At 57.0% G+C, this 230,220-nt stretch carries 204 protein-coding genes, 3 tRNA genes and 5 pseudogenes (1 of these 212 only partly in view); 110 read left to right on the top strand and 102 right to left on the bottom strand.

Features of this window, described 5'->3' with window-relative positions; all coding sequences use genetic code 11:
* Both H0484_RS01060 and H0484_RS01055 read left to right on the top strand, forming a co-directional pair.
* Positions 1-687: the 3' portion of a DODA-type extradiol aromatic ring-opening family dioxygenase gene (locus H0484_RS01060; protein WP_226952588.1), read on the top strand. It extends 99 nt beyond the left edge of the window; the window shows 687 of its 786 coding nt (coding positions 100-786); its start codon lies off the left edge, out of view; the stop codon is at positions 685-687.
* Positions 635-1,057, top strand: a complete 423-nt coding sequence (locus H0484_RS01055; protein WP_255644202.1) for an FUSC family protein — start codon at positions 635-637, stop codon at positions 1,055-1,057. The genes H0484_RS01060 and H0484_RS01055 overlap by 53 nt, the downstream gene beginning before the upstream one ends.
* 22 nt (positions 1,058-1,079) lie before the next feature.
* On the opposite strand, the gene H0484_RS01050 is transcribed toward H0484_RS01055, so the two are convergent.
* Positions 1,080-1,691, bottom strand: a complete 612-nt coding sequence (locus H0484_RS01050; RefSeq protein ID WP_226952584.1) for a hypothetical protein — start codon at positions 1,689-1,691, stop codon at positions 1,080-1,082.
* Positions 1,692-2,030: 339 nt separating this feature from the next.
* Between H0484_RS01050 and H0484_RS01045 the strand changes: the two genes are divergently transcribed.
* On the top strand, positions 2,031-3,137 hold the full coding sequence (locus tag H0484_RS01045; RefSeq protein ID WP_226952582.1) for a linear amide C-N hydrolase: 1,107 nt from the start codon (positions 2,031-2,033) through the stop codon (positions 3,135-3,137).
* A 369-nt stretch (positions 3,138-3,506) separates the two neighbouring features.
* Here H0484_RS01045 and H0484_RS01040 read toward each other — a convergent pair whose 3' ends face one another.
* From H0484_RS01040 to H0484_RS01030, 3 genes are all read right to left on the bottom strand, one after another.
* The gene (locus H0484_RS01040; RefSeq protein ID WP_226952581.1) at positions 3,507-5,018 is read right to left on the bottom strand and encodes an IS5 family transposase; all 1,512 of its coding nucleotides are present in this window, start codon (positions 5,016-5,018) and stop codon (positions 3,507-3,509) included.
* A 102-nt stretch (positions 5,019-5,120) separates the two neighbouring features.
* Positions 5,121-6,275 carry a sensor histidine kinase gene (locus H0484_RS01035; protein ID WP_226952580.1) on the bottom strand — a complete coding sequence of 385 codons (1,155 nt, stop codon included), beginning with the start codon at positions 6,273-6,275 and terminating at the stop codon, positions 5,121-5,123.
* The gene (locus H0484_RS01030) at positions 6,272-6,970 is read right to left on the bottom strand and encodes a response regulator transcription factor (protein ID WP_226952579.1); all 699 of its coding nucleotides are present in this window, start codon (positions 6,968-6,970) and stop codon (positions 6,272-6,274) included. The genes H0484_RS01035 and H0484_RS01030 overlap by 4 nt, the downstream gene beginning before the upstream one ends.
* Before the next feature lie 276 nt (positions 6,971-7,246).
* Here H0484_RS01030 and H0484_RS01025 point away from each other — a divergent pair, with 276 nt between their 5' ends.
* Positions 7,247-7,561, top strand: a complete 315-nt coding sequence (locus H0484_RS01025; RefSeq protein WP_226952578.1) for a hypothetical protein — start codon at positions 7,247-7,249, stop codon at positions 7,559-7,561.
* 157 nt (positions 7,562-7,718) lie between these two features.
* The gene (locus H0484_RS01020) at positions 7,719-8,222 is read left to right on the top strand and encodes a transcriptional repressor (protein WP_226952577.1); all 504 of its coding nucleotides are present in this window, start codon (positions 7,719-7,721) and stop codon (positions 8,220-8,222) included.
* Between the two features lie 102 nt (positions 8,223-8,324).
* Here the strand turns inward: H0484_RS01020 and H0484_RS01015 are convergent, their stop codons facing one another.
* The 6 genes from H0484_RS01015 to H0484_RS00990 form a co-directional block, all read right to left on the bottom strand.
* Positions 8,325-8,693 (bottom strand): diacylglycerol kinase, encoded by a 369-nt coding sequence (locus H0484_RS01015; protein ID WP_226952576.1) that lies wholly within the window; start codon positions 8,691-8,693, stop codon positions 8,325-8,327.
* A 78-nt stretch (positions 8,694-8,771) separates the two neighbouring features.
* Positions 8,772-10,370: an ArnT family glycosyltransferase gene (locus tag H0484_RS01010; RefSeq protein WP_226952575.1), complete on the bottom strand. Its 1,599-nt coding sequence runs from the start codon at positions 10,368-10,370 to the stop codon at positions 8,772-8,774.
* Complete coding sequence (locus tag H0484_RS01005) at positions 10,354-11,406, bottom strand: glycosyltransferase family 2 protein (protein WP_226952574.1); 1,053 nt, start codon at positions 11,404-11,406, stop codon at positions 10,354-10,356. The genes H0484_RS01010 and H0484_RS01005 overlap by 17 nt, the downstream gene beginning before the upstream one ends.
* Before the next feature lie 239 nt (positions 11,407-11,645).
* The gene (locus tag H0484_RS01000) at positions 11,646-13,556 is read right to left on the bottom strand and encodes an LTA synthase family protein (RefSeq protein WP_226952572.1); all 1,911 of its coding nucleotides are present in this window, start codon (positions 13,554-13,556) and stop codon (positions 11,646-11,648) included.
* Positions 13,557-13,807: 251 nt separating this feature from the next.
* Positions 13,808-15,085 carry a sensor histidine kinase gene (locus H0484_RS00995; protein WP_226952571.1) on the bottom strand — a complete coding sequence of 426 codons (1,278 nt, stop codon included), beginning with the start codon at positions 15,083-15,085 and terminating at the stop codon, positions 13,808-13,810.
* Positions 15,085-15,792, bottom strand: coding sequence for a response regulator transcription factor (locus tag H0484_RS00990; RefSeq protein WP_226952569.1), 708 nt, complete (start codon positions 15,790-15,792; stop codon positions 15,085-15,087). The genes H0484_RS00995 and H0484_RS00990 overlap by 1 nt, the downstream gene beginning before the upstream one ends.
* Positions 15,793-16,299: 507 nt before the next feature.
* Here H0484_RS00990 and H0484_RS00985 point away from each other — a divergent pair.
* Positions 16,300-16,734, top strand: coding sequence for an EamA family transporter (locus tag H0484_RS00985; RefSeq protein ID WP_226952568.1), 435 nt, complete (start codon positions 16,300-16,302; stop codon positions 16,732-16,734).
* A gap of 143 nt (positions 16,735-16,877) precedes the next feature.
* Here H0484_RS00985 and pdxR read toward each other — a convergent pair whose 3' ends face one another.
* Positions 16,878-18,395, bottom strand: a complete 1,518-nt coding sequence (pdxR, locus tag H0484_RS00980; RefSeq protein WP_226952567.1) for a MocR-like pyridoxine biosynthesis transcription factor PdxR — start codon at positions 18,393-18,395, stop codon at positions 16,878-16,880.
* Between the two features lie 113 nt (positions 18,396-18,508).
* Here pdxR and H0484_RS00975 point away from each other — a divergent pair.
* The 4 genes and pseudogenes from H0484_RS00975 to H0484_RS00960 form a co-directional block, all read left to right on the top strand.
* A pseudogene (locus tag H0484_RS00975) lies at positions 18,509-18,700 on the top strand (benzoate/H(+) symporter BenE family transporter); the annotation flags it as partial.
* A gap of 5 nt (positions 18,701-18,705) precedes the next feature.
* Positions 18,706-19,545 carry a YggS family pyridoxal phosphate-dependent enzyme gene (locus H0484_RS00970; protein ID WP_226952566.1) on the top strand — a complete coding sequence of 280 codons (840 nt, stop codon included), beginning with the start codon at positions 18,706-18,708 and terminating at the stop codon, positions 19,543-19,545.
* Positions 19,546-19,556: 11 nt separating this feature from the next.
* Positions 19,557-20,828, top strand: coding sequence for a serine hydroxymethyltransferase (glyA, locus tag H0484_RS00965; protein ID WP_226952565.1), 1,272 nt, complete (start codon positions 19,557-19,559; stop codon positions 20,826-20,828).
* 202 nt (positions 20,829-21,030) lie between these two features.
* Positions 21,031-21,564 carry a DUF1697 domain-containing protein gene (locus tag H0484_RS00960; protein ID WP_226952564.1) on the top strand — a complete coding sequence of 178 codons (534 nt, stop codon included), beginning with the start codon at positions 21,031-21,033 and terminating at the stop codon, positions 21,562-21,564.
* 369 nt (positions 21,565-21,933) lie between these two features.
* On the opposite strand, the gene H0484_RS00955 is transcribed toward H0484_RS00960, so the two are convergent.
* From H0484_RS00955 to H0484_RS00930, 6 genes and pseudogenes are all read right to left on the bottom strand, one after another.
* Positions 21,934-22,362: a putative toxin-antitoxin system toxin component, PIN family gene (locus tag H0484_RS00955; RefSeq protein WP_226952563.1), complete on the bottom strand. Its 429-nt coding sequence runs from the start codon at positions 22,360-22,362 to the stop codon at positions 21,934-21,936.
* Positions 22,352-22,603, bottom strand: coding sequence for a type II toxin-antitoxin system Phd/YefM family antitoxin (locus tag H0484_RS00950; RefSeq protein ID WP_226952562.1), 252 nt, complete (start codon positions 22,601-22,603; stop codon positions 22,352-22,354). The genes H0484_RS00955 and H0484_RS00950 overlap by 11 nt, the downstream gene beginning before the upstream one ends.
* A gap of 195 nt (positions 22,604-22,798) precedes the next feature.
* Positions 22,799-22,954, bottom strand: coding sequence for a hypothetical protein (locus H0484_RS00945; RefSeq protein ID WP_226952561.1), 156 nt, complete (start codon positions 22,952-22,954; stop codon positions 22,799-22,801).
* A gap of 147 nt (positions 22,955-23,101) precedes the next feature.
* Positions 23,102-23,680, bottom strand: a complete 579-nt coding sequence (locus tag H0484_RS00940; RefSeq protein ID WP_226952560.1) for a hypothetical protein — start codon at positions 23,678-23,680, stop codon at positions 23,102-23,104.
* Between the two features lie 7 nt (positions 23,681-23,687).
* Positions 23,688-23,792, bottom strand: a pseudogene (locus H0484_RS00935) (Arm DNA-binding domain-containing protein); the annotation flags it as partial.
* Positions 23,793-23,910: 118 nt separating this feature from the next.
* A tRNA-Gly gene (locus tag H0484_RS00930) sits at positions 23,911-23,986 on the bottom strand.
* Between the two features lie 224 nt (positions 23,987-24,210).
* Between H0484_RS00930 and murB the strand changes: the two genes are divergently transcribed.
* Positions 24,211-25,227 (top strand): UDP-N-acetylmuramate dehydrogenase, encoded by a 1,017-nt coding sequence (murB, locus tag H0484_RS00925; protein ID WP_226952559.1) that lies wholly within the window; start codon positions 24,211-24,213, stop codon positions 25,225-25,227.
* Here murB and dapB read toward each other — a convergent pair.
* Positions 25,224-26,015 (bottom strand): 4-hydroxy-tetrahydrodipicolinate reductase, encoded by a 792-nt coding sequence (gene dapB, locus H0484_RS00920; protein WP_226952558.1) that lies wholly within the window; start codon positions 26,013-26,015, stop codon positions 25,224-25,226. The genes murB and dapB overlap by 4 nt on opposite strands.
* 11 nt (positions 26,016-26,026) lie before the next feature.
* On the bottom strand, positions 26,027-26,533 hold the full coding sequence (locus H0484_RS00915; protein ID WP_226952557.1) for an outer membrane protein assembly factor BamE: 507 nt from the start codon (positions 26,531-26,533) through the stop codon (positions 26,027-26,029).
* 147 nt (positions 26,534-26,680) lie between these two features.
* On the opposite strand from H0484_RS00915, the gene fur reads away from it, so the two are divergent.
* From fur to H0484_RS00900, 3 genes are all read left to right on the top strand, one after another.
* Positions 26,681-27,112, top strand: a complete 432-nt coding sequence (fur, locus tag H0484_RS00910) for a ferric iron uptake transcriptional regulator (protein WP_226952556.1) — start codon at positions 26,681-26,683, stop codon at positions 27,110-27,112.
* 274 nt (positions 27,113-27,386) lie between these two features.
* Positions 27,387-27,746, top strand: coding sequence for a hypothetical protein (locus H0484_RS00905; RefSeq protein WP_226952555.1), 360 nt, complete (start codon positions 27,387-27,389; stop codon positions 27,744-27,746).
* 2 nt (positions 27,747-27,748) lie between these two features.
* Positions 27,749-29,446 carry a clostripain-related cysteine peptidase gene (locus tag H0484_RS00900; protein WP_226952554.1) on the top strand — a complete coding sequence of 566 codons (1,698 nt, stop codon included), beginning with the start codon at positions 27,749-27,751 and terminating at the stop codon, positions 29,444-29,446.
* Positions 29,447-29,503: 57 nt separating this feature from the next.
* On the opposite strand, the gene recN is transcribed toward H0484_RS00900, so the two are convergent.
* The gene (gene recN / locus H0484_RS00895) at positions 29,504-31,153 is read right to left on the bottom strand and encodes a DNA repair protein RecN (RefSeq protein WP_226952553.1); all 1,650 of its coding nucleotides are present in this window, start codon (positions 31,151-31,153) and stop codon (positions 29,504-29,506) included.
* 16 nt (positions 31,154-31,169) lie between these two features.
* Positions 31,170-32,069 (bottom strand): NAD kinase, encoded by a 900-nt coding sequence (locus H0484_RS00890; protein ID WP_226952552.1) that lies wholly within the window; start codon positions 32,067-32,069, stop codon positions 31,170-31,172.
* Positions 32,070-32,259: 190 nt separating this feature from the next.
* Between H0484_RS00890 and hrcA the strand changes: the two genes are divergently transcribed.
* From hrcA to dnaJ, 6 genes are all read left to right on the top strand, one after another.
* Positions 32,260-33,270, top strand: a complete 1,011-nt coding sequence (hrcA, locus tag H0484_RS00885; protein WP_226952551.1) for a heat-inducible transcriptional repressor HrcA — start codon at positions 32,260-32,262, stop codon at positions 33,268-33,270.
* Positions 33,271-33,274: 4 nt separating this feature from the next.
* Positions 33,275-34,330 carry a ferrochelatase gene (gene hemH / locus H0484_RS00880; protein WP_226952550.1) on the top strand — a complete coding sequence of 352 codons (1,056 nt, stop codon included), beginning with the start codon at positions 33,275-33,277 and terminating at the stop codon, positions 34,328-34,330.
* A 175-nt stretch (positions 34,331-34,505) separates the two neighbouring features.
* Positions 34,506-35,066, top strand: a complete 561-nt coding sequence (locus H0484_RS00875) for a carbonate dehydratase (RefSeq protein ID WP_226952549.1) — start codon at positions 34,506-34,508, stop codon at positions 35,064-35,066.
* A 148-nt stretch (positions 35,067-35,214) separates the two neighbouring features.
* Positions 35,215-35,784 carry a nucleotide exchange factor GrpE gene (gene grpE / locus H0484_RS00870; protein ID WP_226952548.1) on the top strand — a complete coding sequence of 190 codons (570 nt, stop codon included), beginning with the start codon at positions 35,215-35,217 and terminating at the stop codon, positions 35,782-35,784.
* A 79-nt stretch (positions 35,785-35,863) separates the two neighbouring features.
* Positions 35,864-37,783 carry a molecular chaperone DnaK gene (dnaK, locus tag H0484_RS00865; RefSeq protein WP_226952547.1) on the top strand — a complete coding sequence of 640 codons (1,920 nt, stop codon included), beginning with the start codon at positions 35,864-35,866 and terminating at the stop codon, positions 37,781-37,783.
* Positions 37,784-37,957: 174 nt separating this feature from the next.
* Positions 37,958-39,079: a molecular chaperone DnaJ gene (gene dnaJ, locus H0484_RS00860; protein ID WP_226952546.1), complete on the top strand. Its 1,122-nt coding sequence runs from the start codon at positions 37,958-37,960 to the stop codon at positions 39,077-39,079.
* Between the two features lie 141 nt (positions 39,080-39,220).
* On the opposite strand, the gene H0484_RS00855 is transcribed toward dnaJ, so the two are convergent.
* Positions 39,221-40,210 (bottom strand): hypothetical protein, encoded by a 990-nt coding sequence (locus H0484_RS00855; protein WP_226952544.1) that lies wholly within the window; start codon positions 40,208-40,210, stop codon positions 39,221-39,223.
* Between the two features lie 630 nt (positions 40,211-40,840).
* Entirely contained in the window at positions 40,841-42,043 is a 1,203-nt protein-coding gene (locus H0484_RS00850; protein WP_226952543.1) for a multidrug effflux MFS transporter, read from the bottom strand.
* Between the two features lie 171 nt (positions 42,044-42,214).
* Here H0484_RS00850 and H0484_RS00845 point away from each other — a divergent pair, with 171 nt between their 5' ends.
* The 3 genes from H0484_RS00845 (at position 42,215) to H0484_RS00835 (ending at position 47,789) form a co-directional block, all read left to right on the top strand.
* On the top strand, positions 42,215-43,243 hold the full coding sequence (locus tag H0484_RS00845; protein WP_226953003.1) for a linear amide C-N hydrolase: 1,029 nt from the start codon (positions 42,215-42,217) through the stop codon (positions 43,241-43,243).
* Positions 43,244-43,494: 251 nt separating this feature from the next.
* On the top strand, positions 43,495-45,729 hold the full coding sequence (locus H0484_RS00840; RefSeq protein ID WP_226952542.1) for an NADP-dependent isocitrate dehydrogenase: 2,235 nt from the start codon (positions 43,495-43,497) through the stop codon (positions 45,727-45,729).
* Positions 45,730-46,100: 371 nt separating this feature from the next.
* The gene (locus H0484_RS00835) at positions 46,101-47,789 is read left to right on the top strand and encodes a tannase/feruloyl esterase family alpha/beta hydrolase (RefSeq protein WP_226952541.1); all 1,689 of its coding nucleotides are present in this window, start codon (positions 46,101-46,103) and stop codon (positions 47,787-47,789) included.
* Positions 47,790-47,959: 170 nt separating this feature from the next.
* Here the strand turns inward: H0484_RS00835 and H0484_RS00830 are convergent, their stop codons facing one another.
* Genes H0484_RS00830 through H0484_RS00820 form a run of 3 tightly spaced genes read right to left on the bottom strand, consistent with a single transcriptional unit; the run spans position 47,960 to position 52,845 of the window.
* Positions 47,960-50,761 (bottom strand): M16 family metallopeptidase, encoded by a 2,802-nt coding sequence (locus H0484_RS00830; protein WP_226952539.1) that lies wholly within the window; start codon positions 50,759-50,761, stop codon positions 47,960-47,962.
* Between the two features lie 44 nt (positions 50,762-50,805).
* Positions 50,806-51,978: a vWA domain-containing protein gene (locus H0484_RS00825; RefSeq protein ID WP_226952538.1), complete on the bottom strand. Its 1,173-nt coding sequence runs from the start codon at positions 51,976-51,978 to the stop codon at positions 50,806-50,808.
* A 3-nt stretch (positions 51,979-51,981) separates the two neighbouring features.
* A complete protein-coding gene (locus tag H0484_RS00820) occupies positions 51,982-52,845 on the bottom strand; it encodes an AAA family ATPase (RefSeq protein ID WP_226952537.1) in 864 nt (287 codons plus the stop codon).
* 131 nt (positions 52,846-52,976) lie between these two features.
* On the opposite strand from H0484_RS00820, the gene H0484_RS00815 reads away from it, so the two are divergent.
* Both H0484_RS00815 and H0484_RS00810 read left to right on the top strand, forming a co-directional pair.
* On the top strand, positions 52,977-53,333 hold the full coding sequence (locus H0484_RS00815; RefSeq protein WP_226952536.1) for a c-type cytochrome: 357 nt from the start codon (positions 52,977-52,979) through the stop codon (positions 53,331-53,333).
* Positions 53,334-53,345: 12 nt separating this feature from the next.
* Positions 53,346-53,705 (top strand): c-type cytochrome, encoded by a 360-nt coding sequence (locus tag H0484_RS00810; RefSeq protein ID WP_226952535.1) that lies wholly within the window; start codon positions 53,346-53,348, stop codon positions 53,703-53,705.
* A gap of 127 nt (positions 53,706-53,832) precedes the next feature.
* Here the strand turns inward: H0484_RS00810 and H0484_RS00805 are convergent, their stop codons facing one another.
* Positions 53,833-54,264, bottom strand: a complete 432-nt coding sequence (locus H0484_RS00805; protein WP_226952534.1) for a DUF1841 family protein — start codon at positions 54,262-54,264, stop codon at positions 53,833-53,835.
* A 190-nt stretch (positions 54,265-54,454) separates the two neighbouring features.
* Between H0484_RS00805 and dctP the strand changes: the two genes are divergently transcribed.
* The 3 genes from dctP to H0484_RS00790 are packed head-to-tail and all read left to right on the top strand — an operon-like array spanning position 54,455 to position 57,303.
* Entirely contained in the window at positions 54,455-55,426 is a 972-nt protein-coding gene (gene dctP / locus H0484_RS00800; RefSeq protein WP_226952533.1) for a TRAP transporter substrate-binding protein DctP, read from the top strand.
* Positions 55,427-55,453: 27 nt separating this feature from the next.
* Complete coding sequence (locus H0484_RS00795) at positions 55,454-55,990, top strand: TRAP transporter small permease (protein WP_226952531.1); 537 nt, start codon at positions 55,454-55,456, stop codon at positions 55,988-55,990.
* A complete protein-coding gene (locus tag H0484_RS00790) occupies positions 55,987-57,303 on the top strand; it encodes a TRAP transporter large permease (RefSeq protein ID WP_226952530.1) in 1,317 nt (438 codons plus the stop codon). Before H0484_RS00795 ends, H0484_RS00790 begins: the two co-directional genes overlap by 4 nt.
* Before the next feature lie 82 nt (positions 57,304-57,385).
* Here H0484_RS00790 and H0484_RS00785 read toward each other — a convergent pair whose 3' ends face one another.
* The 3 genes from H0484_RS00785 to H0484_RS00775 are packed head-to-tail and all read right to left on the bottom strand — an operon-like array spanning position 57,386 to position 61,228.
* A complete protein-coding gene (locus H0484_RS00785; protein ID WP_226952529.1) occupies positions 57,386-58,090 on the bottom strand; it encodes a class II aldolase/adducin family protein in 705 nt (234 codons plus the stop codon).
* 46 nt (positions 58,091-58,136) lie between these two features.
* Positions 58,137-59,747 (bottom strand): GMC family oxidoreductase, encoded by a 1,611-nt coding sequence (locus tag H0484_RS00780; RefSeq protein WP_226952528.1) that lies wholly within the window; start codon positions 59,745-59,747, stop codon positions 58,137-58,139.
* An 8-nt stretch (positions 59,748-59,755) separates the two neighbouring features.
* The gene (locus H0484_RS00775; RefSeq protein WP_226952525.1) at positions 59,756-61,228 is read right to left on the bottom strand and encodes an aldehyde dehydrogenase family protein; all 1,473 of its coding nucleotides are present in this window, start codon (positions 61,226-61,228) and stop codon (positions 59,756-59,758) included.
* A gap of 231 nt (positions 61,229-61,459) precedes the next feature.
* On the opposite strand from H0484_RS00775, the gene H0484_RS00770 reads away from it, so the two are divergent.
* The 3 genes from H0484_RS00770 (at position 61,460) to H0484_RS00760 (ending at position 65,063) form a co-directional block, all read left to right on the top strand.
* Entirely contained in the window at positions 61,460-62,533 is a 1,074-nt protein-coding gene (locus tag H0484_RS00770) for a LysR family transcriptional regulator (protein WP_226952524.1), read from the top strand.
* A 155-nt stretch (positions 62,534-62,688) separates the two neighbouring features.
* On the top strand, positions 62,689-63,945 hold the full coding sequence (gene icd / locus H0484_RS00765; protein WP_226952523.1) for an NADP-dependent isocitrate dehydrogenase: 1,257 nt from the start codon (positions 62,689-62,691) through the stop codon (positions 63,943-63,945).
* A gap of 158 nt (positions 63,946-64,103) precedes the next feature.
* Complete coding sequence (locus tag H0484_RS00760; RefSeq protein ID WP_226952521.1) at positions 64,104-65,063, top strand: alpha/beta hydrolase; 960 nt, start codon at positions 64,104-64,106, stop codon at positions 65,061-65,063.
* Between the two features lie 97 nt (positions 65,064-65,160).
* Here the strand turns inward: H0484_RS00760 and rpmG are convergent, their stop codons facing one another.
* A complete protein-coding gene (rpmG, locus tag H0484_RS00755; protein ID WP_226952520.1) occupies positions 65,161-65,328 on the bottom strand; it encodes a 50S ribosomal protein L33 in 168 nt (55 codons plus the stop codon).
* A 39-nt stretch (positions 65,329-65,367) separates the two neighbouring features.
* Entirely contained in the window at positions 65,368-65,604 is a 237-nt protein-coding gene (gene rpmB / locus H0484_RS00750) for a 50S ribosomal protein L28 (protein WP_226952519.1), read from the bottom strand.
* A 449-nt stretch (positions 65,605-66,053) separates the two neighbouring features.
* On the opposite strand from rpmB, the gene H0484_RS00745 reads away from it, so the two are divergent.
* Entirely contained in the window at positions 66,054-67,313 is a 1,260-nt protein-coding gene (locus H0484_RS00745) for a class I SAM-dependent methyltransferase (protein WP_226952518.1), read from the top strand.
* A 30-nt stretch (positions 67,314-67,343) separates the two neighbouring features.
* Here the strand turns inward: H0484_RS00745 and H0484_RS00740 are convergent, their stop codons facing one another.
* The 4 genes from H0484_RS00740 to radC all read right to left on the bottom strand — a co-directional run bounded on the left by H0484_RS00740 (position 67,344) and on the right by radC (position 71,989).
* A complete protein-coding gene (locus H0484_RS00740; RefSeq protein WP_226953002.1) occupies positions 67,344-68,744 on the bottom strand; it encodes an MATE family efflux transporter in 1,401 nt (466 codons plus the stop codon).
* Between the two features lie 5 nt (positions 68,745-68,749).
* Positions 68,750-70,558, bottom strand: a complete 1,809-nt coding sequence (locus H0484_RS00735; protein WP_226952517.1) for a glycosyltransferase — start codon at positions 70,556-70,558, stop codon at positions 68,750-68,752.
* Positions 70,559-70,769: 211 nt separating this feature from the next.
* A complete protein-coding gene (locus H0484_RS00730; protein ID WP_226952516.1) occupies positions 70,770-71,033 on the bottom strand; it encodes a type B 50S ribosomal protein L31 in 264 nt (87 codons plus the stop codon).
* Between the two features lie 281 nt (positions 71,034-71,314).
* Positions 71,315-71,989 (bottom strand): RadC family protein, encoded by a 675-nt coding sequence (gene radC, locus H0484_RS00725; RefSeq protein ID WP_226952515.1) that lies wholly within the window; start codon positions 71,987-71,989, stop codon positions 71,315-71,317.
* A gap of 250 nt (positions 71,990-72,239) precedes the next feature.
* On the opposite strand from radC, the gene H0484_RS00720 reads away from it, so the two are divergent.
* Genes H0484_RS00720 through H0484_RS00700 form a run of 5 tightly spaced genes read left to right on the top strand, consistent with a single transcriptional unit; the run spans position 72,240 to position 77,498 of the window.
* Entirely contained in the window at positions 72,240-72,716 is a 477-nt protein-coding gene (locus H0484_RS00720) for an FKBP-type peptidyl-prolyl cis-trans isomerase (protein ID WP_226952514.1), read from the top strand.
* Positions 72,717-72,748: 32 nt separating this feature from the next.
* Positions 72,749-73,684 carry a 4-hydroxy-3-methylbut-2-enyl diphosphate reductase gene (gene ispH / locus H0484_RS00715; RefSeq protein WP_226953001.1) on the top strand — a complete coding sequence of 312 codons (936 nt, stop codon included), beginning with the start codon at positions 72,749-72,751 and terminating at the stop codon, positions 73,682-73,684.
* Positions 73,685-73,729: 45 nt separating this feature from the next.
* Positions 73,730-74,446, top strand: a complete 717-nt coding sequence (locus H0484_RS00710; RefSeq protein WP_226952513.1) for a response regulator transcription factor — start codon at positions 73,730-73,732, stop codon at positions 74,444-74,446.
* A gap of 6 nt (positions 74,447-74,452) precedes the next feature.
* Positions 74,453-75,547, top strand: a complete 1,095-nt coding sequence (locus H0484_RS00705) for a FecR domain-containing protein (protein WP_226952512.1) — start codon at positions 74,453-74,455, stop codon at positions 75,545-75,547.
* Position 75,548: 1 nt separating this feature from the next.
* The gene (locus H0484_RS00700; RefSeq protein WP_226952511.1) at positions 75,549-77,498 is read left to right on the top strand and encodes a CHASE2 and HATPase_c domain-containing protein; all 1,950 of its coding nucleotides are present in this window, start codon (positions 75,549-75,551) and stop codon (positions 77,496-77,498) included.
* 28 nt (positions 77,499-77,526) lie between these two features.
* Here the strand turns inward: H0484_RS00700 and H0484_RS00695 are convergent, their stop codons facing one another.
* Entirely contained in the window at positions 77,527-77,757 is a 231-nt protein-coding gene (locus H0484_RS00695; protein ID WP_226952510.1) for a hypothetical protein, read from the bottom strand.
* Positions 77,758-78,063: 306 nt separating this feature from the next.
* On the opposite strand from H0484_RS00695, the gene H0484_RS00690 reads away from it, so the two are divergent.
* From H0484_RS00690 to bamC, 10 genes are all read left to right on the top strand, one after another.
* On the top strand, positions 78,064-78,798 hold the full coding sequence (locus tag H0484_RS00690) for a nitroreductase (RefSeq protein WP_226952509.1): 735 nt from the start codon (positions 78,064-78,066) through the stop codon (positions 78,796-78,798).
* 24 nt (positions 78,799-78,822) lie between these two features.
* Entirely contained in the window at positions 78,823-79,983 is a 1,161-nt protein-coding gene (locus H0484_RS00685) for an MlaE family ABC transporter permease (RefSeq protein WP_226952508.1), read from the top strand.
* Complete coding sequence (locus tag H0484_RS00680; RefSeq protein WP_226952506.1) at positions 79,977-80,774, top strand: ABC transporter ATP-binding protein; 798 nt, start codon at positions 79,977-79,979, stop codon at positions 80,772-80,774. The genes H0484_RS00685 and H0484_RS00680 overlap by 7 nt, the downstream gene beginning before the upstream one ends.
* A gap of 23 nt (positions 80,775-80,797) precedes the next feature.
* A complete protein-coding gene (locus H0484_RS00675; protein ID WP_226952505.1) occupies positions 80,798-81,739 on the top strand; it encodes an MlaD family protein in 942 nt (313 codons plus the stop codon).
* Positions 81,736-82,407 carry an ABC-type transport auxiliary lipoprotein family protein gene (locus H0484_RS00670; protein WP_226952503.1) on the top strand — a complete coding sequence of 224 codons (672 nt, stop codon included), beginning with the start codon at positions 81,736-81,738 and terminating at the stop codon, positions 82,405-82,407. Before H0484_RS00675 ends, H0484_RS00670 begins: the two co-directional genes overlap by 4 nt.
* A gap of 23 nt (positions 82,408-82,430) precedes the next feature.
* Complete coding sequence (locus tag H0484_RS00665) at positions 82,431-83,264, top strand: uracil-DNA glycosylase (RefSeq protein ID WP_226952502.1); 834 nt, start codon at positions 82,431-82,433, stop codon at positions 83,262-83,264.
* A 51-nt stretch (positions 83,265-83,315) separates the two neighbouring features.
* Positions 83,316-83,942 carry an L-threonylcarbamoyladenylate synthase gene (locus tag H0484_RS00660; protein WP_226952501.1) on the top strand — a complete coding sequence of 209 codons (627 nt, stop codon included), beginning with the start codon at positions 83,316-83,318 and terminating at the stop codon, positions 83,940-83,942.
* 77 nt (positions 83,943-84,019) lie between these two features.
* Positions 84,020-84,670, top strand: a complete 651-nt coding sequence (locus tag H0484_RS00655; protein WP_226952499.1) for a site-2 protease family protein — start codon at positions 84,020-84,022, stop codon at positions 84,668-84,670.
* A gap of 110 nt (positions 84,671-84,780) precedes the next feature.
* On the top strand, positions 84,781-85,686 hold the full coding sequence (gene dapA / locus H0484_RS00650; RefSeq protein ID WP_226952497.1) for a 4-hydroxy-tetrahydrodipicolinate synthase: 906 nt from the start codon (positions 84,781-84,783) through the stop codon (positions 85,684-85,686).
* Positions 85,687-85,696: 10 nt separating this feature from the next.
* Entirely contained in the window at positions 85,697-86,830 is a 1,134-nt protein-coding gene (bamC, locus tag H0484_RS00645; protein ID WP_226952495.1) for an outer membrane protein assembly factor BamC, read from the top strand.
* Between the two features lie 104 nt (positions 86,831-86,934).
* Here the strand turns inward: bamC and cysG are convergent, their stop codons facing one another.
* Entirely contained in the window at positions 86,935-88,356 is a 1,422-nt protein-coding gene (cysG, locus tag H0484_RS00640) for a siroheme synthase CysG (RefSeq protein ID WP_226952494.1), read from the bottom strand.
* Between the two features lie 246 nt (positions 88,357-88,602).
* Between cysG and H0484_RS00635 the strand changes: the two genes are divergently transcribed.
* From H0484_RS00635 to H0484_RS00620, 4 genes are all read left to right on the top strand, one after another.
* Positions 88,603-90,855 (top strand): nitric-oxide reductase large subunit, encoded by a 2,253-nt coding sequence (locus H0484_RS00635; protein ID WP_226952493.1) that lies wholly within the window; start codon positions 88,603-88,605, stop codon positions 90,853-90,855.
* A gap of 301 nt (positions 90,856-91,156) precedes the next feature.
* Positions 91,157-93,760 (top strand): DNA mismatch repair protein MutS, encoded by a 2,604-nt coding sequence (gene mutS, locus H0484_RS00630; protein ID WP_226952492.1) that lies wholly within the window; start codon positions 91,157-91,159, stop codon positions 93,758-93,760.
* Positions 93,757-94,968: a JmjC domain-containing protein gene (locus H0484_RS00625; protein ID WP_226952491.1), complete on the top strand. Its 1,212-nt coding sequence runs from the start codon at positions 93,757-93,759 to the stop codon at positions 94,966-94,968. The genes mutS and H0484_RS00625 overlap by 4 nt, the downstream gene beginning before the upstream one ends.
* Before the next feature lie 75 nt (positions 94,969-95,043).
* On the top strand, positions 95,044-95,841 hold the full coding sequence (locus H0484_RS00620; RefSeq protein WP_226952490.1) for an alpha/beta fold hydrolase: 798 nt from the start codon (positions 95,044-95,046) through the stop codon (positions 95,839-95,841).
* 41 nt (positions 95,842-95,882) lie between these two features.
* Here H0484_RS00620 and H0484_RS00615 read toward each other — a convergent pair whose 3' ends face one another.
* Together H0484_RS00615 and H0484_RS00610 are read right to left on the bottom strand one after the other, a co-directional pair.
* On the bottom strand, positions 95,883-96,854 hold the full coding sequence (locus tag H0484_RS00615; protein ID WP_226952489.1) for a sensor domain-containing diguanylate cyclase: 972 nt from the start codon (positions 96,852-96,854) through the stop codon (positions 95,883-95,885).
* A gap of 146 nt (positions 96,855-97,000) precedes the next feature.
* Entirely contained in the window at positions 97,001-97,363 is a 363-nt protein-coding gene (locus H0484_RS00610) for a DMT family protein (protein WP_226952488.1), read from the bottom strand.
* Between the two features lie 213 nt (positions 97,364-97,576).
* Here H0484_RS00610 and H0484_RS00605 point away from each other — a divergent pair, with 213 nt between their 5' ends.
* Both H0484_RS00605 and H0484_RS00600 read left to right on the top strand, forming a co-directional pair.
* Positions 97,577-97,954, top strand: a complete 378-nt coding sequence (locus tag H0484_RS00605; protein ID WP_226952487.1) for an RNA-binding S4 domain-containing protein — start codon at positions 97,577-97,579, stop codon at positions 97,952-97,954.
* A 117-nt stretch (positions 97,955-98,071) separates the two neighbouring features.
* Positions 98,072-98,899, top strand: a complete 828-nt coding sequence (locus H0484_RS00600; RefSeq protein ID WP_226952486.1) for a GNAT family N-acetyltransferase — start codon at positions 98,072-98,074, stop codon at positions 98,897-98,899.
* Positions 98,900-99,044: 145 nt separating this feature from the next.
* On the opposite strand, the gene H0484_RS00595 is transcribed toward H0484_RS00600, so the two are convergent.
* Positions 99,045-99,479 carry a type II toxin-antitoxin system VapC family toxin gene (locus H0484_RS00595; RefSeq protein WP_226952485.1) on the bottom strand — a complete coding sequence of 145 codons (435 nt, stop codon included), beginning with the start codon at positions 99,477-99,479 and terminating at the stop codon, positions 99,045-99,047.
* Positions 99,476-99,730, bottom strand: coding sequence for a type II toxin-antitoxin system Phd/YefM family antitoxin (locus H0484_RS00590; RefSeq protein ID WP_226952484.1), 255 nt, complete (start codon positions 99,728-99,730; stop codon positions 99,476-99,478). Before H0484_RS00590 ends, H0484_RS00595 begins: the two co-directional genes overlap by 4 nt.
* A 337-nt stretch (positions 99,731-100,067) precedes the next feature.
* On the opposite strand from H0484_RS00590, the gene H0484_RS00585 reads away from it, so the two are divergent.
* On the top strand, positions 100,068-100,652 hold the full coding sequence (locus tag H0484_RS00585) for a hypothetical protein (protein ID WP_226952483.1): 585 nt from the start codon (positions 100,068-100,070) through the stop codon (positions 100,650-100,652).
* A 688-nt stretch (positions 100,653-101,340) separates the two neighbouring features.
* Here the strand turns inward: H0484_RS00585 and H0484_RS00580 are convergent.
* Together H0484_RS00580 and H0484_RS00575 are read right to left on the bottom strand one after the other, a co-directional pair.
* Entirely contained in the window at positions 101,341-102,606 is a 1,266-nt protein-coding gene (locus H0484_RS00580; protein WP_226952482.1) for a FliC/FljB family flagellin, read from the bottom strand.
* Positions 102,607-102,932: 326 nt separating this feature from the next.
* Entirely contained in the window at positions 102,933-103,367 is a 435-nt protein-coding gene (locus tag H0484_RS00575) for a DUF488 domain-containing protein (RefSeq protein ID WP_226952481.1), read from the bottom strand.
* A 126-nt stretch (positions 103,368-103,493) separates the two neighbouring features.
* On the opposite strand from H0484_RS00575, the gene H0484_RS00570 reads away from it, so the two are divergent.
* Positions 103,494-104,579: a DUF481 domain-containing protein gene (locus H0484_RS00570; RefSeq protein ID WP_226952480.1), complete on the top strand. Its 1,086-nt coding sequence runs from the start codon at positions 103,494-103,496 to the stop codon at positions 104,577-104,579.
* 23 nt (positions 104,580-104,602) lie between these two features.
* Here the strand turns inward: H0484_RS00570 and H0484_RS00565 are convergent, their stop codons facing one another.
* On the bottom strand, positions 104,603-105,325 hold the full coding sequence (locus tag H0484_RS00565) for an alpha/beta fold hydrolase (protein WP_226952479.1): 723 nt from the start codon (positions 105,323-105,325) through the stop codon (positions 104,603-104,605).
* A gap of 171 nt (positions 105,326-105,496) precedes the next feature.
* On the opposite strand from H0484_RS00565, the gene H0484_RS00560 reads away from it, so the two are divergent.
* Positions 105,497-106,495: an AraC family transcriptional regulator gene (locus H0484_RS00560; protein WP_226952478.1), complete on the top strand. Its 999-nt coding sequence runs from the start codon at positions 105,497-105,499 to the stop codon at positions 106,493-106,495.
* Between the two features lie 21 nt (positions 106,496-106,516).
* On the opposite strand, the gene H0484_RS00555 is transcribed toward H0484_RS00560, so the two are convergent.
* Complete coding sequence (locus tag H0484_RS00555; RefSeq protein ID WP_226952477.1) at positions 106,517-108,736, bottom strand: prolyl oligopeptidase family serine peptidase; 2,220 nt, start codon at positions 108,734-108,736, stop codon at positions 106,517-106,519.
* Positions 108,737-108,818: 82 nt separating this feature from the next.
* Here H0484_RS00555 and H0484_RS00550 point away from each other — a divergent pair.
* Positions 108,819-109,202, top strand: a pseudogene (locus H0484_RS00550) (dicarboxylate/amino acid:cation symporter); the annotation flags it as partial.
* 4 nt (positions 109,203-109,206) lie between these two features.
* Positions 109,207-110,190 (top strand): amino acid ABC transporter substrate-binding protein, encoded by a 984-nt coding sequence (locus H0484_RS00545; RefSeq protein WP_226952476.1) that lies wholly within the window; start codon positions 109,207-109,209, stop codon positions 110,188-110,190.
* A gap of 10 nt (positions 110,191-110,200) precedes the next feature.
* On the opposite strand, the gene H0484_RS00540 is transcribed toward H0484_RS00545, so the two are convergent.
* The 7 genes and pseudogenes from H0484_RS00540 to H0484_RS00510 form a co-directional block, all read right to left on the bottom strand.
* Entirely contained in the window at positions 110,201-111,373 is a 1,173-nt protein-coding gene (locus H0484_RS00540) for a methyltransferase (RefSeq protein ID WP_226952475.1), read from the bottom strand.
* Entirely contained in the window at positions 111,370-112,773 is a 1,404-nt protein-coding gene (locus H0484_RS00535; protein ID WP_226952474.1) for an amino acid permease, read from the bottom strand. The genes H0484_RS00540 and H0484_RS00535 overlap by 4 nt, the downstream gene beginning before the upstream one ends.
* A 73-nt stretch (positions 112,774-112,846) precedes the next feature.
* Positions 112,847-113,419, bottom strand: a complete 573-nt coding sequence (gene thpR / locus H0484_RS00530) for an RNA 2',3'-cyclic phosphodiesterase (protein WP_226952473.1) — start codon at positions 113,417-113,419, stop codon at positions 112,847-112,849.
* 41 nt (positions 113,420-113,460) lie between these two features.
* Positions 113,461-114,330 (bottom strand): ABC transporter substrate-binding protein, encoded by an 870-nt coding sequence (locus tag H0484_RS00525; protein WP_226952472.1) that lies wholly within the window; start codon positions 114,328-114,330, stop codon positions 113,461-113,463.
* 172 nt (positions 114,331-114,502) lie between these two features.
* Positions 114,503-115,318 (bottom strand): siderophore-interacting protein, encoded by an 816-nt coding sequence (locus tag H0484_RS00520; protein ID WP_226952471.1) that lies wholly within the window; start codon positions 115,316-115,318, stop codon positions 114,503-114,505.
* A 12-nt stretch (positions 115,319-115,330) separates the two neighbouring features.
* Positions 115,331-115,978, bottom strand: coding sequence for a PadR family transcriptional regulator (locus H0484_RS00515; protein ID WP_226952470.1), 648 nt, complete (start codon positions 115,976-115,978; stop codon positions 115,331-115,333).
* Between the two features lie 251 nt (positions 115,979-116,229).
* Positions 116,230-117,651, bottom strand: a pseudogene (locus tag H0484_RS00510) (IS5 family transposase); the annotation flags it as partial.
* Between the two features lie 194 nt (positions 117,652-117,845).
* Here H0484_RS00510 and H0484_RS00505 point away from each other — a divergent pair.
* Positions 117,846-119,102 carry a LysR family transcriptional regulator gene (locus H0484_RS00505; protein ID WP_226952469.1) on the top strand — a complete coding sequence of 419 codons (1,257 nt, stop codon included), beginning with the start codon at positions 117,846-117,848 and terminating at the stop codon, positions 119,100-119,102.
* Positions 119,103-119,185: 83 nt separating this feature from the next.
* On the opposite strand, the gene gadC is transcribed toward H0484_RS00505, so the two are convergent.
* The 3 genes from gadC to H0484_RS00490 form a co-directional block, all read right to left on the bottom strand.
* A complete protein-coding gene (gene gadC / locus H0484_RS00500; RefSeq protein WP_226952468.1) occupies positions 119,186-120,739 on the bottom strand; it encodes a glutamate:gamma-aminobutyrate antiporter in 1,554 nt (517 codons plus the stop codon).
* Between the two features lie 104 nt (positions 120,740-120,843).
* Positions 120,844-122,241: a glutamate decarboxylase gene (locus H0484_RS00495; protein WP_226952467.1), complete on the bottom strand. Its 1,398-nt coding sequence runs from the start codon at positions 122,239-122,241 to the stop codon at positions 120,844-120,846.
* Between the two features lie 692 nt (positions 122,242-122,933).
* A tRNA-Ala gene (locus tag H0484_RS00490) sits at positions 122,934-123,009 on the bottom strand.
* A gap of 551 nt (positions 123,010-123,560) precedes the next feature.
* On the opposite strand from H0484_RS00490, the gene H0484_RS00485 reads away from it, so the two are divergent.
* The 4 genes from H0484_RS00485 (at position 123,561) to H0484_RS00470 (ending at position 126,660) form a co-directional block, all read left to right on the top strand.
* Positions 123,561-124,004, top strand: coding sequence for a cupin domain-containing protein (locus H0484_RS00485; RefSeq protein WP_226952466.1), 444 nt, complete (start codon positions 123,561-123,563; stop codon positions 124,002-124,004).
* A 10-nt stretch (positions 124,005-124,014) separates the two neighbouring features.
* A complete protein-coding gene (locus tag H0484_RS00480; RefSeq protein ID WP_226952465.1) occupies positions 124,015-124,650 on the top strand; it encodes a nucleotidyltransferase family protein in 636 nt (211 codons plus the stop codon).
* 109 nt (positions 124,651-124,759) lie between these two features.
* Positions 124,760-126,100: an argininosuccinate synthase gene (gene argG / locus H0484_RS00475; protein ID WP_226952464.1), complete on the top strand. Its 1,341-nt coding sequence runs from the start codon at positions 124,760-124,762 to the stop codon at positions 126,098-126,100.
* 83 nt (positions 126,101-126,183) lie between these two features.
* Positions 126,184-126,660 (top strand): DUF1178 family protein, encoded by a 477-nt coding sequence (locus H0484_RS00470; protein WP_226952463.1) that lies wholly within the window; start codon positions 126,184-126,186, stop codon positions 126,658-126,660.
* A gap of 53 nt (positions 126,661-126,713) precedes the next feature.
* On the opposite strand, the gene efp is transcribed toward H0484_RS00470, so the two are convergent.
* The 5 genes from efp to acnB all read right to left on the bottom strand — a co-directional run bounded on the left by efp (position 126,714) and on the right by acnB (position 135,330).
* A complete protein-coding gene (gene efp, locus H0484_RS00465) occupies positions 126,714-127,271 on the bottom strand; it encodes an elongation factor P (protein ID WP_226952462.1) in 558 nt (185 codons plus the stop codon).
* Positions 127,272-127,440: 169 nt separating this feature from the next.
* Entirely contained in the window at positions 127,441-128,577 is a 1,137-nt protein-coding gene (gene earP, locus H0484_RS00460) for an elongation factor P maturation arginine rhamnosyltransferase EarP (protein ID WP_226952461.1), read from the bottom strand.
* A 36-nt stretch (positions 128,578-128,613) separates the two neighbouring features.
* Positions 128,614-129,810, bottom strand: coding sequence for a DUF2863 family protein (locus H0484_RS00455; RefSeq protein ID WP_226952460.1), 1,197 nt, complete (start codon positions 129,808-129,810; stop codon positions 128,614-128,616).
* A 28-nt stretch (positions 129,811-129,838) separates the two neighbouring features.
* Positions 129,839-132,538: an aconitate hydratase AcnA gene (gene acnA / locus H0484_RS00450; RefSeq protein WP_226952459.1), complete on the bottom strand. Its 2,700-nt coding sequence runs from the start codon at positions 132,536-132,538 to the stop codon at positions 129,839-129,841.
* Positions 132,539-132,738: 200 nt separating this feature from the next.
* A complete protein-coding gene (gene acnB, locus H0484_RS00445) occupies positions 132,739-135,330 on the bottom strand; it encodes a bifunctional aconitate hydratase 2/2-methylisocitrate dehydratase (RefSeq protein ID WP_226952458.1) in 2,592 nt (863 codons plus the stop codon).
* 279 nt (positions 135,331-135,609) lie between these two features.
* Here acnB and H0484_RS00440 point away from each other — a divergent pair, with 279 nt between their 5' ends.
* The 3 genes from H0484_RS00440 to H0484_RS00430 all read left to right on the top strand — a co-directional run bounded on the left by H0484_RS00440 (position 135,610) and on the right by H0484_RS00430 (position 139,236).
* Positions 135,610-136,416 carry a hypothetical protein gene (locus H0484_RS00440; protein ID WP_226952457.1) on the top strand — a complete coding sequence of 269 codons (807 nt, stop codon included), beginning with the start codon at positions 135,610-135,612 and terminating at the stop codon, positions 136,414-136,416.
* Positions 136,417-136,591: 175 nt separating this feature from the next.
* Positions 136,592-137,371, top strand: coding sequence for a response regulator (locus H0484_RS00435; protein ID WP_226952456.1), 780 nt, complete (start codon positions 136,592-136,594; stop codon positions 137,369-137,371).
* On the top strand, positions 137,368-139,236 hold the full coding sequence (locus H0484_RS00430) for a sensor histidine kinase (RefSeq protein WP_226952455.1): 1,869 nt from the start codon (positions 137,368-137,370) through the stop codon (positions 139,234-139,236). Before H0484_RS00435 ends, H0484_RS00430 begins: the two co-directional genes overlap by 4 nt.
* An 8-nt stretch (positions 139,237-139,244) precedes the next feature.
* Here the strand turns inward: H0484_RS00430 and H0484_RS00425 are convergent, their stop codons facing one another.
* Both H0484_RS00425 and H0484_RS00420 read right to left on the bottom strand, forming a co-directional pair.
* Positions 139,245-139,532 (bottom strand): GNAT family N-acetyltransferase, encoded by a 288-nt coding sequence (locus H0484_RS00425; protein WP_226952454.1) that lies wholly within the window; start codon positions 139,530-139,532, stop codon positions 139,245-139,247.
* A 61-nt stretch (positions 139,533-139,593) separates the two neighbouring features.
* Positions 139,594-140,583 carry a malate dehydrogenase gene (locus H0484_RS00420; RefSeq protein WP_226952453.1) on the bottom strand — a complete coding sequence of 330 codons (990 nt, stop codon included), beginning with the start codon at positions 140,581-140,583 and terminating at the stop codon, positions 139,594-139,596.
* 295 nt (positions 140,584-140,878) lie between these two features.
* On the opposite strand from H0484_RS00420, the gene H0484_RS00415 reads away from it, so the two are divergent.
* The 8 genes from H0484_RS00415 to H0484_RS00380 all read left to right on the top strand — a co-directional run bounded on the left by H0484_RS00415 (position 140,879) and on the right by H0484_RS00380 (position 146,955).
* The gene (locus tag H0484_RS00415) at positions 140,879-141,652 is read left to right on the top strand and encodes a GntR family transcriptional regulator (protein WP_226952452.1); all 774 of its coding nucleotides are present in this window, start codon (positions 140,879-140,881) and stop codon (positions 141,650-141,652) included.
* A gap of 96 nt (positions 141,653-141,748) precedes the next feature.
* Entirely contained in the window at positions 141,749-142,165 is a 417-nt protein-coding gene (gene sdhC / locus H0484_RS00410) for a succinate dehydrogenase, cytochrome b556 subunit (protein WP_226952451.1), read from the top strand.
* Positions 142,165-142,548: a succinate dehydrogenase, hydrophobic membrane anchor protein gene (sdhD, locus tag H0484_RS00405; RefSeq protein ID WP_226952450.1), complete on the top strand. Its 384-nt coding sequence runs from the start codon at positions 142,165-142,167 to the stop codon at positions 142,546-142,548. The genes sdhC and sdhD overlap by 1 nt, the downstream gene beginning before the upstream one ends.
* A 3-nt stretch (positions 142,549-142,551) precedes the next feature.
* Complete coding sequence (gene sdhA / locus H0484_RS00400) at positions 142,552-144,330, top strand: succinate dehydrogenase flavoprotein subunit (RefSeq protein WP_226952449.1); 1,779 nt, start codon at positions 142,552-142,554, stop codon at positions 144,328-144,330.
* A gap of 15 nt (positions 144,331-144,345) precedes the next feature.
* Positions 144,346-145,062, top strand: coding sequence for a succinate dehydrogenase iron-sulfur subunit (locus H0484_RS00395; RefSeq protein WP_226952448.1), 717 nt, complete (start codon positions 144,346-144,348; stop codon positions 145,060-145,062).
* Positions 145,063-145,080: 18 nt separating this feature from the next.
* Entirely contained in the window at positions 145,081-145,341 is a 261-nt protein-coding gene (locus H0484_RS00390) for a succinate dehydrogenase assembly factor 2 (RefSeq protein ID WP_226952447.1), read from the top strand.
* A gap of 19 nt (positions 145,342-145,360) precedes the next feature.
* On the top strand, positions 145,361-146,656 hold the full coding sequence (gene gltA, locus H0484_RS00385; protein ID WP_226952446.1) for a citrate synthase: 1,296 nt from the start codon (positions 145,361-145,363) through the stop codon (positions 146,654-146,656).
* 101 nt (positions 146,657-146,757) lie between these two features.
* Positions 146,758-146,955 carry a heavy-metal-associated domain-containing protein gene (locus tag H0484_RS00380; protein WP_226952445.1) on the top strand — a complete coding sequence of 66 codons (198 nt, stop codon included), beginning with the start codon at positions 146,758-146,760 and terminating at the stop codon, positions 146,953-146,955.
* A 72-nt stretch (positions 146,956-147,027) separates the two neighbouring features.
* On the opposite strand, the gene serB is transcribed toward H0484_RS00380, so the two are convergent.
* A complete protein-coding gene (gene serB, locus H0484_RS00375) occupies positions 147,028-147,870 on the bottom strand; it encodes a phosphoserine phosphatase SerB (RefSeq protein ID WP_226952444.1) in 843 nt (280 codons plus the stop codon).
* Positions 147,871-147,902: 32 nt separating this feature from the next.
* Positions 147,903-151,400 (bottom strand): transcription-repair coupling factor, encoded by a 3,498-nt coding sequence (gene mfd / locus H0484_RS00370; protein WP_226952443.1) that lies wholly within the window; start codon positions 151,398-151,400, stop codon positions 147,903-147,905.
* Positions 151,401-151,428: 28 nt separating this feature from the next.
* Here mfd and ispD point away from each other — a divergent pair, with 28 nt between their 5' ends.
* On the top strand, positions 151,429-152,130 hold the full coding sequence (gene ispD / locus H0484_RS00365) for a 2-C-methyl-D-erythritol 4-phosphate cytidylyltransferase (protein WP_226952442.1): 702 nt from the start codon (positions 151,429-151,431) through the stop codon (positions 152,128-152,130).
* Positions 152,127-152,612, top strand: coding sequence for a 2-C-methyl-D-erythritol 2,4-cyclodiphosphate synthase (gene ispF / locus H0484_RS00360; RefSeq protein WP_226952441.1), 486 nt, complete (start codon positions 152,127-152,129; stop codon positions 152,610-152,612). The genes ispD and ispF overlap by 4 nt, the downstream gene beginning before the upstream one ends.
* An 18-nt stretch (positions 152,613-152,630) precedes the next feature.
* Here the strand turns inward: ispF and H0484_RS00355 are convergent, their stop codons facing one another.
* Both H0484_RS00355 and ompR read right to left on the bottom strand, forming a co-directional pair.
* Entirely contained in the window at positions 152,631-154,001 is a 1,371-nt protein-coding gene (locus tag H0484_RS00355) for an ATP-binding protein (RefSeq protein WP_226952440.1), read from the bottom strand.
* Between the two features lie 114 nt (positions 154,002-154,115).
* Positions 154,116-154,850: an osmolarity response regulator transcription factor OmpR gene (gene ompR, locus H0484_RS00350; protein WP_226952439.1), complete on the bottom strand. Its 735-nt coding sequence runs from the start codon at positions 154,848-154,850 to the stop codon at positions 154,116-154,118.
* 370 nt (positions 154,851-155,220) lie between these two features.
* Between ompR and tsaB the strand changes: the two genes are divergently transcribed.
* On the top strand, positions 155,221-156,429 hold the full coding sequence (gene tsaB / locus H0484_RS00345; RefSeq protein WP_255644160.1) for a tRNA (adenosine(37)-N6)-threonylcarbamoyltransferase complex dimerization subunit type 1 TsaB: 1,209 nt from the start codon (positions 155,221-155,223) through the stop codon (positions 156,427-156,429).
* 5 nt (positions 156,430-156,434) lie between these two features.
* Positions 156,435-157,331 carry a uracil-DNA glycosylase gene (locus H0484_RS00340; protein WP_226952437.1) on the top strand — a complete coding sequence of 299 codons (897 nt, stop codon included), beginning with the start codon at positions 156,435-156,437 and terminating at the stop codon, positions 157,329-157,331.
* 39 nt (positions 157,332-157,370) lie between these two features.
* Here H0484_RS00340 and ruvB read toward each other — a convergent pair whose 3' ends face one another.
* The 7 genes from ruvB to H0484_RS00305 form a co-directional block, all read right to left on the bottom strand.
* On the bottom strand, positions 157,371-158,438 hold the full coding sequence (gene ruvB, locus H0484_RS00335) for a Holliday junction branch migration DNA helicase RuvB (RefSeq protein ID WP_226952436.1): 1,068 nt from the start codon (positions 158,436-158,438) through the stop codon (positions 157,371-157,373).
* 70 nt (positions 158,439-158,508) lie between these two features.
* Positions 158,509-159,084 (bottom strand): Holliday junction branch migration protein RuvA, encoded by a 576-nt coding sequence (gene ruvA / locus H0484_RS00330; RefSeq protein ID WP_226952435.1) that lies wholly within the window; start codon positions 159,082-159,084, stop codon positions 158,509-158,511.
* 12 nt (positions 159,085-159,096) lie between these two features.
* Entirely contained in the window at positions 159,097-159,639 is a 543-nt protein-coding gene (gene ruvC, locus H0484_RS00325; protein ID WP_226952434.1) for a crossover junction endodeoxyribonuclease RuvC, read from the bottom strand.
* Positions 159,639-161,234, bottom strand: a complete 1,596-nt coding sequence (gene purH, locus H0484_RS00320) for a bifunctional phosphoribosylaminoimidazolecarboxamide formyltransferase/IMP cyclohydrolase (RefSeq protein WP_226952433.1) — start codon at positions 161,232-161,234, stop codon at positions 159,639-159,641. The genes ruvC and purH overlap by 1 nt, the downstream gene beginning before the upstream one ends.
* 62 nt (positions 161,235-161,296) lie before the next feature.
* On the bottom strand, positions 161,297-161,539 hold the full coding sequence (locus tag H0484_RS00315; protein WP_226952432.1) for a helix-turn-helix domain-containing protein: 243 nt from the start codon (positions 161,537-161,539) through the stop codon (positions 161,297-161,299).
* A gap of 30 nt (positions 161,540-161,569) precedes the next feature.
* The gene (gene dusB / locus H0484_RS00310) at positions 161,570-162,589 is read right to left on the bottom strand and encodes a tRNA dihydrouridine synthase DusB (RefSeq protein WP_226952431.1); all 1,020 of its coding nucleotides are present in this window, start codon (positions 162,587-162,589) and stop codon (positions 161,570-161,572) included.
* A gap of 38 nt (positions 162,590-162,627) precedes the next feature.
* The gene (locus tag H0484_RS00305) at positions 162,628-163,755 is read right to left on the bottom strand and encodes an FAD-dependent monooxygenase (protein WP_226952430.1); all 1,128 of its coding nucleotides are present in this window, start codon (positions 163,753-163,755) and stop codon (positions 162,628-162,630) included.
* Between the two features lie 177 nt (positions 163,756-163,932).
* On the opposite strand from H0484_RS00305, the gene H0484_RS00300 reads away from it, so the two are divergent.
* The 3 genes from H0484_RS00300 (at position 163,933) to H0484_RS00290 (ending at position 166,829) form a co-directional block, all read left to right on the top strand.
* Positions 163,933-164,388 carry a hypothetical protein gene (locus tag H0484_RS00300; protein ID WP_226952429.1) on the top strand — a complete coding sequence of 152 codons (456 nt, stop codon included), beginning with the start codon at positions 163,933-163,935 and terminating at the stop codon, positions 164,386-164,388.
* 7 nt (positions 164,389-164,395) lie between these two features.
* The gene (locus H0484_RS00295) at positions 164,396-165,259 is read left to right on the top strand and encodes a cytochrome c oxidase assembly protein (protein WP_226952428.1); all 864 of its coding nucleotides are present in this window, start codon (positions 164,396-164,398) and stop codon (positions 165,257-165,259) included.
* Between the two features lie 67 nt (positions 165,260-165,326).
* Positions 165,327-166,829, top strand: coding sequence for a M48 family metalloprotease (locus tag H0484_RS00290; RefSeq protein ID WP_390624807.1), 1,503 nt, complete (start codon positions 165,327-165,329; stop codon positions 166,827-166,829).
* A 15-nt stretch (positions 166,830-166,844) separates the two neighbouring features.
* Here the strand turns inward: H0484_RS00290 and H0484_RS00285 are convergent, their stop codons facing one another.
* The 3 genes from H0484_RS00285 to H0484_RS00275 form a co-directional block, all read right to left on the bottom strand.
* Positions 166,845-167,936, bottom strand: coding sequence for a YheT family hydrolase (locus tag H0484_RS00285; RefSeq protein WP_226952426.1), 1,092 nt, complete (start codon positions 167,934-167,936; stop codon positions 166,845-166,847).
* Between the two features lie 86 nt (positions 167,937-168,022).
* Positions 168,023-168,232, bottom strand: coding sequence for a zinc-finger domain-containing protein (locus tag H0484_RS00280; RefSeq protein WP_226952425.1), 210 nt, complete (start codon positions 168,230-168,232; stop codon positions 168,023-168,025).
* A 6-nt stretch (positions 168,233-168,238) separates the two neighbouring features.
* Positions 168,239-169,159: a branched-chain amino acid transaminase gene (locus tag H0484_RS00275; protein WP_226952424.1), complete on the bottom strand. Its 921-nt coding sequence runs from the start codon at positions 169,157-169,159 to the stop codon at positions 168,239-168,241.
* Positions 169,160-169,336: 177 nt separating this feature from the next.
* Here H0484_RS00275 and H0484_RS00270 point away from each other — a divergent pair, with 177 nt between their 5' ends.
* The 3 genes from H0484_RS00270 (at position 169,337) to H0484_RS00260 (ending at position 171,998) form a co-directional block, all read left to right on the top strand.
* Positions 169,337-170,086, top strand: a complete 750-nt coding sequence (locus tag H0484_RS00270) for an AzlC family ABC transporter permease (RefSeq protein WP_226952423.1) — start codon at positions 169,337-169,339, stop codon at positions 170,084-170,086.
* Positions 170,086-170,415 (top strand): AzlD domain-containing protein, encoded by a 330-nt coding sequence (locus H0484_RS00265; RefSeq protein WP_226952422.1) that lies wholly within the window; start codon positions 170,086-170,088, stop codon positions 170,413-170,415. Before H0484_RS00270 ends, H0484_RS00265 begins: the two co-directional genes overlap by 1 nt.
* Before the next feature lie 170 nt (positions 170,416-170,585).
* Positions 170,586-171,998: a DEAD/DEAH box helicase gene (locus H0484_RS00260; RefSeq protein ID WP_226952421.1), complete on the top strand. Its 1,413-nt coding sequence runs from the start codon at positions 170,586-170,588 to the stop codon at positions 171,996-171,998.
* A 37-nt stretch (positions 171,999-172,035) separates the two neighbouring features.
* Here H0484_RS00260 and H0484_RS00255 read toward each other — a convergent pair whose 3' ends face one another.
* Positions 172,036-172,422 carry a thioredoxin family protein gene (locus tag H0484_RS00255; protein WP_226952420.1) on the bottom strand — a complete coding sequence of 129 codons (387 nt, stop codon included), beginning with the start codon at positions 172,420-172,422 and terminating at the stop codon, positions 172,036-172,038.
* A 64-nt stretch (positions 172,423-172,486) separates the two neighbouring features.
* On the opposite strand from H0484_RS00255, the gene H0484_RS00250 reads away from it, so the two are divergent.
* From H0484_RS00250 to H0484_RS00225, 6 genes are all read left to right on the top strand, one after another.
* Positions 172,487-173,281, top strand: coding sequence for an EI24 domain-containing protein (locus tag H0484_RS00250; protein WP_226952419.1), 795 nt, complete (start codon positions 172,487-172,489; stop codon positions 173,279-173,281).
* A gap of 18 nt (positions 173,282-173,299) precedes the next feature.
* Complete coding sequence (locus H0484_RS00245; RefSeq protein ID WP_226952418.1) at positions 173,300-174,106, top strand: competence/damage-inducible protein A; 807 nt, start codon at positions 173,300-173,302, stop codon at positions 174,104-174,106.
* Between the two features lie 86 nt (positions 174,107-174,192).
* Positions 174,193-175,017, top strand: coding sequence for an IclR family transcriptional regulator (locus H0484_RS00240; protein WP_226952417.1), 825 nt, complete (start codon positions 174,193-174,195; stop codon positions 175,015-175,017).
* A 215-nt stretch (positions 175,018-175,232) separates the two neighbouring features.
* Entirely contained in the window at positions 175,233-175,814 is a 582-nt protein-coding gene (phaP, locus tag H0484_RS00235; RefSeq protein ID WP_226952416.1) for a TIGR01841 family phasin, read from the top strand.
* 157 nt (positions 175,815-175,971) lie between these two features.
* Positions 175,972-176,769 (top strand): response regulator, encoded by a 798-nt coding sequence (locus tag H0484_RS00230; RefSeq protein WP_226952415.1) that lies wholly within the window; start codon positions 175,972-175,974, stop codon positions 176,767-176,769.
* A complete protein-coding gene (locus tag H0484_RS00225; protein ID WP_226952414.1) occupies positions 176,766-178,613 on the top strand; it encodes a sensor histidine kinase in 1,848 nt (615 codons plus the stop codon). Before H0484_RS00230 ends, H0484_RS00225 begins: the two co-directional genes overlap by 4 nt.
* 9 nt (positions 178,614-178,622) lie before the next feature.
* Here the strand turns inward: H0484_RS00225 and H0484_RS00220 are convergent, their stop codons facing one another.
* The 7 genes from H0484_RS00220 to H0484_RS00190 all read right to left on the bottom strand — a co-directional run bounded on the left by H0484_RS00220 (position 178,623) and on the right by H0484_RS00190 (position 186,998).
* The gene (locus H0484_RS00220) at positions 178,623-179,738 is read right to left on the bottom strand and encodes a formylglycine-generating enzyme family protein (protein ID WP_226952413.1); all 1,116 of its coding nucleotides are present in this window, start codon (positions 179,736-179,738) and stop codon (positions 178,623-178,625) included.
* Positions 179,725-181,914: a sulfatase family protein gene (locus tag H0484_RS00215; protein WP_226952412.1), complete on the bottom strand. Its 2,190-nt coding sequence runs from the start codon at positions 181,912-181,914 to the stop codon at positions 179,725-179,727. Before H0484_RS00215 ends, H0484_RS00220 begins: the two co-directional genes overlap by 14 nt.
* 138 nt (positions 181,915-182,052) lie before the next feature.
* On the bottom strand, positions 182,053-183,114 hold the full coding sequence (locus tag H0484_RS00210) for a quinone-dependent dihydroorotate dehydrogenase (protein ID WP_226952411.1): 1,062 nt from the start codon (positions 183,112-183,114) through the stop codon (positions 182,053-182,055).
* Between the two features lie 3 nt (positions 183,115-183,117).
* A complete protein-coding gene (locus H0484_RS00205; protein WP_226952410.1) occupies positions 183,118-183,840 on the bottom strand; it encodes an arginyltransferase in 723 nt (240 codons plus the stop codon).
* 81 nt (positions 183,841-183,921) lie between these two features.
* Positions 183,922-185,661: an FUSC family protein gene (locus tag H0484_RS00200; protein ID WP_226952409.1), complete on the bottom strand. Its 1,740-nt coding sequence runs from the start codon at positions 185,659-185,661 to the stop codon at positions 183,922-183,924.
* Entirely contained in the window at positions 185,648-186,697 is a 1,050-nt protein-coding gene (mdtN, locus tag H0484_RS00195) for a multidrug transporter subunit MdtN (protein ID WP_226952408.1), read from the bottom strand. The genes H0484_RS00200 and mdtN overlap by 14 nt, the downstream gene beginning before the upstream one ends.
* Before the next feature lie 7 nt (positions 186,698-186,704).
* Positions 186,705-186,998 (bottom strand): YtcA family lipoprotein, encoded by a 294-nt coding sequence (locus H0484_RS00190; RefSeq protein ID WP_226952407.1) that lies wholly within the window; start codon positions 186,996-186,998, stop codon positions 186,705-186,707.
* Positions 186,999-187,103: 105 nt separating this feature from the next.
* Here H0484_RS00190 and H0484_RS00185 point away from each other — a divergent pair, with 105 nt between their 5' ends.
* Positions 187,104-188,612, top strand: a complete 1,509-nt coding sequence (locus tag H0484_RS00185; protein ID WP_226952406.1) for a TolC family protein — start codon at positions 187,104-187,106, stop codon at positions 188,610-188,612.
* Here H0484_RS00185 and aat read toward each other — a convergent pair.
* The 4 genes from aat to H0484_RS00165 form a co-directional block, all read right to left on the bottom strand.
* Complete coding sequence (aat, locus tag H0484_RS00180) at positions 188,547-189,368, bottom strand: leucyl/phenylalanyl-tRNA--protein transferase (protein ID WP_226952405.1); 822 nt, start codon at positions 189,366-189,368, stop codon at positions 188,547-188,549. The genes H0484_RS00185 and aat overlap by 66 nt on opposite strands.
* Positions 189,365-189,952, bottom strand: coding sequence for a DUF2946 family protein (locus H0484_RS00175; RefSeq protein WP_226952404.1), 588 nt, complete (start codon positions 189,950-189,952; stop codon positions 189,365-189,367). Before H0484_RS00175 ends, aat begins: the two co-directional genes overlap by 4 nt.
* Positions 189,953-190,028: 76 nt before the next feature.
* Entirely contained in the window at positions 190,029-190,466 is a 438-nt protein-coding gene (locus H0484_RS00170) for a carboxymuconolactone decarboxylase family protein (RefSeq protein ID WP_226952403.1), read from the bottom strand.
* 47 nt (positions 190,467-190,513) lie between these two features.
* Positions 190,514-191,110, bottom strand: coding sequence for an NUDIX hydrolase (locus H0484_RS00165; protein ID WP_226952402.1), 597 nt, complete (start codon positions 191,108-191,110; stop codon positions 190,514-190,516).
* A gap of 307 nt (positions 191,111-191,417) precedes the next feature.
* Between H0484_RS00165 and H0484_RS00160 the strand changes: the two genes are divergently transcribed.
* From H0484_RS00160 to H0484_RS00140, 5 genes are all read left to right on the top strand, one after another.
* Entirely contained in the window at positions 191,418-192,674 is a 1,257-nt protein-coding gene (locus H0484_RS00160) for a sigma-70 family RNA polymerase sigma factor (RefSeq protein WP_226952401.1), read from the top strand.
* 160 nt (positions 192,675-192,834) lie between these two features.
* Positions 192,835-194,016 carry a TonB-dependent siderophore receptor gene (locus H0484_RS00155; protein ID WP_226952400.1) on the top strand — a complete coding sequence of 394 codons (1,182 nt, stop codon included), beginning with the start codon at positions 192,835-192,837 and terminating at the stop codon, positions 194,014-194,016.
* Positions 194,016-195,209 (top strand): PepSY-associated TM helix domain-containing protein, encoded by a 1,194-nt coding sequence (locus tag H0484_RS00150; RefSeq protein WP_226952399.1) that lies wholly within the window; start codon positions 194,016-194,018, stop codon positions 195,207-195,209. The genes H0484_RS00155 and H0484_RS00150 overlap by 1 nt, the downstream gene beginning before the upstream one ends.
* 92 nt (positions 195,210-195,301) lie before the next feature.
* The gene (locus H0484_RS00145; protein WP_226952398.1) at positions 195,302-195,649 is read left to right on the top strand and encodes a DUF2061 domain-containing protein; all 348 of its coding nucleotides are present in this window, start codon (positions 195,302-195,304) and stop codon (positions 195,647-195,649) included.
* 32 nt (positions 195,650-195,681) lie between these two features.
* Positions 195,682-196,548 (top strand): DNA/RNA non-specific endonuclease, encoded by an 867-nt coding sequence (locus H0484_RS00140; RefSeq protein ID WP_255644148.1) that lies wholly within the window; start codon positions 195,682-195,684, stop codon positions 196,546-196,548.
* Between the two features lie 167 nt (positions 196,549-196,715).
* Here the strand turns inward: H0484_RS00140 and H0484_RS00135 are convergent.
* The 6 genes from H0484_RS00135 to H0484_RS00110 form a co-directional block, all read right to left on the bottom strand.
* A tRNA-Cys gene (locus H0484_RS00135) sits at positions 196,716-196,789 on the bottom strand.
* Positions 196,790-196,987: 198 nt separating this feature from the next.
* A complete protein-coding gene (dut, locus tag H0484_RS00130; protein WP_226952396.1) occupies positions 196,988-197,437 on the bottom strand; it encodes a dUTP diphosphatase in 450 nt (149 codons plus the stop codon).
* A gap of 34 nt (positions 197,438-197,471) precedes the next feature.
* Complete coding sequence (coaBC, locus tag H0484_RS00125; RefSeq protein WP_226952395.1) at positions 197,472-198,677, bottom strand: bifunctional phosphopantothenoylcysteine decarboxylase/phosphopantothenate--cysteine ligase CoaBC; 1,206 nt, start codon at positions 198,675-198,677, stop codon at positions 197,472-197,474.
* An 18-nt stretch (positions 198,678-198,695) separates the two neighbouring features.
* Positions 198,696-199,235 (bottom strand): signal peptidase II, encoded by a 540-nt coding sequence (gene lspA, locus H0484_RS00120; protein WP_226952394.1) that lies wholly within the window; start codon positions 199,233-199,235, stop codon positions 198,696-198,698.
* Positions 199,228-202,062, bottom strand: a complete 2,835-nt coding sequence (ileS, locus tag H0484_RS00115) for an isoleucine--tRNA ligase (RefSeq protein WP_226952393.1) — start codon at positions 202,060-202,062, stop codon at positions 199,228-199,230. Before ileS ends, lspA begins: the two co-directional genes overlap by 8 nt.
* A complete protein-coding gene (locus H0484_RS00110) occupies positions 202,040-203,017 on the bottom strand; it encodes a bifunctional riboflavin kinase/FAD synthetase (RefSeq protein ID WP_226952392.1) in 978 nt (325 codons plus the stop codon). Before H0484_RS00110 ends, ileS begins: the two co-directional genes overlap by 23 nt.
* 80 nt (positions 203,018-203,097) lie before the next feature.
* On the opposite strand from H0484_RS00110, the gene purN reads away from it, so the two are divergent.
* The 4 genes from purN (at position 203,098) to H0484_RS00090 (ending at position 208,849) form a co-directional block, all read left to right on the top strand.
* Complete coding sequence (gene purN, locus H0484_RS00105; RefSeq protein ID WP_226952391.1) at positions 203,098-203,817, top strand: phosphoribosylglycinamide formyltransferase; 720 nt, start codon at positions 203,098-203,100, stop codon at positions 203,815-203,817.
* A 203-nt stretch (positions 203,818-204,020) separates the two neighbouring features.
* The gene (locus H0484_RS00100) at positions 204,021-205,307 is read left to right on the top strand and encodes an RsmB/NOP family class I SAM-dependent RNA methyltransferase (RefSeq protein ID WP_315859896.1); all 1,287 of its coding nucleotides are present in this window, start codon (positions 204,021-204,023) and stop codon (positions 205,305-205,307) included.
* A gap of 72 nt (positions 205,308-205,379) precedes the next feature.
* The gene (locus H0484_RS00095; RefSeq protein ID WP_226952389.1) at positions 205,380-206,588 is read left to right on the top strand and encodes a DesA family fatty acid desaturase; all 1,209 of its coding nucleotides are present in this window, start codon (positions 205,380-205,382) and stop codon (positions 206,586-206,588) included.
* Positions 206,585-208,849, top strand: a complete 2,265-nt coding sequence (locus H0484_RS00090) for a UvrD-helicase domain-containing protein (protein WP_226952388.1) — start codon at positions 206,585-206,587, stop codon at positions 208,847-208,849. Before H0484_RS00095 ends, H0484_RS00090 begins: the two co-directional genes overlap by 4 nt.
* A 53-nt stretch (positions 208,850-208,902) precedes the next feature.
* Here the strand turns inward: H0484_RS00090 and H0484_RS00085 are convergent, their stop codons facing one another.
* The 4 genes from H0484_RS00085 to H0484_RS00070 all read right to left on the bottom strand — a co-directional run bounded on the left by H0484_RS00085 (position 208,903) and on the right by H0484_RS00070 (position 214,332).
* Complete coding sequence (locus H0484_RS00085; RefSeq protein WP_226952387.1) at positions 208,903-210,831, bottom strand: ABC-F family ATP-binding cassette domain-containing protein; 1,929 nt, start codon at positions 210,829-210,831, stop codon at positions 208,903-208,905.
* On the bottom strand, positions 210,828-211,730 hold the full coding sequence (prmB, locus tag H0484_RS00080; RefSeq protein WP_226952386.1) for a 50S ribosomal protein L3 N(5)-glutamine methyltransferase: 903 nt from the start codon (positions 211,728-211,730) through the stop codon (positions 210,828-210,830). The genes H0484_RS00085 and prmB overlap by 4 nt, the downstream gene beginning before the upstream one ends.
* A gap of 222 nt (positions 211,731-211,952) precedes the next feature.
* Positions 211,953-213,731, bottom strand: coding sequence for a tannase/feruloyl esterase family alpha/beta hydrolase (locus tag H0484_RS00075; RefSeq protein ID WP_226952385.1), 1,779 nt, complete (start codon positions 213,729-213,731; stop codon positions 211,953-211,955).
* Between the two features lie 106 nt (positions 213,732-213,837).
* On the bottom strand, positions 213,838-214,332 hold the full coding sequence (locus H0484_RS00070) for a MarR family winged helix-turn-helix transcriptional regulator (RefSeq protein WP_226952384.1): 495 nt from the start codon (positions 214,330-214,332) through the stop codon (positions 213,838-213,840).
* Between the two features lie 161 nt (positions 214,333-214,493).
* Here H0484_RS00070 and alaC point away from each other — a divergent pair, with 161 nt between their 5' ends.
* The 3 genes from alaC to thrC are packed head-to-tail and all read left to right on the top strand — an operon-like array spanning position 214,494 to position 218,388.
* Positions 214,494-215,681: an alanine transaminase gene (alaC, locus tag H0484_RS00065; protein WP_226952383.1), complete on the top strand. Its 1,188-nt coding sequence runs from the start codon at positions 214,494-214,496 to the stop codon at positions 215,679-215,681.
* Positions 215,678-216,982, top strand: a complete 1,305-nt coding sequence (locus tag H0484_RS00060; protein WP_226952382.1) for a homoserine dehydrogenase — start codon at positions 215,678-215,680, stop codon at positions 216,980-216,982. The genes alaC and H0484_RS00060 overlap by 4 nt, the downstream gene beginning before the upstream one ends.
* Positions 216,979-218,388 carry a threonine synthase gene (thrC, locus tag H0484_RS00055; RefSeq protein WP_226952381.1) on the top strand — a complete coding sequence of 470 codons (1,410 nt, stop codon included), beginning with the start codon at positions 216,979-216,981 and terminating at the stop codon, positions 218,386-218,388. The genes H0484_RS00060 and thrC overlap by 4 nt, the downstream gene beginning before the upstream one ends.
* Here thrC and hpnE read toward each other — a convergent pair.
* The 3 genes from hpnE to hpnC are packed head-to-tail and all read right to left on the bottom strand — an operon-like array spanning position 218,385 to position 221,432.
* Positions 218,385-219,701: a hydroxysqualene dehydroxylase HpnE gene (gene hpnE, locus H0484_RS00050; RefSeq protein ID WP_226952380.1), complete on the bottom strand. Its 1,317-nt coding sequence runs from the start codon at positions 219,699-219,701 to the stop codon at positions 218,385-218,387. The genes thrC and hpnE overlap by 4 nt on opposite strands.
* Complete coding sequence (gene hpnD / locus H0484_RS00045) at positions 219,698-220,561, bottom strand: presqualene diphosphate synthase HpnD (protein WP_226952379.1); 864 nt, start codon at positions 220,559-220,561, stop codon at positions 219,698-219,700. The genes hpnE and hpnD overlap by 4 nt, the downstream gene beginning before the upstream one ends.
* Positions 220,562-220,589: 28 nt before the next feature.
* Positions 220,590-221,432, bottom strand: coding sequence for a squalene synthase HpnC (hpnC, locus tag H0484_RS00040; RefSeq protein WP_226952378.1), 843 nt, complete (start codon positions 221,430-221,432; stop codon positions 220,590-220,592).
* Between the two features lie 122 nt (positions 221,433-221,554).
* Here hpnC and alr point away from each other — a divergent pair, with 122 nt between their 5' ends.
* From alr to H0484_RS00005, 7 genes and pseudogenes are all read left to right on the top strand, one after another.
* Positions 221,555-222,745: an alanine racemase gene (alr, locus tag H0484_RS00035; protein WP_226952377.1), complete on the top strand. Its 1,191-nt coding sequence runs from the start codon at positions 221,555-221,557 to the stop codon at positions 222,743-222,745.
* Positions 222,742-223,458: an SDR family oxidoreductase gene (locus tag H0484_RS00030; protein ID WP_226952376.1), complete on the top strand. Its 717-nt coding sequence runs from the start codon at positions 222,742-222,744 to the stop codon at positions 223,456-223,458. The genes alr and H0484_RS00030 overlap by 4 nt, the downstream gene beginning before the upstream one ends.
* A 24-nt stretch (positions 223,459-223,482) precedes the next feature.
* Positions 223,483-224,832 carry a DNA repair protein RadA gene (gene radA, locus H0484_RS00025; protein ID WP_226952375.1) on the top strand — a complete coding sequence of 450 codons (1,350 nt, stop codon included), beginning with the start codon at positions 223,483-223,485 and terminating at the stop codon, positions 224,830-224,832.
* Between the two features lie 10 nt (positions 224,833-224,842).
* Positions 224,843-227,389, top strand: a complete 2,547-nt coding sequence (locus tag H0484_RS00020) for an ABC transporter permease (RefSeq protein WP_226952374.1) — start codon at positions 224,843-224,845, stop codon at positions 227,387-227,389.
* Positions 227,389-228,084 carry a 3-deoxy-D-manno-octulosonic acid kinase gene (locus H0484_RS00015; RefSeq protein ID WP_226952373.1) on the top strand — a complete coding sequence of 232 codons (696 nt, stop codon included), beginning with the start codon at positions 227,389-227,391 and terminating at the stop codon, positions 228,082-228,084. The genes H0484_RS00020 and H0484_RS00015 overlap by 1 nt, the downstream gene beginning before the upstream one ends.
* Positions 228,085-228,266: 182 nt before the next feature.
* Entirely contained in the window at positions 228,267-229,385 is a 1,119-nt protein-coding gene (locus H0484_RS00010) for a polyamine ABC transporter substrate-binding protein (RefSeq protein ID WP_226952372.1), read from the top strand.
* 3 nt (positions 229,386-229,388) lie between these two features.
* Positions 229,389-230,096 (top strand): annotated as a pseudogene (locus tag H0484_RS00005) (ABC transporter ATP-binding protein); the annotation flags it as partial.
* Positions 230,097-230,220 lie beyond the last annotated feature (124 nt).

Below are 230,220 nucleotides of genomic sequence, written 5' to 3'. Positions count from 1 at the left end.
TTCTTTATGGACTGGAGCCCAGCCCATACTTGGGATCGCATGGCGGCTTTTCTAAAAGGCATTGCACACACCTTACCCGCTACGCCCCGCGCCATTGTGCTCATCTCGGGGCATTGGCTGGAGCCGGATTTTTGCGTCACAGGCAACCCTAAGCCCTCACTGATCTACGACTACGGCGGTTTTCCTGCACACACCTATCAACTGACCTACCCGGCGCCTGGTGAGCCGGCGCTGGCCCAGCATATTGCTACATTGTTGACGCAAGAGGGAGTGGCGGCAGGAGTAGACCCCAAGCGCGGCTTTGACCACGGTGTGTTCATTCCGCTTAAGTTGGTGTTTCCCAAGGCCGAGATACCGGTGGTACAGCTTTCGCTGCGTGCTGACCTGGATCCTGCCGCCCATATCCGGGCCGGTCGGGCGTTGGCCAGCCTGCGCGATGAAGGCGTACTGATTGTGGGCAGCGGTATGAGCTTTCACAATATGCGGGGCTATGGCGACCCACGCTATACCCCGGTTTCCGCAGCGTTCGATGCCTGGCTCAGCGCCGCTATTACCCACCTTGGATCTGTTCTTGATGGCCGTGCGCGTAGCGGTGGCTGCACTGCTTGTGGTGTTCATCAGCGATGCCCTGGGTATGTCTCATCCCGCTTGGGCGGCCATGGGGGCGGTGGCGGTACTTCAGGCTAGTCAACTGCACATCAATATGCACCGTGCCGTGCAGCGTATGGCCGGCACCGTATTGGGAGCCGCATTGGCTTGGGTATTGCTGGTGCAGAACCCCTCCATCTGGTCCATAGTGACCGTTCTGGTGGCGCTGCAGTTTCTGACCGAGATAGTGATAGGCATCAACTATGCCCTTGGCCAAGTGCTGATTACCCCCATGGCCTTGTTAATGACCTACCTGGCTGTGCCCACTGCGGCGGGTATGGCTATGGTGGCTGAACGCGTCGTCGACACGGTGCTGGGCGCGATTGTGGGTATGTTGATCGCAGTCCTGCTGTCAAGGATGAAGGAAAGGCGTACGCTGGCGCTGCACCATGGTTCGCGAGCGCGTTAAGCCGCCTCAAAATAGCCTGCGCTTAGGCAGCCTCCTGCAGCCACCGCACATACGCGGAACGGGTCGTATCAGACACCGATTCCAGCACCTTTTGGTGCTGGACCTGATGCCGCATGGCCAGCCTTGCATCGGCTACGGTTCGAGATTTACAAAACCAATGGCAGCTGTGTTGCAGCAAATACAGTTCAGCCGAAAGGTGAAAGGCGCGCTCTTTGGCTTCCCAACCAGCTTCATTGTCTACGACATGGCGTAAGCCAGTGGCATGAATATGCAGCAACTTGCGAAAGTCTCGTGTCACCGAAGGAAGAAAGCGTTCTGCGTAAGGCAGACAAAATGCCAGTGTGCCCATACGGGTGTCGGCGTCGTTTTCTTTTTGCATGTCTTGCGCCAGCGTCGCTAACTGCGCGGCTACCGCGCGCTCGGTCTGGGCAAAAGTTTCAAGCACTTGAAGCTGGCGCGATGCTTCCTTCTCGTGGATAGCGCGTGTATAGCCCTGCGTCAGCGTTTCCATATGGCGCTCAAGCTGAAGCTTGCTCAGATGCTTGCCTAGCAAGGCAATATGCGTACGCTGATAACGTACGCGCAGCATATGCCATGCCACGATGACAACTAGCAGGATAAGTACGACATCCATTGCCCGTTTTTCCTTGATTGCACAATTAAGAAGCGGCGCACGAAGAAAAGGCCCAAACCGAAGTCTGAGCCTGACGCTGGCGTTCGTTGCGCGTGTGGCGACAGTTTATCAGGGTCTTGTACGGGCAGTGGTGAGGCCTGAGTGCGTGAGCACTTTTTACATCTATGGCGGCGCCAACATGAGACACAGACATTCCTAGATGCAAAACAAAGGGTTGCCCTCAAAACGCCAATACGATGCATGGCAAGTAAAACTTGGCCCCACTCAGCAGATCCATCTTGTGTTTGACCACGTTATGAGGAACACTGTGTCGGATCAAATCGAAACCTACTTCATTTTATGTGCACATCGCTACTCTATCGGGACGCCAGTAACCGGGCTTATCTAGGTCGTACTCTCGAACTCAGCCTAGAGCTGCCTTATCAGGTCGCGTTTTTTCCTAAGGAAACAGAGCTCTCGTCGGTGGTCCAAGGGCATCCCTCCACAAGCTGGACAATGCGACACGCCGCCATCGCGGTAACCATGCCTGCCGCACCGCCCGCAGTCGGCGCAGTTGCAGGCTCGGCGGATCTTAAAGTCATCGAGGGGTTAAACGACGCAGGGCTTACCTTCAGTGTGCAGTCTTATTCTCAGGCCAGTGGGCCGCAGGAGTCGTTCGACACAGCGCGCGCTGCGATATCAGCCGTCGACCTTGGCGCCTTTGTGCTTGGCCAATTTTCAAGTGTTGCCGAGCTCAAGGAAGCGTTGACCAATCTTCAGATCGTACTTGAGCCCGTGCCTATCCTTGGCGGCCTAGAGATGCCGTTCCATTACGCGGTGCACGATACGACCGGCGCCAGCCTTGTTATTGAGTTCCATCGTGGCGTGCGCACGGTTTATGACAACCCCGTTGGCGTCATGACCAATGCCCCCCAGTTTTCCTGGCATCTTACCAATCTGGATAACTACACCTTCCTCTCGAATGTCGATCGCTCGAAGGCGCGTTTTATGGACTATGACGCAGCCCAGCCTGGGTCGGGCATAGCCAAGGCGGGCCTGCCAGGAACCGACACTTCCGTCGATAGATTCATTCGCGCTGTCTACTATGCAAATTTTGCCGAGAAGCAGACCGAGCCCGACAAGGCGGTGCAGATGGTCGCGCATATCATGAACAATTTCGATCGACCGCGCGGGATTGCCATTGACCCGCCAGAGCTGGGCAGTGCGCATCTTCATGTTGAAGGCCATGCGCTTAAAACTGTCCCCACTGAGTTCACGAGCTGGACTAGCCTGACCGACCTTGATCGCCGGCTCTTTTTGCTGCGCGACAGTGGCGGAATGAACTACGCTTGCATTGACCTCAATAAGCTGGCGGGTGCAAGCGATTTTTTCGCAGTTCCCATGAGGCAGATCACGCCTTCGACGGCTAATGTAAGCGCTTTGTTCGCGCCCTCTGGGACGCTATGACTTGGGCACTGCAATTAGAGAGCGGCTAGATCTTCTTCTAGTCTGGGAACGAGGCGCCATTGGGTTTATTCGTTACGCCTCGCTTGGTTTATAGAGGGAAAATAGAACGCCTATACCTCTCGACGGAAAACCAGGGAGAAGCGGGTGCCTTTCCCTTCACTTGCTGGCGATGCTACTTCCAGGTCCCAGGATTGCATGATGCAAACGCGCTTCGCAATGGCTAATCCTAGCCCCGTTTGATTGATGGTTGTAGTGGCACCTCCTTGCGTACCCTCAGCTTCTTGCTTCCGCTGGTCGACTCGGCGATTGCTGAAGTAGTCGCCCCTGATTTATTCATTTTGGCCGAAAACGGTTGTTCCACACGCCGTGTTATGCCGTCAACAACGGTCTTTGCCAGGCACTGCGACGACGGCTTAACCGGTCAGCATTCCCCAACCAAGCCAATACCGCCAGAAACTCGTTCTGAAGGCTGCCTTTTTTCAGGCGCAAAAAAAGTGCATGCAAGAAGGGTACCCCCTTCTTGGCGATCATGCGCAACAACCACTTGATGTTGTAGCCCGCAGCACACAACACCGCATGTAGCCGGTCACCGCCTTCGCCTTTTAACGGGCACCGGTCCATGCGGTGATCTGTTTTTAAATGACCGATGATCGGTTCAATGGCTTGCCGGCGTTTGAGCTGCTGTCGTTCCAGCGCCGTCAGCCGTTTGGGCTTGCCCCGATGCACAATGCGCACCTGCGGATTATCGGCATCCACGCCCCGGTAACCCAGGTCCACAAAGACTGTGCTCGGGGCTTCTTGCGCACTGTCTTGCATCAGGATCGTCGCCTGTTCCAACTGCTCATTGAGTGTGTGCCCATCGTACGGATTACGGTGAAATGCACGCGCACCGACGATCAAATTGCCCTTGAATGTGCTGGCAATGCCCACCTTTACGCCAAACTCATACGGCCGGCGGGCCTTGCCCTTGCTGATACAGTCCACTTCCGGGGCGTGCCAGGCATACAGCTTGGGTTGACCCTTGAGGCCCTTGCGCTGGGCGCTCTGAGCGGCGATGCGCTGTGCCTTGTTCAAAACCTCATCCAGCGCAGAACGTACGGACTGACCCAGTACGTTGGCTTTACGGTCCACTTCGCGCGACAGGCGGCCCACAATGGTTCGTTGACGTTTAAGGGCGCGGCGCATGCGTTTGAACTGGCGGGCATGGGCATAACGCCCGGCCTGGCGACTCAGTTGTGCACCTTCCTTGGCAAAGGTTTGCTTGAGCGAAATGCCCGCCGCTTTGGCGGCGTCCACCAGTTTGCTGCGTGCCGTCTCCAGCAAGCGGCTGTCCGTTGGATGCGCAATCGCCTTCTCCTGCACGGTGCTGTCCACAATCACCCGGCTCAGTTCCTGGGGCTTGATCAGCTTAAGTTCGACGGCCACATTGATCGTTTGCGCCAGCAGTTCTTCAACCCCTTCTTCGCCCAATAACTTGCGAAACTTCACCAGCGTAGTGGCGTCACAGGGAACGCGATCCTCGTAGTAACTTTGACCCGAGAAAAACTGCCAACGGGGCGTATCTGCCCATCGCGCCACCACGCCCTCATCGGATTCGTTGAACGCATGCTTCAAATACAGCAATGAGATCATGATCCGCAACGGCACACGTGGGCGCCCTGCAATGCTGTGCGAGCTCTGGCGTTGCGGCTTCTCACCAAACAAATCCAGGTCCGGCATCGCCATACCTTCGTGGGCCTTGCGAACGAACAGATGAGCTACACGAGCTTCGAGTTCTTGCCATGGCATACGTGAGGACAGCACCGCCAACGGATGACGCAGGTCAATCATTTGATCAATGCGAGCACGGAAAAAATCATCGGTGGCAGGGCAGGCAAACATTGCAATCAAACTCCCAGAAAACAGCCTATATTGAACAACAAACCGGGAGTTCTGGGTATCGGAAATTGCCCCAATCATCAGTGTTCATGCGGGTTACGGGGATTATTCATGGACGACTAAGTAACGTTCGAAAATGGTTTCTATATCCGACGATGCTATGCCAGGACCAGAGTCTGTGAGGGGCAAGCCGAAGCTAGTAGACTCGACGACCAAAGTTGCCGGGGCAGCGTGCAGTATTGCGTTGCGTATGATGTTTCGTAGAACAGTCATAAGAGCCTGCCGACTCAAGGTCTCTACGTGCTCTGGCTTGGTGGCGTTAACGAATGACAGACCAGCGTTAGTCGCCTCCAGTTGCAGGCTTTCATAAGCATCCTGAACACACGGGTGTATTTTTATCGCGGCCACATCATCGAAACGGGCGTATGCAAGGCTGAAGGTACTTTCAAGTGACTGGCTGATATCTTGAGTCGACTTGACGATACGCTCTAATCTTGAGCGGAAATTGTTTGATTCCCCTAAAGATCTAATCATCACTTCAGCATCGGATCGGATGACTGTTAACGGTGTTCGGATTTCATGATGAAGGTTAGCTGAGAACTCCCGTTGATCCGCAATAGAGGCATCTACCTGATCTTGCACGCGATTGAAGACATACATCAAGCGATCTGACTCATTGGCATGGGGAATATCGGCGACTGGAAAATTCGGAACCCATCGCATTAGGCGAGTCGTCAAAATGTTCAATGGATTGACTAGCCATTTGGCTACGGCCCCACTGACAAACATAGTCAGAATTGAGCAGCCTATTAAAATACCTATTAACGCCCGAAGAAAACTTTGCCAATTTTTCTCTAGTATTATCGTGTCATAGAGAACATAGAGCCTCCCGTCCATTAAGGGTGATGCGACAACATGCCAGGTACTTTCGCCACGATCAAGCTGATGCATACCATCCGGTAGATTGCGTAGCTCAGGCGGCAGACTCAGTGCAGGCATATCATCGGATTCACCCCAAGCAAACATAGTTGGAGCCATTTCACGTTCAAAGGGACGGGTCCATTCACTGCGATTACGGGATACGCGTACTGATAGGCGCTCTGATTCCGTTTGAATCAGCTCCTCGATCATGTTTGCTTCAATATAGAGATAGACAAAAAAGGTTAAGGAAAGCGTTGCCAGTACTGCGAGAGTGACTAGGCCGGTTAAGACCAGCGTAATATGCCAGGAAATTGATCGTTTTTTTCCATTGTCTATCATTTAACTAAGCGCCAGCCAATACTGTGAGCAGTCTCAATTCCGTCGTAACCATGTTGGTGCAGCGCTTTGCGTAGTAAATGCAACTGGCTGCGTAACGCCTCAGAAGAAGGGGGATCTCCAAGCCATAGGTAATCCTCAAATTTCTGTCGTGGAACGACACGACCGGCGTATCTCATCAGCAACTCCAAAATCATGAGGCTTTTTCTTGGAAGTTTGATTGGACGCCCATGCACGGTCACAAGCTGATCTGCAAGCGAGTACTGCAATGGTCCGAAACTTAAAATAAAGGCCGTTTCAGACAATTGCTTAGAACGTCGCGTTAAGGCCCTCGCACGCATTACCACTTCTTCTAGAGCGAATGGTTTCGTAAGGTAATCGTCGACTCCGATATGAAATCCGCGTAGCTTGTCCTCAAGTGCGGCACGCGCTGTAAGCATCAATACAGGTGTTGATAATTGCAGCTTCTCTCGCATGTGTTTAAGGAAGCTGTAGCCGTCTGTACCTGGTAAGCCGATATCCAGGAGGATTAGGTCATATGAGGTCCGGCTAAGCTCGTAGAGAGCTGATTTGGCATTTCGAGCGATATCGACAAAAAAACCTTCTTCTTCGAAGGTCAGCGACAAGTTTTCAGCTATGGCGAGTTCGTCCTCGATTATGAGGACGGTATAAGGAATAGGCTGCTTACCATGTGGCATCTGTTTCTCACAACGCCCATGCGCTTAGGGCAAAAGTTCCTCCTCGGTAGCATATCAAACCAAACATCAAAAAATCATCAAATTTTGATAGTAAAAATTCTCATTGGTGTTATGACTCTTATTTCATGAAAACTTGACGGTGCGGTGTTTATCCTTCTATCGGTTTCATATCGGCTGAAAGGACAAAAACCTTACCTATGGGGGCCTGCCGGGAGCCGATGTATGTATTTGTGCTGAATGCGTGCGATATCTTTTAATTATTAAAGGAAGTTAAGAATGACAGCGCCCCGTGACAACGACCCAATAACCCCGCTGAGTATTACGCTCCTACCCATGGAGAGCTTTCAGCCGGCGTTTGGTCGAGTCGTCAGTTTGGCGGGAGCCGTTATTAGCGGGGCGATGGCTATAGCGCCAGCGCACGCCCAAGAGGCAGGAGCGGGAAGCCCGGTCATTCTTGATGGCGTCACTGTGACTGGTCAGCATGAGGGCACTTACCCGGCCCCCCTGTCTGTCAGCAGCCCCAAATTCACCGCGCCGTCGTTGGCATTCGGTCTGGGGACGCCTACACGGGTAACCCTGAGATTGTTGTAATGATCAGTCGGCCCCCTGAACGAGTGTTGGAAGCCGGGGCCAGGGGCTCATCGTATCCAACTATTTCGCATCGAGCTGGAGGCCGCCATGGTGTTAGCGAGTTGCAGGACGGTCTCAGAGATCGACGCAACAAGGTTATTGATCAGAGAAGCGAATCATGGCAGATAGGAGTTTTTCGCCGCCCCAGACTCGTATTGATGCCGATCAGCTCCGCTCGGCAGCGCAGATCATGAAAGAGGCAGGCGTGGCTACGACCATGCCGCGCATGGTCGTATGGAGGGTCATTGCTCAGTCGGATCGACCCATAACAGCCCTGGAGATCAAGCGTTACCTAGTTGGTAATGGGTTGGATATTGCTATGTCGTCCATATATGCGGCGCTCAAGCGACTTACAACTGCAGAACTGCTCTCCACCTGCACCGTCGCCGGGAAAACACATTATTATTTAACTTCCAGGAAGTTCCATCAAAGAATAGTATGTCAGGATTCCGGCACGGAGCATTGGCTTTTCGATCCCGAACTTGAGCGTGCTGTTGAAATTTTTTGCCAAAAGCATGGTTTCAAGATGTCCGATTACACGTTATCGGTGCAAGGACAAAGCATCAACCCTAGGGGGCAGGAGGCCGGTGGCGACCGAATGAAAAAGAGAGCGGTTCCCTGACGCTGTACTTCATTCTGCAATACCACCACGTTCTTTCTATGCTGGCCTTGTATACGCTGAGTGAGAGCCCCTACTAAGCTGTATCACCTGGCAGGAACGGATTTACGCCAAAATCACACCTATCCAAATCAGGGATGCCATGGTAAGTGATAGCAGCACAGCAGCGCTTCCTAAATCCTTGGCTCGTCCTATCATGGGATGGTGATCTATAGTGATCGTATCAGCGACCGCCTCCAGCGCTGAGTTCAATAGCTCGATAATCAACACAAAGAGAAGCGAGCCTATTAGTAGTACGGCTTCAAAAACATTCTGACTTATCCATAGTGCCAGAGGGGTGAGCGTAATCGCAAGGATTAACTCTTGCCGAAAGGCGGCCTCATGCTTGACGGCGATAATCAGCCCCTGGATTGAGTAGCGTAGGGCGCTAAATAGACGCGAAAATCCGCCCTTGCTTTTGTAAGGTGAATACATGGAGAAATGGGTGTGAAGGAGTTATTCGAATGAGAGCGATAACGCACGGACTCTGTTGGCATGAAATTCTTTTTCCTCTCAATTAACGATGATTGAGTCTGCGTTATTTGGGAGATGTTGTGATTGCAAGCTGATCGGCTGTTGTTTTGCTATAGCTTGGGCACTGCAATTAGAGAGCGGTGATACCTTCACTAAAACGTAACGCTTGTTTGAGTAAAGCACAATAAGTGGCTTGCCCGTCATATTTTCAACGGTAGATTGCCTTTCTTTTGGTATTGCCAAATAGAAGGGGGCGCTGCATTTGATTGCGCTCCCAAGCTCTGATGGCTGAATTTCCCGTGCTTTCCCTGCCGAGTAGAACTGTGCTGAGAAAGGGGTTTTCGACAAATAAACCAATGGAATTGAAAAGTCACCGTCTTGACTCGCGTAGCGTATTAGTTCCCGCTCTGTATTTCGCAGATCAGGATTAACCCAAACGACGGCACTCAACACAAGAACGGCGACTGGAACGACTCCTGCGGTAATTAGAAACCCGCGCTTGGATAAGCCCAGTTGTCTGTATATATGATCTGCGAGGATTGCAGTCAAGACACTGAATCCGGCCAACGAAGGAAGCACGTAAGTCCAGAGTATGTTGGCAGAGAATGTAAAGAACAAGGGCGTGACGACAGCGCCAGCCAGCCAGTAGTAAAACAACGATGTAGTGCTGGCGATTCGTACCGCAGCACGCAGGCGCGTGCTAACAAACGCTCCAACCAATGTTGCCAGCAACATAGTTCCCCAGGGAAACGATGCTTGTAGCCAGTAGAGCCATATTGTTCCGTATGCCTGCTTGTGGGCGGTGCCATATAGATCGCCTTTCCAGCCTGGGTCCAGGAAGCGTCGAAAGTGCTCGCCTACGATGAAGTAATCCAGAAAACCTGGCGTCTTGAGTTCAGCTACGATATACCAGGGCAGGCTTATTGCAGCTACTAAGGCTAGGCCTTTAAGCCAGGGTAGCGCTGAAACCAGACTGGACCTCCTTCTATTCAGCAAGTACCAAACCGCTATCGGTGCGAGGCTGAGTACCGCAGCCAAAGGCCCTTTGGCTAGCAAGCCGACAGCCAGGCCCAAGAAGAATCCATATTGCCACCACACGGAACCCCGCGCAGGCCCGACACCGATCGACTTTCCCACAAGATTGCCGGTTATCTCTATGCGCTGCCCAGACTCGTGGATGACCACAGCGAATGAAATCAGAGACAAGGTGGTGCCAAGCGCGAGAAATGGGTCAGTGAGTACTGCGCCCGAGCTGATGTAGACGAGCAGACACGTGCTATAGACGATTGTGGCCAAAAGCGCAATGCGTAGACCATGTAATAACCGCAGCCCGGCCAGGAGTATGGCGTTGGATAGAATCAGACATAACCAGGAAGGAAAACGCGCTGCAAACTCGGTGAAGCCAAATAACTTCATGGATAGCGCCTGTGCCCAGAATGAAAGGGGGGGCTTGCCCCAGAAAGGTAGCTCAGGGCTGAACCAGGGCGTTATCCAATCGCCTGATTGCGCCATGATGCGGGCAATTTCGGCATAACGAGGCTCGCTCGTATCATAGAGCGGCACGATGATCATTGAGACAAGTGGCAATAACAACGCAGCCAATAAAACTATCCACGTACTCCTATTGATACGTTGCATACGACTCTTTTCCTGCAGTTGCGCTAGAGGGGCGAGTGCTCTCTCTTTTGTTGACGGTATTGCGACGGCTCACTACCTCGCGAACTAGATACACTGGACGTTGCTTGGTTTCGTAATACGTTTTTCCCAGGTATTCGCCAAGAAGGCCGATGGAAAGTAATTGGGCACCGCCCAGGATTGTGATCATGGAAATGAGCGAAGGGTATCCCTGCACGGGGTCGCCCAAGACAAGCGCCTTGACCACAATCCATAGAGTGAAGAGGACACCAAAGAGTGCAGTCATAAGGCCGGCTGCCATCGCCAGACGCAGCGGCGTCGTCGAGAAGGAGGTAATGCCCTGGAAGGCCAAATTGAATAGACTGAGATAGTCCCATTTGGTCACACCCGCTGCGCGCGGCAGGCGATCATATTCAATCACGGTGGTGGGCAAGCCGATCCAGGCGAACAAACCTTTCATATAGCGGTTGCGTTCGTTCAATTGGCTCAATGCGTCGACGGCCTTTCGGCTGAGCAAGCGAAAGTCGCCCGTATCAGCAGGAATATCTACTTCGCTGATGGCGTTAAGCACCCTATAGAAGCGATGTGCGCTGTAGCGCTTGAACCAGCTTTCCCCGGCTCTTGAGCGCCGACGCATGCAGACCACGTCTGCGCCGCCTTTCCACGCACGCAGCATTTGCGGAATGAGCTCCGGGGGGTCCTGCAAATCGGCATCCATAATAATGACCGCATCCCCGGCGGCATGATCCAGACCCGCTGTAAGCGCGGCCTCTTTTCCAAAGTTTCTGCTTAGGAATACGGCTTTCACAGCGGGGTCCGCTTCGGCCAGCCGCTTCATCATGTTCGGCGTACCGTCGCGACTGCCATCGTCGACCAGAACCAGCTGGCAAGGAATATCCAGACTGGCGAGCACGGCACTCAAACGCTCGTGCATGATTGTGATCACTTCGTACTCGTTATAGAGAGGAATCACGATCGACAATTCGATCTTGCTCTCCCTTTGAGCCTCAGAGTGCCAGTTTTCGACTAATGCGTTCATGGAACACAACCTTCTTATAAGCAATGAAATTCATGACGGCGACCACAGCAGCGGCGAAGATCTGAGGTTGCGGTGGAGCAAGAATACGAAGACTGACAACAAAAAATCGTCAATCAAAGATCAAGATTCCATCAAGAGATGATCGGGCTTGCCAGGAACTGGCGAGCAAGCGCAGCTTGAGACGCTATGCGTCAAAGAAGTGGCCGGCATGGGCCAAAATGCGAGTACGGAGAGTCGCGCTAAGGAAGCGATCGCGCAGGTGGAAGCACGGGACGCAGATGTGGGAGCGTGTAATAATGGTTCTTGTATGCCCACGAGGGCCAGAGCACATGACTCAGTGCTTCCTTGAGCAATGAGTCCTCAACGTTCTGTGGCGTGTAAGAAGCAGGTGCAGCGTACTCGTACTGAGTGGGCGCCCGGTGTGGTTCTAAAACAAGAAGCTTGTCGCCCTTGAGATAGCCATAGTTCTCCCCATACTGCATCATCGCTCGGTCGCAGTCCGCCTTCGTGAGGTCGTGCCCGATCATAGGGTGCTCGCAACGAACCCCAATCAGAGAAAGTAGCGTCGTAGGTAAGTCGATCTGGCTAATAATGCGATCGTCTTGTCGTGGCTGGATATCGGCCCCAAGGATAAGCGCTGGAATATGAAAATGCCTCAACGGAACAAGGTTTGCGCCGAATACGCGTGAGTCATGATCTGCCACCACGAGAAAGACGGTATCCTTCCAGTAGTCGGATGCTTTGGCTTTTTCAAAAAATTTCCCTAGCGCCCAATCAGCATAACGAACGGTATTTTCGATGGTTGCCGGGTCGCCGTTGACTTCAATCCGTCCCTGGGGATACTCCCAGGGAGAATGATTGCTCACGGAAAACGCAAGGCTGAATGTCGGCTGGCTGGCTGGACTGCTCAACAGTGCATCGAGCTTGTTGAACATGTCTTCGTCGGAGGCTCCCCATGTCCCGATGAAGGCGGGTTCCTGGAAAGTGGGCAAATCGTGCAGCTCGTCAAAGCCGTTGCCCAGGAAGAAGCTCTTCATATTATCGAAGTGGGCTTCTCCTCCATAGATGAATCGAGACCGGTAATCATGCTGCTTGAGTACCTGGGCGAGCGTGAAAAAATTTCTTTGAGCCCCTGATAGACGCAAGGCGGCATCTGAAATGGTGGGCGGAAACCCTGCGACGAGGGCCTCAAGACCGCGAACCGATCGCGTACCCGTGGCGTAGGCACGTCTGAAGTTCCAGCTTTCGGTTGCCAGTTCATCGATGCAGGGTGTCAACCCGCTTCCGCCGAGGTTCTTCACATACTGAGCGCCTAGGCTCTCTTCGACGATCATCACCAGATTCAATGGCTTTGTTCTCTTGTATGTGGGCTCTTGGATGTGCAGCGAAGGAATCTCGGCGCAGCACGGCATAATGCCCGCGCGCAGATTGACCTCCTCGCTGACTTGCTCATTGGCTAGCTTGCCGTACACGTCCGAGGCTGAGCGCTCATTCTTCATGCTGTAAACAGCGTAAAGAACGCTGTAAAGCGAGTTGAGCGGCAAGGTGTTGAGCATGCCGTCGCCGCAGTATGCCACGGTGGATGGGTTGATTGGCCGGTGGCCCAACGTGCCGCGAATGGCCAGGAAGATAAGTGGCACAGCGATGAGCGTGTAGAAGACTCGTTGCCACCAAAGGAGCGGTGCATCGACTCGATCTTGGCCGAAAAATAGGTAGCCCACCCACATCAGTAGCGCGATTGACAAAAGCGCGCCGAAAATCGCTAGCCGATATCCTTTCCACAGCATGCTAAAAACCTCTTTGGGATGCTTGAGGTATTCCACATAGAGGCGGTTGGGACGGGTATCGTATTCGAAAATGAACTGCGGGGTTGATGCTTCCAGTAGGACGAGTGCAAACCATGTGATGAGAAGCCAGATCACGGTGATCGTGCCGGCCAATGGATAGTGGCCTAACCAGGGTCCAAGAATCAAGGGAATTCCCGCAAGCATGGCTATCTGGGCCGCGTCTATGCGTAGGCCGCCCTTCAGCACCGGCCATAGACCGCCGGCGGCTTTGATGCGTTGCCACTGCCATGCGCAAAGAAGAAGACGGAAAAATGATAGAAAGCAGAAGCTTGTAGCGATAAAAGCTAGGGTGTGTCCACGCATGTAGAGTTATCGGTCATGCAGTGCTAGCCAGGAAGGACGCGACAATAAATAAGCCGTCTTTGGCACATCACATGCTAGATAGCGACCATGTTTGAGTGATGGTAAATCGACCGAAAAGATTACAAGGAGCGACAACAAGAATTCATCAATGAGAAATCAAAAATTCATCAAATTGACCTTGTTGCTTGTGGAAGGCGTGCTCTTGCACGAGCTATCAGGAAGTGTTTTTATGCTGGGCGTACTGTTCAGTTTCAGATGCCCAGGGCGCCGCCCTTCGGATTCAGGCGAATGCTCGTGCCATTGTTATCGTTCTGCGTGATATCTAGTTGCCAGCCCAGCCTTTCGGTCATCAAGGTGACGATATAGAGCCCTAATCCTGTCAGTGTCGATCCGTCGGATGCAAGTTTTTTCTCACCCCGAAGAATGGCTTGCTGCTCGGCGGTGAGGCCAGACCCTTGGTCCTCAATTTCTATTGCATTTGCCGATATCGTTACGCGTATATCGCTTTGAGTATGCTGGACGGCGTTTTGTATAAGATTTCGCAGCAACATACGGACCATGATGGGATCCGTACTGGTCGTCAATGGGGATTGTGCGTCGAGCGTCACACGCTCTCCTGCATGATGACTGATCTTCAGATCCTCGATTACCTCCCGAGCAGCCAGGCCTACGTCAAGCATTTCCTGATTCTGATCGGTGCAAGCACGGCGAGCAAGCTTAAGCAGGATATTGACGTTGTCGCGCATTTCGTCACACGCCCTGCGTACACGCCCGAGCGTGGCCTGGTCATTAGGCGTTAGCTGATTGCGCTGTTCCAGAATATCAAGGGCACCCGACATGACGGCAATTGGCGTGCGCAACTCATGGCTGGCCAAATTCAAGAGTGACTGTTCCCTTTGCACGTAGGATTCAAGTTCATCCAGGAACCGATTAAATGTCATCGCGATCGAGTGCAGTTCGGCATCCACATAGTCAGTTTCCATTCGGGGCATGTTGGCTCCAACTGGAATACGACTTATCCGCTCGGATAACAGCCTCAACGGCCTAACAATGCGCCGGCTACTCAATACCGCAAGCAGCAAGCTGAACGCGATAATGACCAGCGTCATAATGATCAAAGCTATTTGAAACAGCGCTTCCCGATCTTCAAAGTGCGTGATGTTCTTGGCCACATAAAGCAGGCCTGTTTCAACTTTGTTCACTGTCACAAGATAGGTTTCAGCGCCAAGCTTGATCTCCGCTGAGTAATTGTCGGGCAACCCACGAAATACGGGCGGTAAGACTTTAGGGCGTGGTTTGCCTGAGGGGATAAACACCACAGCGAGGTTGGGCGTGTCCCATACCAGTACGTCCTCGCCCGTATTGTTCATGAGAATGAAGTTGCGCTCTTGAGCGAACTCCACATCAAGCATCGTGTGCTCAAGATCTTCGTTGACGAGCAGTACGGTCATGACCATGACGACCATGCTTACCGCACTGACCGCCAGTATGGCGCGATAAACCCGACGGGAAATTGACTTGTGTTGCATCAGCTGTCTTGGTGTGGCGTAAGAAGCCTGTAACCGCGTCCGTGCATGGTCTTGATCATCGGATACTGAAACGTATCTTGCAGCAGCTTGCGAAGCGAGTACACATGGGTGCGCAGCGTATTCATATCGACTTCGCGCTCGCCCCACACCCGATCTTGAAGTTCAGTATATGAAAGAAAATTGGGGTATGCCTTGATCAGCTCCTCGAAAATGCGTGCTGCCATGCCTGATAGTTCGAGCTGTTTTCCATTGTCGGTGCGTACCATAAACGTGCCGGGATTAAAGTGGATTCCCGGGATGCCGATTTCGGGGGTTCTGGAAAATCCAGCTTTGCGTCGATATAGCGCGTCTACTCTTAATTGCAATTCACGTAAATTAAATGGCTTGACAAGATAATCGTCCGCACCAACGGTAAAGCCCTCTTCCTTGTCTTGCAGTTGATCTTTCGATGTCATGATAATGACTGGAGTCGAGCAATGGATATCACTACGAATGCGTCGGCATACTTCAAATCCAGATAGCCCCGGAAGCATGACATCCAGAATAATGACATCGTATTCGTTGGTGGCGATCAGATGAATGGCCGTTAGGCCGTCGGAGGCAAAATCTAATACATATCGGCTGTTATCGAAGAATTCCAGCAGGTTGGTGGCCAGACCCGCGTGGTCCTCGACGATTAGCATCCGTATTGAGCGCTCTAGGGACATATCGCTTGTCTAGTGTGATTTTCTGTTGAGTGTGTAGCCGTTGTCCATGCGTTTTCTTTTCTTTCTTTCGCTCCTATGGAGCGTCCCACTTTACTGATGACGCCTGGCAGCAAAGACAGCAGCACGATACCTAGCAGTGCCAGGTAGACAAAGGTCCCATGATTCGCTGCCAATTCGCCAAGGTGTGTATCGAGATGAAGGAACCAGTCAAGTATCAAGCTCAGCATAGATAATATTATCGTTAAGGTATTGTGGTTGGATGGCTGTTGCGTCAGAAATCGACCTTGCACGACAACGAACGCATCATCACGTGCTATGTTCGTATACGACAGGGTAGAACAGTTACAAACAAGAAACTATCAACTATTTATCAATTTAATATCAAAATGTTGTAGCCACCCTATTGGATTTGCACCTGCCCACACGAGTTGACTTACTGGCCGGTGCATAATCGCGCGGTGCAGTGTGGCTGCCCGTTTACCACGGGTCTTACAAGGTTTGGATAATATGGCGACATCTACCGGGTGGTTTTTTTGGGCACTTTTATCTGCCGTCTTTGCGGCGCTAACCGCCATTTTTGCCAAGATTGGTATTCAAGACGTCGATTCGGATCTAGCCACCTTGATCCGTACGGTGATAATTATCGTTGTACTGTCTGTGTTCGTGGTCTACACGGGTAAATGGGCCAATCCCCTAGAGCTTTCGCCTAAGACCTGGCTATTTCTTGGATTGTCTGGCCTGGCGACAGGGGCGTCTTGGGTATGTTATTTTCGGGCTCTCAAACTAGGCGACGCCTCCAAGGTGGCGCCTGTTGATAAGTTTAGTCTGGTCCTGGTTGCCGTGTTTGCATTCACATTCTTGGGGGAGCGACCGTCGCTACGTGAATGGTCCGGCATTGCTATGGTCGCCGGCGGTGTTCTCCTGCTTGCCTTCAAGCGCTAAGCGACGACGTAAGGCGGATTGAGCCCTTACGTCTCAGGGCATTCGATTTGCTTACATTGATGCACTGGGCGGGCGGCAGGTAGGCCAGTCCCATCAAGGCAAGCGCCTGGGCCAGGAACACAGCCATGCCGCACGCATTCTCGTTAGCCGCCTTCCTGGCGAGCAGGGCACAGTGCGCGCAATACCTTGGCAAGTTTCTTGACGGCGATTTCCAATTCATGCGGGGCATGGGCAGCAAACCCCATGAGGAAACCCGCCTTGTGCCGGTTCGACGCATGCAACGCCGTCAGCCCCAGCAGGTCGATTCCGGCCCGGCGCGCCGACTCCACGGCTTCGCGCTCGGGGATGTCGCGGATGAACACGCAGGGCATTTGCATGCCGCCGGTCGGCACGCGTGGTTCCACGAAATCGGCCAAGTGCTGGCGCACCAGCCGCGCCAGCGCGTCCCGCCGTTCCGCGTAGGTAGCACGCATGGTGCGCACATGGGCACCGAAGTGGCCGCCCTCGATGAAGCGCGCCAATGTGAGCTGCGGGATCGGCGCGCTGTGCCCATCAAGTAAGGTGCGGGCTACAGTCATGGGCGTGACCAATGACGGCGGCAGTACCATGTAGCCGATACGCAAGCCGGGAAACAGTGATTTGGTGAATGTGCCTATATAAATGGTCCGATCATGCGGATCGAGTCCCTGCACACAGGCGGTGGGTTTGCCCGCGTAGTGGAACTCGCTGTCGTAGTCGTCTTCGATGATCCAGCTCTCGTTCTGTTTGGCCCATTCGATCACCGCCAGCCGCCGGTCCAGCGCCAGCGTTGCGCCGGTAGGGAACTGGTGCGATGGCGTCAGAAACACCGCCCTGGGCGACTCACCAGGTGTCTTGGTCGCCTCAAGCAAGTACTCGACCCGAAGGCCATCCGCATCCAGCGGCACCGGCACACACGCCAATCCTGCCGCATCGAATGCCTTGCGCGCACCGTGATACACGGGGTCTTCGATGAATATCCGTTCGCCGGCATCGAGCAGCACACTGGCACACAAGGTCAATGCCTGTTGGGAGCTGGTCAGGATCAGCACGCGCTCGGGTGTGGCGTGTGCGCCACGCTCCAGATTGACGTAATCGGCAATGGCTCGCCGCAACGGCTCCATGCCTTGTGGCGGGCTGTGCAGCAACGCCTGCGTGCCGTGCTCTTTCAACACCTGCCTTTGTAGTCGCTCCCAGGTCTGTAGTGGAAAGCTGCGCGTTTCCGGAATGCCGGGCGCGAACGGGCGTGGCGTCAGGAAATCACGCAGGCCGCCGCTTTGGAGCATGGCGCTGCCTCGCTGACTGAGGCGCGGCAGCACCTCGTGGTTCACGCCCGCGCGCCGGGATATTCCTCGTCCACTCAGGTGCTGCGTTCGCTCGGATACGAAGCTGCCGCTGCCCACCCGCCGTTTGATGAACCCTTCCGCGTGCAGCTGGGTGTAGGCCGACTCGACCGTATCGCGAGAGACCTCCAGGGACTTCGCAAGTGCTCGTGAGGCAGGCAGGGGTCTGCCCACATCAAGGGCACCATCGAGGATCAATTGCCGAATGGCCCGCTGCACTCGCACATGCAGAGGCAGGGCGCCATGCGCAGGATCGCCGATCCAGGCTTTGACGGACTCAAGTTGCGCGCTCTTAAACAAATGGTCTGTATCTCTTTGGAATAATGGATGGGTACATCAGTCCATTCTAAGGCTATAAATAGGTTCATCTCAACTCAACCCACCAAATTTTTCCCGGGAGCCACGATCAGCCCATGTCACCCGTCCCTTCATCTCCATCTGTTCGTTGGAACGATCTCACCCACCCCGTCGTGGCCGGCCTGATCTCGGTCATCGTCAACTACGGCGGCACCTTCATTCTGGTGTTCCAGGCAGCCAAGATGGCTGGTCTCCGCCCTGAGCTGACGGCTTCATGGGTGTGGTCGGTTTCGATTGGTGTCGGAGTGAACTGATGTCAACATCCTTCGATACACGGACGCGTCACGATAGCCACGGGCGCTATCCCGAGGCCGTCACGGTTGAGGACTTCCGGCAGAATCTTGCGACGGTACGGGCGCGCATCGACGCGGCCTGTCGGCGTGTCGACCGCGACCCGGAAACGGTGCGCTTGCTGCCGGTCAGCAAGACCAAGCCCGAGGCGAGCCTACGTCTTGCCCATGCGGCAGGCTGCCGGATGCTGGGTGAGAACAAGCCGCAGGAGGCCTACCGCAAATGGGAAGTGATGCAGGACTTGACCGACCTGCAATGGTCGGTCATCGGCCACTTGCAGACCAACAAGGCCAAGCTGGTAGCGCGTTTCGCTACAGAGTTCCAGGCGCTGGACAGTCTGCGCGTGGCCGAGGCGCTGGAACGGCGCCTGCAAACCGAAGGCCGGTCGCTGGATGTGTTCGTGCAGGTCAATACCTCCGGTGAGGCCAGCAAGTACGGCCTGGCCCCAGAAGAGGTACCGACCTTCATCCAGGTATTGCCCTCGTTTTCCGCGTTGCGCGTGCGTGGGCTGATGACGCTGGCTTTGTTCTCCAGCGAGGCCGAACGCGTGCGCCAGTGCTTCATTTTGCTGAGAACTCTGCGCGATCAACTGCGCGATAGGGCACCTGCTGGCATCGGCCTGGACGAGCTCTCGATGGGCATGTCCGGCGACTTCGAGATTGCCATTGAGGAAGGCGCCACTGTCGTGCGTGTCGGACAGGCCATTTTTGGCGCTCGTGACACCCCCGACAGCCATTACTGGCCAACGGGCTCGACGACTGAGGAAGCGCCATCCTTGAAATCCAAAGAACCCCAAACATAGGACGAACCTCCATGTATGACACTGCGCTTACTCTCACCGACTTCGACCCCCAACTGGATCAGGCCGTGCGGCACGAAGAACGGCGGCAGGAGGATCACGTCGAGCTGATCGCCTCCGAGAACTACGCCAGCCCGCTGGTGATGCGCATCCAGAACTCGGTACTCACCAACAAGTATGCCGAGGGCTACCCTGGTAAACGCTATTACAGCGGCTGCGAGTATGTCGACGTGGCTGAACGCCTCGCCATTGAGCGCATCAAGGCGCTGTTCGATTGCGACTATGCCAACGTCCAGCCCCATGCCGGCGCCCAGGCCAACGCGGCGGTATTCCTGGCACTGACCCATCCCGGCGACACCGTGATGGGCATGAACCTCGCCCAGGGCGGTCACCTGACCCACGGCAATCCGTCCAATTTTTCCGGTCGACACTACAAGATCGTGCCCTACGGTCTTGACCCTGAAACGGGGTTGATCGACTACGACGAGATGGAACGCATCGCGCTGGAAACGCGACCGAAGATGCTGATCGGCGGCTTCTCCGCGTACTCGCGCCACAAGGACTGGGCACGCATGCGTACCATTGCCGACAAAGTAGGCGCGATCTTCTGGGTGGACATGGCGCACGTCGCCGGTCTGGTGGCGGCGGGCGAGTACCCGAATCCGTTGCCTCACGCCCACGTCGTGACCAGCACTACCCACAAGACCCTGCGCGGCCCACGCGGCGGCATCATCCTTGCCAAGGGGCAGGACGAAGACTTCTACAAGAAACTCAATTCCGCCGTGTTCCCCGGCATCCAGGGCGGCCCGCTGATGCAAGTCATCGCGGCCAAGGCCGTGGCCTTCAAGGAGGCGCTGCGCCCGGAGTTCAAGACCTACCAGCGGCAGGTGGTGACCAATGCCCGCGCGATGGCCGCCGTGCTTCAACAGCGTGGCTACAAGATCGTTTCCGGCGGCACCGACAACCACCTGATGCTGATCGACCTGTCCGCCAAACCCTACACCGGCAAGGACGCGGACGCGGCGCTGGCTGATGCCTACATCACTGCGAATAAGAATTCAGTACCCAACGATCCGCGCTCGCCCTTCGTCACGTCAGGACTTCGCATCGGCACACCCGCTGTGACTACGCGTGGCTTCGGCGTAGCGGAGTGCGAGCAGCTTGCGGGCTGGCTCTGCGACGTACTGGATGCGCAGGAGGCTAGTGGTGATGCCCCGACGACGATACGTGACCGGGTACGTGAACAGGTAGTGAGTCTGTGTCGCCGCCACCCCGTATACCGATAGGCGGAGGGGAGTCACGGTGCGACCACTCTCGTTTACCGCTGTTAGCGACGGTGGGCCTATCTTGGCTGTATTTTTCAACCTGGTGGGTTGTGATTAAATTTAATCGTTAAATTCCACTATGAGGTGAGTGCTGGATGATGGAAGCCTTTTAAGCCTGAACCCTCGACCACTACCACCCTTCACGACCCGTTGGCAGGGAGTCATGAAGGCAAAGATCATTTTATTACGCGGCGTGATGCCAATGGGAAAGAACAAAGTGCCGATGGCGCCTCTGCGTGCAGCGCTAGAAGCAGCGGGTTTGCACGACGTACGGACTTATATCCAAAGCGGCAATGTCATTGCTTCCACTACGCTGGAGCAGCCTGACCTTGAGAGTCTGGTTCACTGCGTTATCAAGGAGCAGTTTGGCGGGGATATCAAAGTATGGGCACGGTCACCGTCCTATTTCAGGGATGTCATGGCGAACAATCCATTCAGGGAGAAAGACCCCGCCAAGCTCTATTTCACTCTGCTTGAAGCATCGCCTGACGATGCTCTGTTGCAATCCTTTCATGCACTGAGTCATGCGCCGGACCAAGTCAGTGTGCTGGGTGATGTGGCCTACGTGTTGTGCGCCACGAAATACAGCAATCTGAAAGCCAACAATAATTTCATCGAGAGAAAGCTTCACGTTGCCGCGACAACTCGGAATTTCAACACGATGTCGAAGTTGCTTGCACTGAGCACAGCCGAGTGATAGCAGCTCAACGCTATGCAAGGGACATTCCAGCATGGAATCGATTCTTCCTGTCTTCCGTCTTGAATTCAAGTTCTGCACTACCTCGTCTTCAAGAGGTCGATCGTCCTTCCTCTATCAAGTCATCCGCAGCAACCCGCCCCTTCAGACACTCGCATAGCTCAAAAATGGCCTTAAATCGCGTGGCTGTAGGCGGACGCCAGGAGACGTCGCTGAACGAAAAAAAGGCCGAAAAACAAAGTTTTCGGCCTTTTTTTAGAATCTGGAGCGGGAAACGAGTCTCGACCTAGGACCTTAAAAAGTGAGGAATACCTGGGGAAGAGTGTGCGAACGCTCAATAGTTGTTCGATTGGCCATTTTCCAAAAAGCTCATTCTTGATGCCATTTCTCTAGAGCCTGAGCCGGTGACAGGACTTCGAATCCCCAGTCAGCCGGTGGAAGCTCCAGCAAATCCTTGTCGCCGCTGATCAGCCATTCCGCCTTGCCTTGTAGGGCCGTATGGAGAAACACATCGTCATCAGGATCGCGGCTGTGCGCTAGTCTGGGCGGCGCAGGCAAATCGATCCACTGAGCCGCGGCAGCGAAGTCATGCAACAGCAGGCGCCGACGCTCCATGTCCAGATAGCGGTCAAATTTTGGACGCCAGAGCCTGGTTTCAAGTTCCTCGAAGGTTTCTCGTGAAAACACCAACGTAGCGTGTTGCAGAAGACAGTCCACGATCTGCGCTGGGGCAGATCGGGGCGATAGCGCTGCACTGATCAGAACATTGGTATCGATGACAGCACGCTCAATCCTCATCGGCCAGGAGCTGTTCCAGCTTCTCGTCTGTCAAGCCCTTGCCGGCGGCTTCTTCGGCACTTTGCTTCAAGGTGCGTCGCAGCCGATCTGCATAGAACTCACGCATTGCATGGTAGTCCTCCGCAGATACCATAACGCCGACAACCCGGTTGCGCCGCGTGACCTGAATCGGTTCGCGTTGCACCCGGTCGATCAGTTCACCGAATCGAGTTTTTGCCTCATTGGCAGTAAAGGTTTGCATCTCGGACTCCTCGTGCAAGTCTACGAGCCATCTTACTTCAATCGTTCGATTCGTTCAATAGGTTCGAATGGGTTGGTTTGCCCTGATCTTCGTGTATGACTCTGTGTGTTGCGCAGTTAGTGTTGAAATCGTAGCCATCCATATGAGAAAAATAGTTTTTAGGAAGAAAAAATGACTTGTATAGAATGCGTTACATCAGCGCCGCTCAAGAAGCTGTTTGATACGCACGGACAGGAATGCTCGCGAGGTTCTGCTGAGCGCAGCCACCCAGCGCTCCAAGGTCTGCATCAGCAAGCCCGAATTCAAAACCTTCTTGGAGCACTCGCCCTCCAAGCCGGTCTTCATGGGCATGAAGATGGATTAAGGTATCACGCGATGAACAGCAAAGTACAAGAGTGCGCTGGTGTTGGACATCATTGTTGACAAACACCGAGGGCAAGACGACGGTGTCCGAGGTCAGCCGATCCTATGACCTGTCGTTGCCCTCGGAGGTAATAACTAAAAGTCACACCATTCGTCGAAGATCCACTCACCTTTGATCGGCTGTGAATTGTGCAGAAAAAGACGCCAAAAAATGGAGCGCCCGTTGATTTTTCGCCAGATCGAGTGATCAAGCTCCACCACGATGAACGGAGGTCGTTCCGGATCAACAAGGATAAGTGTCTGACCAGGGTGGAGTAGTCGGCGGTTCTGTTCAACATCAGGGTCGCCAGAGTGTATCCGCAGTGCAAGGTGCTTGTTGTCGTCATGGACAAGGCTCACAACACCTCGGTGAGCATCCACCCAGTCCAAATGAGCCATGGGATCCTGACTTTCGAACCTCTCCGGATGATCTGAGTTCCGGATTATTTCGTACGGCAAGTCCATCTCGAACTGCCATTTCTCTAGAGTCACTTGGCCAACATTGGTGATCGAGGCGTATGGTGCCCTGCGCCACTCTGCTTTCCTCGTCTTGTCGAACTGCTTACTTCTGACCAACTTGGGCTCAACCCGGACCTCCGGACGCAACCGTCGATTCATGACGTCTCGGATCTCGATTTTTTTGAGAGCATCCAGCAGATCAAACCATTTGACCATCGTGGATGGGGTAAGTGCCCAGGGACATGCGTTTCTGCTTGACCTGCGAGTAGTAGCGGAAGTGCCACGACTTACCGCCTTGGGCGGAAACCGCCAAGGAATGTCTGTCCATCAGCTGCGAGCATAGCTCAAAAATGGCCTTAAATCGCGTGGCTGTAGGCGGACGCCAGGAGACGTCGCTGGACGAAAAAAAGGCCGAAACACAAAGTTTTCGGCCTTTTTTTAGAATCTGGAGCGGGAAACGAGTCTCGAACTCGCGACCTCAACCTTGGCAAGGTTGCGCTCTACCAACTGAGCTATTCCCGCGTTTTTCTTGATGTTTGATCATCAGGAAAGAACAGAATTATAAACGAATTTTTTTGTTTGTGCAAATCAACTTCGTTTTTCTGTTCTGGCTGTTTTGTTGCTTGCCAACTAGCGCGCCAAACGCCTGTTGTTTTGTAATCTGCCCCTTCGCTAGCGGCGAAGCTTCAGAATCAAGTAACATCCAACCAAGAACGAAATTCTAGCACACTTTTTTGGTTACTGTCTTGCTGCCTCTTTCTCTTGATCAAGATCTCTCTGCTTTCAATACTTTAGGCTTGCCCAGCAGGGCAGGGCACTTGTTAAGGCTGGACAATACTGTAGTGTTGCCGCAGTTGGCCGAAGCGGTGGCTGCTTACCCTCGTACCATGGTGTTGGGGGGCGGCAGTAATGTGGTGTTAGCGGGAGCCTTGCCGGGTTTAACCATAAAAGTGGAAACCCGCGGTATACGTTTGCTGGAACAAACCGATCAAGAACGCGTGGTTGAGGCTAGCGCGGGCGAAGTGTGGCACGATTTCGTGGCTTATTGTCTAAAGCAAGGATGGCCTGGTCTGGAAAACCTGGCTTTGATCCCAGGCACTGTTGGGGCAGCACCGGTACAGAATATTGGTGCTTACGGGGTAGAGCTGGATCAACGCTTTCACAGCTTATTAGCTTGGGATATGCAAGCGGGCAAAGCCGTAGAATTTGGGGCCGCAGATTGCCAATTTGCATATCGCGACAGTCTCTTCAAACGCGAAGAGCCCGGTCGTTGGCTGATTGTCGCGGTGCGTTTTCGCTTACCTGTCAATTGGACGCCGGTTCTGACTTACCCCGACTTACACAAACACGAGTCTTTGCAGCATACGGGTGTAACGCCGCAACAGGTATTCGATGCTGTGAGTGCCATTCGGCGCAGCAAACTGCCGGACCCCGCCGTGTTGGGCAATGCCGGCAGTTTTTTCAAGAATCCGCTGGTAACAGCTGCCCAGTTTCAGCTTTTGAAAGCAGGGCACGCCAATTTGGTCGCGTATGCGCAGCCCGATGGCAGCTTTAAGCTGGCAGCAGGCTGGCTGATAGACCAAGCTGGTTGGAAGGGGCGGCGCTTAGGCGCGGTGGGGGTTCATGATCGCCAGGCGCTGGTACTGGTGAACCATGGCGGAGCCACCGCGGAGGACGTGCTGGAGTTGGCGGAACAAATAAAAACGTCGGTCTATCAGCGCTTTGGGGTCCTGCTGGAGCAGGAGCCCGTGGTTTTTCGTTAAGCCGCCAAGACATCCTGCATATCGAACAGGCCGAACTCTTTACGTGCCAGGTAGCGTGCGGCGCGCAGGCTGCCCTGAGCATAAGTGGTTCGGCTGCTGGAGCGATGGGTGATTTCTATGCGTTCGCCGTCGCCGCAAAAGTAAACCGTGTGGTCGCCCACGATATCGCCGCCGCGCACCACAGAAAAACCAATGCGGCCGGTTTCGCGTGCGCCGGTATGCCCATGACGCGCCCAGTCTGCGACGTCGTCAAGCTTGACGTTCCAGGCATGGGCGATGGCTTCACCCATGGCCAGAGCGGTACCTGAAGGAGCATCAACCTTGTTGCGATGATGTGCTTCGAAGACTTCGGCGTCGTAGCCGCTGGCTAACAGCTTGGCAGCCATATCCAGCAACTTGAGGGTGGTGTTAACGCCCACGCTCATGTTGGGAGCAAAGACGATAGCGATTTTTTGGCTGGCGGTTTGTATGGCTTGCTTGCCCGCTGCGTCGAAACCCGTTGTGCCGATAACGCACTTGACGTTGTGTTTGATGCAGGCTTGCAGGTGCGCCAGGGTGCCTTCTGGACGGGTGAAGTCTATGAGGCAATCGGCGTCTGCCAGAGCGTCGAGGTCGCTGCGTATCAGCACGCCGGTATCAACGCCCAGGAACGCGCCGGCGTCTTGCTCCAGGTTGGCGCTGTCCGGCTGGTCGAGAGCGACAGTCAATTTGAGGTCGCTGGTGTTAAGGATGGCTTCTATCAGCATGCGGCCCATGCGGCCACTGGCTCCGGCGATCGCGATACGCATGTTGGGACTCGTCAAGGTAAGGGGTTGATGGCAGAGGGTGTCGCAGCTTCTTCGGCGGCAGTGACAGCCGCGTCGGGCACGTCTTCTAGGGGCTTAAGGCCGGCTTCTATGGCCTCGGCCTGTTCCAGGGCCCCGGTGTCGGTGCGTTCGTAGGGTTGACGGTCGGGTTGAGGGTCGCCGTCCCAGCGTGTGACCAGGTCGCCATCGAACCAGACAGTGAACCGGCGCAATTCTGCATCGCCATAGCCCGGTTTGTTATAGTAGGTGTAGTCCCAACGGTTGCTGTGCAAGGCGTCTTGCAGCACGGGTGTGCCTAGTACATAACGTACCTGTGCGCGGCTCATGCCGGTTTGCAATTCTGCAACCTGTTCGGCGGTAATCCAGTTGCCTTGCTGGACATCAGCGCGGTAGGGGAACCCCCATTTCGTAGAACCGCAGGCAGACAGCGTAACAGCCAGCGTGACACTTATCAGGCTTGTGCGCAATGCTGCTACCAAAGGTTTCGTGTTTGTTAGCACGGGAAGGGTTCCTTGTCAGTTCTGATCGGGTAAAACCGTTATCATAAAGGCATAAGAAAAACGCATCATAGCGTCAGTCGACACGGGCTGTCTTTTTGTAGTGCCCGTCTTTCGTTTCATCTGTTTCCTGCCAGAGCTATTTTATCTATGAACGACCAGAACGAATTGAAGAACATGGGTCTGAAAGCGACCTTTCCGCGCTTGAAGATACTAGACGTTTTTCGTAAGGCCGATCAGCGCCATCAAAGCGCGGAAGATATCTACCGCGCCCTGATCAACGATGATGTAGACATAGGATTGGCTACGGTCTATCGCGTATTGACGCAATTTGAACAGGCCGGCATTTTGGTGCGCAGCCAGTTTGACGGCGGCAAGGCGGTATTCGAGCTGAACGACGGCGACCACCACGATCACCTCATTTGCACCAATTGCGGGGTAGTGGTCGAGTTCTCCGATCCCGAGATCGAAAAACGCCAGTATCGCGTTGCCAAAGACCATGGCTTTGCGCTAGAAAGCCACACCATGATGTTGTATGGCATTTGTGCAGATTGCCGCAGCAAGACTGCCAAAGCGGGTTAATCCTTTCTTTATTTCAACACCGTTGCCGCCCGGGCGGCGGTGTGTCTCTGTTTAACAGGTCCACAAACGCCGCTGCGCTGCTTGTGGACCTTGTTCACCCAAGTTTCCCTCCTGTCTCTATGGCCTTTGTGCTAGCTGATGCAGACATAAAATCATAAAAAATAATACGTTTGTTTATGCGGCTTGGTTCTGCTGGCAAAATTGCGCCTGATGGCAAGGTAAATGGCCTTGCGCTCGCTGTGCTTGCAGTCCTTACCAAAAACCGGAGGTAGACATGAAAACTTCAATGTGGAAGCATGCCACCGGGGCAACGCGGCGCGCGCCTTGGTTCGCGATAGTGCCGGTGTTGGTTCTGATGTTTGTCTTAACGGCTTGCGGAGGCTCTTCTTCCGATCCAGATCCTGTTCCCGAGCCAGATGCCTCTGCGCGAGCCACAGTGCTTGTCTATATCGTGGGTTCCGACCTGGAAGGGCCGAGCGACAGCGGGAAAATGGGCGATCAGGCGACGGGTAATCTGGCCGAGATGATGACGGTAGGCTCAAGCAGCGACGTGCACGTCATTGTGGAAACCGGTGGCGCTAATAAAAAGGTTGGAAGACGGTCAAGCGTCAGCGCGTTGAAAAAGGTAGCCTGACGGTGCTCGAAGATCTGGGGGCCCAGCGCATGAGCGACCCCGAGAGCCTGCGCAAATTCGTAGAGTGGGGTATCAAGGCTTATCCCGCAAAACAATACCACTTGGTGTTGTGGAACCATGGGGCTGGGCCGCTTTACGGCTTTGGCAGCGACCAGAACTATCCTGACACCGCCATGATGTCTATGCCAGAGATGCAGCAAGCCCTGAAAGGCGCCCAGGCTGTTACCGGCGTCAAGCTTGACCTTATTGGCTTTGATGCTTGCTTGATGGCCAGCGTAGAGATTGCGCAGGCACTTAGTCCCTACGGTAAATATCTGTTGGCCTCCGAGGAAGTCGAGCCTGAGTCGGGCTGGGATTGGGCGGCCTATTTGGGGCATGTGGTCAATACCCCGGAAAGCACGGCGCTCTCGGCGGGCATTACCACCATCGATGCCTACATTGCCAAAATGGCTCAAGACGGGCACAGAACCGTTACCGCTTCGCTGGTTGACCTGCAGAAAATAGAAACCTTAACGCAGGCCTTGGCTGATATCTTTGGCACGGTTTCTGCCAAGCTAGAGGGGGCCAGTGGCCAGCAGCGATTCAATATATGGGCAGATCTTGCCTACGCGCGTCGCGTCAGCCATGACTTCCAGACCTCATGGTTCTCCGACGATCCCGACGACCTCGTTGATATCGGCGATTTTATTGCGCTGCCTAAGTTTGCCGATCTTGATGTCAGCGAAGCCCAAGTCGAAGCGGTACAGCAGGCCTTGCGGCAGGCGGTTGTGTATGAACGCCATGGGGATCAGTTGTGGGACAGCAGTGGTCTAACCATGTATTTCCCGCTGGTAGGGCTGCAAGACGTTGATCAAATCTACGCGCTGTACAACGCCTTGCCCGTGCCTGCTGCACTCAAAAATATTGTCGGGCTTTACTTTACGCTGGCCAGCAGCCAAGATTGGCCGGCGCCTCAGGTAAGCCCATTGCAAACGGGCCTGGAAGACGTCAATTACGCATTTGTCAGCAACCCTCGCTTTCAGGCTGCAGGCTATGCTGCTTTATGGCGGGACAGCGGGGGCGAGTCGCAAATGGTGGCTTTGAAGCCCTTGGATGCGGAGATCTCCGAGGCAGATAATGATCCGCGCCTAGAGGACTCCCTGCGCATCGCAGCCCATGCAAAAACGGGGTGGTTTGGTTTGCCACAGGCTCAAGGCAGCCCCTATGTCGTACCGGTATCGGTGCTGCCCGACGACATGCCTCACTTCGATGCGGATGCAACGTTGCACCATTTAGTGCCGGTCACAGTCATTCCCGCAGGCACTTCTGATCTTGACGAAGGCTCACTTTTGGTGTCTGCCTTCTTCGAAGAGAATGCCTCTGAAAGCGGCCAGCGTCAGCGTGTGTATCGTATCGTGGGCTTCGTGGACGAAGACGACAACCCGTATGCCAGTCGTCCTTACACTAGCCTACCCGTGGGGTCCGCAGTATATCCCAAGCGCTGGAACGCGGATCGCAAGTGGGAAAGCAACCTCGTGGATTTGGACGACCGCATTATCAGCCAAGCCATTGGCGATGCCGATACGCCCCGCGAGCAATGGTGGACGCTGGCGCCGCTGGATGTGTCAGCAGGCGTATGCATGGTAGACGATTGCAGTCTAGAGCTAGGCGTCATCGACTACCAGGGCCGATACCAGTTTGCCCAGCAGGTACAACCTTAGTCAGGCAGACAGGCAGCCGGCTGGGCCGGCTGCGAAGCTGGGTCGGAAGCTGTTTGCTTAAGCCTGCGTTTGCAACAGTTCGCGTGCGTGGGTGCGAGTGGCTTCGGTTAGCTTTATACCCCCCAGCATACGCGCGACTTCTTCAACCCTTGCTTCTTGGTTTAACAGGGTAATGCTGGACAACGTAGTGTTCTTGCTGCGCGCTTTTTCTACCTTGTAATGGTGCATGCCGCATGAGGCTACCTGTGGCAAATGAGTGACGCACAGGACTTGATGGCGGTTACCCAACTCGCGTAAAAGCCTGCCTACGACTTCCGCGACCGCACCGCCAACTCCGGTGTCCACCTCGTCGAAAATCAGGGTGGGGACGCGTGCGGCCTGGCTGGCAATGACGGACAAGGCAAGCGATAAACGTGCCAGTTCGCCACCCGACGCGACTTTGCCCAAAGGTCGAGGGCGGGTGCCGGCATGGCCGGCCACCAGGAACTCTATGTTTTCATTACCGTGACTTGAGGGCGGGCAGGCTTCAAGCGCGACCTCGAAGCTACCGCCTTCCATGGCAAGGCCTTGCATGGCTTTGCTCACCTGCTCGGCCAGGCGCTGTGCTGTTTTGCGACGCGCTTTGCCCAGTTGCTCGGCCAGTTTGTCGTACTCGCTGCGGGCCTGTTCGACTTGAGCTTGCAGGGCTGCCAAATCGGTGCCGGCCAAGCTGGCGGCGTGTTCTGCCTGGCGTTGTTCTAGCAAGGGCAGCAACTCTTCGGGCTCTACACGATACTTGCGCGCCGTTTCAAACACCGTGGACATGCGCTGTTCTATGCGTGCCAAAGAGTCGGGGTCGAGCTCGATATCGTGTAAATGGGATTGAAGGTCGGAGGCGGCTTCGGTAACCGAAATATGAGCTGACTCTATGGCGTCGCAAATACTTTGCAAGCGAGAGTCGTGCCGTACGAGGTTTTGCAGTGTTTGGGCGGCCAGGCGCAGCTGGCGCTGAATGCCGGTTTCTTCGCCATCTAGCAGCGAGAGCGCACGAGCGCTGCCTTCCAGTATGGCTTGCGCATGGGCCAAGCGGGTCTGGTTTTGCGTGAGTGTTTCCCATTCGCCGGGTTTCAATCCCAACTTACCCAGCTCTTCCAGCTGATCTTCGAGACGCTGACGCTGAGCCAATAAAGCATGTTGGTCTTGCTGAGCTTGGCGTAAAGCTTGCTCGGCTTGCTGCCATGACTGCCAACTGGCCCTGACTTGTTGAGCGAGTGGCGTATGGCCACCCTGCGCATCCAGCATATCGCGCTGGCTGCCGGGGCGCATCAGGCTTTGATGCGCATGCTGGCCGTGGATATCAACGAGTTGTTCGCCTAGCTCGCGCAACTGCGTTAGCGTGGCCGGCACGCCGTTGACATAGGCGCGGCTACGGCCTTGTGTATCCAGCACTCGACGCAAAATCAGCGTGCCGTCTGACTCAAGATGGTGTTCGTCCAGCCAGCTTTTCATGGACTCAGGTACGGTAAACACCGCGCTGATGTCGGCGCGCTCGCAGCCTTCGCGAACACTGGCGGTGTCGCCGCGAGCCCCCAAGGCCAAGGACAGCGCATCTATGAGTATGGATTTGCCCGCCCCGGTTTCGCCCGAAAAAACGGTGAAGCCATCGCTGAAGTGGATCTCGGCTTGGTCGACAATAACGAAATCTCGGACGAGCAGACTACTCAGCATGTTGGAAATCCTGGGCTTATTCGGAGTCTTCAGACAATTGCGGCATGCGGTTCCACTGCAGTTTCTGGCGCAGGGTAGAGAAGAAGCTGTAGCCGGTAGGGTGTATTAGGCGTATGGTGCTGCTGGCTCTGCGTACGTCGATGCGGTCGCCCGGCAGGCTGTCGGACCACGTTTGCATGTCGAAGTGCACGCTGGCGCCGGATTCGACCCGCCCCAGGGTTGCCAAGGTGATGCTAAGTAAACCGTTGTCAGGAATCAGGATGGGGCGGTGCGAAAGAGTTTGCGGCGCCACCGGGACTAGCAGCATGGAGTTCAGGCGCGGATGCACGATGGGGCCGTTGGCCGACATGGCATAAGCCGTAGAGCCGGTGGGGGTGGAAATGATAAGACCATCTGATCGCTGGCTGTACATAAAGCTACCGTCCAGCTCTACCCTGAGCTCTATCATGCCCCCACGGCCTGCTCGGTTGATGACCACGTCATTCAGGGCCAAGCTGGAAAACAAGGTTTGACCATCGCGTACGATGCGGCCTTCAAGCAGCATGCGTTCTTCGATGTCGTAGTGGCCTTTAATGACGCGGCTAAGCGCGTCGGTGGCATTGTGCAGGGGGATGTCGGTGATGAAACCCAGCCGTCCGTGGTTGATGCCGATAAGGGGCACGCGATAGGGGGCCAGCATGCGACCGGCGCCCAGCATGGTGCCGTCGCCGCCCATCACGACGGCCAGGTCGGCGGTTTCGCCGATTTGCTCGTAGCTGGCCTGGCCGAACTCCGTAAGGCGCGTGTGATGAGCGGTTTCGGCTTCGACCAGGATGCTACAGCCGGCCTGCTGCAACGTGGCAATCATGGCGCGCAGCGGCCCCACCAGGCCGCTGTCCTGGTGTCGACCAATAAGTGCGACGGTCTTGAAATGCATAGGCGGACATCCTGTTTTCTGGCTGGCGTTGAGGCGCGTGCAGGGTGTAACGCCCGCGAGAAGCACTTACCTGCAAATATCCATTAAGATTAGTGAGATTATATGTTCCCCATTGTGTCGCGGGTGCTATCCGTGTCGCAAGTGTCCCGTTTTGCTGGAAGGCTGCTTGCCATGCCCGTTTATTGACGTTATGGATGATCGAGCTAAATCGCTGTTGAAAGCCCTGATCGAGCGCTACATCGCCGACGGGCAACCGGTGGGTTCGCGTACTTTATCGAAAATGTTCGATTTGTCGCCGGCCACCATACGCAATGTGATGTCCGACCTTGAAGAGCTAGGGCTGATACACAGCCCCCATACTTCTGCAGGCCGGGTACCCACGCCCCGTGGTTACCGCTTGTTTGTCGATAGCCTGCTTTCGGTACATCCATACAAAGTGATGGACGCCGCCAAAGCGCGTGAAATGCTCCCTGCCGCTGATCCGGCGCGGGCGGTCAGCGCCGCAGCAGCATTGCTATCTAATCTTACGCAGTTTGCGGGGGTGGTACTGACACCCAAGCGCGCGCAGGTCTTTCGTCATCTTGAGTTCATTCGCCTATCCGATCGCCGGGTGTTGCTTATTATCGTGACGCCCGACGGCGATGTGCAGAACCGCATCTTGTTCGGTCAACGAGACTACACCGAGCAAGAACTGCTGGAAGCCAGCAATTTTTTTAATTCGCATTTCTCAGGCAAATCTTTCCACGAAGTTCGTCGCGCCATCACCGAAGAGCTATCGTCGTTGCAGGCCGATATTTCGCGACTGATGCAGGCTGCGGTCGAGGCCAGTGTCACGCCTGACGGCACCGAAGACGACGTGGTGATATCGGGTGAAAGCAAACTGCTGGATGTTTCAGAGATTGCCTCAGACATGGACAGATTGCGCCGATTGTTCGCGCTCTTCGAGAAAAAAACCGAATTGCTGCAGCTTCTGGATGTGACCGGCCAAGCGCAAGGTGTACAAATTTACATCGGTGGCGACTCCCAACTCGTACCGCTGGACGACCTTTCCGTGATTACGGCACCCTATACCGTAGATGGCACGGTTGTCGGCACCTTGGGGGTTATCGGCCCAACAAGAATGGCCTACGAGCGCGTCATCCCCATCGTTGACATCACCTCGCGGCTGCTGTCCAACGCCTTGAGCCAAAGCCAGGCCTAGCATCATGTCTTTCTCCTCGTATTTGCCAGAACCGGTCGATCCGGAAGCCTTTGCCGCCGCACCCAAGCGGCTGCCGCCTGGGCCGGTGGGTTTGCTGTTCATCAACCTTGGCACTCCCGATGCGCCTGATACGGCTAGCATTCGTCGTTACTTGGGCGAGTTCTTATCCGATCCACGTGTGGTCGAATTGCCCCCCTGGTTATGGCAGCTTATATTGCGCGGGGCTGTTCTGCCGTTCAGACCCCGAAAATTAGCGCCGCGCTATGCAGAAATCTGGATGCCGGGTGGTTCGCCGCTATTGGTTTGGAGCCAGGCACAGGTGCAAGCGGTGCAGGCGGCCTTGCACGCACAGGGAAAACCAGCGGTACGCGCCGTCCTGGCCATGCGTTATGGCCGGCCTTCTATAGAACAGGCCATGCAAGCGCTGCGTGCTCATGGGTGTGAACGCATTTTGGTGGTGCCTATGTATCCGCAGTATGCGGCCTCTACCACGGCTACGGCAGTTGACGCTGTAGCCAAGGTTGCCGCACGTTTACGGAACCAGCCCGAAATGCGGTTTATTAAACGCTTTCACCACGAACCCGAATACATAGCGGCACTCGCGGCTCAGCTAGAGCGCCATTGGGCCGAACAGGGGCGCGGTGAGCGAGTGCTGCTCAGCTTTCATGGTCTTCCCAACGATGTCGTGCAGGCGGGGGACCCTTATCATCGCGATTGCATGGAAACCGCGCAGCTGTTACGTAAACGGCTGGGAGTCAGTTCAGAAGTGCTGCAGGTCTCGTTTCAAAGCCGTTTTGGTCGCCAGAAATGGCTGGAACCCTATACCGAGCCTACGCTGGCGGCCTGGGGCGCACAGGGTATACGTAGCGTCGATGTCTTGTGCCCGGGGTTTTTGGCCGATTGTCTGGAAACCCTGGAAGAGATTCAGATGCAGTGCAAAGACGCTTTTATCAAGGCGGGTGGGCAGTCGTTCAGGTATGTTCCATGCTTGAATGATGACCCTCTCTGGGCTCAGGGTTTTGCCGCTATTGTGGGGCGTCATATACAAGGCTGGGGCTAAGCCATTGGCGCAGGCTCCAGCTTGGGTTTGGGCGCTGGGGTAGGGTGCAGGGGCATGGGTGTCTGTGCTTACGTATTAAACTAGCTGGGTCTGTACGCCGTGTCTCGTAGTTGGCCGCCTGTTCATAGTCAGGTCCGAGACACCGCCTTTTCCAATGTCCTCGTGAACTTATCCCATGCTTAGAAGAAATCCGCGCGGCGACTATCCGGTCGTCCATGAAACCGCCTTCGTTGACCCCACCGCCGTGCTGTGCGGCAACGTTATCGTCAATGAGCATGTGTTCATCGGGCCTTACGCCGTTATCCGTGCCGACGAAGTCGATGCCGATGGCCATATGGAACCCATCGTTATCGGCGCCAACTCGAACATTCAAGACGGCGTGGTGATTCACTCTAAAGATGGTGCCGCCGTTACCATCGGTCAGCATAGCTCCATTGCTCATCGCTCCATCGTGCACGGCCCCTGTATTGTGGGCTCACGCGTGTTTCTGGGGTTCAACTCCGTGCTGTTCAATTGCCGCGTGGGCGATAACGCCGTGGTACGCCATAACTGTGTGGTAGACGGCCACGACATCCCTGATAATTTCTACCTGCCTTCCGCTACTGTTGTCACTGGTGCGACGGATTTGACAGCATTGGAAACCGTACCTGAGTCCGCTCAGCAGTTCTCGGAATCCGTCATGCATACCAATGTGTCTTTGGCTCAGGCGTACCGGCGCATTCAAAACGAATTCTGAGCTTTAAGCGCCACACTGAAACGGCTACCCCTGTCGTGCTTCTGCCGTTTTCTTGGCAGTCGAGGTGGGGCAGTCATGATTCCCTTGAAATTGATGGGCCCGACCCCATTTGTGGGTGATTACGCCCATTAGACGCGGAGAATGATGTATGTCCGATAAGAACCAATCTGTTGACCCCCAAGAGCTTAACCAAGCCGAGGCCGGTCAGGATCCAGCAGCCCAAACCGATGGGGCCGAGACTTTTGCCCCGGAGGAAGATCTGGTCGCCAAGCTCGATGAGTTACAGGCGCAGGTGGCGCAATACCACGATGAGCTGCTGCGCGCCCGCGCCGAGGTCGAGAACGTACGCCGCCGATCGCAGGACGATGTTGCCAAAGCACGTAAGTTTGGTACCGAATCCTTTGCCGAGAGCCTGATTCCCGTACGTGACAGCCTTGAGGCTGCTCTGGCAGCCCCGGAACAGACGCTGGATTCTTGGCGCGAGGGCGTCGAAGTCACGCTGCGTCAGCTGACTAACGCCTTCGAGCGTAATTTGCTTAAAGAGGTCGCGCCCGAACCCGGCGAGAAATTCGACCCCAACATGCACCAAGCCATTTCCGCTGTGCCTTCCGAGTTCGCCGAAGGCATGGTCGCGCAGCGTTTGCAAAAGGGCTACACCATTGCCGAACGCGTACTGCGTCCCGCACTAGTCATGGTGTCTTCAGGTTCGGCCTCTTGAAACTTGGCGAGCCGTCCCCAATTGCTGTTCATCCCGAATCCAAATTATTCATAACGAATTATTCTTCAAGGCAAAGTTCATGAGCAAAATCATAGGCATAGACCTTGGTACCACTAACAGCTGCGTTTCCGTGCTGGAAGGCGGTAAGGTCCGTATTATCGAAAACGCCGAGGGCACTCGCACCACGCCCTCCATCGTCGCTTATCTGCAAGACGGCGAAATTCTGGTTGGGGCTGCCGCCAAGCGCCAGGCCGTTACCAACCCTGCCAACACCCTGTACGCCGTCAAGCGCCTTATCGGTCGCAAATTCGACGAGAAAGCCGTACAGAAAGACATCGACCTGATGCCTTACAAGATTCTCAAGGCAGACAACGGCGACGCCTGGGTTGAAGCCCAAGGCAAAACGCTGGCGCCTCCCCAGGTGTCGGCTGAAGTGCTGCGCAAGATGAAGAAAACCGCCGAGGACTACCTGGGCGAGCCAGTTACCGAGGCTGTCATCACGGTGCCCGCTTACTTCAACGACAGTCAGCGTCAAGCCACTAAAGACGCCGGTCGTATTGCGGGTCTGGACGTCAAGCGCATCATCAACGAACCCACGGCCGCCGCTTTGGCCTTCGGCCTGGATAAATCCGAAAAGGGCGACCGCAAGATTGCCGTTTACGACTTGGGTGGCGGTACGTTCGACGTGTCCATCATCGAAATCGCTGACGTCGATGGCGAAAAGCAATTCGAAGTGTTGTCCACCAATGGCGACACCTTCTTGGGTGGTGAAGACTTCGACCAACGCATCATCGAATATCTCATCAGCGAGTTCAAGAAAGAAAGCGGCGTCGATCTGTCCAAAGACGTTCTGGCCCTGCAACGCCTGAAGGAAGCTGCCGAGAAAGCCAAGATCGAGCTTTCCTCTGCACAGCAAACCGAAATCAACCTGCCTTACATTACGGCTGATGCCTCTGGCCCCAAGCACCTGAACCTGAAGATCACGCGTGCCAAGCTGGAAGCCCTGGTCGAAGAACTGATCGATCGCACTATCGAACCTTGCCGCACGGCCATCAAAGATGCCGGCATCAAGGCAACCGACATCGACGACGTCATCCTCGTGGGTGGCATGAGCCGTATGCCCAAGGTGCAAGAGAAGGTTAAAGAGTTCTTCGGTAAAGAGCCTCGTAAAGACGTCAACCCCGACGAAGCTGTGGCTGCGGGTGCTGCCATTCAAGGTTCGGTGTTGTCCGGTGATCGTAAAGATGTATTGCTGCTCGACGTCACTCCGCTTTCCCTGGGTATCGAAACCCTGGGCGGTGTGATGACCAAGATGATCCAAAAGAACACTACGATTCCTACCCGGCATTCGCAGGTGTTCTCTACGGCTGACGACAACCAGCCGGCTGTGACCATCAAGGTGTTCCAAGGCGAACGCGAGATTGCTGCCGGCAACAAGGGGCTGGGTGAGTTCAACCTCGAAGGGATTCCTCCTTCGCCTCGCGGTACGCCCCAGATCGAAGTCACCTTTGACATCGATGCCAACGGTATCTTGCATGTGTCCGCCAAAGACAAGGGCACAGGCAAAGAAAACAAGATCACCATCAAGGCAAACTCTGGTCTGACCGACGAGGAAATCGAACGCATGGTGAAGGACGCCGAGGCCAATGCCGAGGAAGATCACCGCGTGGCTGAATTGGCGCAGGCCCGTAACCAAGCTGATGGTTTGGTGCACGCCACACGCAAGTCGCTCGAAGAGTACGGCGACAAGCTTGAGGCTTCCGAAAAAGAAGCTATCGAGGCGGCGATCAAAGATCTGGAAGCCGTGCTGCAAGACGGTGATAAGGCAGCTATCGACGAGAAGGTGGAGGCGCTTAGCACGGCCTCGCAAAAACTCGGCGAGAAGATGTACGCCGACATGCAAGCGCAGGCTGCAGCCCAGCCTGGTGGCGAACAAGCTCAGCCACAAGATGACAATGTGGTTGATGCCGACTTCAAGGAAGTCAAGCGCGACCAGTAAGCGTCGTCCGGCAGTTATAGGCGTTTCGCCCCGAAAGCCTATTGTTTACCCGGCGCTCATTGAGCCGGGTAACAAAGGGGGGCAGGGCGCTGAAAGCCCGGTTTTCTGATGCTTGCGTCGGAGGCCGGGCCTTCTCGTTTTACGCGCGGCTCAAGCGCACACTGAAAGATCATTATGTCAAAACGCGACTTGTACGAAGTTCTGGGTGTAGGTAAGAACGCCACGGACGATGAGCTGAAGAAGGCCTACCGCAAACTGGCCATGAAGTACCACCCTGACCGCAATCCCGACAACAAGGACGCGGAGGAGCGATTCAAAGAGGCCAAGGAGGCCTACGAAATCCTGGGTGACGCTGAGAAACGCTCGGCCTATGATCGCTTTGGCCATGCCGGGGTAGACCCCAATATGGCGGGTGGCGGTATGGGCGGCGCCGGGTTTGCTGACGCGTTTGGCGACATCTTCGGCGAGATCTTCGGCGGTGGCCGCCGAGGGGGCGGTGGCGGCCCGCAGGTGTATCGGGGTGCCGATTTGAAGTACACCCTGGACATCAGCCTGGAGCAGGCTGCCACGGGCTTTGACACCGAGATCCGTGTCCCCAGTTGGGAAAACTGCGAGGTGTGCAAAGGCTCTGGCGCCAAGCCCGGTACTCAGCCACAAACCTGCCGCACTTGTGGCGGTAGTGGCGCCGTGCGCGTCACGCAAGGGTTCTTCAGTGTGCAGCAAACTTGCCCCACCTGCCATGGTAGCGGCAAAGAAATCACCGACCCCTGCGTGGCTTGCGACGGCGTGGGACGCATCCGCAAGAACAAAACACTGCAGGTGAAGATTCCCGCAGGTATCGACGATGGTATGCGCATACGTTCTGCCGGTAATGGCGAGCCGGGTGTCAATGGTGGGCCGCCGGGAGACCTGTATGTCGAAATCCACCTGAAGCCGCATGGTATTTTCCAGCGTGACGGGGACGATCTGCATTGCGAACTCACCATACCGTTTACCAAAGCGGCATTGGGCGGCACCCTGGAAGTTCCAACACTTACCGGACGCGGCGAAATCACTATTCCGGAAGGTACGCAAACAGGGAAGGTATTCCGCTTGCGCGGCAAAGGCATACGTGGGGTGCGCTCCAGCTATCCCGGAGACCTGTACTGCCACATTACTGTTGAAACGCCGGTACGCCTGAACGAAGAGCAGAAGAAGTTGCTGCGTCAGTTTGAATCCTCGTTGACACAAGGCGGGGAAAAGCATTCGCCCAAAAGCGAATCCTGGACTGACAAGGTGAAGAACTTCTTCAGCTGATAAGCAAAAGGGGCTTGCCCCTTAAGCAGGTAGAAAAATAGGCTGTCATGTACGACAGCCTATTTTTTCTGTGACCGCAGTTACCGCCGTCGCTGGCGCAGGGCCGTCGGGCATCAGCCGTTCGGCCCGCGCCACATTGCCTTACGGGGCGGCGTCGGCCTGCTTCAGCTTCTCGGCCACCCAGCCCATGGCTTCGGGTACGTCGTAGTTGCCGGCATGGCCGGTATGCCAGGCCAGCCGGTAGTCGACGTCCCGTACCTTAGCGTCGGCTTGCAGCGCGCGGCTCAGGTTCAGCGAGATCACGAACGAGGTGTCGCGGTCCAGTGTGCCATGGCGCACGTACCAGTACGGCGAGGTATCCGCATCGGTGCCGATGTACTCCATGGGGTTGACCAGCTTCAATTGCTCGACCAGCACATTGCCCGGCTCGCGGGCGATGTGCTGCCGCCAGCTCAGGCCGGTGTCGTCCAGGCCTATGCCGTCGCCGGGCACGTCGTTGTTGTCCCAGGCGTATTCGGTAAAGTTGGAATACAACTGCTCAGGTGTGCCGAAGAGGTTCGACTCACCTTCAGCCTTGGTTACCGTCAAACCCTTCTGGTCGAAGGCCGGCGCGGTTTTCAGCGCGCGCTTGTTGACGACATAAAGCAGATAGCGCTCCATGTCGATGTCGGAGACCTTCCCGGTCTGGGCGTTGACGTGGATCCAGTCGTTGATGGAGTTGTCGTCGCTCCAGGTATCGCCGAATGCGGGAATGATGCCGCCGTTGCTCATGAAAACCTCGGCGGAGCGCACCACCTCCTGGCGTATGGTGGCCAGCATGTTGGCTTCGGTCAGCGGCTGGCCGTCGGCGTTCTTCAGGCCCAGCCCTTGCTGGTAACTTTTGAACTTGGCGGCCAGTTCGATGCTGCCACGCGGGTTGGGGTCTTGCCCGGCCAGGGCGCGCGTGTCCAGCTTCGTGTACAGCCACTCGTAGCTGAGGTCGGCATTGCCCAGATCCGTGATCGGGCAGTACGACACCACGGCCAGCACATCGTCGCGCAAGGTGCTTTCGCCGTTCTCGGAAATGCCCGCAGCGCCGGCGGCCCGCCCGCCACGCGCTCTTTGATGGTCGTGGGCTTGGCCACGTAGCAAACCTCTTTGTACCAGCGCACGGGCACCGCTTCGCCGTCCACGCTCACCGTCAGCTTGGTGTAGTTGGAGGCGTCGAACGCCAGGTCTTTGTCGTACACGCCGGAAACGGGTTGTTCCGGCGTGGGCGTGGGCTCGGCGGCGTCGTCACCGCTGCTGCCGCTATTGCACGCGGCCAGCATGACCGCCCCTCCCAGGCACAGCGTCAGGCCGGCGGCTCTCGTGGCGCGCTGCCACGCATTGAGTTTGAGCACCTAGGCACCCAGCCCGGCACACCGCATATTCTTGGTTTCTTTCTTCATTGTGGGTTCTCCAACCTCCAGATTGTTGATACGCCCGGGCCTTGTTCCCGGGGCCGCAGCGGCGTACGACCACGCAATCTCCAGGCTTCGAGATCGTCTCGTTTACATTTTTGCAATACCTAGGGGTAATCACCAATAACGACGAACAGATGACTCGCAAGCCAGAAATTTCAGTGCTGTACAAATACGGCCCAGTGATTCTTATATAAATTCCCGCCTTCGCACAGATGTGGGTTCGGCACGCGTAATAACTTTTCGTTATCGCATGGGGTAAAGAGGTTTTCAGGTGTCGCGGCCACCGACCCGCACGCGAAGGCTGAAGGGTGAGCCCTCAGCCTACTCGATGTATCAGGGCGCCACGCAGCATCCACTGGCCAATCAAACCCGAGGCGCACAGCGTCAGGGCGGCAGAGAGCGCATGGTCGGTTCCCAGGCCGGCCAAGACCGTACACACGGCACCTATCACCATCTGACCGCATCCGTATAAGCCGGAAGCCGCCCCAGCCAAGCGCGGCTTGACGCTGATTGCCTGAGCAGCCGCCCCTGGGCTGGTGAGCCCCGCGGCAATGGAGTAAACGATAGCGGGCAAAATAAACGTCAGCACATTCAGGTAGCCCGTTACGCAGCAAAGCAGCATGGCGCCGGCACTGAGCAGGCTTAAGAAATTCGAGCCTAGCAGCACGGCCTTGAGAGTGAAGCGACGCAGTAAAACTCGCGCCAGTAAGTAACCGATGACCATGGCGCATATGATCAGCGTCAGATAAATGCCGACTTCACTGGTGGGGCGCCCGAGTTGTGTAGAAAGCACGAAAGGGGCAGCCGCCACGACGGCGTAAATGGAAGTCGTGGCGAGGCCGCCGCCTAACGCAAATCCCAGGTATTTTCTGGAACCTAACAGTGTCCAGTACTCGCGCAAGGGGGAGACGCGTCTGCGAGCGGGCAGGACAGGCCGTGTTTCAGGCAGCAGCCACCAGGTATAGCAAATATTGGCAATACCCAATAAAGTCAGAAATGCGAAAATGGAGCGCCAGCCCGTGTGGGCGGCTAGTAGCCCCCCAACGGTGGGTGCCAGCCCCGGGCCGATGACAACCATGATGTTCATCAGCGCGAGTCGCCCGGCGGTATCCCGGGTATCGCGTGTGGTGTCTCGGACGATAACGCGCCCCAAGACCATGCCCGCACAGCCACCCAGCGCCGCCAGAAGGCGTGTGGCAATCAGCATCTGGGCGTTGCTGGCAAAGAGGGCGGCAAAGCTGGCCACGGTATACAAGGCCAGGCCTGCCAGTAGCGGCGGTCGCCGGCCAAAGCGGTCTGAGAGCGGTCCATAAATCAGTTGTCCGACAGCCAGGCCAATGATGTACCAGGTGATGGTCAGCTGCATCTGCGACGCGGTGGCGTGCAGAGCAGTGGCCACGGCTGGCAGGGCCGGTATGAAGATGTGCATGGCCAGCGTGCCGCTGAAAGTCAGCAGGGCCAATCCCCACAACGGGGGGTTGTGGCTGGCGGAAGTGCAGGAGGGTGTTTGGGATGTCATGATGGCGATTGCTTGCGCAATGAAAAATCGTAGCACGCTGCCTAGCCTGTTTTCAGGTGCTCATTACTGCGACGGCCCCGTTTGGCTGTAAAGTTGCAAGCAAGCACTACACACATGGCACTTTTCAGAGGGGTTCTTATGACCAAACCTTCATGGGTTACAGCATTGATCATGACGGTGGCGTGCGCCAGCAGTATGGTGGTGATGCCCGTGGCGCAAGCGTGTACGCGTTTTGTCTATCACGGCGCCGATGATTTGATTGTTACGGCTCGCTCCATGGATTGGCGTCTCGATGTGGAAACCAATTTATGGGTGTTTCCGCGGGGGATGAAACGCAATGGTGAGGCCGGCGAAAACTCGCTGCAATGGACAGCCAAATACGGAAGTGTCGTGGCCACCGGATACGATATTTCCACGACGGATGGTTTGAACGAGGCGGGCTTGTCCGCCAGTGTGTTGTGGTTGGTAGAGTCTTCCTATCCAGAGCCCAGCGACAAACCCGGTTTGACGATTGCCGCCTGGGCTCAGTATGTGCTGGATAATTTTGCTACGGTGTCCGAAGCAGTCGAAACCTTGCGCACCGAGCCTTTCACCTTGGTGACCAGCTATGTTCCCGGCGAGGATAGGCTGGCCACTTTGCACTTGGCAATTTCCGATGCCACGGGTGACAGCGCCATTGTGGAATACATCGATGGGCAGCAGATCATCCATCACGGTAGTCAATATCAGGTGGTGACCAACTCACCCACTTACAGAAAACAACTGGCCATGAACCAGTACTGGCAAGAAGCCGGCGGAACCATGGTGCTGCCGGGAACCAATCGCTCGCCCGATCGCTTTGCCCGGGCTTATTTTTACGCAAATGCGGTACCCAAGACGCCTGATTTACTGAAATCCATTGCCAGTGTGTTCAGCGTCATACGCAACGTCTCCGTCCCCTTTGGCATCTCGACTCCCGACCAGCCCAATATTGCGTCTACCCGCTGGCGCACGGTAGCCGATCAAAAACACCTGCGTTATTTTTTTGAATCAGCCCTGACACCCAATATCTTCTGGGTCGACCTTAAAGAACTGGATTTTTCCCAGGAAACCGGCCAAACCCTAAAGCTGGCACTAGGCCCTAATCAAAGCCGCACACTGGCCGGCGAGGTGCACAGCTACTTTCAACCCGCCCAGCCTTTTCAGTTTTTAGGCCTGTAGAACGCGGGCTGTTAAAGAGGAAGATCCGAGCTTAAACCAACAGGTCTTGTATAAGACTTAAAAAAAAGCGAAAATGGCGGTGACGATTTTTCGCATTGTGCATTGCAATAATGCATTGCGGAAAGCCACCGCCATCCGCGTCGGCGTACCAAGCCGTGCCAACCGTATTCCGATGGGCGACTCTAGTGCTGACAAGCATCCCTTGAAAAGCGCAGAGCCGCTCGATCCCGCAAACTCTACCGAAAGACCAGATGAATACGCAAAACCCAACCATCATCTATACCCTGACAGACGAAGCTCCGCGCCTGGCAACTGCTTCTTTCTTGCCTATTGTGCGCAGCTTCGCCTCTGCGGCTGGCATCAATGTGGAAGCGAGCGACATTTCGTTGGCCGGTCGCATTCTGGGCGAATTCCCAGATTTCCTCACCGACGCTCAGCGTCAGCCTAACAATTTGGCTGAACTCGGCAAGCTCACGCTCGAACCCGAAGCCAACATCATCAAGCTGCCCAACATCAGTGCTTCGGTGGGTCAGTTGGTGGCTGCCATTAAAGAGCTCCAGGAAAAAGGCTACAAAGTCCCTGATTTCCCCGAGAACCCCACCACCGACGAAGAAAAAGAGATCAAGGCCCGCTATTCGCGCTGCTTGGGTTCCGCAGTCAACCCCGTGCTGCGTGAAGGTAACTCCGACCGCCGCGCTCCTGCCGCTGTCAAAAACTACGCTCGCAAAAACCCCCATTCCATGGGTGAGTGGAAGCAATGGTCGCAAACGCACGTGTCGCACATGCACGAAGGCGACTTCTACCACGGCGAAAAATCCATGACGCTCGACCGCGCTCGTGACGTCAAGATGGAACTCATCACCAAGAGCGGCAAGACCATTGTGCTCAAGCCCAAGTTGGCGCTGCTGGACGGCGAAGTCATCGACTCGATGTTCATGAGCAAAAAGGCGCTCTGCGCGTTCTACGAGCGTGAGATCGAAGACTGCAAAGAAGCCGGCATCCTGTTCTCGTTGCACGTCAAAGCCACGATGATGAAGGTTTCCCACCCCATCGTGTTTGGCCACTGCGTCAAAATCTTCTACAAAGAAGCCTTTGAAAAGCACGGCAAACTGTTCGACGAACTGGGTGTCAACGTCAACAACGGCATGGCCGATCTGTACGCCAAGATCGCCAAGCTGCCCAACTCGCAGCGCGAAGAAATCGAACGCGATCTGCACAAGTGCCAAGAGAATCGGCCTCCGCTGGCCATGGTGGACTCGGCCAAGGGCATTACCAACTTCCATTCGCCTAACGACGTCATCGTTGACGCTTCCATGCCCGCCATGATCCGCGGCGGCGGCAAGATGTGGGCTGCCGACGGCAAGCCCTACGACTGCAAGGCTGTTATGCCAGAGTCGACCTTTGCCCGCATTTATCAAGAAATGATCAATTTCTGCAAATGGCACGGCAACTTCGACCCGCGCACCATGGGCACGGTGCCCAACGTGGGCCTGATGGCGCAAAAAGCAGAAGAATACGGTTCGCACGACAAGACCTTCGAAATCTCCGAAGACGGCGTGGCTAACATCACCGATCTGGCTACCGGCGAAGTGCTGATGAGCCAGAACGTCGAGCAAGGCGACATTTGGCGTATGTGCCAAGTCAAGGATGCTCCTATCCGCGACTGGGTCAAGCTGGCTGTCACGCGTGCGCGCAACTCGGGCATGCCCGCAGTCTTCTGGCTCGATCCCTATCGTCCGCACGAAGCCGAGCTGATCAAGAAGGTCAACACCTACCTGAAGGATCACGACACCAAGGGCCTGGAAATCCACATCATGAGCCAGGTGCGGGCCATGCGTTTCACGCTCGAGCGTGTCGCACGCGGCTTGGACACCATCTCGGTCACCGGCAACATTCTGCGTGACTACCTGACCGACCTGTTCCCCATCATGGAACTGGGCACCTCGGCCAAGATGCTGTCCGTCGTTCCCCTGATGCAGGGTGGTGGGCTCTACGAAACTGGCGCGGGTGGTTCGGCACCCAAGCACGTTCAGCAACTCATCGAAGAAAACCACCTGCGTTGGGATTCCCTGGGCGAATTCTTGGCCCTGGCCGTGTCGTTCGAAGAGTTGGGCATCAAGTACAACAACGAGCGTGCCAAGACGCTGGCCAAGACGCTGGATCAAGCTACCGGCAAGCTGCTGGAAGACAACAAGTCGCCTTCGCGTCGCACTGGCGAACTCGACAACCGTGGCAGCCAGTTCTACCTGTCGTTGTACTGGGCCCAGGCTCTGGCTTCGCAAACCGAAGACAAAGACCTGGCTGCCAAGTTTGCAGCGGTGGCTAAACAGCTGGCCGACAACGAAACCAAGATCGTCGAAGAGCTCAAGCTTGTGCAGGGCCAAGCCGTCGATATTGGTGGCTATTACCTGCCTGACGAAGCCAAGCTTGATGCGGTGATGCGACCCAGCGCCACGTTCAACGCTGCGCTTGCAAGCGTCAACTGATGTATGACCAGACAAGGGGCTATGGCTCCTTGTCTATAGCATGAAAAAACCGCCTCGTACTGTAAATGAACTGACCCGTTCAGTCAGACAGTGAGATTAAGCTAGGCGGTCATGGACCGAGTTCGGTGTTGCGCCGTACTCGGTCTTTTTTTATTTGCATGATCCGCTGCATGATTGGCGTAGTGGATGTAACGCTTGGGCCCTTTTGTCGTTAGTTGGTAGGTGATTTTTTTTCCCAACCCTAGGGTTTGCCTATATTCAATAAGTACACTGAATCTGTGATACTTGTGCTCTCCATGTGAACTTCTTATTGAAAAATATACTGTTTTCATGGGGTTCCAAACGATATCAAAAATATAGGAGCATATTCAGTGAGGAAGAACAAAAAATCATTCCGTTCACTCAATCTGGCCGGCGCTGCGCTGGCGACGGCATTGTTGGCAGCTTGTGGGGGAGGGAGCAGCGATGATTCAGCCAGCAATCCGCCGAACCCGGCGCCAGAGCCCGGTATCGGCGATTTGGCCATTGCGCCCAAGAATCATTGCACGATGGAAGGCGTAGGGGCCACGGCATTGACCACGGACGATGATCCCGCAACCGGCTTCAAGGCCTCCATCCTGGAGGTCTCTCAAGAGACCGTGGACGGCGATGTGACCAAGGAATATTGTCTGGTCAAGGTGCACGTCGACCCCGAAGTCAATATTCATGTCGCCATGCCTTCCGATGGAACGTGGAACGGCCGCTTCCGCTCTGAAGGCGGCGGCATGTTCGCAGGTGCCGTATCGCCTGCCACGGGTTCTGTCGGTGCAGGCTTTGTCGGCGTCACGACCGACACCGGCCACCAGGCAGGCCCGGCAGGCATGATGGATGGCTCTTTTGCCTTGTTGCCCAACGGCCAGCCCAACGTGCAGGCCAAAGAGGATTTTGCCTACCGCAGCCTGCACCTGATGTCCGTCGTGGGCAAGCAATTGACGCAATCCTATTACGAGCAAGAACCCGTGCGTTCCTACTGGTACGGCTGCTCTACCGGCGGTCGCCAAGGCCTGGCCATGGCGCAACGTTATCCTGATGACTACGACGCCATTCTGGTGGGTGCGCCCGCCATCCATATGGAGCGCTTCCAGTCGTACCAGATCTGGCCTTCGGTTGTCCAGAAAGAAGAATTGGGCCTGGGCAATGAACTGGGCTTCGTCAAGGGCGAGTTGGCGGGAGCCAAGGCCATTGCTGCATGCGACGCCCTCGACGGCGTGGTGGATGGGGTGATCGACGATCCGCGTCTATGCAACTATCAACCCTCGCAAGACCCCACATTGACCTACGCTGGCTGCAACGGCCCTGACTGCCTGACGCACGCGGAAGCCATTGCCATAGAAAAAATCTGGGCGGGAGCCAAGGATATCAATGGCAATCTGCTGTGGCCGGGTCAAGAGCCAAGCTCTCCCTTGTTTGCGTTTACCGGTGCGAACCCGTTTGGCATGGCGACCGAGCAGGCCAAGTACTGGGTGTATTACGATCCCACATGGGATTGGAAAACACTCACCTATGAGAACTATGGCGACTTCTTCCAGAAAAGCATAGATGAGGTCGGTCCCGTGGTCAGCACTTCCGACCCTGACCTCAGCCAGTTCAAGGCACGCGGCGGCAAGCTCATCATGTGGCATGGCTGGACGGACTTCGGCATTCAGCCACAGGGCACGATCCGCTACTACGAGTCCATTCAGCAGACCATGGGCAAAGAGGCAACGGCCGAGTTCGTGAACCTGTACATGGCGCCCGGCGTGGGTCACTGCAATGGCGGCGACGGCCCCAACCTGTTCGGCCAGGCTGCCGACCAGGAAAGCGCTGCCGAGCAGACGGCCAAGAACAATATGTTCCGCGCCTTGATGGATTGGTCTGAGAAGGGCGTGCAGCCGGCTGAGATCATCGCCACCAAGCAGGCTGAAGACCAGTCGGTGACGCGCACGCGCCCCTTGTGCACCTACCCCCTGGTGGCACGCCACACGGGTAACGGTAGTACCGATGACGCAGCTAACTTTACTTGCGAGACACCTACCCATTAAACATTGGGCAGGACAGGCGGTTGACTCAGCACCTGCCGCCTGTCAATGAAATAGGTCAGGCTCTCTTGAGCCGGCCTATCTCAGCTGGCAAGTCAAATTAAGCCAGGTGAATCTGGACTGAGTTCGGTATGGCGCCGAACTCAGTCCTTTCCGACGATCTCGTCGGGACATCAGCGTTTGCCCGGGTCGGAAGCCAGCGCGCTGCTGATCTGCTCCGGCTTCAGGTACTTGCGCAGAACCTCGTTTACCTTGCCCGCATCCAGCTTGCTCAAGTCCTCGTCCATACGAGCCGACCACGTGAAATCCCTGCCCAGATCCAGGTAGTTGATCCAACCCTGTGCTAGCACAGCATCGCGGGTCCGGTTCAGTTTGCGGTAGTTCAGCATGGCCGAAATACCTTGGGCGACTTCTTGGTCAGTAAAGCCTTGCTCCAGGGCATTACTTAGCGTTTCTTTGAATGCCGCCTTCAGACGTTCGCTGGTGTCTGGCGCATGAATGGCATACATAGACCAAGCACCAGAGGGTTCACGGGGTGAGGCCGATAAATCACTGCGCACGGTGTAAGACAAACCGTCTTGCACGCGCACCCGTTGCCATAACCTGGATGTTTCCGAGCCGCCCAGTAAATAGTTGGCTAGCAGCAAGGCGGAAAAGTCGGGGTCTGTATCTTGTACTGGCAGGGGCAGGTGAGTCAGATAAAAAGCATTTGCCTTGTCGGGCGTATCCAGCGTCAGCTGCACCGGTTTTACAGCACGCAAGGGGTTGGGAATCGGCGTGAAAGCGGGCGCTTCAGGCCAAGTTTTAATACCGGCTTCAAGTGCCGCAGTAACTGCCTCTGGGTCAAATTCGCCCACGGCGGCAAAAGCCAGCTTGCCAGCCCCGTAAAAACGCTGGTGGAAGCGATGTAGGTCTGCTGTTTTTAGGGCGGTATAGCCGGCCAGTTCTTCATCGAAGGTGGGGGTGTAACGCACATCACCTTTGGGCCAGGGGTTGTCGTGACGTGCCAACGCACGAGAAGCGACAGACGCGGGCTCGGCGCGGGCGTTGGCGTTGCCGGTAGAGACCTGCCGCTTGTAACGCTCGAGCTCAGGCTCAGGGAAGCTGGGCTCGGCCAATATTTCAGTGACCAGCGTGATCAGATCGGGTAGGTTCTCGGAGATGGTAGACAGCATCACTTGCACCTGACCCGGCGTAGCGCTTATGGAAACCTGAGCTTGCAGGGCGGTAACGCGATCTTCAATTTCCTGGCGGCTCAGGCGCTTGCTGCCATGTAATAACAAAGCGCTGACGGCGTCAGCCACCGCGCTCGTTTCCTTAAGGCTCTCAACGTCGCCGAACTGCATCAAAAGGCTGGCCTGCACCAACTGGCCTCTGGTGGGTTTGGGGAGCAAGGCGAGTTGCACGGGGCCATTAGGCAGGGTCAAGGTCTTGCGTTGCGTCTGGGCTTCTATATTGGCCGGGCTGGCGTCAAAAGCAGCGACAGCGGCAGATTGTTCGCGGCCCGCGTAATCCTTCAAGAGCGCGTTCACATCCGTTTGTGGGGCTGAAGGCGCACGTTTAGGTTTTTCAGTAGGCAGATAGGTGCCCAAGGTGCGGTTGTCAGGTACCAAGTAAGCCAAGGTTTGCGTGCGAACGTCTTCCAGGGTGGCTTGTTCGACAAGGTCACGCTGCAAGAAGTACAAGCGCCAGTCGCCCATGGCCGAATATTCGGAAAGATTGCTGGCCAGTGCGGCCGGATTAGCCTGCACTTTATCCCAGCCGGTCAGCCATTGCCGACGTACGCGGTCCAGGTCAGCTTGGGTAAAGTCTTCGGGGCTGAGCGTGTCCAGCAATTCGCGCAGGGCATCGCGGGTTTTCGCAGCGTCCATGGTGTCCGTCAAAACCGCACCCAGCAAGGCGTAGCCAGGCTGGTGCTTACCGGCGGCAAAGCTGAAAACATCAGAAGCCAGGCCGGTTTCTACAAGTTTGCGATACAGCAGCCCAGCAGGCTCGTCGCCCAATATGGCGACCCCCAATTCCACTGGTACGTACGCGGGACTGGCTGCTTCGGGTACACGGTACAGCGCGGCAATAATGGGGCTGCCACCGGCGCGATGCAAGCTGATCTGGCGTTCGCCGTCTTGTACGGGCTCGAGGGTGTACTCGGGGGGAAGATGCCGCTCGGGCTTGGGTATAGAAGCGAAGGCGGCGTGAATGGTGGATAGTGCTTGGGCGGCATCGAAGTCGCCGGTGACGATCAGCACGGCATTGTCGGGTTGGTAGTGCAACTTATAGAAGTCACGCAGATTGGCGATGTCGACGTTTTCCACGTCGCTGCGTGCCCCTATCGTAGATTTACCGTAGTTATGCCACTGATAAGCGACAGCCCGCAGTTTCTGCATCAAGATGCTGAAAGGGCTGTTTTCGGACTGCTCCATCTCGTTGCGTACAACGGTCATCTCGGCATCAAGATCTTCGCGGGCAATCAGGGCATTGACCATGACGTCAGCTTGCCAACGCAAGTACCAATCCAGCGTGGTCGGGTCGGCGGCAAACGAGGCGTAGTAGTTGGTACGGTCTTCGTTGGTGCTGCCGTTGGCTCGTAAGCCCCTGCGCGAAAATTCGGCCAGTGCATCCTGCAAACTGGGGGTGCCCCGGAACAGCATGTGTTCAAGCAGATGCGCCATCCCGGTTTCACCGTAGTTCTCGTGGCGCGAGCCCACGAGGTAGGTCATATTGACTGTCACGTTGGGCTGTGCGGCGTCAGGCGCCAGCAGCACGCGTAAGCCATTTTCAAGGCGATACTCAGTGACACCGCCCATGGCATACATGCGCTGTATGCCTGGCGGGAGTTCGTCGGATGCCGCTTGCGCAGCAGCGGAGACTGGCTGCGCCAAAGCCGGTTGAGCCGCCCAGCCCAGCGCCAGCACGGCAAAGCACAGCAGTAAGTTGCGAAAGGGCGGTATCAAGCGGGAAACGCGTGAAACTGACATGGGACTTCCTTCGTGTAGAGCGGTGATTCTTTGCAGGACAAGTACTACTTGGACAACCAACGCATCCCTTGTTCGATACCGGCTGTCGTGACACCGTACATTCTGTCTTGCATGATTTGGCGCATCAAACTGATGGATTGCCGATAGGGCCAATAACCTTCGGGTTCGGGATTAAGCCATATGGATTTTGGCCATTGATCCAACAAACGGCGCATCCATACGGCACCGGATTCGACGTTATTGTGCTCGACCGAGCCACCCGGATGCAGAATTTCGTAGGGGCTCATGGTGGCATCGCCCACAAAAATCAGGCGCCAGTCTTCGTTATACGTGCGGATCAGGTCGCGAGTAGGCAGGCGGTTGTCGTAGCGTCGCCGATTATCACGCCAGACCCCTTCATAGGGGCAATTGTGGAAGTAATACACCTCTAGGTGCCTGAACTCGCTGCGTGCGGCGCTGAAAAGCTCTTCAACCCGGGTGATGTGGTCGTCCATGCTGCCCCCTACGTCTAGCAGCATCAGCACTTTTACCGAATTGCGTCGTTCGGGCACCATTTGCAGGTCGAGCATGCCGGCATTGCGAGCTGTGCTGGCAATGGTGTCGTCCAGATCGAGCTCAAGCTCGGTGCCGTCGCGGGCAAAACGTCGCAGGCGCCGTAAAGCCATTTTGAAGTTGCGCGTCCCGAGCAACTGCTGATCGTCATAGTCTTTGAACTCGCGCTGCTCCCACACCTTCACTGCGGTGCGGTTGCCGGCTGAAGGCCCGCCGATACGAATGCCTTCGGGGTGATAGCCGCCATGCCCGAAGGCCGAGGTACCCCCCGTGCCTATCCATTTGTTACCACCGGCGTGGCGTTCTTTCTGTTCATCCAGGCGCTGCTTGAAGAGCTCCATCAGCTTTTGCCAACCGTGCTTTTCAATGGCGGCTTTTTCTTCCGGAGACAGGTTTTTCTGAAATGTTTTCAGGAGCCAGTCTTCAGGAATATCAGGCCCTGAGGGTAGGGCGGCCTCTAATTGTTGATAAAAGCTGCCGAATGCCTGGTCGAAACGATCGTATAAGGTTTCGTCTTTTACCAAGGCCAATTTAGACAAGTGATAGAACTCGTCCAGGCTGGGCGGCATGACGTTGGCGCGCAGGGCGTCGAGCAGAGTCAGGTACTCCGGTATGGATACCGGTAACTTGTGTCGACGCAGATGATAAAAAAAATCGATCAGCATGGTTCACGAGCGGCGCTGAGTGCCGCGTGTCAGCGAGGCAAGGCGCTGCAGCAAGTTCAGGTCTTGCTCGTTTTTAAGCAATGCGCCTGCCATGATGGGCAGATCTTGCGCTTGGCGAACGTCTTCTGCGCTGACTGATTCGCCCAGCAGTAGGCGCAGCCAATCCAAAAACTCAGAGGTCGAAGGTTTTTTCTTCAGGCCCGGTGCTTCGCGTAAGGCGAAGAAGGTATCCAGCGCCGCCGCAAGCAGGTCTTCGCGTATGCTGGGAAAGTGCACATCGACGATCTGGCGCAGGGTGTCGGGTTCTGGGAAGCGAATATAGTGAAAAAAGCAGCGGCGCAGAAAGGCGTCGGGCAGGTCTTTCTCGTTGTTGGAGGTAATGATAATCAGCGGGCGATGACGCGCCTGTATGGTTTCACGCGTTTCATACACATGGAACTCCATACGGTCTAATTCGCGTAACAAGTCGTTGGGGAACTCGATGTCGGCTTTATCGATTTCATCTATCAATACCACCACAGGCTCGGGTGACTCAAAGGCCTGCCACAACACCCCTTTGACTATGTAGTTGCTAATATCACGAACTTTTTCGTCGCCTAACTGAGAGTCACGCAGGCGCGATACTGCGTCGTACTCGTACAGGCCCTGGTGGGCCTTGGTCGTGGACTTAATGTGCCACTGCAGCAGGGGGCGGCCCAAGGCGGCGGCGACCTCTTCGGCCAGCAGGGTTTTGCCTGTACCGGGTTCACCTTTGATCAGCAAGGGGCGCTGCAGCGCCAACGCTGCATTCACTGCCAGTTCGAGTTCAGGTGTTGCGACATAGCGGTCGGTGCCGGAGAATCTTGTTGCAGGTAAAGCAGCAGTCATTTGGTAAGTCCGTATACTGGTATGGAAACCGATGATTAGAAGATCGCAGCAATTATCGTACAATCGCCACGATCTGTCGGAGTTTGATTGTCGTCCGGCGATTGCGTTCAACTATCACCAAAAGAGCTATTATGACGTTGCGAGCAAAAACAGCAGTGCGCGCGTTGCCGGCTCTGGCCGCCACGGTGTTGTTTGCCATGTCTGGTCAGGTCTGTGCGCAGGATACCGCCGTGGTTGGAGACCCTAAGGCGGCTCAGGGCAAAATTTCCATGTGCATAGGTTGCCATGGTATTCCCGCGTACAAGGCTGCATTCCCCGAGGTCGTGCATGTGCCCAAAATTGCCGGCCAAAATGCAGAGTACATAGTAGTTGCCCTGCAGGAATACGCCAGTGGTGCCCGTTCATTCCCCACCATGCAAGCCATCGCGCAAAACCTGTCTCCACAAGACATGGCTGATTTGGCTGCCTATTATTCGAATCTGAAATAAATCGGGGGCCACATGAAAAAACTGACACTTGCCATGGCCGCCTTGGTCTGCTCTATGTTGGCGCCTGCCGGCAACGCAGCCGACTTGGCCGCCGGAAAAGCCGCATTCGAAAAATACACTTGCATGACCTGTCATGGCGAAGACGCCAAGACGTCCATCCTGCCCAGCTACCCCGTTCTGGCCGGACAGCACGCCGACTACATCGCTCATTCCCTGCGCGCCTACAAGCGCGGCCAAGAGGGCGTAAGCGGCGCCAATGTGCGCGTCAATGCCGTGATGGGCGCCATGGCGCAGCAGTTGTCCGACACCGACATCGCGAACATCTCGGCCTGGCTGGCTTCCCTGCCGTCTCCGCTGGGCGTGCGCCGCTAAGACGGCGCCGCATGCCGCAAGAGTGCCCGGCTTCGCCATGGGCATGCTTGCGGATGCTCGTCCCGGCCGCTGGGCCGCGTCTTTTGCGCGCGTGCGGCCGGTGCGGGGCTTCTCGTGCCGCCCGGCTTCAGAGCAAGGTGGCGCGCCGGTTCAGCAAATCCAGATAGTGCTCGCTGCTGAACGGCTTGCCCAGGCGCTGGGATTCCCAGACGACTTGGCCCAGGCATTCCATGATTTCATGCGCGGCTTCGTGCGGGTTGCCGGTGCGTCGCAGCAGCCGTTCGTGGGCCGCCCGTATGCCGGGCGGCTGGTCGATGGAAAGCTGCTCGGTAATGGCCAGGTGCATGGATAAATGCAAAAACGGATTGGTGCGCCCACCCTCGACGGCGTACTCGGCCTGCGCCGCGCCCGGGTCCTCCAGGTCTGCATGATATTCGGGGTGCTGCAGCATCCAGTCCAGCGCCTGCGCTTCCAGCGGCGTCAGCGACTGGCCGTGGCGATGCTTGCGCCACGCTTCGGTGAAAAACTGCCGAACCTGCTCTTTTGAGGGATTGAACATCGGTGGGAAAGTGCCCGGATAACAAGAAGACCCCTTGATTTTACGTCATCAGTCCCTTCCCATTATTCGTTTTTCATAGCCTATCGGCTATGAAAAGGGGTCGAAAAACATATTATTCATTATGAGGTGCGCTGTTTAGAATTTCCTCCAAGCCGGTATTTTAAACCGGCATTACAGGAGGAGTTCTATCATGCGCAAGCTATTTCTTGCCATCGCGGCCTATGCCGTGCTTAGCGCGCCGGCGTTCGCGGAGCCGGTAACGCTGCGGGCGATTTCGGCCTTTCCCTCGAACCTGGAGTTCACCAAGCAGTTCCAGACCTTCATCGAGCGGGTCAACAAGGCGGGCGAAGGCGTCGTGCGGGTTCAGTTCGTCGGCGGCCCCGAAGTTATTCCGCCCCAGCAACAGGACACCGCGCTGCGCAATGGCGTTTTCGACATGCAGATGGGGCCGGCCTCGTACTACAACGGCATCGTGCCCGAGGCGGATGCCTTGTTTGGCGCCACGGCAGGCCCGGTACAGGCGCGCGAGAACGGCGCGACCAAGATGCTCAACGACATCTGGCGCAAGAAGCTCAATGCGCAATTCATAGGCTGGCAAAGCGGCGGTATTCCGTTCTACGTCTATCTCGTGGACAAGCCCAAGATGACCAGCGAAGGCGTGCTCGACCTGACCGGCCTGCAGATGCGCTCGACGCCGGCTTACAAGGAATGGTTCGAGAAGCTGGGCGGCAACAACGTGATGCTGCAGACGGCGGAAATGTTCACGGCGCTGGAGCGCGGCGTGGTGCGCGGGCTGGGCTGGCCGGCGATCAGCTATACCGATATCGGCGTGCACAAGTTCCTGAAGTACCAGGTGGCGCCGCCCGTGTGGCAGCTCGATCTGGTCATCATGATGAACGGCAAGAAGTGGGACGCCCTGCCTGAACAGGCCAGGCAGATCATCGAGCAGGCCGCCGTCGAGCACGAGCGCGCCACCCAAAGCGACTTCGGCGCCATACGCGAACGTGAAGACAAGATACTGAGGGAAGCCGGCGTGCAGACCGTGGAGGTCGGCAACCCGGCCTTGCATCGCAAGATAGCCCACGACCTGGTCTGGGACCGCCTGGCCAGCCGCGACCCCAGCAATGTGGAAGCGCTGAAAGCCAAGCTGTACCAAGAATAACCGGACGCGAGCAAGAGGAGCCTAGCCATGGCGCACGGCAAGCAGACAGGGATGGCCGTTCTCTCGCGAGGGTATGACGCCCTCATCTACGGGATGGCGATCCTGGCGGGAGTGGTGATAGTGGGAACCTTCGTCGCCATCGTCTTCGACGTCACCTTGCGCAACCTGGGGCTGCCCACGCCGGCGGCCACCAGCACGCTGACGGAATACGCGATGCTGATAGCGACGATGGGAGCGGCGCCGCTGCTGGTGCGCGAGCGCTGCCACGTCTGGGTGGGCGTGCTGGAAGCGGTGGCAAGCAAGAGATGTCAGCGGCTGCTGGGCATCGTCGCCATCGTGCTTAGCATCGCCGTGTGCGGCATCATGGCCTGGTACGCCGCGGTGATGGCCTTGGATGCCGCAGCGCGCGGCGAGGTCGACATCCGCTCCATCATCTTGCCGCGCTGGTTTCTGTACGCCGTGCTGGCGGTAGGCTTCGTGTTTTGCGCGACGGAGTTGCTGCGTTTCCTGGTGCGCCGCGAAGACATGTACGACAGGCCGGTAACCGAGCAGGTGGCGCCATGATGAGCTGGTATCTTGCCGGGCTGGTGCTGGTGGGCACTATCCTGCTGCTGATGGGCATACGCGTTCCAGTGGCGTTCGCCTTCCTGGCCGCCAACCTGATCGGCGCCTTGGTATTCATAGGCGGCGAGGCCGCCATCATGCAACTGGTGGCCAACGCCACGACGTCGGTAACGACGTTCACGCTGACGCCGGTGCCCTTGTTCCTGCTAATGGGCGAGCTGTTCTTCCATACCGGCATAGCGTTGCGCGTGTTCGACGCCATCGACAAGATCCTGGGCCGCATTCCGGGGCGCTTGTCTTATTTGACGGTGGGCGGCGGCACGCTGTTCGCCGCGCTGTCCGGCTCCAGCATCGCCAACGTGGCGATGCTGGGCTCCACGCTATTGCCGGAAATGACACGCCGCCGGTATGCGCCGGTGCTCTCCATGGGCGCCATCATCGCCACGGGCGGCCTGGCCATCATGATTCCGCCCTCGACGCTGGGCGTGCTGCTGGGCAGCATCGCGCAAGTCGACATAGGCCGCCTGCTCATCGCCGGCATCGTGCCCGGCCTCCTGCTGGCGGCGGCCTACATCTGCGTCATTTTCTTTACGATTTGGCGCCGGCCGGAATCTGCGCCCCAGTACGACGTCGAAGCGCTGTCGGGCGGCCAGAAGCTGCGCCTGTTCCTGACCAACGTGTTGCCCATGGGCGGCGTCATCTTCATGGTCGTCGGCCTGATCATCCTGGGCGTGGCCACGCCGTCGGAGGCCGCGGCGTTCGGGGTGCTGGGCGTGCTGATACTGGCGTTCGCCTTCCGGGCGCTTACCTGGCGGAGCCTGCGTAAGTCCATCCAGGGTACGGTGCGGGTGACGGGGATGGTGTTTCTCATCATCGTCGGCGCTTCCACGTTCAGCCAGATGCTGGCCTTGTCGGGCGCCTCCGGCGGCCTGATCTCCTGGGCGACCTCGCTACAGATCCACCCGCTGTGGGTCATCGTCGGCATGTTGCTGATCGTGCTGGTGCTGGGCATGCTCATGGAGTCGGTTTCCATCATCATGCTGGTGACGCCCATTTTCTTCCCGCTGGCCGCCAGCCTGGGTTTCGATCCTATCTGGCTCGCCATTCTGATTCTGCTCATGCTGGAGATCAGCCTGACGACGCCGCCTTTCGGCATGGGTTTGTTCGTGCTGGTGGCGGTCGCGCCGCCAGGGACGAAGCTGGGCGAGGTCATCCGGGCGTCGGTGCCGTTCATCGCGGCCGCGCTGCTCATTACCGCCTTGCTGGTGGGGCTGCCGGGACTGGTGACTTTCCTGCCGGGGTTGATGGGGTAGACGCAAGCTTCAGCCAACGCAAAGAGGCCGGGCCGCATCCATGTGCGGCCCGGCCTCTTTGCGTGCAGCTTGGCTTGTCGTCTCAGGCCGAGCCGCCGGCCCGCCTCACCCATAGCGCCCAGGGTCGTTCCAGGTGTTGGTCCGCCATGGCGGCGGTTTCCTCGCATTCCTCGTCCGTCAGGTAATTGACCGTGCCCAGCGCCTGGGCCTGCATTTGCAGCTTGGCGTTGGCCTCGGTGTAGATGGCGCGGTAAACGGCCTGCTTGATGGAGACGCCCACGATGACGTTGCCGTGGCCGCGCATCAGCGCGACGTTCTCGCGTCCCAGCGTGTCGGCCAGCGCCTTGCCCAGGCGCTGGTTGGTGACGAGCAGGTTGGAGCGTTCCCCGATGAAGTCCTGGATTTCGTAGATGGGCGTTTTGCCGCCCAGAAAGCCGCTCATGTGGCAAACCGGGCGCAGCCGGGTACCGGTGACGCCGAAGGGGATGACGGTGGGCGAGTGGCTGTGGACGATGGCCTGCACGTCGGGCCTGGCACGATAGATTTCGCTGTGGATGAAGCGCTCCACATAGGTACGGCGCCTCTGGTTGTCGTATACCTGGCCGTCCAGGTCGACTTCCAGTATGTCGTCGGCGGTGACCAGGGCCGGCGCCATGGCGCGTGCGATGTAAAAGCGCTCGGGACGTCCGGGGCACCGTACGCTGACGTGGCCGAAGCCGTCCAGCACGCCCTCGTTGAACAAGATGTGGTTGGCCGTGGCCAGCTCGGTACGGACGTCGAGGTCCATGTCGTTCTCCTGCGATAGGGGTGAAAGAATGCGGTTCGGCGCGGCTTCAGCCTTTGGCGCCGAGAATCATGTCGGCGGCTTTTTCCGCCATCATGATGATGGGGCCGTTGGTGGCCGCGCGCACGGTGCGCGGGACGGCCGAACCGTCCACCACGCGCAGCCCTTCGGTGCCGCGTACGCGCATCCGCGCGTCCAGCACGGACATGGGGTCGTCTTCGCGGCCCATCTTGCAGGTGCCTACCGGATGATGCAGCGTGATGGCGGTCCGGCGCACGAAAGTGTCGATGTCCGCATCCGTCACGGCCTGCGCTCCGGGGGCCAGCTCCGTGCTGGCATAGGGCGCCAGTTCGGCCTGCCCGCCGATTTCGCGCATGCGCCTGACCATCTCGCGCATGGCGCGCCGATCTGTTTCGGTGGAGAGAAAGTTCTGTTCAATGCGCACCGGCACACGGGCATCGGGGGAAACGAGTGTGATGCGGCCACGGCTTTCGGGAGTCAGGTAGACACCCTTGAGGCCGAAGGCGTCCTGATAGGGCTGAACGAAAGGCCACAGATAAGGGCCCATGGTCATGGGCGCGGCGGCAAGAATCATCTGCACGTCGGGCAGCGCCAGCTCGGGGCTGCTGCGCACCAGGCCGACGGCGGCGGCGGGTATGGCGCAGGAGCGGCCTCGGCCGAACATCCATGCGCCCAGCACGTCCATGGCGATACGGTCCACACGCATGGCGCGGTGCATGGGGCCGGGCGACTGGCGCTGCCAGCGTACGTCGCATACCAGATGATCGTGCAGATTGCTTCCGACGCCCGGCAAATGGGTATGAACCTTGACGCCGGCGGTTTCCAGCATGTCCGCCGGGCCTATGCCGGACAGCATGAGCAATTGCGGCGAATTGATGACGCCGGCGGCCACGATGACTTCCCGCCTAGCGCGCAGCGTGCGCCGCTCGTTGCGGCTGGAAACGACGACGCCGGCGGCGCGGCCGTTCTCCAGCAGGATGCGCTCGGCCAGCTGGCCGGTCAGCACCGAGACGTTGCCGCGCGCGACGGCCGGGCGCAGATAGGCCGAGGCCGCGCTCCAGCGCTTGCCGCGGCGTATCGTCGTTTGCATGGGCCCGAACCCTTCGGGCTGGGCGCCGTTGTAGTCGGGCGTGAGCGGATAGCCGCGCGACTGGGCGGCATGCAGAAAGGCGTCGACCAAGGGGTCTTCATAGCGCAGGCGGTTGACCGTCAGCGGGCCGTCGCCGCCGCGCAGCGCGCTGGCGCCGTCTTCCCACGATTCGCTGCGCTTGAAATAGGGCAGCACGTCGTCGAAGGACCAGCCCGGCAGGCCCAGCTCCCGCGCCCACCCGTCGTAGTCCTCGGGCAGGCCGCGGCCGTAGGCCATGCCGTTGATGGAGGAACAGCCGCCCACCACCTTGCCCCGGGCGCATTCGATTTCGCGCTGGTCCAGGTTGGGCTCCGGGGCGGTGAAGTATTGCCAGTCGTACAGGCGGTGCTTCAGGATGAGCCCCCAGGTAAGGGGAATGCGTATGACGGGAGAGCGGTCGGCCCCCCCGGCTTCGAGCACGAGAATCTTTACGTCCGGGTCTGCGCCGAGGCGGTAGGCAAGCGTGCAGCCTGCCGAACCCGCGCCGACGATGATGTAGTCGTACTCCATGGCCAGGCTTATGCCAGCTTGACGTTGACGTTCTTTTGCGCGGTGAACTCCAGCAGTTCCTCGAAGCATTCCTCGCGTCCGATGCCGGACTGCTTGACGCCGCCGAACGGCGCGCCCAGAAAGTGCTGGCTGGTGTTGTTGATCCAGATGTAGCCGGTATGCATGCGCTGGGCGGCGCGGTGTGCGGTGGCCAGGTCGCGTGTCCAGATCGAGCCGGTCAGGCCGAAGTCCACCGCGTTCACGATGGGCCATAGCGCTTCCTCGTCGCTCCATTTGAAAACGGAGAGGACGGGCCCGAAGACTTCCTCGCGCGCGATGCGCATGTCGGGCGTGACGCCTGCGAACACGGTGGGCTCGTGGAAGAAGCCGTTTTTCAGCGCGGGGTCGTCCGGCTGCTTGCCGCCGGTAACCAGTTGCGCGCCGTCTTCCAGGGCCCAGGCGACGTAGCGCTGCACCTTCTCCAGTTGGGCGGCGCTTACCAGCGAGCCCATGGTCGTGGCGGGGTCGGTGGGTATGCCGGGCTTGTGGCGCTGCTGGACCAGCTCGGCCACGCGCCCCAGCACTTCGTCATGCAGGGATTCGTGCAGGAAGGCGCGGCTGGTGGAGCCGCAGCTTTGGCCGGACCAGGCGAAGTTCATGCCGCCGACGATGCCTTCCACGAGCTTGTCGACGTCCGCATCCGGGTAGGCGACCAGCGCATTCTTGCCGCCCAGTTCCAGCAGCACGGGCTTGAGGCTGTCCGCCGCGCTGCGCATGACGGCCTTGCCGGTCGGAACGCCGCCTATCAGCGTGATCTTGCGCACCAGGGGATGGGTGGTCAGGGCCTGGCCGCATTCGGCTCCGCCGCACAGGAAGTTGACCACGCCGGGCGGAAACAGATGGCCGATGAGTTCGGCCAGCCGCAGCGTGGACAGCGGCGCCTGGTCGGGGGCCTTGACCACCACGGTGTTGCCGGCGGCCAGGGGCGCCGCGATGCGCAAGGCGGCGAACATCAGCGGATGGTTGTAGGCCACGATGCGGGCGATGACGCCCAGCGGCTCGCGCACCGTGTAGTTCAGGTTGCCCGGCCCCATGGGTATGGTCTCGCCCTTGATCTCGCGCGCCAGGCCCGCGAAGTAGGCGATGCCGTCCGCCGCGAAGTGAGCATCCTTGGCCAGGATGGAAACGGGGTTGCCGTTGTTCAGCGCATCGAGCAGGGCGAGTTCGTCCGCATGTTTGCGCAGCACTTCCGCCGCCTGATACAAGGGGCGGGCGCGTTCCGCGGGCGGCAGCGCGGCCCAGGCCGGGAATGCCGCCTGCGCCGCTTGCACCGCCGCATCGACGTCGGCGGTGCGCCCCACGGGCGCTTGCCGTATGGCTTCGTTGTAGGCGGGGTTGAGGGTGTCGGCGAATTCCCCATCTGCGGGGGCGTGCCAGGCGCCGCCATAGTACAGCGCGTTCTGGGCGGGCAGAATGCCGGCTGGAATTTGATCGGCGTGCATGAATGGATTCTCCTTCCTGGGGTTCCGTGCGGGGTTCGGCATCTGGCCGGCGCCCGGCCGGTGGCGGTATGGGGTATGGAGAGAAATACTAGGCGGGCTGGCCATATAGCGTCTAATACAAATTTCTTCTTCAATGCATATCCTTTTGGATATGATTGCGTGAGGTTTCGGCGTAGCATGTTTGCGTCTTTTGCCGCGATGAACGGTAGGCGCCAAGGTACGGAGAGACATATGTCTGGTTCGAAAAAGAAAGCGGAACGGATGGGGGCGGCAGAACAAGCGCCCGCCAAGCGGGCCGAAACGCCGTCTGGTGAATCCCGGAGCCGTCTCGGCGGCGATGGCAATTCGGTATTGATGCGCCGGCTCGATTCGCAACTGTCTTTGCGCAAGATCGAGGTGTTCTGCAAAGTGGCCGAGCTGCAGAGCGTCAGCCAGGCGGCGCAACAGTTGTTCATTTCGCAGCCGGTGGTGACGGCGCATTTGCGCAACCTGGAAGAAAAACTGGGCACGCCTTTGCTGTGCAGGGAAGGGCGTGGCATTGCGCTGACCCTGGCTGGCCAGCGGGTATTTCGCTGGGCCAGGGAAACCATCGTCCGCACCCGCGAACTGGAACGCGACCTGGCGGGAATGGGCAATGTGGAAGTCGGCAGTGCGGTGGTGGCGTCGTCCATGAGCATAGGCTCCTACCTGTTGCCGCCCGTTGTTTGCGATTTTCAGTTGCAGTACCCCGAAGGGCTGGTGGAAGTCATTATTTCAAATCCCAAGGCGGCTTTGGACGTCGTCAGGTCGGGCGAGGCGGACTTTGCGGTATTGCTGGTGTCGCCCGATCAGGACACCTCGGGCTTGGCTGCCTACCCCTTGTGGGACGAACCCTTGCTGTTGATGAGCGCTCCGGACAGCCGCTGGGTGGGCGACACCGTCGATCGCCATCAAATGAGCCGCCTGCCTTTCATCAGCACCTCCAACAGTACGGTCATGTATCAACTGGAGGAAGGGCAGTTGCGGGCCAACGGCGTCACGTCGCGTCGCACCGTTTTATATCTTGGGCACCCGGAAGCGCAGAAAGAAGCCGTGCGCAGGGATGTGGGAGTATGTTTTTTCACCCGCTCGGCAGTGCAAGAGAATCTCCAGCGCGGCGACATGCGGTGGGTCAAGGCGCTGGATTGCCATCTGAGCCTGCCCGTGTACATGGTGTATCGCGAGGACAAGGATTTTTCGCAGTTCCAGCTTTCCTTGCGCACGTTTCTGGAGTCGGCGCGCCCAGCCGGGCTGTCGCGGTTCCGGCATACGGGCGGCCAGGCGTAGCGGCGGGATTCGGCGCACGCCAAGCTTGCGGCATCGGGGGTTGCCGCCCCTTTTGCCGCGGGGGTTTTGCGGTAAACTTTTAGTCTTCTATAAGACTGGCGCCATAAGCCAGAATCCGGCGAACCCGCTTCTTTCCGGAACACCAGGAGCATCCCATGTCATACCAGCACATCAACGTCCCCGCATCGGGCCAGAAGATCACGGTCAATGGCGATTTTTCGCTTAACGTGCCTGACAAACCCATTATCCCTTTTATAGAGGGTGATGGCACCGGGCGGGACATCACGCCAGTCATGATCAAGGTGGTGGATGCGGCTGTGGCTAAAGCTTACGGCGACCAGCGCAAAATCCAATGGATGGAAATTTACGCGGGTGAGAAGGCCGTTAAGCTTTATGGGCCTGGCAACTGGTTACCCGACGAAACGGTTCAGGCCGTTAAAGAGCACGTGGTTTCTATCAAGGGGCCGCTTACTACGCCCATAGGCGGCGGTCACCGTTCGCTTAACGTCACCTTGCGCCAAGCCTTGGATTTATACGTATGCCTGCGCCCTGTGCGGTATTTCAAGGGTGTTCCTTCTCCCGTAAAAGACCCCGAGAAAACCAATATGGTCATTTTCCGCGAGAATTCTGAAGACATCTACGCGGGTATCGAGTTCGATGCGGGCTCCGAGAAAGCCAAGTTGCTGATCGATTTTTTGCGCACCCAACTAGGTATAGATAACGTCCGCTTTCCCGAAACTTCGGGGTTGGGCGTCAAGCCGGTTTCTAAAGAGGGCACCCAACGCCTGGTGCGTAAGGCGATTCAATACGCCATCGACCACAACCGGCCTAACGTGACCTTGGTGCACAAGGGCAATATCATGAAATTCACCGAAGGTAGCTTTCGTGACTGGGGTTTCGAGACGGCGCTGGAAGAGTTCGATGCCCAGCTGGTGGATGGCGGCCCTTGGTGCAAGTTGAAAAACCCCAAGACGGGTCGCGATATTATCGTCAAAGATGTGCTTGCCGATGCCTTTATGCAACAGATTCTGCTGCGCCCGGCCGAGTATTCGGTAATTGCCACGCTGAATCTGAATGGCGACTATATTTCCGATGCCTTGGCGGCCCAAGTAGGTGGCATCGGCATTGCGCCCGGCGCCAATCTTTCAGAGTCTATTGCGGTGTTTGAGGCTACCCATGGCACAGCGCCCAAGTACGCCGGTAAAGATTACGTCAATCCGGGGTCTGAAATTCTGTCGGCTGAAATGATGCTGCGCCATATAGGCTGGGCCGAAGCCGCAGACTTGATCATCGACAGCATGGAAAAAACCATTCAGTCCAAACATGTTACCTATGATTTTGCTCGCCTGATGGAAGGGGCTGTCCAGGTGTCATGCTCGGGCTTTGGGCAAGCCATGATAGAAAACATGTAACGTCGCTGTGCTTGCCTAGCCATCTTAAAAACCCTGTTTAATGTGTAAACAGGGTTTTTTTTAGAGCAGTCCATACGTCGACATGAGCTGTTCGATTTCTATGAAGCTAAAAACAGGAGATAAAAATGGTGGGAATGTTTACTGGGCGCCGGTTCGCCATGAACAAGATGTTGTTGGTTGCGGTTGCGGCAGTTGCTTGCGTGACTATGGGTGAAGGAAGCCAAGCCTTAGCGGCGGAGCAGGCTGCTTCCGCTCCCAAAGTTTGGCTGGACTACGATCAGGCGGGTTTGGATAAGGCTTACGATCAGGCTCAATACGCGCCTAACATCAAACAGGTAGTGAAGCGCTACGGTACACGTAGCGAACGCGCACGTGAACGTCTGGGTGAGCCTAAGCGAGTCTCTTATGGCGACACTGAAGTTGAAGGGATGGACGTGTTCTTGGCGCCCGGAGAAAAGCGCCCCATGCATGTGTTCTTGCACGGTGGTGCCTGGCGCTCCGGCTTAGCCAAGGACTATGCTTTTCTGGCTGAGCCCTTTGTTCGTCAAGGTGTGCACTTTTTTGTCCCCGATTTCGTTAACGTTACACAGACCGATGGCGATCTCATGCCTTTGGCAGAGCAAACCCGTCGCGCAGTGGAATGGGCGTACAAGAATGCGGAATCTTTGGGCGGCGATCCCAACCGTCTTTATTTGTCCGGCCATTCATCAGGGGCCCATTTGGCGGGGGTGGTCCTGACGACAGATTGGTCCAAGTATGGGCTGCCGGATGATGTCATCAAAGGCGCAGTATTGGTAAGTGGCATGTACGACTTGAAGGCGCCGCGTCTGTCGGCCCGAAGTGGCTATGTGCGTTTCACGGATCAAGTCGAGGAAGCGCTCAGCCCGCAAAGGCACTTGCAGCAACTGAAGACCCCAGTTGTGCTGGTCTACGGAGACCAGGAAACGCCCGAGTTCATAAGGCAAAGCAAAGATTTTGCCGCGGCGCTTAAGGCGGCAGGCAAGCCAGTAAAAATATTAGAGGGTAAGGATTTCAACCACTTTGAAATCATCGAAACCATGGCCGACCCTTACGGCGTGGTGGGTGCTGTAGCTTTAGAGCAAGTTGCCGAGAAATAAGCATGACAAAGGCCGCCAAGAGGCGGCCTTATGCTGGGCAAACAGCAAAACCCCGCCAAGGCGGGGTTTAAGCGGGAAACAAACAGCTGGCGTTAAATTAACGCAGCTTGGTTTCCTTGTACTCGACGTGCTTGCGTGCCACCGGGTCGAATTTCTTCATGACCATTTTTTCGGGGGTATTACGCTTGTTTTTGGTGGTCGTGTAGAAGTGACCGGTACCAGCAGAGGATTCGAGTTTGATTTTCTCGCGCAGGCCTTTTGCCATGACGGACTCCTGATAATGAGCGCTGTGCGCTGCGTTCGATTAAATGGCTTTGCCGCTGGCGCGCAGTTCGGCCAGAACGGATTCGATACCGTTCTTGTCGATGGTGCGCAGGGCTTGGGTGGAAACACGCAGGCGAACCCAGCGGTTCTCGCTTTCGACCCAGAAACGGCGCGACTGCAGGTTAGGCAGAAAGCGGCGCTTGGTCTTGTTGTTGGCGTGCGAAACGTTGTTGCCCGTGCGGGGGCCTTTACCGGTGACTTGGCATACGCGTGCCATGATGTTTTCCTTGTCTATTCAAAGCCTGCCGTGCAGCAGTGCCTGGCGGTCTTTCAGTGCAGAGACGCTTTCGAAAGCCTTAAAAGCCTATTAAGGGCAAAACCCCAAAGTCTTTCAAGACTGGAAATAGCATTACTGCCGCCCAATTTACTGCAGCTGCCTAAGTTGCTGCGCTCAAGCATGCATCATGCAAGCGCTAGAGCCTTAAAGCGTGCTGCTACAAAGCTCACTATTCTACCACCCTTGGTCAAATTTACGCAATCAGCTATGGCCACGCTCTGTAAGAGGGGTAGGGGTTTGTAGGTTTTTGGCACGACCCCGGATGTTGTGCGACGTGTAGTCAAAAATTTTTGAATGGGACATAATCAAAAAGGTTCGCCAAAAAGAGCGACGCGCCTTCGGGCGTCCCAAGCTGGGTATTCAATTTCTACGGTTTTAGGGAGTGGGATGTGAGTACAGTGTTGTCCTTGGTAGAAAAGAAGTTGGCAAGCTTGCCTTTGCCTGTGCAGGTGCAGTTACCCAACGGTGAAATAGCCGGCGCACCCTCGCCGCGCATCAAACTTATCGTGCGCGATAACGCCACGCTGCTGAACCTGGCCAACGGCCAAACCGGCAAGCTGGGTGAAGACTACGTCGAGGGGCGTTTTGACTTTGAAGGCCCAATGCGTGATTTGATGCTGTTAGCCTCGTCCATACTAGAGGGTTCTCCGGTGGACGAGGCTAGGGGCAATGCCTTTACCCGCATGGTTCGCCACGTTATTTCGGTAGTGCGTCACTCGAAAGAACGCGACGCCAAGCAAATTCAGTTTCACTACGATATCTCCGACGACTTTTACAAGTTATGGCTAGATGAGCGCCGAGTCTATTCTTGCGCCTACTATGCGCAACCCGATTACACCTTATCGCAAGCCCAAGAAGCTAAGCTGGATCACATCTGCCGCAAGCTCAGGTTGCACGAGGGAGAGCGCTTTCTCGATATCGGCGCGGGTTGGGGTGGGCTTTTGCTATGGGCGGCCGAGAACTACGGGGTAGATGCCACGGGCATCACCTTGTCGCGCAACCAGCACGCCCACGTAAATCGGCTTATTGAAGAGAAAGGTCTGTCTGGCCGAGTGCGCATGACCTTGCTGGATTACCGCGAACTCGATGAAACTCAACCCTACGACAAAATCGCGTCGGTGGGCATGTTCGAACACGTAGGCCGGGCACAGCTGCAGGGTTATTTCGCCAAGCTTAATCGACTGCTGCGTCCGGGGGGCCTGATACTGAATCACGGCATTACTGCGGGTGGCGTTTACAACGCCGAGGTCGGCGCAGGCATGGGCGAGTTCATCGAAAAATACATCTTCCCCGGCGGTGAGCTCACGCACATCGGCAACGAGCTTATACAGATCGCCGATGCCGGCCTGGAAGACCTGGACGTCGAAAACTTGCGGCCGCATTATGCCCGTACCCTCTGGGCCTGGAGCGATGCTCTTGAGGCTCAGCTTGATGCGGCAAGGGCTACCCTTAAAGGTGATAACGCCGAGCGCTCGTTACGTGCCTATCGAATCTACTTGGCGGGGTGCGCCATGGGCTTCGAGAACGCGTGGATAGCCATTCATCAAGTGCTGCTGCAACACAAGCCCACCAGGGGCCGTAGCGACGAGCTGGATGAACCAGCCGATCTTTCCTACCCGTGGCGCCGCTCTTACATCTATAAAGAGTAAAAGCGTGGGGCAGGGCCGCTGGTAGCGGCCTTAGCCCTTGCTTTGGTATTGGCGCACGATATGCACATACCACAGGCGTAGCAGTATGCCCGATATGCCTATGCCTGCTACCGACATCATCCACAAAGAGGCGGCTCCTATCGGGGCGCCTGGCAGCAGCGTGTCTGCCAGGGGTGCCAGCAATCCCGACCAGGGGCCGAAGCCAGTCATCCACCCGCCTAAAAGGCCCACGCCTGTCAGGGCTAGAATTTGCATCAGCAGCGGTATCACCGCCACCTTGTAAGCGCGTAACAAATACGAGCCTATGCATTGCATGGCGTCGAAGAAGTGAAAGAACGGCACGATGGCTATCAGGGCCAAGGCCACAGCGGCAACTTGAGCGTCATCGGTGTAAAGGGCAACAATAGGCTTGCGAGCTGTCCAGGCTATCAATGCGGTCAGCAGCGCGCCGCAGAACACGACCAAATAGCCGGCACGCCCGGTTTGCCTTGCGCGCGCCATATCTTGAGCCCCGATGGCTTGAGCCGTCAAAGAGGCCGAGGCAACCCCTACCGCCATGGGCATCATGTAGCACAATGCCACCAGGTTCGAGACAATCTGGTGGCCGCCGCTGGTAAACATGCCTTCGCGCGCAACCAATAGCGCCATCATGGTGAAGGCGCAGACTTCCACCAGGTATGAGCCGCCCATGGGTATCCCCAGCCTGAGCAGTTCTTGCTGATGCCGCCAGCGGGGGCGAGGCAGGTGAAGCTTGAATTGTCGAAAGAAGCCGTCGTGACGCAGCACCAACAAACCGGCGATTAGCGTGAGCCAGCCGGTCAGGGCGGTTGAGAGGCCTGCACCTACGGCACCCAAGGCAGGCATGCCGAGTTTGCCAAAAATGAATAGCCAGTTGAATAGAGCCTTGAATAAGACGCTGCCCAGATTGATGCTCATGACGATTTTGGGGCGTGACACTGCCGTGGCTAAGGCGTAAATGGTGCGGAAGACCAGCGTTGCCGGTAGCGCCAGGATCAAAGCACGCAAATACCATGTAATGCTGTTGCGTACTTCCGCGCTTATGTCGCCAGACATGCTAAGCCATAGATCGGGAAAGGCCATAGCCAAGGCGCCTATCAGCGATAGCCCCAAGGCCGTCCAGATGCCTTGGCCCCAGGCAAGCCCGACCTCATGGTGTCGCTTGCCGCCGAAGTGTTGTCCGATGATGGGTATGAGTGCGTGCACGATGCCCATCAAGCCGACGAAGACGGTGATGTAGATGGAAATCGATAAGGTCATCGCCTGTAAATCGGCGGCGCTGGCATGTCCGGCCATGGCGGTATCCAGCACGCCAAAGGCCATGCCGGCCCATGCACTGATCAGCACGGGCCACGATTGCTTAAGGGTTTGGGCGACGTAATGGCGGAGCCCGGCTTTGCGCGCTCGGCGCATTGTCGTCATGGTTGGTTCAGTCGCAGAAGGCGGAAGATCTCTTGGCCCTTGCGGTCGGCACCACGCTTGCCTACCCACAGTACTCGTGCGCTGTCATTGCTGAAAGCGGCCGAGCCAGTTTCGATATTTTGTTGGGAGGTTTGCTGCAGTACCAGGCTGCATTGCCGGCCAAACGAAAAATCTATCTGGTCGAACACCAGAAATGAGGCCCTTTGACCCAAACCTAAGTCATAGGCGCGCACGCAATCGTCTGGCTGGAGATGTTGGGCTATGGCCTGTGCCAATTGGCGTGAAACGGGCCGGTAGCTGCGAGCATAATCCAGGGCTGGCATCCATAATGTGGCTAGCAACAGCCAAGTCAATACTATGCCGCCGGCATACACCACTGTACCGCGCCACAGCGCCGCAGGTTTGCTGAGCAAGCGCCAGCGCACCAATAAGATCCACGCTAAAGTCCCTAGCGCGGCCAAAGTGAAAGCCAGCCAAGAGATCTGGGCATTGAAGCCTTCGGTTTGACGGGCAATATTGCGGGCAATTTGGCTGGGCCAGCCGGTTTGCAAAGCTATCCACCCCAGCCATGTTGTGGCGCAGGCAAGGGAAAAGCACATAACGGCAAACCAATCGAGCGAGTTGACGACCCCGCGGCGCAGGGTAGGCAAGGCAAAGGCGGCAAGCGCGGCACTGGGAATGGCAAGCAGGCTGTACTCGGGTTCGAAAGGGTCGGCCAGAAACCACAGGGTGATCAACGGCCACAGCAGCATCATCAAGGGCAGCCAAATGTGGGGGGCGCGTATCCACATGCGCCACTGCCACAAGGCCATCAGGGCGAACGGCCAAGTCGGCCATAGAAACCAGGGTAGGTCGCGCCAGATGCTGCCGTTCAGGGTTTCGCTGCTTGGCCACTCAAAGGAGTTGAGGTTCCAGTGCCACCAGCTTTGTGCCCAATAGGGGTTGGCTTGATACGCGGGCCACCACCACAGGGTGAGCAGGCCGGCGGCCAGCAACAAACCCGCCAGTGTCCAGCGGCGCGCTGGCCAAAGTGGCAGGCCCGGCGCCGCGCAGCAGAGCACTGCCGCAAGAACGGGGAGCCCGCCGATAAGACCTCGGCTAAGGAAGGTGGCGGCAAGCGCCACCCCCAGCAGTAAAGCGCCTGTGCGTGGCCGGCTTAGTAGCCGTGCCGCAGCCAAAAAAACCATGGCTTGGCTGGCAATAAGAGCGGGGACTTCGGAGGTTTCGTGCAGGCGCCACATGATGCCGGCGGTGGCCAGCGTCAGTAAAAGGGCGGCGTCTGCAATCATGCGGCCGTAGTCGGGAGGCGAGGGTTCGCCCCCAAAGGGCAGCGGAAGCGGCTGAGCTTCAGGGCGTCTGCCCAGCAAATAAGAGCCATACCAGACTGCGTAAGCGATCAGGCCAAACCATAGCAGATTGGGTAAACGCGCAGCCGCAATCGTGGCGTCAGGTTGGGGCAGAAATAGCTCGAACAGCGGTGAGAACAGCCAGATGCTAAGTGCGCCTGCCCAGGTCGGCAAGGGGCCGTTCTTGGCATAGGCTAACTGACCCAGCTGCGGTAGCAGCCAGGTTTGGCCTGATTCGTAGGCCGTAGTCATCATGGCCGCAAGGCCAGCCACATCATCGGACTTCCAAGGGTCTCGGAAGAACAGGCCGGCAAAAATATAGACCAGCGCCAGCACGAATAGAAAACGCCTGGACAGCACAGCGCTGGCTTGGGTCGTGAGGCGTGCCGGCGTCAGGCGGGAAGCAAACTGGGCCACTAAGACGGGAAGTGAACGTTGATTGGCGGGAAACACGCTCATCTTAAATGAAAAAGGCAGCCTTCTGGCTGCCTTTTTTGCGTGCCTATGACCCGGAGGGGTAGTGGTGCGAAAATTCTGGATGAACCGCCGCAGCTTAAAAAGCTGAGCATTCAACCCACGGCAGATTTTTTGCACCCAAGCGAGTGCCTAAAAGGACTCGCTTTTAGCTGTGGTTTATTGGGTTTGAAAGCCCAGTAAACCACGCCGGGTATTAGGCTTTCTTGACGGTGCCAGCCGTACGAGCAAAACGGGCGCGGAACTTCTCGACACGACCGGTTTCGACGATACGGGTTTGAGCGCCAGTATAGAAGGGGTGCGATTCGGATGTGACGTCGCACTTGAACAGGGGATAGGTTTTGCCATCGAGTTCGATGGTTTCGCGGCTGTTCAGCGTAGAACGGGAAATGAACTTGTTGCCCGTTTGCAGATCCTGGAACACCACTTCACGGTATTCGGGGTGAATGCCTTCTTTCATGACAGTACCTTAAGGTTTTCTGGGGCCGACTGCTGAGACCGGCCAAGTAAATTCGTAATGTTTCGCTTAAAAAGCGAGGGGGTCTTTGCGCTGATCAGGCTCGGCTAAGCCTTAAACCTTTTGGCCAACCCTTCTTTTTATAGGGAGCCCTTTAGTCGTATGCCTTTAGTTGTGTGCTAAATCGCGCGCTAAAGATAGTAAAGCGTTAAATGATAACATGTTCATGCTGTTGATGGCTAGGCCCTATGTTAGGGCTTAAATGAAAACGCTTTTGGCCATCTTCAAATCTGACCTCGCTCGGCCAACGAAGTGGCGCCGCAGGCGGTAACGATCAGGTGATCCAATAATTGTACGTCTACCAGCGACAGCGCGCGTTTCAAGTGCTGTGTCAGGTGCAGATCGGCTTGGCTGGGTTCTTGTAGCCCCGATGGGTGGTTGTGCGCCAGGATAATCGCTGCGGCATGATGTCGCAGTGCCGATTTGACGACCTCTCGTGGGTAAATGGAAGCCTGGGTCAAGGTGCCGCGTGAGATTTCTTCGGTGCAGATCAGGCGATACTGGCTGTCTAAGTACAGGGCCATGCAGTGTTCGACGGTCAAGTGGCCCAGCATGGCTTGGCAGTAATGTTTAACGGTGGCGGGGTTGTTCATGGCATGTTTGTCCCCCAGAGACTCCGCCAGTGCGCGGCGACTGAGTTCGCTGATGGCCAGCAGCTCGCAGGTTTTTGCCTTGCCCAAACCGCTGATGCTAAGCAAAGCCTTGGGTTCTGCGGCCAGCAGGCCGCGCAAGCCATGGAATTGCTCAATCAGTAGTCGGCTCAGTTGCAGTACGTCTTGCCGACTGGTGCCCGTACGCAGCACGATCGCCAGCAGCTCGGGCGAAGTGAGCGCGGCGGCGCCGCGTGCAAGTAAGCGTTCTCTGGGGCGTTCGCTGGTGTGGGTAGGAAGGCGGCTCATGGGTGGCGGGCTGTTGTAGGTGTGTTGTGAGTCGTGACTGGCGGCTCGCGCGGGGCGGGATCAGACTCAATCATGACAGCCTGGTGCTTGATATATCTTGCGCAAGCGATCATTTGCCCATGCGCAGTTCTACCTAGCTTCTAATCGGGGTGCCCTAAGGCGTCTACCTTTAACGCGCTTTGCGCCGCAGGTCGCTACAATAGGCGAGGCGTTTTTTGATTCATTTATTTACCAAATAGGTTGATACACTGTGGCTGCCCAGACTCCTGCCGGAAACGCAAGCGTTGTTGCCGATTCCTACCTTACCCTCCATTACCGCATTACGCTGGTATCGGGGCCGGCTGCGGGCTCTGTCTTTATGGATACCTTTGCCGAACGACCGGCTACGTTGCAAGTCGGTATAGGGCAGTGGGCCCCTGGCATGGAGGCCGCTTTGTTGGGGCGTACCGAAGGCGAGGCATTCAGCGTAACTTTGCCAGCGGCGCAAGCCTATGGCGATCGCAACCCCGACTTGCTTCAATGGGTGGCCCACCAGGTGGTCGAGCAGCACTCGGCCCCCGATGCGCAGTTGGCGCCTGGCGACGTTGTTGAATTCGTGGCCCCAAACGGTGGGCGTTATGCGGGGGTGTTCAAGCAGGTTGCCGCTGAAGGGGTTTTGTTTGATTTCAATCATCCATTGGCGGGGGCCGACCTGCGTTTGGATATCGAGCTATTGGGAGTGCTGTAGTGTCTGTTTCTACGACTCAAACCGTTGCCCGCCTGGAAACGCTTAGCACCGAGGTGTTGTTGGCTCAGCCGCGCGGTTTCTGTGCAGGCGTAGACCGTGCCATAGATATCGTCGAGCGGGCGATTGCCCTGCATGGCGCGCCCATTTATGTGCGCCACGAAATCGTGCATAACCGCTACGTTGTGCAAAAGCTGCGTGATCAAGGGGCCATTTTCGTTGAGGAACTCGACGAAGTGCCTGCCGGGTCATGGGTGGTCTTCTCGGCTCATGGTGTCGCTAAACAGGTGCGTGCCCAGGCCGAGGCCATGGGGTTGAAGGTCTTCGACGCTACCTGCCCATTGGTGACCAAGGTGCACCTTGAAGTCATGCGTATGCGTGAAGAAGGTCGCGAGATCATCATGATCGGTCATAAGGGGCACCCCGAAGTCGAGGGTACGCTGGGGCAGGCTCAAGGCGGCATGTATCTGGTCGAGACGCCAGAAGATGTGCAGGCTTTGCAGGTGCGCGACCCAGCAAAATTGGCCTTTGTGACACAGACCACGTTATCGGTGGATGATGCCGCCGTTGTCGCGCAAGCTTTGCGCGAACGATTTCCGGGCATTGTCGAGCCCAAAAAAAGCGACATTTGTTATGCCACGCAAAATCGTCAAGACGCGGTCAAGGTGATGGCGCCGCAATGTGATGTCGTCATCGTGGTGGGTAGTCCTAACAGTTCGAACTCCAACAGGCTGCGCGAAGTTGCCGAGCGCATGGGGGTTCCGGCTTACCTGGTCGATGTTCCCGATATGGTCAAGTCAGAATGGCTTGCCGGCGTTGCCAGGGTCGGGCTCACTGCGGGTGCTTCGGCGCCTGACGATCTGGTTCAGCAGGTTGTGGAAAGGCTTAAACAGTTGGGAGCAACTTCTGTGCGCCACCTAGATGGCGTGGAAGAAACCATTGCTTTCCCACTGCCGCGCGAGCTTCGCTAACGCGTGGTATTTAACTAGAAAATAGCCAAGATCCGATCGGTACATATGAATATCGCATCCCTGGAAGACGAACCCACGCAGGCGCAGTTGATTCAACAGGTGCTGGAACAAGCCGGGCATACTTGTACCTCATTTGCGACTGGTAAGTCTTTGTTGGCCGTTTTGCAAAAGCCTCACGACTTCGATATGGTGCTTGTTGACTGGGAGCTTCCCGACCTGGCCGGCATCGAGGTGGTCAGGTGGGTGCGCTTGAATTTGGGGTACGAGCTGCCTGTCATGTTCGTCACCAGCCGCGTGCTTGAAGAAGATCTGGTCGAAGGCTTGCAGGCAGGTGCCGACGACTACCTTGTCAAGCCGATACGTGCGGGTGAGTTGCTGGCCAGAATCGAGGCCTTGGCACGGCGCAGTGCCTTTTCAGCACCCAAGATACAAAGGCCAACCCAGGTTGGGCCCTACGAAATCGATGATGCTTCCAACGTCATATGCTTGCGGGGCGAGGCGGTGACGCTGGCCCCCAAAGAGTACGAATTGGCCGTGCTGTTTCTGCGCAACCCGTGGCGTCTTTTTTCGCGCGATGTCCTAAGCGCTGCGGTATGGAATCGCGAGATTCCGCCTACCTCGCGCACATTGGATACCCATCTGTCCAACATACGGCAGAAGTTGAATCTGAGGCCGGAAAATGGCGTACGCCTGACGTCTTCCTACGCCTTGGGATACCGTCTTGAGCTGATCGCCGACGAATCAGCAGCACAAAAGGAATAAACAAGAATGTCTGTATTGCTTCGTTGTGCGGGGCGCTTAAGTCTGGCGGCCTGGCTGGCTATGGGTGCAAATGGGGCGCTGGCACAGCCGGCGGGTGCTCAAGGAGAAGACTTCCTGTATCGCGTTGTACAGGGCGACACCCTGGGCGAGATCTCCCAGCGCTATACCGGCAATACGGAAAACTGGAGGCGTTTGCAGCAGTTAAACCAGGTTTCCGATCAATACAGCTTGCCGATTGCGATGTTGCTGCGCATTCCATTCTCGCTGATTCCGGTTCGAGACTCTGCCGCCAGAATCAGCCATCTGCTGGGCGATGTTCGTATAGATGGGCGTGCCGTGCGCATGGGGCAGTCATTGAATGAGGGCCAGGCCTTAACGACAGGCCTTAACGGCTTTGCTACGCTTGAGTTGGCTGATGGCAGTGTGCTGAGCGTGCCGTTCTCCTCAGAGTTTCGCTTGGATCGTTTGCGCGAATTCCAGGGCACTGGCCTTATCGACCTTATCGTGGATATGCGTCAAGGCTCTATGGAAAGTGAAGTTGCTCCCCAACAGACGGGGGTGGGGCGCTTCGAAGTGCGCACGCCCGTTAGTGTGACGGGGGTGAGGGGTACGCGTTTACGTGTTCATAACTCCGGCGAAGGCTCGCGCAGCGAAGTATTGCGTGGCCAAGCAAATGTCGATGCTTCTCAGACCGATACCATGCTACGGGCTCAGCAAGGCGTTGCGGTGGATGCCGCCGGGCGTAGCTCGGGGGTGCAGCGCCTGTTGGATGCCCCCCAGCTTTCCACCCCTGTGCGAGGCGGCTCTGGCTGGGTTGTCGACTTTCCAGCGGTTGCGGGGGCTCAACAGTACGTAGTGTTGGTTTCCACTGACGAGCAAGGAACCCAATTGGTTTCCCGCCGTACAGAAGCCGCACCGCCTGTCACTGTCTCGGCGCATGCGCCCGGGCAGCATTACGCCATTGTGCGTGCGGTAGATGCCGCAGGCCTTGAAGGCTTGGATGCGCGCCAGCCTTTCGATGGTCAAGCCGTACTGATGTCAGGAGATGGCGGTATGGTAGCCAGTAATTGGGCGGGGCCGGTTTTACTCAGCGACTACTGATATGAGCTCGGGGCGTACCGCTAAGCCGCCTTTAGGTTTAAACCAGCGGATACGGCTGGAATGGTACGCCGTTACCATTCTATTGTCGGTGTTGACCCTGTCGCTTAGCTTCTTTAGCCAGCAACTGGGCCTGGATCGTCTAGACCATACGTTCTACGACCGTGTTATGCGCACGGCGGCTCATGGAAAGCCGTCCGATGAAGTTGCCATCATTGCCATTGACGACGATAGCATCGCACAGTTAGGTTATTGGCCGTGGCGGCGGGGCGTGCATGCCCAGCTGCTCGATAAGCTTTCTCAGGCGCGTGTAGTGGGTTTCGACCTATTGCTGTCCGACCTTAACCCGGCCTTTGCGCAAGATGACGAAAAACTAGAGAGCGCCATGCAGGCACATGGGCGCGTGGTGTTGCCTGTGGTGGTGTATCCCGATGCGCAGCTGGGCCCCTTGGAGGTTTTCCAGCAAGCGGCGATTGGCTTGGGCAGCATTAACGCCACGCTGGATAGCGACGGCGTTGTGCGCTCGATACACTGCCAACATGTAACGCTGGACAACCAACGGGCCGAGCATTTTGTGGCGGCACTGTTGCGAGCCGGCGGGCAGTCTGATCTGGCGCAATCTCTGTGTGGGCGACATCCCGATGCCTTGGGCATTTTGTACGCGGGGCCACCCGGCACCTATAGGGTTTATCCGTACGCAAAGGTTTTGTCTGGAGAGATCCCCCCTTCAAGCTTTGCCGATAAATACGTCTTGGTTGGTGCATGGGCCTCTGGGTTGGGTGACTCTTTCAGCGTGCCGTCTTCCACTGGGCCTCAGATGGCAGGGGTGGAAATCTTGGCCAATGCGCTTCAAGGGGCATTACAGAATCAGTGGGTAAGCACGCCTGGGCCTGGCAGCATGGCGGTGTTGGCGATGATCCCGACCTTTTTCGTTTGCCTGTTATTACGGCGCCTGTCTCCCCGTAGGGCTTTTTACACGTCGGTATTGACCTTGGTCGGTATCCTTCTCGTCAATTGGCTGGCCTTTCGCTTTGCGCACCTGTGGTTGCCTCCCACTGCCAGTCTGATAGGGGTGCTGTTTGTCTACCCTGTCTGGAGCTGGCGTAGCCAAGAAGCGGCACTCAGGCACATTGACGGCGAGTTGCAAAAACTCTATGGCGAAAAGTTATTGCATGGGCAGTTAAGGTCAGACGAGCACAAAGAGAGTAGCGATGCTTCTTTACCCGCCCGTATCACCAAGCTGAACCGTGCTATTGGCACCTTACGTCAGTCTATTGCCCAGCGCGAACAGACCCTCAGGTTTCTCTCCCACGATATGCGGTCACCGCAGAGCGCCATTCTTGCCCTTACCGAGCTTCAGCGACAGGGGAAAAGCTTGCCCGCAGAGCGGTTCCTGAATCAAATCGATGCCTATGCACAGAAAACTTTGGGCCTGGTTGATGGTTTTGTGCAGTTGGCGAGAGCTGAATCCATGGCGCTGACCCTGCGCGAAGTTGAGTTGGTGGACTTACTGACGGCCGAGTGTGATGCCCGTTGGCCGCAAGCGCAGCAAAGCGGCATGACTATCGCTTTCGAAAGTGATATGGCTGTAGCCTATGTTCAAGCCGACCCTGGCGTGCTGGCGCGCATGTTCGGTAACTTGCTGGATAACGCCATCAAGTACAGCGCGGGAGGCGCAGCGCCCGAAGTTTTGTGCCACTTGAGGCGCGAAGGGGCTTTTTACGTGGTACAGATACGTGACAACGGTAGAGGGATCAGTGCAGAGCAACAGCGCACTTTGTTCGAGCCCTTTACGCGGTTTGGGGAAGATCAGCCCGAGAACCCAGCTGGCAGTGGGCTGGGATTGTCATTCGTGATGGCCGTAGTCAAACGACATCAGGGCACCATACGTGTAGAAAGCGCTACAGGTCAAGGAAGCACTTTTGAAGTCAGTTTGCCGGCAATAGGCGAGTAAAGTCGTGTCGGCTGATTGTGTAGTTAAGCTATGAGGACGAAATCAGATCGGATTCAGGAAGCTTGCCGGCATGTTGGCGTGCAGCGTTAAGTTCCAGAGCCTGCGCTGCAATGATGGCCTCAAGTTGGCTGCGCTCGTTACCCAGTTCATCGATTTGTGCCTGCAGACTTGCTATCAGGCGCAAATAATGCGCGATTTGAAGTCTGTGACGCCGCAGCGGTGACAGTGTTTGGGGCGAGTGAGGAAGCGGTGGAGTCATAGGGCTACCCCCTTTACCGGTAAGTTGGGTCGCTTTTGTTTACTTATGTAAGTTTTTTTATGTTAAGTGATTTTTCTGTTTTTTATTTGTGGTTTGGCCGAACTTTGCATTTTTTGAATAAATCCCAGTGATTTTTGGTGATCTTTCAAAGTTGTGGGCGCATATTGTTAGCAAGCAAACCACGTGAGCGGGGTGAAATTCTCGTTACACTCTCGCTTGTCGACCTTATCCTGTCAGCCGAAGGATTGTGCAGAGTGCATCGGGTGCACACTGTTTCGTCCGTTATCCGTCAGTAGGAAGTAGTTCATGCAGCACAATACCGAAATGACATCGAGCGCTCAGCTAGAGCGGGCGCGCATAGTAGATGAGACGATTGTTGCGCGCCAGTCTACGCGTGCGTTTCTCGATACCCCCGTGTCTCGAGAAACCCTTAGCGAAATTTTGGATGTTGCCGCACGCACGGCTTCGGGAGCCAACCGCCAACCCTGGAAAGTCTACGTGCTGCAGGGCCGCAGCCGCGATGAGCTTAGCCAAAAGGTATGTGCCGCCCACGATGCCTTGCGCAACGAGCCCATTGCCTCTCCAACCATGCGGGAAGGCTATGATTACTACCCTAGACAGTGGGTCAGCCCTTACCTTGAGCGTCGCAAGGAAAATGGCTGGGGCTTGTACGGCTTATTGGGTATCGCCAAAGGTGAAAGAGACAGAATGCATGCGCAGCATCAGCGCAATTTCAAGTTTTTTGATGCGCCCGTGGGTTTGATGCTAACGGTTGACGAACGGATGATGCCGGGGGCTTTGCTGGATTATGGCGGCTTCATGCAAAATATCATGGTGGCTGCTCAGGCGCGTGGGTTGGCGACGTGTGCGCAGGCGGCTTGGAATAGCTTCCAAGATATTGTTCTTTCGCACGTGGGTGCAGCGCCGGGCGAGCTTCTGGTCACTGGCATGGCTTTGGGTCACGCTGATCCCAAGGCACTGGTGAACACCTTTCGTACTCCTCGCGAACCAGCGCAGGCGTTTACGTCCTGGTTGGATTAGTGTTAACAAGCCCAAGGGAACGGGATGCGGTCATCGGCAAACGATTCATACCTTGAATGGCAGGGAGCGGGGCAGTCGGGCCAGTTGCTACTGCGAGGCTCATGGTTGCTGGCCAACCATGGCGACCTGGTACGCCAGGTCGCCGCATTTCGTAAACAGCACCAGCTTTCCAGCTTTGACCCCAGCCGTATCGATGCCAGCGGGCTGAAAGCCATAGACACCGTCGGCGCCATGCAGCTGCTAGGGCTATTGGGTGCTGATGTTGTCAAGCGTTGGCTGGCCATCGACACGCAAGACAACGCGGCCCGCAAAGCTTTGCTGGAAACGATATTACAAGCCGAGGCGGATGCCGCCCAAGGTGGCGATGCTGCGAAACCGGTGTCGACTGCACAGCAGGTCTTGGGTGAAATCGGCGAAGCGGTTGAGGGCATAGGCAAGCAAATTGTGTCGCTGCTGGGCGCTATTGGCCTGACACTGCAGGTATTTTTCCTCTGCTTGTTTTCGCCCAAGCGCTGGCGGCCCACCTCTGTCGTCGCTCAGCTGGACGTGGCGGGTTTCAGGGCGGTGCCTATCGTTGCCTTGCTGACCTTCATGGTGGGGGCTGTGGTTGCCTTTCTGGGCGCCACCATATTGGCCAACTTCGGTGCCACCATTTACACCGTCGATCTGGTCGGCTTTTCCTTTCTACGAGAATTCGCGGTTTTACTGGCCGCCATTCTGGTTGCCGGACGTACGGCAAGCGCCTACGCAGCCCAGCTAGGGCTCATGAAGGTCAACGAAGAAATAGACGCCTTGCGCATGACCGGGCTAGACCCTGTCGAAGTACTGATGATTCCAAGAGTGGCTGCGCTGTTGGTGGCTTTACCGCTTCTGACCTTCGTCGGCATGATCTCCGGGATTCTGGGGGGGATGGTTGTTAGCGCGGTGGCGCTCGATATCTCGCCCAATATGTTCGTCACTATTTTGCAGCGTGATGTGGCCGTTAAACACTTTGTGCTGGGCATGGCCAAAGCCCCGATATTTGCGTTTTTGATTGCCGTTATCGGTTGCTCCGAGGGCTTCAAGGTTAGTGGTAGCGCACAGTCTGTGGGCACGCGTACCACGTCGGCGGTGGTGCAGTCCATCTTCGTTGTCATTCTGCTCGATGCCGTGGCGGCCTTGTTCTATATGGAAATGGGATGGTAATGGCGCGCACTCAAACTATCGCGCAGGTGCGGGGCCTAACCAATCAATTTGGCTCACACGTGGTGCACGATGCACTCGACCTCGACATCTACCAAGGTGAAATCCTGGGTGTGGTTGGGGGGTCGGGCACCGGGAAGTCCGTGCTCTTGCGTTCCATAGTGGGCCTGCAACGTCCGGCGTCTGGCAGCATACATATTTTTGGCGAAGACTTACTCGCCTTGCCGCCCGAGCGCCGTTCGCACATAGAAAAACGTTTTGGCGTGCTGTTTCAACGCGGAGCGCTGTTTTCGTCGCTTACCGTCATCGAGAACGTCGCTTTTCCCTTGATTGAGCAAGCCGGGCTTTCGCGGGCTGATGCCGAAGAGATTGCCCGGGTGAAAATTGCCCTGGCCGGCCTGCCACCCAACGCGGCAACGCAATACCCCAGTTCTTTGTCGGGTGGCATGGTCAAGCGTGCCGCCTTGGCCAGGGCGCTGGCGCTGGATCCAGACCTTCTTTTTCTGGACGAGCCGACGGCGGGGCTGGATCCCATCGGTGCAGGCGCTTTCGACCAACTCATTCTGACCTTGCGTGATGCCCTAGGCCTTACCGTTTTTTTGGTTACGCACGATTTGGATACCCTCTATACCATCTGCGACCGCGTGGCGGTGTTGTCGCGTAAGCGCGTGATGGTGGCCGACAAGCTCAGTGTCGTGGAAAATTACGACGATGCCTGGGTACGCGAATACTTCCACGGGCCCCGAGGAAGATCCGCCCAGCAAGCAAGTGAATCATCTCGGAGAAACTCCTAATGGAACCCAGGGCGCATCATGTCTTGATCGGACTCTTTACCGTCATCGTCAGCGCGGGGGCTTTGCTGTTTGCCCTGTGGCTGGCGGGCACGGGGCAGGGCTCTTCCGAGCGCTACTACACGGTCTTGTTCGACGAGGCGGTGCAGGGGCTGTCGGTGGGCAGCTCCGTCCAATATAACGGCATCAAGGTGGGTGAGGTTGTTTCCTTGACGCTGGATCCCAGCGATATGCGTCGTGTGCGCGCACGCATCAAGTTGCCCGAAAACCTGCCCATTCATGCCGATACCCGGGCGCGTCTGGTCATGACGGGGATCACCGGGAGTTCTGTCATTGGCCTTAGTGGCGGTAGCCCTGATAGCCCCTTGCTGACAGGCGAGAGAACCATGACGGATGATGAGATCGATGAGCCCGGCGACCCCATACTGGTCGCGGCACCTTCGCCCATCAGTCAGTTGTTGAGCGGCGGCGACAACCTCATGAACAATCTGACCGAGCTGGTAGTCAATGCCAAGCGATTTTTTTCCTCCGATAATGCGCGTCACCTTAGTCATGTCTTCGAAAACCTTGATGACCTGACCGAAGCCTTGTCCGAGCAAACCGGAGACTTGCAGAGCTTGATGCAAAGTCTGCATGGGTCTTCCGGGCAGTTGACGACGATGCTGCAGCAGGTGACCAAGTTGGCCGCCAATGCGGATTCCCTGCTGGGTAAGCAGGGCCGCGAATCTCTTGACTCCATGAAGCAAGCCATGGCCTCGCTGGCGCAAGCAAGCGGCAGTCTGGAGCAAGTCATTGATAATAATGCCGGGGCGCTAGGCAGTGGCATACAGGGCTTGCAAGAAATCGGCCCTGCCTTGAGCCAGATGCGTAACACCCTGGGCACTATCGAAACCATGCTGCAAAGAATGAACGACAACCCTGCGAGTTACTTGCTGGGCGGGGATAACTACGTGGAGTACACGCCTTGAAGCCTATTGCTGCCATCTCCTCTATCAGTCTGCGTCGCGTCAGCCGCCATTTGTTGGCAGGGGCCTTGGCGCTTGGCGCGGCAGGGTGCTCCTTGCTGCCCAGTAACGAACCCGTAGTGCGCTACGAGTTGCCCGTCTCTACTGTGCCATCCGTGGCCAGCCAGCCTCTGTCCATGACGGTCGCGGTAGCCACACCTATGGCCGGACAGGCGCTTAACAGTGATCGCATAGTCGTCATGCCTGAGGGCAACGAGCTAAGTGCCTACAAGGGCGCACGCTGGAGCGATTCGGCGCCGATCATACTGCGCCAACGCCAGATGTTGGCCTTGCGTGAAAGTGGTTTAGTGCAAATGGTGGTGCCTGCCGGTACGGGTTTGCGCCCCGATGTGCTGCTCGGCGGCGACCTGAGCGCCTTCCAGGTGCGCTACGAACACGGCGAGCCCGTGGTGCAAGTGGTGCTGGATGCTGCTCTTATTCGCGCCAGCAATGCTCAGCCTTTGGGGGTAAAGCGCTTTACCATTTCGCAACCAGTTCAAGGCAAGCAAGTACCCGAGGTTGTGCAGGCTTATGGTCAGGCGGTACATACACTTAATACCCAAATCATCGAATGGATGGCACCCTTGCTGCAAGCTTACGCCTCGTCAACCGCAGATCGTGGCGCCAAATAGCTTAGCCGTCAAAATAGATACGCATGACTGAAGCAACGGTAGACAACGCTTTTCAGGGAAACCTGCTCGCGCATCTCGAAGCCTTGCCCCATGGTTGGCGAGCCGCCTTTGACAGCGCCGACGTTAAGCACGTGCTGAGCAGACTCAGCGCATTTCTCGACGAGCGCCTGCAAGCCGGCGTGACGGTGTTTCCGCTTAGGCCGTTTCGTGCTTTGCTCGAGACCGCCCCAGAAGACGTCAGGGTGGTCATTTTGGGGCAAGACCCTTATCACGGGCCTAACCAAGCTCAAGGGCTGGCTTTCTCGGTGCCCGATGCTTGCGCCATTCCTCCCAGCCTGCGCAATATTTTTGCTGAGCTGCATAAAGAATATCCCGAAAGTTTTACTCCCCAGCGCAACAGCTTGATACGTTGGGCAAGGCAGGGGGTGCTGTTGCTGAACACCTCGCTGACCGTTCAGGCGCATCAGGCGGGCTCGCATGCCAAGATGGGATGGGAAACCGTTACCGACGCGATTCTGGCGCATGTGTTGCGTATGCCTGGGCCCAAGGTGTTTTTGCTTTGGGGAGCGCATGCTCAGTCTAAGCAGGCCTTGATCGAGCAAACGCAGGGGGCAGGGCGGGTATGCGTGCTCAAGTCCAACCATCCCTCGCCCTTGTCAGCCTTGCGCCCGCCTCGGCCTTTTATCGGGTGCGGTCACTTTCGCGCGGCCAACGAATGGTTGGCCGCCGAGGGGGTTGCAGGTATAGACTGGCTGGATAACCGCACGCCAGCGGCTGGCCAAAAGGCTTCGGCTACGCACATGGATACCGATGCCCGTTTGGCCGAACCCGATCTGCCAGGGCCTTGCGACAATTAGCCGTCAGTTGCCGCGGTTTTTACCTTTATTCCATTCCATGGGAGACCAGAGATGACCCAACTGTTTACCGTGCATCCGCAGAATCCCCAGGTACGCTTGCTTAAGCAGGCTGCACAATTTATTGAACAGGGTGGTTTGGTTGCGGTGCCAACCGACTCCAGCTACGCCGTGGTGGCCAAGCTGGACGACAAAACGGCTGCCGATAAACTCAGGCGCATTCGGGGCCTAGATGAGCGTCATCACCTGACGCTGCTGTGCCGAGACCTGGCCGAAATTGGCCAGTTTGCCCGCGTCGATAACAAACAGTACCGGCTGCTGAAACTGGCCACACCCGGGCCCTGGACTTTCATCCTGGAGGCAACCCGGGATGTGCCTCGCCGGGTGTCGCATCCTTCCCGCAAAACCATAGGCATACGCGTGCCCGACCACAATGTCACCCTGGCTTTGTTGGAATGCGTGGGCTCGGTGCTGATGTCGACAACGCTGATTCCCGATGGGGAAGAAGAGCCGCTTAACGACCCGGAACTCATCCATCAGCGCTACGCGGGTCAACTGGATGCGGTCATCGATAGCGGCGCCTGCCCGCTCAAGCCCACTACTGTTATTGATTTGAGTGGCGAGGAGCCCCTTATCGTCCGTCAGGGCGCCGGCGACGCCTCCGTGCTGGGCTTGTCGTAGAATCGTGCTTTCCCGCGTGCAAGAGGCATTTCTTTTGCACGCAACATTGCCGCCTGATCATGGGCGCGGATTAAAACATGGAATCTTTGATTCAAACCATTACCGTCTACGCTTTGCCCGTGCTGTTCGGCATTACCTTGCACGAGGCCGCCCATGGCTATGTGGCACGTATGTTCGGCGACCCCACCGCCTATCAGGCGGGGCGCGTCAGCTTGAATCCCATCCGGCATATCGACCCTGTCGGCACCATAGTCGTGCCCTTGGTGCTTCTGTTTTCTACCAAGCTTATGGGGGGGGCCGGCATGTTGTTCGGCTGGGCCAAACCCGTACCGGTCGACTGGGGGCGCCTGCGTAAGCCCAAGCAAGACATGCTGTGGGTCGCCTTGGCCGGCCCGGCCTCAAACCTGGTCATGGCCATACTCTGGGCCATCAGCCTGCGCCTACTGGCCGACTCGGGTTTGAACGCCCAGAATTTCTGGGTACAGATGAGCATAGCCGGCATCCAGGTCAATCTGGTGTTGATGGCCTTGAACCTCTTTCCACTGCCGCCGCTAGATGGAGGGCGCATTGTGTTCAGCTTGTTACCACATTCGCTGGCCTGGAAATACGCCCGCATTGAACCCTATGGCATGATCATTCTTATCGTGCTGATGCTTACCGGGGTGTTGTGGGTGGCGCTGGGCCCCTTGCTCAGCTTCGGTCAAAGCATCGTGCGCTGGTTTTTATAGCGGCATCCTCACCAGACGTCAGCCATCGGGCGACGAATCCGGTAAACTTACACGATTTATCAAAGCGCGCGTACGCGCAGTCGGCTTGTCCCGCTCGGAGTAATTTCATCATGGCTAGCGCAGCAGATTCAGCAACCCCCATTTTTCGGGGCAGCATGGTGGCCTTGGTCACACCCATGCATCCCGACGGTAGCCTGGATTACCCTGCGTACAAAAAACTCATCGATTGGCACGTGCAGCAAGGCACCGATGCCATCGTAGCGGTTGGTACCACTGGCGAGTCCCCTACTGTCAACATGGAAGAACATGCCGAAATCATCCGGGTAACGGTTGAAGTTTCGGCGGGGCGCATACCCGTGATTGCCGGGGTGGGGGGTAACTCCACCGCCGAAGCCATAGAGCTTGCCCAATACGCTCGCGAATCCGGCGCTGCGGCGGGTTTATCAGTCGTGCCTTATTACAACAAGCCCACCCAAGAGGGCTTGTACCAACACTTCAAGACTTCCGCTGAAGCGGTAGACTTACCCCTCATCGTCTACAACGTGCCTGGGCGCACGGTGGCCGATATGTCCAACGACACCATCCTGCGTCTGGCGCAGGTGCCAGGTATCGTAGGTGTCAAAGACGCTACCGGGGATATTGCCCGCGGCGCTCGTCTGCTGTACACCAAACCCGAAGCCTTCCAGGTTTTCAGTGGCGACGACGCCACCGCTGCGGCCCTGTTGCTACTGGGTGCGCAGGGCAATATTTCGGTCACGGCCAATGTGGCTCCCAAGCTTATGCACGACATGTGCGCGGCTGCGCTGGCCGGCGATCTTGCCGAAACCCGTCGTCTCGACGCTCGCTTGCAGGTACTGAACAAAGTTCTGTTCATCGAGTCCAACCCCATCCCCGTCAAGTGGGCTCTGGCCGAAATGGGCCTGACTCGCCTTGGCTACCGCCTGCCCCTCACCTCTCTGAGCGAGGCCCACCACGCCGTGGTGCGCCATGCCTTACAAGAATCAGGCCTGATCTGAAATGATGAATATGCGCAAAAACACTTTACGTATCGCCACTGTCGCAGCGCTGGGCAGTTTGGCGCTAAGCGGTTGCAGCCAGTTGAACCAGTGGGTCAGCCAAGAAGAATCTGTGGATTATCGCAGCGTGTCGCCTGGCTCGGGCAATCCTTTGTCTATTCCTCCCGACCTGACTCAGGTAGGGGCGAACGCGCCTTATCGTGCGCCCGAAGGCACAACCAGCTACAGTCAGTACGCGCAACAGACGCAAGCTCAGGCTCAGGCCAATGCCAGCGGCCAAGTCAATGTCTTGCCCACCAACGATAAAGTACGTGTCATGCGCGACGGCAACATGCGCTGGTTGTCTGTCGATATGCCAGCCGAAACCGTCTTCCCGCTGGTGGTGGATTTCTGGGGCGAGCAAGGTTTTACGATTCACTCCCAAGACCCGCGCGCCGGCATCATGGAAACCGACTGGGCGGAAAACCGGGCCAAGATCCCCGAAGGCTGGATCAAAAGCGCGCTTGGCTTCATCCTGGATTCCGTGTACGACAGCGGCGAGCGCGAACGCTTCCGCACGCGTCTGGAACGCGTCAACGGTACGACCGAAGTCTACATCAGCCACGATCAAATGGTCGAAACCGGCACTGCGGATAATACCGGCTTCAAATGGGTCGAGGGTCGCGAAGACCCAGGCCTGAACGCCGCCATGCTGGCTCGCCTCATGGTGTTCCTGGGCACCGATGTCCAGCGTGCGCAGCAACTGGTCACCCAAGCCGAAAAAGCCCCTGGCTCGGCTCAAGTCACCCAGGCCACCGATCAGGCCACGCTTACGCTAAACGAGCCGTTTGACCGCGCATGGCGCCGTGTGGGTATAGCCATTGATTCCGCCGGCTTCTCCGTCGACGACCGCGATCGTTCCACCGGCGATTACTTCATACGCTATCTCGATACCGACACGGGCCGCAAAATCGAACAGCCCAACTTCTTTGGCCGTCTGTTCGGTACTAAAAACACTTCCGAAGCCGAAGTCTATCGCGTGCACGTCAGTGATCAAGGCGGTAACTCCGAAGTCAGCATCCGTGATCAGCAAGGTCAACCCGACACGTCTGAAACGGCACGCCGCATTATCTCTGTGCTGGCAGAGTCCATGCAGCAGCCGTAAGCAAAAACAGTACGGGCGCAAAAAACCGCGCCCCCAAAGACTGGCACTTTGCCTATCTTTGGGGCGCGGTTTTTTAATGGCTTGCTGGTACGGAAAACCGCTTATCAGGCGGCTTCAAGTACGGCTTCGCTTAAATGATCGTATCGTTGACCGAACCAGTGAAGTTGCTCGGACAATCGCACCACTTCGCCTATCAGCAATAAAGAAGGGGCCTGCATGGCATGCTCTCGGGCCAGATGCTCAAGGTCTTCCAGCTTGCCTGTCAGGGTGCGCTGACCGGGCCGTGAGCCGTTCTCTATTAAGGCGAACGGCATGTCGGGGCGCATACCGTGGCCTATCAGTTGACGCACCACTTCGGGTAGTTGCGTCACGCCCATATAGAAACCCAGGGTTTGTTTCTCTCGTGCCAGTGAGGCCCAATCGGGCTGGTCTTGTGCCAAGGCGCTATGAGCGGTTAGCAGGTGCAGGCCTTGAGACACATGTCTGTGCGTCAGGGGGATACCTGCATAGGCGGCGCAAGCGATGGCGGCGGTAACGCCTGGAACGACCTCGTAGGCGATGCCCTGTTCGGCCAGTACGGCTAGTTCTTCCCCGCCGCGGCCAAAGATAAAGGCGTCGCCCCCCTTCAGACGCACAACTTTACGCCCAGCGCGAGCATGATCGATCATCGCCTGATGAATGCGTTCTTGCGTTTGATGATGATTTTCGCCGGGCGACTTGCCCACATATACAAGATCGGCGTCCCGGCGCGCCAAGTCGAGCACGTCTTGGCTGACCAAGCGGTCATACAGAATGACATCGGCTTCATTCAAGGCGCGCAAGGCTTTAAGAGTCAATAAGCCAGGATCACCGGGGCCGGCACTGACCAGTATCACTTTACCGACGGCTGGCGCTTGGGGCTGCTTCAGTGCTTGTTGCAGCAAAGTTTCGGCGTGTTCGGGCTGTTGGCTGCGCAAGGCGCCGCCGACGGGGCCGTCTATCAGCCAGTCATAAAAACCACGGCGCCCCGAAAGCTGAGGGTGAGCTTTCCGTATGACTTCACGGTATCGGGCTACCAATGCGGCCAAGCTGCCCGTTGAGTGATCGATCAAGGTTTCCAGCTTTTCACGAATACGGCGAGCCAACACGGGGGCATGACCGCCCGAAGAAATGGCAATAGTGACGGGGGAGCGATCAACGATGGCCGGCACATGAAAACTGCAGTTGGCGGGATCATCCACCACGTTAGCCCATATGCGAGCTTCTTCCGCCAGCTTGGCGACCTGAGCATTCAGTTCGTTGTCCGAGGTGGCTGCGATGACCAACCACACGTCGTCTAACCAGCCAGGTACGAAATTGCCCGCTAGCCAGCTTATGCGCCCCTGAGAGGCGAGTTCGCTTAAGGCAGGGGTAAGCGTGGGCGCGCCGACTCGTACCAAAGCGCCCGCACGCAGCAGGCTTTGCGCCTTGCGTTCGGCCACACTACCGCCCCCTACGACGAGTACGGGTTTGCCGGTAAGTTGAGCGAAGATGGGAAACAGCGTCATGGCAGGAAGCGTTAAACGGCAGGGCCGTAAAGTGAGTCACCCTGGCATTGTAGGTAGGCTGGCTGGCTTACCCAACGAAAGCTTATTCATGTCTTTATGACCAAAAGTATTTAGCGGTCCTATTTAGATGTTTTTAGGTTATCAGCGCTATTGACCCAGATCAATTACAGCTCAGAAGAGTACGTGCATGCTTCGCATTTGATGTATTCTGCATGCATATAAAATTCAAAGGCATTGGGGATTGCTATGGGGCCATACCGAAAACTATGGTTTACCTTGATCGGGATTCTGATCATTACGTTTTCCGTACTGGGGTTTTACGGCGGGGAAATCTATAGACAAGCGCCGCCCATACCAGAGCAGGTGGTAACGGCCAACGGTACGCCTTTATTCGGCAAAGAAACCATTCTCGATGGCCAGACCGCATGGCAGTCTGTAGGGGGCATGCAACTGGGCTCCATTTGGGGGCATGGTGCTTACCAGGCACCCGACTGGACAGCCGACTGGCTACATCGCGAGCTCACCGCTTGGCTGGAGCTTGCTGCTCAGCAAGAATACGGGAAGTCTTACCAGGAGCTCGGGCCTGAGGCACAAGTCGTATTGCGCGAACAGCTCAAGCAAGAGTACCGGGCGAATCGCACCGACGCGGCTACTGGCGTACTGACGGTGTCCGAACGTCGTGCCCAGGCCATGGCTGAAGTGGCCTCTTATTACGACAAACTCTTTTCTGCCGATCCCAGCTTGCGCAAAAGCCGCGAAAGCTTCGCCATGAAAGAGGACACCCTGCCCAGCGCCGAGCGGCGCGAGCAGTTGACGCAGTTCTTTTTCTGGACAGCGTGGGCGGCTGCTACCGAAAGACCGGGGCAGCAAGTCACCTATACCAATAACTGGCCGCACGAACCGCTGGTTGGTAATCATCCCAGCACCGAAAACGTCGTCTGGTCTATCCTCAGTGTAGTCATCTTGCTGGCAGGCCTGGGCTTTCTGATCTGGGGATGGGCTTTTCTGCGTCGTCACGACGAAGCCGCGCCAACGCCGCCGGCGCGCGACCCTCTGCTTGCCGCTGGCTTGACGCCTTCGCAGCGAGCCCTGGGCAAATACCTTTTTCTCGTTGTCGCCCTATTCGTCTTCCAGGTATTCATAGGCGGTTTCACTGCTCACTACACGGTAGAAGGGCAGCAGTTTTACGGGGTAGATGTCTCGCAATGGTTTCCTTATGCCTTGGTGCGTACCTGGCATATACAAAGCGCCTTATTCTGGATCGCTACCGGTTTTCTTGCCGTGGGTTTGTTCCTGGCACCTCTTATCTACGGTGGTAAAGATCCTGCCTATCAGAAGCTGGGCGTTGATGTCCTGTTTTGGGCTTTGGTGTTGGTGGTTGTGGGGTCTTTCATCGGCCAATACCTGGCGATTGCACAAGTCATGCCCGAGCACCTCAACTTCTGGTTGGGCCACCAGGGTTACGAATACGTAGACTTGGGTCGTTTGTGGCAAATAGGCAAATTCGCGGGTATTGCCTTCTGGCTGGTGCTGATGCTGCGAGCCATTGTTCCCGCTTTAGCCAAACCCGGCAATACCGATAAAAACCTGCTGGTTTTGCTGACCTGTTCGGTGGTTGCCATTGGTTTGTTCTACGGTGCGGGCTTTTTCTACGGTGAGCGCACCCACCTTTCGGTGATGGAGTACTGGCGCTGGTGGGTAGTGCATCTTTGGGTAGAGGGCTTTTTTGAAGTCTTTGCGACCACGGCTCTTGCATTTGTGTTTTCTACCATGGGTCTGGTCTCGCATCGTATGGCCACTGCGGCCAGCTTAGCTTCGGCGTCGCTGTTTCTGCTGGGCGGCGTGCCGGGCACTTTCCATCACTTGTACTTCTCTGGCACAACCACGCCCGTCATGGCTGTAGGCGCCAGTTTCAGTGCGCTCGAAGTCGTACCGCTGATTGTGCTGGGCTACGACGCTTGGGAAAACTGGCGTTTGGGGGACCGTGTCGATTGGATGCGCCTGCTGAAGTGGCCGCTGATGTGCTTTGTCGCCGTGGCCTTCTGGAATATGCTGGGTGCGGGCGTTTTTGGATTCATGATCAATCCGCCCATCTCCCTGTACTACATACAAGGCCTGAACACGACACCGGTGCATGCTCACACCGCCTTGTTCGGGGTGTACGGCTTTTTAGCGATAGGTTTCGTTTTGCTGGTGCTGCGTTATGTACGGCCCGACTTGCGCTTGCACGAAGGTCTGATGAAAACCGGTTTCTGGGGGCTTAACCTGGGCTTGGTGCTGATGGTCTTCACCAGCTTGCTGCCCATAGGCTTGTTGCAGTTTCACGCTAGTGTCAGTGAAGGCCTTTGGTATGCTCGTAGCGAGGCCTTCATGCAGCAAGACTTGCTGCAAACGCTGCGCTGGGTACGCACCTTCGGTGACGTAGTCTTTATCGTAGGTGCGCTGGCGGTGGCCTGGCAGGTGGTGATCGGCCTGTACACCCGCCCACGGCGTATGTAGCACCCCGGTTTCCTTGGTACCCGCCCGGCATGGGGGAAGACCTTTTGCTTGCTTTGTAATTAAAGCCGTAGTTCCTACCCATTACAATAGTGGCGTGCGGCTCAGCAAACACGCTAGGTAGATTTCTCAAAAGCCCCAATAACCTACACTGAAGTACCAAGTATGGCTGGGTTTTGTTAGGTTTTTGAGTTCCAATTGAAAGAGGGCAAGAGTGGTCAGTCAGGCGCAGAGCAAGGTAGGACAAGGGTTTAGCGAGACAGACCAAGGCTCTCCAGATACCAGCCTAGAAAATCACACCCCCATGATGCGTCAATATTTGACGCTGAAGAAGCAAGCGGGCAAGCATTTGCTGCTGTATCGCATGGGGGATTTCTACGAGCTGTTCTACGACGATGCCGAGAGAGCGGCGCGTATGCTCAACCTGACCCTGACCAAACGCGGTTCGTCAGCCGGAGAGCCCATTCCCATGGCGGGTGTGCCTTTCCATTCACTGGAAGGTTATTTGGCGCGTCTTGTGGCTTTGGGAGAATCCATCGCCATATGTGAACAGATCGGCGACCCCGCAACCAGCAAGGGGCCGGTAGAGCGCCAGATCGTGCGCTTGGTAACGCCAGGCACCCTGACGGATGATGCCTTGTTGCCGGCCAAGGCCGATCGCCTGATCGCGGCTATGTGGCATGCGCGTCTGGGGCGCGAACATAGAGTGGGCTTGGCTTGGATGAACCTGGCCAATGGCAGCTTTCAGGTAACTGAGTGCGCGCCCGAGATGCTTGAGTCCGAGCTATACCGCGTTGCCCCGGCAGAGCTGCTGCATGCCGAAAAACAGAACGTCTCCAGCCAACTGGATTGCACGCTCAGCAGTTTGCCCGACTGGCATTTCGAGCTGGACGCGGCCAATCGCCTGCTGCTTAAGCATTTCGAGATCGACTCGGTCGCCAGTTTTGGCATGGCCGATATGCCGGCAGCCACTTGCGCGGCAGGGGCATTGCTTTACTACGTCAGCCAGACTCAAAGCCAGGCGCTTAGCCACATTCAAGCCATACGTGTGGATCAGGCCGGCGAATATGTAGTGCTGGATCCAGTCACGCGTAAGAATCTAGAACTCACTCGCACCTTGTCAGGTGAAGACAGCCCCACCTTGTTCTCTACGCTTGATCACTGCCATACGCCCATGGGCAGTCGCTTGCTGCGGCATTGGTTGCACCACCCTTTGCGCGACAACGCCGAAGTGCTTGCCAGACAGCAGGCTATCGCGGCTTTGCTGGACGATGCCCAGGCAGACCCCTTACAGGTGCGCACCGGCTTGGATGCGCTTCAGCAGGTCTTGCGCCGCCTGCCCGACGTCGAACGCATTGCCACGCGTATCGCGCTGCGATCCGTGCGCCCACGCGAACTAGCCAGCTTGCGTGATGCCCTGGCACAGTTGCCGGCCTTGGTGGCGGTCTTGCAAACCTCGTTTGTGTCCACTGGGCGGCTTGAGCACTTGGCTAAGCTCTTGGTACTGCCCCAAGCCCTTTCCGATTGCCTGGCACAAGCCATTGCGCCCGAGCCTGCGCTACAGGTGCGTGATGGTGGCGTCATCGCCCAAGGTTTTGATGAAGAACTAGACACTTTGCGTCGCCTGGCCAGCGATAGCGGCGATTTTCTGCTTGAGTTGGAAGCGCGGGAACGTACACGTACCGGCATTCCCAATCTTAAGGTCGAGTACAACCGCGTCCATGGTTTTTTCATAGAAGTCAGCAAAGGGCAGGCCGACAAAGTCCCCGTGGACTACCGCCGGCGTCAAACACTGAAGAATGCCGAGCGCTTCATTACCCCAGAGCTGAAAGAGTGGGAAGACAAGGTGCTGTCGGCCAAGGATCGCAGCCTGGCCCGCGAAAAATGGTTGTTCGAGCAGGTGCTCGATGTTCTGAACCCGCACGTACCGGCCTTGTCCGAGTGCGCGCGTGCCTTGGCGCAAGTGGATGTGTTGGCCTCGCTCGCCGAACATGCGCGACGCAACGATTGGGTGGCGCCTGAACTGTCGAGCGCGCCCGAAATCACGATAGAAGCGGGGCGTCATCCGGTGGTGGAAAACAGCATAGAGCGTTTCACCCCCAACGATTGCGAGCTCACCCCTGCGCGGCGCATGTTGCTGATTACCGGGCCCAATATGGGCGGTAAGTCTACTTATATGCGGCAGGTGGCGCTGATCGCTCTGCTGGCGCGTACCGGAAGTTTCGTGCCTGCTAAACAAGCACGCATTGGTGAGCTTGATCGCATCTTTACGCGTATTGGGGCTGCTGACGATCTGGCAGGTGGACGCTCTACCTTCATGATGGAGATGACGGAAACCGCCGCCATTCTTGCCGCCAGCACCTCGCAAAGTCTGGTGTTGATGGATGAGATAGGGCGGGGCACCTCTACGTATGATGGCTTGGCCCTGGCATGGGCCATTGCGCATCGTCTGCTCTCGCATAATCTTTCGCTGACCTTGTTTGCCACGCATTACTTCGAAATCACGCGCTTGGCGGCGCAAGTCGAGGGTGCCGCCAACGTGCACTTGGCGGCGACAGACTCCGCCGGCGGCATTGTTTTCCTGCACGAAGTCCGACCAGGGCCAGCCAGCCGCAGCTATGGTATCCAGGTGGCTCAGCGCGCAGGTATTCCGGCCAGTGTGATTCGCCATGCCACCCGTGAATTGGCGCAGTTAGAGGCGCAGGGAGAATCCACGCCACAATTGGATTTGTTTTCGGCGCCACCAGTCGAAGACACTGTCGAGCCTGAAGCGTCGGTGCCAGCCCCTTCAGAGCAGCTTCAGAAGGCTTTGGCCTTGCATGAGGCGTTTGCTTCCATAGACCCCGATCAGCTCAGTCCGCGTGAGGCTCACGCTTTGCTCTACCAACTTTTACAAGACCACGCATGAACTCCCCTCAAGACAAGCTGAGCCAGCCTTTGACTTTGCTAGGCGGCATCAGCCCCCAGCGGTTTATGCGCGAGTACTGGCAGCGTAAGCCTTTGTTGATTCGCCAGGCGATTCCCGGTTTTCGACCGGCTTTGTCCATTCAAGACATCCGTCAGCTGGTGAAACGCGAAGAAGTCGAATCCAGGCTGATTTGGCGCGACGAACAAGGTTGGAATATGAAGCAAGGGCCGTTTCAGCGGCTCCCCGCCATGAAGCGCCCTGACTGGACGGTTTTGGCGCAAAGCGTGGATTTGCATGACGACCGCATGGCCGAATTGCTGCATAGGTTTCGCTTTATTGGTGATGCTCGTCTTGACGACGCCATGATCAGTATTGCCTCGGACGGCGGCGGAGTAGGGCCCCATTTCGATAGTTACGATGTCTTCCTGCTTCAGGCACATGGCAAACGTGAGTGGCGCATCAGCCAGCAGAGCGATCTGAGCCTGACGCCTGGCTTGCCCTTGAAAATACTGAAAAATTTTCAGGCGGAAGACACCTACGTGCTGGAACCGGGCGACATGCTGTATTTGCCGCCGCATGTGGCGCACGACGGAATCGCCCGGGGTGACTGCATGACCATCTCCATAGGCTTTAGAACCGCTGGACGAGCCACCTTGGCTCATGGCTTGCTTGAGGCTGCCGCAGATCAAGTGATGGCGCGTGCCGGTGAGGCAGGGGGGCTGTATGGCCACCCCGTTTTGCCCGGTGCCCGCCTTGAGGGCAACTATCACGATCGCGGTCAAAGGCCAACAGCGACACCCGCGCGCATACCCGATCAACTGATAGGTTTTGCCCTGGATGCCGTCAACAAAGTGAGGTTTGATGAAGCGCTGGCCTCGCGCTTTCTGGGTATGTGGCTGACGAATCCTCCCGAGGCGGCCTGGTTCGATCCTCCCGATGACCCGCTAGACCTTGTCGAGTACTGGCCCTTGCCTGGCCGCTTGGTGCTGGATCGGTGCACACGCATGATGTATTCAGGCAAAGCGCTCTATATCAATGGCGAGGTAGCCTCGATTGCCGCCGGCGCAGCGATGTGTAGTCTGGCAGACGAACGCGCACTGGATTGTTCGGATGCGTCCGTCAGGCGCCTGCCGATAGCAGCTCGCGAAGCCTTGAATGATTGGCTGGAGCAAGGCTGGCTGCACTACTTGGCGCCAGATAAAGACTAGGGGCTCTGCCGCACGTGACAAGTCGTGACTGCGCTGCTAAATTACTTCCCGCTCTAGCGCAAAGGTGGTGCAAAAATGGCTTACGTAAAAATTGGTGAAGACCAAGTCGAATATGAGTCTGACGGCCATGGCCCAAGATTGGTGCTGATACACGGCACGGGTGCCGATGCCCAAACCAACTGGGCGCATTTGCTTCCCGCTCTTACCCCCGCGTGGCAGGTCATCCGCCCTAATTACAGTGGGTCGGGCGGCACTCGCGACACGGCTCCGGCACTAAGCATGGCGCAGGTGGCCGGGCAAGTCTTGGGCGCCGCACGAGCGGCGGGGCCAGGCCCCTATGTGCTTGCGGGATATTCTTTAGGGGCTGCTATCGCCACTTACCTGGTCGCCGAATACCCCGAAGAGGTGCGTGCCGTGGTGTTGTTGGCGGGTTTTGCCAGTGGCGACGACACACGCCTTAAGCTGGAATTCGAGTTATGGCGCAAGCTTATCCATACTGACCGCCGCTCGTTCTCGCAAAATATCTTGCTCAGCGGCTTTAGTCCGCCCTTTGTCTCGGCAATGAGCCAGCAGCAAATTGAAGACATCCTTCAAATGATGCTGACCGGCAACGATTGGGAAGGCATGTTGCGACAGATAGAGCTGGACTTGATCGTGGACGTGACCGAGCAGGCGCGTCGCATCACCCAGCCTACCTTGGTGATTGGTTGCACCTACGATCACATGGTGCCTATCCAGCATGCCCAGGCGCTTGCCGCACTGATACCCACTGCGACGTATGCCCAGATGAATACCGGCCATCTGGCGCCCATAGAACAACCCGAAACGTTTGTGCGTTTGTTAACCGAATTTGCGGCGGGGTTGCCGGCGTAAGCTCGCGCCTGACAGCGGAGTGTCAGGCGCGTGACTCCGGCTTATTCAGCAAGTATGTAGCGGTTGCCGCCCTGGCCTTTGGCTTGGCGCAAGGCTTGGTCGGCCCGATTAAGAAGGCTGCGCGGCAATTCGCCAGGCAAGGCCAATGCCAGCCCCGCCGAACAGGTGTAACGCAGGTCGGGGCGTTCGTGCAGAGGAAGCGCTTGCGCGACGGTTTGCAGCAGCTGCGCGATGTGTTGCTCAACGATATGGGGTGGCAGATCTTCCAGCACCAACAGCAACTGAGCGCTATCCATGCGTGCAGTCAGTTCGTGTGGCCGAGCCAGGTTCTGAATATGCGTCGCCAGATGCTTGAGAACCTTGTCACCTTTGTCGTGGCCATAGGTATCGTTCAGGCGTTTAAATCGATCGATATCAAGAGCGATGGCGCTAAGAGAAGTGGCCTTGGTGGTACTGAGCCGGTTGTCTAGCCAAGACATGGCATAACGCTGATTATTCAAGCCGGTGGAAAGATCGCGTAAGGCCGCACACAGCGCGGCCTCGCGCTCTTGTTTGAAGCTGCGCCAATCATCACCTAAAGATGAGACGTCAGTCAGCACACATAACAGCCAACCATTTTCCTGGGTGGTTTCGGTAAACAGAGCCCAACGCCCGTCTTTCAGGCGGGCTTCGTAACTACGGTAAGGCATTTTCCCGCGCCGCAGTTGTGCGGCCTGCAACCAAGCTTCAAAGTCTTGTTCTGCCACGGCAATATCCATGCCTATGGCTTGTCGGTATGCTTGGCGCACCAAGGCTTCCCATTTGGGGAGCTCGTCTCGGCCTAGGCCAAGTGCTTTACGGAAGGCGGGGTTGGCAAATTGCAGTTTGTCTTGTTCGTCGAACAGGGCATAGCCTTGACGAGAAGCCAACAATAAGGGGATGAGTTGCGCTTGAAAACCCGCAGACTTGTCAGGTACTGCGGGCGAGTTTTCGGCATCTTGATCGGGGTTTTTTGGAAACGCCTTGTTTATCATCGAGAGGCTTTTCGTACGCGTCTGCGGTCGCAGTTGTCATGATGAATGATGATACTCCATAACGGTGCGCCATCAGCTAGGTACATAACCTATTTATGTAAGGGATATGACAAAAAACAGCGCTTCAGCGCACGCTGCAGGGGGCGTCAGTGGGCAGAGGCGCCGCCCCTGAACATGAAGTACACGGCACCCAGAATGCACAAGGCTGCCCACAGGTAATCCAGTTTCAGCGGCTGACGCAAATACCAGATAGAGAAGGGGGCAAAAACGCTCAAGCTGATGACCTCTTGCAGCATCTTTAACTGCGCGACGCTGTATTGCGTATGGCCGATCCGATTAGCCGGCACCTGAAACAGGTATTCCAGCAAGGCAATGCCCCAACTGGCCAAAGCCGCAATCAGCCAAGGCTTGGAATTCAACTCTTTCAAATGTGCGTACCAAGCAAACGTCATGAAGACATTAGACATAGTCAGCAGCAAGATGGTTTGAAGAAGGATGGGTGTTTTCATGGCGTGCTCCGGATGCGCCGTATTTTACGAAGCTTAGGTTCGCTGTGCCCTAAGCTTATGCCGGATGATCTTTCTGTGACCGGTTTGTTGTAAACCCGCACTATTGTTAGCTTTGCGAAGTTTGCTCTAAGGTTTCCCCCAGACTTATACACAAAAGATGTGGACAAATGCTCCGTGGCACAATGTGCAGCTTAAGTGGAGTCTGGAATCGGCATGGACAAAATGCGTTTGGACAAATGGTTGTGGGCGGCGCGTTTTTACAAGACGCGTTCGTTGGCAGCCGAGGAAGTGGGCAAGGGGCGCGTGCAAGTGAATGGGCAATCCGTTAAACCGGCAAAAGACATCGCAGTCGGTGACCTGATTGCTTTAAGCAAAGAAACGCCCGCGCAGCAGGTGCGCGTCGTGGCGTTAAGCCAGGTTCGAGGCCCTGCGCCTGCTGCCCGCTTGCTATACGAAGAAACCCCAGAAAGCCTGGCCGCTCGCGAACAGGCAGCCGAGATGCGCAGGCTGGCCCCAGAGCCGGCCTGGGACCAGAAAGCGGGCCGCCCCACCAAGCGAGACCGCCGCTTATTAAGCCGCCTGACAGGGTGATCACTACGACGGCTTTGCCTTGCTGGTCGACGCTCAAGTAGAGGTCGTGGTCAACGACCTTTGCATTTGCTGGAAAAACACGGGGGTAAGCTTATGCGGAATTTTCAAATTCGTTTCATGCAGCGCCGCGATTTGGACGTGGCTTTGCAATGGGCTGCTGACGAAGGTTGGAACCCTGGATTGCATGATGCCGACAGCTTCTACGCGGCTGACTCGCAGGGGTTTCTGGTGGGCGATCTGAACGGCAAGCCTGTTGCCTGCATAAGCGCTGTGCGCTATGGCAGCAGCTATGCCTTCTTGGGTTTGTACATCGTTAAACCCAGCCATCGTGGGCGGGGTTATGGCAAGCAGGTCATGCAGGCCGCCTTGAACCATTTAGGGGCAAGAGTCATAGGCTTGGATGGCGTTGTTGCCCAACAAGCCAATTATGGCCGGCTCGGCTTCACGGTCGCACATCGAAACATCCGCTACCAGGGCGTAGCCCAACGCTTGACTGATGAAAGCGAGGCATCGAATATCCTGCCTTTGTCGCGTTTGCCCTTTGCTTCTATTGCTCGCTATGACCAAGTGTACTTTCCGGCGGGTCGAGATGCTTTCTTGCAAGCCTGGCTCATGCAGGCGGATGCTCATGGCTTTGGTTTGATTAGGCAAGCACAGTTGGTCGGCTATGGCCTGATTCGATCGTGCCGGGTAGGGTACAAAATTGGCCCTTTGTTTGCCGATACTCCCTCAGACGCGCAGGCCTTGCTGCGCGCGCTCATGCAGTCCGTTCCCGAAAACAGCCCGGTTTTCATAGACATTCCGGAAACAAACGGGCCTGCCAAGGCATTGGCAAGCGCTTACGATATGCAACCCATCTTCGAGACGGCCCGCATGTATAAAGGCGACTTTGCCTTGCCCGATATGGCATGTATCTACGGTATTACCAGCTTGGAGCTGGGTTAAGTGCTTGTATAAAAGGGGCTTGAACCCGCTGTAAAACAAACCGCCCCTGAAGATCAGGTATAGTTTTCATAACAAAACCCGCCAAGGCTACCTACGGCTGAGTTCAGGGATTCGTGCTTCAGCAAATAGATCATAGTAGCGGGCGCTATGGCCGTGGCGACGGCTCCCACGGGTTGACGATGGCCACCCCCGTAGGCTTGAAGTCGGCCACATTGCGCGTTACTACCGCCATGCCGTGTACCAGTGCCGTAGCCGCAATCAGTGCATCACGCTCGCCGCGCTTGTCGGGTACATGCAGACGAGCGCAGCGCTGCGCCACAGCGGTGTCGATAGGCAATGTGCGCCCGGAGAACTCGGGTAGTACGTGATGCTCTAGCCATAAGCGCAGCATGGCGCCCTGGGCTGCATCTTTGCGTTCAATCGACAGAACGCCGAGCTCCAGTTCCATGATGGTGATGGCCGATACGAATAGGTCGGCGGCATCGACGCTTTCCGTCCAAGCCGCCACATTCGCATCGGCCTTGCCAAACCGCACCTTGCGCAGCTCGGACAATACGTTGGTGTCGAGCACATACATCATGAGAGGTCGGCCGGCTGGGCTGTGATAGTGACGCGCGGCGGCTCAAACTCGATGTTTTCAGCACCAGGCATTGCAAGTGCGTCGGCAATGTTGCGCCGCTGTTTCGTTAAGCGCTGATAGTCAGCGAAGCTCAACAGCACATGAGCGGGCTTGCCCCGATCCGTGATGAACACCGGGCCGTCCTTGGTGGCTTTCTTGGCTCGCGTGACGTCTTGATTCAATTCTCGGCTAGATAGGGTCGTGATGCTCATCAGGCACCTCCATTGTCATTTTGTAGGTACGTTACTACAAAAATGATTAAAAGGAAAGCTGAGCTGTCACCGTCCAGTGCAGCAAGAAAACAGCTCCAAGAACCCGAAGGCCTAAGGGGCTGTGAAACCAGCACTCACCGAAGCGGGCGTTGCTATTCGCTAGCTGTGGCGCAACGCATCAGCCGCATCCTACCCCAAGCCAGAGGCTACCCCTACAGCCTGCTACACACACTGGCACGGCAGACATGAGGAATGCAGTGGGAGACTTGTGAGGAATGGGGGAAGCGACACACTATCCAGATAGAATCGGACATCCATAAATTTTAGCGCCCCAGCCATGACCCTTATTCTTTCGCTTTGCCGCCGCGATGTTGTCATACATGGTTCAGATCGCCTTCTGACTCTGCATCCGTCAGGAGAACAGCATGACACCATCTCCAACAAAACCGTCGTCTACGAAGCATTTGATGGGGTTTTCTGTGTGGGCTACTCAGGTATTGCTTATTTGCAAAACATGCCAACCGATGAATGGTTAATTAGAAGAATACTAGAGGGAAGGAGAGAGAATTCCGTACATGAAATTATCAAAATAATCAAAAGGTCAGCGGAAAGTTTGAGTCAGAAAACCATTAACCAAGGGCAGCTAATGGTGTCCTTGGCGGGCTACAAACGGTTCTATCAGAACAGATGCTTTGGACCTTTTTTCGCTAGAATTGACAGAAAGGTCGGGCAAAAAAAGGCATCTATTGAAGGATGCGCTCCTCGATTCTTTCATGGTTTGTCTGACCTTTCTTGGCAACAACCAGGGACATCAAGAGGCATGGTTATGGATGGCCTAGGTTCCCCCATACCTCAGCAGCTTTTACACAATGACGCGGAAATAATAAAAAAACTGGTGATGTTGAGTACCAAGAGAGCATAATTGTCGATAGGATTCGGTCTGTTTCCGCTCTTGAAAACACGGTGGGAGCGAACATCCTGACCGTTACGCTCAACAGAATAAAACAGGAGATAAATATTAAATTCCATCCTGTAAACGACCATTGGGCACGAATTGAAACTCCGACGAGAATAGTTGAGGGAAACGCTCACCACACACCTTGGATTATTCTTCCTACAGTGACAAAGCTACCCACTGCGGAGATTGGGGATTTCACAATAACAGGCGGAAACTGGCCAGTAAGAGTTTATGGCGCGCCACCAAGCGGGAACCTGAAGGGGCTTTCCACATCTATCAAGCGGAAGCCAGCACCCTAGGTAATACCGACTTAGATACCAGGGGGAGCTGAGCAGATACTGCGGGGTCATTACACATATCTATAGCGTGTTTTATGATCAAAGTCAGCTATAAAGCCCAATGCTTCTTTCAAATTCTTCTTCTAAGTCTTTTTGGCTTAGCAGCTGTTTCTTACGCAACGCCGTAATCTGGATAAGGGCAGGAATAGTAGTCTTATATGAAAAAAAACAGCCCTCCGAAAAAACGGAAGGCTGTTCTTAATTAATACCCGCTTTCCATTAACCTCAATGGCAAGCGTTGTTCCAAGCGAATCAAATATTTACTAACGAAATACGAGAGGCTTGGAAGCGGCATAATTATTATCGCGCCATGATTAACGCAGCAGCGACAGCACAGTCTGCGGAACCTGGTTGGCTTGTGCCAGAACCGAGGTGCCAGCCTGTTGCAGAATCTGAGCGCGAGTCATGTTGGAGACTTCGACGGCGTAGTCGGCGTCTTCAATACGCGAGCGGGCTGCGGACAGGTTGTTGACGGTGTTATTCAGGTTGGCGATGGTGGACTCGAAACGGTTTTGGACTGCACCGAGTTCTGAGCGCAGAGAGTCAACTTGAGCCAATGCCTTGTCCAGAGTGCTCAGTGCGTCAACAGTACGATCTGTAGTAACGACAAGTGAAGAGGCTTCCGTAGCCTTAGTACCAGCGCCAGCAGCATTGAACGACAAATCATAGTACTTACCGTCTGCTTCGAGAGTGACGTAATCACCCGTGGCTGTACCATTCTGGTCGAGAATGGCACTGTACGTAGTACCACCTGTCAAAGCGATGGTTGCCCGTCCCGACTGAATGTCACCACCGTCAACGTCAACATCGTCAACATCAACAGCCGTGTCGCTAGAATCCCACCCCGTAACAGCAAGAACCCCATCGGTTACGGAAGTGGTCGTCGCCGTGTAGTAATCACCTCCGGCTTTTACTACATATCCAGAGCCGTCTTTCAATGCATAGAGACCTTCTGCCGCGATAGCTGGACTGTTGCTGTCATTAGCAATCGTGCGCGAGGTGAATGCTGCGCCAACGTTGCCGTTTGTAACGGTGGCAAGCTCAGTCTTGTTCTGAACCTGAAAATCACCAAGGCCAAGCGTTTCACTGTTGATCTGCTTCAACCCGATTGTGATGAGCTCGTTATCATTAGCGCCGACCTGAATCTGCAGATTGTTGTCGTTGCTTGCCAGTACGCGAACACCGTTGAACTGAGTCTGGCTGGAAACGCGATCAATTTCCGAAAGACGCTGATTGATTTCGTCTTGGATGGATTTCAGGTCAGAGTCTGAGTTTGTACCGTTGGCGGCTTGTACGCTCAGCTCACGAACGCGTTGCAGGTTGTTGTTGATTTCGTTCAGCGCGCCTTCAGTGGTCTGAGCGATGGAGATACCGTCGTTGGCGTTACGGCCAGCCTGGGTCAGACCCTTGATGTTAGCGCTGAAGCGGTTGGCAATAGCCTGACCCGCAGCGTCGTCCTTGGCGCTATTGATGCGCAGGCCGGAGGACAGGCGCTCGATGGCAGTGCCCAGGGCGTTTTGCGATTTGCTCAGGTTGTTCTGCGAAACCAGTGCCAGGTAGTTGGTGTTGATTACGGACATTTTGATGCTCCTGTGAGGGAAAGGCAGCGGCAGCTAGGCTGCCGGTTAACCAGGAAAACCCGTTCCGGGTGGAATCCTGGCCCTTCACCGGGGTGTTGGGCAGGCCCTGTATTTCCTGTACATGCTGGTTTACGGCAAGAGCTTGAGGAGATTTAGTGCTTGTCAGGGAGATTTGCGGTGCTGTTACAAGCAGCTTGCTGCCTGAGCAAGGCCATCTTCTCTCGCGTCAAGGGGCTTAACGGCAGCTACAGGAATTTCTTAAGCCGGCTGGTTTTCAGGTTCAGGGCCTTATCCATGCTGGATCAGCCTCTACATCCTTAGCCGTTTCATTCCTTCAAGTGCGCATAGCACACCGGCGAGCTGGGTTCACCGCCGTCGCATTCCCGGTCTTCTTCGGCCAGCGCTTCGAGCACGGCTTGGCGTAGTACCGTCAAATAAGAGTTCTGCGGGTCTCGGGTGGCGGTGAGCAATTGCAGCTCGCCTGCTCGGGCCAGTTTCATCAGGGGTATCAGGGTATCCGGCGTTTGCTGCAATTGTTGCTGGTATTGCCGGCTGAATTGCTTAGGCGAGAGCTCGCCGCTGTGCAGGCCTTTGCGCAGTGCGGTGTCGGGGCTGGCGTCGTGCAGCCACTGTATGTCTCCCAATGCTTGCTTGCGCAGGCCGCGCGGCCAGAGTCGGTCTATCAATACGCGTGCTGTATGGGCGGGGGGCGATTCTTGCGTGGCTTCTTGAACGCGGTGCAAGGTAATGACATAGGGCATAGGTGTCTCCCTGGGAAGCAGTCGGTGTTGCTTCCCGATACCTTACTACGCCTATTTAGGGTAGGCGAGTCATTCCGGGTTTGTACAATGACGCTTTCTTCGTGGTTTGAACAGGAGCACAGGCGCGTGAGGGTAAGGCGTTTTCATTTTGACCGACTGGCAGTACTGGTGGCGGTGGCGTGCGGCTTTGCCGCAGCGGCAGCAAGGGCAGACACCGTGGTGCTCGCCAACGGTGATCGACTGACGGGCCAGGTGCTGCTGATGGATGCGGGCACGCTGGTGCTGAAAACAGAATATGCCGGTGATGTGCATATTGCCTGGGATCAGGTGGCCAAGCTGGAAACCCAAGACCCCCTGGCCCTGCGCGCGGAGGGTCTGCCTATCGATTACCAGGCGCGTTTGGTGGCTTCGGGCAGCGAAGGTAAGGTCGTGCCCATAGCGCCGGGTGAGCTGCCCGCGCAGGTGGGTGTGCCGGCAGGTGCCGAGGACGTAACGGCCCCCGTGCGAGAAATCGGCTTGACGGATATTCGCCGCATTGTCAGACCGCATCCCTTCTTGCAAGACTGGTTGCTGACCGGCAACCTGGACGTTGCCCTAGACGCTACCAATGCCTCTTCGCGTAACCAAAGCTGGAGTGCGGCGGCCAACGTCAGCGCACGGCGAGGCTTATGGCGGCATGGCTTGCGACTGCATTACTTACGCAAGACGCAAGACAAAGTGGTGGGAACCAACAACTACGGCGCAGCTTATACGGTAGATAGGTTCTTCTCGCCTAAATTGTTCATGCAGGGGCGTGTGCGTTTCGAGCGCGATCATATCGTCGACCCTTCTGAACAACGTATTTTTGGCCTGGGCCCCGGTTATCAGTTTTGGGACGATGAGTTAGGGTCATTATCTATGTCGGCTCTGGTGACACGCACACGTTTCATGTATCAAGACGGCGACGATGAGCACTTTCAGTCTTTGGGCCTAAGCTGGAACTACCAGCGTTACTTCGGGGGCAGAAGCTGGCAGCTGTTTTCCAACGGGGAAGTTTACCGGGGGTTGCGCAGCGGCAAATACTACGACCTTAACGCCGAGTTGGGCCTGCGCTACAGCATGACACAGTGGATGTCGCTGTATTCCAAAGCCAGTTATAGCAGCGTGGCTAGCGGCCACCAGGGCACGTCGCGCGAAATCCGTTATTCGCTAGGGGTAGGGGTAACCTGGTAGGCTGCCTTGGCCGTGTTATCGGCTTAATCTCTGGCGGCGGCAATAATCGCCTCAGCCAGGCGCGCCGGCGCCGTGAACATCACTTCGTGGCTGCCCGAAAGCTGGACCAGTCTGTGCAGCCCCAGGCGGCTGGACATGCGAGGGTGCCAGCCATACTCACCCGGCGGTAAGGCGATGTCTTCAGTGCAGTTGATATAGCTGCGCGGCATGGTCAGGGTATAGAATTTTTTCAGGTCGAGTTTGTCTACGAAAGGTTGATAGGGTTCGGAAGACAAGGAATCGTAGACCTGTTGGGCCAACTCAAGATCGGCATCATTGATGAAGGCTTCACGCCAGACCTGGAAAGGCAGCATGATGGTGTTGTCGGTGCTGGCCCCCGCAATTTGGTCGAACAGCGCTTGATAATGCGGTGGGGTGGCGTCGTTAAGCGATTCGCCGTCGTTCAAGACAAAGGCGTTCCAGTAAACCAGGCGGCGTATGCGTTCGGGAACAGCCTCGGCCACCTTTGAAATAATGGTGCCGCCATAGCTGTGGCCCAGCAGCACGAAATCGCTCAGATTATTGGCTGTGATGTAATCGACGATAGAGCGGGTGCAGTCGGCATGATTGACGTTTTTATCGACGTTCTTGCCATGGCCGGCAACGGTGGGGGTGTGCACTTCGTAACCTGCCTTGCGCAGGTGATCGGCGACGGGTTGCCAGTGTTCGCCGGTGTGCCAAGAACCATGAATCAAGACAATTTTCATTACTACGCTCCTCTGTTTATGAATATAGGGTTTGAATTTCCTTCACATGGTCGGCCAGATTCCTGAGGGCCGTCTATCGGTTTTGCGCGTTGTCTGACGAAAAAGCGTCATATAGATAAAATAAATCTCTCGCCTTCGGGGGACGATAAGAAAAAAGGAGGGGGTAGACAAATGGGCCAAGCGGTTTCTTCTGTGTTTTCCACTACGCCTTTCGATCAGCACCGTCTGATAGACACCGGCGATCTCGAAGAAGCACGGTTGCGCACCAGCTTGGTGCTCGATCCGCATCGCTTACGCCTGACATCACCGGGCCAGAAGATACGCAATCAGCTCGATGTGCTGTCTTGTGGCAGGCTTTCGTTATTGCGCTTAACTTGGGGCGCGGGTGTCAGCGTCGACCCCGATGGGCTCAGCGACTACTACCTGCTGGTGCTCCCGGTAAAAGGGCAAGCTTCGTTTTATTTCGATGGAGCCACGCTTGACGTCACTCCGCGCACGGCTTTCATCATCAGTCCTGGGCGACGCTTTCACTTTACGGCGGGCGAAGATTACGAGCAGGTGTTGTTGCGGCTAGATGCTCAAGCGGTCCATGATGCCTGGTGTCGTTTAACCGGGCATGATCAAGCACCCCCCATTTGCTTCGAGGCTGTCATGCCGGCACATGCCGTAGGCTGGCAAGCGCTGGCGCCCATGTTGCAATGGGTTTCCCGCTGTGCAGGGCAAGGGGCAAGCCAGCTGGCCGGCTATGCGGCATTACTGGCCCAAACCGAGATACTGGTAGCTACCACTTTGCTGCTGCATCAGCCGCACAATATGGCACCGCATTTATGGCCGGCCCCACCCCCTCGGGCTCCGTCTGCGGTGCGGATGGCGCAAACGTATCTGCTCGATAATCTGGGTGAAGATCTACCCGTTGCCCGCGTGGCGGCGCATTGCGGCTTATCTGTGCGGCGTTTGCAGGCTTTGTTTCGGGATGAATGCGGTCAGTCGCCGTTGCAGTGGCTGCGTCAACAACGTCTCGAGGCTGTGCGGCAGTCATTGCTGCTGCAGGGCCGACGAGCCAAAGTAGGCGAAACCGCGATGCGTTTCGGTTTTTCGCATCTGGGGGATTTCTCGAAGGCCTACCGTCAGGCCTTCGGCGAGACGCCTCAGCAGACGCGCGACAACTGAGCTTGCCGCGCGTACATAGGCTTAATTAACGGGCGGTGTGTAGTGGCTGTTCGTATGATGAAAGAACGCCGTCCACATATAGTTTAGGTATTGCTGCCAATTGCTCGAAAGGCTGTGCCCATCTTTAGGGAAGGCATAGAGCATATAGGGGTTGCTACCGGTTGCTGTGTTTTGCAGCGTGGCAGCGTACTTGTAGCTATGTGCGGGCATGACGCGCCCGTCCGTTTTGCCGGTAAAAACATAGGTGGGCGGGTAGCTCTGTGGCTTGACATTATGCAAGGGCGAAAACTTCATCAGGTTTTCGAATTCAGCCTGTTGGGTCGTCGCGCCGTAGTCTCCATGCCACCCTAGACCTGACGAAAATAGATCGTAGCGTACGAGATCCAACACGCCCACAGTGGGGAACACAACAGAGAATAAGTCGGGGCGTTGTAGCCCTAGCACGGCGGTGCTCAGCCCCCCATTGGATTCGCCCTGCAGGGCTAGCTTGCCAGGCTGTGTCAGGCCGGTATGGATCAGGTGTTCGGCCGCTGCCGCGATGTCGTCATAGGTGTTTTGCTTGTTCAGTAATCGCCCGGCATCATGCCAGGCCATACCGAACTCACCCCCACCACGCACCTGCGCAATCGCGTATATCCCACCGCTTTCCAGCAGCGGAATCAGCTTCTCTTGAAAAGATGGGGTCATAGGCGCGAAAAAACCGCCATACACGTAAATTAGAGTGGGCGCATCGCCCTTGGGCTCCAAGCCTTTCTTGTGCGCGACGTAGATGGGGAACTGAGTGCCATCTTTGCTGGTAGCGATTAGGCGCCGCATTTCGTATTGTGTAGGGTCAAAACCCTCGTAAAACCGTGTGGCGCCGCGCACCGTAACTTGTGTAGTGGGGTTGTAGGTGAAAGAAATAGTCGGTTGTGCCAGCGAAGAAAAGTAAAACTGCAGCAGTGTTTGCTCGTCTGTCTTCAGGCAATCCATATAAACAACGGCGCCGGTTGAGGGCAATGCGATTTCATGCCTGCCGCTCTTATCATAATGAAAGAGCTTGCTGCTACCCGATACCAAGTGCTCGGCATAGTAATCCGATCCGCAATTCTGAATTTGATTGACGTATTCAGTGGTGCCTGGTGGGCTGTTAGGTAAAATTTCGCGCCAGTTCTGGGGGGCGGGGTTCTTAGGGTCGAACTCCACCAAACGGCTCAGTCCTGCCCCGTGCGAAGTGAGGGCCAGAAGCTTGCTAGGGTCTTCGGAGCTTGGGCCTACGAGGCCCAGTGTGTGATTTTGCTCGCGCAAATCTAGAATGAACTGGCCGCTTTTTTCAGCTTGAGCCAAGTCTACCCGCCCGATGGCGCCATAAAAGTCAGTAGCCAGGCTATAGTAAAGATACCCTTCGTGTACGGCATCCGGTGCGAGTGAATCGTATTGTCCGGCCTGAAACCACGTCTGTGCACTTGCGCCGTTATACGGCTGATAATGCAGTGCTTGGTAGGTGATGGGAGAAACGTGGGGGTTGGATGTATGGCGTGGTTGCGAGTAAGTGACGCCTTGTTCAAGTAGAGTAAAGGCCCCGGCAACCACATTCTGTATTTTCAGGAAAGGGCCATCTTGGGGGCGTTCGAGATTAATGAGGTGTACTTCGGCTAGGTCTGCGTAATTGCGTACCATCGCGTAGGCCAACACCTTACCGTCGTCCGATACCTGGTGCCCTTGCAGCTCAATGTGGTCGTCCGGCTCTATGCGAAAGTCGTCGGCGTTTATTAATGCCTGGGCGTTTTGCACATCTTGCGCACTATCGGCGACATAGATGACGTTGTCTACCGAAACGAACTCGGTCGCGGTTGTGGGGCGCAAGAAATCATGGCCCTGCCGTTGTTGCTGGACCTGATAATAAAACTTACCGTCTTTGCCTTCAACGCCTTGAATATGCTGTTGTTTGTTTTGCTGCACGCTCCTGCTTTTGGCCGTGCTGACAGTCGGGCTGAAAAAGGAGGCCATGCGTTTAGAGAGCGCGGCGTAGTCTGGCATGGCGGTGATGTGCGAGGCCGTCAGCCGGCTTTGCGCGTTAACCCAATCATCGGTTTCGGCGCTTTCTATGTCTTCCAACCAGCGATAGGGGTCGACCACTGCGCGACCGAAGTAAACGTCGCTGTCAGTGCCGCTGCGAGTGGTGGGGTAGCTGGGCTTGGGAGGCTCGGGAGTGGGCTGCTCGGAGTCGTCGGAGCTATTGCATGCAGCTAGGGTAAGCATGGCAGTCAGTGCCACTGATAAACGCAAGAAAACCATGGTTTTTCCTTAGTAATTCGCTGGATAATAGCACCGTTTTGCCTTGGTTTTGGGCATTGCTGTGGGCTATGGCTGCAATCAGCTTATCCAAGATGAAACGCAGCTGGCCATGATGGCCATGCTGATGCTGACTTCCAAAGGTATGGCGGGTGTACCGCGTGCTTCCTTGGTAGTCATAGCGGCCACGTTGTCGCAGTTCGGTATTCCAGAAGCGGGTTTGTTGCTGATCATGGGTGTAGATCAGTTTCTCGATATGGGTCGCTCGGCCACTAATGCGGTGGGTAATGGTATTGCCTCGGCAGTGGTGGCCAAGTGGGAGGGGGGATTGCAAACTCCCCAAGACCAGGCCCAGGCCTCTACAACGCATGATTCGGGTTCGGGGCAAGGTGCCCGCCCTGAGACGGCCTCTCGCCCTGCAGCCGAGGGTTGATGACATGAGCACGGGGTTTCAAATCTGGCAGAGCAAAGTGGCTGGCTTGATGCTTGGGCTGGCCTGCTTGCTTATGACAACAGGGCTGAACGTATCCCACGCGCAAACCATGGATGCGCCTCAGTTGTTGGCGCAGAGTCAAGAAGCAAAGCCGGTAGAAGTCTTGACCGGTAGCTTGCTTCGTATCCACCAAACGGCAACCGTAAAAGTGGGTTATCGCGAAGATGCTTTGCCCTTTTCTTTTGTACCCAAAGCCTGGCGCCGTCCTGTGGGCTACAGCATAGATATATGCAAGAACCTGATAGAAGCGGTTGCTCGCCGACTAGATAAGCCCTTGAATACGCAGTGGGTGCCTGTTACGGCGGAAAATCGCTTTGAAGCCTTGGTGCAGGGCCGTATAGACCTAGAGTGCGGTGCTTCTTCCGATACAGCCCAGCGGCGCCAATGGGTGTCTTTCTCTAGCCCGATTTTCTTTACCGGCGCGCGGCTGATGATCAGCCGCCAGGCGGATCTGCGGTCGGTGGATCAACTGGCCGGCAAGCGCGTTGGTGTGGTGGCAGGCACCACTGCACAACAAGCGCTGGCGCAGTGGTTGGAGAAAAGGGGGGCACGTGCCACGTTGCTGGCTTTCGATAATTACCCCTCAGGCTTCGAGGCACTCGAAATCGGGGCAGTGCAAGCCTTGTTGGGCGATGAGGTGCTTCTGTACGCCTTGTTGGCTGAACAGGACAAACGCGATCAATATCGCTTGGTGGGCCCGTGGGTTTCTTACGACGTTTACGGTATTGCCTTTGCACACGACGATAGCGCTATGCGTGCACTTGTTGATGCCGAGTTGTCGCGTATGGCCGCCAGTCGCGAGCTGGAACGCCTGTATGTACGCTGGTTTCAACGTCGGTTGCCAGATGGTCAGACACTGGATCTTCCCATGAACCCCACTTTGCGAGCGGTCATGGACATGCTCGCCAAGCGTACCGGTGCCAGGTAACGGCAGCGGTTCAGGGTGCAAGAGGTGCCAGACGCCAAAGACTGGTGGTTTCCTTGCTGCGTGCCGCGTACAAGGGGTCGTCGGTGTTTTGCGCTTTGCCGTGAACAGGCTGGGTGTCCCGTTTTTCGATAACAGTCAAGCCTGCTGCGTGGATGGTCTGCCGCAGCCATTCGGGTTCGCGTAAACCCAGATGTTCGGCCAGATCAGACATCAGCAACCAAACCTCGCCCCCAGGCTGCAAATGGGCTGTCACCTTAGCCAAGAAACCCTGCAACATGCGGTGCCCAGGATCGTATACGGCCTGTTCGATCTGACTGGTGGGTTTGGCAGGTAGCCAAGGTGGGTTGCAAACGATAAGGTCGGCCTTGCCCTCAGGAAAGAGATCGCGAGCCAGTAATTCGACTCTATCGGTGTAGTGCAGGCGCGCAAGATTCTCTTGGGCGGCTTGCAGCGCGCGCGGGTTGATGTCGGTGGCCACCACGCGAGGCACGCCTCTTTGCAACAGCAAGGCAGTTAACACACCGCTACCGGTACCGATATCAAAAGCCAGTTGCGTATGCGCAGGCAAGGGGGCCTGCATCAGCAGCGGCAGGTATTCACCGCGTATAGGTGAATACACCCCATGCGGCACATGAATGCGCTCAGCTAAACCAGCCACCTCGACGCCTTTCTTCTGCCATTCCCAAGCGCCTATATAACCTTGCAGAGCGCGTAAGGGAATCAGCTCGGCATCGCCCAGCGGCGTAAAGGCAGCTGCGCAGGCTTGTGACACGTCGGGCGCTCGACGCAGCGGTATAGCAAGGTCTGCCTGAAGAGGGATAAGCAAGCGATTCAGGATTTGTGCACGCTGCGAAAGCTGCAACCTATGCTGGTGAAAACGTTCAGCCGGGGCGGGTTCAGTTTCTTGGGGCTTGCGTTTTTGTCTGCGCTCGACTCGTGTGGCCAGGGCTTTCAGAAGTTGTCGCGCGTTGTGAAAGTCACCGCGCCAAAGCAGGGCGGTGCCTTGGCTGATCAGACGATAGGCCTCGTCGGCCTTGATGGTGTCGTCCGCCGCCTGAATGCGCTTGGGCGCAGCGCCGTGTAAATCGGCTCGCCAGAGGGCGCGGTGGGCGTCTTCACCCTCATTCCATGCTAACTCTACAGCGGCGGGAGAGCCGGACAACCTTGAGTCTAGGGTGTTCATGGGGTCTCCGGCGTGCGTTTTCGCACAAAGCAGTAAATGAGGGCCAATAGCAGGAACCATGCCGGTGTGATCATGAGCGCTACGGCGGTATCGGGTTTTTGCGTCAGCGACCATAGTACAAAAATAAAGAAGGCCAGCACCATGACCACAGCGGGCAGGCCTCCGGGCATTTTGAAACGCGAGGCCTGATGCAAGGCCGGCCGCTTGCGCCGATACTGCACATAGCTAAGCAAAATGATGGACCACACGAATAGAAACAGCAGTGCGGAAATCGTTGTGACGACGGTAAAGGCTTCGATAATGCTTTTACCGGCATACAGCAGCGCGACCCCGGACAGTAAAAATACGCAGGAGAAAAACAAGGCATTAACGGGTACCTGGCGCTTGTTCAGCTTGCCCAGCAAGCGCGGCGCCAGCGCGCTGTCGGCCAAGCCGAATATCATGCGCGAGGTTGAGTAAATGCCCGAATTGGCGCTGGAGGCCGCGGACGTCAGCACGACGAAATTGACTGCATGAGCGGCGATACCCAGACCCGCCAACGAGAACATGGCAACAAAAGGGCTGACCTCGGGGTTGATTTGATCCCAAGGCGTTACCGTCATGATGACGAACAAAGCCCCTAGATAGAACACCACAATACGAATCGGGATGGAGTTGATGGCCCGGGGAAGATTGCGTTCGGGGTCTTTTGCCTCGGCGGCTGCCGTGCCTACTAACTCTATGCCAACAAAGGCAAACACGGCGATCTGGAATCCGGCAACAAATCCCCACCATCCATTCGGAAAGAATCCGCCATGCGACCACAAATGGCTGATGGACGCCTGCGTGCCACTGGGGGTTTCGAATCGGGTGATGAGCATATAGGCGCCCACACCAATCAGGGCGGCAATGGCAATCAGCTTGATCAAGGCGAACCAGAACTCAATTTCGCCAAAGTTGCGTACGGTGGGCAGGTTCAACACCAACAGCAGCAAAATCAGCCCGAGTGCCGGTATCCAGGGGGCGAGCTCGGGTAGCCAGAATGAGACATAGCCTGCTACGGCCACGACATCGGCCACACCGGTAACGATCCAGCATAGCCAGTATGTCCAGCCCGTAAAAAACTGCGCCCAGGGGCCGAGCAGGTCGCCGGCGACGTCGGCAAAAGAACGGTATTCCAGGTTGGACAACAGCAGTTCGCCCAAGGCCCGCATCACAAAAAACAGCATGCCGCCAATGATGGCATACACCAACAATATGGAAGGGCCCGCGAGCGAGATGGTTTTGCCGGCGCCCATGAATAGCCCGGTGCCGATGGCACCACCTATGGCTATCAGCTGTAAGTGTCGGTTGGCGAGATTGCGTGCTAGGTGGGGGTGGGCCTGCTGGGTTGAAGAGGTGGGGTCTGCTGCGGGGGTCATGGAAAATTCGGTTCAGTCGACGGGCGCGCGCGTCGGGGCGGGAGGTCGAGTTTACCGTAGCAGGCGGCAGCCGTTATTGACTGACATGCAGGTGCATGCGCGCCAGCACTTCGTAGTAAGAGCCAGTTTCACCAGGAGTCGAGGCCACCAGCACGCATTGTTCGGGCAGCCAAGTCAACGGAGCTGGGGCGGACAAGGCCGCTGTTTGATTGGTGGAGGCTTTGCGCAACAAGGACACATGGGGGCGAAATGCCGTGTCGGGCCGCTGCCACCCCATGGCTTCCAGACGCATCCACAAATCGTCGTGTAGCGCCTGCAGCCAGGCCTGTGCATGGGTGTCTTGGGCGCCAGGGCCGGCCCATACTACGCGTGGGCCCTGAAAACAGCCAAAACGTTCTAGTGTGATGGCCCGAGCCTGTGCCGTCCACTCAGCTGCGGCACTTTGCAAAGCGATGACCTTCTCGGCAGAGGTGTTGCCCAGGAACGCCAGGGTGAGATGCAAGGTTTCGGGCCGCATGATACGGCCCCCGCAGGCCTGGTGAGCGATGTTGGCCCACTGCATGATACGAGCGGCGTCGGCGGCGGCAGGCCACAGCGCAAAAAATAAGCGCCTGCTGACCGGGCCTGGGGCAATATCGTCATTCATATTATGTGTCCAAGCTGACGCCGCATCGTGGCTGCCCCAAATTACTTCATGGTGGCCAGCATGTCCGCAGTAATGGCTTTCAAGTTGCCCAGTCCGCCACCAATCACATACCAGCCGTTGGGGTCCGCATAATAAACGCGGCCTTGTTTGTAAGCTTGAGTCTGGCTCAATTCGGGGTGCTTGGCCAGGGTGTTGGCTGCGGTTTTCTCACCGCCGTTGATCGCGCCACGATCAAGGACGATCAACCAGTCGGGCTCGGCCTGGGCAATAGCGGCAATCGTTTGGGCCCTGGCTGCCGCAGCTGCCTTGGCGGCTTCCGAACCAGGCTCGGCGCGAGGTGCGGCAACGGCGTCAGGAGCTTTGGCGGGCAACACCGACTTCAAGCCGGCCAGCTCGTAGGCATACCCAAAGCGATCACCCGGTACGTGCGCCATGACATTGCCGTTGATGGCAAACAAAAAGGCGCCGGTTTTGCCTTGGTTGGCAGCATGCAAAGCCTTAAGGTCTTCATCGATGGCTTGAATGGCTTGTTCTTCTTTTTGGAATGCTTTGGCCAGGGCCATATTGTTGCTGCGGAAGCTTTCCATAAATGCGCGTGGGTCGGCGTTAAGGCTGGCGCTGGGAGCAATCTTGTTGAGCTCTTGCAAGGCCTTTTGCGAACGCCCACCAGCGAAGATCAGTTGGGGTGAAAGCTTTTCAAGAGCAGGGTAATCGGGCTCGAACAGCGTGCCTACTTTTGCCGCTTGATTGTATTTTTCGAGGCTGCCGGCATAAGTCGACTTAGGTACGCCCGCTACCTCAATGCCAAGCTCATTCAAGCTATCTAGCACGGCCAGGTCAAAACTGGCGATGGTGCTGGGCGATTGATCGAGGGTAAGGGTGCCACCATCGTGTACCAATTCGAAAGCCATGACGGGCATTGTCAGGGCTAGGGCAGTACAAAGACCGAGCAAGCGGCTTGTTCGTTTCATGTTTTTCAGCTTCTTGAGAATAATAAAGATTCTCATTATATGTATTTTGCGGCCCGTGTTTCTGTGGGCCGCAAGAAAACATAGCTCAAGCGTGCTGCGGGCGGCTTGAGGCTTAATCGTCCAGTGTTTCGTGTACACCCGAGGCGCCGTGCTTCCAGTAGCTTGAGGCGCGTATGCGGCGCTTGCCGATTTGGTGCTGATTCACCATGACTTCGCGCACTGCTCTGGCCACTGCGGATTCCGCAGCCGCCCATACATAACCTTCACCGGTCGGAAAGGTCAGCTTCTTGGCCGCCTCTGGCAACAGGGTACTGGCACCTGGCTGAGCGCCATTGCGGTGCAGCCATTGCAAATCCAGCTTGGCCTTGCTTTGCAGAGGGATTTCATTGGCAGCTTGCGGTACTTCAATACGCACGATGGCGTGAGTGTCAGCGGGCAGTTCTTCCAGGCGGCGGCTTATGGCGGGCAGAGCCGTCTCGTCGCCGATCAGCACGTGCCAGTCAAAAGCCGTGGGTACGACGAACGAGCCACGTGGGCCGCCTATGACCAAAGTTTGCCCCGGCTGTACTTGCGCCGCCCATTCAGATGCGGGGCCATCGCCATGCAGAACGAACTCGATTTCCAACTCTCGGGCCTGAGCATTGAAGCGGCGAGGGGTGTAGTCGCGCGCCTGCGGGCGGGGCTGATCTTCGGGAAAAGCGAGGCCGTTGGGGCCCAAGGCAGGCAAGGGCACAGGGGTGGCTGGTTGTTCGGAGAAAAACACCTTGATGTGGTCATCGAAGGAGGCGGAAACGAAATCTTGTAGATCATCGCCGGTCAGCGTTACGCGGACCAACAAATCGGCAATGCGCTCAACCTTCGCTACCGTAAGCTGACGTATTTTCAGTTCGTGGCGTACACGTTCAACGTTCAGTTCTGGTCGACTCATAGTGTGGATTTCCTATTCTTTGGTGGCGGGTGAGGTTGACCCGCCTGGGTTTTCATCAAGCGCAGCTATAGACTTGACGGTTTGTTGCAGTATGGCTATCAGCCTACGTTGGGTGGCGGGCGTAGCGTCGGTGTGCTTCATCAATGCCATACGCAGCGCTCGCCGCATGTCGACAAGCTCGGGTAGCCAACCTGTTGCCAAGTCTTCGCCTTCCGGGCCTAGCTCGCGGGGCTGGCCGTCCATGGCTTGCCGCAACCAGGCCATACGTTTAGAGGCGTGCTGCAAACGTTTGAACAGCAGTTGCGCCCGCGTGTGCTGGGTACGCAGATGTTCGGTGCCGGCGGTAGTGAGTTCATATCGCTTTTTGGCGCCTTCGCGGGAACAGGCCACCCAACCCGATGTTTCTAGATGCCCAAGCGCCGGATACACCACGCCCGGACTGGGCTTGTAGTAACCGTTGCTGAGCTCATCCAGCGCTTTGATCAGGTCGTAGCCATGACTACCTTGTTTTTCAAGCAGAGCCAATAGCATGAGCTGCAGATCTTCAGCCCCCACCTTGCGACCACGCATTAAATGCCTGCCTTCGTCACCCGCAAAAGCCGACTCGGGAAGGATGGAAAGCGTGTGGGGGCGAGGAGGGAAAGGTAAGCGAAAGTGCATTTTTTTAGATCGTAAGATGTATCGTACGATATATTCGGCGAAATTGAGGGCGGTGTCAAGGGCAACTTTACTTTCCTGCGGGCTTGAACGAGGGCAGTATCTGGTAATACTTAGTCGGCCCTGAAATATTCATTTCAAGCCTGAGAGAGCCTGCCAGCACCAAAGGTCAGCCGGTTGGCCAGGGTTGATCGGCCATCAGCAGCCCAAGAGCGCATGCCCATCACAGCGGCCAGCCAAGAACGCCCCTGCGTGCTGGCCTGCTGCAGGCACAACAAAATGGTTGTGAGGAAGGTAACCCCCTTCCTGGCGATCATGCGCAGCAGCCACTTGATGTTGTAGCCGGCCGCGCACAGCACCGCGTGCAGGCGGTCACCCGTTTCGCCCTTGAGGTGGCAGCGATCCATGCGGTGATCGGCCTTGAGGTGTCCGATGATGGGTTCAATAGCCTGGCGCCGCCTGAGCAGCTTTCTTTCCTGCTCACTGATCCGCTTGGCCTTGCCCCGGTGCACGATGTGCACATCCGGGTTGTCCGCATCCACCCCCCGGTAGCCCAGATCGACAAAGGCTGTCGCTGGTTTTGCATCGCTGTCCTGCATCAGGATCGTGGCCTGCTCCAGCTGTTCGCGCAGTGTGTGACCGTCGTACGGGTTGCCGTGGAAGGCCCGGGCGCCCACGATCAGGTTGCCTTTGAGCGTGCTGGCAATGCCCACCTTCACGCCGAACTCGTAGGGCTGCTTGGCCTTGCCTTTGCTGATGCAGTCCACCTCCGGGGCATGCCAGGCGTACAGCTTGGGCTGTCCATCCACCGCCTTGCGCTGGCCGCTCTGGGCCACGATGCGCGCGGCCTTGCTCAATGTCTGGGCGAGCGCTTGGCGCACGGCTTGCCCGATGGCGCTGGCCCCAGTGGCGATCTTCCTCTCGATCTCGCGCTGCAGCCGCCCGACGATGGTGCGCTGGCGCTTGATGGCGCGGCGCATGCGCTTGAACTGGCGCGCGTGGGCATAGCGCCCGGCCTTGCGGCCCAGCTCCTTGCCTTCCTTGGCAAAGGTCTGCTTCAAGTCGATGCCGGCACCCTTGGCTGCTTCGACCAGCTTGACCCTGGCTGTCTCCAGCAGGCGGCTGTCGGTGGGGTGCGCAATCGCCTTGTGCTGCACCGTGCTGTCCACGATCACGCGGGTCAGCTCCTGCGGCTTGATCAGCTTGATCTCAAGCGCCACGTTGATCGTCTGTGCCAGAAGTTCTTCCACGCCTTCTTCGCCGAGCAACTGGCGGAACTTGACCAGGGTGGTGGCGTCGCAGGGACGCTGGTGTTCAAAGTACGCCTGGCCTGAGAAGAACTGCCAGGTCGGCGTCTCGCCCCAGCGGTCAACGACACCTTCATCGGACTCGTTGAACGCGTGCTTGAGGTACAGCAGCGAGACCATGATGCGCAGCGCCACGCGCGGGCGCCCGGCCTTGCTGGCCGCAGCCTTGCGCTGGGGCTTCTCGCCGAACAAATCCAGATCGGGCATGGCCTGCCCGGCGTGGGCCTTGCGCACCAGCAGGTGGGCCACCCGCGCCTCGATCTCCTGCCAGGGCATGCGCGAAGACAGCACCGCCAGCGGATGGCGCAGATCGATCATCTGGTCGATGCGCGAGCGGAAGAAATCGTCGGTGGCGGGGCAGGTGAACATCACGGCACGAAACTCCCAGAAATCAAGGCGGATGCGCTATCAGAACGGGAGAAATTATACGCCGGAATGAAGAAAATATCCAGCAAAATCAATGGCTTACGAATAAATCAGGGGCGACTACTTAAGTTACGCATTAAACTGAGTCATGCGATGTATGTAGTAACCAGCCCTAACGATGCCCTTCGTCTAATCACATGAACCTTGAGCGCGACGCGCCTTTTCTCGATTTTCTGCGGATGCTGCGCTGTGCCGCTGCTGTAGCCCGATACGGGGGGGCTATGCATGCCGCTGAAGCTATATATTTATCGCAGCCAGTGATTACTCGAGCAGTCAAAGATCTTGAAAAAGCTTTGGGTGTTTCGCTGTTTGATCGCGGCGCACGAGGAATGTCGGCCACAACTCCAGGTCAGCTGGTCTTTCGAAGAGTCGAGGCGTTTTTATCGCAACTTGAGCAAGGCGCGAAAGAAGCCCGTGTTCTAGGAGAGCCTGACAAAAAAATACTGAATTCCGCCCGGTACTTCGCCGCTCGTGTGTCGCCCACAAGCTTGCATGCGATAACCGCGGTTGCCGTGTGTGGAAGTGAAGTGCGTGCGGCTGAACACCTTAACGTTACACAGCCCGCAGTGCACCGCAGACTGGAAGAGTTGCAGCGTCTTGCAGGCGTTTGTCTCTTTCATAAGTCAAGCCGTGGAACGCGTTTGACACCGGCTGGGGAGGCTCTTTTACGTCGTGTCAAACTCTCGTTTGCGGAGTTGCGTGCCTTGCGCTCTGACTTGGCCGCTTGGCGTGGGGAGGTGCGTGGTGAACTGGTCATCGGCACCTTGCCTTTATCGATATCGCTTTTTTTACCTAGGGCCGTAGATAATATTTTACTTGCGCATCCAGAACTGGATATTCGTGTCATTGATGGAACCTATGAGGTTCTGGTCGAGCAACTCCTGCGCGCTGATATTGACATTCTGCTGGGCGCATTGCGCTTTCCTCCCCCCGACGGCGTGCAGCAGAAAGTGTTGTTAGAAGACTCACTGGCAGTAGTGGCTCACAGCGGACATGAGATTTTTGGCTTGCCCAATCCTGTCTTGGCAGACCTTCTGAAATATCAGTGGGTGTTGCCGCTTGCAAATTCGCCTGCCGAAACTGTGTTGCATCAGGTTTTTGCCGATGCGGGCCTACCACCTCCTGTTGGACGTTTGCGTGCAGGTAGCTCAGCCTTGACTCGCTCGCTTACCGTCCAGACCGGGCGACTCGCTTTGGCGTCACAAGGCGAGGCTCAGTTGGGAGAGACGGCGCTGCTGAGCATCGTGCAGGTTCCCCTTCCACAAACAGTCCGGCGCATCGGTATGGCATGGAGAGCGGAAGGTGACCCTGCGGCAGACCTGAGCCGCCTTCTTGATGAATTGACCAAGACATATGGCGGCGTGGCGTCAGCGAAAGTGAATGAACTGAAATAAAAGCGGAAGCGGGTTAGCAATGACAAGGCAGTCCATGCGGGCTGCTGCCTTGTCATTGAAGCTCATATCAGCCTTGAGTGGGCTTAGCTTTTGGGCTCTGGTATGGGTTGATCATGAGTCACGACGACATGATGCGTCTCACGTGCTCTGGGGTGAATCCAGAGGTGATACGCCGGCCTGGTGTCGGCGGTCATGTGTTGTAGTTCCACATTGGTTGTTTTACCAGCCTTGTTGTGCAAGGCGTAAACAACAAAGGGGAGCAAGAGAATAATGATATAACTGACGACCAGCAGACCAACATAGATGTCGGTGGCTTCTTTACCTGGTAACGAGCTGGGAGGTACGAAGGAAACCAAAAAGGCCAAAATAGAAATAGCGAGCCCAATAAAGGCGATTATGACCTTGAATGTCGTGCCTCCTGGAATGTTATAAGCTCTCTTTTTTTCAGGCTGTTTACGAATCAAGTGAATATAGGCTAAAAACAGCAGGATATACCCCGTAAGGTAAATCACCACGGTTAAAGCCAAAGCAATCAGGAACGAAAGGTTGCTGCCGCCTCCGGTATTGGTCAATACAATCAACGCAATGCTTGTAAGAGTAAGTTGGCAGAATACCAGCGCAACGGGTACGCCATTTTTATTTACTTTAGCCAGCTTTTGCGGGAGGATGCCTTTTTGGGCGGTAACGAGCATGCCGCGCGAAGGCCCTACAATCCAAGCGGCAATCTCAGCCAATACCCCTAATAGCAGCAGGGCTGAAATAACTCTCGCAATCCACGTTAAGCCGCTGCCAAAATGGTTTAGCAAGGCATCGAAGGCTTGCATAACACCTGCGGAGAGGTTGATTTCGTTGTGAGGGATAACGGAAGCAACGGATAAACCACCAATTGAGCTAAGACCAATGGCGCAAATCATTAACAGAAACATGGCCCTTGGGTAGTCGCGCCCTGGGTTGCTCATTTCATTAACATGGGTGGCGGAGGCTTCTACACCCATATAGCTGAGGATAAAGGCAACGAATACGACTAAGGTGCCAATTTTGGTGAAATCGGGAAAGAAACTTGCTGCGCTAATTTCTATTTGCAGTGGAGCGCCGCTAGTAAGGTAGGCAATGGCTAAACCCACCAAAACCAGAGCTGGCAATAGTATCCCTGCAAAAAAACCGACTTTGGCAAGGCGCGCCGTGTATTTCGTGCCACCCAGCTGAGTGAGCGCCAAGAGCCATAAAATAATAAGCGCTGCAATGGTTTTGGTAACTGGGTCGGTATTCAGCGCTGGCCAGTTAAGGATGAACGACAGAGCGCCCAGTACAAAGTAAAGCATGGGAATAAAGCCGACAGCGATCTGCAGATAAGCAAATGAAATAGCGGCAAAGCCCCAGCGCTCTCCAAGCGTATTTGAGACCCATGCAAAAATACCACCTTCTTCCCAGCCTTCTACTGTGGCCATTTCTGCTGAGCACAAACCAACAGGAATAAACCATAAAAGCCCTCCCAGCAATAAAAAGAACACAAGGCTGAAGCCTGACGTTGCGAAGGTGGGGTATTCGTAAACGGCCATTACCATCGAAGCAGTAATGGCAAAAAATCCGAGCATGCTAAGTTGCCGAACCGCTGGCTTGCCTGTAGTGTTTGACATGGTCTTTTCCCTTACCCACTCATGGCTGCAAGGCGCTATACGGGTCAGGTGGATATCTACCTGACCCGTATAGCGATTAATGAAGAAGTAGACGGGAGCGTCTCTTAATGATGAAAGCCTCCGGCCTCTTCCTGATCAAGCGGCACTGAGGCCGGGCGAGCAGCGAAATAATCTATGCAGCGGCGGAAGTCGTCGAGTAGCAAGGACGCCAGGTCACGGGTGACACCATGGCGTACCAGGATGCGCTGAACCACCAAGTCTTCGCGGTTGGCCGGCATCGAGTAGGCAGGAACTTGCCAGCCGCGCGAGCGCAGCCGATCGGCCAAGTCATAAAGACTGAAACCAGGATTCACGCCGTCCTTGATTTTCCAGCACATCGCTGGGATCCCTTTGCTGGCATTGCCGTCGAACAAGATCTCGAATGGACCCAGCTTGGCGATCTCGGTTGCAAGGTAGGCGGCAGTGTCATAGCACGCGCTCTGGATACGACGGTAACCCTCTTTGCCCAAGCGCAGAAAGTTATAGTATTGCGCCACGATCTGACCACCAGGGCGCGAGAAGTTCAGCGCGAAGGTCGGCATATTGCCACCCAGGTAGTTCACGTTGAAGATCAATTCTTCAGGCAGATGCGCGGCATCGCGCCAAATGACCCAACCCACTCCCAACGGCGCAAGCCCAAATTTATGGCCGGATGTGTTGATCGATACGACGCGTGGCAGGCGGAAATCCCACTCGAGATCAGGTGCGCAAAAGGGAGCCAGAAAACCGCCGCTCGCCCCGTCAACGTGAATGGGAATGTCCAGACCGGTGTCTTTCTGCAATTTATCTAGTGCGTCGTGCACTGCCTTGACCGGTTCATACTCGCAAGTGAAGGTCACCCCCAACGTTGGCACTACGCCAATCGTGTTTTCATCGACGCGCTTCAATACCTCTTCGGGGCTCATGATAAGCCGCCCGTTCTCCATTGGAATTTCGCGCAACTCGACATCGAAGTAGCGGGCGAATTTGTGCCAGCAAATCTGTACCGGGCCACAAATAAGGTTCGGCTTGTCGGTTGAGAGCCCAGCTGCTTTCCGCTTTTTACGCCAAGCCCATTTCAGCGCGAGACCGCCCAGCATGGCCGCTTCGGAAGAACCTGTGGTCGAGCACCCCATGGTATTGGCGGCATCTGGCGAGTTCCAAAGATCGGCCAGCATGTGTACGCAGCGTGCTTCGATTTCGGCGGTTTGCGGATACTCGTCCTTATCGATCATGTTTTTGTCGATCGATTCGTCCATCAGCTTGTGTATTTCCTCGTCGACCCAAGTCTGGCAGAACGTGGCTAGGTTCTGACGAGAATTGCCATCCAGCATCAGCTCATCGTGGACCGCTTGGTAAGCGTGCCGAGGTTCGCGTTCTTGGTCCGGGATTTTGTACTTGGGTATGGCTACTGAGAGATCAGTAGCAGCATAGATGTCATCGAGCAGATCGTTGCGTATGTCGTCTTTGGCATGTAGCGGCATAAAAATTCCTTTTTAATAACAAGGCAACACAAGGCTTACGATATTCACCATCGAGTCGTAATTCCTGAACAGTCCCGTGAATCGTCGACTTCGGAAAGCCACCGCTGCTAGCCGGAATTCAGGCGAGTAGACGATTTCAGCATTTAAGGGGGTATAAAAGCGCTTTTTGATATCGCGATCTGGTGATCTGACCAGAAAAAGGTCATTTGCACAAAAATTTGATATCAAAAAATGTTCAATCTGATGAAAGACTTGAGAGTATCAGGCAATCACAAGCAAGATCAAGTGAAGTTTCGATGATGGGACTTTGAATGGTATTTTTATATGACCGGTGTTTTTCTCAAAACGTCTTTTTAATTTCATGGTGTTCAGTTTCAATCTGCGGGTGACTGAACCAAGTGGTACCAATTTCCTTCCGGGTCGCGGAAATCCACTAATTTAATGCCTATGTTTTGAGTGGCTTAGGCTGGTAATCCCCCATTTTTAATGATTAATCAAAGGGGTGCTTTGCTGTACTGCGAGTATGCCCATTTCCTAGTTGATTTTCCAAGGGTTGCTAGCCAGCCCTGCCGCAAGCTGGCTAGCAACCCCGCAGAATCGTGAAGCTGGTCGGGGCACGGCAAGCGCACGCCGACAGGAAGAAGATAGGCGCTACATCACTAAACGTAGTGCCTTGTTTTGACTGGAATATATGGTGGAGCGGAGGAGGATCGAACTCCCGACCTTCGCATTGCGAACGCGACGCTCTCCCAGCTGAGCTACCGCCCCAAAAGACGGAAAAATTATATCAGCGGTGTGGCGTCTCCGGCAGGAATCGAACCTGCAATCTTCCCTTCTTACCACTACGGCTTTCGCCGCCCCCACAGGGTTTGTGGTCTGGACTCTATCTTGACCATGTCGCTTAAGCGACAGCAGGTCGCGCCTGTCGAGTCTCTACACGTGCTCGCCATATAAGGCGGGATTCGCTCGGTATTGCCTCGCCTCAGGGGCAGGGGTTTCACCGAATTTAAGCGCATTCACATCGGGGCTTTCGCGCCCGGGTGCCCAATTTTTTAGGAGGGGAAAGTTATATCCATTTAACTACGGAGACACTTTTGTTCTGCAAGGCCCGCAGGCGACCGCTAACTGAGCGTGTCCGTTGCTGCCCAGTATCCGCAAAACAGGCCGTAAGTCTACCAGTTGACGGCTTTTTGCGAAAGCCGACGCCAAAGCACTTTCAACCCTAAACAGGGCATTGACCCCAAATCAGTCGATCGCTACGCTAGCTTGGCGTGTAGCGAGGGGCGTCTTTTCCACAAGGTCATGGCATAGGGGCAAATATGAGAAAGCTAGCAAGAAGGGGGCTTGGGCATTGGTGCGCCGGGCTGATAGGTTTTGTGGTGGTTCCAGCGGCTTGGGCTTTGGAACCCTCGCCGGGGGTGACGGTCACGCCTTTGGCACAGACGCAAAGCAGTTGGGACGGTAGCACCTTGGTCTACCCGCAAGGCCAAGCAGAGGTAACGGCCATGCGTATCGACATCGCACCGGGTGCAGTCACCGGGTGGCATCATCATTCCGTTCCTTCCTTTGCCTATGTGTTGCAAGGCGAACTCGAAGTCGCGCTCAAAAGTGGTGCGGTCAAGCGCTTGAGGGCGGGTGATGTACTGGTCGAGGTAGTCGGCACGGCGCACAATGGGCGCAATATGGGGCAAGATACGGTGAAGCTGGTGGTGTTCTACGCGGGTAGTGTGGGGCAGCCACTGACCGAGCTTGAAAAGCCATGAAGGAAATATATTGAGTACCAAGCCCATGAACCCGGCAGGCTTGCCTGAACAGACGTTTACGATGCCGGTTACCGCCATTGTGTTGGCGGCGGGAATGGGGCGGCGCATGCCGGGGCAGAACAAGTTGCTCATGGCTGTGCAGGGGCAAGCCATGGTGCGCACCGTGGTGCAGCAAGCTTTGCAAGCGTGCGACCAGGTTGTGGTGGTGCTGGGGCACGATGCAGCATCGGTCAGGGCCGAACTGCAAGACCTGCCGGTACATTTCATTCATAACCCTCGTTATGCCGAGGGTATGGGCGCTTCGCTTAGCGCGGGCGCTCACGAGGTGCCGGCGGGGCATGCGGCTTTGGTCTGTTTGGGCGATATGCCGGGGGTGACGGCTCAGGTCATGCAAGCCTTGATACGCGCCGGCTCAAGGGGAGCGGCGGTTTGTCGGCCTAGCTACGAGGGCCAGCTGGGTAATCCTGTCTGGTGGGCGCCTGCTCAGGTGCATGCTTTGCGACAGATGCAGGGCGATGTGGGCGCTCGCATATTGCTGGCTGCACTGCACGAAGAAGGGCGCGTTTGTGAAGTGCCCGTGTCTACATCGGGAGTACTCTGGGATATCGACACGCCACAAGCCTGGGCTGAAGTCAGCGAAACTTGACGCCTTGATGTCATCTTCAGTCTGTTCAAATCCCTCGCTAGCAGCGTGCGGCGCGCTTTCCCATGGGGCTACGGTGTAAAATCGAATATTGCCGTTTTCGCGTGATGTCATGACTACCATTCTTCAAAACGTACCTGTCGGCCAGAAGGTCGGTATTGCTTTTTCGGGCGGGCTGGATACCAGCGCAGCCTTGTTGTGGATGCGCCAGAAAGGGGCCGTTCCCTACGCCTATACGGCGAATCTGGGTCAGCCAGACGAGTCCGACTACGATGCCATTCCTCGTAGCGCCAAAGAATATGGCGCCGAGAACGCACGCCTCATCGACTGTCGTCAGCAATTGGCTGCCGAAGGTATTGCGGCCTTGCAGTGCAATGCTTTCCACGTCACCACGGCGGGCGCCACTTATTTCAACACCACACCTCTGGGGCGTGCGGTAACGGGCACTATGCTCGTGGCTGCCATGAAAGAAGACGACGTCCACATCTGGGGCGACGGCAGTACCTACAAAGGCAACGATATCGAGCGTTTCTATCGTTATGGCCTGCTCACCAACCCTGCTTTACGTATTTACAAGCCCTGGCTGGATCAGGTCTTTATCGACGAATTGGGTGGCCGCGCCGAAATGTCGGCCTTCATGCGCGAAAACGGTTTCGACTACAAAATGTCGGCCGAAAAAGCCTATTCCACCGATTCCAATATGCTGGGTGCTACGCACGAAGCCAAAGATCTGGAATTCCTGAACTCGGGCATCACAATTGTGCAGCCCATCATGGGCGTCGCTTTCTGGAAAGACGAGGTCGCCGTGGCTCGCGAAGAGGTTCGCGTACGCTTTGAAGAAGGTGTGCCGGTCGCCTTGAATGGCGTGGAATACCGCGACAGCGTTGAACTCATCCTGGAAGCCAACCGCATTGGCGGTCGTCATGGCCTGGGTATGAGCGATCAAATCGAAAATCGCATTATCGAAGCCAAGAGCCGCGGCATCTACGAAGCTCCGGGTATGGCTTTGCTGCACATTGCGTACGAACGTCTGGTGACGGGCATTCATAACGAAGACACCATCGAGCAATACCGCGAGAACGGCCGCAAGCTGGGTCGCCTGTTGTATCAGGGCCGCTGGTTCGACCCTCAGGCCATCATGCTGCGCGAGGCTTCGCAGCGCTGGGTGGCGCGTGCCATTACCGGCGAGGTCACCTTAGAGCTGCGCCGGGGCAACGATTACTCGTTGCTTAACACCGAATCACCCAACCTTACCTATAAGGCCGAGCGCCTCACCATGGAAAAGGGTGAGTCTACGTTCTCGCCGCTGGATCGCATCGGTCAGCTGACCATGCGCAATCTCGATATTACCGATACTCGCGACAAACTGGTTACCTACACCCAGGTGGGTTTGTTGTCGGCAGAGCGTGGTTTGGCTTTGCCTCAGCTAACAGATGAGCGCAAGAAAGACTAAGCCCCTGCTTGGCGTTGCGGGTGGGTGCCATGCACCCGCCCAGACGCCTTGCAATTTAAGGGCGCAGTCCCCATCATAGAGACATGTCTCTCAAAGTTTTTGATCTTCAATGTGAATCGGGCCACGTGTTCGAGGGCTGGTTTGCGTCTACCGAGGCTTACGAAACCCAACGTGACGGCGGCCTGTTGTCTTGCCCGTTTTGCGAAAGCAAGCAGGTCAGCAAGATGCTTTCGGCGCCGCGTTTGAACATGGGTAAGGGGCGTGAACCTGCTGCTTCCTCAAGCCAAGCTGCATCAGAAGCGCAGTCCGGCGAGGGGGCGCCAACACCAACACCGGCTCAGATGCAGGCACAAGTCTTGCAGTTCATGCGCCACATGTTGCGCAATACTGACAACGTGGGTGACCGCTTTGCTCAAGAGGCTCGTCGTATGCACGAGGGCGAGATCGAGCAACGCGCTATTCGTGGCACTGCCACGCGCGAAGAGCGTGCTGAACTTTTGGAAGAGGGTATTGCGGTCGTGCCCGTACCGGATTTTCTGGACGACGACCGCTTGCAATAAAGGCCACTGCCGCATATGCGAAAGTGGCCTTTATTTAAGCAGCCCTGCTGATATTACATGACGCGGCTGCGGTATTCGCCGGTGCGGGTATCGATCTCGATTTTATCGCCCAGGTTGCAGAACAGCGGCACAGCGATTTCCTTGCCGGTGCTGATTTTGGCTGGCTTGAGCACTTTACCCGAGGTGTCGCCTTTAACGGCTGGCTCGGTGTAAGTGATTTCGCGGACGATAATAGTGGGCAATTCTACCGAGATGGCGCGACCTTCGTAAAACACGACTTCAACAGACATGTTCTCTTCGAGGTAGTCCAGAGCATCGCCCATGCTGTCGGCTTCGACTTCGTACTGGTTGTATTCTTCGTCCATGAAAACGTACATGGGGTCGCCGAAATACGAGTAGGTGCATTCGCGTTTTTCGAGCACGACGATATCGAATTTTTCGTCGGCCTTGTAAACGGATTCGCTGCCCGAGCCAGTCAGCAGGTTCTTGAATTTCAGTTTGACAACGGCAGAGTTACGGCCGGATTTGTTGTATTCGGCTTTTTGCACGACGAGCGGGTCGCTGCCAACCATGACAACGTTACCTACGCGCAGTTCTTGTGCGGTTTTCATCTATGACGACTCCGGAGGTTTTCGGCGGCTCCAGCAGACCAGAAGATGAGCCCGGAGCACAATTAACAAAACTCCCTATTCTAACCTTTTCGGGATTTTTTCGCGTTTGAAATATAAGCTGGCGTGGCCCGATAGCTATCTGGGCAGGGTCGGCGTACAGGCCTTGGGCTTATTGTGAGCGCTGAACGAGTTGGAGCAATTGCATGACCAGGTCGTGCTGACCGGCTTGTTCCTCACTGAACCGCGTAGCGCTGGCTTGCCAGTTTTGCCATTGGGGTGCTTGTAGCAAGGCTTGCAACCGGCTATTGACCGCCTTTGCCTCACCTTTGTTCCAGCTGAGCATCAGTTCAGCTGCCTCGGGTGTACAAGGCTGCAGGGCCAGCCAGGCATGCAGCTTTTCGAGGTGTATCTGTTCTTGTTGCGGGTAGATATGCCACAGGAAAGGCCGCGCTGCCCAGATGGCTCTGACGAAAGAGTCTTCGCCACGTATAAGATTCAGATCGCTGCTCCACAGCAAGCGATCAAAGGCTTGCTGGTCGACATAAGGGCAATCGAAACGCACGACTTGATTGCCTGCTTGCCGAGTAGCAGGGGCGCCCGGGGCGGCCAGAATCAGGGTGGGACGTGCTTGCGCCTGGTAGGCATCGACTATGCTTTGCAGAGGGGCATGGGGATAACAAAATGCATAGCACTGTTGCCAACCCTGATCCCGAACGCCGGCAATCCATGCAGCAGGAACCCCTAGACCTTGCAGCAAGGCCGTTCGGCCATTAGGGTCGCTACGCCAGGCGTCACGCTGCGCCAGCAACGAGGGTTCGCGTAGCAGTCCGCCGGTACGAGGCGTAAAACCCGGAAAAAAGAAATATTTGGCGACGCCATTGGCTTGAGGGGAAGGCAAGCCATGACAATCTTCCACCCAGGTTTCCGCGCTTAAATATTCAAGGTTGATCCAATGCTGCTGCTCGGCTTTAAGCTTGCTACGGTAGCCAACCGGCAGTTCGCAAGCAAAGGCTTCAATGACGACGTCCAGAGGCAGCAAATTCGCCTGCTCGGACTGCTCCCAACTGTATACCTCTACTCCTTGAGCCTTTTGCACAGTCGTTGGGTTGGCCTGTATGGCGGGTTCGATGCGGGCAAAGCTTGCCAGATCATCTACCCATAAGCGCACCCTGAAGTCGCTGGAGCGTTGCGCCAGTTGCCGGGCCAGGCGCCAACAGACGCCGATATCGCCGTAGTTGTCAATGACACGACAGAAGATGTCGAAGCCTGTTTGTGGGCGTGAGTGTGGCAAGGACGTGGCGTCCACGAGGAAAGGGCGCGGCGTGGGCCGCGCCTTGGTGTGTTAGTGCAGGTGAATAGGGGTAACGTCGATTTCTTCGGGCAGTTCGGGGTGCTGCATGTCGCCCAGAGGGTCTGGGAAATAGGGGGCGCCACAATCTTCGCAAGCATCTAGTGGGAACAGCCCCGGCAGTCTGCGTGCGTCGGTGATGCCTAAATCGTTAAGCAGCTTGATGATCTCGGTGGTGACATAGGGCTCATCGTGATCACTGTCGTCGATAGAGGCTTCGTCTTTACCCAAGATAGGCCAGACACAACCGTAGATGACTTGATTGCCTTGCTGAGTGGTAAAACCTATGCGGTATTCTTCGGGAACATTCTGACCGCAGGCAACGACAGTGGCGCGCAAGCCATTGGCCCTAAGCCCGGCAACGTTCTGCAGCCATGAGACGGCGGCTTGCAAAGCCAGTGGCCGCATACGGCGGTCGGCTTCGCGGTTGTTGACGTAATACGCGTCGGGTTGCAGGGATTGAATACTACAACCCGTGAACAATTTTTCCAGCAAGGGCTCTGCCGCAAGTTTCCAGGCTTTTAGGCAGTCGTCACGCGTGGGGCTGCTGTCGATATTTTGCCAGCGAAACAGTGGGGCATCGGCGGGCACCACAATGGCGCCGACGATAAAGCGGGCGTCAGCCAGTAAGCCCTCGTAGGGGCTATGCGAGGTCAACGCAGGTTCGCTACGCCCTCGCAAAGCAGCTCGACCCAATCGAAGCGTCAGTTCGTAGGTGCCTTGAAAGCTGGTGGGTAACTGGTCGAAACCCGCCAGCTGGGGCAGCAGAGCAAACTGGGCACCCTCTGCCAACACATGGGTTTTCAGAAGGTCGCTGAACGCTTGTAGTTGGGTCTTGTTAAGGCCGTACTGTTGGGGAAGCTGATAGCGTGTCCAGGCAATGACAGGAGCGGAAAACAACAGCACGTCATAGGCGTGGCCATCTTCGTCTATGCGCGTAGATTCGGACTCGGTTTCAGCCTGTTCCAGCAGCGCTTCGTAGGCTTCGGATTCACTGGCGAGCAGTACGTCCAGCGCCGAGTCCAGCGCTGGGTTTTTCTTGCCGTGCAGCATTTTATGAACCTGCTGGCCAAGAAGGAGCTGCCAATACTTGTCCTCGAGATGGCTGCCAGAGAGTGCCAACGAACGGGCAAGCTCAACCAGACGTTGGGCGTCACGGGAAAGGCGGGAAGTAGTATTCGTTTCGGACATCAAATAGTTATGCAATACAGAAGGGGTTTCAGGTGGCCAGCAGCTCGCGCAATACGTAGGGAAGAATGCCGCCGTGCAAGTAGTAATCGACTTCAGTGGCGGTATCTATGCGCAGCAGCAGTGCTACCTGTTGAACGCTACCGTCAGGGCGGCGTATGTGCAGCAATACGTCTTGCTGGGGACGTATTTGTTCTTCCAGACCGGTGATGTCGAAGATCTCGGTGCCGACGATACCTAGCGACTGAACACTGTCTTCACCCTTGAATTGCAGGGGCAACACGCCCATGCCAACCAGGTTGCTGCGATGGATGCGTTCGAAGCTGCGAGCGATGACAGCCTTGACGCCCAACAGTTGCGTGCCTTTGGCGGCCCAGTCGCGTGACGAACCGGTGCCGTATTCTTCACCGCCAAAAACAACGGTAGAGACGCCGTCGGCTACATAGCGCATGGCGGCGTCGTAAATAGAGAGGCGTTCACCGTCGGGTTGGTGCAAGGTTTCGCCACCTTCGAAACGACCGCCATCGGCTGTCATGGGCAGCATCAGGTTCTTTATGCGCACGTTGGCAAAGGTGCCGCGCATCATGACTTCGTGATTGCCGCGGCGCGAACCGTAGCTATTGAAGTCAGCCTTGCGTACCCCATGAGCGTTTAACCACAGACCAGCGGGCGAGTTCTCGGCGATAGAGCCTGCTGGTGAAATATGGTCGGTTGTGACGGAGTCGCCGAAGATGGCCAGTGCGCGGGCTTCGCGAACGGGCGGCATTGCCGCGGGCGTCATGCTGAAGTTGGTAAAGAAGGGGGGCTCGGCAATATAGGTAGAGGCAGGCCAGTTGTAGGTGTTACCCGTAACTCCTTTGATTTTTTCCCACAGCTTGCCAGGCTTGATCTGAATCTGCCCGTAGTTTTCCCGGAAGGTTTTGGGGTTCAGCGCATACCGCAGCAAGGCTGCGATTTCTTCTTGGGAGGGCCAGATATCGCCTATCCAGACGTCCCCGTTTTTACCGCGACCGACGGGCTCGGTCATGAGGTCGCGGCGTATGGTGCCTGCCAAAGCGTAGGCGACTACCAGCGGGGGCGAGGCCAAAAAGTTGGCCTTGATGTTGGGGTGGATGCGGGCTTCGAAATTGCGGTTACCGGACAAGACGGCAGAGCAAACCAGGTCGTTCTGGGTGATGACCTCGTTGAGCTCGGGCGTCAGGTCGCCCGCGTTACCGATACAAGTCGTGCAGCCGTAGGCCGCCACGTTGAATCCCAGCTTTTCTAGGTAGGGCAGCAAGCCGGTCTTTTCGAGATAGTTTGTGACGACACGGGAGCCGGGTGCCAGCGAGGTCTTGATATGCTTGGGCACCTTCAGGCCGGCTTCGACCGCTTTTTTAGCCATCAAGCCTGCGGCCAGCAGCACGCTGGGGTTGGAGGTGTTGGTACACGAGGTAATGGCGGCGATGAGGATGTCGCCGTTGCGCACCGGGATGCCGTCGCGCGTGGTGAAAACCTCGTCAAGCTTTTCTGTGGGCTGGTTGAAGCCGTTGGCCGATTGTTCGGAGAATAGGCGCGTAAAAGTGGATTTGACGCTGCCGATTTCGATGCGGTCTTGCGGGCGCTTGGGGCCGGCCAAAGAAGGCGCGACGGTAGAGAGGTCTAGTGTGAGCTTTTGGGTGTAGTCGATATCGTTGGCAGAGGGGACGCCGAACATTTCTTGGGCACGGAAGTAAGCCTCAAGTGCAGCGATCTCTTGGGTGGTGCGACCAGTGCCTTGGAAATACTCAAGCGTGTGTTCGTCTACCGGGAAGAAGCCCATGGTGGCGCCGTATTCCGGTGCCATGTTGGCGATGGTGGCGCGGTCAGTGACAGAGAGGCTGGCCGTGCCCGGGCCACAGAACTCGACGAACTTGCCCACCACTTTATTGGCGCGCAGCATCTCGGTAATCGTCAATACGAGATCGGTAGCGGTAACCCCACCGCGTAATTGGCCTACGAGTTCTACGCCGACGACGTCGGGCGTAAGAATGTAAAGAGGTTGGCCCAGCATGCCGGCTTCGGCTTCGATGCCGCCCACACCCCAACCCACCACGCCTATACCGTTGATCATGGTGGTGTGGCTATCGGTACCGACCAGGGTGTCTGGGTAATAGACCTTGTCTTTACCCACGTGTACGCCTCGCGCCAGATGCTCTAGGTTGACCTGATGCACAATGCCGAACCCGGGAGGAACGACGCCGAAGGTATCGAAGGCCTGCATGCCCCACTTCATGAACTGATAGCGCTCTTGGTTGCGCTGAAACTCAAGTTTCATGTTGAGATCAAGCGCTTTTTTGGTACCGAAATAGTCGATCATGACCGAGTGGTCTACGACCAAGTCGACCGGCACCAGAGGCTCGATGCGTTTTGGATCTTTGCCCAGTGCTGCCGCCACGCTACGCATGGCGGCAAGGTCGGCCAGCAAAGGTACGCCGGTAAAGTCTTGCAGTACGACGCGCGCCACAATAAAAGGGATCTCGGTGGTACGTGCCGCCTTGGCTTGCCAGTTGGCTAGTTCTCGAACGTGTGCTTCGGTCACTTTTTTGCCGTCGCAGTTACGCAGTACCGATTCGAGCACTATGCGTATGGAAACCGGCAATCTGCTGACGTTGATGCCTAGTGCTTTTCCCAGGGCGGGCAGCGAATAGAACGCCCCGGACTTCTTGCCCGCTTGCAAGGGTTTCAAGGTATCGAGAAAGTTGTGTGGCATGAGGGACTCCGCATGAGAGGGGGCGCTGCGCCGTACCGGCTGGAACAAAAAAACCTTGAAACGGCGCGACCGGATGATACCCATTTTAGGCGCGAACCAGATGTTTTGGCGAATACGATTAAACACTTTGCGAGCCGGTATGAGAAACGGGGCGGTCCCTCGTGGAGACCGCCCCGTCGTATCCGCTTAACAGGTGCAGCTTAGATCTGAACTGTGTCGGAGACTTCCTTGTAGGCTTCGATTTGGTCGAAGTTAAGGTATTGGTAGATCTGGTCGCCGCTCTTGTTGATGACGCCCATGTCGGCCATGTACTCTTCTTTGGTCGGGATGCGACCCAGGCGCGAGCAGATGGCGGCCAGCTCTGCCGAACCCAGGTACACGTTGGTGTTGCGACCCAAGCGGTTGGGGAAGTTGCGTGTGCTGGTGGACATGACCGTTGCACCTTCGCGCACCTGAGCCTGGTTACCCATGCACAATGAGCAGCCGGGCATTTCGGTACGTGCGCCGGCAGTGCCGAACACGCCGTAATGACCTTCTTCGGTCAGTTGCTGAGCATCCATCTTGGTGGGAGGAGCCACCCACAGCTTGACGGGGATATCGCGTTTGCCTTCGAGCAACTTGGAAGCAGCACGGAAGTGACCGATGTTGGTCATGCAGCTGCCGATGAAGACTTCGTCGATAGTAGCGCCGGCAACATCGGAAAGCGTCTTGACATCGTCGGGGTCGTTGGGGCAAGCCACGATGGGTTCGTGGATATCCGCCAGATCGATCTCGATGACGGCAGCGTATTCGGCATCCGCATCGGGTTGAAGCAGCTGAGGATCAGCCAGCCAGGCTTCCATGGCCTTGATACGACGAGTCAGCGAGCGCACGTCTTGGTAGCCATTGGCAATCATCCACTTGAGCATCACGATGTTGCTGTTGATGTACTCAATGATGGGTTCTTTGTTCAGGTGCACCGTGCAGCCTGCCGCCGAACGTTCTGCCGAAGCATCAGAGAGTTCGAAAGCCTGTTCGACCTTCAGGTCGGGCAAGCCCTCGATTTCGAGAATACGACCCGAGAAGATGTTCTTTTTGCCTTGCTTGGCCACGGTGAGTTGGCCGGACTTGATGGCGTACAGAGGGATGGCATTGACCAGGTCGCGCAGCGTGACGCCGGGTTGCAGCTTACCTTTGAAGCGCACCAAAACAGACTCTGGCATGTCCAGGGGCATGACGCCGGTGGCAGCGGCAAAGGCGACCAAGCCGGAGCCGGCGGGGAAACTGATGCCGATAGGGAAGCGCGTGTGCGAGTCGCCGCCGGTGCCCACGGTATCGGGCAACAGCATGCGGTTGAGCCACGAGTGGATGACGCCGTCGCCCGGACGCAACGCAATACCGCCGCGTGTGCTGATGAAGTCGGGCAGCGTATGGTGAGTTTTGACGTCTACAGGCTTGGGGTAGGCTGCCGTATGGCAGAACGACTGCATGACGAGGTCGGCCGAGAAACCCAGGCAGGCCAGGTCTTTCAGCTCGTCGCGGGTCATGGGGCCGGTGGTGTCCTGGCTGCCCACGGAGGTCATCTTGGGTTCGCAGTAGGTGCCGGGACGAATGCCTTGGCCTTCGGGTAAGCCGCAAGCGCGCCCCACCATCTTCTGGGCCAAGCTAAAGCCCTTACCGCTGTCGGCGGGGTTTTTGGGCAAGCGGAACAGGGTCGAAGCGGGCAGACCCAAGGCTTCACGAGCCTTGGCGGTCAGGCCGCGACCGATGATCAGGGGTATGCGGCCACCGGCGCGCACTTCGTCGAACAGGACTTCGGACTTGACTTCGAATTCAGCGATGACTTGGCCATTTTTGAGAGCCTTGCCTTCGTAGGGGCGCAGTTCAATGACGTCGCCCATTTCCATTTGAGAAACATCCAGCTCGATGGGCAGAGCGCCTGCGTCTTCCATGGTGTTATAGAAGATAGGGGCGATTTTGCTGCCCAGGCAAACGCCGCCAAAGCGTTTGTTGGGAACGAAGGGAATGTCTTCGCCGGTGAACCACAGCACCGAGTTGGTGGCGGATTTGCGCGAAGAGCCGGTACCGACCACGTCGCCCACGTAGGCGACCAGATGGCCTTTTGCTTTCAGGTCTTCGAGGAACTTGATGGGGCCGCGCTTACCGTCTTCTTCGGGAACGAAGGCAGCACCTTCACGCTTGTTTTTGAGCATCGCCAGTGCATGCATGGGGATGTCGGGGCGCGTGGTGGCGTCGGGAGCGGGGGAAAGGTCGTCGGTGTTGGTTTCGCCGGGCACCTTGAAGACCGTCAGCGTCAGGCTTTCGGGGACTTCGGGGCGGCTGGTAAACCATTCGGCGTCTGCCCAGCTTTGCATGACGGCTTTCGCGTTGGCGTTGCCGGCCTGAGCTTTCTCTTGGACGTCATGGAAGGAGTCGAACATCAAAAGCGTGTTCTTGAGCGCGTCGGCAGCTACAGAGCCTAATTCGGCGTCGTCCAGCAGCTCGATGAGGGGGCCGATGTTGTAACCGCCCAGCATGGTGCCCAGCAGTTCAGTGGCACGCTTGCGGCTTATGAGCGCACAGGTGGTTTTACCCAGTGCTATGGCCGCCAGGAAAGAGGCTTTGACCTTGGCGGCGTCGTCTACGCCGGCCGGAACACGGTAGGTGATCAGATTGAGCAGAAATTCGTCTTCGCCTGCAGGAGGGTTCTGGAGCAGGTCGACGAGCTCGGCGGTCTGCTTGGCGGACAGCGGCAGGGGAGGGATGCCCAGCGCGGCGCGCTCGGCTACATGTTGACGGTAGGCTTCCAGCATGGTGTATGGCCTGCAAAAATAAGGGGCTAAGAAAGTCCCTATTGTAAAGGTAAACCCCAACTTGCCGCAATGGTCTTATATAAGACATAAGACCTTGGGTATCACTAATTTATGTGATGTAAGTAGATGTGTTTAATAAGTATAGTGGTGTGCTGAGTTGGCTTATCTGTGCAGCAAAGCGTCGCGAAAGCGCGTTTTTTCTAGCCTCACAGGGGTGCGGGCTACGCAAAGCCGCTTGACCATACATACATCTAATAATGACTCTATAGGGGTAGGCCCATGAAATTCTCCAAAATACTGATGGCCTTGATGGCCGCGCTCGCCTTGGCGGCTTGTGGTGGCGGTGGTGGCGGCAGCGACAGCAGCAATAGCGGCGGTGGTGGTGGCAGCGGCGGCGGTGGTAACGATGGTGGCGGCGGCGAAGCCGTCCAGCCAACCTCGCACCTGTACCATACGCTCGACTTCACTGCTGCTGGCAACTTTCTGCAAGCCCGCACTACCCAGGTTCCTCATTACGCAGAAAGCGGTGTAATCCGGTTGGGCAATGCCGATGTCAAGTTCCACGACGTCAACGACGAGCTGGTCATAGAAGGCTACCGCTTCTTGCAAATCGAAGACACCTTCACCCCCGATGAAGGCGCCATGGTGCTGTGCAAGGACAATGCCCCTGACTCAACCATCTGGCACGCACTCTTGCCGGCAAAGGCCCAAGAGGTGCAGGGCAGTGTAGATGCCAAGCTTGCCAAACTCATTGCCGCTCAACGTCTGGACTTCTTCGAAGAATGCAACACCACGGAAGAGGTGTTCGTTGTTGCCGCAGACGGCAGCTTCTCCATGGAAATCGGTGGCGAACCCGCCACTGGTGAAGACGACAGTGCCACACCTGCACACGTGCGGGCCATGCTTTCGGATCAGGGTGGCGTGTCAGTCGACGAAGATGACGGCGAAACACTGACAACCTGGTTGCGCTTGTACGAAAGCGAGGGCCGGCTTTACGTTGTGATTATCGACCGGACGCAAGCAGCTGACGGCAGTGCTCCCGAGTACGAAATCATGATGCTGATTCAACAGAACCGCCCGGCTTGAGTCTTGCCTCGCTAGGGCCTGTCTCAAAGCGCCCTTTTTAATGTTTTGACCTATAAGCAAACCTTGAAGGTCAAGTTTGTTAAAAAGGGCGTCGGGGCGGGCCCGGGCAGCGACAGGACATATAAATCAAAATAATCCAAAATGTTTTAAACTGATACCATTGGAATTTTGTTTGGTGGCTTATCCGGTGGTAGATCGCAATACGATGCCCTCTAGCGCTGCGGTACCGAGCGCTGATTCTTCCCCCTGGCGGGTTTGGGTGCTCGAGGACGACACCAAAACACGTAATTTTTTTGTGCGCAGTTTGCAATCCGACCGCGCATTCCAGGTTGTGCGTCAAGTGGGCACGGTGCGGCAAGCTTTAAGCGATTTGTCTCAGGCCCAAGAAGCCCCTGATGTCCTCTTGGCCGACTTGCATCTGCCCGACGGCTCCGGCTTGCAAGTCATGGCCGAAACTCTGCGTCGTTTTCCGCAATGCGATTGCTTGGTCATTACGGTATTTGCCGACGCCGATAGCATCCTGGAAAGCGTGCAGGCAGGGGCTGTGGGCTATATCCTTAAAGACGTGTCAGCCACCGAACTTGTCGATGCCGTTCGAACCGTCAAGGCCGGTGGGGCGTGCATGACGCCCCTGGTTGCGCGGCGCATGCTGGCCGCTTTTCAACAAGGGCCGGGCAAAGTGGCGTCACCGATGCCCAAGCCGGGCTCTGTTCAGCAAGATGCATTGGCGCCGCCGGGCGTCGGCAGCACCCTTGTACTGTCGCCTCGCGAACAGAGCGTGCTCAGTATTTTGGCCAGGGGTTTTTCTTATCGTGAAATAGCCACGGTTCTGGATGTCAGTGTCTATACCGTGCAAACCCATATTAAAAGTCTATACCGCAAGCTGGCGGTAAGCTCGCGAGGCGAGGCCGTCTTCGAGGCCAGCCGCTTGGGTCTGCTAGAGATCGGCAAATGAGATGGCTTTGGCTGCAACGTCAATGTTGGCAGCTAATAATATTGGCTGTGCTGTGCTGCCCATGGGGCGGTGTTGCGTATGCCGAGGTCGTGCACCTCAATCAGGCCAGGCTTACCCAGAGTGATCAGGCACCGGTGAGTGTCGATTTGCCCTGGGATTGGAACGGCAACCCGGAGCGGGGCGGTTATGGCGTGGCTGCGCTTGAAACGGTGTTCGATTTCAATGGCGTCGCGGATGAGCCCTATGGTTTGTATTTTGTTCGCATAGGCAATCGTGCCGAGGTGCGGCTTAACGGCCATTTGCTTGTGCGTTATGGCAAGCTGGATAACCGCAACGGCAGCAATTACGCGAAGGCCCCTCGATTCATAGCGGTGCCGCAGGGGCTGCTCAAGCCCAAAGGCAATGTGTTGCGCATAGTCTTAAGTGCCGACTCGGGTAGGCATGCGGGCCTCTCACCCATCATATTTGGGCCTTCCAGCTATGTGCAGGGCCAACTGTTCTCTTCGGCTTACGTTTGGCGGATTCTACTGGGCTCTGTAGGCCTCATGGCGCTGTGTTTATTGGTAGGCGTGGTGGCCATGCTGCTATGGCGCACGCAACGCGTGCGGCCAGTGGGTGCTAGGCGCGGGCGGCGTGACGTTTTTTATCTTTATGCCGGGTTGACCGCTTTAAGCTGGGCTTTCTACTTGGCCAATAACAGCATTCAATTTGTTCCTTTGCCTTGGCCGTGGTGGGGCGCGTTGGTTTTCCTGGCCCGCGCAGGCTTTTTATACAGTATGTTGGCGCTGTCGCGCCATGTTGCGCGTGCTAAGCATACCGACGCCTTGCCTTCGTGGCTGCGCTGGCCTGTGCGTTGGATGATTTTGTGTTCTTTGCTGGCGCTGCTGGGGGCTTGGTTAAGCCAAGATTGGCGCATTCTAGTGGCATGGTATTTTTTTGAAACGGCCTGGTTATTGCTTCAGGGCGTCCATTATCTTTACCAGGCTTTTCTACGTAAAGGCAGCATGAGCCAACGTTGGGTTTGCATCATGCTGGTGGCGGGAGTGCTTGCAGCCGCGCATGACTGGAGCCTGACATGGTTGTGGCAAGATCCGTCAGCCGCCTATGCTTTGCAATTCAGCGCGCTCTTTCAGGCGGCGGTTTTAAGTTGGCTCGTCATTGCGCGCTTTAATGCGGTTAGCCACCAAGGGCAGCGCTTGCTCGAGACGCTCTCGCATCGTTTAAGTGCCCGCGAGCGCAAGCTGCACGATAGCTATCAGCAGCTGGCGATAGTTCAGCGCGAGCAAGCCCGCATGCTGGAGCGCACCCGCATCATGCGCGATATGCACGATGGCGTCGGATTGCATCTGGTGTCGGCCATACGGCAACTGGATGACGAGCGTAACAGTCGTCTTCAGGTCGCGCAGACCCTCAGAGACGCCATGGATCAATTGAAATTGTCTATCGACGTCATGGGTCTGTCCTCCGGGGATGTCACGGGATTGCTGTCCAGCATGCGATTTCGCCTGGCCCCGCGTCTGGAGAGTGCCGGTTTGACATTGCATTGGCAGGTGAGCGAACTGCCGCCAGTGGAAAGCATGGACACCGAACAGCTGGGGCAGTTGCAATACATTGTTTTCGAGGCTATCTCTAACGTGCTGCAGCACGCGAATGCAAGCGCACTGCGTGTCAGCGCCTTTGATGAGGGCGGTGAGCTAGTCGTGGAAATCGAAGATGACGGCAAAGGAATCAGTGCCGGAGAAGCTGAGGATCAAGATGCCGGGTCTATGCAGATGCGGGCGGCAGAGCGCGGTTGGCGTCTTACGGTGCAGCCTGTCGGCAATGCGGGTCGTGGCACGCGTGTGCGCTTGAGTATTCCGCGCTAAAAGACTGCTTAGGCCCTGAGAGGCTCGAATGAGTGATGGCGCCGCATATAGGCGTCTATATAGCTGCAAACCGGTCTGACTTTCCAGTTGTTGCCGCGAGCAAACTCTAGCGCAGCCTTGGCCAGGTCAGCGGCAATTCCCTGGCCTTCCAAGGGGCTGGGTACCCCGGTGTGGGTAATGGCCATGATGGTGGGCTTGCCCTGTTGCTCTTCCAAGTGGTATTGCAGCACACATGTCAGGGCATCTTGCTTGTACAGAAACTGTTGGGACTGGGCATGATGTTCAATGTGGCGCATGGGCACTCCTGTTGCCGGCGCCAGGCTCGCGACCGAGCCCCGCGCCGGGGTAAAGCATGGCTTACTTAAGCAGGTCTTTCACGCCGTCGCGTTCACCTTCCAGCTCGGCCAGGGTCTTGTTGATGCATTCTTGCGAGAAAGCATCGATTTCCAGACCTTCGACGATCTTGTATTCGCCGTTTTCGGTGGTCACCGGGAAGCCGAATACGATGTCTTTGGGGACGCCGTATTCACCATTGGAAGGAACACCCATGGTGACCCATTCGCCCTTGGAGCCCAGGGCCCAGTCGCGCATGTGGTCGATGGCGGCGTTGGCAGCCGAGGCAGCCGACGACAGGCCGCGAGCCGCAATGATGGCGGCGCCACGTTTACCCACTGTGGGCAGGAACACGTCTTTGTTCCAGGCCTGATCGTTGATGGTTTCTTGAACCGATTTGCCGTTAACCGTAGCGAAGCGGTAGTCGGCATACATGGTGGGCGAGTGGTTGCCCCAGACGGTCAGCTTGCGGATGTCGCCCACTTTGAAGCCTGCCTTGGCGGCAAGCTGGGAAGCGGCGCGGTTGTGGTCCAGACGCAGCATGGCGGTGAAGTTTTTGGCCGGCAGATCGGGGGCGGACTTCATGGCGATGTAAGCGTTGGTGTTGGCAGGGTTGCCTACGACCAGGACTTTGACGTTGCGCGAAGCAACCGCGTTCAGCGCCTTGCCTTGAGCGGTGAAAATCTGGGCGTTGGCGGCCAGCAGGTCGGCGCGCTCCATGCCGGGGCCACGGGGGCGGGCGCCGACCAGCAGGGCATAGTCGGTGTCTTTGAAAGCCTGCATGGGATCGGAATGGGCTTCAATGCCGGCCAGCAAGGGGAAAGCGCAGTCTTCGAGTTCCATGATCACGCCTTTGAGCGCGTTCTGGGCTTTCTCGTCGGGGATTTCCAGCAACTGCAGGATGACAGGCTGATCCTTACCCAGCATTTCACCGGAAGCAATGCGGAACAGCAGGGCGTAGCCAATCTGGCCAGCGGCGCCAGTAACGGCGACGCGCACGGCGGGTTTGGACATGGATGATCTCCGAAAATTGGAAGTGACAGAATATAGGGGTGCTGTAACGGCGGGCGAGCCTAAGCCCGACCAACATCCTAAAACGGATGACGCCGACAGTTTAGATCTATAAAAGCTTAGAGGAAACGGAAAATCGCGTCAATTATCTTATATCTTATATAAGACATAAGAGTGTTAGACAGATTCGGGGAAGCGTGCGAAAATGTCGAGCGTTTTACTGTCGGGTCGCATATTGCAATAACCCGTTTGTTGGACGAACCCGGACACGGGGCCGCCCTAGTCGTTTTCATCCCACATGTCCGATCAACCCATAGCCGAACCCTACGCACTGGACACCGGCCGCGCAGCACATAGCGCGGCCTATAGCCCGTTGTATCAGCAGATCAAGGCCATGCTCTTGCAAAGCCTGGATCGCGGCGAATGGAAGCCGGGCGAACCCATCCCCAGCGAACTTGAGCTGGCAGCACGCTTTCAGGTCAGCCAAGGTACGGTGCGCAAAGCTATCGACGAGTTAGCCGCCGACAACTTGCTGCTTCGCCGCCAGGGTAAGGGCACTTTTGTGGCAACCCACTACGAAGCCAAGGTGCGGTTTCGCTTCTTGCGTTTGGCTCCCGACGACGGTCGTCAGCAGGCCACTTCCAGCCGAGTGCTCGAATGCAGTCGTATCAAGCCGCCTGCCGACGTTGCCAAGCAGCTCGATTTGCGCACATCCGATCAGGTGTTTAATCTGCGTCGGGTCTTGTCGTTCAACGACGTTCCCACCATTTTTGAAGACATCTGGTTGCCAGGGGCATTGTTCAAGGGCCTCAGCACTGAGCTGTTGGCCGAGCATAAAATTCCTCTTTACGGGCTGTTCGAGTCGGAGTTCGGCGTCAGCATGGTGCGTGCGGAAGAAAAACTGCGCGCCTTGGCAGCGCCGACCGAACAGGCGCAGCATTTAAGCGTACAAACGGGTACGCCGCTGCTACAGGTCGAACGCGTAGCCTACACATACGGTGACAGGCCGGTCGAAGTGCGACGAGGTTGGTATCTGACTCAGCACTTTCACTATCGCAACAGTTTGAATTAACAGGTTTTATTAAGGCCATTTGATAGGGCTGGACCAAATAAGCGAAAATACGGCTGCCCTTTGTAAACGAATATTTTCATCATCCTCGAGGCTGTTATGTCCGATTCCTCATCTAAGCCGCGCCCGCAGTTTCGCAATATCGGCCCCACGCAGATATTGTTCAACTACAAGCTTCCTTTGGCGGCTAAGGCGTCCATTTTGCATCGTGCCAGCGGTGCCTTATTGTTTTTGTGCCTGCCGCTGATTCTCGTGCCGCTGTTTGCAGCCAGCGTCACTTCGCCCGAAAGCTATGCCGCTATCAGCGCGTGGGTCGCCAACCCCGTCTGTAAGCTGATTTTGCTGGCGCTCATTTGGGGCTACCTGCATCACTTCTGTGCGGGCATACGCTATCTGGTGCTTGATTTGCACATCGGTATGGATAAAGTCAATGCACAGAAAAGCGCGGGTGTGGTGTTTGGCGTCAGCCTGGCCCTGACCGTGGTGTTTGGTCTCAAACTGTTTGGAGCGTGGTAATGGCAAGTCAGCAACGAGTCGGTCATAAACGACTGGTAGTCGGGTCTCATTACGGTACCCTAGACTTCATCGTCCAGCGCTGCACCGCCGTCATCATGGCGATCTACACGCTGGTCTTGTTCTTCGGCGTATTGTTCAGTTCCGAACTGAATTTCGAAACCTGGCGCCAATTGTTCACTTTCCATGTCGGCGTGCTGCCCGTAGGCCAATTGCTGGCCACGCTGGCGTTTTTCTCGCTGGCTTGGCATGCCTGGATCGGTGTGCGTGACATCTGGATGGATTACGTGACCTCAGCCGGCCTGCGCCTGCTGCTGCAAGTGCTGACCATTCTGTGGCTGGCCGGGTCCATCATCTATTTTGCTAAAGTTCTCTGGAGTCTGTAAGCCGTGGCCGCTGTCAAGAAATCCCTCCCTCGCCGCCGCTTCGATGTGGTGGTCGTAGGTGCCGGCGGGGCCGGCATGCGTTGCTCCCTTCAACTGGCTAATGCTGGCCTGTCTGTCGCGGTGCTCTCCAAGGTCTTCCCCACGCGTTCGCACACCGTCGCGGCGCAAGGCGGCGTCAGTGCCTCGTTGGGCAACATGAGCGAAGACGATTGGTACTGGCACATGTACGACACCGTCAAAGGTTCGGACTGGCTGGGCGATCAAGACGCCATTGAATTCATGTGCCGCGAGGCGCCAAGTGCCGTGTACGAGCTTGAGCACTTTGGCATGCCCTTCGACCGCAACCCTGATGGCACCATTTATCAGCGTCCGTTTGGCGGCCATACGGCCAACTTCGGCGAAAAACCCGTGCAGCGTGCCTGTGCGGCCGCCGACCGTACCGGCCACGCCATGTTGCACACGCTGTATCAGCGCAACGTGGCGGCGCGTACGCAGTTCTTTGTCGAGTGGATGGCACTCGATCTGCTGCGTAACGAAGCCGGAGACGTCCTGGGCGTTACCGCCCTCGAAATGGAAACCGGCGAAATCTACGTTCTTGAAGCCAAGACCACGGTGCTCGCCACCGGCGGTGCCGGCCGTATCTGGGCAGCTTCCACCAACGCTTTCATCAACACGGGTGACGGCTTGGGTATGGCTGCCCGCGCAGGCATTCCTTTGCAAGACATGGAGTTCTGGCAGTTCCACCCCACGGGTGTGGCCGGTGCCGGCGTGCTGATCACCGAAGGCGTGCGCGGCGAAGGCGGCATCTTGCTGAACAAAGATGGCGAGCGTTTCATGGAGCGCTATGCACCCACGCTCAAAGACTTGGCGCCACGCGATTTCGTATCGCGCTCGATGGACCAGGAAATCAAGGAAGGGCGTGGTTGCGGCCCCAATGGCAATTATGTGTTGCTCAAGCTCGACCACCTTGGCGCCGACGTCATCAACAAGCGCCTGCCTTCCATCCGCGAAATCGCCATCAAGTTCGGCAACGTGGACCCGATCAAAGAGCCTATCCCTGTGGTGCCCACCATCCACTATCAGATGGGCGGTATTCCTACCAATTACAATGGTCAGGTGATGGCCCCCAAAGACGGCGAAAACCAAGTCGTCAATGGCTTGTACGCTATCGGCGAATGCGCGGCTGTTTCGGTGCACGGTGCCAACCGTCTGGGTACCAACTCCTTGCTCGACCTTATCGTGTTTGGTCGTGCAGCCGGCAACCACATCGTGGACAGCCACCCCGAGCGTCAGCACTCGCATCAACCCGTGCCTGAGTCCAGCATCGATTATTCGCTGGACCGCGTCGACACCCTCGAAAAGCGCACCGGCGGCGAAAAAACCCAAGACGTCGGCAACGCCATTCGCGAAGCCATGCAGCATCACTGCGGCGTTTTCCGTACTATCGATTTGCTCGAAAAAGGCGTCACCGCCATTGAGGACATCGCCCAGCGGGCTGCCAATATTTCCTTCAAGGACAAATCCAAGGTCTTCAATACCGCTCGTATCGAAGCCCTGGAAGTGACCAACATGATAGAAGTCGCCCGCGCCACTACGCGCTCGGCGGCGGCCCGTACCGAAAGCCGTGGCGCGCATGCGCTGGACGATCACCCCGAGCGCGACGACGTCAATTGGCTGCGTCACACGCTGTGGTATTCCGAAGGCAGCCGTCTTGACTACAAACCGGTGCAAATGCAGCCGCTTTCCGTTGAAAGCTTCCCGCCCAAGGCGCGTACCTTCTAAGTTGCTGGAATCGACATGAGCGAAAAACGTATCGTTAAGTTTGAAATCTACCGCTACGATCCTGACAAGGACGAGCGCCCCTACATGCAAAAACTTGACGTCGAGCTGCAGCCCGGCGACAAAATGCTGCTTGATGCACTGGTGCGCATCAAGAATGATGTGGACGACAGTCTGGCCATTCGCCGCTCGTGCCGTGAAGGGGTTTGCGGCTCTGACGCCATGAACATCAACGGCAGGAACGGTTTGGCGTGCACCACCAATCTGCGCGAGCTAAAAGAGCCTATCGTGCTGCGCCCCTTGCCCGGCTTGCCAGTCGTGCGCGACCTGATCGTCGACATGACGCACTTCTTCAATCAGTATCACTCCATCAAGCCCTTCTTGATCAACGACCAGCCGCCGCCCGAGCGCGAGCGCCTGCAGTCGCCCGAGGCCCGCGAAGAAATCGACGGTGTGTACGAGTGCATTTTGTGCGCATGCTGTTCGACGTCTTGCCCCTCATTCTGGTGGAACCCCGACAAGTACGTCGGGCCGGCCGGCCTGTTGCAGGCCTACCGCTTCATCGTGGATTCGCGTGACGAAGCCACGGCGGAGCGTCTGGACAATCTGGAAGACCCCTACCGTTTGTTCCGTTGCCATACCATCATGAACTGCACCGATGTCTGTCCCAAGGGTTTGAACCCTGCGAAGGCTATCGGCAAGATCAAAGAAATGCTGGTGCGTCGTACCATTTAATCAGGGTATAGACACGCCATGGGCAATTTGTCGGAACTTGAGCGCGCCCGCCTTAGATGGCGAGCTCGCCGCGGTCTACTGGAAAACGATCTTATCATCACGGAATTCCTGGATAAGCACGAGAATCAGTTGACCGACAAGGACGTTGCCGCCCTGACTCTTTTGTTCGAGATGGGTGACAACGATTTGTTAGACGTATTGTTGGCAAAGCGCGAGCTATTCGGCGAGTACGACACTCCCGAGCTGCGTCGCTTGGTTCTGCTAATGCGGCAGCCGTAAATTTTTAAGGAAGAGAGAGATGCAACTGTCAGATAAGAAAGCCACCCTGTCGTTCTCCGACGGCAGCGCGGCCATCGAATTTCCTGTCTATCAGGGTACGATAGGTCCTGATGTCATCGACATTCGTAAGCTGTATGGCCAGACTGGCATGTTTACCTATGACCCCGGCTTCTTGGCCACGGCGTCTTGCGAATCCGGTATCACTTACATTGATGGCGACAAAGGCCAGTTGCTCTATCGCGGCTACCCCATCGAGCAGCTGGCGCAGAAATGCGACTTCATGGATGTGTCCTACCTCATCCTGAATGGCGAACTGCCCGACGCTACCCAAAAGAAGGACTTCGATGGTCTGGTTACCAACCACACCATGGTGCACGAACAGATGCATACGTTCTTGCGTGGTTTCCGTCGCGATGCACACCCTATGGCTGTGCTGACCGGCTTGGTTGGCGCACTGTCGGCGTTCTATCACGACTCCACCGACATCACCAATGCTCGTCATCGCGAGATCTCGGCTATTCGTCTGATCGCCAAGATGCCCACTTTGGTTGCCATGGCGTACAAGTACTCGATGGGCCAGCCATTCATCTATCCGCAGAACGACCTCAGCTACACGGGTAACTTCCTGCGCATGATGTTCGGCAATCCTTGCGAAGACTACAAGGTCAACGACGTCGTCGAGCGCGCGCTTGATCGTATCTTCATTCTGCATGCCGATCACGAGCAGAACGCTTCTACTTCTACCGTGCGTTTGTGCGGTTCTTCGGGCACCAACCCCTTCGCAGCCATCGCTGCCGGCGTGGCTTGCCTGTGGGGCCCGGCTCATGGTGGCGCCAACGAAGCTTGCCTGCAGATGCTCGAAGACCTGCAAGCCAACGGCGGTGTCGAGAAAGTTGGCGAGTTCATGGAGAAGGTCAAGGACAAGAACTCGGGCGTACGCCTGATGGGCTTTGGCCATCGCGTTTACAAAAACTACGACCCACGCGCCAAACTGATGCAGGAAACCTGCAAAGAAGTGTTGACCGCACTGGGCCTGGAAAACGACCCGCTGTTCAAGCTGGCCATGGAACTCGAGCGCATTGCGCTGGAAGACCCGTACTTTGTCGAACGCAAGTTGTACCCGAATGTCGACTTCTATTCCGGCATCGTGCAGCGTGCCATTGGTATTCCTACCTCCATGTTCACGGCTATCTTCGCGCTGGCTCGTACGGTAGGCTGGATTGCCCAGTGGGACGAAATGTTGTCCGACCCCGAGTACAAGATCGGTCGTCCGCGTCAGTTGTACAGCGGCGCACCCGTTCGCGACATCAAGTAAGCTTATCGCGTAGCTGATGTGCATGTAGACCCCGCGGCAAGGCGGGGTTTTTTGCATCAAGCATGTCAGCCCTGTTTCTTGTAATGCAGAAGGGAAAGCTCATGATCGAGTTTGAAGTAAAGGACGTTACCTGCGGCCACTGCGTGGCGACGGTCACCAAAGCGGTAGAAGCGGTCGCCGCAAGCGCGCAGGTGCAGGTAGACTTGGCCACGCACGTGGTGCGGGTAGAAGGGGCGCCTGACGCTGACGCGGTTGAAAGCGCCATCCGCGAAGCCGGCTACACCCCGGTACGTAAGTAAAGAAAAAGCCCAGGCGGGCGAGCACCCGCGCTGGGTTTTTTAACAAGCAAAGGCAGCTTGCGGCGCTTAAGTTCAGGCGAACCAGTTCAGCACGGCGTCCAGGCCGCTGTTGTCCAGCGCGAACGGTGCCTGCGCCCTCACTACCGGCTTAGCCCGGTACGCGACGCCGTATTTGGCCAAAGACAACATTTTCAGGTCGTTGGCCCCATCGCCCATGGCAATGATCTGATCGTTTTTTGCACCCAGGTTTTGTGCCAAGGCCGTCAGTTTGTCTGCTTTGGCTTGAGCATCAATGATGGGCCCCAATACCCGGCCTGTCAGCAGGCCGTTCTCGATTTCCAGCGTGTTGGCATGAATTTCGCTCAGGCCTAGGCGTGCTTGCAGGCGCTGCGTGAAGAACGTGAATCCACCCGATACCAACAGGGTTTTGAGTCCCGATTGGTGCGCACTTTCGATCAGCCGGGCGGCGCCGGCATTCAGATGCAAGCGCTCGTCATAAACACGTTCTAAAGCCTGTGCCGGCACGCCTTTCAATAAAGCGACGCGACGTGTCAGGCTCTCGGAAAAGTCTTTGATTTCGCCACGCATGGCGGCTTCGGTGATGGTGGCGACTTGCTCTTTGCGACCGGCGATATCGGCAATTTCGTCTATGCATTCGATGTTGATCAAGGTCGAATCCATATCCATAGCCAGAATGCGGCAATCGCTAAACGGCTGTATGCGATCCAGCCGCGCCAGGTCTATATTCAGCTCAGCGCAGCGCGCAGCCACCTCTTCGTAGGTGGCAGGGTCAAACTCAAGCAAGCGGGCAGCGGTCTGGCTGAGTTTCTGAACGCCTTGTGCGCAAGCTAAGGCCGCCAGCTGCTCGGTGTGGGCGGAGGAAAGGTGCGGGGCCTGTATGACAAGTATGCTCATGAATCAAAAGGTAAAGGCATTAAGAAAAATGGCTAGGCAAGGGCTTTGAAGATCTGCCGTACCGCTTCAATCCGGGCCATCACATTCGATGACGTGCCGGCTTGTTCTGGTGCTTTGCCGCTAGCTGGGTTTTTAACAGCTGTCAGGTCTACTTTAAGGCGATCCTGGCCGGCAAGTTTGATGTGGCGATGCGTTTGCACCATCTGAATGATGCGTAACGGGTCTACCGATGTCTTGGCCGAGAACTGAAGCATAGCCTGGGTTTCACTGGCGTCTATCTTTTGTAGGCCCAATGCCTCTGCCTGAATGCGTAAACGATGAGACAGCAACAAGGTTTGGGCAGCCTCGGGCAGGGGGCCGTAGCGGTCTATCAGCTCTTCTTGAATACCGAACAGCGTGTCTTCATCACGGGCATGCGACAGGCGCTTGTAGAACCCCAATCGGGCATGAACGTCGGGGCAATAATCGGAGGGCAGCAGGGCAGGCGCATGGAGATTCACCTCGCAGCCTGCGTCAAGAGGCGCCAGCAGGTCGGGCTCTTCACCGGCTTTCAAAGCACGCACGGCAGTATTCAACATATCGGTGTACATCGAGAATCCGACTTCCTGGATGTTGCCCGATTGAGACTCACCCAAAATTTCGCCGGTGCCGCGGATTTCCAGATCGTGCATGGCCAGGTAGAAGCCGGCGCCTAGTTCTTCCATGGATTGAATGGCTTCCAGGCGCTTCTTGGCGTTAGAGGTGATGGCGTCTTCACCGGGAGTCAGCAGGTAGGCATAGGCTTGATGGTGCGAGCGACCCACGCGACCGCGCAGCTGATGCAGTTGGGCCAAGCCCAGGCGATCGGCACGATGGATGATGATGGTGTTGGCAGTAGGAACGTCTATGCCTGTTTCGATGATGGTGGTGCATAGCAACACGTTGTAGCGCTGCTGATAAAAACCCTTCATCACATCCTCAAGCTCGCGTTCAGGCATCTGGCCATGAGCCACCCCTATACGCGCTTCAGGCACCAGGGCTTCAAGGCGGGCGCGACGGTTGTGTATGGTCTCGACCTCGTTGTGCAAGAAATACACTTGGCCACCGCGCTTAAGTTCGCGCAGCAGGGCTTCGCGCAGGGTGCTGTCATCCTCACGCCGCACAAAGGTTTTGATGGCCAAACGTTTTTGCGGGGCGGTGGCAATGACCGAGAAATCACGTATGCCTTCAAGCGACATGCCCAAGGTGCGTGGAATGGGCGTGGCCGTCAGCGTCAAGACATCAACTTCGGCACGCAAGGTTTTGAGCGCCTCTTTCTGGCGGACGCCGAAACGGTGCTCCTCATCAATGATGACCAGGCCCAGCTGTTTGAACTTGACGTCTTTGGACAGGAGCTTATGCGTGCCAATGATGATGTCGACGGTGCCTTTCTCTAGTTCCTGCAAGGTGGCCGTGACCTCTTTGCTGGAGCGAAAGCGCGATAGCAGAGCGACTTTGACCGGCCAGTCGGCAAAGCGGTTCACAAAGGTCTGGGCATGCTGTTCGGCCAGCAGCGTAGTGGGGCACAGCAAGGCAACTTGCTGATTGTTGGCAACAGCCAGGAACGCGGCTCGTAAAGCCACTTCTGTTTTGCCGAAGCCCACATCGCCGCATACCAGACGGTCCATGGGCTGGCCGCTGCTCATGTCGTGGATGACGGCCTCGATTGCTGCGGCTTGGTCGGGCGTTTCCTCGAAGCCAAAACCTTCGGCGAAAGTTTGGTAATCGTTAAGTGGAACATCAAGGGCCAAGCCCTGGCGGGAGGCGCGCAAGGCATAGAGTGCCAAGAGTTCAGCAGCGGCATCGCGCACCTGCTTGGCAGCCTTGCGTCGCGCCTTATCCCACTGCCCCGAACCTAATTGATGCAAGGGTGCATGTTCGGGATCGGTGCCGCTATACCTGGCGATGACATGCAGCTGGGAAACCGGCACATAGAGTGTGCTGCCATTGGCGTACTCCAGGTGCAGAAACTCCATGGTGCCTTCGCCCAGGTCCATCTCTATGAGGCCGTGATAGCGGCCTATGCCGTGTTCCGTATGAACGACAGGGTCGCCTGGGCGCAATTCGGAAAGGTCGCGGACCATGGCGTCCACGTTGCTGCGCTGTTCTTGTGCGCGGCGCTTGCGGCGCAGGCCCGTGGCCTGGTTGGGATAGAGATCGTTCTCGGTGATAAGCAGGCAGTGATGGCCCGGCAAACCAAAACCCGCATGCAGCGGTGCCACCACCAGGCTAAAGCGCGCGGAATCCTGTATGGACGGCAATAGATCGCTTGATGTGTCAGGCGCCAAGTTATTTTCGCCAAGCATCTGCAGCAAGGTTTCTCGGCGTCCTGCCGAATCCGCGCACAACACCACACGCCATTGTTGACCGTTTACGACGGCACGCAGTTGCTGCAAAGGGTCGTCGGCCCGTCTCGCCACCGCGACCTCGGGCACGACTGCAAAATCGGCCAGCTTGCCGTCTGCGACCAAAGCAATGCGGGCGAATTCCTTCAAGCCTAGATGGAAGGATTCGTTATCAAGAAAGAGTTGCTCAGGGGCCAGGGTGGGGCGCTGAGGGTCGTTGCGGATAAAGGCGTAGCGGCTTTGCGTATCTTGGCTAAAGCGCTGAATGGCGGCCTCGGCATCACCTAGCGTGACCAGCAACGACTGCGGGCTCAGATAATCAAATAGCGTGGCCGTTTGATCGAAGAACAGAGGCAAATAATATTCAACGCCCGCAAAGGCAATGCCATGCCCTATGTCTTTGTAAGGCAAAGCGCGTGATGGGTCACCCTCGAAAACTTCGCGAAACCGCGCCCGGAAGCGATTGCGCGCCGCTTCGTCCATGGGAAACTCGCGGCCCGGCAGCAACTGTATCTCTTTGACCGGATACAGGCTGCGCTGGGTGTCAACGTCGAAACAGCGTATGGACTCGATCTCGTCATCGAATAAGTCCAGACGATAGGGGACCGGCGACCCCATGGGGAACAGATCAATCAACCCGCCCCGGACGCAGAATTCACCCGCAGCCGTTACTTGGGTGACGTGGGCGTAGTTGGCCAAAGTGAGTTGCTGGCGTAGCGCCTGTTCGTCTAGTTTGTCACCTTGGCGAAAGGAGAAAGTGTAGGCGGCCAGAAAGCTGGGGGGGGCAAGACGATACAGCGCCGTAGTGACAGGCACCGTTAGTACGTCTACCCCATCGTGCAGCAGCGCATGCAGGGTGCGCAGACGTTCGGAGACCAGGTCTTGATGCGGCGAAAAGCCGTCGTAGGGCAGCGTTTCCCAATCGGGTAGCTGACGGACCTGACTTTGAGGCGCGAAGAGGCGGATTTCATCTGTTAGGCGTTGCGCTGCCTGAGGGTCGGCACACAACACCACCACAGGGCGCTGCGCTTGAGCAGCCAATTGAGCCAACCAGAATGCATCGCCGGAGCCGGGTGGCAAGGGCAGGGCGTAACGCTGTCCTGGCCGCACTTGGCGCAGGGTATCTTGGATGGAAGGAAGCAAGGTGGGGGTGGTGTCTGCGGTCATGAGGCAGACATTATAAAATCTATCGATCATGCAAAACGAATTGATAGGCTTGGTGCCGGCAGCGGGTATAGGTTCGCGAGCTTTGGCACCTCACGAGGCAGGCGAAGCGACGCCTAAACAATATCGATTATTGGCCGGCCAACCTATGCTTAGGCTGGCTGTTCAGGCCCTGCTGCGTGAACCGCGCCTTTCACGGGTGGTGGTGGCGGTAGCACCAGGCGATACCACTGCAGGCGCTGTTCTGGCCGACCTGCAGCGGGTGCGGGTGGTGTCCTGTGGCGGCGCGACACGGGCGGACACTGTACGTGCCGCCTTATCGCACGCGGGTTGTCAGGCGAACGATTGGGTGTTGGTGCATGATGCCGCCAGGCCTGGGCTGACTCCCGAAGCGCTGGGCCGTTTGATAGACGCTTGCCTTTTGCATGACCAGCCGGGCTTATTGGCGCTACCCGTGGCAGATACGGTCAAGCGTAATGCCGCAACGCCCCCCAGCAGGGTGGGCGCCACCATAGACCGCGAAGGGCTATGGTTGGCTCAAACTCCGCAGATGGCGCGTGCAGGCATGCTTTTGCAAGCTTTGCAGGCAGACTTGGCCTATGTTGTCGTGCCCACCGACGAGTCGTCCGCCCTGGAGCGTCTAGGCCATGCGCCCTTGCTGGTGCGTGGGGATCCGCGCAATTTCAAGGTCACCTGGCCAGAAGATTTCATTCTGATGGAAAAATGGTTATGAGTATTCCCTTTCGCATTGGTCAGGGCTTCGATGTCCACGCGCTTGTCGAGGGGCGCCCCTTGATACTTGGCGGCGTCTGCATTCCTTACGAGCGTGGTTTGGCAGGGCATTCCGACGCGGATGCTTTGCTGCACGCATTGACGGATGCTTTGTTGGGGGCTGCCGGCCTGGGCGATATCGGACGTCATTTTCCTGATACCGACCCCAGGTACCAGGGGGCTGACAGCCGCGAGCTATTGCGAGTGGCTTACGGCAAGGTACAACAGGCAGGTTGGCAGGTGGTGAATATGGATGCCACCTTGCATGCGCAGGCACCAAAAATGGGCCCGCACACCCCAGCCATGGCGGCTAATATCGGTGCAGACTTGGGAATTGAGCCTTCAATGGTCAACATCAAGGCCAAGACTAACGAAGGCTTGGGTTACCTGGGGCGTAAAGAAGGCATAGCCGCAAACGTGGTGGTGCTTTTGGCTTCAGCGTAAGACTGAGGTCTATGCTTTCTAGGCGCGTGAGCGCGGCAGTTCTATGCGCGCGGTCAGGCCGCCCACAGGCCTGGAAATCAATTTAAACCGGCCCCCCACCTGACCCAACAGGCGTTCGACGATGGATAGGCCCAAGCCGGCGCCACTACCGCCTGTGCGGGCCAGTTCGCCGCGCGAAAAGGGGCGCAACAAGCGGTCGATGTCTTCGTGGGCGATGCCCACGCCTTGGTCGCTGATCTCGATGATAACGGTATCACCCTCTACTTTTGCAGAAAGGTGGATGTGTGCTTTGCCGTCGTTGGGCGAGCGCCCGTAACGGCGCGCGTTCTCGATCAGATTACTGACCACGCGCTTGAGGTCATGCGTGGCTATTCGAGCAGACAGACCAGGGGGAATACTGGCGCTGAGGTAGCCCCCCAAAGATTCGGTATGGGTACGCTCGCGTTCGAACAAGTCTTGCAAAACACGGGAAAGGTCTACCCCCTGCGTGGGGATGGCGCCAGCCGGTCGGGCGTATTCCATGAGCTGACCGATAGTATGGTCAATCTGTGCAAGATCTTCGTCTATGGCTTGGCGCGTATCGTCGCTGACATCGCTCATTTCGATTTCCAGCCGCATGCGTGCCAAAGGCGTACGCAAGTCGTGTGAAATACCGGCCAACATGATTTCGCGGTCGGCTTCAGTCTGGCGTAGATCGCGTGCCATACGGTTGAAGGCGATATTCATGTCGCGTATTTCGCGCGGCCCGCGCTCGGGCAAAGGCGAAGGCGTTTCGCCTCGGGCCATTTGGCGCGCGACCTGGGCTAACTGCGCCAAGGGGCGGTTGACGAAACGGACGCTGATCGCCGAGCCGATAAGCGCCAATAACAAAGCGGTGGCTGCCCAGCCTACCCATTCGAAGCCCGCTCGTAGGCCCAACTGATCGCGATCGAACACCAACCAATAGCGGTCGTTATCGATCTCAAAGCTAACCCAAATGCCGGGAGATGTGTTGACTGTCCAGGCTACCAGTGTATGGGGGCCCAATCGCTTGCGAATCTCTGCGCTGACACGATTCCAGTAGTTGGAGTGAGGGAGAGGCTCGTAGCGATCGTTGGCTTCTCTGGGCTGGACGCGCAGACTTTCTTTTGTGGCGAGGTCTAGCAGTAGCGTGGGTCGGACGCTGGGTGGTGCGTAAATCAGGGCGGAGCGCGTAATACTGACTGAGCTAGCCACGCGCTGAGCCATCTGGGTGGCTCGTGGGCCGACCTCCATGCTGAAGAAAACCTGCAGCCAAGCACCCAGGCTAACTAGCATGAGCGCGCCCAGTAGCAGAAAGGAGCGGCTGAATAAGCCCAACCTGATTCTGGAACCCAGACGCTTCACCTGGCTGCTAATTTGACGCTTCATGTGGACGGTAAGCTGAGGGCCGAGATATGAAGCTATGCACATCTCGAATGACTGTTGCGACTCGGGCTTAGGCGGCACACATACCGCGTAAGCCCGGTAAAACCAAGTAGCTGGTTAGCGCCCGCCGTCAGGTACGAAGACGTAGCCCAGACCCCACACTGTTTGAATAAAGACAGGTTTGGAAGGGTTGGGTTCGATAAGCTTGCGCAGTCGCGAAATCTGTACGTCGAGAGAGCGGTCGAAAGCCTCGTACTCGCGACCCCGAGCAAGTTCCATCAGTTTGTCGCGCGAAAGCGGAATCTTGGGATGGCGTGCAAACACCTTAAGGACTGAGAACTCGCCCGTGGTAATAGGGATGGTTTCTTCGTTGCGGGTAAGCGTACGGGTGGACAGGTTGAGTACATAAGGCCCGAACTCTATGGATTCGTTTTCTTGGCTGGGGGCGCCGGGATGTTCCTCAGTGCCTCTGCGTCGCAGAATGGCGTTGACGCGAGCCAGCAGTTCGCGGGGGTTGAATGGCTTGGAGAGATAGTCGTCCGCGCCCATTTCAAGGCCGACGATGCGGTCGATTTCTTCGGCCTTGGCGGTAAGCATGATGATGGGCGTGTTGTCGTGATTGCCACGCAAGCGGCGGCACACTGACAAACCATCCTCACCAGGCAACATGATGTCGAGTACCAGCAGATCGAAGTGCTCGCGCTGCCAGATCTTACTCATCTCTTTGGCGTCTTCGGCAACAAAGACGTTGAAGCCTTGTTCCGTCAGGTAGCGACGTAAAAGGTCGCGTAGCCGTGGGTCGTCGTCGACGATCAGGATTTTGCGTGCGAGAGATTGTGTTTGAGTATTCATGATGTGAAATGTAACAGCCCGGCGGAGATGCGTATAGGGGGCAGTTTCTAAAAATTACACATTAAGAATTTGGTAGAACCCGCATGCCGGATGCATGCAGTTGCTCCCAGGCAAAGTGCTTATCGCTGCGAGTTATAGCTTATCACCGGACGCTTGGTTGCGATAGCGTTTTATAAGAGGCACCGCAGAGAAAAGGGTTCCCTGGAAAGGCAAATTTTTGCAAAGTGTGGGGCTTGGCCTACTTTCTCCATGGGCCGAGTGGATCAGGTGGGCCGTGAGTGAGCCCAAGCAGCGCTTTGCTTCGGCCATGGCTTTACAATGGCAGTTTTCTGGCTGACCTGGTGCAATGGCGGATCCTCACGTTCATATCTTGGCGCTGGACAGCGCAACGCGCGTATGCGAGGTGGCGCTGTTAAGCGTGCATGGCCTGCAACGGCAACGGTACGAGCGTAGCCACGACGGTACGGGTGAGCATGCCGAAACCGTCTTGCCCATGGTCGACGATGTTCTGAGGCAGGCAGACCTTGAACGAGAGCAGCTGACTGCCGTGGCTTTCGGTCAGGGCCCGGGTGGCTTCACCGGCCTTAGAGTGGCGTGTGGCGTAGCTCAAGGCATGGCCTATGCGCTGGGCCTGCCTGTCCTTCCTGTCGTCTCCTTACAGGCTATGGCTCATGCCATCGACGGCGACGAGGCTATTCGTGTGGTGGCACAAGATGCCCGTATGGGCGAACTCTACGTTGCTGCTTATGCGCAGCCCGAGTCTGCCGCGCAAGGGTGGCAATCCCTCTGCGAGCCAATGTTGATCAGCGCTTCAGACTTACCGGTATGGCTGGCTCGTCAGCAACAGCAATGGGGGGCTATCGACATACGTTTGCTGGGTAATGCCAGCCAAGCGTATCCCGAGCTTCAGCTGTTGCAATTACCGGGCTTGGTTAAACATGCTCAGGTGCTGGAACGCGCACCGGCCCATGCGATTGCCGACTTGGCTTACTTGGCTTGGTTGCGAAGCGAGGGCGTCTCACCGGCCCAGGCCGCCCCCCTGTACGTGCGCGACAAGGTAGCTTTTACAACAGCAGAGCGTGAGCAAGGCCAGGGCGGTAATCCCAAGGCCCGACCTGTGTTCGAGATCACTCGTATGCAGTCAAGTGAGCTTGGCGCAGTGGCCGAAATCGAAAAGCGTACGCAAGCGCATCCCTGGACAGTCGCCCAGTTTGAAGAAGCGGTGGCCGCAGGCTACGAGGCATGGGTCATACGTGAGGCCGATCAAGTGCTGGGCTTTTATCTGCTGATGGTGGCGCCCGACCTCGTGCACTTGCTGTTGATTTCTGTTCGTCCTGAGTCTCAAAGGCGTGGCCTGGGTCACCAGTTGCTTCGTCATTGCGAGGCTAGAGCAGAGCAATTGGGTGTAGAAGGCGTACTGCTTGAGGTGCGGCCTTCAAATCGCAATGCGCTTGATTTTTATGCCAACCGTGGCTTTGCACAGGTGGGGGTGCGCAAAGGCTATTACCCCAACGGCCCGCTAGGGCGCGAAGATGCCTGGGTCATGAAAAAAACCCTCAAACCTGCGGGGGATGCCTGAGAGCCATGGTCGAACGTAGCTATCTCTCGTCGCCGCTACTGACGCCATTGCAGGCGGCTTGGTTGACTGAGTTGGGCTTGGAGTCCCGCTTTGTGGCGCGCTATCTGCCCGTCCCGGCCAAGGTGGCGCAGGCCACAGCGGCACCAAATGCCGCCGAGCCCCAAACTGAGCCCGCCCCCGCAACGGCCACGGCGCGCTCGGGTATGTTCCAAGCGGGCGAACTGGCAGCAAGCTTGCTGAACAAAGGGGCGCGTACCCAGCCAATGGCCGAAAAGCAGCCATTGCCGACCTCGCCAGCGAGTCCAGCCGTGGCTCCAGGGGCTTCCTTGCCTTCATCCTCTACCCTGGAGGGCCTGCGCAAACAGATAGAAGCCTGCACAGCCTGTGGTTTGCATGGTGAGCGTCATTTGCCCGTGGTCGGGGCTGGAGCAGACCAGGACATAGAGCTGATGGTGATTGGCGAAGCCCCCGGTGCCGAAGATGACCGTGTGGGGGAGCCCTTCAGGGGCAAGGCGGGCGAGTTGCTGCAGGCCATGCTTAGGGCGGTGGGTCTCAAAGATCCTTCGCGCGTGTATCTTACCCACCTGTTGAAGTGCAGGCCTTTCAGCAACCGTGCGCCCTCGCCCGAAGAGGTGGCCGCCTGCATGGTCCATCTGCGTAGGCAGATCGTATTGACCCGGCCCAAACAGTTATTGGTACTGGGAAGAGTTGCCGCACAGGCTTTGCTGGGTGATGTCCCGGTAGAAAGCTTGCGTGGGCGCCTGCACACCTACCAACAAGACGGCATGTCTATGCCTCTGGTGATTACTTACCACCCCGCAGCATTGCTTTCACGGCCTCGGCATAAGGCCGCTGCTTGGCAAGATCTCAGTCTGCTCCAGTTGAGCAATAGCGAGTCTTAAGTCGCTACAGCGCCTAGCCGCAGTATTGGTGCAGGGTGCCTACTCAAACAGATCGGGGGTTGGGCGCTGGCTAGCCGGTGGGGTGAGCCCTAAATGACGCCATGTGGTCTGCGTGGCAATGCGTCCTCTGGGCGTGCGTTGCAGAAAGCCATGCTGAATCAAGTAGGGTTCTATGACGTCCTCGATGGTGTCGCGCTCTTCACCTATGGCGGCTGCCAAGCTGTCTACGCCTACAGGGCCGCCGTCAAATTTGTGCACGATGGCGTCCAGCAATTTACGGTCCATGACATCCAAACCCAGAGGGTCGACTTCAAGCATGGAAAGTGCCGCCGAAGCCGTGCGCTCGTCAATGCGCCCGTCGGATTTGACCTGGGCATAGTCGCGCACCCGCCTTAACAGTCGATTCGCGATGCGGGGGGTCCCGCGCGATCGACGTGCGATCTCTACTGCGCCTTCCGGGGTAATGGCGACATCAAGTAAACCGGCGCTACGGCTGACAATATGGGTGAGGTCTTGCGTGTCGTAAAACTCAAGGCGGGCGACGATACCAAAGCGGTCGCGCAATGGGTTGGTCAGCATCCCGGCACGGGTGGTTGCGCCCACCAAGGTAAAGGGCTGAAGATCCAGCTTGACGCTACGAGCCGCCGGGCCTTCGCCGATCAGAATGTCAATCTGAAAATCTTCCAGTGCCGGGTAAAGAATCTCTTCGACCACAGGTGATAGCCGGTGGATCTCGTCGATGAACAGCACATCGTTGCGCTCAAGATTGGTGAGTAGCGCCGCCAGATCGCCGGGGCGCTCGAGTACCGGCCCAGAAGTTTGACGTAGTTGCACACCCATTTCCTGGGCCACGATGTGAGCGAGTGTGGTTTTGCCCAAACCAGGGGGGCCGAACAACAATACGTGGTCTAGCGCTTCTTGGCGCTGGCGCGACGCGGCGATAAAAATTTCGAGTTGTTCGCGTACCCGTTTTTGGCCAACATAATCCTTTAACTGGCGCGGGCGCAGCGCACGCTCGATAGAAGCCTCGTTGGGCGAGGCGCTTTGCGGCGTGACTATGCGTTCGGGCGCACTGGAACTGGAAAGCGGGTCGGAATGAATGGCCATGGCTGGGGTCGGACGTAGACTGGCTGAAATGGTACATCAGGGGCAAGGCATTGTGACAGGGCGCTTTTGCCTAATGACGCGACAGAGACTGTAAAGCCAGGCGTATGCCCTCCGAGATCTCCACGCCCTCGGGCAATGCCTTAAGCGCTGCCTGAGTTTCAGCGCTAGAGTAGCCCAAGGCAAGTAGCGCATTGATAATGTCTTCACGCCCGCTGGGCACACTGCCTGGCGCTGCGCCGATATCGGCACCCAGCTTACCGCGCAGCTCAAGCAATAGGCGTTCCGCGGTCTTCTTGCCTATACCCGGCACGCGCATCAGCAAAGCGGTTTCCTGGCGAGTGATGGCGCTGGCGAGCTCTTGAACCGACATGCCCGAAAGCACGGCCAAGGCGGTACGCGCACCTATGCCAGTAACTTTGATGAGGGCACGGAACACATTGCGTTCTTCGGCACGCAGAAAGCCATACAGCACATGCGCATCTTCCCGTACCGCAAGATGCGTAAACAAGGTGACTCGTGCACCCAAATCAGGCAGATCGTACAAGGTGCTCATGGGCACGTCGATTTCGTAGCCGACGCCTTGAACGTCCAGACATATCGTGGGAGGGTGTTTTTCCAGCAATGTGCCGGTCAGACGTCCGATCATGAGGAATTCCTATTACTTGCGTATGAATCGTCCGCCGCGCAACTGCATGCCTGTGGCCGCCGTTTGGCCAGCGCCTAGTCGTTCGGCCAAAGGCCCCACGTGCGCGTGACAGATGGCACAGGCCAGAGCATCGGCAGAGTCCGCTGCGGGTAGACCATTTAAAGTGAGCAGATGGCGCACCATTATCTGCACTTGTTGTTTATCGGCGTGACCGCTGCCCACAACCGATTTCTTGATTTGCAAAGCAGTGTACTCGTGCACCGGCATTTTGCCACCCGCCAGTGCGCACAAGGCTGCGCCACGGGCCTGCCCCAGCAAAAGGGTAGAAGAGGCATTGACGTTAACGAACACTTTCTCGATGGCGGCAACCGTGGGCGTGTGCGCCTGGATCACCTCGAGAATGTGCTCGTGTATGGTCAGCAGGCGCTGCGCTAAAGGCAAGTCGGACGGCACCACGATGGTGCCGCTGGCGACGTAGCGCAGCGCGGCGCCCTGAGCATCAATGACACCAAAGCCCGTGCGCCGCAGGCCGGGGTCTATGCCCAGGATGCGCATTAGTGGCGGAAATGCCTGACGCCTGTCAGCACCATGGCGATGCCGCGCTCGTCTGCGGCTGCGATGACTTCGTCGTCCCGCACGCTACCGCCGGGCTGAATGACGCAGCTGGCGCCGGCTTCGGCCACTACATCGAGGCCGTCGCGGAAGGGGAAGAAGGCATCTGATGCGACAGCCGTGCCCGCCATGCTCAGGCCAGCATTGGCAGCCTTGATGGATGCAATGCGTGCGGAGTCGATGCGGCTCATCTGACCGGCACCGACGCCTATCGTCATCTTGTCTGCGGTGAAAACGATGGCGTTTGATTTCACAAACTTGGCGACCTTCCAGGCAAAGAGCAGGTCTTGCATCTGTGCTTCGGTGGGCACCTTGCGGGTGACAACGCGCAGCTGATCGAGCGTGATGTCGTGGACGTCGGGCGACTGTACCAACCATCCGCCGCCTACGCGCTTAACGTCAAAGTCGTTCTGGCCGTTACCGGTGGATACCTGCAATACGCGCACGTTTTTCTTTTCGGCCAGCACGGCCAGAGCCTCGGGCGAGAAGGCGGGCGCCAGCAGGACTTCCATGAACTGTTGCGAAGTGATGGCGCGGGCCGTGTTTTCGTCTACAGCTTGGTTGAAAGCGATGATGCCGCCAAAAGCGGAGGTGGGGTCGGTCTTGAAGGCTTTTTGATAAGCCTGTTCTGGCGTGTCGCCAAGCGCCACGCCGCATGGGTTGGCATGCTTGACGATTACGCAAGCGCAGCTATTGAAGCTACGCACGCATTCCCATGCCGCATCGGCGTCGGCAATGTTGTTGTACGAAAGTTCTTTGCCTTGATACTGCACGAACTTGCCAAGCAGGCCAGGGGCGCAGCTGGGGTCGACATAGAAGGCCGCGCTTTGATGCGGATTTTCTCCGTAGCGAAGTACGTCGGCACGCGCAATTTGCAGCGTCAGCGTAGCTGGCCATTCATTGCGCTCCGGCGTGGCGTTTTGTTCCGGCTCGGCTTGGGCCAGGCTGCTGAGATAGGCCGACACGGCGCCGTCATAAGAAGCTGTATGAGCAAAAGCTTTGGTAGCGAGCTCCAGGCGCAAGCCATAGCCGGGGCCCTTGCTGGGGCTGTCCATGGCGGCCAAGACACGGGTGTAGTCAGCTGGATCAATGACGACGGTAACGCCGCCTTGTTCGGTGCCGTGGTTTTTAGCCGATGCGCGCAGCATGGCAGGCCCGCCGATATCGATGTTTTCTATGGCGTCGGCAAACGTGCAGCCGGGTTTGGCTATCGTTTCCCGGAAAGGGTAAAGATTGACGACGAGCAGGTCGATGCGATCTATGCCGTGCTCGGCCAGGGTGTTCATATGCGCTGGGTCGTCGCGTCGAGCCAGCAGGCCGCCGTGAATTTTGGGATGCAGGGTTTTGACGCGGCCATCCAGAATTTCGGGTGAGCCCGTATGCGTGGCGACCTCGGTGACAGCCAGCCCGGCCTCTGCAAGCAGCTTGGCGGTGCCGCCGGTAGAGAGCAGACGTACGCCGCGCTGGGCGAGCGCCTGGGCAAAATCAACAATGCCGGTTTTATCTGAAACCGAAAGCAGGGCGGTTTGAATAGTCATGAAAAAATAAGAAAAGTAGGAAAACGGTGTGTGGCGCCAAGGCAGACGAAGTCTGGCCGACCTTAGCCCAGTTCAATCTGGTATTGCTGCATTTTCTTGCGCAAGGTGCTGCGCGTAATGCCTAGCATGGTGGCAGCGTGCGATTGGTTACCTTGGGATTTTTCCAGGGCAACCAATAGAACGGGCCGCTCGACGCAACGCACAACCATGGAAAGCATGTCGCGCGGCTCAGCGTCGCCTAAGTCTTCGAGGTAGCGAGCCAGGTTTTCGCGCACACATTGTTCCAAGGGAGTATTGATGTTCATGATAAGCAAACAGAAAAACGGGATGAAGAATCAGGCAGCTAAGGTCGCTGGCGTGGTCTGCCCCAATTGCGCATCGGCAGGGTGGCGGGCGAACCAGGCTTCAAGGGCCTGAATCTGTTCGGTCGTCGTAAGAGATTGATTGACTTGCTGCAAAAGCGATTGCGCATCGGGCTGATCGGCAAAATACCAGCCTATATGCTTGCGCGCCGAACGCACGCCTGTAAATTCACCATAAAAACCATAGTGGTCGTCTAGGTGTTCAAGCAGGCATGCGCGTAATTCAGCATAGCTAGGGGGCGGTAAATGGCTTCCGGTGTCGAGGTAATGGGTGATCTCGCGGAAAATCCAGGGGCGCCCCTGCGCGGCTCGTCCTATCATCACGGCGTCCGCACCTGTGTATTCTAAAACGAAGCGCGCCTTCTCGGGGCTGTCGATGTCGCCATTGGCTATCAGGGGAATCGACAAATGCTGGCGAACCTCGCGCATGGTGTCGTATTCGGCTTGCCCCTCGTACATATCGGCACGTGTGCGCCCATGTAAAGCCAAGGCTGCAATGCCGGTTTCCTGTGCCAAGTGAGCGATGCGCAAGGCATTACGAGAGCTGCGATCCCAGCCTGTACGCGTTTTAAGCGTGACGGGCACGCCAAAAGGCTGGCAGGCTTTTACGACGCTGTCGAGAATGCGGCCAATCAAGGCCTCGTCGCGCAGTAAAGCCGAGCCGGAAGCGACATTGCAAACCTTTTTGACAGGGCACCCCATATTGATGTCGATGATGCGGGCGCCTTTTTCTATATTGAAGCGCGCCGCTTCAGCCATCATGGCGGGGTCTGAACCGGCCAGTTGTACCGTGATGGGGTCAGTTTCGCCGCGATGATCCAACCTTCGGGAAGACTTGACGCTATGCCATAGCTTGGGGTTGCTTGCGGCCATTTCGGATATGGCATGGCCTGCCCCCAGTTTTTTGCACAGACGCCTAAAAGGGCGGTCGGTGACGCCAGCCATGGGGGCAACGAAAACAGGGTTGGGAAACTGCCATTGTCCGATGCGCATAGGATGATTTTAACCCTTAAGAAAGCCTTGAACTTTGCTCAACCCCGCAAGCCTTGTAACAGGTGTCGCGAAAGGGGGGCGCGCAAACTGCCGGCAAGATCCATGCCTAGCAGTCCCAAGCCGCAAGCGTGTTCGATTAAGGGTTGCGCCGTAGTGAAAATTCGGGGCAGGAAGTCGGTAATACCCACCGTTAGCCAGCGGTCTGCCTGGCGCCCTTTTTGGTACTCAGCCAAATAAGCGGTGGGATCGCTATAGGGCTGGTGTAACCAAGGGCGCAAGGCCTGGGCCAGCTGTGCTACGTCGCGTAGCGCCAGGTTCAAGCCCTGGCCGGCGACGGGATGCAAGGTTTGGGCCGCATTGCCAATGACAATGCGGCGCCCGCCTACCCATTGCGGCCCCAGATGCAGCGAAAGGGGGGCCACCATACGCTGGCTTACCAACTCCAGGCGTCCAAGCCGGTCGCCGAACTGAGCCTGCAGGTCGGCATTGAAAACCGAGGGTTCGGCATCATGTCTTGCCTGTGCCTGTTGGGGCGGGCAGCACCACACCAAGCTGTATAGTTCTGAGCCATCAGGGTGGGGCAGCAGTGCCAGGGGGCCTTCGCGAGTGAAGCGCTCGAAGGCCCAGTGGGCGCGCGAGCGCGTGGCACGGACTACCGCCAGCACACCGTGCTGATCGTATTCCCGACTGAGATGGCTGGGACGCAAGCCATCAGACACGATATGTAAGGCGTGAGCAGCCTCTATTTGTTGTGTAGAGGATTCTTGGATATGCGCCCGCTCTTGCAGGGTAATACCGCTTTGCTTGACGGCTTTGCGTAAAAACTCAAGCAGCTCGGCGTAAGCCACCACTCGCCCTAACCGAGGTACATCCAGCGCGTCGCTTTCGATTAGCGTGCGGCCCAAGCGATTGCGCTGGGAAACGTGAACGACATGGATATCGGCGCCTGGGGCCAAGCCTGTGGGCAGGCCCTCTAGAAGGGCACAACTGCCTTGGTTGAGGGCCAAGGTACGCACTGCCGGGCCCTTGAGAGGGACTGTCTCTTCGAATGAGCCACGCAACACGATGCGCGCCGGGTCGGGAGCATGGACCGCCAGCTGTAAGGCCATGACGCAGCCCGCGGGGCCGGCGCCAGTGATGACAATATCGGTTTCGGGTGAGCTCATGGCCGGCCGTTTCGATGTATTGGTAAAAAGAGGCGTGCAAGCAATGCGCTTAGTCACGTCTGATGCAGCTCTTTTTCCTTGGAGTGACAACAAGGTAAACAAGCTAGGGTGGTTGCCCGGGTGGCAAGACTACAATAAGTGTTTTGTCTAACGCGAGATGCGCAGAGGTTTAGTGGCATGAACGAGCAACACCGCCAAACAGGGTCCTCCCAGGGGCGGCGCCATCGCAGCAAGGTTATTGTAGCCCTGCTGGCGGCATTGCTGGGCGTAGTTCACGCCCACTGGTGGTATGTGGGCCGCCCCTACGCTTGGTTGGCCACCTTGGCCTCGTTTTTACTCATTGTTTGGGCTGCCCTGTCGCCGGTCTGGTGGGATACTCCCGCCTTTTTTCTGTTGGCGGTGCCGATTACCGCGGGCTTTATCGAGTCTTTGGTGTTTGCATTGAAAACCGACGAGTGGTTCGACGCTCGCTACAACCCGGGCTCCGGGCAGCAGACTCGCACGGGTTGGGCCCCTGTATTGATCGCCATATTCAGCACAATGGTGGGCAGTTCGGCTTTGCTGTTCATGCTGGCCTTGACTGTATTGCATGTCTACAAAGCCTTGGGTTGGCTGGACGACTACGTGCTGTAACGGAGAAATGACGGTGCAAGAAATACTCGATTGGTTGGTGCCCTGGGAGTTTTCGCCTACCTTGGTGCTGGCTTTTATCGCTGCCAGTTGGCTGTTCATTCAAGGCACTCGTGCGCGCCATGTCTCGATGCTCAGGCAATGGCTGTTCTGGGTCGGTATGGTGATGCTTTACCTGTCCTTGCACACCCGGGTGGATTACTACGCCGAGCGACTCTTCTTCGCCCACCGCTTGCAGCATGTCGTCCTGCATCACCTGGGGCCTTTGCTGGTTATGTTGGCGTATCCCGGATCCGTCATGCGTTCGGGCTTGCCCACGGAGGTCAGGCGCTGGCTACGCCGTTTCATGCCCAGCCGACCTGGGCGGGTAGTACATGCCTTGCTGACAAATAAGTATTGGGTGCCGTTTCTGTTTGTATTCCTGGTACTGATCTGGATGGATCCGACAGTACAGTTTTATTCCATGCTCGACTGGCGTCTGTACCGCATCATGAACTGGTCGGTGGTAATCAGCGGCTTCATGTACTGGAATCTGATTCTTGACCGTCGGCCCAGTCCGCCTGCCGCCATGTCGCCAGGGGGCAGGGTGTTCTCGCCCATCATTACGACCGTGCCTCAAATGCTTGTCGGAGCGATCATTACTTTTACCGAGCGCGATATCTACCCTGTGTTCGACCTTTGCGGACGTGCCATTCCGGGCATGACGGCAGTTCAGGATCAGGTCATAGGCGGCCTGACCATGTGGGTGTTGGCGGGCTTCATCGAAGTATTTGGTCTGCTGTATGCTTTGGGCACGCTGATGCGGCTTTCCAGCAAGGGGAGGCTGCCCGAGAAAAGGCGGGAGCGTCGCAGACGCCCCGTTGCGCCCGCCTAGATAAATGCAACCATGTTCGCCGCGCGTGGTCAGAACAAGGTTTGAACCATTGATGTCGTTTGCCATGATGCGTTTTTTCAAAGCCGGTTTTCTTAGAAAAACATTGTTTGGGCCTCTGGCTGTCGGTATGGCATGCAGCTTTGCGGTTACGCCTTTGCAGGCTCAGCCGTCGGGCCTGCCGAATCTAGGTGCGGCCTCGGCTGCCGATCTCTCGCCTGCGCTTGAGCGCACGCTAGGCGAAGCCATCATGGAGCAAGGCCGGCGCGATCCCACCTATGTTGCCGACCCGGAAATCAATCAGTATCTGACTCAGCTCGGGCACAGTTTGGCGACCTCCGCAGCCACAGGTGCGGGGCAAGAGATCACCGTGTTTGCCGTGCGCGATCCGCAAATCAATGCATTCGCGCTACCGGGTGGCTATATAGGCATCAATAGTGGCTTGGTCGTGTCGTCCGAGAGCGAATCCGAAGTGGCGGGTGTGGTGGCTCACGAGATCGGGCACGTGTTGCAACGACACGTGGCTCGCGGCATGACCCAGCAAGAGCGATCAGGGCACTTGCTGATGGCATCGATGGCGGCTGCCTTGATTGCCGGGCTGGCCGGTGGAGGAGATTTGGCCATGGGCGTGGCGGCATTTGGTCAGGCGGCGGCCATAGATCAACAACTGGGGTTCTCCAGGCAGGCCGAACAAGAGGCCGACCGCGTCGGCCTGGACATGATGCGACGTGCCGGTTTTGACCCTCAAGGCATGGTCAAAACCTTTGGGCGCTTGATGAACGCCTCAAGGTTGAACGAAGGTACCGGAGGCGGTGCCTACGCCAGTACTCACCCACTTTCCATACAGCGTATGTCCGATATGGAAAATCGTATTCGCTCCCAGGCGGCTTCGTCGGGCGCTCGAAATGACGATGTGTTCTGGTACATACGCGCCAAGTTGCGTGTTATGCAGGCGCGTTCGGGGACTCCGCCGGCCAACGTGGTCGCCGAATTCAAACGCGAGACCACGCTAGGCGGCCCGCGTGCCGAGGCCGCATGGTATGGCTTGGCGTACGCAGCCTTGCAAGGCAACGATTTATCCCAGGCTGAAGAGTACCTGAAGCAGGCCGGATGGCCGACCACGGATATCGCGCCGGTGCACAATCTGGCCGTGGCCTTACGTATCAAGCAGAAACGTTGGGACGGTGCCTTGCGTTTGTCTCAAGAGGCTGTGCAGCGTTGGCCCCAAGACTTGGGTATTGCCTTGTCTAGAGTCGATGCCTTGCAGGCGGCAGGGCAGGACACCGAAGCCCTCACCTTTTTGCAGAGCGCGATAAAAAAATGGCCTCGTGAGGCGCGTTTGTATCAGCTACAGGCTGGCAGCTACGAGCGTTTGAACCAAGGCATAGAAGCTAGGCGTGCGATGGCTCGATATTACGAGCAAGTAGGGGCGTTGCCAGCGGCGATAGAGCAGTTAAAACAAGCTCGCGCCTTAAGCACCGACTTTTACGTACAGTCTCAGATTGATGTGGAAATACGGCGCTTGCAAGAAACCGTACTGGCAAATCGCGCCTTGCTGGAGCGCTTCAGATAAGCGCTGTTTGGGTTTTTATTGGTAGGTTTCGAAATAGCGGGCCAGGCGCCCGGGCAGCCAATTGAGATGGCCTGGGAACCCGCCCGAAACAAAGCCAACGTGGCCTCCATCGGCGGGCTGGTGCAGCAAAACGGCGCCGGAGCAATCGAGGGGGCCGGGCAAAGAGGCGTCGGGCACGAAAGGGTCGTTGCGGGCATTCAGCACCAGCGTGGGGATGGCGATGTCTTTTAATACCGGCAGGCTAGACGCGCGGGTCCAGTAGTCAAGCGCATTGCGAAACCCATGCATCGGCGCAGTATAAATGTCGTCGAATTCGCGCAAGGTTTTGATGTGTGAAAAACGCAGCACATCTATCAGCCCCGGAAAACGCTTGGCTTTTTCCAGTACCTTGCGTTTCATGGTGGCCAGAAAATAACGGCCATATAGCTGCCTACCGGCAAAACTGTCAGAAAGTTGATTGCCGCAGGCGACGAGGTCTAGCGGCGTAGAGACGCCGGCCGCCGCAACCAGTGGAATTTCACTTGCGCTGGTGGTGCCCAGATAGCGCAGCAAGGTATTGCCGCCCAAAGACACCCCTATGGCATGCCAGCGCGCACTAGGCAGACGAGCCACCACGGACTTCAACATGAAGCTTAGGTCTTCAGTGTCGCCCGAATGATAAGCGCGAGCCATTCGGTTAGTGAAACCGGAGCAGCCTCGCAGATGAGGGACAGCCACCACCCACCCCCGCGCCCGGAAGTACTGGGTAATGGCTTGCGCGTAATGGCTGGCGCTACTGCCTTCGAGACCGTGAAAGAGCACGACCGCCTGTGTTTGAGGGTCGGTGGGAAGATTCAGCCAATCTTGGGGTTGCGCCCAGCGGCGCGCAGCTGTATTGGCCAACTCGGCGTCAGCGCGCAGCTGTGTGTTGTCTGCGCTTTTATGCGGAAACAAGCCGGGGCCTGCCCAATCTATGTCAATGAAGTCCCCGTCGGAGGTTTCTATCCGGTCACGAACAAACTTGATGGCGTGATAGCGAGCGAGCGTCGCGCCATACAGTGTCTGCAGATGGCTGCCAGGGAGCCAGAAGGGGGTGTCGCAGTTGGACGAGTCGAAAGTGGCAGTCACGGAAAACGCCTGCTAACCAGAGAGCGCGGGTACACAGCGCGAGCATGCCGGGACGGTAGTGCACCCGGCATGGCGTGAGCTGGTCTTTAGTGCCCTGCGGGGGCGGGGCCGCTCAGGTGATAAGTGGCTCCGCAATACGGGCAACTGGCCTGGCCTGTGGGGCCGAGGTCAATGTAAACCCGTGGATGTAAGGACCACACGGGCGTACCGGGAGCGGGACAGTAGACCGGCAGTTGGTCTGCCTGAACCGAGATGACGTTTTGCGTATTGGCCGCTGCAGGATTTTCGGTCTTCATGGGGCGTCAGACTTTGGTGAGCCAGTGGAGGTACTTGGGATTGCGCCCGTTGACCACGTCAAAGAAAGCTTTTTGCAGGATTTCAGTAACGGGACCGCGTTTGCCTTCGCCGATCACGCGGTTGTCGATTTCGCGTATAGGCGTGACTTCGGCTGCGGTGCCGGTAAAGAAGACCTCGTCGGCAATGTACAGGTCGTCACGCGTAAGACGGCGTGTTTGAACCGTGTAGCCATGGTCGGCGGCGATGGCGTGCACGGAAGCACGCGTAATGCCGCTGAGCGCCGAGGCGATCTCGGGTTCGTAGACGACGCCATCCTTGACGATGAACACGTTCTCGCCAGCGCCTTCGGCTACGAAGCCGTCGGTATCCAGCAAGATGGCTTCGTCGTAACCCGCCTCAATGGCTTCGGTGTTGGCCAGGATGGAGTTGGTGTAGGTGCTGGCCAGTTTGGCGCGCGGCATGGTCACGTTGACGTGATGGCGTGCGAAAGAAGAGATCTTGACGCGTATGCCTTGAGCCAAGGCTTCTTCGCCCAGGTAGGCGCCCCAAGGCCAGGCAGCAATGGCTACGTGCACCTGAGCGCCGCGTGGCGAAACGCCCATTTTTTCGGAACCGTAGAAAGCAATGGGGCGGAAATAGCAGGACTCGAGCTTGTTGGCGCGCACGACTTCGATGTGAGCGTCCATAATGGTTTGCTTGTCGTAGGGGATCGACATTTGGTAAATGTGAGCCGAGTTGAACAAGCGGTCAGTGTGCTCGCGCAAGCGGAAAATGGCCGTACCGATGTCGGTATTGTAGGCGCGCACGCCTTCAAAGACTGACAAACCATAATGCAAGGAATGCGTCAGCACGTGGGTCGTGGCGTCGCGCCAAGGCACCAGCTTGCCGTCGTACCAAATAAAACCGTCGCGGTCGGACATCGACATGGTAGGGGTCTCCAGAAAGTAAGGCAGTATTGTATCAAGCTGCGAGCCCGAAAGGGCGGCTACGCCCCGGTGTGATTGACTATGCGGTGTCCGAAGGGCCGCCCTGTAATATTATGGCTGTCCACGGGCAGCGGCAGCTTACGGTCGGCGCGTGGTTTTTTCGTATACGAGGTTCGATTGGCAAGTTCTTCCGGGTGGCGGGCTTGGTGGCCAGACGATAGGGCAAAGCAGAGCTTTGCCGCAGGCGCGCGCGAGATAGCTCCGGCGCTGGTGGCTACCAGCATTTGGGGTTTCGTGACCGGTATCGCCATGGTCAGTGCGGGGTTCAGCCAAAGCATGGCAGCCTGGATGTCAGTGCTTGTGTACGCGGGTTCGGCCCAGCTCACGGCTTTGCCTCTGATGGCGGCCGGATCACCACTTTGGCTGGTTTTTGCCGCTGCCTGTGTGGTTAACATCCGTTTTGTCATCTTCGGCGCGGCGTTGCAGCCTTACTTTAGGCACTATGGGTGGAAGCAGCGCCTGGCTTTGGGGTATTGGCTAAGTGATCTGGGTTTCGTGTTTTTTCTGACACGTTATGGGCAAGCCAAGCGCAAGGGTACGCGCAGTCAAACCTGGTATTACCTGGGCTTGATCGTGCCGGGCTGGTGGTCATGGCAGGCGGCGACTTTGCTGGGTATTTATCTGGGCGATGTCATCCCTCGATCGTGGTCTTTGGAGTATGCCGCGACTTTTGCGCTCATGGCGGTTGCGATCCCGCTGGTGCGGCAAATGCCCATGGTGTGTGCCGTCGTGGTGGCCGGCGGCCTGGCGTGGGTCAGCCAACCCCTGCCGCTCAGGCTGGGCCTGGCCATCGCTGTCATCGGTGGGGTGGCGGCGGGTGTTTTAGCCGAGCGCTGGTGCGCTCGCCGGCGAACGGAGCAAAGATAATGGCAACAGAGATGGACGCTTACGTATGGGGAGCCATCGGTTTGCTGACGCTGTGTAGTTTCCTGACGCGATCGGGTTATTTTTTGGTGGGAGACCGCTTTCCCTTGACGGAAAGCGTACGTCAGGCTTTGCGTTATGCGCCGGTGGCGGCTTTGACAGCTATCGTCGTGCCCGAACTGGCGCCATGGCAGCATGGGCTGCAGGCTTTCTATTCAACGCCTATGCTGGCGGCAGTGGTGGCGGTGGTTCTCTACGTGTTTACGCGCAGCACCTTGCTAGTCATCGTCGGGGGGATGCTGGCCTTCTGGCTTTTGCGGTGGTTGCTCTGATTTACCTTTGAGTGTGGGTGAGCCCAGGAAAATAGTGGGGATTTAACGACAAATCGCCGACTATGCACGGTTCTGCGGGCGTGTACGCTTGGTCTTGACGGGGCCTGCGTTAAAATGCCCTAACTTCCACAGCCGGGCAGATATTTTTCCCCCGGCGTTTTCCCTTATCAATGACTGAATCCACGTCCACCACCGTCACGCCTACATTCGCCGATTTCGACTTGCACCCAGGTCTGCTGCAGGCGGTAGCCGACACCGGCTACACCACCCCCACACCCATTCAGGCGCAAGCCATTCCCGTCGTCATCTCGGGCCGGGACGTCATGGGGGCCGCCCAAACCGGAACCGGCAAAACAGCAGCTTTCTCATTGCCTTTGCTGCATAGGCTGATGCCGTTTGCCAACGCTAGCGCATCGCCTGCGCGCCACCCGGTACGTGCATTGGTTCTGGCGCCTACTCGCGAGCTCGCCGACCAGGTGTATGAAAGCGTGGCAACCTATGCCAAGTATGTGCCTCTGCGTGCTGCCGTGGTGTTCGGTGGCGTAGATATCGGCCCACAACGAGAGACCTTGCGCAAAGGCTGTGAAATTCTGATCGCCACGCCTGGGCGCTTGCTTGATCACATCGAGCAAAAAAACGTCAATCTCAGTCAGGTATCGGTATTTGTGCTGGACGAAGCCGATCGCATGCTGGACATGGGCTTCTTGCCCGATCTCGAGCGCATTGTGCGCTTGCTACCTGCTCAGCGCCAGACCTTGCTGTTTTCCGCCACGTTCAGCAACGAAATCCGTAAGCTGGCGCGCGACAGCGTGAAAGACCCCGTAGAGATTTCCGTCGCAGCGCGTAACGCCACGGCCGACACCGTCACCCAAATCGTCTACCAGGTTTCCAGCGACGAAAAACAAGCGGCCGTGGTTCACTTGGTTAAATCCAAGGGGCTCAAGCAGGTCATCGTGTTTTCCAACACCAAGGTCGGTACGGCGCGTTTGGCGCGTCAGCTTGAGCGCGATGGCGTGCGGGCCGAATCCATTCATGGTGACAAGAGCCAGCAAGAACGCATGAAGGCCCTGGAAGCTTTCAAGGCAGGCGAGCTTGAAGTGCTGGTAGCCACCGACGTAGCAGCCCGAGGGCTGGACGTGGCCGGGGTTCCTTGTGTCATCAATTACGATTTGCCTTTCAACCCCGAAGACTATGTGCACCGCATTGGGCGCACGGGGCGTGCCGGGGCCGAGGGCGAGGCAATTTCTTTGTTCACGGGTGACGAAGAACGTTTCTTGCTCGACATCGAAAAGCTGATCAAAGACAAGATAACGCGCGGTCAACTTAGCTTGCCCCCGCGTACACGCAGCAGCTCGGCCTCAAGCAGCGGCAGCAGCCGACGCGAGGGCCGCACGCGCTGGACACCTAGCAGCCCGCCGGTAGACGAGTTCTTTCTGCGCCCCTACGAGCCTTCGCCAGCACAGTCTTCCAGTGGTGCTGCCGATAAAGCGGCGTTGTCACGTACCGCACCGGGCCGCAAGTCGGTGGGTGTGTTGTTGGGCGGCACGAAAAGACCTTATCCCGAGCAAACACAGCAAAGCTGATCTCCCCACAAGTACAGACTTAAGTGGTGTGGCCGGCTTAAACGCCGGCCAAGTCCCGTAAAGGCGGGGGGCCGGCCTGGGTTTGGCCCGGAGCTGCTTGCTGCAAATGGTTTAGCAAGCGCTCTAGGTGGCCTATGTGGGGCAATTGGGTGCCAAAAAACAGATTTCCGCCGTCGGCCTCTTGCACGAGGATGGTGGGGAAGTTTTCTACGTCCTCGTCTCCCAGCCATTCCGGGTTTTCTTCGATGTCTGCCCAGATGAAAACGTGATTTGGCCACTGTGTGGACAAGGCCTCGAACTGCTGGCGATACTGCTTGCAGGTATCGCACCAGAGCGCACAGTAGCAAACCACCAGTGGGTCGTTAGGACGTTCGCGCAAGCATTGCTGTAGGGCTGCGGGGGCTAGGTGGGGGTCGAACATCATGATGCAGACAAAGAGGATAAGGTTTGATTATGATAGCCCCATCACTACACCTAGTTGTTAGACCATGACCCAGCATGACCTTGTAGTCCAGCCTGCTGCCCCTACCGGGCTCGCGGCTGTTGGCGTGGCGGTGCGCCGGGCTCTGATTTCGCAGTTGCATCCCAAGATGCTGCTGGCTATTTTATTGCCCTTTTTCGTGGCTGTCGTTGGCGCTATTTTGCTGCTCTGGCTGTTCTGGACACCGCTTACCAATTGGTTGGATACCAGTGTGCTCGAAGGCAGCTATGTCGATTCGGTCGACGCCTGGCTGATGCAGGTGGGTTTGTTTTCCGTCAAATTGTATTTGGTGCCTTTGCTGGCGGCCCTGATGCTGCTGCCCATGGCGGGCATACTTGGCTTGGCAGTGGCTGCGATCTTCATCATGCCCATGGTGCTGCGTCACCTGGAAACCCGAGAATACGCAGGCTTGGTACGCAAGGGCAGTCTGGTGGCCACGTATGGCTGGTGGAATGCCATTTGGGTGATGGCGCTGTTTGTCATAGGTTGGGTGCTGACTTTGCCTTTATGGTTGATTCCGCCTCTGGCCTTGATACTGCCGGTGTTCTGGTGGTCTTTTGCCTTCTCTCGTATGTTGCGTGTAGATGCTTTGCTCGAACATGCCGACGAAACCGAGCGACGTTACCTATGGAAGCGACACAACCGGCAGTATTGGTTGCTGGGTCTGCTGCTTGCCTTACTTAATCTTTTTCCTTTGACTTGGCTGATATTGCCCACTTTATCGGCCTTGGTGTTCGCCCATTTCAGCCTCGAAGCGCTGCGCCAGTTGCGCGCCTTGCCCGTAGCGCCTCAGGCCCACTGAAAGCAGGAGCCCCTCCCAGTGTCTTCTACAGTCTCGAATCGTGCGATTCGCCTCATTATCATTGGCGACGAGATTCTTTCCGGTCGTCGCCAAGACAAGCACTTTGGCAAACTCGTAGAGTTGCTTGCTCAGCGTGGTTTGCACTTGTCCGGTGCCGATATCGTGTCGGATGACCAAGCAGCCATTGTCAGGGTGCTCGAGCGCACGCTAGGTGATGGCGATATTGTGTTCAGCTGTGGTGGCATCGGGGCAACGCCAGACGACCGCACGCGACAAGCGGCTGCACAGGCTCTTGGGGTCAAACTCGTGCTGCATCCGCAAGCCGCCCAACTGATCACTGAGCGCACGGCCGAGATGGCTGAACGGAGTCAGGGCAATGCCGACATGAGTGCGCCCGAGAATCAGCAGCGTCTGCAGATGGGGATGTTCCCCGAGGGCTGTGACATTGTCCCTAATCCCTATAACAAGATCCCTGGCTTTTATGTCCGTGACCACACCTTCATGCCAGGGTTTCCTGTCATGGCTTGGCCCATGATGGAATGGACCTTGGATAATCGCTATCGGGATCTGCACCATCGCCGGGCTTGGGCTGAGCACTCTTTCTTGGCGTTCAAATTACCCGAGTCGCGTATCACGCCTGCTCTCGAAACCTTGGAAACCCGCTGGCCAGGCATCAAAGCATTCAGCCTTCCCAGTGTGGGCGATGGGCGCCATCCTCATATTGAACTTGGCGTTAAAGGTGAGCCCGCTGCAGCAGCGCAAGCGCTTGCTTTCCTGCGCGATGCCGTTCAACAGGCTGGCGGAAGGTTGACCCCGCCCGATTGAGGCGCAGGGAGCGAGGGTAAAAAGTGCTTGCCTTGCAAGTCACTTTTTCCATATTATGGGATTGTTGCGACGCACCAACCTTACTCATGTCTAGAGTTTTTTCGTCTTCCTCCCCTTCGCCCAGCGCCGAGCAGCGCCATGCCTCCGTCTCCATCCAGGTATTGGAGCGCGCCATGTGCTTGCTGGATGAACTGGCCAAACAGGCCGACCCGGTTTCTTTAAAGAACCTGTCCGAGCAGACCGGCTTGCATGCCTCCACCGCACACCGAATTTTGAACGACTTGGTTGCCGGGCGCTATGTCGAGCGGGTAGATAGCGGCATGTACCAGTTGGGCATGCGTTTGCTTGAACTGGGGTCTTTGGTCAGAGGCCGGCTCAACGTGCGGGAAGCTGCGCTGGAGCACATGCGCGAACTGCATAAACTGACAGGTCAAACCATTAATCTATCGGTGCAACAGGGCGACGAAATCGTCTACATCGAGCGTGCCTGGAGCGAGCGCTCCGGCATGCAGGTAGTGCGGGCGATCGGAGGGAGGGCGCCTTTGCACCTGACTTCCACAGGTAAGCTTTTTCTTTCGGTTAGCGATGCCCGCCAAGTTAAGGCCTATGTCATGCGTACCGGTCTGGCAGGCACCACGCGTAATAGCCTCACGCAGTCCGACCAGCTAGAGCGTGATCTGGCCTTGATACGTCGTCATGGTTATGCACGCGACAACGAAGAGCTGGAACTTGGCGTGCGTTGCATTGCCGCTGGCATATACGATGATACCGGTAAGCTTCAAGCGGGGCTTTCCATATCTGCGCCGTCCGAACGCTTGCGCGACGAATGGATTCCCATGCTGCAGCGTGTCGCCATGCAGATTTCCGAAGCCTTGGGTTACGAGGCAAGAACACGCCCTGCGGGGAGCTGAAACTGAGTCCTTCCAACGTTGTCGTTTCAACACACAAGATTTATTGCGTTGCAACAAAAAAATCTTGACTTGTGTGCTGTAGGCTTTACAATGTGAATTGTGCGATGCAGCAAAGCGATGGACCGGCAGCATTCGCTAACCCCCAAGGCCCGGTAGTAAGTTGGGCAGATTTCACCGGCGATCCCGGTGTTTCACCAAAGGAACCAGGAAACATCATGAGTGCTATCCCCCAACAATTCGTCGTTTCGCAAAAAGCTTCCCTCGAAAAAGTGCTGGCTGTTCAAAGCACCGTTTTTACCGGCTTTGAGAAGCTGGTCGACCTGCAACTGAAGGCCATCAAGGCAACTCTGGAAGACGTTGCCCAGAAATCTCAAGAAGCCATTGAAGTCAAAGATCCCCAAGAAGCGCTGGCTTTGGGCTCGGCTTGGGCCCAGCCCGGTGCAGAGCGCGCGCTGGCCTACAGCAAGCATGTTTATGACATCGTTTCTGGTGTGCAAAGCGATTTGTCCCGTTTGGCTGAAGAACAACTCTCGCAAGGTCGCGATCAGTTCACGCAAGCCATCGACCAGTTCGCCAAGAACGCCCCCACGGGTTCTGAAAGTGCCGTTGCCTTGCTGAAATCTTCGCTGGCTTCCGCCACTAACGCTATCGAATCCATCAACCGTGCTACCAAGCAAGCGGTACAAACGGCCGAGACGAACATCAACGCTGCTACTGACGCCACCTTGCGTGCCGCAGCTAGCGCTGCCGATGCCGCTCAGCCCGCTGCCCGTGCTACCCGTCGCTCGGCTAGCTAACGCTTTCCTCTGATGGCCTGGCCCGTCAACACGGGCCGTCATCTTTACCCCTGATAGGCTTAACCGCCGTCAGGGGTTTTTCTTTATTGGGTATCCACAAGAACCCAGGCCGTGCGCAGTAGAATGGGGTTTTTCGGCTCGTGCCCATACCCGATTCATGGGATGCGCGAATGGAATAGGCTTTGGCAAGATGGCGGTTCTCACTGAGGGCGGCGTCAAACCTCGGCGCAGCCCCGCTATAACGACAGGCTTGGCCATGGATTCCGGCGATAAACAGGTGTACGAAGTACTGCTGGTCGAAGACGATCCGCCCATACGTGAGCGTTTGGCTCAGGCCTTGGCTTCCCAAGGGGATTGCTCGGTCACTACTGCAGATTGCCTCCAGCAGGCACGTATTCTGCTGGCTTCCCGTCGTCCTGATCTTATTGTTTCAGACCTGCGTTTGCCTGATGGCTTGGCCGTAAATCTGCTGGCAGAAGCGCGTGGCCGCTATCCCGATGTCGAGATCCTTGTCATTTCGGTGTTGGGTGACGAGACCACGATTCTTGCTGCTATCGCAGCAGGTGCTTCCGGTTATTTACTTAAAGATGCCTTGCCCGAAGACATCCATGCCACGGCTCTCGAGGTTCTTTCAGGCGGCTCACCCATTTCACCCTCTATTGCGCGTTTCATCGTGCGCCGCATGCGCCAGCAAAGTGCCGGTGCCGCGGAGTTTGTGCCGACTGTGGGGCAAGAGTCTGAAGGGGGGGCAGCGGCAACGCATCTCACCCCGCGCGAGCTGGATATTTTGTGGGGTATCGCCAAAGGGTTAACGTATAACGAAATTGCCGAGCGTCTGGGCTTGTCGCGCCATACGGTTCCTACACACAGCAAGGCCATCTATCGCAAGCTTCAAGTGCAAACGCGCGGTGAAGCGGTTTACGAGGCGATTCAACAAGGCTTGATCAAACTGTGAAAACCTGGTGGCGCCAAGGCGCTGTGCGCCGTTCTGTTCAGATGGCGGCCTGGCTGGTATTGGTGCTGATTGGCCTTAGTTTCTTTGCTTGGCGCTTGGCAGTACAGTTGCCACCCGAGCATCTGGAAATACAAGACATGCACTGTGCTTTGCATAGCGGGGCAGGTATGCCTATGCCACAAGACGAGGAGGTGGCGCCGCCTTACCGTTTGTCGGACGTAGAGACGGGGCAGCGCTATGCGCTGTCTTGTCGGTTTTCTCTGTCTATCGACGCGCAGCAACAACGTAGCAAAGCCTTATATGTTCCTTCTTTTATCGATAAGCTGCAGGTAAAAGTGAATGGCGAGCGCGTAGCCCTGACCGAGCTACATCTGATGCGCAATCTACACTTGGAAACCACCCCGGCTTTTGTGTCGCTATCGCCCGAGATCTTACGCAGTGGAAACAACGAGTTTCACGTGACGGTATCCGCCTCCAGAGGGCGTCACGTCAGGCTAGACCGCATCTATTTCGGCGATGTCACGCAGTTACGACCTTATTTCCACGCGCGTTGGTTTATTACCGCGGTGCTGCCGACGTTGGTAGTGGGGGGGCAGCTTGCCTTTGGCATCATCTTTGTTGTACTGTGGGCGGCACGCCCCAAAGATAAAGAGTTTGGCTGGCTAGCCGTAGCCCTGATGCTGGGGGTGTTGCGCGGTTCTGTGTTGATTCCGGATTTTGGCTTGGATATGTCCGACAGGCCTATGTGGAATATCGTAGTGCTCTGGGAGGTCGCGGCGGTGCTGATGTTCTGCCGTGCTGTCGCGGGCCTCAAGTCATCTCGGTGGTCATGGGCTTGGGCGATACCGCCGCTGTTGTTGAGTTTGTACTTTTTCTTCGGCAAACCCGCGATCATTCGAGAGCCTTTCACCATGGGCTCGGTCATCATGGTGGTCGCCTATATGGCACGCTGCCTTTGGGTGTTGGGGCGTGCGGCCATGCGTGGCAATCAGAGCGCGCTGATTGTCTTGATGGGCATGACCATGCTCTCTTTGTTTGCATGTCGTGATGTGGCCTATATTCTGGGGCCCGAACCCGACGGGGTGTTCCTGACCCGAGCCGTCTACAGCGGCTTCTTGGTTGCTGTGGCAACCTTGATGACCCTGCGCTTTGTTCGCGCCATGAGCGAGTTGGACAACACTGCGGTGACTCTGCGTGAGCGCGTGGCACAGACTCAGGCCGAGTTAAGCAAGACCTACGATGAGTTGCGCGTTCGGCGCGAAACAGAGGCGGTCAACCGCGAGCGTGTGCGCATTATGCGCGACTTGCATGATGGTTTGGGGGGCGAGCTTGCCACGATGCTGGCTTTGGCAGACGCCCCGCAACCTCGCCAGCGCGAAATAGCCGTACACGCGCGAGCCGCCTTGGCGGATATGCGCCTGATCATCAGTTCGCTCGAAGACTATGGCGGTGACTTGACATTGGCCCTGGGGTCTTGGCGAGAAAGAGCCGAACCTCAGTTGCGGGCGGCAGGCTTGGCCTTAAGTTGGCAGATACACGATGTGCCATCTCTGGCATGGCTAGGGCCGGCGCAAACCTTGGATGTATTGCGCATCGTTCAGGAAGCGACGACGAATGTCATCAAACACGCTGGGGCTTCCTGCGTCACGATTTCCACGGGGGAAACCGATGAAGGCGTGACTTTGACCATCAGTGATGACGGCCAAGCCGCAGAGCCCCAGGCAGGCGGCAACGGTATAGGCAACATGAAAGCACGCGCTCAGCGCTTGAACGCGGTATTACGTATTTTGCCGAATCCTGGCAACGGTACTTGCGTACAGCTGGTTTTACCCAAAGACAACTAAGCCCGTTTTTTAGGTTTTGACCAGTCGAAAGCCTAAGTGAGACATGGGGCTGTAGGGGTCTGAGCCGCGCCGTGCGCTGGGGCGATACGACAAGCAGTAGTCTTCGTTGCACAGAAAAGAGCCCCCACGAATCACGCGTCGTGGCGCATTCAGTGGCACGCCCGGCTCGCTGGGATCAAAAGACTCGTTAGGGCCTTGGGGGTTGTTTATGGGCCCACTTGCGTGCTTGGCTTGCTGGGCAAAATAATCGGCGCGGTACCAGTCTGCGGCCCATTGCCACGCATTACCCGTCATGTCGAGCAGTCCATAACCATTCGGGGGGAAGGTACCGGCTTCAAGTGTGCTGGCAGCCCCTCCCGCTCGTGGGCTAACGACCGGAAACGGACGCTCTGTGGTGTCCCAGTAGTTGGCTTGGCGCGAGCCTTCGGCCAGGAGCTCGTCGCCCCAGGCGTAAGTGGCCTGTTCCAGGCCGCCGCGAGCCGCGAACTCCCACTCGGCTTCGGTGGGCAAACGTTTGCCTGCCCACTTGGCGTAGGCTTGGGCATCTGCATAGCTGACCTGTACCACGGGATGCCCGCCTTTATCCTCTATGGAGCTGTCCGGACCTTGAGGATGGCGCCAATCGGCGCCGGGAACATATCGCCACCAGCGGGAGTAATCGTCTAGGCGCACAGGCGTGTCGGTGCCGATGAACACCATGGCGCCGGCGACTAGCACTCCTTCTGGGGGCGGCGGGGTGCCGGGTGGTAGTTGTACGCGCACGGTTTCCCAATCGGGTACTTGTTCAGCGGTGGTTACGTAGCCGGTTTCACGTACGAACTGCGCAAACTGATCATTGGTGACGTGGGTGACGTCCATCCAGAAGCCTGGAACCTTTACCTGATGAGTGGGGCGTTCGTTGGCATAGGCCAGTTTATGATCGCTACCCATCAGGAAGACGCCGCCGGGCACCCAAGCCATGCCCTTTGGGGTATCGATACCGTCGCCCAGAATGACACGCGGCGCTTGGGTAGCGCGACTGCGCCAGGCCTGCCAACCCAAGGCGCCGCCTGCACCGACGGCAGCCAAGCTTATGCCGCCGGCCAAGAGGCGGCGGCGGTTACGTTTGAGATCAGTAGATGGCATCTTTGCGGGGGCAGGTCTTGCCCATGTTTTGTTGAATCACCATGGCATCGCGATCGTTGGTCAAGCCGTCTAGCACGCCGTCTATGTAGAAGTCGTAAACGCTGGATAAGCCCCAAGTTTGCGCGATGTTGCGCCAGTTGTCCATGTCGGTTTGATCGACTTTCCCATCCTTGTTTCCATCGCCAGGGCACTCGGGTTCTGAGTCGAGTATGGCTTGCAGTTTGGCTGACAGCTGGTCATAGGCAAGCTTTGCTGGGCCTGTCAACGGCTGGTCTCCCAGCAGGTTGTCATCCGCGGCATCCAGCAAAGGTATAGGAGTGGCTTGATTGATGCGGTATAGCTCTTGGTTCTCTCGTGTGCTGATGATGTCGGTGCCCTCATCGTAGTGCTGCACGGTCAGTTGAACCAGCTTGTAGTGATCATTGCGGATGGCCATATTGATCTCGGGCTGAATGGAGACCATGGGGCGATCGCGCTTGAATAGCGCTTGGTTGACTTCGCCGCAGCTTTGATAGCCGACACCGCCATTGTCGATGACGCTATCGTGGTCATATCCCGGCCCCCACCATACGCCTTGGTTATCTTCACAAACGCTCTTGGAAACCGGGATTTGCGAGCAACTGCTATCGGTGATCACGCAAGGGGCATAACGCTGGCCGTTGGCCTGTGCTCCATAACCGTTCATGGTGAAGTTGATGGAACGCAGGCTTTCCTGGCTGGGGTTGCGCAGATAGGGCAAGAGGGGAGCAGAGTCCACCGTACGTGGCACGGCTTCGTGTACGTCTACGCCGGCCAAGTCTGCAAACAGTTGGAACAGGTCAACCTGGTTCACCATGTGCTCAACGTTGCGGCCAGGTTGTACGACATGAGGCCCGGCGATGAACATCGGCACCCAGACACCGGTTTGATAAGCCGTGCCCTTGGAGCGTTGTCCGTCGAAGGGCGCTTTGACGGAATAGCCTAGCGTGCCGTTGTCGGTTACCACGACAACGACGGTATTGGAGCTTTCTGGATGATAGGCAAGCGTGCCATCGGCATTGCGGCTGGCCAGCCCGGTTTCGACCATCAGACGGCCGAATTCATGATCCATGGCTTCGGTCATGCGGTTTTGCAAAACACGGCCTTGTACGGTGTCTGAGCAGTCCAAGGCATCGGTATGGCCATGACCCACATCGGGTATCAGGCTGCTGGGCGGTGGCTGCAAAGGAGTGTGTGCAGAGGTAAAGGCAACCGTTGCCATCCATGGCGTGTCAGAACCCGCTCTAGCCTTGATCCACTTGATGGCGGCATCCGCTTCAATACGCGTACGATAGCCGCGTGCGCGCGGATCGCTAAAGGGCACGCTCTCTACTTCGCCTTTATCGACAATCACCAAGGGCGAAACGTAATAGGCATTCTCAAGATCAAAATTCACAAAAGAAGGACGCTTGGTTTTGCATTCCTGCTCAGGCACGAAGACCCCGCCAGAATCCAGGCACTGCAGACCGGGGGCGTCTTGTGAGTCGGAGGTTCGACTCATGGGCTGGCAACTATTGTTGGGGTAATAGCAGGCACCCGTGTCGACGCCACCTGCTTTTTCGCCAGGAACAAAGCCGCAGGCCAGCGGCTTATCATCAGGAGCAACCCCACCCGCAGTGGTGTCAATGGCACCGGGTAGCGCTATCCAGCCATGAAAATAATCCCATCCCAGAACTTTTGGCGTGCCGTTTCCTGCTTGGTTGTGCTCGGGGCCGGCAAGGTGGAATTTGCCAAACATGCCACTTTCGTAGCCTGCAGACTTAAGCAGCATGGGGGCGGTGATTTCATAGGGGGAAATCTGGGCGTTGGCTAGATCGTCGGGGCCTATGGCTTGGTACAAGCCGGTGCGCAGAGGATAGCGACCCGTGAGGATGGCGGCACGGCTGGGCGAGCAAACGGGCATGCCCCAAGTATTGCGGAACTTCACACCTGCTTCGGCGACGGCGTCCATATTAGGCAGTTGCGGAGGGGTGTCCCCGCCGTAACCGAAAGAGCTCATCTGGTCTATACCCACGTCGTCCATAATGACCAGTAATATATTGGGCGAACGTGGGTCTGGAATCACGGCTTGCTCATCGTCGCCGGAGGAGCCGCCACAGGCGGTCAAGCTTGCGGCGGCAATGACAGCAGCCACCCAGTGTTTGGAATATTGTGTCATGGCTAATCCCCGGTTCGCGCGAGCAGGCCTCGCTGTCACGCTGGTTTACAGGCGTGACCATTCTAGGAAGAGCTGACTGGATGGACTATCCCAATGCTAGGGTATTGGTTTTTTTGGGGTTGTGTGCTAACCAGGGGGTTAGGGCGTGCGTAAGACGTGCTTAGCCACCGCTCGCGCGCATTCAGACACCAAGCTTGGGCCTTGGTAAATAAGGCCTGTATAGAGCTGTACGGCGTCAGCGCCTGCAGCCATCTTTTCTTGGGCTTGACGACCCGATACGATGCCGCCCACCCCTATGATGGCGGTCTCGCTTCCTAGGTGCCGACGAAATTGCCGTATGACTTCAAGAGAAGCCTCGTGCACAGGGGCGCCGGAAAGACCTCCGACTTCGCCGGAGTGCGGCAGGTTACGCACAGCTTCACGCGCCAGTGTGGTGTTGGTGGCGATCAGGCCTTCTATCTTGTGCGTGTTCAGGGCCTGGGCAATATGAGCAATTTGTTCGGTGTCTAGGTCGGGAGCAATCTTAAGCGCCAGAGGTACCAAGCGACCATGTTGGTCTGCCAGAGCGCGTCGCCTTTCGGTCAGGGCTGCCAATAGCTGAGAGAGTTCGTCGCCCTGCTGTAAAGAGCGCAGGTTAGCGGTGTTGGGCGACGAGATGTTGACGGTGATGTAATCCGCATGCGGATAGACACCTTCCAGGCCGATCAGATAGTCTTCGACGGCTCGTTCGATAGGGGTATCGGCATTCTTGCCGATATTCAAACCCAGAATGCCCCCTTGGGCCTGCCAAGTGCTGCGGCGTACGTTTTCAACGAAGGCTGCAAGCCCCTGGTTATTGAAGCCCATTCGGTTGATCAGCGCCTGAGCGCGGGGCAGGCGAAACAAACGAGGGCGGACATTACCCTGCTGCGGACGTGGTGTGACGGTGCCGATTTCCATGAAACCGAAGCCCAGTGCTCCCAACGCGTCGATGTGATCACCGTTTTTATCCAGTCCTGCGGCAAGCCCTATAGGGTTGCGAAGAGGGAGCCCCATAAGCTGGGTGGGCAGACTGGGCGCCGCCGGAAACATCAGCTTGCGCGTCAAGGTGCAATCGTAGGCTTTTTGCAAAGAGGAAAGCGTGAGTTCGTGGGCGGTTTCAGCGTCCAGGGCGAACAGCGCCGGCTTGGCCAGCGGATAGGCAAGAAAGAAGCGAGACATGTATTAAGAAGAGGCCCAGGCGCCGTTGCGCAGAACCTGATGTGGCGTGTATTGAGATTTATACGCCATTTTACGGCTTTCTTCGATCCAGTACCCGAGATACAGCCAAGGCAGGCCCATGACGCGGCAGCGATCCAGTTGCCAAAGGATGCCGAAAACCCCCAGGCTGCCTGGCGCGTTAGGGTCAAAGAAGGTGTAAACCGCAGAGAGCCCCGTGCTTAGCACGTCGATGATAGAGACCATGCGCAGCACGCCCTCGTCATCCCGAAACTCTATAAGATTCGTGTGAACGCGGCTGGTCAGAAGAAACTGCGAATACTGAGACTCATCGTCGTCGTCCATACCCGCCCCTGTGTGGCGTGATCGTATGTACTGGCGATACAGCGCAAAGTGTTCGGGCTCGAAACGCAGCGGGGCATGCTGGGCGTGCAATTGTGGTGCATGGCGTCGCCATACACGCTTTTGGGTGCGATTGGCTGCGAAGCGGCGAGCATCCACACGTATTGGAAGACAGGCCTGGCAGTTGTCGCAATGGGGCCGATAGGTGAAAAGCCCGCTGCGCCGAAAGCCTTGCTCGATCAGCCGGCTATAAACAGTGTTATCTATAAGGTGGGTGGGGGCGGCGACCTGAGAGCGGGCTTCTTGGTCGGCCAGATAGCTGCAGGGATACGTTGCAGTCGCGTAAAACTGCAAGGTGCTGAGCGTTGGGTCGTTGAGATGGCTCATGTCGAATACCGGCAAGGTCTTGTGGCCATTATGGCGTCAGCCCTACAGCCAAGGCAAGCGCTTACCCTGGCCTTGCGTGAATCAGGCTTGGGTATGGCGGTGTTCCAGTTTTTTGCGCATATCTTGCCATTCCTGTTTCCAGGCTAAGGCTTGTTCGCTGCTGGGCCTGAGATGATCCGGTTCTAAAAGCATGAGTTCCAGTTCGTATTCCGCGGTGGCCAGGTTCTGCGCCACGCTGGCGCTCTGTTGCACGGCTTGAGCCTTGCGCTGGTTCCATAAACCGGGCAGTTGCGCCAGCCCCTGAGCGGCACTATCAAGGTGTTTGCGTAAAGAGCCTGTAATGCTTACCGGCCAGATCAGGGTGAAGGTTAAATACATGACGGTATTGCCCAGCAACACGCCGACGATGCGATCCCAGGCCGCGTCCAGACTGATGGATGGCCCGAAGCCTTGCAGGGCCACCAGGTAAAAGGCAAAAGCAATCTGTATGCCCGCGTAGGAAATGCGTTCCGGGCCCGAGAAAACCCAGGAACCGAGCAAAGAAACCAGAAACACGACGATGGCCAGCGAGCCCACGCTGACCATATGCGGCACGGCATAGATGATAGTTAAAAAGCCCAGCAGCGCCCCCAGCAAGCATCCAGCGATACGCAATGCCAGTTTATGTACGGTTTCGCCTGTGGAACCCAGGGCGGCCACGTAGCAAGTGATCATGGCGGTATGTATGCCTTGCCAGTCCATCGCGCTGTAGAGGATGTAGCAAATCATGGCCGCGGCAGTGGATTTCAGCGCATGCTGCTGGTAGATTGGGTTGCGCCAGGCATCCGCCACAAAAAAACTGTCGTGAACAGGGCCTGGCTGTCCGATATCGCTACCTTGCGCCAAGCTGGTTAAGGCTTGCTGTAGTTCGGTGAGCGGCTGAAAACCCGTTTCCTGGGCAGGGGGAAGGGGCGCAAGTTGCAGGTCACGCATGGCTTTACCGCGTTCCAGGTCTTCGGCCAATTGCAGGCAAGCTTGCGCCAACGCTTGGCGTTGCAGGGTGTCTAGAGCTTCCGGCTGCATTGCCGCAAGGGCTAGCAAGGCACGGTAGGTATTCAAGTTTGCCTGAGCAAGACGCTTTTGTTCATGGCCTGGCAGTAAATGAAACAGGCGTATCCAAGCTAACCTGGTTTGCTGCGGTGCTATCCCCTGCGCGAGCGCTTCCCATAGTTGTTGCTCAGAAGCATTCAGATTCAGCACCTCGGCGGACAGTCGCAGGCGTGCGCCCAGCTCGCGGCGCAGGACCTTATGTGGGTACAGGCCAAAAAACAAATTGAACAGCAAAACCAGGCCCATGGGCGCACCGGCCATTAGCCAAGCATACAGCAAGGCGCGGGTAGCGATTTCGCCTATCGGTACCTGGCCCACCAAAGAAAGCACGAATGCAATGACCAGCGCGATGATGCCGCCTAGCGGCCCTAGCTTGCTGGCGGCCCCGAGGAAGAGCAGCACAAACGAGCACACTGCAATGGCAAGCATCTGCAGTACCGGGTATGTGATGGTGTATTGCACCAAGGGAACAAGCACCATCACGACTACCGAGGCCAGCACGATCAAGGCGAGCGCCAGCACCGAGCTTTCGCCACAGTCGGTCTTCATGACGAAGAAAATCACGAAGCAGCTCACGGCCGACTCTGGGATGCCGTAAGTCATGGCCACGATGACCATCAGGGTACAAATGACAGCGACGCGCCAGCTAAGTGCCAACCGGCCTGGGGTGGGGCGCAGATCTTGAAGAACAGCGCGTCCGACTGAAGCCCAAGATGCCCTAGCAGTCGTCATTGGAGTGAATGACGATCGTTGCGGAGGCGCCGACACGCATCAGATCAGGAGGCGGCTCAGCCAGTCGAATCCGGACGGGAAAGCGCTGGGCGACACGCACCCAGTTCAAGGATTTTTGTACGTAAGGTAAGTTGAAGGGCAGGTTGACCTCTCCGGTACTGCTGACGCCCCAACCTATGGTGTCTACTTTGCCCGTTAGCGCGCGCGAGGGGTCGGCCAAAACGTAGACGGTGGCGCAATCGCCTATGCTGATGCGTTTCAGGTCTGTCTCAAGGTACATGCCTGTGGCGTGCCAAGAATCAGTATCTATGAGCGTGAACACCGAGGCCCCGGGCAGAAGGTGTTCACCCGAGGCTGTGTGTAAACCGGCGATAAGCCCGTTATGCGGAGCTTTGATCTGCGTGAGTTCGAGGTTGCGCTTGGCCATGGCCAAGCCGGCTTGACTGATTTGCACCATGGCCAACTCGGCGTCCGACGTGCCCACCAAAGCCTGGGCTGCGCCTGCTTGCTCCAGGGCTTGGTTCAGGCTGATCTGGGCATCGCGTTTCAGCGTAGTGGCTTCGTCCAGTTGCTGCTTGGCAACATAACCCTTGGTAGCCAAATTAGCCAAGCGTTGCTGAGTCTGGGTTGCCATGGCCAGGTTGGTGCGTGCCCGGTTAATCTGTTCTTGCGCAATGCTGGCGTTATGGGTTTCGGCTCGTATAGCCCTTTCCTTAGCGGCATATGTGGCTTCGGCCAGGGCCAATTCTGCTTGGGCCTGCTCGTAGCGCAACTGATAAAAAGCAGGGTCTACCGTAAAGAGTAGGTCATCTTTGTGCACGAATTGCCCGTCTGTAACCTCCATGCTTTCAATATGGCCAGGTAAAGAGCTGGAGATATGCACCACATTGGCACTTATCACGGCGTCCTCAGAGCTGGGGTTCTTGGCGGCACGCAGTAAGTACAAAGTACCAAGCACGATGGCCGCTGCTATGACCAGTAGGGCTACAAGTATGGCCAGGGGCTTGATAGAGCTGTGTTGAGCAGGCGTGTTCATGGGGCCGTCAATCAAAAAACACAAGAAGCAAGGTGAAGGTTAGCGCCAAGGCCATGCATACATAGACCAGAAGACGCAAGGGGAGGTTGTCGTCTATGCCTATGCGGATGAGTACCAGCCGGACGATGAGGGTGAGCACAATGGCTGCAATGGCGGCCAGCAGCCAAGCGGGAAAATACGACCCTGCAATATAGATGCTGGGGGAGCCGGAGCACCCGCTCAGTAGCGGCAGGAGTAAAGCCAAACCCAGATATCGCAAGGTGCTCTGCAGATAAAGTTGTCGAGGGCGATAAGTTTTCATAGGAGACTACATTCTGAAGGGCGTGCACAAGTTTGGCTTGGCTTCATGCGTTCAATATGCCGGCCATCATATACTACGGGCTCCGTGAACTCGACTCGGCCCGCCATGCTGTCGTCAATTGGACTCCACACCTTGCGTGCGCTGCTACCAGCACTGCTATTGACTCTGGGCGCCTGCGCCGCAGCCCCTGATCGCGGGCCTGGCAAGGTTTCGGGGCAAAGCAGTGTTTCACAAGCGCAAGCGTTGTCTGTGCCGCCACAATTGTACGAGAGCCCTACAGCGCTGCAAACGCACGAGCTGATTTCCCCAGAGTTCAAGCCCAAGCATGTTTATACGCTGGTAGAGCTGATCGACCTGGCGCAGCAATTGAATCCCAGCACGCGTATTGCCTGGGGCGAGGCGCAGCAGGCCGCAGCTGCGGCCGGCATGGTTGAAAGCACCTATCTGCCCTTCATTAGTGCCAACATTGTGGGCGGTTACATGCATAATGACCGTAGCGACAGTGTGCGCTTGCTGGGGCGTGAGTTTGAGTTGGACTACCAGACACACCTTCATGGTGTGGTGCCTGCCATCACCTTGCAATGGTTGCTGTTTGATTTCGGTAAACGCAACGCCCTTCAACAAGGTGCGGATAAACTTGCGCTTGCCAGCCGTTTTGCGTTTACCCAGGCTCACCAGGCTGTCATCGCCGAGGTCTCTACCAGCTATTACACCTATAACTCAGCTCGCAGCCGTGAGAAGCAGGCGGCTGAAGGCTTGCGTAATGCCGCAACCATAGAAGACATAGCGCTGGAACGCGTGCGCAACGGTTTGGGCACCACCATAGAGGCGGCCCAGGCAAGGCAGTTGAAGGCGCAAGCCCGGCTGCATTTGGTAAGCAGCAAAGCCCAGACGCGTCAGGCTTATCAGATGCTGCTGGGGGCGGTGGGCCTGCCTCCTGACGCCGAACTACAAGTCACTGACAGTGCTGAGCGTGCGTTGCCGTCGGATCTGGACATCCCTGGCAATCCCCAACTGCAAAAAGCGATTGCGAGTCGACCCGATGTACAAGCCTTGCAAGCGGCTCATCAGGCTAGCTTGGCCGGTGTGGATTCCGCCCGGGCCAGTTTCATGCCCAAACTGATGTTGATGGGCTTTGTTTCACACCCCACGGGCAAACTCAGCGTCGGGACTTTGCCCGGCATCAGCTCGCAAGCCGCTTCCAGCGGTGCTTTGCTTATGCTGAATATCCCTCTTTATGATGGTGGCCTGCGTACCAAGCAAATTCATGAAGCGCAGTTACGCGTCAAGAATGCGCAAGAGCGACTGCGCCGAACGCAGAACGACGCTTACAAGCAGATGGTGATCGCCGCCGATGTGCTGCGTACCGCCCTGGAGTCGTACCGCGCCGCCAACGAATTGGTTCAGGCCGCACAACTTACTTATGACGGCGCCCTGGCTTCTTATCGTGAAGGCTTGACAGGTATGACGCTGCTTACCGAAGCGCATGATGGCTTATTGGGGGCACAAGAGGCACTGAGCGTTGCGCATACGGCGGGTTTGGTAGGCTCAGTCAATCTGGCTTTTGCCATGGGCGAATTGAACCGCATGCCGGCTACCGCCAGCACCCCTTAAAGGTGCACAGATTTCTGTTTTGTTTTCCAGTAATCGGCCATCCTGGTATAGTACTCCGCGGCCCCAGCTAAAGCCAGCTTGGTTGATGGCCCCCTTTATAAAGCTCAGAAAATCGTCTCGGCCCAAGGGCTGAGCACCCAAGCTGGCTAAATGGCTGGTTTCCTGTTGGCAGTCTATGTGGGTAACGCCGTTGCGGCGCAAGAAATTCACGAGATATGCCAATGCTATCTTGGAAGCATCGGTGGCGCGGCTGAACATGGATTCTCCGAAGAACATTCGGCCTAGACACACGCCGTACAAGCCTCCGACGAGTTCGCCCTCTTGCCAGGTTTCTATGCTGTGCACATAGCCCAGCTCATGCCAGTCGGTATAGACCTGCTGCAAGGGGGGCAATATCCACGTGCCGTTGGCGCCTTTGCGTGGGCCGGCGCAAGCACGCATGACCTCAGTAAAGGCCAAATTGGTGGTAACGCGCAGTGCTGGACATGACAAGCTTTCGTTGCGCTCTAGCTGGCGCAGCTTTTTGCCCAAGGATCGCGACACTTTGAAGTCGGCGCAGGCCAACACCATACGTGGGTCGGGGCTCCACCACAGTACCGGGTCGCCTTCATTGAACCAAGGAAACAAACCCTGGGCGTAAGCCTCGCGTAAGCGTTCGGTGGAGAGATCCATACCGACTGCGACCAGGCCTTCGGGCCCCGCCTGACGTGGATCGGGGAGGGGTTCGCCGGGGGCGACCCATACCGCTGGTTTCATACTTGTGTAGGGCCGAGTAGAAAACCCAGATGGCCCGAGACCTCTTGGGTGGGAATCTGACGCCACGGCGCGCGGGGCAGTTGTGGATGATCCACCCAGCCGTGCGTAGCCCCTTGCTCAAGCGCATCCAGCAAGTTGCCGGCATCGGTTTCCAAGCGCGGCAACAGAGCGGGCAGGTCTCGGTCTTCGATTCGCCCCGGCCCCAGTGCGGTGCGCACGTACATATGCCCTTCGTCGTCTGGTAGCCATTCGTGCACTGCATCTACAGGCAAACCGGTGTGGGTTTGTAAGCCTATGCCATCCTCGGCCAGGCGGATGACATAAGGTGCGGCCTCAAGCTGTGCGTAAACCCGTTGAGGGCCGTTCTGAAAAAACCAGCGTCCTTGTTCGTCAGCCGCATAGTTGCGGTTGATGAAGGCTAGCAAGCTCGGATTGCTAATGGATTCGCCCGGCTCGGCGGGGGTATTGGCGGCTCCGCCTGTAGGGTGCAGCTTCCAGCGACCACGTGCGTCCAGAGATAGCCATCCGTGAACGGCGGGAACATCAGGCCAGCGTTGCATGGCTTTCAGGACGAGATCATCCATGGTCGTCTGGGTGTTAAAAGCGTTGAGTCAGTGATCAAAACATTTTAGGCCGTATTACCCCTGGCAAACAGAGGGCTTAAGCGTGTTGGGAGATCTGTACGCGGTTCCAAAGATTGATCATTGCAATAGTGGCGGTGAGGGCGCTGATTTGCGCTTCGTTGAAGTGCTCGCGCAAACGCGCACGTAGGATGCCGAAAACAGTGTCTTCTTTAAGGGTGGTCAGGGCTTCTGTCCAGGCCAGGGCGGCTTTTTCGGCAGGTGTGAAGTCGTCTACGTGCCGCCAGACTATGAGTCTATCCAGGCGGGCTTCGGTTTCGCCATCGCGGCGTGCCTCGCTAAGGTGCATCTTGACGCAGAAGGCACATGCGTTGATTTGCGACGCGCGCAGTACCACCAGATGGTGAAGCAGAGGATTGAGCCCTGCCGCAATAATGGTTTCTTGGGTTTTGAGTAAAGCCTGGTAAATCGGGGCGCTGTGTTTGGCGAAATTAACTGGGGAAGTATCGTGCTGCATGTCTTGCTCCGGGAAATTTGAAGGCCGGGTCATGCGTGCTTCGTTTCTCAGCCGGCCTTATCCGAGAATGGGATGGGGATATCGTAGTGGTGGATGGGGAAAAGCCCTTTTTCTGCATCGCGCACATAATGTTCCAGCGTAGTGGTGACAGTGCGAAAAGCCAAGTCGTTCCAGGGAATGTCATCCAAAGAGAAGAACGCTGCCTCAAGGCTTTCAGGGCCAGGAAAGAGATCCTCGGATAGCACCTTGGCAAGGTAGAAAAAGTGCACTTGCTCGGCGTATGGGACGTCGATGACGGTATACAAAGGCCCAAGCTCTATCTGAGCGCCTGCTTCTTCCTGGGTTTCGCGCATGGCGCCTTGCGCCGTGGTTTCTCCAAGTTCCATAAAGCCTGCGGGCAAGGTCCATTTACCATGGCGCGGCTCGATGGCCCTACGGCACAGCAAGACTTTGTTCTGCCAAATGGGCAACACGCCAACCACGTTGCGTGGGTTTTGGTAGTGCACTGCGCCGCAGTGTTCACACACCGCCCGCAGGCGATTGTCGTCTGGCGGAATGCGCATTGAAATTGGATGGCTGCACTGACTGCAGTATTTTTGGGCGCGGGGCGCAGGGAAATAGAACGGCTGAGCAGGTGCAGTCATGTCGGAAGGGCAAAGGAGCTTGCCTGGCGGGCCTTAAGCGCTATCCAGGGAACAGTCCGCCAAGCATACCGCAGATTTTGCGCGATGAGCCTTGAACCTTGAAATGTCGGAAGGGCAAAGGAGCTTGCCTGGCGGGCCTTAAGCGCTATCCAGGGAACAGTCCGCCAAGCATACCGCAGATTTTGCGCGATGAGCCTTGAACCTTGAATTCAGCACTAGGAGAACGGTCAGTGGCGGCGCTAGAATGATAATAAGTATCATTTTTATAAATTCCTACGCCTGCTGTTTCTCATCCGGGGCACTTGCCTTGCTGGAACATTATTACCGCGAACTTCTGAATTTCTGTGCTCGTTCCACACGGGATCCCGACACTGCTGCCGACACTGTGCAAGAAACCTACCTGCGGGTGCTGAGTGCGCAACAGCGTGGCGATGCCATAGCCGAACCTCGCGCATTGCTTTATCGCACCGCCAAGAATCTTATGGTGGATCAGCATAGACGCGCGACGGTACGGGGCCAGGGGTGCGAACTCGAGGATGACAATCCAGACACGCCCGCTGCCAGTCTTTACGAACCCGAAACTGCAGCCATGTCCAATCAAGCAGTCCAAGCATTGCTTGAAGTCATTGGTGCCATGCCGCCACGGCGACGCGAAGCCTTTATCTTGCATCGTTTTGAAGGCCTGTCTCATGCCGAGATTGCCTCCCGCATGGGGATGACTCAGAAAATGGTAGAGCAACACATCAGTGCGGCGGTCAAGGATTGCCGGCGCGGACGCCAAGAATGGGATCGCCGTCTGGTACTTTCTGCGCTGGCAGGCTTGGCGGTATTGGGGGCGGGGCGCGTGTTATGGACGCAGCGCGAGCTACCGCATGTGCAGCACTTAGCCACGTCAACCGGCGAGGCGCGCCAGTTTGTGCTCGCCGATGGTAGTGAGCTGTATCTGGATACCGCCACAGTGCTGCAGGCCGAGTTGTACGCCGACCGCCGCGAGATTGTGCTTGACGAGGGGCAGGTGCTGTTTTCCGTCAGCCATGATGCCCAGCGCCCCTTCGAGGTCGTGGCGGGTGGATTCCGGATTACCGTATTGGGCACGCGTTTTTCTGTGCGGCATACGCCTGCCTCACCGGGCTATCCGGGTGTCAGCGTGGCGGTTGAGTCGGGTCAGGTACAGGTCGAGCCTATGTCAGCCCGTTCGTGGCGCACGTTTTGGCGTGCGCCGCAAGCCATTCGCTTACAGACCGGGCAACAGCTTACGATGGCTACGAACAACTGGCCTGGCGAGCTATCCAAGATTGCACCCGAACAGATAGCGCCTTGGCGAGAAGGGCGCATCAGTTTCCATGATCAGACGCTGGCAGGTATCACCGCCGAGTTTTCCCGTTACGGGCATGCGCCTGCGTACATCCCTGACCCCAAGGTGGCGGCCCTTAAATTGACTGGCACCTTCGATCTGCAAGACCCTGCAACCCTATATCGACTGTTACCTCGGGCCTTGCCGGTTCATGTCAGCTCAGAACAGGGAAGGGTGCGCATCGATGCCTTGCCGGCTGCGCCGCGCTGATTTTTTTATCGGAAGGCTAGGGTTTTTTGTGTGGCATGCGTCTACATGAGAGTAAGACCAATTCTCATGTGTTTTTATAGGAAATCACGCATGTTCTCAAGTACGCTCAGGCCGGCCCAACTGATATTGGCTTTGGCGCTTGCCACCGGTACGCCCATGCTTGCCGCTCAGCCCAGCGCCGGAGGTGCGGGGCACCATACCCATACACGAAGCTTTAGACAGATTGTTGGCAGGAACCGGGTTGCAGGCTCACATAGAGAGCGATAGCGTGGTGATCTCCGCGCAGGCTCCGGTTGCGCAACTGTCGCAGGTGACGGTAACCGGAAGCGAGCAGACGGCAACAGGCCCTGTTTATGGGGCCGTGGCCAGGCGCACCTCGACCGGCGTAAAAACGGATACCGACATTCTTGAAACCCCGCAATCGGTGTCGGTCGTCACGCGAGAGCAGATCGAAGCCCAAGGGGCAACCGGCATAGACGAAGCTCTGCGTTATACCTCTGGGGTGGTTGCCGCTGCTTACGGACAAGATCCGCGAGGGGACTGGATACTGGTGCGCGGTTTTGCACCCGCCAAGTACCTGGATGGCTTGCCCCTGCCCGATGGGTCCTGGACGGCCAACACGCGTTACGAACCCTATGCCCTTGAACGCATCGAAGTGCTCAAAGGCCCTTCCTCGGTCATGTATGGTGCCCTGCCTCCTAGTGGTTTCATCAATGCAGTCAGCAAGCGACCGCAAGAAGATCCTTTCCACGAAGTCGGCGTCAGCTACGGCACGCATCAACGCAAGGAGGCAAGCTTCGATTTCACCGGGCCGGTCAACGAAGAAGGCACGCTGTTGTATCGCTTGGTGGGTTTGGGGCGCGACAGCAAAACCGAGAGCGATTATGCTTTTGATAAGCGCCTGATGCTGGCCCCCTCGCTTACCTGGAAGCCGTCAGTGGACACCAGCTTGACGGTGCTGGCCAGCTACACCTATACCCGCGCTAGAGTCAAAGAAACCACAGACCCGGCAAGCTTGAACAAGCAAGTCCCCCTGCAACCCGAGCATCAGGCTGCGCTGTGGGTGGATTACCGTTTCCCGGCAGATATTGCACCAGGTTTGAGTATGGGTGCCGGGGTGCGTTATACCGGCGCCAGTTACGGGGATTCCGCCAACCAGTGGCGCGCCAGCGCATACACCTTGTTTGATGCGCAGGCGCAGTACAACGTGGGTAACTGGAATCTGCAGCTGACGGTCAATAATTTGGCTGACAAACAATACATTGCTGCCTGCAACAATGCCATGTGGTGCTATTACGGCTACGGGCGAGCGATTAACCTGTCGGCACGGTATAGCTGGTAATGCGAAACTTTGCGTTGTTGCTGCATCGCTGGGCAGGGTTGTTCATAGCCGTCTTTCTTATCGTCGCGGGTTTGACGGGGGCGGTTATTTCCTGGGATCACGCTATCGACGAGTGGCTGAATCGCGATCTTTTTATGACCGAGAGCAGCGGGCCCACGAAAAGCCCGCTTGAGCTGGCAGAGGTCGTTGAGGCTCATGATTCGCGTGCCCAGGTGATCTACTTACCTCTGCATGCCGAGCCGGGGCACACCATGGTCTTCATGGTGGCGCCGCGCAAGGACGCTGCTAGCGGCAAGCCTTTCGAGCTGGGCTACGACGAAGTCTTTATCGACCTGGTGACGGCTCAAGTCGTGGGTACGCGCAATGCCGGTGAGGTCTCACTGTCATGGCGTACCCTCATGCCTTTCCTGCGCCAGTTGCACGAGAGCCTGCACATGCCGGCACCAGAGAACTGGCCGCGGCTGGGCTATCAGTTCATGGGCATTGTGGCCTTGGTATGGTTTTTGGATGCTTTCGTGGCTGTCTATCTGACTTTGCCCAGGAAGCTGAGCAAGGGTTGGATGCAGCGGTGGTGGCAAGCATGGCGCGTACGCTGGGCGGGCGGCTCATACAAGCTGAATTTCGATTTCCACCGCGCTTTCGGTCTCTGGACGTGGATACTGGTGCTGATCATTGCCTTCACCTCGTTTTCATTGAATTTGTACCGAGAGGTCTTCCATCCGGCGATGTCCTTGGTGTCGCAAGTGACGCCCAGCCCCTTTGTGAGCCGGCCATTTTCGCCTACGCCCATAGAGCCAGAAATCAGCTTTGGAGAAATCCTGACTTTGGCGACCAAAGCGGCACAAGAGAAGAACTGGGATCGTCCGCCCGGAGGCATCTTTTATGCGCGAGACTTGGGTTTTTACAGCGTGGCCTATTTTCACGAGGATGCAGAGGATGGCAATGGCATGGAGATTGCCAATATGTACTTCGACGGTAAGGATGCCGCCTACCTCGGGGAGCATCTGCCATGGCATGGCACGGCGGCCGATGTTTTTACGCAGCTGCAGTTCCCTCTGCATTCGGGGCGTATCCTGGGCTTGCCTGGCCGCATTCTGATGTCGGTGATGGGCTTGGTGGTCGCCATGCTGTCTGTCACCGGCATCATCATCTGGGCGCGTAAGCGGCGCGCCAGAAAGCTTGCGGTAGGCTGATTCAATAGTTTTTAACTATTTATTCAATAAAAACAAATGACACATAACGAGAATGATTCCTATTAAAATATAACCATATTCAGGAGTCACATATGAAATTCATCGCTTTCAAAACCAGCCAAGTTTGCCTGCACATGGGCGTTGCCTTTGCCGTTACTTACACCTTCACGGGCTCGTTGGCGGTGGGAGGCGTTGCCGCTGTGGTTGAGCCGCTTTGCAATGTGACCTTGATGCCTTTGCACGACAAGTTGTGGGCTAAGCATGGCGCCAATGCCGCTACAGCGGCACCAGAACAAACACCGAAGGCGGCCTCCGGTGGCTTGCTCAGTCGGGTCCAAGCTTGGGTAGCCAAGGTTCTTGGCAATTCCAGTAATGGCCCAGCACCCGCCTATGCACAAGTAGCTGCAAGCGGTCGCGAGCAGGCGGCTTTAGGGGCCTGATAAGCGCAGGGCATCATTTACAATGATGCCGTATGAGTAGAAGTCAATCGCGCCGACGCCCCGCGAAAACCAAAGGGCGCGCTCGTCAGTTCATCAGGTCTTTGGTTCTCTCGGCGCTAGCATCCTTCACCGTGGCTAGTGCCGCCCTGAACCCTCAGCTTGGCCAAGAGCTTCTAGCACCGATTTGGGCCTTGCTGCAGCCAGAACCCGCACCGCCAACGCTGACGGTCGTCCCGGGTCAACTGGCGCAAACAAGCTTTACCTCTTGTCCTGTCTTTTTTCCTGAAGGACGGGCGCCTCAGGTGCCTGCCGCCCCCGCTTTGCGCGAGTTGTGTTTCGATGCTTTCGCGCTCTTGCATAGCGGCAATACCCGCACGCCGGTATTTGTGGCACAACGCCTGAACCGGCGCATGTTGCAACAAGCACAAGGCATTACTCGACGAGACAGGTTTTTTGCCGATGCCCGGTTGCCTGCTGCCGAACGTGCAGAGCTAAACGACTATCGAAATTCGGGCTATTCGCGTGGCCACATGGCACCTGCCGCAGATATGCATACGGCGGCTGCCATGGAGCAAAGCTTCAGTTTGGCCAATATGGTGCCCCAGGATGCCAGCCAAAATAGTGGGCCGTGGGCCAAAATAGAAAGCGATACGCGCAAGTACATTATGCGGGCTCCAGGAGATGTTTACGTCTTTACCGGGCCGGTGTATGGCACTTCAAACCAGAAGATAGGTCAGCGAGTGGCTGTACCCAGCCACTTGTTCAAGGTGGTGTATGACGCGAGCTCGCGGCGGGCTTGGGTGCATTGGCAAGCGAATCATGCCAAGGCTCAAGTGGGTGCCCCCATTAGCTACGCGGAGTTCGTGCGTAGAACAGGCTTGCATTTGCTGCCGGGTTAGGTGCGCGCGCCCGAGTTGCGGTGACTGCGCTAGTGAGGTTTTTGCGCGCGGTCTTCAGAATTCAGAAGACACAAAAAAGCCTGCATCGTGGCAGGCTAAGTTGTTTGGTATGCCAGGGTATCCCCACACACCATAATCATCGAAATTCGAAGATCGTTAATTTTTACTGGAGGCGCCACTCGGAATCGAACCGGGGTACACGGATTTGCAATCCGCTGCATAACCACTCTGCCATAGCGCCTTAAACTGCTACACCACTTTCTGCTACACCCACCATTTATACCTATTTACCATAGCTTGTAAGGTGGCGGGTTTAATAAAACCCTCTGTGTAGCTAAGCCAATAATTGTACCATCAAATTACCGCTTGCTGCTTCATGTGTGGCGGGGCGCCAAAGATCAGCCAATGCAGTGTATCTGTGGCGTCTGGGTGAGGGGCCTTAGTGGGCGCCGGTGCTGCCAAAGCCGCCGTCTCCGCGCTCGCTGTCGGCGAAGTCTTCGACGATATCAAACGCCACTTGTTGAACCGGGACGATCACAAGTTGGGCAATGCGCTCCATGGGGGCAATGCTAAAAGCCGTTTGGCTGCGGTTCCATACGGAAACCATCAACTGCCCCTGATAGTCGGAGTCGATCAGACCGACCAGATTGCCCAACACTATGCCGTGCTTGTGGCCTAAGCCGGAGCGAGGCAAGATCAAGGCGGCATAGCCCGGGTCGGCGACGTGTATGGCAAGGCCGGTGGGTACAAGCACGGTTGCGCCGGGAGCAAGCTCCAGCGTGGAATCCAGACATGCACGCAGATCCAAGCCGGCAGAACCATTGGTGGCGTAGGCTGGCAACTGATCGCGCATGCGTTCATCCAAAATCTTAAGCGCTATTTTTTTCATAAAAATCAGGAATTAGGGGTGACAGGAGGCTGCTTCAGGGTTGGCTGGCTGCATGACGTTGGGCAATAACGCGAACCAACTCGCGTGCCGCGTCCTTTTTGCTAAGCGTGGGCATGGCGTAAGCACCATGCTCGTCAAAAAGCACCAAAGAGGTATCGTCCACATGCATGACTTCCTGGGCCAGATTGCCCACCAGCAGTGGCACGCCTTTGCGTTCACGTTTAGCTTGGGCGTGCTCATGCAGATTACTGGTTTCGGCGGCAAAACCTACGCACCATGGACCGTCAGCGAGGCCGGCAACTTCGGCGAGGATGTCTGGGTTGGGCGCGAACTCCAGGGAGGGCGGGGCGTTGTCTGGCGTTTTTTTGAGTTTGTCGTCGCTGGCGTTAACGACATGCCAGTCGGCCACTGCCGCGACCGAGATGAAGATGTCGGCGCGATGCGCTTGCGCCATCACGGCTTGGTGCATCTGGCGAGCGCTTTCTACGTCTATGCGCTTGACGCCGTAAGGGGGGGGCAGCGCGGTCGGGCCTGAAACCATGAGTACGTCGGCACCCGCTTCAAAGGCGGCTTGGGCGATGGCATAACCCGTTTTGCCTGAAGATCGGTTGCTGATCACGCGGACCGGGTCTATGCGTTCCATCGTGGGCCCTGCAGTGACGAGTACGCGCTTGCCTGCCAATACTTTGGGTTGAAAGAAGGCGATGACTTCGGCGAGAATCTCATGCGGCTCAAGCATGCGCCCGTCGCCTGTTTCGCCACATGCTTGGTCTCCGTGTCCCGGCCCCAGGATATGCACGCCATCTTCGCGCAGGCGACGTAGATTGCGCTGGGTGGCGGGGTGTTCCCACATCTCGCGGTTCATCGCGGGGGCCAGCAACAAGGGGCAACTGCCGCGGGCCAAACATAGGGTGCTGAGCAAATCATTCGCTAAACCATTGGCGAACTTGGCCATTGCGTCTGCACTGGCTGGCGCAATCAGAATGGCATCGGCGTCACGGCTGAGGTTGATGTGCGCCATGCTGTTGGACATGCGCGCATCCCATGCGTCTGTGAAAACCGGGCGGCCCGAGAGCGCCTGCATGGTGGTGGGGGTAATGAAATGCGTGGCAGCGTCGGTCATGACGACGTCGATGCGCGCCCCTTGGTCTTGCATGCGTCGCAGCAGTTCTGCCGATTTATAGCAAGCAATGCCTCCGGTCAGGCCCAATACTATGCGTTTCTGGTCGAGATCTGACATGTCAACAAACCTTCGGGTTCAAGAAGCGTCGGATTGTGCTCGGCGCTGACGCTCGCGCCGCATACGTCGCAGTTCGTCAAGGATGAGCAAAGCAGCACCGCAAGTGATACCTATGTCAGCGACGTTGAAGGCAGGGAAATACCAACTATTCCAGTAGAACAGTAGAAAATCAACGACGTGACCATGCTGGACGCGGTCAATGAGATTACCTACGGCTCCCCCCAATATCATCGACAAGGCCGTGCAAAACAGCAGTTGATTGGGGTGTTTGCGCAGCAGATGCACAATCAGGCCCACCGCGCTCAGGGCAATTATTGTGAAAAGCCATCGTTGCCAACCTTGGCCGTCGGCCAAGAAGCTGAAGGCCGCCCCTGGGTTGTAAACCAGGGTGAAGTCGAAGAAGGGCAAGATATTGACGCGCTCACCGTAGCGGTAGTTGCCATCGAAATAGATTTTAGTGAGCTGGTCGATGATAACGATGGCTAAGGCCAGGGCCAGCCAACGCGCCAGGGCAGCACCTTTGCGCGCTTGAGAAGTAGGCTGGCTGGACTCAGGCATGCGATCTGACCTCGCCGTCTCCGAACAAATTGCTGACGCAACGGCCGCACAGGGTGGCGTGGTCGGCGTGGCTACCGACATCGGCACGATGATGCCAGCAGCGTTCACACTTGGCCTCGGGCGTAGGCGATACACTGATGGCCAGCGTATCACCCGTTTGCACCTGAGCCTGCGAGACAATCAGCACAAAGCGCAGATCATCGCCCAGGCTGGAGAGCAGGGCATAGTCGTCGGGAGCCGCCTGAACCGTGACTTGCGCCGCGAGCGATGAACCTATCTTGCCTTCGCTGCGCACCACTTCAATTTCACGCATGACGTCGGCGCGTATCTGGCGCAAACGAGACCATCTTTCCTGTAACGCGCCGGCGTCGTGCGTGGAAGGCACGTCGTGAAAAAGTGTGGTGAAAATCGTGCCGACGTCTTGGTCTTCGTGCAGCGCTTGCCATGCTTCTTCGGCGGTGAAAGAAAGGATGGGCGCCATTAAGCGCAGCAGGGCATGCGTGATGTGGTACAGCGCTGTCTGCGCCGAACGGCGCGCCAGGCTGTTTTCACCCGTGGTGTACAGGCGGTCTTTTAGAATGTCGAGGTAAAACGCCCCAAGATCTTCAGAGCAGAAAACCTGCAAACGCGAGACTATGGGGTGAAACTCGTAACGCTCGTAGTGCGCCAGTACATCTTGCTGCATGGAGGCTGTCATGGCCAAGGCGTAACGATCAATCTCGAACATGTCCTCCAGCGCGACAGCTTGCGTGGCGTAATCAAAGTCGCGCACATTACCCAGCAGAAACTTGAGGGTATTGCGGATGCGGCGATAAGCTTCGACGACGCGTTTCAGGATCTCGTCGGAGATGGACAGTTCACCCGAGTAATCGGTGGAGGCTGTCCAGAGACGCAGAATTTCTGCCCCCAGGCTGTCTGAAACCTTTTGCGGTGCGATGACGTTGCCCATGGACTTGCTCATCTTGCGGCCTTGTCCATCTACCACGAAGCCGTGTGTAAGCAAGGCCTTATAGGGCGCACGGCCGTACAGCATGCAGCTGGTAAGCAAAGATGAGTGGAACCAACCGCGATGCTGGTCAGAGCCTTCCAGATAAAGGTCGGCGGGCCATTGCAGGGCTAGCGCATGAGAGCCTTGCATATCCCCATTCGGGCCGCCGATCACGGTGGCATGCGTGCTGCCGGAGTCGAACCACACGTCCAGCGTGTCGCGATTCTTTTCGTAGAAAGCGGCCTCTTCGCCCAACAGTTCGGCTGGGTCCAATGCTTGCCAGGCTTCTATGCCTTGCTTTTCGACACGTTGGGCTATCTGCTCAAGCAGCTCAGCCGTGCGTGGGTGCAGCTCGCCGGTTTCTTTATGTACAAAGAAAGCCATGGGTACGCCCCATTGGCGTTGGCGCGAGAGTGTCCAGTCGGGACGGTTGGCGATCATGGCGTGTAGACGCGCCCGACCCCATGCCGGGTAGAAAGCGGTTTCATCCACCCCTTTCAGGGCCGTTTCACGCAAGGTGTTGCCGTCCGTGGAAACGCGGTCCATGCCGGCGAACCACTGGCTGGTGGCGCGGTAAATGACCGGGGTTTTGTGGCGCCAGCAATGCATATAACTGTGGCGCAGTTTTTCGGTTTTGAGCAGCGTGCCGGCTTCGCGCAGCGCATCGATGATGCGAGGGTTGGCGTCCCAGATGGACAGGCCGCCGAACAGCGGCAGCGAGCTGGCATAGCGCCCGTCTGACATCACCGGATTCAGGATCTGGTCGTCCAAGAGGCCATGCTGTTTGCAAGAGATGAAGTCTTCCACCCCGTAGGCAGGGGCTGAATGGACCACTCCGGTACCGGTGTCTATGGTGACGTAGTCGGCCAAATAGATAGGCGCCGTGCGTTGGTATCCCGTGTCGGCGTTATAAAGTGGGTGGCGCATGGCAAGCAGTGCCAAGGCTTCACCTTTGGCGGTGGCGATGACTTCGCCCTGCAGTTGCCATTCTTCCAGGCAGGTCTGCACGCGCTCTTTGGCCAGCAGTACCAGGCTACCGAAGGACTGAGGCTCGGCCAGACGCACCAGGGCGTAATCCAATTCGGGATGGATGTTGAGCGCCTGGTTGGCGGGCAAAGTCCAGGGCGTGGTTGTCCAGATGACGGTAGCGCCGGCCTCGGCGGATGACAGGCCAAAGGCTTGTGCCACTGCCTGCGGATCTTCGAAGGGGAAGGCAACAAACACCGTTGGGTCGGTACGGTCAGCGTACTCGACTTCGGCTTCAGCCAAGGCGGAAGCACAGTCAAAGCACCAATTGACGGGCTTCAGGCCCCTGAATACATAACCTTTTTCGAATATGCCCGCCAATACACGAAGCTCATTGGCTTCGTTGGTGTAGTTCATGGTCAGGTAGGGGGTGTCCCAGGCTGCCAAAACCCCCAGACGCTTGAAATCTTGACGCTGTCTATCGATTTGCTCGTAAGCATAGGCGCGAGCTTTGGCTTGCACTTCGGCAACCGGCAGGTGCTTGCCGTATTTCTTTTCGATCTGGATTTCGATGGGCATGCCGTGGCAATCCCAGCCAGGGACATACTGGGCGTCAAAGCCGGCCATATTGCGGCTTTTGACGATGATGTCCTTCAGAATCTTGTTGACTGCATGGCCGATATGAATATCGCCGTTGGCATAGGGTGGGCCATCGTGCAGTATGAACTTCGGGCGGCCGGCGCTGGCTGCCCGAATGCTGTCGTACAGTTTCTTCTGATCCCACTCTGCGGCCCAAGCGGGCTCGCGCTTGGGTAGGTTACCCCGCATAGGAAAAGGGCTTTCAGGAAGGTTAAGCGTTTTGCGATAGTCCATGGCGTGCGAAATAGTCGCGAGCGCTGCGCGCATCTTGGTCGATGGCAGCGATCATGGTGGGTAGGTCGGGGAATTTTTCTTCGTCCCGCAGGTATTCGAGAAATTCGACGCGTATGAGTTTACCGTAAGCATCAACACGGCAATCAAACAGGTGAACCTCTAGCAGCAAGCGACCGGCTTCGGTTACGGTGGGGCGTACCCCTAGGCTGGCCACACCGTTTAAGGGTTGATCCGCCAAGCCGTGAACTCGTACCACATATACGCCCGAGCGCGCTGCGCACAGCGCCGGAACCCTAAGGTTGAGGGTAGGGTAGCCTATCGTGCGGCCTAGCTTTTGGCCATGAATCACGTGTCCGCTGAGACGGTAAGTGTGACCCAACAAATCACGGGCTCGAGCAAGATTGCCCACCGCCAGCGCGGTGCGGACTTCCGAACTGGAAATACGCGTGCCATGACTGTCCACAATGTCAGCCAAGGTGTGCACCTCGAAGCCGTGTTCGAGACCAGCCTGGCGCAACAGCGTCAGGTCGCCGCCGCGCTTATGGCCAAAGCGAAAATCGTCGCCTACCAGCAGCCATTTGGTGTTCAGCCCGGCAATAAGCAGACGTTGGATAAAGTCTTCCGCCGACATGTCGGCCAGCTTCTGGTTGAAGCGCATCAACATCATTTGCTTGATGCCGACCTCGGACAGCGAACAGGCTTTGTCCCGCAAACTGCTGATCTGGGTAGGGATGAGCTCGGGGCGTTGGCCGCGCTGGGCAAAGAAAGCGCGCGGATGAGGGCCAAACGTGACAATGGCAGGGCAGAGCTGGCGACTGGCCGCCGCTTGAACGACGTGTTGCAAGATGGCCCGGTGACCACGATGGACGCCGTCGAAGTTACCGATGGTGACGGCACACGCAGCGTTGGAGTCGTGGCGAGGAAGTGAGCGGTAGAGTTTCAAGAGCAGTTTCACACGGGGAAGATTACAATTCTACCCTTTTATACGGAATAACCCTGTACCTTGGTTGCTTCTTGCCAAGGTAAGGCGGCGTAATGCAGCTCCCGGGGCTTTCTGAAGGATACATTTTGCAACCCAAGCTTTTCTCCGCGTCTCGGCCGTGCCGAGTGGTCATCTTGGTATCGGGGCGTGGCTCGAACATGCAGGCCCTTGTACAGGCCGCGAGCCGGCAGGCCATGCCCGTTCAAGTGTGCGCGGTCATATCCAATCAAATGGATGCGCCCGCCCTGCAGTGGGCCCGCGAGCAAGGGCTGCGCACGGCTTCATTGCCGCACCGAAACTACCAGAGCCGCGAGCAATTTGATGAGGCCCTGGCCAACGAAATAGAGGCCCATGAGCCTGACTATGTCTTGTTGGCAGGGTTCATGAGGGTGCTCACCGACGGCTTTGTGCGGCGTTTCCATGGGCGTCTGATTAATATTCATCCGTCCTTGCTGCCGGCCTTTCCTGGTTTGAATACGCATCGCCGTGCTTTGGATGCAGGGGTGGCGTGGCATGGTTGTACTGTGCACTTCGTCACGCCCGAGGTCGACGAAGGCCCCATCATTGCGCAATGGGCGGTGCCGGTTTTGGCCAACGATAACGAAGAGACGCTGGCAATGCGAGTGTTGCAAAGCGAGCATAGGCTTTATGCCCAGGTGCTGTCTTGGCTGACGCAAGGGCGCGTAAGCTTGGATGCGCTGGGCAAAGTGTATTTAACAGATGTGGGCTGTCGCAGTTTCGCCAGTACGCCCAATGAACAGGATGCGGCATGAACCAGCCTAGTGACAAGAAAAAAGCCCGCGCAGCGGCATTGAATCGATCGTCTTCCGCACCCCGCCAAAAGGGCAGCGAGTCTGGCGGACGTTCTGGCGGGCGTAGCTCTGCTGGGGCTGCCAGGGCGGGCTCGGGTCGCTCCTATCGGCCAGAAGGGCCTAGGTTGGCACCCGCAGCAATACGTATACAGCAAGTGCAGCAGGTGCTCGATCGCGTTCTGACCTGGGAGTTTCCTGCCGATGGCGTCTTGTCCCGCTGGCTGCGTGAGAATCCGAAGTTAGGCGGTCGTGATCGCGCCGAGGTGGCCGAAGCGGTTTTCGATGTCCTGCGTCACTTAAGGCAGTATCGTCATTTCGCGCAGAGCAGCCCGGTGGCACATACTCGCTGCTTGGCTATTCTCGGTTTGGCATCAGTATTGCCGCCCGAGAAGCTTGAAGCAGGTTTGGCTCTTGAAGAAACCCAGTGGTTGCAACATGTGCAACGCATCGATGCCAGCAAGTTGCCGCGAGCCGTGCGCTGGAGCGTGCCCGACTGGCTGGAAGCAAAATTGGCCATGCTGGAAGATGCGGAGTCGCTGATGGCGGCTCTGAATCAACCGGCAGCCCTGGACGTGCGTATCAACCCCCTGAAAGTGGCCTCACGCGACGAGATGCTGGAAACGCTGCGCGAGCTGTCACCCGCCAGTGAGCCCCAGGCAACGCCGTACTCACCCTGGGGCATACGGCTTAAAGGCCGTCCGTCCGTTAACCGTTGGGAAGTTTTCCTGAAAGGGGAACTAGAGGTGCAGGACGAGGGTAGCCAACTGTTGGCGGCGCTTGTCGCGCCTAAGCGCGGCGAAATGATCATTGATTATTGTGCAGGGGCGGGGGGGAAAACGCTTCTGATAGGGGCGCTGATGCGCACCACGGGTCGCTTATATGCTTTTGACGTTTCGGCCACGCGTTTGGCACGCGCCAAGCCGCGCTTTGCCCGTAGCGGTTTATCCAACGTGGTGTCAGTGGCTATCGCACCGCGCAACGATCAGCGTGTTCGGCGTTTGCACGGTAAGGCTCAACGTGTCTTGATTGATGCGCCCTGCAGCGGCCTGGGCACCTTGCGCCGCAGTCCCGATCTTAAGTGGCGCCAGCAACCTGAAACCCTGGAGCAATTGCGCGCAGTACAAGCCGACCTTCTCGAGCAGGCGGCTTTGTGCTTGGCCCCCGGGGGGCGGTTGGTTTATGCCACCTGCAGTGTCTTGCCCGAAGAGAACGAGGCTCAAGTAGAGGCCTTTTTGAGTAAACATCCTGAATTTTCGCTGCAGGATGCAGGGCAGATACTGTCAGATCGTTGTAAAAATCTGACGTTTGAAGGGGCTTTCCTGAAATTGCGTCCCGATCACCATCAAACCGATGGTTTCTTCGCCGCTGTCCTGCAAAAAGCAGCGCCGGAAGCCCCGGCTGCGGCAGTGCAAGAATCGGAAAAACTTGATGCTGCGCAAAAACTTATTTGATACAGACATGTCATATACGAGTCAAGTGGGATAAACTTTCTCTGACTCTTTTGAAAGGCCTAGTATAGGTATATGGATAGTTTTCTTAGTTTCCTAGCCGGTGGTTTGCTGCAGCTCGCGTGGTGGAAGACCGCACTGATCGCATTGGTGCTCACGCACATCACGATTCTCGGGGTTACCATTTATCTGCATCGCAGCCAGGCTCACCGTGGGCTCGATCTGCATCCTGCACTGGCGCATTTCTTTCGTTTCTGGTTGTGGATGACGACCGGAATGGTCACCAAAGAATGGGTGGCTATTCACCGCAAGCACCACGCCAAATGCGAACGCGAAGGCGACCCTCACTCACCCATGGTCTATGGCATAGGCAAGGTGTTTTTCCAAGGGGCCGAACTGTATCGCCAAGAAGCCCTGAACGCAGAAACCCTCAAGCGTTTTGGTCATGGTACGCCCGACGACTGGGTAGAGCGCAATCTCTATTCCCGCTATAGCGTACTGGGCGTCTCCATTACCCTCATCATCGACGTAGCGCTGTTCGGCGTTCTCGGCCTGACGGTGTGGGCCTTGCAAATGGCCTGGATTCCCTTCTGGGCGGCGGGCGTCGTCAATGGCTTGGGTCACTACTGGGGCTATCGTAATTTCGCTTCTCCCGATACCAGCACCAACTTGGTGCCCTGGGGCTTTATCATCGGTGGCGAAGAACTGCACAACAACCATCATGCCTATGGCACGTCGGCCAAGTTTTCTGCCAAGTGGTGGGAAATCGATGTGGGCTGGGGTTATATCCGCACCTTCCAAGCGTTGGGGCTGGCCAAAGTTCGCCGCGTAGCGCCCAAGCTCAAGCTCGAACCTGCCTCGCAGTCTATCAATCTGCGCACCCTGGAAGGCGTTATCCAGCATCGCTACGAGATCCTCGCTCGCTATACCGATGTGGTCAAGCAGGCCGTGTCCGACGAGCTCAGCAAGCTTAAGCCCACGCGTCGTCAGCAGGCCGATTGCAGCTGGACGCAACTGCGTAGCATCAAGCGCCAGCTTAACTGGGCCGACACCGAGTCCTGGTCTCCAGACCAGCAAGCTCAAGTGGATACGGTTCTGGCTCAAAACCAGTCGCTCTCCGTGCTGGTGCAAATGCGCCGTGAACTGACCCGCATCTGGGAAAGCTCCAGTGCTTCCAGCGAACAATTGGTCGCCGACCTGCAAGCGTGGTGCCAACGGGCTCAGCAAAGCGGTATTGCTGGTCTAGAGCAATTCGCCTTGCGCCTGCGCCGCTACGCGGCATGATGCTGGACAATCTTAATACCGAACAACAAGCCGCCGTCACCCTGCCAGACCAGCATGCCCTGGTGCTGGCTGGTGCCGGTAGTGGTAAAACGCGGGTCTTGACTACCCGCATGGCCTGGCTGATTCAGTCGGGCCAGCTTACCCCCTACAACCTGCTGGCTGTTACCTTCACGAATAAGTCCGCGCGCGAAATGCTGACGCGGCTTTCTACTTTGCTGCCACTGGATACACGTGGCATGTGGGTAGGCACCTTTCATGGTTTGTGCAACCGTATGCTGCGTGCGCATCATCGCGACGCCGGTTTGATGCAAACTTTTCAGATTCTGGATTCTTCCGATCAGCTCTCGGCCATCAAGCGCTTGTTGAAGGCGCACAATGTTGATGACGATAAGTATCCCCCGCGCGATGTGCAGCGTTTTATCAATGGGGCTAAGGAGGAAGGTCAGCGCCCGCACGCGGTAGCGGCAAGCGACCCGCATCGGCGCAAGCTTGTCGAGTTGTACCAGCTCTACCAAGATCAGTGCGAACGAGAAGGTGTTGTTGATTTCGCTGAACTTTTGCTGCGGGCTTACGAGTTGCTGCAGCGCAATGCGCCCATACGCGAACATTACCAACGGCGCTTTCGCCACATACTGGTAGACGAGTTCCAAGATACCAATATGTTGCAGTACCGTTGGCTAAAGCTGTTGGCCGATGGTGGGGCCAGCATGTTTGCCGTAGGCGACGATGATCAGTCCATTTATGCCTTTCGGGGCGCCAATGTAGGCAATATGGCCGATTTCCAGCGCAGCTATGCGCAAGGGAACGTTATTCGACTAGAGCAAAACTATCGCTCTTTCGGTCATATTCTAGATGCTGCCAATGCCTTGATTTCGAATAACTCGGCGCGCTTGGGCAAACAGCTCTGGACGTCTCAGGGTGAAGGCGAACCTTTACGCATCATCGAGCAGGCCTCTGATGCGCTTGAGGCGCAGTGGGTGGTAGACGAAATTCGTGCTTTGCTACGGGATGGTCACGCTCGCCAGGAAATCGCCATACTTTATCGCAGCAATGCTCAGTCGCGAGTCATCGAGCACAACTTGTTTTCCGCTGGCATACCGTACCGTGTGTATGGTGGGCTGCGGTTCTTCGAGCGCCAGGAAGTCAAACATGCTTTGGCTTATCTGCGTCTGATAGACAACCCGCATGACGACACTTCGTGGTTGCGAGTGGTGAACTTTCCTACGCGTGGCATAGGGGCGCGTTCGCTAGAGCAATTAGGCGACTTGGCTCGCGAGCATGGCACCAGCCTGTATGGTGCTGTCGCTTTCATGCCCGGGCGTGCAGGCGCCAACCTGGGTCGTTTCGTGCAGCTGATGGAGCAAATGGCAGCCGAGGCGCGTCACCTGAGCTTGCCCGAGCTGGTCGAGCACGTGGTGCACCATAGCGGTCTTGAAGCGCACTATCAAAGCGACCGCGACGGTTTAGAGCGTCTAGAGAACTTGCAGGAACTGGTCAATGCCGCAGCGGCTTTTGCTGCCGAAGAACAGGTGGCAGGCATGCCTGCGGGCTTGGCGATTGTGCAGCCCGCTACCGTATCTGATGAAGACCCCTTCGCCTCAGCAGAGTCGATACGGATGTCACCGCTTGCCGGTTTTCTGTCACACGCTTCGCTTGAAGCCGGAGACAACCAAGCTCAAGCAGGGCAAGATGCCGTTCAGCTGATGACCGTGCATGCGGCTAAGGGTTTAGAGTTCGATGCCGTCTTCATGACTGGGCTGGAAGAAGGTTTGTTTCCCCACGAAAACAGCCTGCTCGAGGCCGCAGGCCTGGAAGAAGAGCGGCGCTTGATGTATGTGGCCATTACGCGGGCACGCAAGCGTTTATACCTGACGTTGGCGCAAAGCCGCATGCTGCATGGCCAAACTCGTTACGCCATGCGGTCGCGCTTCTTGGACGAAATCCCCGAGCAGCACGTCAAATGGCTGACTCCAAAGATGGGGGCTAGACTGCGCGATTTCGCCGCCTCGCCCGACGCTTTTGGCAGGCCTTCAACGGGTGCTGCGGCTCCCCGCGTAGCGCGTTCGGCCACCAGCGGTGTGGTGGTGGGTGATAAGCATTTCCGTATAGGCCAAGGCGTGCGCCATGCCAAATTTGGTGAGGGCACCATCATAGGGCTAAGCGGGTCGGGCCAGGATGCCCAGGCGCAGATTCAGTTTCGAGACGTGGGCGCCAAAACTTTGGCGCTGGGCATCGCTAAGCTGGATCTCATCGCCGGTTAAAGGCTTATCCGGCCCGCTCGTCGGTTGGCAAGCGGGCTGAATCTTCTTTTTTCTCAGGCGCTTCCTAGCGTCTCCAGCGCTTCTTGCAGCTCCAGCCAGCGCATTTCCAGCTCTTCATTGCGTTTGCTGAGCTCACCGTGTTCAGCCAGCACGGAAGGTCGCTCGTCACGCTGTGCTTCGGTATAAAAATCTGGGTCGGCTATGCGGGCGTCGAGCTCGGCCAAGCGCGTCGAGGCGCGCTGCATTTCTGCTTCCACCTTAAGCAGTTCGCGCTCAAGCGGCTTGCGTTGCTGTGCCAATTGTTGGCGTGCCTGGGCTTGCTCGCGCCGCTGCTCTTTACGGTTGGCGCCGGTGCTTGTATCCAAGGCCGAGTCGCTACGCGCCAAGGCGCGGTTGGCGGCGTTGCGTGCTTGCAGCCAGTCGCGATAGTCATCCAGGTCGCCGTCGAACTCCTCCACCTTGCCATCTACGACTATCCAGAACTGGTCGACGGTTGTGCGCAGCAAATGCCGGTCGTGCGAAACCAGCAGCACGCTGCCTTCGAATTGGGCCAGCGCTTCAGCCAAGGCTTCTCTGGTGTCGACGTCCAGGTGGTTGCTAGGCTCGTCTAGCAGCAATAAATTGGGCTTGCGCCAGACAACCAAGGCTAACGCCAGCCTGGCTTTTTCTCCCCCCGACATGGGCGCGACCAAGGCCAGGGCTTGTTCGCCGCCGAAGCCGAAGCCGCCCAAATAATTGCGTAGATCCTGTTCGCGTGCTTGTGGGGCCAGGCGCGCCATATGCTGTAAAGGCGTGGCTTCGGGATCCAGCATGTCTAATTGGTGCTGAGCAAAATAACCGATTTGCAGGCCTTTGGCTGGCTGCAGCTTACCGGTAAGCGCTGGTAGCTCGCCCGCCAGTGTCTTGACCAAAGTACTTTTGCCGGCCCCGTTAACACCCAGTATGCCGATACGGCTTGCCGCTCTGACCATCAAGGTGACGCCTTGCACCACCGTGCGTGTGCCGTCTTCAGCCAGCTGATAGCCTATACCGACGTCGTCCAGCCTAAGCAAAGGGTCGGGCATGCTGTCGGGTTCTGGCAGGTTGATAGTAATGCCGGCTTCTCGGTGCAAAGGGGCCAGGGCTGTCATGCGTGCCAAGGCCTTGATGCGGCTTTGCGCTTGTTTGGCCTTGGTGGCTTTGGCTTTAAAGCGATCGATGAAAGACTGCAGTCTGGCGCTTTCCTGGGTTTGTTTGTCCCAGGCGGCTTGCTGTTGGCGCAAACGTTCGGCGCGCTGCGACAGGAAACTGTCGTAATCACCTCGATAGCGAGGCAGCTTCTGATGCTCGATATGCAGGATGGCGGTAGCCACTGCATTCAGGAACTCCGTATCGTGAGAAATCAACACGACGGTGCCAGGGTAGGCGGCGAGCCAGCGCTCCAGCCACAACATGGCGTCCAGGTCCAGGTGGTTGGTGGGTTCGTCCAATAACAGCAGCTCGGAGGGAGCCATCAAAGCGCGGGCCAAGGCCAGCCGCATCTGCCAGCCGCCCGAAAAACTGTTTACCGGCGCCATCCATTGACTAGGCGTAAAGCCCAAGCCCGCCAACAACTGCTCGGCACGAGACTCTGCACTCCAAGCGCCGGCATCTGCCAAGGCGGTTTCAAGTTCCGCGATAAGCTGGCCGTCTGTGTCGGGTACTGCCGAGCGCTGGCTTTGCAAACTGCGCAGATGCGTATCGCCGTCTATGACGAATTCACGTGCAGCCTGGGTGCTGGCGTGGATTTCTTGTTCAACGCTAGCGATGCGCCAGCTTTGTGGCATGTCGAGATTGCCGGTATCGGGATCCAACTTGCCTTGCAACAGCGCGAATAGGGTGGATTTTCCAGCCCCGTTGCGGCCCACCAGGCCTACGCGTTCGCCAGGGTGGATAACGAAATCTGTGGTGTCCAATAATAATTTGGTGCCACGCCTGAGACTAAGGCCTGTTGCACGTATCATGAGACGAGTTGGTCGCGATTCAGCAACAGCACTTGATCATGAGACGCTTCGGTTTCCAGCCAGACCGGATCCAGATCAGGAAACGCGGCTACAAAGTTTTCGTATTCGTGGCCGATTTCAAGCACCAGTATGCCATTAGGGGACAGAAACTCAGGTGCCATACGCAGCAGGCGTCGAACAAGGTCCATACCGTCGTCTCCGCCGGCCAGCGCCAGCGAGGGCTCGTGTTTATACTCGTCTGGCAGTTCTTGCATAGACTGCGCATTGACGTAGGGTGGATTGCACAAAATGACATCGTAAGGCTGACGCGGCAGTTGATCTAGCAGGTCGCTAGCATGCAAAGTGACGCGATCCTGCAGTTGGTACAGTGCCACGTTTTGGCGTGCCACAGCCAGAGCGTCTTCTGAGATATCGACAGCGTCTACCTGAGCTTGGGGGAAGGCTTGTGCAGCCAAAATGGCTAAGCAAGCAGAACCGGTACACAGATCTAATACGCTACCCACGTTCATGGTGTCGTCTACCCAAGGGCTCAACTGCTCATCCAAGAGCTCTGCAATGTGCGAGCGGGGAATGATGACACGAGGGTCCACGATGAATCGGCGGCCTCGCAACCATGCTTCGCCAGTTAGGTAGGCTGCGGGCAAACGTTCTTGTGTGCGCCTATGGATAATGCTCAAGCATTGCTCTCTTTCCTCTGGCAGCAGGCGTGCCTCCAAGAATGGGTCGAGCAGGTCTAGCGGTAGATGCAACGTGTGCAGCAACAGATAGGCGGCTTCGTCCCATGCATTATCGTTGCCGTGACCGAACACCAGGTCGGCTTGGCCAAAGCGGCTGATGGCATAGCGCATCATATCGCGCAAGGTAAGCAGGTGCTGGGAGGGTACGCTGGAATCGGGCATGAATGGGGCGCCAGGTAATTGGGCGAGGCCCAAGAGTCAGGGAAAGCGCGATTTTACCAAGCACAGCTCAGCATAGCTTGCTAAGGACTAAACATCTTGTATTTAGCTGCACAAAGAAAAAACGGCCTTGAGAAGGCCGCATAAAACTTCGCGAAGACCGCGAGGAGCATTTTGTGAAAGGCCAGCTGCTTACGCAGCCTGGCCTAGCGTGAAAACTGTCGCTTATTCTTTGCAGCTGAAGTTTTCGGCGCGCTCTATGCTGCCGCTACCGTTGTAACGGGCAACCAGAGGGTAGGGGCACAGAGGGCGGGTACGGTCGGGAGCCCAGTCGGCGGGGAGCTCTGTGTTGACGCCACCCGGATTGCCTGCGCCACGCGCTTGAGCCAAGACGGAGTCAGGAGCTTTGCCGCGCTCTACCCAATCAATCAGGGAGTCCAACATGTCGAACTGATCGGTGGAAGGCCCGCCGCTACCGTGCCCCATGCCGGGTACCGGGAAGAAACGCGCAAATTTCGAGGCATCACCGTTATTGGCTTGCATCAAACCTTCGTACCATTGCTGGGTGTCGTCTACCGAGAACACGCCGTCGGATGCGCCATGAACCACTATCATCTTGCCGCCGCGGTCGCGCAAGGTTTCCAGTTGCGTGGCATTAGGCGGGGTCATGAACGACAGAGAGTCTTCGGTGTAGGTGGCGTCCGTAGCAAATAGCTTGGGGAAGTCCGTATCGAAGTTGTAGTTGAAGGCAAACTCGCGAGAAGCGTTAGTGTCGGTAGCGACGGAGGCGTCGGGAGGTACTTGGAAAATGATGCCGACGGCGACGGGGTCGCGAGCATTACCTACCGATGAGGTGTACTTCCAGTTGGCCCAGCCGCGGGCTACCAAGCCGGGATCATACGGCTGGGTAGCATATAAAGCTTCGCCCTTGCTGTTGACGGGGCCGCGATACATATCGCCAACGGCTTGCTTTTGCTCGGTAGTCAGGCAAGTGCCGTCGCGGTCGGCAGCGCAGGTGGTGACATCGCGAGCCAAGTCGAAGGCACTGCGGCAAGCTTCAATGTCTTGCACCAAGCCATCGCTGGCGCCGTCAAGTGCGTCGCATTGACGCAGGATGGCGTTGGCAACCGTACGGCGCTCGGCTTCGGTAAAACCGGTGGAGAGATCGGTTTCATCAGTAGCGGTCTTACGGAACTGTTGAGCCGAGTAAAGCTGAGCGACTGCAGCGAGAGGCAAGTTAAAGCCAGGAGCGCTGGCAAGGATGCCATCGTATTCCTCGGCCAGCCTGGCCGCAGCAACCATGGCATGACGGCCCCCATTGGAATTGCCGCCGAAATACGAGCGGTCTGGGCCCTTACCGTAGGCGGAGGCGATCATGGCTTTGGCCATGGGTGTCAGTTTCTGGGCGGCACCGTAGCCATAGTTGATACGCGCTTCGGGGTCGAGCCCGAACAGCGGGTTTTGGCTGCCATTGTGGCCGGCGTCGGACGAAATGACGGCAAAGCCCTTGTGCAAAGCGTTGCTGAGCGCACCGCCGCTGCCGTAAGTGCCATAGGCGTTGGAAATGCTACCGTCGGTACCGCCATTGCCTTGGTAAAAGTAACGGCCGTTCCAGTCGACAGGCAGGCGCATTTCGAAGCCGATAGCGTAAGTCTCGTTGTCTATGGGGCTGACGCGTTGTTCAAGCTCGCCACGGATGCGGCAGTGTTCGCCGATATCGGTACCCGACACCTTGACCGCGCCGGCAGCCACGGTTTCAGCGACGGAGATCGTGGCGCGAGGATAAGCAAAACCGGCCAAGTCTTCGCAGCGACCCTTGAGCGCCGCGCCGACGGCTTCGCTAAGCTGGGGCAGTTGCGGCTCGGGCGTGGGATCGGGGGTAGGCGTTGGTGTGGGTTCGGGCGTGGGGGTGTCATCGTCGGAGGAGCCGGATGAGCAGGCCGTGAGCAGGGCGGTAATGACGGCACCGGCAATCATGTGATACCGGAAATGTGGGGATTTCATTTAAGTCTCCTTTGCTTCTTTTTGAGTTCGCCCATGCTACGGCATGAGTGAGCTCATTTTAGTACGCAAAGTGAACTTTTATTGACTATGGTTTCCCCTAGTAGGATCACTCCCTAGCTTGGGCAAGCTTATGCAAAAGCTCGCCCAAGGTGGTGCGCTCGGCGGGGGTCAGTGTGAACAAAGCGGCTTTTTCTCCGTCCAGCAGCTTCTGGGTCAAGGCGTCCAGCAGTTGGGCGGCATCTGCGGTGGTGTGAAGCTGTTGCGCACGCTGATCATTAGGGTTGACTTGGCGAGAAATCAAGTTGCGCGTACTGAGTTTTTCTAGGCCCGTTGTAACGTAAGGCTTGCTGATGCCCAGGGCATTGCGCAATTGCGTAGGCGCGACCCCGGGGTTGGCATGTATCAGCGCCAGCATGGTGTACTCGACGGCGTTCAAGTCGTGCGGCTTGCCCACATTGGTCTGAAAGACGCGGGAAGTCACGATAGTGGCTTGCGCCAGCTGATAGCCGACAAGCTCTGTCAGCAGTGCTTCGTCAAGGGATTCTTTTGGGGTGGCGCGGGGCGACCCGGCGGATGAAGTGGTTTTTTCTTGGGTCGTCATGGGCCAATGTTAACCGGGGCGCATTGGGGGCGGCAATAGCGCAAGCCGGAGTTCAGCGTAGATGCGGTGCAACATACCGTTTTGTGACCACCAACCTATCGTTTACACTAACAGGTTTTACCAATCCCTTTCGCACCTTTCCTTTTTCCAAGGATCCCGCCATGACCAGCTTTCCCCGCATCGAGCGACTGCCGCCTTATGTTTTCAACATCACAGGCGAGCTCAAGATGGCGGCGCGTAGGCGTGGTGAAGACATTATCGACATGTCCATGGGCAATCCCGATGGCCCTACGCCTAAACACATCGTGGACAAGCTCGTGGAAGTCGCCACCCGCGAAGACACGCATGGCTATTCGGTGTCAAAAGGCATTCCACGTTTGCGTCGTGCCATTACCGGTTGGTACGAAAAGCGCTATGGCGTGTCTTTTAACCCCGACAGCGAAGCGATTGTCACCATAGGCTCTAAAGAAGGTCTGGCCCATCTTATGCTGGCCACGCTAGACCGAGGCGATACGGTACTGGTACCGAATCCTAGCTACCCCATACATATTTACGGAGCTGTCATCGCCGGGGCCAATATCCGCTCCGTACCCATGACGCCCGGCCTCGATTTCTTCGAAGAAATCGAAAGGGCGGTGCGCGAAAGCATACCTAAGCCCAAGATGATGATTCTGGGTTTTCCCAGCAATCCCACGGCTCAGTGCGTAGACTTGCCTTTCTTTGAGCGCATAGTCGCCTTGGCTCGCGAACACAATATTTTGGTGGTGCACGACCTGGCCTACGCAGACATCTGTTTCGACGGCTACGTGGCGCCTTCCATCATGCAGGTGCCCGGCGCACGCGATGTGGCGGTCGAATTCTTCACCATGAGCAAAAGCTACAACATGGCGGGGTGGCGCATAGGCTTTATGGTGGGTAATGCCGAATTGGTCAATGCTTTGGCGCGTATTAAAAGCTACCATGACTATGGCACGTTCACGCCCATTCAAGTGGCGGCAATTGCCGCGCTCGAAGGCCCGCAAGACTGTGTGGACGAAGTGGTCGAGCAGTACCGTAGCCGCCGCGATGTGCTGACTAAGGGGCTGCATGAAGCCGGCTGGATGGTCGAAGTGCCTAAGGCATCCATGTATATCTGGGCGCGTATCCCCGAAGCCTATCAGCATCTGGGCTCCCTAGAGTTCGCCAAACGCCTGCTTGAGCAAGCCAAGGTGGCGGTATCCCCAGGAATCGGTTTTGGCGACCAGGGCGACGGATATGTGCGCTTTGCACTCATCGAAAACGAGCAGCGTATACGGCAGGCGGTTCGCGGCGTGAAGGAAATGTTCCGCAAGGATGGTCTGATCAAATGAAAGTCATGAAAGTAGGCCTGTTGGGTCTAGGCGTTGTCGGTGAAGGTACCTGGAAGCTGCTGCGCAGCAATATGGGCGAGCTTGAGCGGCGTACAGGGGTGCGCATAGAGGTCACCCAGGTTGCCGTGCGTGATCTGGCCAAGGCACGCGCCAAAATCGGCGACGCCGTGCCTTTGACGCAAGACGGCTTAGATGTCGTACGCAGCCCCGATGTTGACGTGGTCGTCGAATTGATGGGCGGGCTGAACCCTGCTTACGATTGGGTAATGGAAGCCATCGCCCAGGGCAAGCACGTGGTAACCGCCAACAAAGCATTGCTGGCCGAGCGTGGCAACGAAATCTTCCAGGCTGCGCGCGAGAAAGGTGTCATCGTGGCCTTCGAGGCCGCTGTTGCCGGCGGTATTCCGGTCGTCAAAGCGCTGCGTGAGGGCCTGACCGCCAACCATATTCAATGGGTGGCCGGTATTATCAACGGCACCACCAACTTTATTCTTTCCGAAATGCGTACGCGCGGCTTGACGTTCAAGCAAGCGCTAGCCGAAGCACAAGAGCTGGGTTATGCCGAGGCTGATCCCACCTTCGACGTCGAAGGTATAGATGCTGCGCACAAACTGACGCTCTTGGCATCGTTGGCCTTTGGTATTCCGGTGCCTTTCGGTAAGGCCCACGCTGAAGGCATCTCCGACCTTACGCGCAAAGATGTGGCTAATGCCGAGCGTCTGGGCTATCGCATCAAATTGCTGGGTATTACGCGTCGCACCGAGAAAGGCATAGAGCTGCGTGTGCATCCTACGCTCATCCCCGCCGAAAGCTTGCTGGCTAATGTCAGCGGTGCCATGAATGCCGTGCTCGTCAATGGCGATGCGGTGGGCTCCACCTTGTATTACGGCGCCGGTGCCGGCCAAATGCCCACTGCCTCGGCAGTGGTGGCCGACCTTGTCGACGTTGCCCGCATGGCCAGTGCTTTGCCTGATCATCAAGTGCCGCACTTGGGCTTCCAGGCAGCTGCCATGGCGAATACGCCTATTCTTTCCATGTCCGATGTGTATTCGGCCTACTACTTGCGCCTTAGGGTGAAAGATAGGCCCGGCGTATTGGCCGAATTGGCGGGTATTCTGGCAGAAGAAGGCATTTCCATCGGGTCTATGGTGCAAGAGCCCCATGGCGACGAAGAAGCCGACATCATCTTCCTGCTGCACCGCGCGCTCGAAGGCAATGTGGATCGTGCCTTGGAGCGAATCCAATCGCTGGGTTTCGTCAAATCCAAGGTCATCCGCCTGCGCATGGAAACCGAACTATGAAATACATTTCTACCCGTGGCGGCATGATGCCGCTGCCATTCTCCGATGTCTTGCTTGAGGGCCTGGCTCCCGATGGCGGCCTGGCGCTGCCAGAGAGCTTTCCACAGGTTTCGGCAGAGACTCTGGAGTCTTGGCGCCAACTCTCTTATCCCGAGCTGGCCACCCAGGTTCTCGGCCTGTATGTTGACGACATCCCTTCCGAGACGCTTTCGAAGCTGGTGCATGCCGCCTATGCGCCTGGGGTGTTCAACGATGCGCAAGTGGTGCCCGTCAAGCCTTTGTACGAGCAGACCAGCTTGTTGGGCTTGTCCGAAGGCCCGACCTTGGCATTCAAAGACATGGCCATGCAGTTTTTGGGCCAGGTTTTCGAGTACGAATTGGCCCGTCGCAACACAACGCTGAACATCATCGGCGCCACTTCCGGTGACACGGGTTCGGCGGCAGAGTACGCCTTGCGTGGCAAAAAGGGCGTAGCGGTATTCATGCTGTCGCCCTATGGGCGCATGAGTGCTTTCCAGCGTGCGCAGATGTATTCCCTGCAAGATCAAAACATCCACAACCTGGCGGTCAAGGGTGTGTTCGATCAATGCCAAGACATCGTCAAGGCGCTGTCGGGCGACTTGGCCTTCAAGGCTGATTGCCGTCTGGGGGCCGTCAACTCTATCAACTGGGGCCGCATCGTAGCCCAAGTGGTGTATTACTTCTGGGGTTGGCTGCGCGCTACCAGCCAAGCGGGGCAGCAGGTTTCTTTCGCTGTGCCATCGGGTAACTTTGGCAATATCCTGTCGGGCCACATCGCTCGCAGCATGGGTTTGCCCATACGCCGCCTGGTGTTGGCAACCAACGAAAACAATGTGCTGGAAGAGTTCTTCCGCACCGGTATTTATCGCCCGCGTTCAGCCGAACAGACCCACGCTACGTCCAGCCCTTCCATGGATATTTCCCGGGCGTCCAACTTTGAGCGCTTTGTGTTTGACTTGGTGGGCCGCGATGCCGAGCGCGTCAAAGCGTTGTGGGCACAGTTGTCCACCGACGGGTACTTTGACCTTAGCGCTTATAAACCGCAGTTCGAGGCCCAGTATGGTTTCGTGGCGGGTGTCAGCAGTCATGCCGACCGCTTGCGCACCATTCGCGAGACCCTAGCGCGCACGGGTGTACTCATAGACCCCCACACTGCAGATGCGGTCAAGGTGGCTGCCGAGCATGTTGAGCCCGGCATACCCATGCTGGTACTAGAGACTGCCTTGCCGGCCAAGTTTGGCGAGACGATTCAGGAAGCCACGGGTCAGTTGCCACCTGTTCCAGAGCATCTGGGCGAGCTTCAGAGCTTGGAGCAGCGGGTGCAGGTCATGGATAACGATGTTGAGCAGGTACGCGAATACGTTCGCAAACACGCCTTGCTTTAAACATGTGTTGGGGCAGTGGCCAGGCGGGCAGCCCGCAGGCCACTGCGCACCGCACCCTCCAAGACAGCCGGGTAGCCAGTGTCTGTCCAGTCGCCTGCTACAAAAACGCCCAGCCAGGGCGTTTTTTCTTTGGGGCGCTCAAGGCCTGGCAGCGCTGCAAAGGTAGCGCGTTTTTCGACAATCAGTTGATGGCCGCTTACGGCAGGCATAGGGCCGGCACGACTTAATTGGGCGCGCAGTTGAGCTTGTATGCCCGCTACCAGACTGGCCTCGTCATGGGTGGCCAGGTGGCTGGCATCACTGATGACGACGCTTAACAAAGGGGCGGTGTCGCTTCGGCTGAAGGCATGCCTATTGAAAACCCATTGCCCAAAGCCTAGCGTAGCAGGCGTTTCGCGTAGTTGCAGCATGGGATGGGGTAAATGCCAAGGCTGGGTCAGGCGTAGATAGAGGGTGGCGATAGGCAGGTGGGTGAACTTGGCGTAGGGAGCCAAATAATCTTCACCGAGCGGGCTTTTTGGCAACTGGCTTAGCAATTTGCATGAGGTGGCTGCTGGGCAAGCCAGTATCACAGTGTCGAAAGCCTCATCATCCACCTGGATCCCGCCATTGTGCATAGCCAAACGCTGCACCGGGCGTCGCAGACGTAAATCCATGTCTCGTAGCGCAGAAGAATTCCAGAGGCTGCCAAGGTCCAGGCGGGGCAGCACGATGCGGCAGGCGTCTGCCCCTTGGCCCAAGCTGTCTCGTAGCACATGCGCAAATAGTTGAGCGCAAGCCTGCTGTGGCGGCGTATTCATGGTAGCCAGACACAAGGGGTGCCAGAAGACCGTGCGAATATCCGGGGGCTGGTGTGTGGCGTCCAGCCAGTGTTCCACCGTTAGTCCTTGGGCGACTCGCCAGCCCGAGAAGCTCAATTGCATGAGTGCTTGAGCTGCGCGCCAGCGTGCCGATCGGCTTAAGCCTTGCGCGCGTAGTAGCCCCCAAGCCAGAGCGAGTTTGCTGGGTAGACGCTTGGGTACACGCAGCGAGAGTAGGCCATCGGCGGATTCCCAGATCAGGGGCAGAGTGGCGCAGCAACTATCCAGCTGGCCATGTAGTGAGCCTAGTAGCGCCAAGGTGTCGGTATAGGCTGACAGCAGAATATGTTGGCCGTTATCCAGCGTCATCTGCAGTTTGTTAGACCAAACCCCGCGCGCGCGCCCGCCTATGGCCGGCGCTGCCTCGAAGACGCTGAGTTCATGCCCTTCAGCATGCAGGCGGTGGGCGGCGCTCAGGCCGGCCCAACCGGCACCGATAACGGCTATTCTCATTTCCCCAGGCGCTTGATCAGCCCCTTGCCGCCTCCGACCCAAGTGCGCCAGGCAAGCCAGAACTTGCGGATGGGGGTCAGGGAAATACGTTGATCCAGCACTTGCCAATTGTCGCGCTCGATTTCGTCAAGCAAGGCATGGTAGATGGCTGCCATAGCCAGGCCTGGGCGTTGGGCCCGACGATCAACCTCGGGCAGCGCCTCTACGGCTTCGCGGTAATACTGGCGCGCGCGCTCGGCCTGAAACTTCATCAGCGCTTCGAATGCGGGCGTATGACGACTATTGAGAATATCTGCCGCCTTGACGTCGAACTGTTGCAAGTCGTCTATGGGCAGATAGATGCGGCCACGCCGTGCGTCATCGCCGACATCACGAATGATATTGGTAAGCTGGAAGGCCAAACCGAGCTTGTCTGCATAGATCAAAGTATCGGGATGCGTATGGCCGAATACGCCTGCGGACATCTCGCCCACTACGCCGGCAGCGTGCCAACAGTATTTTTTCAGGGCGGGCCAGTCTAGGTAGCGCGTTTGGCTGAGGTCCATTTCCATGCCCTCGATAACCGCCACCAGTCTTTCGGCTGTGATGCCATAGCCGTTCAAGTGCGGCGCCAAGGCCTGAGTGACCGGGTGCGAAGGGTTGCCGGCAAACAGCTGTCCGACTTCGCGTCGCCACCAAGCCAGCTTGCTATGGGCCACGGAGGGATCCTGGCATTCATCGACGACGTCGTCGACCTCCCGGCAAAATGCGTAGAGCGCAGTGATGGCGCGTCGCCGCTCGGGGGGAAGGAACAGGAAGGCGTAATAGAAGCTCGAACCGCTGCGAGCAGCCTTATCCTGGCAGTATTCGTCGGGACTCATGTGCAGGTGGAACTAAGAGGGTAGTGATTCAAGGGGTGTGATGATTGCTGTGCGCGAAGGCGCGCCATGCAAGAATCAGCCAGTCGCGCTTGCGCAGCGTGGGGCGGTGCGCAAACACATCGTAGTGTAATTGTTCTAGACGCGAGAGTATGCGCAGACCGCCTTGAATGACCAGGCGTAATTCAAGTCCCGCTCTCCAGGGCAGGCTGGCGGGCAAAGGCCAACCCTGTAAAAGGCATTGGCGAGCCAGAGTTACCTGTTCGGCCATCAGGGCTTGCCAAGCCGGGTCGCAGCGGTTTGTGGCAATTTGGGCTTCGGTAACGCCATGACGCGCCATGGCGTCTTGAGGAAGGTAGACGCGATCTTTAAGCCAGTCTATGGCAACGTCCTGCCAAAAATTAGTCAGTTGCAAGCCTGTGCAAATAGCGTCGCTTTGTTGAAACGCCTGTTCGTTACGCACTTCATACAAGTGCAGCATCAGGTGGCCCACCGGATTCGCCGAACGAGCACAGTAGTCCAGCAAGCTGGACAAGTCAGCATAGCGTTTGACGCGTACGTCTTGCTCAAAAGCGCTCAGAAGATCGTGGAAAGCCTGCCAGGGCAGCTTATGCCTGAGTACGGTAGCGCCTAGTGGGTTGAAGATGAGCGCCAGCGGGTCTGTGTGGTTTAAATGGCCGTCAGCCTCCAACGCTTTCAAGGCCTGCCGGTACGAGTCCAGTTGGCTCAGGCGCTGCGCTGGGGTGGCATCGCCTTCATCAGCGATATCGTCGGCGCTACGTGCAAAACGGTAGATGTCTCGTACCGCCGAACGCAGGTGTGCGGGCAAAAGCAGCGAGGCAACAGGAAAATTTTCGTAGTGATCAACGGCCATGTTTAGAACGTCTGGGAGCCTGAGCCAAGCGGTGCAGAGGTGACAAAAGTGTACCCAGTGTTTGCTGGGCAATTCACAGTGAACGGTGACATGGATTAGACTTCCGGTACTTGGGAGAAGTTATGCCACGTCCGATTTCAGCGACGATTTCCTTACCGGCCTTGAAACACAACCTGGAGTGTATGCGCGGACATATGTCACGGGCTGGGCGCGAGCGTGGGCGAGAGTCCCCCAGGATATGGGCGGTTATCAAGGCCAACGCCTATGGCCACGGCATAGAGCAAGCTAAACAGGCTTTCGCAAGCGCTGATGGCTTGGCCATGCTGGACTTGGATGAGGCCGTACGCTGTCGGGAAGCCGGCTGGCAAGGCCCCATTTTGATGCTCGAAGGTTTCTTCCAGCCTCGCGATATCGCCGTACTGCGCGATTATAGTTTATCGACTGTGCTGCATTGCCAAGAGCAGCTTGAGATGTTGCAGAGCGCGCCGCCAGGCAAGTCTTTGGCTGCCTGGGTCAAGCTCAATACCGGTATGAACCGACTGGGTTTTGCTCCCGAGGCTTTCGGTGCCGCCCACGATTGGGCCCGGCAACTCTTGCAGCAGGGGCGTTTGCATGAAGTGGGCAGCATGATGCATTTTGCCCGCGCCGACGACGATGCAGCGTTCACGCGCATACAGCTTGAGCGTTTCCACGAGGCCACTGCAGGGCGGCCTGGTGCGGTCAGTGTTTGCAACTCGGCAGCCTCTCTAATGCCCGAATGCTGGGCGTCTTTCGAGCCGTCTACTGAGCAGTGGGCCAGGGTGGGCATATGCCTGTACGGCGCTTCGCCTTTCGCTCATCGTTCAGCCCACAGTCTGGGCCTTTTGCCCGCGATGTCTTTGCAATCCGAGATCATCGGTGTGCAGCAGGTTCGCAAGGGGGAGGGCGTGGGTTACGGGCACACCTTCATTGCCGAGACAGACATGCGTGTTGGCGTGGTGGCCTGCGGTTATGCCGACGGCTATCCGCGTCATGCTCCCAACGGCACGCCTATTCAAGTGATGGGCGTGCGCACCCGGGTAGTGGGACGGGTTTCCATGGACATGCTTATTGTCGACCTCAGTGCCGTGCCAAGTGCGGGGGTGGGCTCGCCTGTGGTGTTGTGGGGCGGCTCTGGCCCCAGCGTTGATGAAGTGGCGCAAGCCTGCGGCACCATAGGATACGAATTGCTATGCGCGCTTGCGCCGCGCGTGCCCCGAAGCATCCAAGCGCTTGCGGCCACTCAGGCAAGGCAAGAAGGGCATGACAAGAATTTCCTCGGAGAGCTTACATGAAAGACCTGTGCGTGCTGGTTACTGGAGCAACACGCGGTATAGGCTGGGCCATCAGTCAGCATCTGGCAGATCAAGGCTGCCATGTCGTGGGTATCGCCCGTCACGTCGACAACATTGCCTTCCCGGGCTATTTACATGCTTGCGATCTTTCCCAGGCCGGTGAAACCGACGAGGTGCTAAGGGTAATACGCGAAAAATACCCCATTGATGCGGTCGTGAATAATGTGGGCACGGTCAGGCCCGCAGCGCTGGGTGAAGTCAGCTTGGCAGATCTCTACGAGGCCTATGACTTGAATGTCAGGGTGGCGGTACAAGTGGCGCAGACCTTTGCCGAGTCCATGAAAGTGCGTAAGGCGGGCCGTATCGTCAATATCTGTAGTCGTGCTGCGGTGGGTGCACCCAGCAGAACCAGCTACGCGGCAGCCAAAAATGCCCTGATTGCCTGCACGCGCACCTGGGCGCTGGAACTTGCCGAATACGGCGTTACCGTGAATGCCGTCGCGCCCGGCCCTGTCGATACTGAGTTGTTTCGGCAAAACCACCCCCAGGGTAGCGAGGCCGAGCAACGTGCACTGGCCAGCATACCGATGAAACGCTTTGGGCATCCTACCGAGGTTGCCGCTGCCGTTGCCTTTTTGCTGTCGCCCGCCGCTGCCTACATTACTGGGCAGATTCTGGGTGTGGACGGCGGCGGTAGCTTGGCTAACGCTTGATTTGCAGCGGGTTACACTTGAAGCATGGCCAAGGCAAAAGTCTCTTATGTATGCAATGAGTGCGGTGGTAGCTGTCCCAAATGGGAAGGCCGCTGCCCGCATTGTCATGCTTGGAATACCCTGCAGGAAGTTGTCGTTGCCCCTGCCAGTTCGCGCTATGCGCCACTGGCGGAAAGCACACCGGTACGCACGCTAGCCGAGATCGAGGCCAAGGAACAGCCTCGCCAGCCCACCGGCTTATCTGAGTTTGATCGGGTATTGGGTGGCGGACTGGTTCAAGGGGCGGTTGTCCTGATAGGCGGGGATCCCGGCATAGGTAAATCTACCTTGTTGTTGCAGGCATTGGTGTCGTTATCGGCGGCTGTGCCTGTGTTGTATGTGACCGGCGAAGAGTCGGCTGAACAAGTGGCGTTGCGCGCCCGCAGGCTGGAACTCGCCACGGGCGACGTCAAGCTGCTGGCTGAAATCCGGCTGGAAGCCATCATTGCCGCCCTAGAGACTCAACGGCCCAGCGTAGCCGTCATCGACTCCATACAGACTCTATACAGTAGTGAACTGACCGCCGCACCCGGTTCGGTTTCGCAAGTGCGCGAATGTTCTGCCAGATTGACGCGTTTGGCCAAACAGACAGGCATCAGCATTGTGTTGATCGGCCATGTCACCAAAGACGGCGCTTTAGCGGGGCCGCGCGTGCTTGAGCACATCGTTGATACGGTGTTGTATTTCGAGGGCGATGCGCATTCTTCGTTTCGTTTGATACGTGCGTTCAAGAACCGATTTGGCGCAGTCAACGAATTGGGCGTATTTGCCATGACGGATCGTGGCTTGCGTGGTGTCAGCAATCCTTCAGCGCTGTTCCTGTCTCAGCATGATCAAGAAGTTGCCGGCTCATGTGTGATGGCGACCCAAGAAGGCACCCGGCCTTTGTTGGTTGAGATCCAGGCCTTGGCCGATGGTGCGCACGTGCCTAATCCCCGGCGCCTCTCGGTTGGCCTTGAAAGCACGCGGCTGGCCATGCTGCTTGCTGTGTTGCACAGACACGCCGGCGTTGCCACCTTCGACCAGGACGTCTTCGTCAACGCGGTAGGTGGGGTCAAAATTACCGAGCCGGCAGCTGATCTGCCGGTTTTGCTGGCGATTATTTCTTCGCTGCGTAACAAGCCTTTGCCTAAAGGCCTCATCGCTTTCGGTGAAGTGGGTCTGGCCGGCGAGATCCGGCCAGCGCCTCGCGGCCAAGAACGCTTGCGCGAGGCCGCCAAACTGGGCTTTAGCATAGCGCTGATTCCCAAGGCCAACGCCCCGCGTCAGCCCATAGAGGGGCTGGAGGTTTGGCCGGTAGATCGCATTGACGCTGCCATAGCGCGTCTGCGCTGAAGGAGTACACATGGTTGGTGGTTTTTCACGGGCGCCTGGCAATCCGCGGCAGGCTCAGGCCGGGGCGTGGATACGCACCTTGTCGGCGGGATGGCTTGCACTCAGCCGCGACTGGCGTGCCGGAGAGCTGCGTTTCTTGTTTCTGGCTTTGGTCGTGGCTGCAGCCGCGGTGGCCAGCATAGGGTTTCTGGCAGATCGTGTGCAGCAGGCTTTTACCAGCCAAACTGCGCAGATGATAGGGGGCGATCTGGTCGTGCAAGCACGTGCTGCCCTTGCGCCGAATATGGCTCAAGAAGCCAGCGCCCGTGGGCTATCGGTGACGCACGGTGCTCAGCTGTCTTCCATGGCCAGCAACGAGCGTGGGATGCGTCTGGTTTCTCTTAAGGTCGTCGACGATGCCTACCCATTGCGCGGCAGTTTGCTGATTCGCGATCATGAGCATCCCGAAGGCCGCAGTACCGGTGCCCCCGCACCCGGCGTGGTTTGGGTGGATGCGCAGCTAGCCAGCCTTTTGGGTTTGAGTGATGGCGATGCCTTGCAGTTAGGCGAAAGCCACCTTCGGGTCGGCGGCGTCATTTTGCAGGAGCCCGATCGCGGTGTGCAATTCATCAATATGGCACCACGCGTCATCCTCAACCAAAGCGATTTGCGGGCCACCGGTCTTGCCGGGCCGCTGAGTCGCATGAGTCACTCTTTGGCTGTGGCGGGTGATGCCGCTGCGGTACGCGGCTATCACCAATGGTTGTCGGCGCAGCTGCAAACCGGGCAGTCCATTACTTTGCCAGGACAAAGCCGGCCCGAGATCAGACGCTCTTTGCAGCGTGCCCAGCAATTTCTGGTGCTGGTTGCCTTATTGGCGGTTGTCCTCGCCGCCGTTGCGGTGGCTTTGGCTGCACGGCAGTTCCATCATCGCCACGAAGCCGGTTTTGCCGTCATGCGTAGCCTGGGAGCGTCGCGTTGGCAGCTAGGTGGCATGTTATTGATCGAGTTTCTGTTTTTCGGACTGTTGTGCGCTGTCCTCGGAGTGGGGGCGGGTTATGTCTTTCAAGAGCTCTTGGTGCTGGGCGTCGCACGATGGTTTGATGTGAGCTTGCCGGGTGCCTCCTGGGCGCCTGCAGTCCAAGGTTTGGCAGCATGCTGGCTATTGTTGCTGGGGTTTGCGCTACCGTCTTTGCTACGCCTCTTGGGTACGGCCCCCATGCAGGTATTGCGCCAGGTCAGCACAGTAAAAGGCTGGCGACGTTGGCCCGCCGTGCTGTTGGGGTTTGCGGCCTTTGCCAGTTTGTCCTGGTGGGTATCGGGTAACTGGAAATTGAGCCTGCTGATCTGCCTGGCTTTTGCCGCCTGGCTGGGGATATTCATGGCGGTGGCTTATGGCGCGGTGCGATTGGGCCCGCTGATTGCCGCCGCCGTACCCGGCCAAGGGGTTTTAAGGTGGGTGCTGATCAGCCTGGGGCGTCGTCGCGGGCTGGCGGCGGTGCAAGTGGGGGCGCTGTCCATAGGGCTGATGATTCTGCTGCTGCTCATGCTGATACGAACTGATCTGCTGGCGGGTTGGCGCAACGCCTTGCCCGCCGACGCTCCCAATACTTTCCTCTTGAACGTACAAGACGACCAGAGAGAACATCTTCAAAATTGGCTGGAAAGTCATTCCGTGCCTGCTCAGCCTTTGGTGCCCATGGTGCGTGGCAGATTGGTGGCGGTCAACGGCGAAGCCGCCGAGGCCAGGGAGTATTCCGGCGCCAGGGCGCGTCGTATGGTTGAACGGGAATTCAACCTTTCCCATCAGACAAATTTGCCCGAAAGCAATCGACTCACGGCTGGTAGATGGCTGGACCCCTCGGCTCACGAGGTGTCGCTTGAGAATGAACTGGCCGATACCTTAGGGATAGCGTTGGGCGACCTTCTGTCTTTTGATATTGCGGGTGAGACGGTAGACGTGCGCGTGACCAGTTTGCGAGAGGTGAAATGGGATTCTTTCGATGTCAACTTCTTCGCTTTGATGTCGCCGCTGGTGTTGGCGTCGGCGCCGGCCACCTACATCACGGCCTTTCACCTGGACAGCGTAGCGGGCGACTTAGGGCGAGAGCTGCTTGAGCAGTTTCCCAACCTCACCATTGTGGATGTGGGCGTCATGCTGGACCAGGTCAGACGCATCGTCTATCAAGGGACTCAAGCCGTTCAGATATTGTTCATATTCACCGTGGCGGCGGGTTTGCTGGTGCTAGGGGTCACGTTTGTGGCTACGCGCGAAGAACGTCTGCACGAGGTTGGACTGATGCGAGCCCTAGGGGCCCCGGGAAGGCAGCTACGTCAGATGCTCTACATAGAAATGTTGGCGCTGGGCGTCTTGTCCGGCTTGATGGCAGCCGTGGGCGCCATGGCGCTGGCAGCGGTGCTGGCTTGGCAGGTTTTTGACTTTCCTCCTGTGTTATCGGCATGGCCCTTGGCGGTAGGTTGCCTGGGCGGAATCGTGGCAGCCTTTCTTAGCGGCGGTTTGACTTTGCACGGCGTGCTTAAGGCCTCGCCGATGCGAGTGCTTAGGGAGGCTGCCTGATGACGAAAGATGCGGCTGCGTGGCGTGACATTGCCGTGCCCGGCAACTTGGTAATAAGGGTGCAAGAAGACTGGGCTGAGCAGGCCCAGCCTGCCTGGTTTGACCCGGCCACGCCGGCCTTGCAGGCTGAAGCCGTGGGGGTAGGGGGGCGGCAGGCGGCGTGGTTTGTTGCCGGCCCCTTCGGGGAGGGGGTCTTGCGCCACTACCGGCGCGGCGGATTGGTCGCCAAGGTGCTAAAAGAACACTATTTTTGGCTGGGCGCGGGCCGCACACGTTCTTTTCAAGAGTTCGCCATCATGGATTGGATGCATGCCCGAGCCTTGCCCGTGCCCGGAGTGATTGCGGCGGCCTGTTGGCGGCAAGGGCTGGTTTATCGCGCCGCCATCATCGTCCAGCGTTTGCTTGATGTCACCCCGGTAGCTAAAAAGCTAGCGCACGCCGATGCCGTGGCGCAAGCCGTGCGAGCCATGCACGACGCAGGCGTCTGGCATGCGGATTTGAATGCCTTTAACATTTTGCTGGATAAGTCGGGTAAGGCTTGGTTGATAGATTTTGATCGAGCCAAGCATCAGTTCATGACGCGCGAGCTCCGGCAAAATAATCTCTTGCGACTGCGACGCTCGTTAATCAAAGTGGCGGGTGAAGCCGGGCACGAATACTGGCAACAGGTGAATCAGATTTACCACAATTGTTGAGTTTTCCTTGCCCCTCCCGGAAAATTACAACGTCCTGAACGAATTGGCTTTATGATTCGGCTTTTTTGCCGTCGGGCCGCCTTACGGTAAAGAAAATGCCCTCTTGGGCTCCACCCTTGGCGCAACGTGCCAGCCAAGGAAAAGCGACAGATTTTTTGGCGGGTTTTCTGGAGAGACTGACCATGCATTTCATAGCGGCCAAACGATGGCTGGCGGGTGCCGCGCTGGCGTTGACGGTACCGGTTTCCTGGGCTCAGGGTAAGGTGGTGAACATCTACAACTGGGCCGAGTACACCGCGCCAGATACCCTGTCTGGCTTTGAGGCTGCCACCGGCATCAAGCCTCGCTATGACGTCTATGACAGTAACGACACGCTGCAAGCAAAGCTGCTGACTGGAAAATCCGGTTACGACGTGGTGGTGCCCTCTACCCACTATGCGGGCCGCTTGCTGAAGGCAGGCTTGTTTCAGGAACTGGATAAAACCCAGTTGCCCAACTGGCAGCATCTAGACCCAGACATCATGGCACTGGTTGCTGAAGTAGACCCTGGCAACCGTTACCTGGTCCCTTGGGGTTACGGTACCAATGGTTTAGGCTATAACGTGACCAAAGTGCAAGAGTTGCTGGGTGCCGATGCGCCACTGGATAGCTGGGACATGCTGTTCAAGCCGGAGAACGCCGAGAAACTGAAGTCTTGCGGCATTTCTATACTCGACGAAGCAGCTCAGGTTTTTCCTGCCGTGCTGCATTATCTGGGCAAAAACCCCAACAGCACGGATCCCGAAGACTACCGGGAAGCGACCGAGTTGCTTAAAAAGATCCGGCCCTATATTCGTCAGTTCAGCTCGTCGGGCTATATCGATGAACTGGCAGGGGGCGATCTGTGCATGGTTTACGGGTTCTCCGGCGACGTCATGATTGCGCGAGATCGTGCGCAACAGGCGGGTAAGCGTTTCGAGATCGATTACTACCTGCCCAAGGGTGGGGCGCCCGCATGGTTTGACACCATGGCGATTCCCAAGGGGGCCGCCAATGTTGATGCTGCACATGCTTTCATCAATTACATTGAAACTCCTCAAGTGCATGCAGCGATTACCAACACCATGTTTTATCCCAATGCCAACAAGGCGGCACGCGAGTTCGTCAAGCCCGAGGTGGCCAATAACCCCATGATTTATCCACCGTCCGAGGTGTCGCGTCAGTTATTCGTCATTAAAACGCCCGATTTACCCGCACGCGACCTGCAAAAACTACTGGCTTTGCAAACGCGGCTGTGGTCCGAACTCAAGACGGGGCGTTAGGTGATGACTGAGTACCGCAGCTCGACGCAAGGGGGATGGTCGGGGGATAGCGACGCGTTTGTACGCATAGAAGATGTCGTCAAGATATTCGGAGACGTAGTCGCGGTGCAAGGTGTGTCGCTAGCCGTTCGTCGTCGCGAGATTTTTGCCTTGTTGGGAAGCTCAGGCTGCGGAAAATCTACCTTGTTGCGCATGCTGGCGGGCTTCGAAACGCCCACTTCGGGTCGAATTTATCTGGATGACGAAGACATCACGGATCTGCCGCCTTATCGGCGTCCAGTCAATATGATGTTCCAGTCATACGCCTTGTTTCCTCACATGACGGTCGAGGCCAATGTGGCTTTCGGGCTCAAGCAGGAAGGTGTAGCGCGTAACGAAATTCACGAGCGGGTGTTCGAAGCGCTGGATCTCGTGCAGATGGCCGGCTATGCGCGGCGCAAGCCCCACCAGTTGTCGGGTGGGCAGCAGCAGCGGGTGGCTTTGGCGCGCAGTCTGGTCAAGCGGCCCAAGCTGCTCTTGCTAGACGAGCCCATGTCTGCACTCGATAAACAAATTCGTCAGAAAACCCAGATAGAGTTGGTGCGGATTCTGGACCAAGTCGGGGTGACCTGCATTATGGTCACCCACGATCAAGATGAAGCCATGACCATGGCTCATCGTTTGGCTGTCATGACGGAAGGGCAAATCATACAAAGTGGCACGCCCCAAGAAGGGCACCTCGAATAACCCGAGGTTTTCAGTGAATCCCACCGCGCAATGATGACGGCGACCGCGTTCGGTCCAATTTCTCTGGCAACCCACCGTATTTCTCGGCGGAGTTGCCCCCTTTTTGCCT

This window comes from Mesopusillimonas faecipullorum (assembly GCF_020539505.1).
Lineage (GTDB): Bacteria > Pseudomonadota > Gammaproteobacteria > Burkholderiales > Burkholderiaceae_B > Mesopusillimonas > Mesopusillimonas faecipullorum.
This window is presented reverse-complemented; position numbering and strand designations above follow the sequence as displayed.

Bases quoted from the DNA above. Each gene is read 5' to 3' on its own strand.
- H0484_RS01055 (WP_255644202.1), top strand. From the start codon at position 635: ATGTCTCATCCCGCTTGGGCGGCCATGGGGGCGGTGGCGGTACTTCAG.
- H0484_RS01050 (WP_226952584.1), bottom strand. From the start codon at position 1,691: ATGGATGTCGTACTTATCCTGCTAGTTGTCATCGTGGCATGGCATATG.
- H0484_RS01045 (WP_226952582.1), top strand. From the start codon at position 2,031: ATGTGCACATCGCTACTCTATCGGGACGCCAGTAACCGGGCTTATCTA.
- H0484_RS01040 (WP_226952581.1), bottom strand. From the start codon at position 5,018: ATGTTTGCCTGCCCTGCCACCGATGATTTTTTCCGTGCTCGCATTGAT.
- H0484_RS01035 (WP_226952580.1), bottom strand. From the start codon at position 6,275: ATGATAGACAATGGAAAAAAACGATCAATTTCCTGGCATATTACGCTG.
- H0484_RS01030 (WP_226952579.1), bottom strand. From the start codon at position 6,970: ATGCCACATGGTAAGCAGCCTATTCCTTATACCGTCCTCATAATCGAG.
- H0484_RS01025 (WP_226952578.1), top strand. From the start codon at position 7,247: ATGACAGCGCCCCGTGACAACGACCCAATAACCCCGCTGAGTATTACG.
- H0484_RS01020 (WP_226952577.1), top strand. From the start codon at position 7,719: ATGGCAGATAGGAGTTTTTCGCCGCCCCAGACTCGTATTGATGCCGAT.
- H0484_RS01015 (WP_226952576.1), bottom strand. From the start codon at position 8,693: ATGTATTCACCTTACAAAAGCAAGGGCGGATTTTCGCGTCTATTTAGC.
- H0484_RS01010 (WP_226952575.1), bottom strand. From the start codon at position 10,370: ATGCAACGTATCAATAGGAGTACGTGGATAGTTTTATTGGCTGCGTTG.
- H0484_RS01005 (WP_226952574.1), bottom strand. From the start codon at position 11,406: ATGAACGCATTAGTCGAAAACTGGCACTCTGAGGCTCAAAGGGAGAGC.
- H0484_RS01000 (WP_226952572.1), bottom strand. From the start codon at position 13,556: ATGCGTGGACACACCCTAGCTTTTATCGCTACAAGCTTCTGCTTTCTA.
- H0484_RS00995 (WP_226952571.1), bottom strand. From the start codon at position 15,085: ATGCAACACAAGTCAATTTCCCGTCGGGTTTATCGCGCCATACTGGCG.
- H0484_RS00990 (WP_226952569.1), bottom strand. From the start codon at position 15,792: ATGTCCCTAGAGCGCTCAATACGGATGCTAATCGTCGAGGACCACGCG.
- H0484_RS00985 (WP_226952568.1), top strand. From the start codon at position 16,300: ATGGCGACATCTACCGGGTGGTTTTTTTGGGCACTTTTATCTGCCGTC.
- H0484_RS00970 (WP_226952566.1), top strand. From the start codon at position 18,706: ATGTCAACATCCTTCGATACACGGACGCGTCACGATAGCCACGGGCGC.
- glyA (WP_226952565.1), top strand. From the start codon at position 19,557: ATGTATGACACTGCGCTTACTCTCACCGACTTCGACCCCCAACTGGAT.
- H0484_RS00960 (WP_226952564.1), top strand. From the start codon at position 21,031: ATGAAGGCAAAGATCATTTTATTACGCGGCGTGATGCCAATGGGAAAG.
- H0484_RS00955 (WP_226952563.1), bottom strand. From the start codon at position 22,362: ATGAGGATTGAGCGTGCTGTCATCGATACCAATGTTCTGATCAGTGCA.
- H0484_RS00950 (WP_226952562.1), bottom strand. From the start codon at position 22,603: ATGCAAACCTTTACTGCCAATGAGGCAAAAACTCGATTCGGTGAACTG.
- H0484_RS00945 (WP_226952561.1), bottom strand. From the start codon at position 22,954: ATGCCCATGAAGACCGGCTTGGAGGGCGAGTGCTCCAAGAAGGTTTTG.
- H0484_RS00940 (WP_226952560.1), bottom strand. From the start codon at position 23,680: ATGGTCAAATGGTTTGATCTGCTGGATGCTCTCAAAAAAATCGAGATC.
- dapB (WP_226952558.1), bottom strand. From the start codon at position 26,015: ATGCGTATCGCGATCGCCGGAGCCAGTGGCCGCATGGGCCGCATGCTG.
- fur (WP_226952556.1), top strand. From the start codon at position 26,681: ATGAACGACCAGAACGAATTGAAGAACATGGGTCTGAAAGCGACCTTT.
- H0484_RS00905 (WP_226952555.1), top strand. From the start codon at position 27,387: ATGAAAACTTCAATGTGGAAGCATGCCACCGGGGCAACGCGGCGCGCG.
- recN (WP_226952553.1), bottom strand. From the start codon at position 31,153: ATGCTGAGTAGTCTGCTCGTCCGAGATTTCGTTATTGTCGACCAAGCC.
- H0484_RS00890 (WP_226952552.1), bottom strand. From the start codon at position 32,069: ATGCATTTCAAGACCGTCGCACTTATTGGTCGACACCAGGACAGCGGC.
- hrcA (WP_226952551.1), top strand. From the start codon at position 32,260: ATGGATGATCGAGCTAAATCGCTGTTGAAAGCCCTGATCGAGCGCTAC.
- hemH (WP_226952550.1), top strand. From the start codon at position 33,275: ATGTCTTTCTCCTCGTATTTGCCAGAACCGGTCGATCCGGAAGCCTTT.
- H0484_RS00875 (WP_226952549.1), top strand. From the start codon at position 34,506: ATGCTTAGAAGAAATCCGCGCGGCGACTATCCGGTCGTCCATGAAACC.
- grpE (WP_226952548.1), top strand. From the start codon at position 35,215: ATGTCCGATAAGAACCAATCTGTTGACCCCCAAGAGCTTAACCAAGCC.
- dnaK (WP_226952547.1), top strand. From the start codon at position 35,864: ATGAGCAAAATCATAGGCATAGACCTTGGTACCACTAACAGCTGCGTT.
- dnaJ (WP_226952546.1), top strand. From the start codon at position 37,958: ATGTCAAAACGCGACTTGTACGAAGTTCTGGGTGTAGGTAAGAACGCC.
- H0484_RS00850 (WP_226952543.1), bottom strand. From the start codon at position 42,043: ATGACATCCCAAACACCCTCCTGCACTTCCGCCAGCCACAACCCCCCG.
- H0484_RS00845 (WP_226953003.1), top strand. From the start codon at position 42,215: ATGACGGTGGCGTGCGCCAGCAGTATGGTGGTGATGCCCGTGGCGCAA.
- H0484_RS00840 (WP_226952542.1), top strand. From the start codon at position 43,495: ATGAATACGCAAAACCCAACCATCATCTATACCCTGACAGACGAAGCT.
- H0484_RS00830 (WP_226952539.1), bottom strand. From the start codon at position 50,761: ATGTCAGTTTCACGCGTTTCCCGCTTGATACCGCCCTTTCGCAACTTA.
- H0484_RS00825 (WP_226952538.1), bottom strand. From the start codon at position 51,978: ATGCTGATCGATTTTTTTTATCATCTGCGTCGACACAAGTTACCGGTA.
- H0484_RS00820 (WP_226952537.1), bottom strand. From the start codon at position 52,845: ATGACTGCTGCTTTACCTGCAACAAGATTCTCCGGCACCGACCGCTAT.
- H0484_RS00815 (WP_226952536.1), top strand. From the start codon at position 52,977: ATGACGTTGCGAGCAAAAACAGCAGTGCGCGCGTTGCCGGCTCTGGCC.
- H0484_RS00810 (WP_226952535.1), top strand. From the start codon at position 53,346: ATGAAAAAACTGACACTTGCCATGGCCGCCTTGGTCTGCTCTATGTTG.
- H0484_RS00805 (WP_226952534.1), bottom strand. From the start codon at position 54,264: ATGTTCAATCCCTCAAAAGAGCAGGTTCGGCAGTTTTTCACCGAAGCG.
- dctP (WP_226952533.1), top strand. From the start codon at position 54,455: ATGCGCAAGCTATTTCTTGCCATCGCGGCCTATGCCGTGCTTAGCGCG.
- H0484_RS00795 (WP_226952531.1), top strand. From the start codon at position 55,454: ATGGCGCACGGCAAGCAGACAGGGATGGCCGTTCTCTCGCGAGGGTAT.
- H0484_RS00790 (WP_226952530.1), top strand. From the start codon at position 55,987: ATGATGAGCTGGTATCTTGCCGGGCTGGTGCTGGTGGGCACTATCCTG.
- H0484_RS00785 (WP_226952529.1), bottom strand. From the start codon at position 58,090: ATGGACCTCGACGTCCGTACCGAGCTGGCCACGGCCAACCACATCTTG.
- H0484_RS00780 (WP_226952528.1), bottom strand. From the start codon at position 59,747: ATGGAGTACGACTACATCATCGTCGGCGCGGGTTCGGCAGGCTGCACG.
- H0484_RS00775 (WP_226952525.1), bottom strand. From the start codon at position 61,228: ATGCACGCCGATCAAATTCCAGCCGGCATTCTGCCCGCCCAGAACGCG.
- H0484_RS00770 (WP_226952524.1), top strand. From the start codon at position 61,460: ATGTCTGGTTCGAAAAAGAAAGCGGAACGGATGGGGGCGGCAGAACAA.
- icd (WP_226952523.1), top strand. From the start codon at position 62,689: ATGTCATACCAGCACATCAACGTCCCCGCATCGGGCCAGAAGATCACG.
- H0484_RS00760 (WP_226952521.1), top strand. From the start codon at position 64,104: ATGAACAAGATGTTGTTGGTTGCGGTTGCGGCAGTTGCTTGCGTGACT.
- rpmG (WP_226952520.1), bottom strand. From the start codon at position 65,328: ATGGCAAAAGGCCTGCGCGAGAAAATCAAACTCGAATCCTCTGCTGGT.
- rpmB (WP_226952519.1), bottom strand. From the start codon at position 65,604: ATGGCACGCGTATGCCAAGTCACCGGTAAAGGCCCCCGCACGGGCAAC.
- H0484_RS00740 (WP_226953002.1), bottom strand. From the start codon at position 68,744: ATGCGCCGAGCGCGCAAAGCCGGGCTCCGCCATTACGTCGCCCAAACC.
- H0484_RS00735 (WP_226952517.1), bottom strand. From the start codon at position 70,558: ATGAGCGTGTTTCCCGCCAATCAACGTTCACTTCCCGTCTTAGTGGCC.
- H0484_RS00730 (WP_226952516.1), bottom strand. From the start codon at position 71,033: ATGAAAGAAGGCATTCACCCCGAATACCGTGAAGTGGTGTTCCAGGAT.
- radC (WP_226952515.1), bottom strand. From the start codon at position 71,989: ATGAGCCGCCTTCCTACCCACACCAGCGAACGCCCCAGAGAACGCTTA.
- H0484_RS00710 (WP_226952513.1), top strand. From the start codon at position 73,730: ATGAATATCGCATCCCTGGAAGACGAACCCACGCAGGCGCAGTTGATT.
- H0484_RS00705 (WP_226952512.1), top strand. From the start codon at position 74,453: ATGTCTGTATTGCTTCGTTGTGCGGGGCGCTTAAGTCTGGCGGCCTGG.
- H0484_RS00700 (WP_226952511.1), top strand. From the start codon at position 75,549: ATGAGCTCGGGGCGTACCGCTAAGCCGCCTTTAGGTTTAAACCAGCGG.
- H0484_RS00695 (WP_226952510.1), bottom strand. From the start codon at position 77,757: ATGACTCCACCGCTTCCTCACTCGCCCCAAACACTGTCACCGCTGCGG.
- H0484_RS00690 (WP_226952509.1), top strand. From the start codon at position 78,064: ATGCAGCACAATACCGAAATGACATCGAGCGCTCAGCTAGAGCGGGCG.
- H0484_RS00685 (WP_226952508.1), top strand. From the start codon at position 78,823: ATGCGGTCATCGGCAAACGATTCATACCTTGAATGGCAGGGAGCGGGG.
- H0484_RS00680 (WP_226952506.1), top strand. From the start codon at position 79,977: ATGGTAATGGCGCGCACTCAAACTATCGCGCAGGTGCGGGGCCTAACC.
- H0484_RS00665 (WP_226952502.1), top strand. From the start codon at position 82,431: ATGACTGAAGCAACGGTAGACAACGCTTTTCAGGGAAACCTGCTCGCG.
- H0484_RS00660 (WP_226952501.1), top strand. From the start codon at position 83,316: ATGACCCAACTGTTTACCGTGCATCCGCAGAATCCCCAGGTACGCTTG.
- H0484_RS00655 (WP_226952499.1), top strand. From the start codon at position 84,020: ATGGAATCTTTGATTCAAACCATTACCGTCTACGCTTTGCCCGTGCTG.
- dapA (WP_226952497.1), top strand. From the start codon at position 84,781: ATGGCTAGCGCAGCAGATTCAGCAACCCCCATTTTTCGGGGCAGCATG.
- bamC (WP_226952495.1), top strand. From the start codon at position 85,697: ATGCGCAAAAACACTTTACGTATCGCCACTGTCGCAGCGCTGGGCAGT.
- cysG (WP_226952494.1), bottom strand. From the start codon at position 88,356: ATGACGCTGTTTCCCATCTTCGCTCAACTTACCGGCAAACCCGTACTC.
- H0484_RS00635 (WP_226952493.1), top strand. From the start codon at position 88,603: ATGGGGCCATACCGAAAACTATGGTTTACCTTGATCGGGATTCTGATC.
- mutS (WP_226952492.1), top strand. From the start codon at position 91,157: ATGATGCGTCAATATTTGACGCTGAAGAAGCAAGCGGGCAAGCATTTG.
- H0484_RS00625 (WP_226952491.1), top strand. From the start codon at position 93,757: ATGAACTCCCCTCAAGACAAGCTGAGCCAGCCTTTGACTTTGCTAGGC.
- H0484_RS00620 (WP_226952490.1), top strand. From the start codon at position 95,044: ATGGCTTACGTAAAAATTGGTGAAGACCAAGTCGAATATGAGTCTGAC.
- H0484_RS00615 (WP_226952489.1), bottom strand. From the start codon at position 96,854: ATGATAAACAAGGCGTTTCCAAAAAACCCCGATCAAGATGCCGAAAAC.
- H0484_RS00610 (WP_226952488.1), bottom strand. From the start codon at position 97,363: ATGAAAACACCCATCCTTCTTCAAACCATCTTGCTGCTGACTATGTCT.
- H0484_RS00605 (WP_226952487.1), top strand. From the start codon at position 97,577: ATGGACAAAATGCGTTTGGACAAATGGTTGTGGGCGGCGCGTTTTTAC.
- H0484_RS00600 (WP_226952486.1), top strand. From the start codon at position 98,072: ATGCAGCGCCGCGATTTGGACGTGGCTTTGCAATGGGCTGCTGACGAA.
- H0484_RS00595 (WP_226952485.1), bottom strand. From the start codon at position 99,479: ATGATGTATGTGCTCGACACCAACGTATTGTCCGAGCTGCGCAAGGTG.
- H0484_RS00590 (WP_226952484.1), bottom strand. From the start codon at position 99,730: ATGAGCATCACGACCCTATCTAGCCGAGAATTGAATCAAGACGTCACG.
- H0484_RS00585 (WP_226952483.1), top strand. From the start codon at position 100,068: ATGACCCTTATTCTTTCGCTTTGCCGCCGCGATGTTGTCATACATGGT.
- H0484_RS00580 (WP_226952482.1), bottom strand. From the start codon at position 102,606: ATGTCCGTAATCAACACCAACTACCTGGCACTGGTTTCGCAGAACAAC.
- H0484_RS00575 (WP_226952481.1), bottom strand. From the start codon at position 103,367: ATGCCCTATGTCATTACCTTGCACCGCGTTCAAGAAGCCACGCAAGAA.
- H0484_RS00565 (WP_226952479.1), bottom strand. From the start codon at position 105,325: ATGAAAATTGTCTTGATTCATGGTTCTTGGCACACCGGCGAACACTGG.
- H0484_RS00560 (WP_226952478.1), top strand. From the start codon at position 105,497: ATGGGCCAAGCGGTTTCTTCTGTGTTTTCCACTACGCCTTTCGATCAG.
- H0484_RS00555 (WP_226952477.1), bottom strand. From the start codon at position 108,736: ATGCTTACCCTAGCTGCATGCAATAGCTCCGACGACTCCGAGCAGCCC.
- H0484_RS00545 (WP_226952476.1), top strand. From the start codon at position 109,207: ATGAGCACGGGGTTTCAAATCTGGCAGAGCAAAGTGGCTGGCTTGATG.
- H0484_RS00540 (WP_226952475.1), bottom strand. From the start codon at position 111,373: ATGAACACCCTAGACTCAAGGTTGTCCGGCTCTCCCGCCGCTGTAGAG.
- H0484_RS00535 (WP_226952474.1), bottom strand. From the start codon at position 112,773: ATGACCCCCGCAGCAGACCCCACCTCTTCAACCCAGCAGGCCCACCCC.
- thpR (WP_226952473.1), bottom strand. From the start codon at position 113,419: ATGAATGACGATATTGCCCCAGGCCCGGTCAGCAGGCGCTTATTTTTT.
- H0484_RS00525 (WP_226952472.1), bottom strand. From the start codon at position 114,330: ATGGCTTTCGAATTGGTACACGATGGTGGCACCCTTACCCTCGATCAA.
- H0484_RS00520 (WP_226952471.1), bottom strand. From the start codon at position 115,318: ATGAGTCGACCAGAACTGAACGTTGAACGTGTACGCCACGAACTGAAA.
- H0484_RS00515 (WP_226952470.1), bottom strand. From the start codon at position 115,978: ATGCACTTTCGCTTACCTTTCCCTCCTCGCCCCCACACGCTTTCCATC.
- H0484_RS00505 (WP_226952469.1), top strand. From the start codon at position 117,846: ATGAACCTTGAGCGCGACGCGCCTTTTCTCGATTTTCTGCGGATGCTG.
- gadC (WP_226952468.1), bottom strand. From the start codon at position 120,739: ATGTCAAACACTACAGGCAAGCCAGCGGTTCGGCAACTTAGCATGCTC.
- H0484_RS00495 (WP_226952467.1), bottom strand. From the start codon at position 122,241: ATGCCGCTACATGCCAAAGACGACATACGCAACGATCTGCTCGATGAC.
- H0484_RS00485 (WP_226952466.1), top strand. From the start codon at position 123,561: ATGAGAAAGCTAGCAAGAAGGGGGCTTGGGCATTGGTGCGCCGGGCTG.
- argG (WP_226952464.1), top strand. From the start codon at position 124,760: ATGACTACCATTCTTCAAAACGTACCTGTCGGCCAGAAGGTCGGTATT.
- H0484_RS00470 (WP_226952463.1), top strand. From the start codon at position 126,184: ATGTCTCTCAAAGTTTTTGATCTTCAATGTGAATCGGGCCACGTGTTC.
- efp (WP_226952462.1), bottom strand. From the start codon at position 127,271: ATGAAAACCGCACAAGAACTGCGCGTAGGTAACGTTGTCATGGTTGGC.
- H0484_RS00455 (WP_226952460.1), bottom strand. From the start codon at position 129,810: ATGTCCGAAACGAATACTACTTCCCGCCTTTCCCGTGACGCCCAACGT.
- acnA (WP_226952459.1), bottom strand. From the start codon at position 132,538: ATGCCACACAACTTTCTCGATACCTTGAAACCCTTGCAAGCGGGCAAG.
- acnB (WP_226952458.1), bottom strand. From the start codon at position 135,330: ATGCTGGAAGCCTACCGTCAACATGTAGCCGAGCGCGCCGCGCTGGGC.
- H0484_RS00440 (WP_226952457.1), top strand. From the start codon at position 135,610: ATGAAATTCTCCAAAATACTGATGGCCTTGATGGCCGCGCTCGCCTTG.
- H0484_RS00430 (WP_226952455.1), top strand. From the start codon at position 137,368: ATGAGATGGCTTTGGCTGCAACGTCAATGTTGGCAGCTAATAATATTG.
- H0484_RS00425 (WP_226952454.1), bottom strand. From the start codon at position 139,532: ATGCGCCACATTGAACATCATGCCCAGTCCCAACAGTTTCTGTACAAG.
- H0484_RS00420 (WP_226952453.1), bottom strand. From the start codon at position 140,583: ATGTCCAAACCCGCCGTGCGCGTCGCCGTTACTGGCGCCGCTGGCCAG.
- H0484_RS00415 (WP_226952452.1), top strand. From the start codon at position 140,879: ATGTCCGATCAACCCATAGCCGAACCCTACGCACTGGACACCGGCCGC.
- sdhC (WP_226952451.1), top strand. From the start codon at position 141,749: ATGTCCGATTCCTCATCTAAGCCGCGCCCGCAGTTTCGCAATATCGGC.
- sdhD (WP_226952450.1), top strand. From the start codon at position 142,165: ATGGCAAGTCAGCAACGAGTCGGTCATAAACGACTGGTAGTCGGGTCT.
- H0484_RS00395 (WP_226952448.1), top strand. From the start codon at position 144,346: ATGAGCGAAAAACGTATCGTTAAGTTTGAAATCTACCGCTACGATCCT.
- H0484_RS00390 (WP_226952447.1), top strand. From the start codon at position 145,081: ATGGGCAATTTGTCGGAACTTGAGCGCGCCCGCCTTAGATGGCGAGCT.
- gltA (WP_226952446.1), top strand. From the start codon at position 145,361: ATGCAACTGTCAGATAAGAAAGCCACCCTGTCGTTCTCCGACGGCAGC.
- H0484_RS00380 (WP_226952445.1), top strand. From the start codon at position 146,758: ATGATCGAGTTTGAAGTAAAGGACGTTACCTGCGGCCACTGCGTGGCG.
- serB (WP_226952444.1), bottom strand. From the start codon at position 147,870: ATGAGCATACTTGTCATACAGGCCCCGCACCTTTCCTCCGCCCACACC.
- mfd (WP_226952443.1), bottom strand. From the start codon at position 151,400: ATGACCGCAGACACCACCCCCACCTTGCTTCCTTCCATCCAAGATACC.
- ispD (WP_226952442.1), top strand. From the start codon at position 151,429: ATGCAAAACGAATTGATAGGCTTGGTGCCGGCAGCGGGTATAGGTTCG.
- ispF (WP_226952441.1), top strand. From the start codon at position 152,127: ATGAGTATTCCCTTTCGCATTGGTCAGGGCTTCGATGTCCACGCGCTT.
- H0484_RS00355 (WP_226952440.1), bottom strand. From the start codon at position 154,001: ATGAAGCGTCAAATTAGCAGCCAGGTGAAGCGTCTGGGTTCCAGAATC.
- ompR (WP_226952439.1), bottom strand. From the start codon at position 154,850: ATGAATACTCAAACACAATCTCTCGCACGCAAAATCCTGATCGTCGAC.
- H0484_RS00340 (WP_226952437.1), top strand. From the start codon at position 156,435: ATGGTCGAACGTAGCTATCTCTCGTCGCCGCTACTGACGCCATTGCAG.
- ruvB (WP_226952436.1), bottom strand. From the start codon at position 158,438: ATGGCCATTCATTCCGACCCGCTTTCCAGTTCCAGTGCGCCCGAACGC.
- ruvA (WP_226952435.1), bottom strand. From the start codon at position 159,084: ATGATCGGACGTCTGACCGGCACATTGCTGGAAAAACACCCTCCCACG.
- ruvC (WP_226952434.1), bottom strand. From the start codon at position 159,639: ATGCGCATCCTGGGCATAGACCCCGGCCTGCGGCGCACGGGCTTTGGT.
- purH (WP_226952433.1), bottom strand. From the start codon at position 161,234: ATGACTATTCAAACCGCCCTGCTTTCGGTTTCAGATAAAACCGGCATT.
- H0484_RS00315 (WP_226952432.1), bottom strand. From the start codon at position 161,539: ATGAACATCAATACTCCCTTGGAACAATGTGTGCGCGAAAACCTGGCT.
- dusB (WP_226952431.1), bottom strand. From the start codon at position 162,589: ATGCGCATCGGACAATGGCAGTTTCCCAACCCTGTTTTCGTTGCCCCC.
- H0484_RS00305 (WP_226952430.1), bottom strand. From the start codon at position 163,755: ATGAGCTCACCCGAAACCGATATTGTCATCACTGGCGCCGGCCCCGCG.
- H0484_RS00300 (WP_226952429.1), top strand. From the start codon at position 163,933: ATGAACGAGCAACACCGCCAAACAGGGTCCTCCCAGGGGCGGCGCCAT.
- H0484_RS00295 (WP_226952428.1), top strand. From the start codon at position 164,396: ATGACGGTGCAAGAAATACTCGATTGGTTGGTGCCCTGGGAGTTTTCG.
- H0484_RS00290 (WP_390624807.1), top strand. From the start codon at position 165,327: ATGCGTTTTTTCAAAGCCGGTTTTCTTAGAAAAACATTGTTTGGGCCT.
- H0484_RS00280 (WP_226952425.1), bottom strand. From the start codon at position 168,232: ATGAAGACCGAAAATCCTGCAGCGGCCAATACGCAAAACGTCATCTCG.
- H0484_RS00275 (WP_226952424.1), bottom strand. From the start codon at position 169,159: ATGTCGATGTCCGACCGCGACGGTTTTATTTGGTACGACGGCAAGCTG.
- H0484_RS00265 (WP_226952422.1), top strand. From the start codon at position 170,086: ATGGCAACAGAGATGGACGCTTACGTATGGGGAGCCATCGGTTTGCTG.
- H0484_RS00260 (WP_226952421.1), top strand. From the start codon at position 170,586: ATGACTGAATCCACGTCCACCACCGTCACGCCTACATTCGCCGATTTC.
- H0484_RS00255 (WP_226952420.1), bottom strand. From the start codon at position 172,422: ATGATGTTCGACCCCCACCTAGCCCCCGCAGCCCTACAGCAATGCTTG.
- H0484_RS00250 (WP_226952419.1), top strand. From the start codon at position 172,487: ATGACCCAGCATGACCTTGTAGTCCAGCCTGCTGCCCCTACCGGGCTC.
- H0484_RS00240 (WP_226952417.1), top strand. From the start codon at position 174,193: ATGTCTAGAGTTTTTTCGTCTTCCTCCCCTTCGCCCAGCGCCGAGCAG.
- phaP (WP_226952416.1), top strand. From the start codon at position 175,233: ATGAGTGCTATCCCCCAACAATTCGTCGTTTCGCAAAAAGCTTCCCTC.
- H0484_RS00230 (WP_226952415.1), top strand. From the start codon at position 175,972: ATGGGATGCGCGAATGGAATAGGCTTTGGCAAGATGGCGGTTCTCACT.
- H0484_RS00220 (WP_226952413.1), bottom strand. From the start codon at position 179,738: ATGCCATCTACTGATCTCAAACGTAACCGCCGCCGCCTCTTGGCCGGC.
- H0484_RS00215 (WP_226952412.1), bottom strand. From the start codon at position 181,914: ATGACACAATATTCCAAACACTGGGTGGCTGCTGTCATTGCCGCCGCA.
- H0484_RS00210 (WP_226952411.1), bottom strand. From the start codon at position 183,114: ATGTCTCGCTTCTTTCTTGCCTATCCGCTGGCCAAGCCGGCGCTGTTC.
- H0484_RS00205 (WP_226952410.1), bottom strand. From the start codon at position 183,840: ATGAGCCATCTCAACGACCCAACGCTCAGCACCTTGCAGTTTTACGCG.
- H0484_RS00200 (WP_226952409.1), bottom strand. From the start codon at position 185,661: ATGACGACTGCTAGGGCATCTTGGGCTTCAGTCGGACGCGCTGTTCTT.
- mdtN (WP_226952408.1), bottom strand. From the start codon at position 186,697: ATGAACACGCCTGCTCAACACAGCTCTATCAAGCCCCTGGCCATACTT.
- H0484_RS00190 (WP_226952407.1), bottom strand. From the start codon at position 186,998: ATGAAAACTTATCGCCCTCGACAACTTTATCTGCAGAGCACCTTGCGA.
- H0484_RS00185 (WP_226952406.1), top strand. From the start codon at position 187,104: ATGCTGTCGTCAATTGGACTCCACACCTTGCGTGCGCTGCTACCAGCA.
- aat (WP_226952405.1), bottom strand. From the start codon at position 189,368: ATGAAACCAGCGGTATGGGTCGCCCCCGGCGAACCCCTCCCCGATCCA.
- H0484_RS00175 (WP_226952404.1), bottom strand. From the start codon at position 189,952: ATGGATGATCTCGTCCTGAAAGCCATGCAACGCTGGCCTGATGTTCCC.
- H0484_RS00170 (WP_226952403.1), bottom strand. From the start codon at position 190,466: ATGCAGCACGATACTTCCCCAGTTAATTTCGCCAAACACAGCGCCCCG.
- H0484_RS00165 (WP_226952402.1), bottom strand. From the start codon at position 191,110: ATGACTGCACCTGCTCAGCCGTTCTATTTCCCTGCGCCCCGCGCCCAA.
- H0484_RS00150 (WP_226952399.1), top strand. From the start codon at position 194,016: ATGCGAAACTTTGCGTTGTTGCTGCATCGCTGGGCAGGGTTGTTCATA.
- H0484_RS00145 (WP_226952398.1), top strand. From the start codon at position 195,302: ATGAAATTCATCGCTTTCAAAACCAGCCAAGTTTGCCTGCACATGGGC.
- H0484_RS00140 (WP_255644148.1), top strand. From the start codon at position 195,682: ATGAGTAGAAGTCAATCGCGCCGACGCCCCGCGAAAACCAAAGGGCGC.
- dut (WP_226952396.1), bottom strand. From the start codon at position 197,437: ATGAAAAAAATAGCGCTTAAGATTTTGGATGAACGCATGCGCGATCAG.
- coaBC (WP_226952395.1), bottom strand. From the start codon at position 198,677: ATGTCAGATCTCGACCAGAAACGCATAGTATTGGGCCTGACCGGAGGC.
- lspA (WP_226952394.1), bottom strand. From the start codon at position 199,235: ATGCCTGAGTCCAGCCAGCCTACTTCTCAAGCGCGCAAAGGTGCTGCC.
- ileS (WP_226952393.1), bottom strand. From the start codon at position 202,062: ATGGACTATCGCAAAACGCTTAACCTTCCTGAAAGCCCTTTTCCTATG.
- purN (WP_226952391.1), top strand. From the start codon at position 203,098: ATGCAGCTCCCGGGGCTTTCTGAAGGATACATTTTGCAACCCAAGCTT.
- H0484_RS00095 (WP_226952389.1), top strand. From the start codon at position 205,380: ATGGATAGTTTTCTTAGTTTCCTAGCCGGTGGTTTGCTGCAGCTCGCG.
- H0484_RS00090 (WP_226952388.1), top strand. From the start codon at position 206,585: ATGATGCTGGACAATCTTAATACCGAACAACAAGCCGCCGTCACCCTG.
- H0484_RS00085 (WP_226952387.1), bottom strand. From the start codon at position 210,831: ATGATACGTGCAACAGGCCTTAGTCTCAGGCGTGGCACCAAATTATTA.
- prmB (WP_226952386.1), bottom strand. From the start codon at position 211,730: ATGCCCGATTCCAGCGTACCCTCCCAGCACCTGCTTACCTTGCGCGAT.
- H0484_RS00075 (WP_226952385.1), bottom strand. From the start codon at position 213,731: ATGAAATCCCCACATTTCCGGTATCACATGATTGCCGGTGCCGTCATT.
- H0484_RS00070 (WP_226952384.1), bottom strand. From the start codon at position 214,332: ATGACGACCCAAGAAAAAACCACTTCATCCGCCGGGTCGCCCCGCGCC.
- alaC (WP_226952383.1), top strand. From the start codon at position 214,494: ATGACCAGCTTTCCCCGCATCGAGCGACTGCCGCCTTATGTTTTCAAC.
- H0484_RS00060 (WP_226952382.1), top strand. From the start codon at position 215,678: ATGAAAGTCATGAAAGTAGGCCTGTTGGGTCTAGGCGTTGTCGGTGAA.
- thrC (WP_226952381.1), top strand. From the start codon at position 216,979: ATGAAATACATTTCTACCCGTGGCGGCATGATGCCGCTGCCATTCTCC.
- hpnE (WP_226952380.1), bottom strand. From the start codon at position 219,701: ATGAGAATAGCCGTTATCGGTGCCGGTTGGGCCGGCCTGAGCGCCGCC.
- hpnD (WP_226952379.1), bottom strand. From the start codon at position 220,561: ATGAGTCCCGACGAATACTGCCAGGATAAGGCTGCTCGCAGCGGTTCG.
- hpnC (WP_226952378.1), bottom strand. From the start codon at position 221,432: ATGGCCGTTGATCACTACGAAAATTTTCCTGTTGCCTCGCTGCTTTTG.
- alr (WP_226952377.1), top strand. From the start codon at position 221,555: ATGCCACGTCCGATTTCAGCGACGATTTCCTTACCGGCCTTGAAACAC.
- H0484_RS00030 (WP_226952376.1), top strand. From the start codon at position 222,742: ATGAAAGACCTGTGCGTGCTGGTTACTGGAGCAACACGCGGTATAGGC.
- radA (WP_226952375.1), top strand. From the start codon at position 223,483: ATGGCCAAGGCAAAAGTCTCTTATGTATGCAATGAGTGCGGTGGTAGC.
- H0484_RS00020 (WP_226952374.1), top strand. From the start codon at position 224,843: ATGGTTGGTGGTTTTTCACGGGCGCCTGGCAATCCGCGGCAGGCTCAG.
- H0484_RS00015 (WP_226952373.1), top strand. From the start codon at position 227,389: ATGACGAAAGATGCGGCTGCGTGGCGTGACATTGCCGTGCCCGGCAAC.
- H0484_RS00010 (WP_226952372.1), top strand. From the start codon at position 228,267: ATGCATTTCATAGCGGCCAAACGATGGCTGGCGGGTGCCGCGCTGGCG.